We start from the raw sequence: 230686 nt of genomic DNA on the forward strand, positions 1-230686 counted from the left end.
AGGGCAACAAGATTCTGACGATCAACAACTGCAAATTCATATCCCGGCTGATATTACAATTGAGACTCAAGAAACCAGCTGGTCTTCTTGGTTTGATAATATCGATATTTCCTACCCTGTATTTGACCAATATCCATTAGCTTGCGAACACAACCCGCAAGCCAAAGCATGTCAATTCATCACAAATGATCAAAAACTGATTGATGTGTTAATTCAATTTAAAGACTTTAAAAACCATAAAGCACTTGCCGTATCTGTGAGCGATAGTGGTCATATTCGCTATGGCTACGGTTTTGGTTATGACTCCATGTTAAAAGCGCAACGCAGAGCATTAAAAGAGTGCACCAAAGGCACAAGCCCTACTCATGTAAAATGTGAATTAATTCGCTAGGGGCAAGTAATGCGATTTGAGCGTAAGCAACACAAAATACATCTCATAGATAATCACAAAATAGAAGTCAGTTATGACCGCTTTACTACGCGGTTTAGCTTATCCATTAATCAACAACAAGTTTATACCCGGCTACTACTGCTAGGCCCATGGCGTAAACAGCAGCTAATGATTAATGATATTTCTTATTCTTTAACTATTAGATGGTTTGTATTGTGGCGTTCAAGCTTAACGCCACAGCAATCATCTCCTCAACGTCTATCCATCAAGGAGCTATTACCACAGCGGCGTAGAAAGTCCATTATGATCGCGCTCTATGTCGGATTAATCAGCACGATTAAACTGACGATCATGACATTGAGCTATGCTAATGTCATATAAATCGCAGAACTACAGCCATTAACCCGCAAGCGATTTTAGTGTAAACTCGTGGCCAACTTATAAACCGGTAAAAAGCTGCACAACATGACTCAAGCCTTGTTTTACCTTATGCCTGATAATCATAATCAAATGAGTGCATTAGATGCGCTTTATTTGGCTGCCTGCCGGTTAGCTGAACAACACTATCGTCAGCAAAAAACCGTCTATATTCACTGCAAAGACAAGCAACAAGCTTATGCAATTGACGAGTTACTGTGGCAATTTGAGCCCAATGCCTTTGTACCGCACAATTTAAAAGGCGAAGGCCCAATAACAGGTGCGCCGGTTGAAATAGGTTTTGACACCTTAGGGCCAAATAAAAGTCGCCAAGTTCTGATTAATCTTGCAGACCACATGCCCACTTTTGCGGTAAACTTGCCCCATATTATCGATTTTGTCGCTAATGACGATGAGCTTAAGCGCATTGCCCGCAATCGCTACCGTCAATATCAAAGTGCAGGCATTACACCTAGCACTCAAGCATTAGCAGAATAAACACTTAATTTAGATAGAGAACATAACGCTCCTATGGAAAAAACATACAACCCAAAGTCTATCGAACAAGCCCTTTACCAAAACTGGGAAGAGCAAGGTTACTTCAAGCCGCATGGCGATGAATCACAAGGCAACTACTGCATCATGATCCCGCCACCGAACGTAACCGGTAGCTTGCACATGGGTCATGCATTCCAAGACACTATCATGGATACCCTTACCCGCTATCAACGCATGAAGGGTAAAAATACCCTTTGGCAAGTGGGTACCGACCATGCAGGTATTGCGACTCAAATGTTAGTTGAGCGTAAGCTTGAAGCTGAAGAAGGCAAAACACGCCATGATTTAGGCCGTGATGCGTTTATCAACAAAGTATGGGATTGGAAAGCCGAATCAGGCGGAACCATCACTAAGCAGCTTCGTCGTATGGGCGCCTCTGTTGATTGGGATCGCGAACGTTTTACCATGGACGAAGGCCTATCAAAAGCCGTTCAAGAAGTGTTTGTGCGTCTTTATGATGACGAATTGATTTATCGCGGTAAGCGCCTAGTTAACTGGGATCCAAAGCTACACACCGCCATTTCCGATCTTGAAGTTGAAAACAAAGAGAAGCAAGGCCACATGTGGCACTTCCGCTATCCTTTGGCACAAGGCGCACTCACGGCCGACGGTAAAGACTATTTAGAAGTTGCAACTACCCGCCCTGAAACCATGTTAGGTGACAGCGCAGTTGCCGTGCACCCAGATGACGAGCGTTATCAGTCACTCATTGGTAAATTCATTTTACTGCCAATCGTTAACCGTCTGGTGCCAATTGTGGCCGATGATTATGTCGACATGGAATTTGGTACCGGCTGCGTAAAAATCACCCCAGCACATGACTTTAACGACTATGAAGTGGGTAAACGTCATGCATTGCCTATGTACAACATCTTCACCCTAGATGCATCAGTACGCAGCTTTGTTGAAGTAATTAACACTGATGGCACACCAAACAAAGCAATTGAAATCGCCTTACCAGAACGCTATGTCGGCCTAGACCGTTTTAAAGCACGTGACGCGATTGTCGCTGAATTTGAGACATTAGGCTTACTTGAAAAAGTGGCTCCACACGGCTTAAAAGTGCCTCATGGCGACCGCTCAGGCGTGGTGATTGAGCCATTACTGACAGACCAATGGTACGTTGCGGTAGAGTCTATGGCTAAAACAGCCATCGAAGCAGTTGAAACCGGTGAAATCAAATTTGTGCCACAACAATACGAAAACATGTATTTTTCGTGGATGCGCGACATCAACGACTGGTGTATTTCACGTCAGCTATGGTGGGGACACCGTATTCCAGCCTGGTACGACGAAAACGGTAAAGTGTACGTTGGTCGTAACGAAGCAGAAGTCCGCGCCAAACATAAGCTTGCCGACTCAGCCGTGCTGCGCCAGGACGATGACGTACTTGATACCTGGTTCAGTTCAGCGTTATGGACATTCTCAACACTAGGCTGGCCAGACAATTTAGAAGACTTAAAAACCTTCCACCCAACCGACGTGTTGGTCACAGGTTTTGACATTATCTTCTTCTGGGTTGCCCGTATGATCATGATGACCATGCATTTCATTAAAGATGAAAACGGCAAGCCACAAGTGCCTTTTAAAACCGTTTACGTGACCGGTCTTATCCGTGACGAAGTCGGTAATAAGATGTCAAAGTCTAAAGGTAACGTACTTGACCCATTAGACATGATTGACGGTATTGAACTAGAAACGCTAGTTGAAAAACGTACCGGCAACATGATGCAGCCACAACTTGCCGCTAAAATTGAAAAAAGCACTCGCAAAGAGTTTGCCGACGGCATTGAAGCTCACGGCACAGACGCATTGCGCTTTACTTTAGCTGCAATGGCATCAACCGGTCGTGACATTAACTGGGACATGAAGCGCCTAGACGGTTACCGCAGTTTTTGTAACAAGTTATGGAATGCATCACGCTACGTGTTGATGAACACCGAAACTCAAACAAATCCAGACAGCGACGAAGCCGGTACGCCACTTGATTGCGGCCAAATCTTAGTTGACGGCAAACCAGGTGAAATGGAACTGTCATTAGCCGACCGTTGGATTATTGGTTTATTTAATCAAACCGTAAAAACCTTCGACGACTACATGGCTGCATACCGTTTTGACTTAGCGGCTAACACCTTATACGAGTTCACCTGGAACCAATTCTGTGACTGGTATTTAGAGTTAACCAAGCCCGTAATGCAAAATGGCAGCGAAGCGCAAATGCGTGGCACTCGCCATACCTTGGTGACCGTGCTTGAAAAAATGCAGCGTTTAATGCACCCAATCATGCCGTACATTACCGAAACCATTTGGCAGCGCGTTAAGCCACTTGCTGGCGTGACTGGCGACACCTTGATGTTAGCCACCTTCCCAACGTATCAAGCTGACCATGTTGATGAGACGGCAATGGCCGATTTAGAATGGGTTAAGCAAGTCATTGTCGCGGTTCGTAATATTCGTGCAGAGCTCAACATTGCGCCGTCTAAGCCACTAAATGCATTAGTGCGCGGTGTGAGTTATCAAGACCGGATCCGCCTTGAAGCTAATCAAACATTCTTTGCCAGCTTAGCGAAACTCGAAACCATCACCATTCTTGAAGAAGGTGAAACAGCGCCAATGTCGACCACGCAGCTAGTGGGCAATATGGAGCTGCTTATCCCAATGGCGGGTTTAATCGATGTTGCTGCTGAAATGGCGCGTATCGACAAGCAGTTAGAAAAGCTGGCGCAAGAAATTGCACGCATTGAAGGCAAATTGTCTAATGAAGGTTTTGTCGCTAAAGCCCCAGCTGCAGTGATTGATAAAGAACGCGCAAAAATGACCGACTTAACACGCGATATTGAAAAGTTAAACGAGCAAAAAATTGAACTGGCTAAAATAGAAGCCTAATCAATTAATTACATTGATACAAAAAACCAGCGATACGTCGCTGGTTTTTTATTTTACATTTATATAAAACTTTAATATCTCATTTTGCGTTTTTGCTGTATAAGCTTGCGCCAATATCATCATTCTATTTAATGGGTCACCACCATGTCTGATAAGTACTTTTTCAAAGGGCGTAGAACCCCAAAGCCAGCGTATGGCGAAAGTGGTTATAACACCAAACGTGCCAGTAAACCGGGTACAGAGATTTCACCGTTAATCTTATCGGTACAAACTGAAGCGCGTAAAGTTGAAGTTGCAGCTTTGGTTGCCGAACAAAAGCTGATTGCCAACATTACCGTTGATGCAGATAAAGCTGAAAACATCATTGAGTTAACGGGATTACTGAACAAGCCGAAAGCAGTCAGCTTTGAAGCTAAACCTAACCGTAATGATGTATGCACTTGCGGCAGTGGCAAAAAATATAAAAAGTGTTGTGGCGCCTAAATCGCCAGCTTTACATACTAAACACATAGCAACACTTCAAAACAAAGCGGATCTCACGATCCGCTTTTTGTTTTTGGATATTTTCCTTCAACTTAGGTAGAGTGTCTGGCGTTAACTCAATACACAATAATAAAGGGTGACTTATGAGCACTAATTCACATTCAGGCAACGACCTGCGTGAAGTAAAACAACTGGGGATGTGGGCATCAATCACCAGTTTAGGGTATATATTTTGGCTTGTCGGCGGCATGGAGCTGGTTGAACGTATTGCTTATTACGGCGTAAAAGCCTCCGCGGGTTTATATGCAAAATCCCCCGTGTCGGAAGGTGGCTTAGGCATCGACTTGCACGATTACGGCATTATCATTGCTGTTTGGGCCATGCTACAAACCTTTATTCCGGTGTTTACCGGCGGTATTTCAGATCGTGTCGGTTACAAAGAAACCATTTTTGTTTCGACCATTATCAAAATTTTCGGTTACCTCACCATGGCCATATTCCCAGACTTTTGGGGTTTTCTAGCCGGAGCCATGTTGCTTGCCGCAGGTACAGGGGTATTTAAACCCGGTATTCAAGGTACGCTCGTGCTGTCGACAAAGCGCGAAAACACCTCTATGGCGTGGGGTATATTTTATCAAGTCGTGAATATCGGTGGTTTCTTAGGTCCGCTAGTGGCCGTGCACATGCGCCAGTTATCGTGGGACAATGTGTTTTATGCTTGTGCGGCGATTATCTCATTTAACTTCTTATTTTTATTGGCTTATAAAGAACCAGGTAAAGATGAGCGTTTAGCGAGAGCGGCTAAAGTAAAATCAGGTGAAATCCAGCAAGAAGCGTTATGGAAAGATGCACTGCATGAGCTGAAAAAGCCGATCGTGCTTTACTACATGTTAGTGTTTGCTGGCTTTTGGTTTTTATATAACTCGCTATTTGACGTACTGCCTATTCATATTGCCGAGTGGGTTGATACCAGCATTATTGTCACCTCATTATTTGGCCCTGAAGGCACCAGCAACGGCATATTGCAATTCTGGCTTGGTCTGAATAACGACGGTACCAAGGTGATGCCTGAGGGCATGCTAAACCTGAACGCAGGCATGATCATGACCACCTGCTTTTTAGTCGCTGCCTTTACCGCCAAATACCGCATCACCACCGCGATGTTAGTAGGATGTATTTTAAGTATTGCCGCGATTATGTTGGTCGGTGCATTTAATGCCGCGTGGATGATTGTATTAGCCATTGTGATGTTCTCTTTTGGCGAAATGATGATTAGCCCGAAGAAAAACGAATTTATGGGTAATATTGCCCCTGAAGGTAAAAAAGCCATGTATTTAGGCTTTGTCATGTTACCGCAAGGGATCGGTTGGACATTAGAAGGCTACTTTGCCCCTAAGCTATACCAAATCTATGCTTCAAAAGAGATTATCTCGCGTAATGAGTTAGTCAGCCGTGGCATGAGTCAAACCGATGTTGATGCTATTCCACAAGGTGAAGCCTTTATGCGCTTAGTGGATTTTACCGGTATGGAAGCTCAGCCATTAACCCATATGCTGTATGAGGCCAATAACATTGGTATGGCATGGTACATCATTGCTGCTATCGGAATTATTTCAGCAGTGGGTATCTTTATCTACGGAAAATGGTTATTAACCATGCAGCGCCAACAAGCCGCGGCGTAATAGCTAATAGCACTCGATGAGTGTACAGATTCATTAAGCCACAATATCAATACCAACAAGGGAGGCAGTAATGCCTCCCTTTTGTTATCTACGATAAAATGACAGGCTTTATCGAATCTAGAGCGCTACGCTACTAGGACGCTGCGCGGCTAGAATCTATAAAATCTTAACAGCGAGTCCAGCCATCATTGTTAGCAAGCCAAAATAACGTTGTCATCCCATAGTAAGAGCCTAGAGCGCTTCGCTGCTAGGACGCTACGCGGCTAGAATCTATAAAATCTTAGCAGTGAGTCCAACCATTATTGTTAGCAAGCCAAAATAACGTTGTCATCCCATAGTAAGAGCCTAGATCGCTTCGCTGCTAGGACGCTACGCGGCTAGAATCTATAAAATCTTAGCAGCGAGTCCAACCATTATTGTTAGCAAGCCAAAATAACGTTGTCATCCCATAGTAAAAGCCTAGATCGCTTCGCTGCTAGGACGCTACGCGGCTAGAATCTATAAAATCTTAGTAGCGAGTCCAGCCATCATTGTTAGCAAGCCAAAATAACGTTGTCATCCCATAGTAAGAGCCTAGAGCGCTACGCTGCTAGGACGCTGCGCGGCTAGAGTCTATAAAATCTTAACAGCGAGTCCAGCCATCATTGCTAGCAAGCCAAAATAACGTTGTCATCCCATAGTAAGAGCCTAGAGCGCTTCGCTGCTAGGACGCTACGCGGCTAAAATCTATAAAATCTTAGCAGTGAGTCCAACCATTATTGTTAGCAAGCCAAAATAACGTTGTCATCTCATAGCAAGGGCCTAGATCGCTTCGCTGCTAGGACGCTACGCGGCTAGAATCTATAAAATCTTAGCAGCGAGTCCAGCCATCATTGTTAGCAAGCCAAAATAACGTTGTCATCCCATAGTAAGAGCCTAGATCGCTTCGCTGCTAGGACGCTACGCGGCTAGAATCTATAAAATCTTAACAGCGAAATCGTCCCTATCCCTGAACGCAACATTGGCTTAGATTGTTTTCTAGCAGGACGAAGTCCGTCCTAGAAGCGTAGCGACCCTAGCAGGACAACGTCCGTCCTAGCAGCGCAGCGACCCTAGCAGGACAACGTCCGCCCTAGCAGCGCAGCGAACCTAGCTACACTTATGGATGAAAAATCAAACAAAAAAAGAGGGAGGCATTGCTGCCTCCCTCTTGCTTAGTTTCTTAAGTGATGATTAAGAAATGGTTGTTTTTATTCACTTACCTAGTGAGAAGTCGTCGCGTGAACTTTATCAAGGCCGTAAGTTTTACCTTCGGCATGACAAGTTGCACAAGATTCAATCGGTACACCTGCAGCAGACATTACGCTATCACCAGCAACTGTAGCACCATTGCTCTTAAAGTGAGCAAGAGCCGCAGCACCAGAGTGCGCATGACAACTACGACATGCTTCAGCAACAGGAGAGATAAACTCACCAGGAACACCATCAAACTGATTATCGTCTACTTCAATAGCGGTTCTACCAGAAGTCAACTTACCCGTACCATCGAAGAATGGCATCGCATCACCATCAGCATTCGCATCTTTATGACACGCTTGGCAATTGGTTTTACTTGCTGGATAGTTAACCCAAGTTTCACCATCTGTACCTAAGTAAATGCCACCGCCAGTGCTACCCGCAAACATACCGCTGTGGAAACGGTGAGCAACTGTGACTAAGTCACGGTTGTAATATTCTAGGCCTTCAACCACTTCAAACGTAGGTTCGCCATTAGCATCCACACCAGATTGCTTGTACACATCTGCATGATAAGAACCAGGGTAGTTGTTATTATGACAATCAGCACATTGGGTAAAGTTAGTCACACCATGGTTAGGTGATTTAATGTGAGCTAAGTTATCGTGACAAGCATTACATTTCGCTTCATCAGCCGTTGTACGGTCATTACCAGCTTGAGTCGGTGCGCTATAAGCTGTTAGCTCAGGGCTAACAAAACGTAAGTTGTCAGTGGTTTCAACACCCGCTGCAGCAACAGCATCAAACTTGAAGAACTTAGTGACGATATTAGCAGGAACCGCGACGTCACAAGCACCAGTATCTGTGCCTGCACCCGTTGCTAACATAGTATTAATCACTACTTTGCCAGTCGTTGAGTTACCACACATGTTCATTTCTGAAGATACTGAAATTGTTTTTCCATCAAGTTGGTTGGCAGAAAGTGCTTTCATTAAGGTTATTTTTCCACCACTAACGATAAACATTTCAGGATTAGTTACCGTGTTAACACTCAAACCACGAACATAATCACCATTACTATCAAGAGTACCAATTAACATGTCGTCACCGGATGCTTTCTTGTTCAAGTACTGAGTTAAATCAGTACCATCAGCTGCAACAGCACCATTTAGATTAACGTTATAAACAATCGTTAATACATCTGCAGCAACATCGGCAGAAACAACCTCAAACACTAAGCCAGTTTCGAAAGCATCTCGACGATCAACACCGTGAGCTTCCATTGGGCTTAAACTTCCTGCACCATGACAGCCTGAACAAACCGCATCACTTGAAGGAACAATCCCTCTGTGATTTTCACCGGTAGCTAAATCAACATCAACGTGACAAGACACACACGCTTCTTCATAGACGTTGTCGTTCCACTGAGTACCATTATCATGACATACAGTACATTCATTTAACTCAGCAGGAAATCCAACTCCACCAAACATTTCTTTGGCTTCGCCCGTTAGCGAGTCAGCAATATGATGACCTGCGTGGATAGTGTGGATCATGGCATTGAAGTTAGCGTTATAACCTTTATCAGGATCATCTTGTCCGCCGGCATATGCAGGGTTATGACAAGCCACACAGTTTTCAACTTTTTGATAGTTATGGTGAGCGTCAATGTTAGCGATACGCATATCTGTATCAGCGAAACCTTCCATTGGGCTGTGACATTTAATACATGCCGCATTAGACACTGAGTCTTTTGCTGATACCGCAAGTTCACCAGTAGCAGGAATAAAATCAATTGGTGTGGATAAAATTTTATCGCTGATGCCAGTACCGTCAGCGTCGACCACATCATAGGTGCGGATCATCACACGAACTAAATCATTAGCATTACCACTCGCTAATACAACGGGTGCATTACCTTCATGTGTCCAAGTACCGATGTAAGTACCAGGGTTTGCGGCATCTTCAGTTAATGTACAAGCATTCACAACAGAGCCATCACGCGCTGTGGTGCTACCGGTTAAATTACAATACATGCTGCTACCAAAATCATTGGCTAAAGCATGGTTAGTCCATAACATTGGCGCGCCAGTGTCTGTGGTATTCTCAGACTGACTGGTGACATATAGAGCGACTCTCTCAAGACCAGAGAATGGAACCTCTGCATTACCCATACCTTTACCCGATACGGTAAATTTAATACTAAAAGGTTCGCTACCAACCACAACAATATCGGCTGGATCAAGTTTCAAGTTATAGTCGTATGCATTATTAACCGTTGTGACGGTTAATCCAGCAGAAGTGCCATCAGCACCAGGTATACCTGGAGTGCCAGGAGTACCTGCAGCGCCGTCGGCACCATCACTGCCGTCAGAACCACATCCTGCTAAACCAAAAGCAGCAATGAATGCCGCTGCAAGTAACGTTCTGTTATATTTTTTCATTTTAAATCCCCCGATTTAAATGTGTAGGTTTTACACATACAAAATATAAGGAATTAGAGACAAATACCCGCGCGGTGTAACAAACCTGTGATGTTTGGTTGCAAATTCGTTAACAGGAATTGGTGATTTTACTTTTAAGTATCCCAAAATATGAAATAGCTAATTTTATATTTTGTAACCCTAAAGAGGTATTTGTAATGAATGAAAAAGTAGCAAAGGTGATGCAGAACAAAATATGGTTGTAAACCACTGATTAAAAAGCTTAAATTATTTCAGCCTAACAGCCGTCCTAACAATAAGCGAGTGCTAATATATTGATATTATGAGTAAAAAAATTAAACCAATAACGCGCGAGTGATATCAATTATCATTTGTTTCACTTCTGCTGAATAGCGTCGATAATGCTCTGCACGTTCAATTAAACAATAATTTGGCATAGGCATCACTGAGTTAAGTCGTTCAAACTCTGAGTCGGGTAAACGCTCAACTCGCAGTTGAGGAATTTGCTGTGCAAAAGAGCCTTCATGACAAATGGTTAACGCTAAACTGTCCATGGTCAGCAAATGCCAATACCAATCTTCGAGCTTTTTAACGCACTCAATATCTTCTAAAAGTAAGCCTTCGGTTTGGCAATAAAGCTCTAATGGATCAATACGATTATTAAATCCACGACAACGTAAATACACAATCGAATACTGAATAATGTCTTCAAGTTTTATCGGTTCAGCAACATCCCAAAATGCATGTTGAGCGTGACCCACCACGCATAACGATGTTGCACTACCAATCGGGTGGGCTTCTAACCCATGGGTATCTTGAGTCTCAAAACCAATACCAAAATCTAAATCGCCGTTATAAATAAGCTCTTCGGTATCGGCTTGCCAACTGTGTAACTTAACCTTGCCAATGGTATTACGCGGGCACAAGCTCAATGCAACGGCAACGCTGGTAATAATACTTGGCGACACCGCCAAATGAAGCACCGAACGTTTCTGAAGATTAGTTTTATCTGCAGCCACTCTCTCAATTTGACTCAACATATCGCACAATTGGCAAATCGGCTGATATAAGCGCTCGGCTAATGGTGTAGGTTTAAGCCCTTGTTGACGGCGAAAAAACAGCTCATCATTAAAAATAATCCGCAAAGAGGTTAAGCAACGGCTAATTTTAGGTGCTGAAACGCTGAGTTCTTTGGCCGCAATATTGGCAAAACCGGTTTCATAAATAATTTTAAACACCATTAAACTAAACACATCTAGTTCACTGACTTTTTTTAGGGCTTGTAAATCCACATATCACCTAACGAGCTGTAAAGGTGACCATAAATTAGCATGTTACAAACAATAAAAAGTTGATCTAGTGCTGAATTATGCAATCTACTTCAGCTTGCGTTAATACACGATACTCACCGGGCAATAAGGCGTTATCGAGCATAATGTTCCCCACGGATTCACGATGTAGAGCAACCACGGGATTACGAAAACGACCAAACATGCGCTTAATTTGATGATACTTTCCTTCCCGCAGTACCACCCTCGCCTTATACGTCGACAAAATGGTTAATTGCGCCGGCAAAGTGGTGATGTCTTCAAACTCAAAATACACCCCATTAGCAAAGGCATCGATGTAACTTTCATCAATGGGGTTCGCTAACGTGACAAGATAATGTTTATCGACTTTATGATCTGGTGCCATCAGCGCAGCAGACCACTTTGCATCGTTTGTGATTAACAATAACCCGGTTGAATGCAAATCCAGTCGCCCTGCAATATGTAACATGGCTGAATTAATACCCTCGAGTAAACTCAATGCGGTGGGGTGCTTATCATCCACGGTGGCACTGACTACACCGTCAGGTTTATTAAGCATATAATATTGCTTTTGGTATTGCTGCAGCACCACATCATTACAAACAATATGGCTAAACTCATCGATCTGTAAATCTGGAGATTTAGCCAATTTGTCATCAACCAAGACTTTGTTATCAATCAATAGCTGACGAACCGCTTTTTTTGACACTTGTAACGCACGAGCAATAAACTGATCTAACCGACCACGCTTAGACGCCATAAAACCTCATTAAGAGTGATACCAATTTTATTAAGAATACCTTATTCTGTAACAGGACTACATTAATAAGGAGTAACATGCTTTCGCAACCTGCTAGTACAGATTTGCGCCCAGACATGACCACAGCCGAATTTAAACAGGCGATCAAGTCACTGGACCTATTTTTACAAGAGAACATATTTCAAAGTGCCATTAACGACACTTTAAATAAGCGATCGCAGTTTTTCGACTCTCTATTATGCCTTCTCTGGCAAGCTCTCGAGCTAGATGATAACCATATTTCACTCAATGCCGTTGGCGGTTATGGGCGACAAACCTTGCACCCATTTTCAGACATTGATATCTGCATCATCCACGACGGACAACTGTCGGCAACCGACGGCGCCAAAATCAGTGGTTTTTTAACCCAATTGTGGGATATCGGCCTCGACTTAGGCCACGCTGTTCGTAGCCTAGATGATACCTTCCAAGCCTGTAAAGACGATGTCACCATTGCCACCAGCTTGCTTGAAATTCGCCATTTATACGGTAACACCGACCACCAGCAAATTGTGTTAGAGGCATTATACGGCCAGGATTTATGGCAAAGCCAAGCGTTTTTTAATGCCAAACTGAGTGAGCAACAAGAGCGCCATGCCAAAGCTCAAGGCACCTCATTTAGTATTGAACCCAACTTAAAAACCAGTCCTGGCGGTATTCGCGACATTCAAACTCTCACGTGGGTTGCCCGTAAACATTTTGGCGTAGCCAGCATGCAGTCATTACGACGCTTTGGCTTTTTAACCAACGATGAATACTCAGAGCTAATGGAATGCCAACACTTTTTGTTTAGAGTACGCTTTGCCTTGCACCAAGCTGCTCAACGCTCAGAAAACCGTTTATTACTGCAACATCAAGCCGAAGTCGCTAAATTAATGGGCTTTGGTGATGGGATGCCAAACGGAGAAAGTGGCAACATTGCCATTGAGAAAATGATGCGTCAGCTGTTTAGGGCAATGAAACGCATTGGTGAATTAAACAAAATTTTAATGGCCTATTTCCAGCGGGAAATCATTCCGCAACTCAATCCCGACATTATCCCAATTAACGATAACTTTGAAATTGTCGACCAATACATTCATGTGCGTGATGAAACGGTATTTATTGACCGCACTCAAATCATGGCGCTGTTTGAATTTATCGCGATTCATCATGACAAAATTATCGGTATTACTGCCGAAACGTTGCGCTCACTGCGCCAAGTAAGACGCCGCTTAATGGGCGACTTACAAGACTTTCAGCGTTGCCGCGAACAATTTAAAGCCATTTTTAACCACCCTCAGGGCATGGGGTTAGCTATTACATTAATGCATCAGCATGGTATTTTGGCCTCTTACTTACCGCAATGGCGTGAAGTTGTCGGCCAAATGCAATTTGATTTATTCCATGCTTATACGGTCGATGAACACACCCATAAGGTGCTTAAAAACATTTATGCTTACGGTAAAGACATTAAAACGCTCGACAAAGATTTAGCGTTAGCAGCAGATATTTACCAAAAAATGTCTAGCAAATCGACCTTGCTATTTGGGGCGTTGTTTCATGATTTAGCCAAAGGCCGCGGCGGCGACCACAGCGAACTTGGTGCGGTAGACGCCAACATGTTTGCCATCTTTCATGGTTTAAAAGTGTCGCAACAAAAACTGATTAGTTGGCTGGTAGAAAACCATTTATTAATGTCTATCACCTCTCAGCGAATGGACATTTACGATCCTGAAGTGGTGAACAGCTTTGCCAAAAAAGTCGGCACTTTAACCCGCTTAGATGCCTTATATTGTCTCACCATTGCCGATATTCAAGCGACTAACGATGACTTATGGAACGATTGGAAAGCCTCGCTATTAAAAGATTTGTACTTTATTACCCGTAAAGCATTACGTGGCGGCTTTGAAAATGTATTACAAATTCGTACTCTAGTGCGCGAACATAAACAAGAAGCGCTCAACCTGTTAAATGCAGACGAAGCCACAACAGTAGCCATTAAAACCTTATGGAAACGTTTACCCATCGCGTTTTTTAGTAATGCCGAAGCTGAAGATATTGCCAGGTACACTCAAGCGATATTGCTGCACAACCAAACCCCGGTTGCTGACGGCGAATACAATACCTTAATATTACTCGATGACGCTGTAGTTAAAGGTTGTAGTGACGTATTTGTGTATACAAAAGATAGACATGGGTTATTTGTTAAATTATTTAATACCCTCGCGGCATTGCGTATTTCGGTCAAACAAGCGCAAATTGCCCGCACTAAAGATGGTTATGTTGTTGAAGCCTTTAAAGTGCTCGATTTTGATGAGAAACCGATCACCAGCGCCCAACGCCGTAAGCAAGTGATGAACAAGTTGCATCAAGTGCTAGACAACGATGTCACGTTGCCTAAAAAGCGTGAGTCTAGGCGCCATCAAAGTTTCGACAATCAACCGAGCATTGAGTTTTTGTATTCACGTAAATCGACACGCACATTAGTCAATGTATCGGCCTTAGACACTAGTGAATTTATGGAACAAATCGCCAGTGCCTTCAGAACTCTCGACCTTAATATCCACTCGGCCACGATCAGCACGGTCGGTGAACGGGCAGATAACGTGTTCTCAATATCCAATAAGCAAGACCAGCAATTAACAGCAGAAGAACAACAACAACTGTCTGTTGAGTTAGTCAACGCCATCACCGGCTAAATAACACACATTAGCCATAGTCATTGATTTGTACTTTGCTTTGAGCAAATCAATGGCTATGCGATAATCTCAACAATTCCATTGTCGATTTTAGGTCATCATGTCATCAGCGTTTACGTACACCAGCGAATATGTACTCGATAAAGCTTACTTTGAAGAATGCTTTACCCAGTCTGTCAACCCCAAAACGCCTCCCAAGCAATACCTTAAAACCGCAATATTTGCGATTATCGGGTTAGGCATATTACTGCTCGATAACGTCAGTCAATTAGCGGTGAGCAGTAAAGAAACCTACTATTTAGGGTACTTCTTTATTGGTTTAGCCGTGGTCGAATGGCTAAGTATCCGCTTTAAAAAAACCTGGTGGTTATGGCGACAAATGATGAGTAAAGCCGCGGGTGACACAGTAACACTCGTCATTGATGATCAAGGTATTCATAGTCAATCGACTCATGTAAATCAACAAATTTTATGGACTGAAGTTTACCGCATCAACCAAACCGATGCGGGCTTTTTAATTGCACTGCAAAAAAGTACAACCTACTTGTCTAAACGTTGTTTAGATGCTGCAAGTATCGAGTTTATTACCAGTAAACAATCGTAAAAAACGCTATGTTAATGCCTCGCTAACGCGTTGCTGAATATGGCTGAGCACATCCTGTTCAAACCAAGGATTACGGCTCAGCCAAATATTATTACGCGGGCTGGGGTGCGGCAGAGGGACGCAAAGTGGCCCAAAGCTGCGCCACTGCTTTACCGTTTCGGTGAGGGTTTTGGGTTTGTTAGCGATATCGAAATCAACTAACTCACTTTTGGTTAATGCATTAATCGTTAAACGCTGATGGCTTAAATAATAATGTTGTGCATATTGGCCAACTAATAATATTAATTGCACTTGAGTTAAGTGAGCTAATAATAATGCATGCCACTTAGGGGCGCATTCAGGCCTTGGTGGTAAATCACCCGATTGACCTTTCTTGGCGGTCGCTGCGCTATAACTCCCTGGATAACAAAAGCCCATTGGCATAATGGCAACCTGCTTAGCATCGTAAAACACCTCACGGCTTACACCCAACCATTCACGCAATCTGTCACCACTAGCATCATTAAAAGGAATGCCTGTGTCATGCACTTTACGCCCAGGCGCCTGACCAATAATCAATACCTTGGCTTGAGAGTCTATTTGCACCACAGGGCGTACACCATGTGTTAATGATGCCGCACAAAGCTGACATTGATTAACCTGCTTGAGCAGCACTTCAAAATCGCTCATATAAATATTCCCTTTCACACTCTATCCAAAGGAACTAAGCTGCAGTAGTATTTGTCAAAATAACAAAGTTCTCCCAGAAGGAACAACCATGCCATCTCTTATTACTAGCAAAACAATGACCCGCCTTACCCTTGCGACAATATTGGCCAGTTGCGCTGTACTTAGTTTTAGCGCAAGCGCATTACCACAAGCACCTGATAAAGATGTTGCCTCGCTCAAGCAAGCTTGCCAACAAATCGCGCTTGAAGACCAATTACCTGAAGCAGAAATCCCGTCTTTTCTATTAGACTGTGTCAACGACCAGTTAACCGAAATGGGTTATGAGCGCATAGCCAGCCTAGATTAAATTGCTAGCCTAGATTAAACAAATGCTAGCTTCCACATTAATAAAAAACGCCGTTAAGGCGTTTTTTTGTGGCTATTACAGCATATAAAGCCTTTAAAAAGCCTGACAAAAAATGGCTATCGATGCGCCAATGGCCACAAACCATGATAACGATCGTAACGTGCCGTAATTAAGTAAATACATGGCATGGTAAACCACGCGAGCAACAATGTGTACGATGGCTAATAGTGCCACCACATCAGTGACGTTATTAGTAATTAACGCTGTCAGCACTGCAACCCCAAATACCATTAACGACTCAAATGCATTTTGATGCCCCGCTAAAGCACGTGCGCCAAAACCGGTAAGCAGTGCTTGTTGCGCACGTGGATGGTTATTGTCATAACGGCCAGACTTACCCATCGCTATGGCTAACGGAACCTTGGCGGCATATGGCAGTAACATGGCAATCAGTAAACAAATCAATATGGTATGCATGGTATCCCTTCTCTATTTCTTTTTTAAGTTATTAAGGTCTTGATGACCATCAAAACAATGGCCTGTAATCACTCGTTAGGCAAATGCTGGGTGATATTTTTCGCTATTGCAGCGCATTCTTGTACCAACAAAACACCTATCTTTAAATTGTTTTGTATCAAACGGTTAAATATTAACATTAGCTAAACTATATGATTTAGACACAAATACCAACCTGATTGATAAGTCTAACTATACTTTATCTTGAAAGTTATTCCCCTCCTGCACGGTCAATACTGATAACTCCTAACAAGTGTGGTAGCTGCAGCAAATCAAACTTGTCACGAGTCAACAATAATAAGCAGTAATCACACAATCAACATTGTAAGGAAGACAATATGAATACCAAAGCACAAACCAGCTTAACAGGTGCAGCACTCGCATTGGCTATGGCCAGTTTATCGGGTCAGGCAATGGCGGCTGAAACCAGTACTGCGCCTATGGCCGCTGGTGAAACAGATCTAGTACATTGTTACGGCGTTAACGTCTGTAAGGGTCACAACGATTGTAAAACAGCCGACAACGCCTGTGGCGGTCAAGCAAGCTGTAAAGGTACAGGCTTTGTGGGTATGCCATCTAAAGCGTGTGCCGACGTGGGTGGCACACAAAAAGACGATTGGGTTGGCAAGGTCACTAAAGCTGATTTAGTACACTGTTACGGCGTTAATGTCTGCAAAGGCCACAATGATTGTAAAGGCGCTGATAATGCCTGTGGCGGTATGGCAAGCTGTAAAGGCACTGGTTTTGTTAGCACTACAGCAAAATCTTGTGCAGATATTGGCGGTAAAACAAGCTAGTTGAGTTACGTAAATTGATATAAGTTAATTTACCGCAATAGTTAAACTCAAGGTTGATGGCCCTAGGGCCTCTATTCCAACTAGGGCATCAACCTATTAATCATAATGATGAGATCGCTCAATGCCAGAATCAGTAATAAAACAAGACTTTCTCGGATTTGGTTTAGGGTTACGCACCGATCATTTCGAGCATATTTTACAACACCAACCTGATGTTGATTGGTTTGAGGTGTTGTCAGAAAACTTCTTAGTCGCAGGCGGTAAACCGCGTTACTATCTTGATGCGATAGCTGAACAATATCCCGTGGTAATGCATGGCGTGTCGATGTCAATTGGCAGTACCGATCCATTAGATATGGATTACCTTAAAGCCTTAAAAAAGCTCAGTAACGACATTCAACCAAAATGGATTTCAGACCATATTTGCTGGACATCTATTCATGGTGTTAATAGCCACGATTTATTACCTCTGCCCTATACCGAAGAAACCATTAAGCATGTGGCTGAGCGGGTGCGCCAAGTTCAAGATGTGTTAGGTCGCCGGATATTACTCGAAAATGTGTCGAGCTATTTGTCTTATCAAGATTCGACCATGGACGAATGGGACTTTTTAAGCCAAGTGGCAGAAGCCGCAGACTGTTTAATATTACTCGACATCAATAATATTTATGTCAGTGCCCGTAATCATCATTTTAATCCACTCGACTACCTTAAAAAAATCGACCCTCGCCGAGTGCAACAATTTCATTTAGCTGGCCACAGTGATTACGGTGATTATGTTATCGACACCCACGACCACGATGTGCCTCCGTCTGTTTGGACACTATATCAGGCAGCACTTGAGCGTTTTGGCCCCATTAGTACCATGATAGAGCGCGACGCCAATATTCCGCAATTTCCTGCACTTTATGATGAATTACGCCAGGCTAAACACATTGCCGAACTCACCTTTGCAGACAGTACCCAAACAGAATTTCACACGTTAAGTCGGTCTCGATTGGGTCATCAATCACTAACAGGTAATCATAAAATAGATAATAAGCAAATATTGCGGGTACCATCATGAGCCGCTTAGCTGAAATACAGCAGCAGTTTATGGCGTATTTATTGTCAGATGAGACCAACAATGACCACAGTACATGTCAATCCGCTATGCAGGCTAATGTATCTCAACAAGCTGGGATAAGCGCAGATATTCGCTTAGCGATTTACGCCAATGCATATCGAATTCGACTAAAAGAAACCATTGAAACCGACCATGAAATACTAGGCCGCTATTTAGGTGATGATCTGTTCGACAAAATGGCCGCTGACTACACGCGCGCACATCCATCGGCCAATCAATCTCTGAGGCAATTTTGTGATGCTTTGCCCGATTTTTTACAGCAAGATGTATTCTTTAAACAACATCCTATTATTGCCGATTTAGCTCGATTTGAACGACGCTTACTTAATGCTTTTGACGCCGCCGACAGCACTAGTGCAGGCTTTAGCGATTTGCAGGCTATATCGCCAGAGTTGTGGCCTAATTGCTGTTTACGCTTTCATCCCAGCGTACAAATATTTACCTGTAATAGTAATGCCGTCGAAGCCTGGCAAGCATTAAAAGCCGATTCCACGCCACCCACACCTGATTACCAGTCAACTAGAGCCTGGTTACTATGGCGCGGCCAAACACGCTTAACCGAATTTGCCTCCCTCACCGCAGCACAACATGCCTTATTACTCGGCTTTATTCAGGGCAATAACTTTGCCGAGCAGTGCGAACAAATGCTCGAATGGCATGATGAACAGCATGCCCCAATGATGGTGTTGCAGACCATGCAAACCTGGTTTCAACAAGGCTTGATTCGAGCTGTAGTGAGTAAGTAGCTAATTTACGTTAACTCATTTCTGGACATGCTTGATAACTACCTTCTCGTCGTCCCGGCAGTGCTTTTGAGCCGGGAACCAGGTGTTTGTTTTGTTTATGGCCTGCGGCCACTAACGTCGTGGCGCATCGCCCACACCAGAGCAAAGGGGTAAAGCGCTTGTACCCCTTTGCAAACCCTCAGCGTTCCGGCAACATTTTCGCTTTTTAACCAAACAACAGCAGCGAAAAAATTGCGACGGAAAATTATCGAGCTTTTGACCGCATATTTATCCCTCTTCGGCCTTATTCGAAAATGCTAACGCTTCCGATGGTACATCCTGTACCGCGAAAGCTAGCCTGACGTCCTGTCAGGCTCACGCTATTTTCTTCAACTGCCTCAAGTTCAGAGTTGAATTTAGGCATTTCAAGCTGAGGAATCTAACTTATTTATGGACAAAAACGGGTTAGAGCAAAGCGACTAAAGATAGGTCCAGGGATTAATCAATGTATGCGTATCAATTAAAGTTCACACTGACCCCACATATCCTACGTCATTGTTTAATTTGTGGAATATTTAGTGTAGACCACAATCAAAATTAAACATAATATGGCTGGAATCCCATGTATATTGTTGTTGAATAAGGATGTTTGATGAGTGAGCAAGAGAATGGGCAGAATACGGACAACTTTGAACTGTGGTTATTGTGGTTAAAACGCACAGTGACCCTAGCAAGTATCGTATTTCTGACAGTTCTGGTTAGCTACTTTGTGAATTTTGCACATTGGCCGTGGAAGCTATCCCCTTTGCCTCAAGATTGGTCAGCTTTTGGATCTTTACTCGCTGGTGCAGCATCCTTTTTAGCTGCGATAGGCACGGTTGGGGTACTACTTATTAGTATTAAACAATTCAAAGTTCAGCAGGTGCAGATTAAAGAACAAGCTCAACGACAGGATGTATTTGAAAGTCGCCAGCAGAAGAAGTGGAAGAAAGAAAATGAGATGCTTAGTTTTCAAAAATATCTCCTTCATAAACGTGAGTTTGAAAAGTTAATTGATGACATTCAATCGTCAACTGACTTTCCATATGAAATTAAAGATATTGATGGATTGTATAAAAAACTATTCTCCAAAAACACCTACAATGAAACAAGCTATACGTATCAGCCTGATGAAAAAAATGACTACTTTAACTTATGTAAACACTATTTAGATGAGGCAATCAGACTCTGCTACATAACAACAGAAAATCACCCGCAATTAGGGTTTCATTCCTTAAAAAGCTTAATAGACTACTCGGGCTGTAGCGGAAAGAATAGGCAATACATCGGTGATTTCTTAGTGGACAATCGCAGCTCGGGAATAAACGTATTTGAACTGAATGCATCTTTTGAACAATTACTCATTTTAATTCATAAACTTCAGGCATTTTGCGAAAACACATTGCTCATTCAGCCTTGTTACCCAGCCCAAAGTGTATTCAATAACCTTGAAGTATATGCACTCTCACTGGGAGATAAATTTGATTTACACTTTAAACCTTTCGCGGGACTTAAAGAATTAGTAGCGCTACAGCATGAAGCAAAAGAACACTTCGAACATGGTTTTACAATAGACGTATCTAAGCTCGAAGACGAGGAATACGTAAATAAGCTTATTAAAGATATCCAATTTCAGATACATTGCTGGAATGCTGATGAAGCCATTCCAAATGAATTACAAACAAAACTTGATACCTTTAATAAAAAACAGCTCCCTGGTTTTGACTTGGTACACGGATAATTACACCTCAAGTTGCGTATGAGGCAAATCAGGGGCCGAACCTAACACTCGGCCATCTTGCACATACACTTTTGTACCAGGTGTAGCACTGCCGATCATTGTTATAGTGCCACCACCGCCAGTCCTGGCCATAATCGTGCCATCACCATTGTCGTTATTAACCGTCATGATCATCCGCGGTACGCTAAACGCTCGCTGCAGTTGCTTAAACACTTCTGTTCGATACGTCATACCAATTAAAATGTCCTTTTTTAATCTGGGTCAGTGTAAAGTTTAGTTGTGATAGTAATCAGATTATTTTTTGTATACCCCAATGCAATTGTTTTTGAGTTGATAGCATTCTCTTTAAACTCATAATGGGACATAAATGAGATACGTATCTTGCTTGCAACAGTCCAAATTCAACTCTGAACTTGAGGACGTTGAAGAAAATAGCGTGAAGCTCACATGGATGTGAGCTTAGCTTTCGCGGTACAGGATGTACCATCGGAAGCGTTAGCATTTTCGAATAAGGCCGAAGACGGTTACAAACGCGGTAAAAAGCTAGATTCAACCACGTCGCGAAATTATCGCTTTTCAGATAATTTTGATGTGGCGGCTGGGAGTTCCAAGAGGGAACAGCCGTTGGTTTCCTCTTGGTCTGGTGTGGGCGAAGCGCCACGACGTTAGTGGCCGCAGGCCATGAGTACAAAAGGTACAAAAGGTACAAAGCAAAATAAACACCTGGATTCCGGCTCAAAGCATTGCCGGAATAACGCAGTATTTAACCCGTGCAGGGTAGAATCTTGCGATCTTATTTCAAACGAAGTTTGAACATTCTGGTGTGGGCGAAGCGCCACGACGTTAGTGGCCGCAGGCCATAACTGATGTGGTCAAATATAATTCAAAACCATCAAACTTTATTAATAATTAGTAAGTGTTAACCCTCCAGTGAAGGCAGCCATACTTTTACGCTTAAACCGCCTTTAGGGCGATTTTGCATACTTATACGGCCACCATGGGCTTCAATAATTTCGCGGCATAATGGCAAACCAATCCCAGTACCAGATTGTTTGGTTGAATAAAACGGTAACAATGCTTGCGACAATACCTCACTAGACATCCCGCTACCTTGGTCTTCAACTTTAATTAATAACCCGTTAACTGGATGAGTCACTTCCTCAAACATTAACGACACTGTATCTGCCACTGCGCCAGACTCGTGGGCATTTTTAAGCAGATTGATAAAGACTTGTTCTAATTGCACTGCATCGAGCTTGATTGGATTAACGGGTAAAGGTGATAACAGGTTAAATGGATATTGCTGCGCTAATTGCTGGGTCATCTTAGTCCAATCAATCAAGGCTTTTTGTGGCAACGGTAACTTAGCAAACTGGGCATAATGAGAGATAAATAGACTCAGGTGTGTGGTGCGATTTTCGATGGTATCAAAAATCAATTGCAGCTTGCTGTCGTCTAAGTGTTGAGTTAAAAACTTACCGGAGTTGACCATAGAAGCAATGGGGGCGACCGAGTTATTAAGCTCGTGGCTGATAATTCGAATCACCTTCTTCCACACAGCCACTTCTTGGCGGTTAAGTTCTTTGGTGAGTTGTTTAAGCAAAATTAAATGGTGCTGCTGATTGTTTTGAGTAAAGCGGCCACGAGAGATATGCCAGGTTTCAACGTCGCTAGTATCAGAATCAGTATTAGAATGATTATCAACATCATCGGCCCCGCTACCGCCCATAGAAAACAGTCCTTCTTGCTCACTGCTTAACGCCGCTTTAAGCGTGTCGGGTAACATCATCACAAGATCAGGTAACAACATGCCTTCTACTTTGACCCCCTGATTAAACAAATGTCTTGCTGCGCCATTGGCGTAAATGACTCGCTGGGAATCATCAATTAATAGCATGACATTAGGTGAGTTCTGAATCACTTTATCGAGCATTAACTCGCGCTGATAAATAAACTGTCGCTCACTACGCAATTTTGCCGACGCTTGGTTATATAAGCTCACTAGCGCATCTAATTGTGGTTCACCGTAGGGATGCAGCGACACACTAAAATCATTATCTTTAAAGTTAAGTAGACCGATTTCCAGTGCTTGCAGACTCTCACTTAACCGTCTTGTTAGCCACATACTGCAAAAATAACACACCACCAGCATCACAATAATAGCCAACCATAAGGTGTCATCACCCAATATAAGCCACACTAAAGCACCTGACATCGCCCCTAAAAGGCAGCTCAACATGTTACTGAACAGCAGTTTAGTGCGTAGTGATAACATCATTATTTAGTTACCTTAAGGCCATATTTCTCTATACGGCGATAAAGGGCTTGTCGGCTTAAGCCGAAGGATTTTGCTACTCTGGCAATGACACCATTGTATTGCACTAAGGCGTCTTCTAGCTGTTGCTTATCCGGTTCGCAAATTGACTGAGTATCATCAATGCCCTGTTCTTGTTGACCAAGTTGATGTTCAACAACAAGCGTATGCTGGGTAGCTGCGCCGCCATTAGCTATCGCCATCAAGCCAAAGTCATCAATGGTTAATTGTGGTGACTTAGCTAACAGCACCGCCCTTTTGCAGGCATTTTCTAATTCACGCACATTACCCGACCAACTATGATTAATTAACGCCTGCTGGGTCGACTTATCAAGGCTAAAATTAGCACCAATAAAGTGTTTCACTAACGGTAAAATATCATCCTGGCGTTGATTCAATGGTGATATGGCTAGCTCAATGACGTTTAATCGATAAAACAAATCTTCACGAAAACGCCCATGAGCAATGTCATCGGCTAAATCTGCATTGGTAGCACTAATCACCCGCACGTTCACTTTACGGGTTTGATGGCTGCCTAAGCGTTCAAACTCACCGGTTTGCAATACCCGCAATAGTTTTACCTGGCCAGACAATGGCAAATTACCAATCTCGTCTAAAAATAATGTGCCCCCATCGGCGGCTTCAAATCGGCCCATGCGGGTTTTATTAGCGCCGGTAAATGCGCCAGCTTCTGCACCAAACAGCTCTGCTTCTAATAAGTCCATTGGTAACGCCCCAATGTTGACCTTAATAAAAGGTTTATCTTTAAGCGGGGAGTTAGCCTGTAAAATGTCGGCTATTTTGTCTTTACCCGCGCCATTTGGGCCTGTGATCATCACCGACACATCAGAGCGTGCCACTTGTAACGCCAAATCGACACAACGCTGCATTGCACCACTACCAAAAATTAGGCCACATAAATCGGCGCCATTAATGGCCGACATGCGTTCACTGTCGATACGCGTTAATTGGTTGTTTTGTTGGGAAAGTCGATAGATAGATAATAGGTTGCTAATGCTGTTCAACAACTTAGCGTCATCCCACGGTTTACCCATGTAATCAGCTGCCCCCGCTTTAACCAATTCGACTGCGGTTTCTAACTGGGTCCATGCGGTCATTAAAATAATCGGTAAATTGGGCTGTAACTGACGTAATGCGTAAAACAGTTGCTTGCCCTCTTCACCCGAGGTGGTGTCGCGGCTAAAGTTCATGTCTTGGATCACCAAGCTGATCTCTTTGTTAGTAACAATCTCAACAGCCGCTTCAGGCGTGTGACAAAAAATTGCCTGATAACCATGCAGTTCAATCATTAACGCAAGCGCTTGGCAAATGGCGTGATTGTCATCAACAATTAAAATATTATCCATTAGAATATGTTTTAGTCCAATTAGGTTATTGCTATACAAAAATATGTTTATGCAACTGCATGTTTATACGATAAACATTTACTCAGAAACGTAAATTAACAATAGCATGACAGAAGACCTCATTGTCACACTATTGTTAAGTGCTAACGCCGCATTTAAGCAGATTACACACTGCGCGTTGCCATGGCGGGTGAAATATTCGCAGCTTTAGATGCCGGCACGATTACCGCTAGCGTTGTCACTACCAGCAATCCAATAACAGACAATATCGGATAAATCACTGGCACCATAGGTAAGCTATACAGCGACATTAATTGCTGACCTAAGACTAAGGCTAACATGCCACCAATCACGCCACCGACGATACATATCAAGTAGTTTTCCACCATAAAATATTGAATAATATCGCGCTTACGTGCTCCTAGTGCTCTACGTGTGCCTATTTGTTTGGTGCGGCGTTGAATATTAAACATCACCATACCGGTTAATCCTAGCGCGGTAATCAGTAGCAATAACACCACCATAATACTCAATACCGTTGCCATTAAACGATGGTTACTGTAGGTGAGATTTTTTATCTCACTGAGCGTTTGAAAATGATCTAACACTCGGTTTGGATTTTCAGCATGCAGCGCTTTACGGATCGCTTCCTCTAAAGCAGGAATGTGCTCTGGTAATGCCCGCACCATATAAGATTTATTACTGCTGCTGCCACCAAAATCGATATTTTGGATCACGCTGTATTCAAAGTTTTCATGGTCAATCCAAGCCCCTTGTAGCTTATCGACCACACCAATAATGGTGACGGCTTGTGCGCCCTGATACATGGTTTTACCCAACGGTGATTCTTCGCCCCAAAAAGCCTTAGCCAGGGGCTGCGATACTAACGCCATCATGCCGCTGTCATCTAGGTTGGTATTAATTTCATCGGCGGTAAAGTTTCGCCCGGCAATTAACTTAGCGCCCATCACATTGAGTAAGTGCTCATTACCTAAGTAAAAGGCAAAACCAGGGGTGCCTTTAGCGGTGTCCATATCAGGGCCATCAACATAGCGATCCATCCAACCGCTGTCGCTTAACGGCAACATATTGCTATAACTGGCATCAATCACATTGGGCAGCGAACGCAAAATTTGTTGGTCTACTTGGTTTTGTTTTATATTGTCGATTGCCGGATCAAAGTTGTACATACTAAACGTGACTATTTGATCTTCTGCATAACCCGACTCACGCTGCATTAACGACAAGCGTTCGTTAATGATAAAACTCGCATTGGACACAATCGCAACAGATAAAATGATCTGCAACAGTAATAAAATTGGCGCGCTTTTACTGCGCATTAAACTGGATAAAATCGGTTTGATATGTAACATGGTGATGCCCTTATATAATCCGTTATTGGGCTTTTAAATACACACTCGGTTTAGTGCGGCACACCACCCAGGCAGGGTAAACTCCAGCCAATACAGCGGTAGAAATAGCAATTAATGGCGTAATAATCCACATACTGGCATCAAGCCCAGTAACACTTTGGTCCATTGAAAAATAGCTGTGCAGCGCGGTTAATGATCCCCAAGCCCATAACAACCCCACTACACCACCGATAAAACCAATCATGCCAACTTCAACCATGTACTGACTAAATATTTGTCCACGACTGGCACCAATAGCACGGCGAACACCCACTTCTGGTGCGCGCTTTAAAAATTTGGTCAGCAATAACCCAAGTATATTCACCAAACACACACTTAAAAACAACAAGCTTAAACCGACCAGAATTTTGTTATCTTTTGGTACCACATCATTATCTTCAAGCCATTTATCGATATCGCTAATTTGTACTGACTCACTAGGGGTTTTAGCCGTATCAGTAAATCGGCCGATCGCTCTTTGCTGCTCAACATAACGCGTTAACCAACCTTGAAAAATTTGCTTTTCATCTTCACTATTCAATTCAGTCCAAAATTGAATCCATACTTTTTCTGACGCTAAGCGGTCGCTGTAGGTGATCATAGGCTCAAATTTCCAACCGCTGGTATTGCCCCACACATCAAACTCTTCCTGGCCGGTTAGTGAAAATGGAATGAATATTTCTTCGGCATCATTAAACGCACCATTAAGCGGGTCGTAGTATTTAGGCTGTGGATTCCAGTCTTCAATAACTCCCACTATCTGGTAAGGCTTACGGTCTAAAAACACCGTTTTACCCACACTGTTTTTGCCTTCAAAAAAGCGTAAGTTTAGCTTTTGACTAATCACCACTTGATACGCGGGGCGTAAATCAACGCTGGCGTCCCAATAACTGCCATATAAAAATGGCACCGAAAAAATCCTGAAAAAGTCTCTGTCGGTCACCCGCACACTTTGTAAAACAGGCTCAATTTTGGGGTTGTCAGACTGCAACGCTAAACCGGTGCGATAAGTCGCCGCTTTTAGGCTCAATTCATCGTTATTACGCAAGTTCATTGCATCGGTGTAGGTGATGCTTGAAATAAAGCCATCCCAGGTATCTAGGCCTTGGCTCCAAAGCTGCACCGAATTAATCACCTCACTGCGATCGCCAGCCGGATTGTACGACATGGTTTTATACACATTTAAGGTGGTAATGGTAATGCCGATCCCAATCGAAATCGCCAACACCATTAACATCGATAACATCGGTGTTTTACGTATGCTGCGCCAGGCTAAATCGCAATAATAAAAAAACATAATATTCTCCTTATGCGATTAACGCGTGCCAGTAGCTGCAGGTTGATACATCGAAAAATCACACACTTGGCCATCGACAATTTGAATATTACGCTGAGCACGGCGAGCTAATTCTGAGTCATGTGTCACCATAATAATGGTGGTGCCTTGTTGATTAATATTCTCTAAAAGCTCCATCACCTGGCGCGCCATTAAGCTGTCTAGGTTACCTGTTGGTTCATCGGCAAGTAAAAATCGCGGTTCGCCTGCTAGTGCACGCGCAATGGCGACACGTTGCTGTTGTCCGCCAGATAATTGTGTCGGTAAGTGTTTCATCCGCGCACCTAAGCCGACTTGTTCTAATGCGGATTCGACTCGGCGCTTACGCTCGCTGGCATTCATACCGCGATAACGCAATGGCACTTCAACGTTTTCAGCTAAGTTAAGGTCAGGGATTAAATTAAAACCCTGAAAGATAAAGCCAATTTTCTCGTTACGCACTTTAGCGCTGTGGTTATCACTTAAATTCGACACATTAACGCCATCAAGACAGTATTCACCAGATGAAAAACCTTCCAGCAAACCTGCAATATTCAAAAAGGTGGTTTTACCTGAACCAGAAGGCCCTGTTACCGCGACAAACTCGCCTTCATTCACTTCAAGGTTAAAATCTCGTAGCGCGTGGGTTTCAACGAGGTCGGTTTTAAACACCTTGCTGATATTTTTCATTGATAACATATTGGCTTCCTTGGTTTATTAGGTTGTTGCATTCCAGTGCTTCTACTGCGAATGTCTTACGAGTCAGAATTTAAATACTTAAATTGAATGCTCAAATTGAATGCTCAGATTAAATGGAATAAAACAGCGCTGTTGCGATGTTATTATCCAAGTGGGCTAAAACTGCAGCTTTACTTTAAGCATGTCGTTAATATTAATGTGCAAGCTAACCGCTGAATTGATGTCTATTAATCGCGTGCTGGCATGGCTGCCGAGATCAATTAGTTGCAAACTAACCGATAACCAATCTGTTTGATTATCAATGCGATAACTCACCGCTATTGCGAGAATAAATAACGCCACTAGCGCGATAAGCTGTCTACGTTGAATAAAAGTCATGGAATGTCCTTACTCAGTTGAGTGTTTGGTTATTTGCTTGTTTATCGACTTAGCTATCGGATTTGAATCCTGGGATCATTTTTAAAGGTTTCGGTGCCAGATATCACCCATACATCACCTTCTTCACCACCTTCAACTACTTCAACCTGGCTCATACTGCGTGCGCCCAATTTAACGGTTTTCTTATGAGCGACAGCATCATTCACTTGATACGCTACTTCGCCGCCCATATTGAGAAAATCACCGCGTTTGACGATTAATACATTAGGTCTATTTTCCAGTAACACTCGGGCAGACAAACGCTGGTTTTGACGTAAAGACAAGCTGTCACTGTTAGCAAAACGCACTCGGGCGGTCACTTCACGATTGCGGACTTCAGGTGAAATTGACGACAATTGACCAACCACATTCATGTTGCCAAAACTCAGCTCGACATCCATGCCTAATCCCAGTTCATCGGCATAAGACTCGGGTACAGCAAGTTCTGCTTCAAAGGCGGTTAAATCCACAACGGTTAACATCGGCTGACTCGCAGCAATACGGGCTTTTTGTTCCACCAGCCAGTTGCCAATAATGCCGTTCACTGGCGCAACAATATTCAGCGCATTCGCTTGTCGTGTGAGTTCGCGCACCACTAAAGCCTGTCGCTGAACTTCAAGGGTACGGTTTTGAATTTCAAAGCTGAGGGTGTCGCGCATTAACTCAACTTCTTGCTGAGCATGTTTGTGCAGCAGTTTGGCTTTATGCAAATCATCTTTGCTTTTTTCAAAATCAATTCTGCTGATCAAGCTTGATTCTATCAGTTGGTCGCCACGACGACTTTCACGATCTGCCGCTTCTAAATCCACTTTCGCCATGTCTAAAACCTGGCTGACGCGCAGTTGCTCTCGGCGGGCATCTAACTTCGCCCGCTCAAGGCCGCCTTGCATACCTTCAAGTAATGATTGCTGTTGCTGCAACTCGCTTTGCAAACGTGGGCTTTCAACCTTCGCCACTACTTGCCCAAGTTCAACCTCATCACCAGGTTGGCTTAATAGCGTCACCACACCTTCTTCCGTGCTGTATAAAATCGGCGCATTGGCGGCGACAATTTTACCGGTAGTAGCAATGTCTCTCACTAAGGTTCCACGAGTGAGCGTTGCCATGCGTAAATCGGCGCCATCAACTGAACGTTGATTACTGTCATGACTTAAACTCGCCCACACTAACGCGCTCATCAATATGGCGCCACAACCTATTATTAAGGGTAGGCGCAGCTTGCGCCTTAGCTTCGGCGCTACAAGGGTATCTTGGCTACTTGTGTCTTTAATCATCTCAAATCCTTAGGTAACACGTTGACAGCACGTACTACTTCACGTTTATACCTAAGGTAAAGCACAAGCCATGCCAAAAGTTATTTGTTGTTATTTTTCATAATGATAATGATTTAAAGCGACAACCGAACACGTTAAAAGTGTCCGCGGACAGATTTAAAAACTGTCCGATAATGGGGAAAGTGTCCGAGCGGACACTTAGTTTGCTTTGTACTTTTGTAACTACTATGGCCTGCGGCCACGAATGCTTAAGATCGCAAGGTTCCACCCTGCACAGGCCAAATACTGCGCCTTTCCGGCAATGCTTTTAAACCGGGATCCAGGTGTTTGTTCTTTATGGCCTGCGGCCACAAACGCTTAAGATCGCAAGGTTCCACCCTGCACGGGCAAAATACGGCGTAGTCCCGGCAATGCTTTTAAGCCGGGATCCAGGTGTTTGTTCTTTATGGCCTTCGGCCACGAATGTTTAAGACTGCAAGATTCCACCTTACACGGGCCAAATACGGCGTCGTCCCGGCAATGCTTTTAAGCCGGGATCCAGGTGTTTGTTTTGCACTTTTTGTTCTTTATAGCCTGCGGCCACTAACGTCGTGGCGCTTCGCCCACACCAGACCAAGAGGAAACCAACGGCTGTTCCCTCTTGGATCTCCCAGCCGCCACATCAAAATTATCTGAAAAACGATAATTTCGCGACGTGGTCAAATCCAGCGTTTAACTTCGTCTGAGTGTTCTTCGGCCTTATTCGAAAATGCTAACGCTTCAGATGGGGCGTCCCTTCCCCTCCAAAGCTAGCCCGCCATCCATGGCTAGCTCACGTCATTTTCTTCAACGGCCTCAAGTTCAGAGTTGAATTTGAGCATTTGAAAGCTAAGACCAACTCCTTTTTGGACAAAAGTGGCTAGAATTTATTTTTTATAACGTTGCCCATATAAATTCTAACCCCACGAAATTACTGCTCATGCTCTATAAAAGAACAGTTGTATTAGGGAGGAGTATTTTCTGAGCTAACGATAGTTTGTCCTTTGTCTGGCCATGTCCGATGATTTATTAACTTTGGAATGTTATGGCTTTCGGCCTCTTTCTCTTTCGCATTCTTCCGCATGAGTTGTTGAATCAAAGTACATCGAGTACAAAACATCATCGCCTGTTTGAGTTATGCTTATTTCATATTTTAGCTTACCATCGACAATACTTGGATATATATTCACCCCATGAATATCGATATTTTTATAAAAATCATCAGACTTATTAAGGCATTTACTCCTGAGTTTATTTTTGTGAAATACATCTTTTAACGAAAAAATAAAATCTAAAGCATTAGCATCAATATACAAAGACTTCCCATCATGATCTTGTGTATAACGAATATAGTCTGAACAAGCTCCATTGATAGACCTGCCAACATATATATATGAATTTAAGGTGTACACTCTAGATGATAGTTCATGTTTATTTTCCATTTCCACACAATATTTATCAAAAATGAATTCAGGCTGTTTGATGTAAACGACAGCACCTTCATTCTCTTGCCCTATATTGTACAATTCACTAGAGCAGTGAGTCGCTTCAGTATTTAGGCATAAATCTTTCATTTGCTCAATAAAAGAGCTGCTACTATAAGCTTCAGTAGCATTTAAAAATAATGGAAAAAAGAATAAAAAAAGTATTAATTTTTTCATTATGATGTTGCTCCACTAATCATATTTACTGTTATGTTTCTAATATTCAGGGTACGCGCATAAAACAATGGAGATACCTAAATCAGCAGTGTTTTTTAATAACGGTGGTTCTAAATAGATGCTCATATTTATGCTGTCAACACTAAACCAGCCAACAAAGTATTCAATTACCCCGCCAGTAGAGCGCAATTTATTGAAGAAGTCTTTGTGCTTTTCTAATTCTGCATTTTTTTGAGCTATGAACTCTTCGAATAAAACGTCTTCTGCATCTATTCGTTTGCCATCACATAAATCTAAATTCCAGAACATGTCCTCATATGAACCACCAAGAAGCCTACCGTTTTTAGTTATCCTCAAGTCACCTGTGTCATGTGAGTTCGTAGGTGATAAAGATAACGTGTCACTTATCGTTTTGGCATCAACTTTGGGATGTGAAATTTTTAATGAGACACTAAACTTATAATCTGGCACTGACTATCCCTAGAAACATAAAATTTTAGTATTTATGCGCTGCGCTATTTGCTAAGCATAAATCGCTTGTTGGACTTGGCCGATGATACATCCAAATTAATCGGTACGATTTATGCTATAGGAGTTTGCTTTTTAACGGTAGTGGTATTTTGTACAACCTTTCATCTAATCGTCTGTTCTGATTATACCTTTTAAGGTGGGATTGATGATGTTTAATCTTTTTCATTGCTCGGTTATTGCCTTTCCCCTGATACACCTTGCTAACTCGGAATGAGGAAAACGAGTAATATGCCTTGCTTTAAAGGGATTGATTCAACTCTGAACTTGAGGCCGTTGAAGAAAATGACGTGAGCTAGCCATGGATGGCGAGCTAGCTTTAGAGGGGAAGGGACGCCCCATCTGAAGCGTTAGCATTTTCATTCTTTACTATAAAGAGGTGGCCGAAGCGGACTACAGACGAAGTTAAAAGCTGGATTGATCCACGTCGCGAAATTATCGCAGCTATCGTTTAGTAACAAGAATGATAATTTTGATGTGGCGGCTGGGCCAATTTTTTTATAAAGAGTAAAGAGGGAACAGCCGTTGGTTTCCTCTTGGTCTGGTGTGGGCGAAGCGCCACGACGTTAGTGGCCTAGTGAATGCCGTAAATTGCACAAAATGACTAAATCTCTACTACGTTCTGCCTCTGATAATGTTAAAATCTGCGCAACAGAATTACCGAGAAACTCAATGTTTATCCATCATGTTAACGGCATCGACTGGCTAGTGATCACAGCTTTTGAAGAACTGAAAACGATGTTTATCGAAGAAGCCGGTACGATACCCGCTTGCTTCTCAACCGCCAGCGAATTGAACTTGGTTGTTCAAGCCAAGCGAACTTATGGATATTTGCCTGCGCACAGCGGCGTAATCACCGATATCGGCACATATCAAAGACAGGGTAACGAAGAAGAATTGAACCCACAGCTTGCCTGCTTTGTTGAGGGGCGTGGTCGAGTCTTTATCTATCACGGCGGCTTTGTAGCTTTTGTGGATGACGAGCAAACCTTTATCACCCGAATAGACTGAACATTATTCAGTCAGTTGAAGACTTTTTACAAAAGAATACGTGAGCTGGCCATATTTGAACCAATCTTTGGTGAAAAATGAGTTAGAAGCCCAATCAATATGCCCAATTTGTTGCAACTGAAATCATTGATGATTCCGTTACTTTGTTCACCAATAAAAGGCACAACACATACTCCAACTCGCTATACCAATTCTATTAATTATGTGACCAATCAGAGCCACTCAGACCGTTCAGTTTGAGGCGCATTGTTGAAATAATGGTTATTCCCTTTTAAGGCAATGCAACAAAGAAATGAACGGTCTGAGTGTCTCCTGTAAGGCGGGTTTCTGTGTCTTCCATGCTGCTTAATAGCATTTTGACGTACGACTGCATGGATGCAGAAGGTAGAGCAACGCAGGAGCTGTTGCCGAGAACAACTATGCCTACAATTCTATTACTTGCCTAGAAGACACAGAACTCCCGCTGAATGACCAGATAATTAACGGAATTGGTATTAGTTCCCGATAAACTTAAACCATAAAAAAGCCCCTTCCCATAAAATGAGAAGAGGCTTAATGGTCTATTCAGCGGTCTAGATCACATCAAACAGCACAACAATAAATCAATAATCAAACCCAAGTTGAGCTTTAATGCCGTCATTAAACGCGTGCTTTATCGCTTGAACCTCGCTGACTGTATCGGCTAACTCAATGATGTCACGATGACAGGCGCGGCCGGTGATAATGACATGCTGCATTGGAGGACGGTTTCTCAAAGCCGTTAATACTCGCTCAAGGTCGATGTAGTGATAACTGACCATATAGGTTAACTCATCTAACAACACCATGTTTATCGATTCGTCTTTGAGTAGTTTTTCGGCTTCAACCCAGGCTTCCATTGCTGCTTGGGTGTCTTTTTCTTTGTCTTGAGTTTCCCAAGTAAAACCGGTTCCCATGACATGAAACTCAACGCCTGCGCCTTCTAATAAATTACGCTCGCCACAAGCCCAGGTGCCTTTAATAAATTGCACTACAGCCGCTTTATGACCATGACCCACAGCGCGAGCAACCGAGCCAAAACCAGAGGTTGATTTACCTTTGCCGTTTCCGGTTAACACTAACAAAATGCCCTTTTCATCTTGCGCTGCAGCAATTTGGGCGTCCACGCCTTGCTTTACTTTTTGCTGACGCGCTTTGTGACGCTCTGCTTTAGTGGCATCAATCGCGTTGGTTTGTTCAGTTTGTTGGTTATCCGTTGTCATAGCTGTATTCCTGTCAATGTGCTCATATTCAAATGCGCTTATATTACGCCAACAATACGAGCGATTGGCTGCAAATGGATCTGATTAATCGGTATTTGTTGTACATCGAGTGCATGTACGCTGAAGTCTTATTGCTTAATGCTATTGCTATTGCTTTAACGCTAATGGCAGCCCTGCGACCACTAGCGTTACTTGATCGGCCATATGGGCGATAGCTTGATTTAACCACCCGGCCTCATCGACAAATTGACGATTGAGCTCGCCCATAGGCACAATTCCAGAGCCAACTTCGTTACTCACTAACACCACATCACTGTGTAATTGAGTGAGGCATTCAAGCAGTAACGACTTTTGTTGTGGCCAACGCTCTGGATTTGGGTCGAGTAAATGATTAGTTAATAGCAGCGTTAGGCAGTCGACTAAGATAACTTGTTGCGGCTTATCAATTACCTTTAAGGTTTGGGCAACATCAAAAGCTTGTTCGTGTAGTGTCCAGCTATGGGCGCTGGACACTCTGTCTTGCTGGTGTTTGGCAATACGTTGAGTCATTTCATGGTCTAGCGCCGTTGCAGTCGCAACATAAACGCATGAGTAACCGATGGCGGCGTATTCGGCAACACGCTGCTCAGCAAATCGACTTTTGCCACTGCGCGCGCCGCCCAACACCAAATGAATCACTAGCTTAACCCTACCGCTAATATCACTAAGTAACAGCAAACTTCGCTAATTTGTTGCGCCGCGCCCAAGGTGTCGCCTGTGTAACCGCCAATCTGTTTGCGGAAAAAACCACCCAACAAAATACGGACTAACCACAGGGTAATGAATAACACAAAAGCAGCTAGGCCATTAAGCCATAACAGTACAAAAATGCCACTGGCGATCAAAATAAACAAATCGTTTAATTGCTGATCTTGGGCGACAGGTTTTGATTTACTGCTAGCATCATCACGAACATATTGCTCACTGAAAATTAAGCTCGATGCCACCACGCGGCTAAGGGTATGTCCGGCAACGAGCGCGCTAACGGCAGCCATTGGGCTATAAAGCGCAAGTTCAACCAGTAATTGCCATTTAAGCAATAACACTAACCCTAACGATAAGGCGCCATAACTGCCTAGGCGCGAATCTTTCATGATGCGCAGCTTGTCTTCTACTGTCCAGCCACCGCCAAAACCATCCGCGGTATCGGCTAGGCCGTCTTCATGGAATGCACCGGTAATGAGCACACCCGCAACCATCGACAATAAAATCGCAATGCTGGCTGGTAAAATTAACTGCGCCAACCAAAACACTAACGCACAAATTAAGCCGATAAGTAAACCGACTAGGCCAAAATAACGACTGGCCTTGTTGAGTTTGTCACTGTCGATCACTACCCAGGATGGTATAGGGATGCGAGTAAAAAAACTCATCGCCACAAAAAATAAATTTAACTGCCGCAACCATTTTATATCGCCAGACATTTTGTTCCCTTAAACCACATTATTAACGCCAGCATTATCAAAACTGGCCATTTGATTGTAAAAATTCACTGCGGCTTGTATCAAAGGTAGGGCCAATGCTGCGCCAGTCCCTTCTCCTAGCCTTAATCCTAACGACAACAACGGTGTTGCCTGCAACGTTTGTAGCATTAACTTATGCCCTTGCTCGTGCGACTCATGAGCAAACACTAAATAATCGTTTGATTGTGGTGCTAATTTTAGCGCAACTAATGCCGCAGCAGTAGCGATAAAACCATCAATGACCACTAATATTTTTTGCTCAGCTGCCGCCAAAATAGTGCCGGCCATTTGCACGATTTCAAAACCGCCCAAATGCGCTAGAATCGACTCAATGGACGTCAGTTCATTACGATGCAAATCAATTGCTTGATTAATTAATGTGATTTTTTTTACTAACGTCGCATCATCAATGCCTGTGCCGCGCCCGACACATATTTCAACATCAAGATTTAGCACTGCCGCCATTACCGCCGCTGCCGCACTGGTATTGCCAATGCCCATTTCGCCTAATGCAATAATCGTTGTGCCATTATTAACATGTCTTGCGACTAAATCCTTTGCCAGTTCAAATCCTTGACGAACTTGTGCCAACGACATCGCCGGCTGTAAATGCATGGCTTGGGTTCCCACACCTAAGCGCTGATTGACCACACCACTGTCGCGATCTAATGGCTGTAAAATGCCGCAATCGATGACTTCTAACGCAAACCCCACCTGGCGACAAAATACATTAATCGCCGCGCCGCCATTAATAAAGTTATGCACCATTTGAGTGGTCACTTCGCTTGGGGCAATTGACACACCGTATGCGGCGATACCATGGTCGGCAGCAAACACTAACAACGTCGGCTTAATGATGTGCAAAGCCACATCTGCAACTTGGTGACTCATTAACGTTTTATCACGGTTATATTGCACTCGTGCAATTTGCAATGCCAACGACTCAAGTTGTCCTAATGCACCAAGCGGCTTGGTTTTTTGATTAATGTTGTGCTCAATGGCATCATCGTATTCGCGACTCGGCGCAGTAATGGTAAATAACGACTGTGCTATCGATTGCGATATAGGCTTGGGCATAGATTGCGGTATAGATGCTGGCATAGATTTCGGTATAGATAGTGGCTTCACTTCTTCATCCTGTTATCGACGGTGACGTAAAATAAACAAAAAGAACACACTGCCAAGTGATGCAGTAATGATACCGACAGGTAATTCTTGATTGCCTAATAAGCAGCGCGCAATCACATCAATCCACACCATAAATAAACCGCCCAATACCGCAGTTAATATCATCGGCTGACGTCCGGAAAACAATAGCCTAACCGTATGTGGGATCATTAACCCTACAAAACCAATACCGCCACAACTGGCCACTAACATGGCGGTAATTAATGAACACAGCAACAGCATGCTTAAGCGCAATTTTGCCACATTAACCCCAAGGGTATGCGCGCTTTCATCACCGGCTTGCAGCGCCATAATTTGTCGTTTAAAGGCCAGCATAATCAGTAAGCTCGCGCCAACGGTTACCGTAGGCAGCCATAACTGTGACCAACTGGCTTTAGCAAAACTGCCTAAACTCCAAAATAGCACTGATGCGGTCGCTTGCGGGCTTGAAAAATACAGTAATAAACTGGTTAAGGCGCCGAACAGAAATGACGTCGCGACCCCAGATAACAACATGCGCTCAACTTGGCTGGTACGGCCAATACCCGACAATGCGACCACCAGCAGCACGGACAACGTGGCACCAATAAAGGCACCCACAGGTAAACTGAGCATCGACCAGGACCACCAGGGCTGTTGTCCAACAGACGATATCAGTAACGCACCATCAAAAAATTGCGCAAAAATCCCTGTTTGGCTAAATAGCGAAATCACCACCACTGCGCCAAATGACGCTCCAGAGCTAATGCCAAATAAATACGGATCGGCAAGCGGATTACGCGTAACCGTTTGCAGCACACTCCCCGCAATAGATAAACCGGCACCCGCCACAAACGCCAGCAAAATACGCGGTAAACGCAGCTCAAATATAATCCGTTGAGTTAAACTGCTCACCGGCGAAGTGTTATCCGCGCCAGTAATGCCGCCAATTATGTCTGCCGGATCTGGCGCAGGGTTATTGCTAAACAAGGATTTAAACACGCTGATGACATCTGTGAAACTAATGTTAGCGGCACCAAAACTGGCAGCAAAAAACGGCGTGAATAGCGTCGCCACAACAATGAGGGCTAACACACAATAGTATCGAGTTTGAGCCGGGTTACTCATCTTGTTGGCTCGCTCTGTTAGCTGTTTGATAACCATAAAAATAACTGATCAATGGTTTTGCATGCTGAGGATGAACATTCACCTCGCAGCACACGCCAAACACATCACTGATTTGCCGCTCAGTCAGCACCGCGGTCGGATGACCTTTAGCAATAAGCTTACCCTGATCCAGTAACAGTAATTTGTCACACATGGCGCTGGCTAAGTTTAAGTCGTGAATAGATGCAATCACACTGATCCCAAGTGAAGCCACTAATTCTAAAATTTGAATTTGATACCGAATGTCCAGGTGGTTGGTGGGCTCATCTAAAATAAGGATTTGCGGCTGTTGTACAATTGCACGCGCAATAAGGGCACGTTGTTTTTCGCCGCCAGACAAATGTTCGTAAGGTTGTTGGCCATGTTCACTAAGGCCGACTTTAGCTAAAGCGCTGTTAATTAACTCGCGGTCATCTTGAGTTGTCGCATCAAATAAGCCTTTATGTGGCGTTAACCCCATGGTGACTAACTGCTCTGTCGTCAGGTCAAAGTAATGCGGCGTATCTTGTTGTACTACGGCTACGGTGCGCGCTAATGCCTTAGCAGAATAGGTCGTTAACTCTTTGCCAAACAAGTCAATATTGCCGCTGCTCGGGACAATATAACGGTATAGGCAACGTAATAGGCTAGATTTACCCGCGCCATTTGGGCCAATTAACCCTAACATTTGCCCTTTCGGTAAGCTGAAATGAATATCGGCGAGAATGGTTTTTCCGTTAACTTGCCAAAATAGGTGTTCTACATCTAATACTGACTCAGGCATGCTTTACACCTTGCCATGCCCAACATACTTTAATAAATATCAACATAATAACTCCCCTAAGTCACCCGCTTAGGTATGGGGGTTGAGGCAATTCAAAGCTGGTATCTGACTTATATTCAACGGGAGTTGAATACCTACAGTTGCGGGTACAGTTTGGGCTTAACCCAATTCCCAATACTTTGAATTACATAATGATTAACGTGTATCAACCGCCACTTGTTGCGGCCAGTTTATCCTAAAGCTAACCTCAGGTTGAGACACTGAATTAGCTGCTAAAGGTGTATTACTGTCGCTAGGCTCAGTCCAGTACACATCAACAGACATAATAGCAGCATAGGGGATGGCTAGGTTAGCGAATAATCCGTTGTTTTGGCTGGCATTAAGCACATGCGCCATAATGCAACGCATTACCCCGCCATGAGTAATGACTAAGGCCTGCAGATGATTAGCTTCTGGCTCATTTGCAAGGTTAAGTGTTTGCCACATACTGTCGACTACCGCCATAAAGCCTTGCTGCACCCTGTGATAAAAATCCACCAAACTCTCACCCTGATCTGGTGTATTCGCCACTTTCCATGGGTCTTGCCAATACGCATCAAATTGGCTTGGACTGGCTTGATAAATCGCATCATAAGTTTGCCCGTCCCATACGCCAAAATTGACCTCTTGTAAGGCTGGCAATGTCGTTAATGGTATGGATAACTGCTGCGACAGCGTATCGGCAAAGCGCTGACAGCGCACTAAAGGAGAGCTAAATATTTGCTTAATGGGTAAAGACACACTACTAAAGGCTTGGCGCATTTGTTCACGCCCCAGCTCTGTGAGCGCAACATCAATTTGGCCACGGGCAATGTCACCGCCTTCGCACTCGCCGTGGCGTAAAAAAATGATTTTAGCTTGTTTCATTTAAATCAACCTCAGCCTTGCCCTTGTGATAAAAACTCGCGTACTATAGCCGTCTATACGTTTATATGTCCAAACACATTCTGAGTAGATAAGCATGTAAGTTAGCCCATTGATGAGCTCAATGAGGATATCGCCCTTTTAGATTGATTTAAGGGTATGCTTATCTTAATCAAGGTATCAAGCAATATAGTGATAAAAAGGTAACTGTTTATGGCGAAGTCGACTTCTCACAGTCAAACACTTGAACAACTTAACGCATTGTTAGCAGAGCGTATTGTGATTTTAGATGGTGCGATGGGCACCATGATCCAAGATTATAAGTTGGAAGAAGAAGATTATCGCGGCGAACGCTTTAAAGATTGGCATTGCGATGTTAAAGGCAACAATGACTTATTAGTGCTCAGCCAACCCGAGCTGATTAAGGCCATTCATGTCAAATACCTGCTCGGCGGTGCCGACATCATTGAAACCAATACCTTTAACGCCACCACTATCGCCATGGCCGACTATGACATGCAAGCCTTGTCGGCAGAAATTAACCTTGAAGGTGCCCGCGTTGCCCGCCAGGCTGCCGATGAAGTAGCAGCACAAACAGGCACGCCTCGTTATGTTGCTGGGGTGCTTGGCCCAACCAACCGTACCTGCTCTATTAGCCCAGATGTTAACGATCCCGGGTTTCGTAATGTCAGTTTTGATCAATTAGTCGAAGCCTATGTTGAATCAACCAGCGCCTTAGTTGAAGGTGGTGCCGACATTATTATGGTCGAAACCATTTTTGATACCTTAAATGCCAAAGCCGCATTATTTGCCATTGAAAAAGTGTTCGATCACATTGGCGAGCGCTTACCGGTGATGATCTCTGGCACCATTACTGACGCATCCGGTCGTACCCTTACCGGACAAACTACCGAAGCATTTTATAATTCACTGCGTCATATTAAGCCGTTATCGATTGGCCTTAATTGTGCCCTTGGCCCAAAAGAGCTGCGCCCCTACGTTGAAGAATTATCACGCATTGCCGAATGTTATGTGTCTGCTCACCCAAATGCGGGCTTACCTAATGAGTTTGGTGGTTATGATGAAACCCCTGAAGAAATGGCCGAAGTCATTACTCAATGGGCTGAAGCTGGCATGCTTAATATTGTCGGCGGCTGTTGTGGTAGCACACCGGCCCACATTAACGCGATTCGTGAAGCGGTACTTAGACATGATCCAAGACAGCTCCCCGACATTCCTGTCGCCTGTCGGTTATCGGGTTTAGAGCCGTTAACAATTGATCACAACTCATTATTTGTTAACGTCGGCGAACGTGCCAACGTAACAGGCTCGGCAAAATTTTTACGCTTAATCAAAGAAGAAAAATTTGAAGAGGCACTCGATGTGGTGCGTGAGCAAGTTGAAAACGGCGCACAGATTATCGACGTCAACATGGACGAAGGCATGCTCGACGGCGCCGCGTCGATGACCAAGTTTTTAAATCTCATTGCCTCAGAACCAGACATCTCACGCGTACCTATCATGATCGACTCATCAAAATGGGAAGTGATTGAAGCGGGTCTTAAATGCGTGCAAGGCAAGTCGATTGTTAACTCAATTTCGATGAAAGAAGGTGAAGAAGCCTTTATTAAACAAGCCACATTAGTAAAACGTTATGGCGCTGCGGCCATTGTGATGGCGTTTGATGAGCAAGGCCAGGCCGATACTCGTGCCCGTAAAACCGAAATTTGTACCCGTGCATATCGCATTTTGGTTGATGTGGTTGGCTTTGCCCCAGAAGACATTATTTTCGACCCGAACATTTTTGCTATCGCGACAGGCATTGATGAGCACGACAACTATGCTGTCGACTTTATTGAATCAATCAAAGACATTAAATCGACGTTGCCACACGCCATGATTTCGGGTGGTGTGTCTAACGTATCGTTCTCGTTCCGCGGCAATAACCCAGTGCGAGAAGCCATTCACGCAGTGTTTTTATACCATGCGATTCAAGCGGGTATGGACATGGGGATTGTAAACGCAGGTCAATTAGCGATTTATGATGACATTGACCCAGAGCTTAAGCTTAGAGTCGAAAACGTGGTACAAAACTTACCTTGCCCAGTGGCCGATTCAAGCAACACTGAACAACTGTTAGACATTGCCGAAAAATATCGCGGCGATGGCTCACAAGTGGCTAAAAAAGAAGACCTAGCATGGCGCAGCTGGCCAGTATCGAAACGTTTATCGCATGCTTTAGTTAAAGGTATCACTGAGTTTATCGATGAAGACACCGAAGCTGCTCGTCTTGAAGCCACCCGCCCACTTGATGTGATTGAAGGTCCATTAATGGATGGCATGAACGTGGTAGGTGACTTATTTGGCGCCGGCAAAATGTTTTTACCCCAAGTGGTTAAATCGGCTCGTGTAATGAAAAAAGCAGTCGCCTATTTAAACCCGTATATCGAACTTGAAAAAGTAGAAGGTCAATCTAACGGTAAAATTTTGATGGTTACCGTAAAAGGCGATGTGCACGACATCGGGAAAAACATTGTTGGCGTTGTGCTGGCGTGTAATGGCTTCGAAGTATTCGATTTAGGCGTGATGGTGTCGGTTGAGAAAATCCTCGATGCCGTGAAAGAACATAACATCGACATTATCGGTATGTCAGGGCTTATCACCCCAAGCCTAGACGAAATGGTACACAACGTTAAAACCTTCCACCGTGAAGGCTTAACCATACCAGCCATTATTGGCGGTGCTACTTGCTCTAAAATTCATACAGCAGTAAAAATTGCCCCACACTATCCACATGGTGCGATATACATTGCCGATGCATCACGCGCTGTGCCAGTCGTGTCGAAGCTCATTAATAACAACACTCGCCAAGCTACCATTGATGAAACCTATGCAGAATACGACATCATGCGTGAAAAACGCCTGTCGCAAACCAAGCGTAAAACCATCGTATCAATTGAAGCGGCACGTGAAAATCGTTGCCAACATGACTGGGAAAACTACACCCCATTCACCCCTAATGTATTAGGCCGTCAAGTATTCGACGACTATCCATTAGAAGACTTAGTGGAGCGTATCGACTGGACACCGTTCTTTAGAAGCTGGGAGCTGCACGGACATTACCCAGAAATTTTAAAAGATAAAGTTGTGGGCGAAGAAGCGGTTAAATTATTTGCTGATGGCCAAGCGATGCTGAAACAAATTATCAGCGAAAAATGGCTTACCGCTAAAGCTGTTATCGGTTTATTCCCAGCCAATACGGTGAATCATGACGACATTGAACTGTATACCGATGAATCGCGCACCACATTAGAAATGACCACTCACCACCTGCGTATGCAACTTGAACGCGTCGGTAATGACAACTTCTGTTTATCTGACTTTGTTGCACCAAAAGACAGTGGCGTGGCCGACTATATGGGCGGTTTTGCGGTGACAACAGGACACGGTATTGATGAACATGTAGCCCGATTTGAGGCCAACCACGATGACTATAACGCCATTATGCTCAAATGCTTAGCCGACCGTTTAGCCGAAGCCTTTGCCGAACGCATGCACGAACGGGTTCGTAAAGAGTTTTGGGGCTACGCCGCAGATGAGGTGTTAGATAACGAAGCGTTAATTCGTGAACGTTATAAAGGTATTCGCCCAGCGCCAGGTTATCCAGCTTGCCCAGACCACACAGAAAAAGGCTTGCTGTGGGACTTGCTCAAACCCGATGAAACTATCGATTTGAACATTACCGAAAGCTTTGCCATGTACCCTACCGCTGCGGTTTCTGGCTGGTACTTTGCCCATCCAAAATCACGCTATTTTGGCGTGACCAACATAGGTAAAGATCAGGTTGAAGATTACGCTAAGCGTAAAGGCATGAGCCTGGCAGAGGCTGAAAAGTGGTTATCACCGATATTGGACTATGATCCAGAGTAAAGCGTGATTCTGAATAAAGTGTGACCCTGAATAGAGAATGATCCAGAGTAAAGAGTGATTCTGAGTATACTCTAGTTCGCATATCATCTTGATGATGCATTTAACGTGTCATCAAGATGATTTATCTGCGACTGCAATTTTCAGCCTTAATATAGGCAAGCTTTAGCTTTCCCGTTAGAAAGAATCACCCATTACAGATCACAAATTGCTATTTACAAATAACAAAGCTTATTGATACACATTACCATTGTGCTTCAACCAACCGCCTTGGTGCTTTCCGCGTGGATCGTGGTGAGTCCAATGGATAACGCCGCCTTTATTATTAAACTCATACACACCGTAAAATTCTACGGTATCGCCAACATTTAGGCCGTCTATACGTGATGCTAAATCGATATTATGAGCAACCAGCAAGGTCGTTCCACTGGCTATTTTTAAAATAAACCGTTGATGACGACTGCCTTTTAGATCATCGGCGAGCATTTTTGTTACCTCACCAGACCCCGCAACTTGAACATTACTTTGTCGATTATCAATGGCATTTTGTAAGGCACTGTTACTGGCACTATCACTGGCAACGATATCAGCCGCGAAAACGTTTTGTACTATTTGGGTGGTTTGAACGTTTTTGTCTAAATAGCCAAATAACGCGATGCCGAGTAAGCCAATGAGCAGTATTTTTTTCATGAGAATCAGATCCTTTTGAACAATAATTACAATGAAGCGAATTAAAAACGCGAGGTATAGTCGCGTTTTTTATTCTCTAAATTCGGGCCTGATACTGAAATTTTTAATGTCAAAAAGCTATTTCAGCGACTCTAGCCATTGGTTAAACGACGATGCAGGCATGGCACCAGATTGTTGGGCAATCACTTTACCTTGTTTAAATACCATTAACGTTGGGATCGAGCGGATATTAAACTGCGCAGCTAAAGCTTGTTGCTCTTCTGTGTTGAGTTTACCAAAACGAAATTTGGGTTCCCAGGTTTTAGCGGCTTGAGTAAACACAGGCGCAAAGCTTTTACACGGGCCGCACCAACTGGCCCAAAAGTCGACGACTAATGGCAATTCAGACTTATTAGCATGGTGGGCAAAGTTCGTCGTGGTTAACTCTATCGGTTCACCAATAAAGACAGGCTTTTTACATTTCCCACAAGTGGGTTGTTGTTCAAGACGTTCTTCAGGAACTCGATTTAAGGTATCGCAGTGTGGGCAAGCTATTATCATGTTTAGACCTCATCAACTTCATTATTGAGACGATTAAATCATAAACCTAGTTGGTGTGTTAATCGAATTATCGATGTTTGTTTTATTACACCAAACTTATGGCCCTAGACTTATGACACAAGATTGATAAGCACAAACGCTTTCGGATCATAAATGCCTTTTGATCCAAACAATATGTGAACAGCCACGGCTTGCTCACAATAGATGACCTAATCGTGAACGTGACAAATGATGCTTACAATAAATAGCCCGATATTATTTTTGAGATTTCCAGCATTGAAGACTTACCTGTGAACTCAAATTTCACTTTACCGATAGCGGAGAAATAGATTTCTAATTCTGAATCTAAATCGAAAGTGCCTGATGTTTCGATTGAATAAGCGACAATATTTTTATAAGGCAAAGATGTAAAATCTTTTTTGCTGCCTGTAATGCCTTGAACATTTACCGCAATAATTCGCTTATTGGTAAAAACAACGCCATCACGCATCGTTTTATACGAATCGACAATTTGTTCATCATCTAGCAGCAAATCCTTAACCTTTTCAGCAAAATCAGGGTTTTGCTTAAGCTTAAAAAAGCCTTTATTATTAAAATCGATCATAAAACATCCTTGTTATATAAAACATTATCCGCAATGATTATTGTCTTCTCAACACACAAATCTAAGCAGGCAACCAGAGAACTTGCACTTAATACCATTAACACCCAGAAGTCACAGAAGTGATCTCAGGTTCGCCAGCACTCTTCCAGTGGTACTGGAAATAACAATTGGTTGCGATGACTTGTGCAGATGTCGGCTTTGCAATATCCAGTGCCAACTTTGGTGCAGCAGCAACGGCATAACTGCCACTTGACGTATAAATGAGATACGCCCAGTCGTTCATGTCTAAGCCTGCCGCCTTAAAAATTTCAGACGAGGTGGTGTATCCAGCATTAAACCCAATGCCGCTGGCATTAGCCGCTGCTGCCCAGGGTTGATAATTACTGCCTTTTACCCCAGAAAACTCAACCGTATCAGTCATTGCGCTACCGGAGGTTAATGTTTTGGTTTTGAATAAGGTTACCGCGGTTTTAATCGATCCTACCGCCCCATTTATCGCGGCAATGTGTGCATCAGTTTTTAAATTAATAAATTTGGGTGCCGCTACTACGGCCAAAATACCTAAAATAATGATCACCACGACCAACTCAATCAAGGTAAAGCCTGTTGGGTGTGAGGTGTTTGATTTGTTCATACTGCGAAACCTTAACTTGTTATAAATAGCCCAATTAGCGCTTCATAAAACACGGGTATTAATAGAATAAATATTTTAACTCAAAATTTACTCACAATTACATGGGATTGAAATAAATTTATCAAATGAGACTTAGCGTAGTGACGTTGATTAAGACTAATACCAATAACAGTAATTACTGGCTATGATTGTGGTGTACTGCTGCTTTACAGACACTGGCTGCAGCACTGGCTGCAACAATGAATACCTAATATTGCCAAACATTGCCAAACAAACAAAACGAATATTTTATGAGCACTAGGCTTTTTGGGTCTTCAAATCTATTGTCTCTTTTTTCACTTTAGTCTCAACATATGCCTGATAACGGCCGGGCTTATGATTAATGGCAATGAGCACATTTAGCATCGCAGCGCCCATTACCGACAAGAACACCACCTCGACAGGAAACATCAGCAAGGAAGAACTCAAAATAATGGTGTCGACTAATAAGCCAAAATTACCGGCTCGGATTGAATATTTGTTCTGTAAATACAACGCCAAAATACCTAAACCACCTAAGCTCGATTTATGCCGAAACATAATCAACATACCCACTCCAATCAACATTCCGCCAACCGATGCGGCAAATACGGGATGGACATTATCGATATGAATAAGCATCGGCATGTAATCTGTCATCACTGAAATGATGGATACTGAAATGAAGGTATTAATGGTGAAACGCTTAGAGAGTTTGGTCCATGCAATGTAGTAAAAAGGCACATTGACTAAAAAGAATAACACCCCAAAACTTAACGATGATAGGTGCATACCAATAATGGCAATACCAGCAGTCCCACCGGTAATCAGTTGATTACTGTTATAGAGGGTTACACCTAAAGACACCATGACACCTGCACAAAACAAAGCCAATATGTCTTCGTAAAATCGGTGTGTTGGGAATTGCATGAGTTGTCTATCCTTACTGTTAGAGATAATTATTCATGCTGCAAACACAATGCGTTACGCCAAAAGCTTAAAGTAGCAACATATTAAGGGCGCGCAGTGTAGCGAATCGAAGTCGATTTATCAGGTCGGGCCAGAAGAGAAATATTGTGAAGAACACCCCGATTGTACACATTTGTTTACGATCAACATATATACTGTAAATTTAATGATACTAGGTATATTATTGATAATGAGCTCAATATTGAAAATATTCACTCGCACATGCCTCCTCGAACGGTAAACATGTGAGCTTATAGATCAATTAAAGCTCCAAGCAATAAACACGCATGCTAGATATGCATTACACCGTGAGCTGCCACATATCAAAAGCCTCTTGGCAAAGTTGCTCTCTAAATTTTGGATGGGCAATGTCAATAAGCGCTCGGGCTCGCTCGCGCAACGATTTGCCGCGTAGATAAGCGGTTCCATACTCTGTGACGATATAGTGTACATGCGCACGAGTGGTCACTACGCCCGCCCCTGGCGATAATACTGTAGCAATTCGCGACACAGTACCATTAGCTGCAGTACTTGGCAGCGCAATAACAGAACGCCCACCTTCTGACAGCCCAGCTCCGCGAATAAAGTCCATTTGCCCGCCCACGCCTGAGTATATTTTAGTCCCTAAAGAGTCAGCACAAACCTGACCCGATATATCAACTTGTAACGCCGAGTTAATCGACATGACATTAGGGTTTTTACGAATGATTGCGGTGTCATTCACCTGCTCGATGTCCATAAAAATCACCGAAGGATTATCATCGACAAAATCGTAAAGTCGTTGACTACCCAGCGCAAAACCAGTGACCGTTTTTCCTGGATGCACTTTTTTACGACTGTTATTGATTACGCCTAATTCAACTAAATTCAGCACGCCATCTGAAAAGAGCTCAGTATGAACGCCCAAATCTTTATGCGCTGTTAAGCACGACAATACCGCATCAGGAATAGCGCCTATGCCCATTTGTAAGCAATCACCGTCGCGAACCAAGGTGGCAACGTGCTGACCGATGGCCTGGCTGGTTTTATCACTTGAATCGATTAAATGTTGCGGCAATGGCTGGCTTTGCTCAAATACAGCAGCGAGCTTGTTGTAGTGAATAAATCCATCGCCGTGGGTGCGAGGCATCATGGGATTAATGTGAGCAATAATTTTACCCGCCACCTGGCAAGCCGCCAGTGTAGCTTCAACCGAAATACCTAATGAGCAAATACCGTGTTTGTCTGGCGGAGAGACTTGAATAATAGCCGTGTCGATTTTTTGCTCACCTGAACGAAATAACTTAGGTACTTCCGACAAGAAAATTGGCACATAATCGGCATTACCTTGTTGTAACAACGACCGCGTGGGTGTGCCAGCAAAGTAACAACGATGGCGTAGATGCCCCTGTAAACTGGGATCACTTAGCGACTCAGCACCTTCGGTATGCAACTGCAATAATGTTAACCCCTGCTTTGTTAATGCATGTTGGGCTAACGCGTTTAATAATAATGTTGGAGTTGCCCCCATGGAATGAGTCCACAAGGTTTCGCCACTTTCAATTAAGGAGACGGCTTCTAATGCACTACTACAAATAATTGGTTTCATTAATATTACTCTAGGTAATTAAGCTATTTGTAGTGTAAGCGGTTAATTCCCCCTTTAATAGTGTTGGTAGTGGTAACGTTGAGCTAGCACAAAATAGTTGAGTAATTGAGACATGCAAAGAGGTAATTGATGATACTAACAACCTAAAAATACGGCTATTTCAAGCACGTTTAGCTCATAGATTTAGTTTATAGACTTAGCTTCTCCGCCTAGATCATAAATTAAGCTAATGACGTTTTATTTTACCAAAACTTCACTAGGTAACCGTGTAATCAACGAGGAAAAGTCGTTAAAAGAATCCAAAAATAACAATGTGATAATCCTTAAATAGCACCATGTGTATAAACATCGAAAAATAACTTAGGCTTTACTATTGAATATTAATCATCAACTTAGCGTTTAACAACCTCATTACCTCCGCTACTATGGCGACAACAATAAAACAAAAAAACAACCATACCCTTACAATTTGAATAATTAATTACAATTTAAGTAAACTCTTAATTAATTATTTAAATTGCCGACGTTTATTATTTTCATATTCACTGAATGTAAAAATACAATCTTATATCGTGATAATTATACACAATAAACATAACACCAAGCACTTCGGTATAGACTTGATTAAGCTGAATAAAATTATGCATTACAGATTAAAAAAACGATTGCCTATCTGTGTAAGCTCATTATTATGCGGCACTGTTTTATGACGTGATTAATCATTTAATCACTTCGTTAGGAGATTAAATCATCAATAAGTTGCATTTTTATACTTAATTATTAGCGACAATAAAACACCAACAACAATCAAGAATATGCATTGTTATATCGATATGTTACCGTTTTAGATTGCTAATTTAGATTCAACGCAATCTACATAATACAATCTATCAATAGGCCAAAATCGGACGGCGACGAACATAATGACGTCTGATTTATTCTTATGAAAAACAGAGGTGAGATATGGATATACCTAATGCGTCGCGCCGGAGCTTTATAAAACAATGTGTCATTGGTGGGGTCGCTGTATATTCAGCGCCTTTATTGTGGGAAATGAGTCGCGCTAATGCGTCGATCATTTCGCCTGAACTGGCAGCACAATGGCAAACACAGGCTAAAGGCCAATCTAAACCTAAATTTCGCAACGACGGTATCGCTAAAGTCACTGGTCAAAAAGTCTATGGCCGAGATTACCGTGCAATGGACATGGCTGGCTGGCCAAAACAGCAAGGTTACGCCTTTATTTTACGCGCTGCCGATGCATCGCATATTTATCAAGGATTTTCCCTTGAACACCTTCCCGCTTCAGCTAAACCATATAAAGTCATTACCGCGGCAGATCTTGCCCGCGATAAGGTAAAACTACCTGAGTTTTACGGCGACAATATGTTGTTGCCTGAAGGGCAAACTGCCGCTTATCTGGGCCACGCCGTAGCCATATTATTATTCGATAACTTCCATGCGTTTAAACAAGCAAAGTCATTATTACAATTTGATAATGCGCTACTACGTTATGGTGAGAAAACCCCTTTTGTATCTGACACTAAAGACCCTTATGCCAGCTGGCGTCTTATTCGGGTTGAAGGTGAGAATGGTGATCGCGAAGATGTTTATAGCCCGCTGCACGATGGATTGTTTTTCCCTAACATTAAGAACCATCAACCAGAATGGTCTGGCGATCCGAGTGCCAAAGGTACTGTGTCAGAACGCGGTCTTTTTTATGCAGGCGAAATAGAAAAACAAATTGAAAGTGCAAAAGAAAGCCAACAATGGCAAGTATTAGAGCGCGAGTATCGCACTCAAATTATCGACCCGATGATGATGGAACCTGAAGCCTTTAATGGCTGGTTTGATGCCAGTAGCCAAACGTTCCATACGGTTATTACCTCGCAATCTCCACAAGATTTTCAAGAGATGGCCGTGCACATGCTGTCGTCTGGTCCATTAGCAGAAAAAGTTAAAAACCTCGTGGTGCATTCGCCTTATATCGGCGGCGGTTTTGGCGCTAAAGATCATTCAATATTCCCGTATTATGGCGTGCTAGCCACTATTTATGCTAACGGTCCCGTACGTTTAGCTAACGACCGCTTTGAGCAATTTCAATCAGGTCTTAAGCGTCATCCCTTCATTATGAAGAGTCGTTTAGCGGTAGATAAAGCCACCTTAAAAATTCAAGCGTTAACCTCACAGATTACTGTTGATGGTGGTGGCCGCGTTAACTTCAGTCCGTCAGTCACCTCCGTTGGCGCAACGGCAATGCAAAGTATTTACTACACGCCGCGCAACGATATTATTGCCACCTCTTACGCGTCGCGTAATCCAGATGCGGGCTCAATGCGCGGTTACGGTACATTGCAGTCGATGACCGCTATGGAAGGCATGATCCACGAGATAGCCGCTGAGTTAAATGTTGATCCTTTTAAGTTACGCGCGGCTAACGTGATGGAGTCAGGACAGCGTAATACTCAAGGTGCTATCCCTAATGGCACCCTACGCTACCGTGAAATGCTCGACATGGCTGAACAAGCCCCTGTATGGCAAAACCGAGCTGCTGCAAAGGCTAATTATGAAGCTAAAAATCCAGGCATGCGTTACGGCGTAGGCTTTGGTATGGCGACCAAAGATTATGGTACTGGTGCTGCTGCACCAAGTGCGGCAATTAGATTAGCCAAAGACGGTAAAATAACCTTAGAAATTGGCTTTATCGAAATGGGGACTGGCACGCAAACGTCTCAAGCGGTTGTGGTTAGTGAGTCATTAGGTAATTTTGCCCACGAAGTAAAACTGGCTGAAATTGATATTTGGGATGCAATGCAATTGGTGCAAACCGATAATCCATACATTATTTCCCAGCAACGCCAAGATGAAATGGCCGCCAACCCACGCTGGACACCCGTGAAAGCCATGGCATCATCAGCATCTATGTCGGCGTATTATCAAAGCCATGTCACTCGTATTGCCGCCGATATTATTTATCGTCACGGACTTTGGCCTGCTGCAGTGTCGATTTGGAACGAGTTGTATTTCAACACACCAATGGGCGCAACCAATCTCAATGATTCTCGTGATGGTCGTTGGACTGATGGCAAGCTAACTGCCATGGGCTTCCCACCGCTTTCAATCGACATTCTCGCCAAGCGTGCTCACGATTTAGGTTTAGTGGTTGGCGTAATGGGCCATGCCTTTAACCGTTGGGCTTGGGCTGAAGCTGATTTTGAAATTTTCGGCACCAAAGAGCGCATTGCTCTAGATGCATTAGCGCTGCAATACGGCGAAGGTGATAAGTATCATGGTAGCGCTGCTCGTAAAGCCCGCATGAGCTCAAACGGCTATCACTTAATCGATCGTCAAGCCATGAGCTACCCAAAGGCTGAGCTTAATAATGCCATGGTGACTTACTATGCTCCGTGTGCAACCTTAGTTGAAATTGCCGTAAATGAAGGTAATGGCGAAGTCAGCTTGCTCAGTTCTCACACGTGGTTAGAAGCCGGTAAAGTGATTGTGAATGAGTTTGTTGAAGGCCAAATACAAGGCGGTCTTGCGATGGGAATTGGCCATGCTCTGCATGAAGAGTTACCCCCATTTGAAGCTGGTGCCGGTAATGGAACCTGGAATATCAACCGCTATAAGGTGCCGCTAGCACGACACGTTGGGGTTTGGAGCCAACAACATACTATTTTACCGCAGTTGTCTGAAACGGATCCGAGCCGCGGCATTGCCGAGGTGGTCATGATACCTGTAGTTTCTGCGCTAGTTGAAGCTGTTTATCAAGCTACCGCAGTGCGTTTTTACGAATTACCTATGACAGCGAAAAAAATCAAGGAGGCCATGGCATGAGCCAGTCAATTAAGTTAACTATTAACAACCAAGCTATTGGCCCGATTGACGTCGGCGATGGCACCATGATGATTGAATTTTTGCATGAGTATTTAAACCTCACTGGCACTAAGTTTGGTTGCGGTGCTGGGGTGTGTCATGCCTGTACTGTCATCGTAGATGACGAACAAGGCATGAGCGAAGTCGTTCGTACTTGCATCAACGGTGTTGAGCGTTTCAATGGTAAACGTATCCGTACGGTAGAAGGCCATGCTAAGCAAAACGCTCAAGGCGAAATCACTGCACTAAGCCCTGTACAGCAAACCTTTTTGGAACATTTCTCGTTTCAATGTGGTTGGTGCACCTCGGGTTTTGTCAATGAATCGACCGCATTAATTGAACGACTAGAGCGTAAACCTATTGCCAAAGATCAAGTAGAACGCGTGATTGAAGAAGCCTTAGGCGAACATGTTTGCCGCTGTACTGGTTATGTAAAATATTATGCTGGGATGAAAGATTTGATCCTCAAGACAAAGGGGTTAACCCTGTCATGAAGCCATTATACCGAAACTATTTAGCCCGCCAGATAATGGTACGTAAGTTAAGCCTGAATGTATTGCTCAGCTTAAGCCTTGGTTTGTTTGCCAGTGCTTGTAGCGCGGCGGATGACAGTGGCAACAAGCATGACGATATCGAACGTGGTGCTTATTTGATGAAGATTGGCGACTGTGTGGCCTGCCATACTGCCGTAGGCGGGCGAGAGTTAACCGGTGGACTACCATTTGAAACCCCGTTTGGGGCGGTATATTCAACCAATATCACCTCAGATAAAGACACCGGAATTGGCAAATACAGTTATGACGAGTTTTTTGATGCTATGCATCATGGCGTCGGCGTTAACGGTAATTTGTACCCAGCTATGCCCTACACCTCTTACAGTCTGCTAACGGATGAAGATACCAAAGCGATATATGCTTATTTGATGAGTACTAAACCCATTAAGCAAGCCAATCTCGATAATGATGTCTCTTTTCCTTTTAACGTGCGTTTTGGCCTGAAGGCGTGGAACTTAATTGCCCATGATGCTGAAGAGTTTACGCCGAAAGAAGACAAAAGTGAGCCGTGGAACCGAGGTAATTACTTAGTCAATGCGCTAGGCCATTGCGGTGAATGCCATACTCCTCGAGATAGCTTATTTGCCATGGAACAAGACAAACACTTCCAAGGCGCTGTTATCGAAGGTTTAGAGGCATCAGATATTACTCCCGCTGAGCTTAACCGACAAAACTGGACTCATGATGATTTAAAGTCTTTGTTTACTGAAGGTTATTCTCGCAAAGGTACAGTCTTCGGCGGCATGTATCCTGTGGTATACCACAGCTTTAGCCACTTAACCGATGCTGACATGCACGCGGTAAGCAGTTATCTGCTTGATACTGACGAAACCGTTGCAGCTAAAGCGCTGACCTTTAATGGCCACCAGCGTGAATTACCCGGATACAACCTATACATGGGTTATTGCGCTGGTTGTCATAGTCAAAATGGTGAAGGTCGACCTAATGTTGCTCCAGCAATGGCGGGGAACGCCACATTAGATAAGGCTAGCCCACACAATGTTGTCGCGGTCATGCTTAAAGGCATAAAAAGCCAACACTACAACACCACCACCAGCTTTTATGCCATGCCAGGTTATGCCGAGACGTTGTCTGATGAACAACTTAAAGACTTAACCAATTATCTGCGTGTCACCTGGAGCACTCAGCCAGGCGATGTCGATATAAATACAATTAATGATTTAAAAGAAGCGATATTCGAACATGATTAAGCGTTTAAATCATATGTTTTGAATGATGTGTAAAATCTGTGTTTAAGCAAAAGCCGACCCTTGGTCGGCTTTTTCGTTTCGCTAACGATTAATGGCAAAACTAACACCATAACAAGGTTTACCCAACGACGTTACAACACATCGTTAAGGTCTTGTATTGCATCAATCACCATGCCCGTACCGATGCTAATCAACAGCAAATCAGTACCCACACGGACAATCTTTTGTCCTTCTGGCGTACGACCTAGCTGAACAGTAAGCGCAGATGGTACATCGTAGTAAACAACATCAGCAGGCAATGAGTAACCTTTTCGCCATTGTTTAGCACTGCCCGGTGGTTGACAGCCATTATTCTTTTTGGCTAATCCTGGTGGGCAATGCTTAGCATCACGGGTGGTATTATAGTAATTAATAATAATCACCTGGCGATCATTACTAAAATAAGTCTGATAAGTTTCTTCATGCTTTTTATCATGCTTTTTTCCATGTTTATCAGATTTATGTTTACCGCTATTACCCTGCGAGTCGTTGTCTTTAGCGAAGCTGTCACCTGAAGAGCACATCAATAAGGTGCTGATAATGATCAATGGGATGATGTGACGATTCATAAAATGGATTCCTTTGCGATTCAATAGGCGTTGGCTACAATAATTAACCAGCAATAAGCCTTACCGTTAAAAAAACCAAATACTATTAATGATACGGTTGATATGGGTGCAAAGGTAGTCTTATACCTCGCGATTGTCGACTCTAGGTTACATTATTGATTATTAATGTTCGCGTATAATGGTTACTTTTGTTTCAATGCCAATTGTGAAAACAAAATCCCATCCCAACCGTGTTGCATAAACTGACGGATATTTTGATGATCGTTGCCTTCTGGCGTGGCAACCACATCACGATAGTGCTGGCCAAATAATGTTAATGTTTGCTGCGGGGTTAATTGCTGGATTTGCCCGAAAGCAAACACCTTACAAGAACCAGAATTCTGCTCAGCATCATTTAATTGGTCGCCATTTTTAAACGCGCTTGGGGTAAAATCGAAATGTGCATCAATCAATGCCATAGTCTCTTCAAAACGCAGATCATCTGCTCGATCATCTAACGATGTTATAAATTCATTCACTTGTTTTACAGACATAAACGTTACCCTACTTCATCAACATAATGGGCAAAACAATAACAAAATAGCGGCCGTTTCTATAGTGAAAAAACTGAATATATAAACCGACATTATTAAATTCGCAAAAGCTTATGTAGCGAACGTTGAGATCACTTGATTCGCGATACTGTTAATGGGAAATTAACTGACGAATTAAATATCACGGCCTTAAACACAATATATTATTCCCGTTTCATTGCGGCAAAATCTGGCCGTGGTAACGTTTCCAACATGCTGTATAAATAAATCACCACCAACGACAATATGGCGCCAATGATAAACAACCAATAGCCACCAAGATGATCCAGTATGATCCCACCGCCCAATGGTGCAATCGCAAAGCCCACTTCATAAAATGACGACGCCCCAAAATAAGCCCCGCGTAAATGTTTAGGAGCAAGGCGATCGATATGTACATTCATGGTGGGGAATAAAATGGTTTCCGCTAGGCTCATAACCACAATGGCACCAATCCAACCCCAAAATAAATCTATCGGGTTATAAGCGAGCCAAACTTGTGAAGCCATCAGCAACACTAACCCAAACTGAATACGATGAATTAAACTGTAACTCGCCATTAAACGCAGTAATAAAAATTGGGTCGACACAATCACTAACGCATTGGTAAAAATCATCGCTGAGATGAGCTGCAATAAGTCTGGAGCGTTAGCACGGGTAAGATATTGGATAAGCGAACTGTCCATTTGAGCATAAATGAACATGCATAAAATATTGGCAAAAATAAGGCATTGCAAAAGCTTATCTTGCAATAAAATCGCGACGACTTGTTGGCGACTCACATGTGCAGGTTTACGTTTAACGGCTGCGACAGGGTCGCCCATGGCAGGAATAAGTTCATCTGGCACTTGCTCAATAGTGCCATTAACACCTTGTGTAGCCTGGTGTGCAAACCCCCAATATAACAACAATATCAATACCGCAAATGCTGCGGCTGTAATGTAAAAACTCGATTGTTGTCCCGTTAAACCTAACCATACACCTAACATAGGGCCGACTGCGCAGCCAACATTAACAATAAAGTACAATGACTGCATTGCTAACTCACGTGTCTGTGGGTCGTCAATAATATCGCCGATGGTGGCAGAGGTAAGCGGTCGCCATAATGAGGTGGCAATAGAACACAGCGTCATCACAATGGCATAGCCGGAAACAGAGTCAACTTCGGCCAAGAGTGAAAATGAAATAATGTACAAAATGCCGGTAAGGTACATGAGTTTTTGACGACCAATTCGATCTGATAGTGCACTACCAATAAAGCTAGTGAACACGGCAATAAATGCAGCACAAGACAATACCAGGCCAACTTCGGTTGCGCTTAAGGCAAATTTTTCATACAAAATGACCGCCAAAAATGGCCACACCATGAAATAACTTCCGCGGGTGATAAACGAACCAAACAACAAAATCCACATTAATCGGGGAAATTGCTTAAACCGCGCTATAGAGATATCGCTGTGCACTTTTTATCCTTAAAGAGTGACGCTGAAATAGATTATGACAGGCAAAATTGATTGGGTTTTGTAAAACCGCTTAATGCTTTAATCGTATCGAAGTTAATGACATTGAGCCACCATTAAAATGCGCCAGACTAGGCGCATTGACTCGGCACATTAACTCGGCACATGGGCAACGACACTAAATAACCTAATGTCAGAATAATAAAGAGTGAACTTACAGATGCCCTACTTTGACCAAAATCACCGTTTCTTGCTCCACATACGGATTATGCTGACTTAAATGCGGGCTGCGGATCCAGGTACCGGCAGGATAACGCCCCAGCTCATCGATAAACTCTCCGCTAATGACATAGATTTCTTCGCCGCCAAAATGACGATGCGGTTGAAAATGTGCGCCAGCGGGCCACTTCACTAATGCAGTCGATTCTGTACCATGTTGGTGTAACGGCATAACTTGCAACTGACCCTGTCCCTGCAACCACGGAGTTTCATTGGTATTAATAGCCACTTTTTGTGAATCTGTAGGTTGAAACTGATGCAGCTTAACCAACAACGTACAACCTTCAACACTAAACGGCGCATGGACAAAGCCTTCAGGATTGCGTAAATAGGTGCCAGCCGGATAATCGCCGGTTTCGTCAGAAAACACTCCATCAAGCACTAAAATCTCTTCACCTAAGGGATGCGGGTGTGAGTTAAATTTAGCGCCTGCTTCATATTTAACAATGCTGGTTGCATGGCCACGCTCAGCCTCTTCGCGTGCAAGGCGCTTACGCACAACACCCACAGCGGGGCTATTTTGCCATTCAAGATCAGCAGTATTAATCACCACTCGCTGGCTAAAATCCATGTTCAACATATTGATACCTCACAACCTATTAATGACAATAGTGTAAGGCTTTCGCTATCGATAAAAAAGTAGGTACTTTTTGGTACCTACTGCTCGTTTATAAACCCACATCGAAAGCGTATCAATAAAAAAGCCCATTCATTGTCAATAAATGGGCTTTAATGAAGAGTCACTTTTAACAATTAAATACTGTTATGTTGAATCGCTTGGCGTTGTTTTTTATAGGCTTTAGCCGACGCTGGGATGGGTGTTGTCCGCCCCGTTTCTAGCCAGTTCTTTAATCGGTTAGCATCTGCCATATGGGTATATTTACCAAATGAGTCCAGTACCACAAATGCGACTTTGCGCTTATTCATTTCGGTTAACATCACCAAGCAGTGCCCTGCCTTATTGGTAAAACCGGTTTTGGTTAAGGCAATATTCCAGTTATTTTTAAACACCAGTTTATTGGTATTTTGAAAATCTAACGCGTAGCGCGGCGATTCAAAGTTAACGTGCTTTTTAGTGGTCGAACTTAGTTTGCCTAACAGCGGGTATGTTTGACTTTCTTTAAGTAATAAAATCAAATCGTTCGCACTTGATACGTTATCTGGCGACAAACCTGTAGGTTCTACATAATGGGTTTGGCTCATGCCTAACGCGGTTGCTTTATCATTCATGGCACGCACAAACGCCTTAAATCCGCCAGGATAGTGGTGCGCAAGTGATGTCGCCGCACGGTTTTCAGACGACATCAACGTTAATAACAGCATAGTTTCACGAGTCACCACACTGCCTAAACGTACCCGCGAATAAATATTGCGCATGACTGGCGAGTCGGTAATGTTCACTGATATTTTTTCATCTAGTGGGAGTTTGGCATCCAATGTCACCATTGCGGCCATTAATTTCGTTACCGAGGCGATTGGAACAGGTTGATGAGGGTTGCTGGCATACAGCACTTCGTTGGTGGCTAAATCGACCAGCATCGCACTACCCGATGCTAATTCTTGTTGAGGTTTGTTTTGCACAGCCTGAGCTGCAAAAGATACCGCGCTATTTAGCGAAGTAGCACATAATAAGGTGCAGGCAAAAAGGAAACGAAGCTTCATCACTCTCACTTGAAAAATTAGACTCTCTATTTTTCTGAGTATACGATAAAGGTTTAGTCCGACAATAGATAAATACTACTTTCGAGTAGGTTTTTAGCCATTAATTAACGTAGATCAAGTGTTCAAATTTAGTCTCGACTAATATTCGCACAATTTAGACGGTGTGCGTGGTTAAGTTAAGACTCTTTCGCAAACAGGTTTATAAGAGTCGTGAGTCAAATACCGCTTTTGTTAGCTTCATGTTAAGATAAAATAAATCGTTAAAAACAAAGTAAAAAAGAGAGTGTAAATGGACATTAACTTGCGTTTTTTGAGCCGCTGGACTCAATGGGTCAATACCTTTTTTGCACCTAAAGCCACCCTTAAAACTGAGTCTGATGATGCACAAAAAGGACTTATCTCACTCAAAACCATCGCAAACCAATATCAACCGCGAACAGGTGAAGAACCCGTTAATGAAAATATGTCTTCACCGTTCATCTGCACTGCAGAAGATTTTATTGCTCGCGAATCGCAAATAAAACAAATCACAGACGTGATTAATTTATGGCGTAACCATCATGGTGAAATAAGCGCTATTGTGGCCCCCGCTGGCGCGGGGCTGTCAGCCTTTTTAGGCCAAATTCCCTCGTTATTAACAAACATCAATACACAACAGCAAGACGCCTCTACATCTACAGTCAAACCGTTACCCGAAAAAGGGGTAATAATGAGCTTTTACACTGCCCCGCTGAGTGCCCGCGACGCGATTGCAAATGTATGCTACTGCTTTGACATGCAACCACCCGCTGCAATGACGGATACCAGTATTACGGACATCATCATTGCGATAAACAAACTACCAGCACAATTAATTGTTATCGACGATTTGCACAAGTTGATGTTAAGAATGATGGGCAATGCGCAGGCGCTAGTGACCTTTGCCACGATAGTAATGGAAACCCGCAAGCATCATTGCTGGATATTGGGCTGTGAAAAGTTCGCTTGGCAACGATTAAATGCTCAATATGAAATTACTCACTTTATTAAGCATGTCATTACATTCGACTATTTCAATGCAAAAGAACTCGCCAGCATACAGACCAAACAACTGGTCGATTTAGGCCTAATGAGCGACGACTATTTAAGCCAAGAAACCGGCAACACAGAAAGTCATCGCGGCCAAAAATCATCTGAAGCAACGCACAACAAAAGTGACAATGATGATGCCGTCAATCCATACGAAGACCAATTAAAGCAATTGCATATTATCAGTCAAGGTCACCCGAAACTCGCCATATTATTGTTACAGTATTCGTTGACTCATCAAGCCGATATTGCTCAAAGCAGCGGCAGTGAAAAATCTGACAATAGCACCAAGCATAACAGCAGTACAGGCAGTGATAACAACTCAAAACAATGTACTGATATCTGTAAAATTAACGCATCCGCTTTGCCATCATGCCAAGACAGTGACTTGTTTTCATTAGCTGAAATTTATGTCCACGGTGGATTGCGAGTCGCACAACATGCACACATTTTTGCTCAAACAATTGAACAAAGCAGCTTACAGTTGGCTTATTTAGCACGCCAAGGACTGATCATTGCACAATATTCGCAGCGAGATTTTGCTCAACACTTTTATTTTATCACTCCGGCATTATCAAAAATTATCGCCAGCCACTTGGTCAATAACAATAAGCTGTTTCATTAAACGAGGCGAACATGGACGATTCACGCAAAGCATTACAAGCATTTTTAGAGATCATTTCATTTGATCGCATAGTCAGTATTTTACTGCTGTGTTTGATCGCGTGGTTATTGTTAATCTCTATCGAGTTTTTATTAAAGCAGTTAAATAAAGCGCTGCCTAAATACCGCTTAATTTGGAATAGGTCATACCCGTTTGTGCGTTTATTCGTGTGGCTGTCTGTCATTATTTACTCGATTGTTGGCATTATTGACCCGCACGAAAACCTCATTCTTGCCGTCGTTGGTTCTATCAGTATTGTGATCGGTTTAGCGACACAAGAGCCGGCAAAAAATATGATTGCAGGGTTTATTATTATGATAAACCCGCCCTATCGTGTTGGCGATATGGTCACATTGTCAGGCCATTATGGTGAAGTGATAAAGCTTGAATGGAGTGTGACCTGGCTGCGCACATTTGACGACAATACCGTCATGATACCTAATGCAGAAGCCTTAAAAACAGCAGTGTCTAATGCCAACAGTGGTGCATTAGATGAAATGGTCGTGGTTAAGTTTACCTTGCCTATGCATGTCGACCATAAAAAAGCCATTGCCCTCGCCCGCGAAGCCACGCAGTGCTCACCTTATACGTTTTTAAATAAGCCCATTATTGTCAATTTAGGTAACGAATATGACTTAGGCGATTTTTTACAAACCATTACAGTAAAAGCTTACGTGATGGACGTACGCCTAGAGAAAAAGTTTATGAGCGACATTAATATCAGGGTATTAAGTGCGTTTAAAAATGCCCATTTTTATGATGAACAGCAAACGCCGACACCTTAATTTGCGCTATAATCGCGCCAATTAGAACAGTAACGACAGATTATTTAGCATTGGGAATACCATAATGACACAAGATGAAATGAAAAAAGCCGCAGGCTGGGCTGCACTACAATATGTCAAAAAAGACACCATAGTTGGTGTTGGCACGGGCTCTACAGTCAATCACTTTATTGATGCACTTGCGACAATGAAAGATGACATCGAAGGCGCGGTATCAAGTTCAGAAGCCTCAACTAAAAAGTTGATTGAATTGGGCATTGAAGTATTCGATTTAAACAGTGTTGACATGATAGATGTCTACGTTGACGGCGCAGATGAAATCAACGACCGCATGGACATGATTAAAGGCGGCGGCGCGGCATTAACTCGCGAAAAAATTGTCGCCGCAGTCGCGAAAAAGTTTATTTGTATTGTTGATAATACTAAGCAAGTATCCATTTTAGGGGAGTTCCCGTTGCCTGTTGAAGTCATTCCAATGGCGCGCTCTTATGTGGCACGTGAATTAGTCAAACTTGGCGGTGACCCAGTGTATCGCCAAGGGGTTGTGACCGACAACGGTAACGTGATTTTAGACGTCTACAACATGCAAATTTTAGATCCTAAAGTGATGGAAACTAAGATTAATGCCATTGTAGGTGTCGTCACTAACGGCCTATTTGCAAACCGCGGTGCAGACGTATTACTAGTGGGTACGCCAGATGGCGTCAATACCGTCACCTTGTAATTATCCCTAATGGTTTTAAATAGCCTCAGCAATTACTGAAAATGGCCTCGCAAATTTGCTAGGCCATTTTTTTAACGGCTATAAGGATTAACTATACGCTGAACTAAATCACCATTTCCTCAAGATTAGTTCACGGTGCCAAAGGATTTCTGAAATTGGCATCAGCTTTATACCAATTCCATTAATTATCTGGTCATTCAGCGGGAATTCTGTGCCTTCTAGGCAAGTAATAGGATTGAAGACATAGTTGCTCTACGTCAAAATGCTATTAAGCAGCATAGAAGGCACAGAAAACCGCCTTGCAGGAGACACTCAGACCGTTCATTTCTTTGTTGCATTGTCTTAGAAGGGAATAACCATTATTTCAACAATGCGCCTCAAACTGAACAATCTGAGTGACTCTGATTGGTCACATAATTAATGGAAATGGTATTACATCCACATTGAATAAATAATTTACCTCCATATAAACCTTTTACCGACTTGCACCTGTCAAATAACTACACAATCATAATGGACAGTTTGGAATATTAAGGATGCCGGTATCAATCAGCCTAATTCACAGCCAATAAACCACCTCGCGCAGCTAGACGACAATCAACTTGTTGCCATTGCCACAACTGGGTGTCAGCAGGCATTTGAACAACTGTATCGCCGGCACCACCAGCGGGTATACGCGATTTGTTTTCGACTCAGCGGCCAAAAGGCACTTGCCGATGACATCACTCAAGCGTGTTTTATTCGCTTATGGCACAAGCTGGGGCAATTTAAAGGCGATAGCCAGTTTACTACCTGGCTGCATCGGTTATGTGTTCGCCAGGCCATTAACGATTTAAAGGCGCAACAATCGTTATGGCGACGATTTTTACCTGCAGAAGATATTGCACATAAAGACATGCCAAGCGTTGAATTAACCGATTACCATTTACTCGACAAATGTATCGCTAAGTTACCGCAACGAACTCGCATTGTGTTTGTACTGTGCGCGATTGAAGGTTATCAACATAATGAAATAGCAGCACTACTGAACATTGCAGTGGGCACCAGCAAAGCGCAGTACCACAATGCAAAACACTTACTACAGGAGATGCTGGCATGAGCGCTAAAAAGCATGACCTAGACCATTTAATCGGTACTTTGCCGCCTGAGATTGCGCCAACGACAGACTTATGGGATGGCATTAAGCCGCGCTTAACGTCGAAATTAACGCCGCAAAAAGCGCTTCATAAAAATGTCGTTCGCCCGTTATGGGCAATAGCCGCTACATTCCTAGTGTGTTCATTATTATGGTTAACACAATGGCGCGACGAACCTGTACTACCTCAAGAACAAACATTATCACAGGTGCAAACGGCAAAAATCACGACTGCAACAGTAGACACATCTGCATCAATTGATGTGGATAATCACTTAATCGAATTGATAAACCAAGTTGCTCAAACTCATCAAAACCAATTAAATGGATTTATCCGCAATCAATATACCGTGAGCTGGCAGTTATCCGCAGACAACAATGAGCATATTCAAGCAGACATTGCCAAGGCGCTCGCAGAGCTAGAAAGCGCGTCAAGTCAAGTGCAAGCAGCATTGGCACAACAGCCGACTAATCAACAACTTTGGCAACTATGGCGCTGGATAATGCAGCGTCAAATCACTCTATTACAGCAAGGGCAAAAATTGCCTTTTACCCACACACGTACAGCACAAGGAAATACCCTATGAGCAGCATAAAATACGCACTATTAGCGCCATTAATGGCCATAAGCGCCTTATCTATTGCAGCAGAGTCGGTCGACCAGCAACACGATGTCGTTGCTAACCCCAACGTGAGTATCAAAGTACAACGTGGCAATGTGGAATTTATTAGCTGGGACAACAACAGCATCCAAGTTAAAGGCGAACTAGACGAGCTAAGCAAAGGGTTTATATTCGATGTAAAAGGCAATATGGTGGTGATTGAGGACAAACTTCCGCGCAGCTATCAAGGCAGTAATAAACAAGGCTCGCAACTGACCATTTATCTACCCAAACAACTTAACCTTAACGCCGAAGGCGTATCAGCCGATTTTAGCGTTGCCAAGTTAAGCGGGCAAGTTGCAATGGCATTAGTCAGTGGCAACATTCTGGCGGGACAATTAAACGGTGATACCAAGTTAACAACGGTGTCAGGTAACATCACCAGTGACCAATTAAACGGCAAAATTAATCTTGAAACCGTATCGGGGGACATCAAGGATAATGGCAGCCAAGGTCAAGCTGAGCTGAGATTAGTCAGTGGTGAGCTCAATACCGACAGCGACTATACCCAGGTTACGATTGACCAAGTCTCTGGTGATATCAGTGCGACCTTAAAGGCGATATCTGTTTTAAATATGGTCACAATCAGTGGCGATGCCCAATTAATACTGGGTGCTGAACTGGCAAACGCTAGACTAGAAACCATAAGCGGTGACATGAATTTACGATTTACTGAGCAGCCTAATGTAAGCTTTACGATTGATGGCGGCCCAGGTGGCAAAATTGATAATCAATTGACCGACGATACTCCCTTAAAGCAGAAATACTCGCCAAGTAAAACCTTGCAATTTAACACGTTATCAGGTGATGGCCAGGTGAATATCAACACCATTAGCGGCCGAATCATCCTACATAAATAGCTCTCACATAATAAATAGTTCTCACATAATAATGCCCGACTAAGCAAGACAAACACATAAAAACAAAATACCCAACGACAATAATATCGTTGGGCATTTTATTACCACACCTACATTTGGGCTAATTATGCTTAAGCAACGTCACTCACAAACTAGGTTAAGCTGAGGTTTTATTTAACTGATTTGACTTCGTCATCAGTCAAAAAACGCCATTCGCCAGGCGCTAAATTGGCATCTAACTCTATGTTGCCCACGGCTTCTCGGTGAAGATTTACCACTTTATTGCCTACCGCAGCAAACATACGTTTTACTTGGTGATATTTACCTTCGCTAATGGTTAAACGCACTTGAGTTGGCTCTACAATCTCCAGTACCGCAGGTTTTGTTAATCCATCTTCATTACGTAATTCAATACCATCAACAAAGGTTTGCACTAGGCTGTCGTCTATCGGGTCTGCTAATTCAACAAAATAACGTTTACCGCAATCTTTCTTTGGTGAAGTGATTTTGTGCGACCATTTACCATCACTGGTGATCAGCACTAAGCCTGTCGTGTCAGCATCTAAACGTCCAGCGATATGTAAAGTGTCGGCTTTTTCAATTTCCATCAAACTTAACACCGACGGATATTGCTCATCAATCGTAGAACAAATGGTATCAACCGGTTTATTCATCATGATGTAACGATCGCCTACAATGCTGATAGACAGACCTTCTAGGCACACATCCATTTGCGGCAACACCTTAAAACCAGAATTCTTAACCACCTCGCCATCACAGGTCACATCACCACGATGCAGGGCTCTTTTGGCCAACGAACGGGTCAATTCGGTACTTTCACAGATAAATTTGTCTAAACGCACAATACACACTCACTCTAAATACAATGGCGCTATTATGCGGCTTACACGGTTAAATAGAAATCAATCAGTGAATTTTTTACGGTATACGTAATTTTTGGTTACATATCCTCAGTCCATCTGAGGCAAAAAGGACTAAATGCGCCTTGTTTTCTAGCCTAGTAAGGCCTTAACATAGTATTCACAACAATGTTGGGGTTTTCCTTTAGTTAAGGACCAACAATAATAATAAAAATACAAAATGCTCGTACGCCAATATTTGGCGCCTAAAACACAGCAAAGGAAATACAATGAAAAAGTTGGTTATTGGAGGTCTTTGTGCCTCACTTATCGCAGGTCTAAGCGCTTGTAGTGATGACAAGGCTGTCGTTGCACCCGTTGCAGACGTTGCTAAAACAGCCACCGCTGTTGCCGTTGAAAAAGCATTAACGTCTGGTATTACATTCGACAACATCGATAAAACGGTTCGTCCACAAGACGATTTCTACATGTACGTAAACGGTGCATGGATGAAGAATGCTGAAATTCCTGGCGACCGTACCAACATTGGTGCGTTTTACGACTTACGTGAAAATGCCCGTGATGACGTTAAAGTCATTATCGAAGATTTAAGTGCTACGCCAAATCTAGCTGACGGCAGCGATGAACAAAAAGTAGCTGACTTATATCGCTCATTTATGGACGTTGAAACCTTAAATAAAATCGGTATCGCGCCAATCCAAGCTGACTTAGATAAAATTGCCGCCTTAAAAGACAAAAAAGAATTAACCGCGTTTTTTGGTGAAAACCAAGCTAACGGCGGCGGAACACCATTAGCGTTTTATGTCGAAATCGATGCAAAGAACTCTAGCCGTTACGCGACCCATATTTGGCAATATGGATTAAGCCTTCCTGAAAAAGATTACTATTTTAATCAAGAAGAGCGCTTTGTTAACATCCGTAAAGCCTATGTTGAACACATTGAAAAAATGTACACGCTAGCTGGATTACCTAATGCGAAAGCCAATGCAGAAGCGGTACTTGCACTAGAAACGCAAATTGCTGAAAAACATTGGGATGTGGTAGAAACGCGCGACAGCACCAAAACATACAACCTATACCAAGTGAAAGATCTTGCGACACTTGCACCAGACATTAACTGGGAAGGTTATTTAGCGGCTGTGGGTGGTGATAAACAAACAGATATCATCATCAACCAACCAAGTTATATCCAGGGATTAAGCCAGGTTATCAAAAGTAACGAGCTTGATGCATGGAAAAACTACCTAACGTGGATGACGCTAACCCACAATGCAAGCAACATGTCTGAAGCATTAGACAACGAAAACTTTGCCTTTTTCTCGAAAACCTTAAACGGTCAAGAAGAGCAAGAACCACGCTGGAAACGCGGTGTGAGCACAGTAAGCGACACCCTAGGTGAAGTGGTGGGTAAAGTGTACGTTAAGCGTCACTTTGCGCCAGAAGCTAAAACCCGTATGGAACACCTTGTTGAAAACCTACGCGGGGCTTATGGTTCAAGCATCGAGTCATTAGATTGGATGAGTGCAGACACTAAAGTGGCTGCAAAAGACAAATTAGCAAAATTCAATCCAAAAATTGGTTACCCAAACAAGTGGGATGATTACACTAAATTAACCATTAAAGCAGATGATTTAGTGGGTAACGCTAAACGCGCTGCTATTTTTGAACACAACAAAAGTTTAGCTAAATTGGGTCAACCAATTGATAAAGACGAGTGGCACATGACGCCACAAACCGTTAATGCTTACTACAACCCAACCATGAACGAAATCGTGTTCCCTGCAGCGATTTTACAACCGCCATTCTTTAACCTAGAAGCTGACGACGCAGTTAACTACGGTGGTATTGGTGCGGTTATCGGCCACGAAATGGGCCACGGTTTTGACGACCAAGGTGCTAAGTTTGATGGCGAAGGTAACATGCGTGACTGGTGGACAGAAGCTGACTTAAAAGCATTTGAAACCAAAGGTAATGCATTAATTACTCAATACGATGGTTATCAAGTATTTGACGATTTACACGTAAACGGCAGCTTAACATTGGGCGAAAACATCGGTGACTTGTCAGGCGTTACTATCGCTTACAAAGCTTACAAAATGTCACTTGATGGCAAAGAAGCGCCGGTCATTGATGGTCTAACCGGCGATCAACGTTTCTTTATGGGCTTTACGCAAATTTGGCGCGTGAAGATGAAAGAAGAAGCAATGCGTAATCGTGTAGCCACTGATCCGCATTCACCTGGTCACTTCCGTGCACTAGGCGCACTGTCTAACATGCCTGAGTTCTATACTACTTATGACGTGAAAGAAGGCGACAAGATGTATATCGCACCAGAAAGCCGTGTAAAAATTTGGTAATCAACTAGGGCCTGCTGATCTTTCAAGGTTGTTTTTGCAGCGAATTGTTGGCCATTATTCACATTTAGAACTGCGCGGCAGAGACATAGAGGTGTAGTTATTCTACATAAAAAGTCGATAACGCAGTAAAAATGGCCAACAAACGCTTCCCGAAGGGTTCGGCTAAAAATGTTTTACTCTTTGTTGAATGAATTTTGCTTAGATGACTAGGCATCTATCCATTCGCCTCGATTAAAACGTTTTTAACTCGAACAAAATTTAACCAAAAAAGGTCAGCAGGCCCTAAGTAAATAGCTGACCTAGGTCACATTTACACACAAAAAGGGCATCGTTTGATGCCCTTTTTTATAAGTAAAAAAACAATAAGCCACTCATAAATAATAACAATATTAAATTTCGATGCATCAATAGGCTTTATTAAACCTTGTTCATTCAGCCCCTATTCAGCGAAAAAGCGGTACAGTGATTTCACAGACATTTTGCTGGAGTTATTCGATGAATAAATTGTTTCGTACGTTTTTTATCTTCTTAATTTTACTGTCAACCCGAGGCGCGATTGCTCAACCTAACGAAGTTAAATATAACAAGTTAGCCGAGTCATCTGATTTCAGCCAAACGTCGCACAATGACATTGACCAGCTAGTCAGCCTACGCGAACACAATACTCCCGCTGCAATTCAAGATACTCGCGATTTACATGCATTAATGATTCGCGCTCCTGAAGCGCAGCAAGAGCTTGTAGACCTACTAAACCATATTAATCAAATGAGCCATACAACAGCTATCATTCCTGCTACGAAAAGTTATGCTCGTGCCGCGCAAAAAGTGCAATTAAAGTTTAATGGCGACGCCAGCCAATTAACCGATATCGCCCGCGCCAGTGTGGTAGCCAATGATGTAAGCAGCTTACTGGTAAGTTTTGAACAATTGCGCCAACACACTGATATTGTGCAATTAAAAAACCGATTTGCGACACCTAAAACCTCAGGTTATCGTGATTTAAATGTATTGGTTAAATTGCCACAAAGTCAAATGGTGGTAGAAGTACAGTTTCATTTAAATGACATCGCCGAGATTAAGAGCGGCCCAGAGCATCTCGTTTATGAGCAAATTCAAGCGATAGAGTTACAAGCAAAAAACCAGTCAAGAACAGTAAACGATATCGAAAAAGCCAATATTGCTAAGTTACGCCAAGACTCTCACAAGCAATACCATAAAGCTTGGCTAAACTATAAACGTCAAAGTATCTACCCATCATCAATACAAGCCGCGTAGTTATTCGCAGTAACAAACACCCTTTGGCGCTCATTTGAGCGCTTTTTTTTTGCCAGAAAAATGCATGCTCAAACACTTCTGCTATAATCGCGCCCAATAGCTTCCTGCTGGATATACACATGAACGAAATTATTGATCAACTGCAAGAGTTAAGCGAAACCGTACCGGTACCATTAGAGCTGCCTACTTTTGAGCAACTTGTTGAAGTTGAAGAGCAAATTCTTATTGGCTTACCTAAAGATTTAAAAGAATTTCTGCTAGAAGCCAGTGATGTGATTTATGGCACCATTGAACCGGTAACGGTTGCCGATCCTAACTCACATACTTATCTTCCTGAAGTGACCTGCTACGCGTGGTCTATTGGTATGCCGCGTGAACAAATTGCAATTTGCCAAGTCGGTGATGGCTTTTACTGCATTAACGAAGAAGGTGAAGTGCAGTTTTGGAAAAATGGGCGTTTCAAAGAGGAAGGTTGGGAGTCATTGTGGGATTGGATTGAAGACGTGTGGCTTGGACAGTAAAATACTGTTGCCAATACAATAAACGTTAACGCATAGAAATACAGGAATAAACATGTCTAAGAATACCGGCTTGAACGCGATTGAAATGCAATATTTACGCTTATCTTTAGGCCTAACAACTGAACAAGTTGCCAGCCTGAGTGCCACCAGCAACGAAGACGTATTGGCCTGGGAAGCTGGCGAAAAAGATGCTCCCGTACCAGCACAAAAAAAATTACTCGATATCGATGACATTATCGAGATGCAAGTGCTAAACACCACCGATGGTATTGAAGAGTTATTTAAAAAAGAGCCAAAGCGCCGTTTAGCGTTTGTGGTTTACCCAACTCAAGCGCTTTACACTCAATATAACCCAGAGTTTTTAAGCTCATTGCCGCTAACTGAATTGTATAACACAGCAGCATGGCGCATTAAAAAAGAGTGTAAATTGTTGCTTGAAGTCGATGTGAGTTTAGTGGCATTGGATGCCGAAGCGTACAAAGCTTATCGCGCTGACACAGGCGCAAGTGAAAGTCGTGAAAGCCGTGCAAAATGGGCTGCGACTCAGCTTTAATCAATATTGTCGTCAAAATGATTGCGGTCTAGTATTCACTCGATTTTGACGATTAAAAAAGCCACCTAACACGTTGAGTGTTAGGTGGCTTTTTAGTGGTGCTTAATGAGCTTACAGTTAATCCAGCTTTAAAGCCGGATTAACGCCACTCATATCACTATCAAATTAGAACTTCATTGTCACTTTAGTGTAAACATAACGGCCTAGTGGGTTATGTACGCCCATTGCATAACCGTAAAGATCTGCATCGCCGTCACCAATCGCAAATGATGGTTCTTCATCAAACACGTTATTTACACCAACCGACAGTTTAAACATATCATTAATGCGGTATGAGCCAGACATATCAACTAACAACTGCGCGTCAACAGTACGCGTTTTGTTGTAATCTTCAAACTCGCCGATGTAGCTTAAGTTTACGTTGGCAGCAAAGTCGTCCATCATCCAGTTAGTTGTCGCTAACCAACGGTGTTGTGGATACTCGTACTCACCAGTGTAATCGATAGTCTCGCCATCAACTTCTTTTTCGAAGCTGATCAAGTAGCTGTACTCTAAACCGAACTTAATATCGCCATAGTTACTTAGCTCAAGGCCATAATGAGTCGATAAGTCGATACCTTGCACTTCTTGCGAACCGATGTTAACAAATCCAGATTTGATCACATCAATCGACCCAAATGTTTGACCTGCTTGTGGCGCAGTTCGTAAACACACGGTGCTGTTTTGATCGCCACAGTTTTCATCGTAAAGCTCTTGGTTTTGCAGTGAATCAATTTTGTTGTCTTGAACAATATTGAATAAATCAAAACCAATATCAAACTGCTGACTTGGTGCCCAAATCATCCCAACGTTCCAGGTTTCAGACTCTTCAGCATCTAAATCAGGGTTGCCGGCAAAGATAAAGTTATAATCTAATAATCCACAGTCGACATTGTCGGCGGCACAACGATAGCTATCGATTAAAAAATCACTCTTTTCTGATGGGCCTAAACCAATTTGCGCAAGTGAGGGTGCACGGAACCCCGTAGACCAAGAACCACGTGCCGTAATCTCATCGTTAATGCCCCATTGGAAGGCAATTTTAGGGTTAGTGGTTGAACCAAAATCGCTGTAGCTGTCATAACGACCGGCTAACTGTAATTCAAAATTATCTGCAACAGGAATAGATAATTCTACGTAGGCAGCATGTTGATCACGCGAACCAAATGCAGATACCGCTTCAGTTCCAAAAATCAGACCTCGCTGGAACTGCTCATCTGGAATGTCACTGACACTTTCTTCACGATACTCTGCACCTGCTGCCATCATGATATCGCGATCTGCGATAGTAAATGCATGGCCAGTAATACTCGCATCATAGGCGGTAATGCTCGACTTACCCTGTCTCACTAAACTAGTGGTAATACGGTCAATCACATCTTGCGAGTTAGCTACGCCACCAAATGGATTGTAATTACCCGCATCGATTTCAGCTTGTAAGTAGTCAGTTCTTACCCAGCCTTGTGAACGATCGCCTGTTTGCGTTGATTCACTGCGGCCACGCTGCGCAGACACTTCCCAATCCCAATCATTTATGACGCCACGAAGACCAGCCACAATACGCATGGTATCTGATTCGATGTCCCAACGACGTGCGCCGGCATCAACGGTACGGTAACGGCCAATATCAATATCCTGCCCAAAAGGATTGTCTGGATGAGTACCAGGTACGGTCATTTTTGCTTTTTCATCCAATGGCGTTGGTGCACCGCCGGCTTCAGAAGTGTTGTGTTGTACAGACAATTCCAAAAATGCCGTTAAATCTTCACCTAACATGTAATCAAACTGGCCAATTGCTCCTACTCGTTCAGAAGTAGGAATGGTCATGTTGTATGGGCCATAGTCAAACAAACAATAATCATCACTGACGCTATCTGCAGGGCAATCAGGGTCAATGGTTTGCACGCCATTCACATAAAAATAGCCAGGATAGCCACGTGATGAACGGTAATCTTCACCACCGTAAGGTGATTGATAAGCTGTGCCAAAACGGCCCATATCTTCTGCAGATAAAGTACCGTTAGTAAAATAATCTAAAATAACTGACGCGCTGCCTTTATCGGCTTTTACGCCCCACACTAAACTTGCTGTGGTTTCGTCATAACCCGTACCACTGTCGTCGCCATAACCTAAGTTAATTTCAATGCCTTCAATGTCTTTTCTCAAGACAATGTTCACCACACCCGCGATAGCGTCTGAACCATAAATGGCTGACGCGCCATCTTTTAGGATGTCGATACGCTCAATAGCAGAAACCGGAATGTTGTTAATATCAACAAATGAGTTTGAAATACCTTCGGCAAATGCACTCGAACCAACCCGACGACCATTGATTAACACCAATGTCGCATCTGGGCCTAAGCCGCGTAAACTGATTGATGCACCACCGTTTGCGGTAGAATCCTGGCTGTTACCCCGGGTAGAAAACGCACCAGAGCCGTTAGCAGGCATACGTTCAAGTAATTGCTGTAGGTTGTCAAAACCCATGTTAGCAATATCGTCTTTGTTGAGTGATTGTACTGGCGAAGGCCCTTCAATATCAGTCCGTTTGATACGAGAACCCGTTACTTCAATGCGTTCAACTTTTGCTTGAGCGTCATCAGCCGCTTGAGCAATAAGTGAAACAGGAGCAAAAGAGAGTGAAACAGCGATAGCGCAGGCGCTTCGTAATAGGGTAGTTTTTTTCATGATCATCCTTAACGTTAATTTATTGTTTTATATCCATGACTACTGCAAACTGCGGCAACAACATTACCGCTTACTACTTTCTTGGATGCTAATCTACGTGTTCAAGTTATGTTAAATTTTAACAATGTCAATACATTGTAAGCGCAATGCCGTAATGTAAATGCAACCAATCACTTAATCAAGAATAAACAATCAAAAAAAGTGAATTTAAATTCTTTTAGTATGGAGGTCAGATGAGTGATCAAAAGCAAGTTAGTGCACACTTTCATGCAAACCTAGGCCTATACTGGCTTGTCTCAGGTGCGTTGTTAATTTCAGTGAGCATTGTTGGTATTCCTTTGTTATTGCTGTGGTTTCCTTTAGGTTTACTGGCAACCAAACGGTATATTGCCAATATGAGTGCTGAGTTGACGCCCCAAAAACTGATTGTCCGTAAAGGATTATTAACCCGCACAGAGAACACGGTCCCTTTGGATAAAATAACCGATATGGCGCTTATTCAAGGGCCGTTAATGCGGGTGTTTGGTATACACAAACTCACCGTTGAAACGGCTGGGCAATCGGGTATGGGGTCGTTGATCAGTTTAGTCGGCGTTGTCGATGTGCAAGCGTTTAGAGAAAAGGTGTTATTGCAAAAATCATTACTAACAGAGCGCCAATCTACGGTTGTAGATAACGTCGATATCGATCAATTATTGCTTGAGAACCTGCAACAAATGAATGCTACTTTGCTGCGTATTGAACAAGCGTTAGCGCCACACTCTCCACAATAGGTTTTTGCTATTTATCATGTCGAATAAAAATAAACATAGCTCTTTTACTACTCAAATTCATACTCTTTTAAAAGCCACAGGCCCGGGCATTTTAATGGCTGCCGCAGCCATTGGCGCATCGCATTTAGTTGCCTCAACTCGTGCTGGGGCCGAGTTTGGCTGGCAGTTAGCCTGGCTGATTTTACTCGTCAACATCCTAAAATATCCCTTTTTTGCTGCAGGCGCGCGCTATACCGCCGCCACAGATGAAAGCCTACTTCAAGGCTATCAAAAGCAAGGTAGAGGCTATTTAATGCTATTTACGGGGCTTAATGTCATCGCAGCCATTGCCAGTACGGCAGGGGTTTGCATGTTAACCGCGGCAATGCTGACGCAATTTGTGCCATTATCAATTGATGTTTTAGCACTGATGGTTTTACTCAGCTCGCTAGCGTTATTGATTTTTGGTCATTACACACTGCTCGATAAAATGACTAAAGTGATTATGTTTGCCCTTACCCTGACGACGTTAATCGCCGTCGCGTTAGCCTTTAATCACCAAACGGGTTTGGCAACGCCATTGGCAAGTGAATCACCCTGGCAATGGGCTTACGTGGGCTTTTTAGTGGCGATGATGGGGTGGATGCCGGCGCCCATTGAAGTCAGCGCCTGGAATTCATTGTGGCTCATTGAAAAACGCAAAAGCCAAACCGTCACCGCAAAACAGGCCATTTTCGATTTCAATTTAGGCTATGTCACCACCGCCATTCTCGCGATTGTGTTTTTAGCATTAGGCGCACTCGTGATGCACGGCAGTGGCGAGCGTTTCTCTGATTCAGGCGCGGTATTTGCCTCACAACTTATCACTCTTTATAGCCAAGTGATGGGCAATGAAACCCGTTATTTGATTGGTATTGTGGCTTTTTTATGTATTTTCAGCACCACAGTCACCGTCATAGATGGCTACAGCCGTACTTTGGATATGGGCTGGAAGCTGCTGTCTAATAATACGTCGCCACGCAGTTATTTAACGCCGGTGATGTTAGGTGTGAGTGCACTCGGCTTAATGCTTATTTTATTCTTTAAAGGTGCTTTGCTTCCATTACTTGAATTTGTGATGATCCTTGCTTTTATGACTACTGTGATTTTTGCCTGGCTAAACTTCCGCTTAATGACCAGTAAAAACTTACCTCAAGAGCATCGTTATGGCCCTGTTATGGTGGCTCTGTCTTGGCTTGGGTTAGTGTACTTAGTCAGTTTTGCACTGTTGTTTATTTATTGGTATTTAACAAAATGATTGGCTTAAAAGCGATGAGCTTAACCATGCTTGAACTCAAAGCCATAAAATCAATAACAGCACAGATTTGCGGATTAATCAGCTTAAGCTTATTGCCTTTATCTGCTTTTGGAATCGGTTTTACCAACACAGATGTACAAACCATTATTGATAATGACTCAAGGCCGTTTAGCGGTAGGATATTGATAAGCGATAATCAACAAACCTATGTCGATTATCAAGCAGGAGATGGCATAGTCAAAGACAGCCGATTCATCATTGGTTCAATCTCTAAAACCATCACTGCCACTTTAGTTTTAGGTGCGGTTGAGCAGCAAAAATTAACCTTATACGATGACATCACTGATTATTTGAATATTGTGACCGAACATCCCGTCACTGTTGCGCAACTGCTTAACCATACCGCGGGCATTTTGCCGCCCAAACCGGCCAGCTTAAATGCGAGGTCACAATTTATTCCTGCGAGCCAATTTAGTTACTCTAACTATGGCTACAAATTACTTGGCGATATACTGAGTCAACGCTACCACATGCCCTACTCTGATTTAGTTAATCAATTCGCCAAACAATACCAACTCGACATCAGTGCTGATGTCGGTGAAATCACGGCTATGTATGCGAATCAGCCGCGTTTAGTCCCCGGGTTTATGGAGCAACAACAGCAACGAGTGCTTTTAGATGAGCTCACAATCGATGATAGTTTTATTGCTTTTGGCGCCATGCAAGCCAGTAGTCAAGGTATTGCCGCGTTTATCGCAGGCTTACAGCAACAGCGTTTTATATCATCAGACAGTGTCAAAGCCATGTCGACTGGCAGTGCCAAGCGACCACATCGCTGGGGTGAACTCGGTTATGGCTATGGTTTGCAAATTAATCATCAGGATGGGCTAATCGAATACAGCCATAGCGGTTACTTACCAGGCTACATCAGCCTGATGCTCTATTATCCGCAAGTACAATTAAGTGTGGTTATTTTAGAAAATACCTCATGGGACTTAGACAACATGGATCGTGTTTTTGGTTTACATGACAAAATTCGCCAGGCAATAAGAAATCGACTAAAAACTGACGAATAATCTGACGGATCGCACATAACTCGCTATAATAGCGCTTCGTCACTTGACCTAAACCACTTATGCGCAGCCGCGCCAGAGAACCTTATGATTAACAATGATATTCTTCGCCGTATTCGTTTTGTTTTTGACTTTTCAAATGCCAAAATGATTAATATTTTCAGCCAAGCTAATACCGAAATCACCACAGATGAAATTATTGCGCTGCTGAAAAAAGAGGAAGAAGAAGGTTATCAAGCTTGTAACGACAAATTAATGTGTCAGTTTTTAGATGGTTTGATTATCAACAACCGTGGCTTAAAGCAAGGTACAGAAGTGCCTGCACCATTAAAGCAATTAACCAATAATCTTATTTTCAAAAAATTGCGTGTTGCACTAGAAATGCGTGAAGAAGATATTATTGCAGCATTAGCCTTAGCAGATTTTGCCATGTCTAAATCGGAGCTAGGTGCACTTTTCCGTAATCCTGACCACAAAAACTATAAAACATGCGGCGACCAAGTGTTACGTAACTTTGTAAAAGGGTTATCGATTAAACACCGCGGTATGTAAGCTTTCTGAGAAAGTCGCAATGACCCACATTGCAACACGCTAATAATGCGTAGCTTAGGCTGCGCATTTTTGTTTCTAGCGTTTGAATTCAAACAAAGCTTATTGAATGTATGCATTTGAAGTAGGACTGTAGTTCATAATAAAAAACGTGATTTTAGTCACTTAACAGACCACAAAAAACATCAGACGTGATAATCTATCTTGAAAATATTCTAATCACAAACACACTTATAAAGGTTACCCATGGACGATAATAAACGCCCCCTATATCTTCCTTTCGCTGGTCCTGCGATTCTTGAATCTCCTCTGCTTAACAAAGGCACTGCATTTAGCGAAGAAGAACGCATTTATTTTAACCTTGAAGGCTTATTACCTTGGGTAATTGAAACTATCGACGAACAGGCATCGCGTGCATATGACCAGTTTAAGAGTTTCAATAACGACCTTGATAAACATATTTATCTGCGCAACATTCAAGACACCAACGAAACGCTTTTTTATCGATTATTGCGTAATCACATCACCGAAATGATGCCGATTATCTACACCCCTACAGTGGGTTTAGCCTGTGAGCGTTTCTCAAAAAACTATCGTCGTAACCGCGGGTTATTTATTTCATACCCAAACAAAGACCGTATAGATGACATCCTAAACAACTCTACTCGTCATAAAGTAAAAGTGATTGTAGTCACTGATGGTGAGCGTATTTTAGGCCTTGGCGACCAAGGTATTGGTGGAATGGGGATCCCAATTGGTAAATTGTCACTCTACACCAGTTGTGGTGGCATCAGCCCAGCTTACTGTTTAGCCATTACCTTAGATGTGGGTACCGACAACCCGAATTTGTTAGAAGATCCTATGTACATGGGCTGGCGTCATCAACGTATTGGCGGTGAAGAATACGCTGAATTTGTTGAAGAATTTATGCAAGCTGTTAGCCGTCGCTGGCCAGATGCGTTAATTCAATTCGAAGATTTTGCGCAAAAAAATGCCATGCCATTACTGGAACGCTACAAAGATCAATATTGTAGTTTTAACGATGACATTCAGGGTACTGCTGCTGTAACAGTAGGTTCATTGCTGGCAGCCTGTAAAGCAGCTAACAGCAAACTAAGCCAACAACGCATCACCTTTTTAGGTGCCGGTAGCGCAGGTTGCGGCATTGCCGAAGCCATTGTGGCGCAAATGGTTGCTGAAGGCATCAGTGATGAGCAAGCACGCTCTCAAGTGTTTATGGTTGACCGTTGGGGCTTGTTGCTAGACAACATGCCTAACTTGCTACCATTCCAACAGAAGTTAGCTCAGCAATGCGATCGCGTTAATGGCTGGGATAACTATAGCGACAACATTTCGTTATTGGATGTGGTTAACAACGCCAAGCCAACCGTGTTAATTGGTGTATCTGGCGCGCCAGGATTATTTACAGAAGAAATTATTCGTGCCATGCACAGCCACTGCGAACGCCCTATTGTGTTCCCACTGTCAAACCCAACAAGCCGTGTAGAAGCAACACCAAAAGACATTTTACACTGGACCTCAGGTCAAGCTTTAGTGGCAACAGGCAGTCCGTTTGAGCCAGTTGTTGTTAATGGCGTAACCTATGAAATTGCCCAGTGTAATAATAGCTTTATCTTCCCTGGCATTGGCTTAGGAGTGCTATCTTGCGGTGCTAAACGCGTGTCAGATGAAATGCTAATGGCATCAAGCCAGGCGTTATCTGAATGCTCACCACTGGGTAAAAACGGTACGGGTTCGTTATTGCCAAAACTTGAAGATATTCAAGAAGTCAGTAAATACATTGCCTTTGCGGTTGCAAGAACAGCGATTGATCAAGGTTTAGCGTTACCGTGCACCGATGAGCTTTTACAGCAATCGATTGAAGCAAACTTCTGGGAGCCAGAATACCGTCGTTATAGACGTACCGCATTTTAATTAATATTAAGCGTCTTAAAACAAAAAATCCCAGCCTAGCTGGGATTTTTTATGTTCACATAACATAGCTTAAGCTGACATCACCTGTTTAAAACTGTTAAACATAGAACGATCGGTACGGGCTTTTTTAAGCTTACGGATACACTCTTTAAGCGACTGCTCAGCTAAACGACCGAATACGCCATCGTATTCATTATTATTCATTTCTTCTTCAGAATCCGCACTGTCTGCAATTTCTTGTGCAACTCGGCTTAATTGCATCCACGCATTGGCAATATAAAAGCCATGGAATTCAGCTTTGGTCATTAACTTCTGTGCACTGCCTGGCAGAGCATCCCAAGCGTGAGCAAATGCGTTAGCGTTATCTTCAATCAGCTCTTTAAATAAGCCTTCGTAAGCCTCTTGAAGTGTTTCTGGTAATTTGTCCATGGGTAGCACTTTATTGGCTACATTGTACGAAATCTGTTTGGCTACATCTTGATATTGCTGATCAACGTTACTCATGGTGTTCTCTCTACTTTTAGCAACTATGTACATAATATGTGGTCAACACTCAGGCGCTTTTAAGGCGACTCTGCAAGGCTATTCAGAGCAAAGTGTATATAAAGCCACAATCACAAAGGCGTCTTTATACTCGCGTACTTATGTGAATGCAAACGTCAACATCGATATTATTATTGCAAAAAGGATACAAAAACGTCTGCTGAACATGCCAAAAACAAGTGTAACAAAACATTAACATGATATAATAATCGCGAAAAACTCATCCGCAAGACATTAATACAAAAAAACGCTATTCTTGGAAACGTTAAGCCTAAAATAATAATGAATGCTGGAACTCTGACACTTTGTTTACGCTAAAAATAACGCAATTGACTCGCACTATCGTACTCATGCTTTTGATGGGATTGAGTACTATTGCATATGCCAATCCTATCGAAAACGTTCGCGCTGATGAAATTTATCAGCTGTTTGATAGCGGCAAATTTTTACCCGATGACGAAGTGAGCGCACTACTGCAAGAGTACAAAAATAGTTTAGTCTTAAACGATTCTATTCGGCAGCAATTACATATCCGCTTAACATGCTGGAGCTTGCCTTCTGATACTACTGAGCAAATGACGGCAGCTATAGCTTATGCCGATGAATACCTTAAAATATATGCCCAACCCAGCCCATCTCTTATCCAGGTTGATCTGCAATTATGCAAAACATGGTACTTACATCATTTAGGTCAAAACAGCTCACTATTTGAGGCTTTAGATCGCGCTATCGACAATGCTTATTTGCTTGAAGACCCACGTCTTATTGCGGACGGACGCAGTATTAGAGGCTCAATACTATCTTATATGGGTAACTTTTCAGCCGCATTAGAAGATCTCATCACAGCGCAAAACTTATATGAAACCCTTAATATTCCTTATTGGGCCAACGTCAATTTAAGTGAGCTAGCCAACAGTTACAGGCGCTTTGGCGATGCGACAACAGCGTTAAAATATCAATTAATACTTGAGCAGTACTACATTGACAACCAACAGAAGTTTGCAGCAAACCAAACGAACAACGAAATAGCCATGTCACTCGAAGAGCTCGGTCGGTTTCAGGAAGCGATTGTGCGCTATCAAAAAACACGCGAGTTTTGGCTCAACGAAAAAGAGTTCATTGCCGCTGCAGATACTTCGATCAGTATCGGTGGTAATTTAATTAATTTAAATCGTTTAGATGAAGCAAAATTGGTACTTGAACAAGCCGAAAAACAGATTAAATCTGATAATGATGGCAGTTATAGTTATATGAATTTATATCTTGCCCAAGTCCACTCCAAACTCAACAACAATACCCAAGCGCTAGAGTACATTCAAAAAGCCGAAAAAGCCTTTCTTTACAGCGAAAATGCTCGAGGGTTAAACAAAGCATTACGTTTAAAAAGCGAGATTTATCAAGCTCTAGCGCAATGGCCTGAGGCCTATCAATCATTATCGGCCTATATTGACTCACATTTAGCACTCGACAAGCAAACCATGTCAGACAGAAAGTCTGAAATGCAAACTCGTTTTGATACCCACAAAATTCAAACTGAAAACGACTTGTTAGTGCAGCGAGATAAAGACAAAGAGCAACAATTGCAGATAATGCAGCGCAACGAAAACATGCAAATTATCATTATTATCTTAGTGGCGATTATTTTAATCATTGTGTCGATTTTCGCCTATAAACAATTGATGCGGAAACAGTTGTTTAGACGCCTCGCGCTCACCGATGAGCTAACTAAATTATCAAATAGGCGTGATACCTATTCACAGGGGCAACACTTTTTAAAAGTGGCTCAACTCTCTGGCAAACCTTTTTCGATTATCTCTTTCGATGCCGACCATTTTAAACGTGTTAATGACCAACTTGGTCATGATATTGGTGACAAGGTTCTGGTTAAACTGGCATCGATTTGTGCCAGTATGATGCGAGACACCGATGTTGTTGGCCGAGTGGGTGGTGAAGAGTTTTTAGTATTATTGCCTAACATCGATAAAACCAAAGCCATCGAAATTGCAGAGCGCTTAATCGAAACCATAGCACATTACGATTGGCAACAAATTGCGCCTAACTTAGCACAAACCGTCAGCGCTGGGGTTGCAAGCTACAGTAGCGAAGTAGAGCTATCGCCATTGTTACTCAAAGCCGACAAAGCGCTCTATTCCGCCAAAGCAGCGGGCAGAAACTGTGTTAAAGCCGAGTAAAACGGGTATAATTTCTGCGTGTTTACTCAATGATAGTGTTATGACTGCAACGACCCCTGAATCAAATCCAGATCAACATCTCGATCTTACCAGCCAATCAGCTGAGCCATGTCCATTGACAGCGGCCCAGCTTGATGCGCTCAACAGACAAATCAAACTCTGGGGTAAAGAACTCGGTTTTGCTCACATTGGCGTGGCAGACATTGATTTAAGCCAACACGAAGCGGGATTGCAAGACTGGTTAGATAAAGGCTATCACGGTGAAATGAACTACATGGCGAGCCATGGCATGATGCGCGCCAGGCCTAATGAGTTACATCCTGGCAGCTTACGAGTCATTTGTGCACGTATGGATTATTTGCCACCTGATGCCGGTTTTGCCAGTAATTTAACCAACCCAAACTTAGCCTACATCTCGCGTTATGCAGGTGGACGTGATTACCATAAAATGATCCGTCAACGGCTTAAAAAACTCGGTGATAAGATTACGGAACACTGCAAAACCCTTGGATTTGAAGACACCGACTTTAGACCATTTGTCGATTCTGCACCGATATTAGAGCGACCACTGGCAGACAAAGCTGGACTGGGCTGGACGGGCAAACATTCACTGATTTTACACCCCGACGCTGGCAGTTGGTTTTTTCTCGGTGAACTGCTCATTAACCTGCCTTTACCGTTAGATATTCCAATAGAAGAAGGCTGTAACACTTGCGTTGCCTGCATAAAGTCATGCCCTACAGATGCGATAGTTGCGCCATATGTCGTTGATGCTAGGCGCTGTATCTCTTATTTAACGATAGAGTTGCAGGGCGCGATCCCTGAAGAATTTAGACCTTTAATCGGTAACCGAATTTATGGTTGTGACGATTGCCAATTAGTCTGCCCAGTTAACAGCAAAGCACCATTAACTCATGAAAGCGACTTTCATACCCGTCCATCTCTCATCCAACCGGACTTAATCAGCTTATTTAATTGGTCTGAGGCCGTGTTTTTACGCCAAACCGAAGGCAGTGCAATAAGACGTATCGGCCATAAACGCTGGCTACGTAACATCGCCATTGCATTAGGTAATGCACCTGCAAATCCCGATATCATTGCCGCACTCGAGAAACGTAAACTCAGCGACGAAGTCGATGACATGGTGCTAGAGCATATCGATTGGGCGCAGGCACAACAAAAGCAAAAAGCGCCACAAGAGGCGCTTTCACGTAAAACTCAACGAGTCATCCGCTCAGTACAAAAAGGCTTACCAAGAGACGCCTAGGCTTTAGGTGTTTTCGTCTGAGTCAGGCTAAACAGTCATGATGTTAAGCATCTAATGTAAAGCCCACTTTTATGGTGACTTGCCAGTGGGCAAAATACCAATTCCAATAATTATCTGGTCATTCAGCGGGAATTCTGCGCTTTTTTAGGCAAGTAATAGGATTGTAGACATAGTTGTTCTACGTCAAAATCATATTAAGCAGCATAAAAAGTGCAGAAACCCGCCCTTGGGAGTCACTCAGGCTTCCCATTTCTTTGTTGCATTGTTTTACAAGGGAACAGCCATTCTTTCATCAATGCGCCTCAAACTGAAAAACCTGAGTGACTCTGATTGAGCACATAATTATTGGAATTGGTATCACCCCTCTTCCAAGTGGCCACGGGTTTCTATTACTTCAAACCAGCGTAAATGCTTAACCGTTTTATTGGCCTGAGCAATGGCGTTTTTTACTGCCTCGTCGCTGCTGATTGGCGATGAACCGACAAGTTCAATAATCTTGTAAGTATGACTCATGCTAACTCCTTATTTTCAGATCATTAAAGCGGTATTAATAAATGATTAATCCTTTATCAGTATAGCCTTAAGCTTGTCTGTTCGCTTTTTTCTATCGTGCGAGGCGTTATGTGGTTTCAATCATATGACGCGGTCAGGAACGACGTTTCTCTCTCGTATGGTGTGTTGGTTAATCGCTTAACTTGCTCTGCAATGATCAGTTATCGAATATTGTATACAGCAAAGTCGTTTCATTAACTAAAATTAATAGTTAAATATGTAAAAAAACTCATACAGGCGTCTGGACGTCTAGAAGTTTATTGTGTTACTCTGCTGCCAAGCAATCGAATTGATTTCATCAGCTAGTTGAGCAAGATTCATGTGGAGAGAAAATGATAGAGCTTAGACACCTTCGCACCTTGATGGCGTTAAAAGAAAGTGGCAGTTTGGCGGGCGCCGCTAAAAAGCGGTTTGTAACCCAGTCGGCACTTTCTCATCAAATTAAAGAGTTAGAGACTCGTATTAACTCAGCTATTTTTGTTCGAAAAAGTAAACCGTTAACTTTCACTCATGAAGGTTCACGACTGCTGAATTTAGCAGAAGAAATCTTACCAAAGGTGATTGCAACAGAGTCAGATCTTAAACGCGGTCTTGAAGGAGAAAGCCAGCAGCTTAAATTGGGTATTGAATGCCACAGTTGTTTTCGCTGGTTAATGCCGGTTATTGAGCAATTTAAGCAACATGCTCCAGCAGCGCAAATTGATATTTCAAGCCGCCATTTATTTGATTCACTTAATGCGCTAGAAACAGGCGGGTTAGATATTGTGCTCACTTCTGATCCAGTTCCAGGACACAGTGTGGCGTATCAACATTTGTTTGATTTTGAAGTAAAACTCGTGACATCGAGTGAGCATACGTTAGCGAAAAAAGCCTACGTAACGCCAACAGATTTAGCGAAACAAACCTTGATTAGTTATCCTGTGCCGTTAGCTCGTTTAGACATTTACAAGCACTTCTTAGAACCTGCAGGCATTGAACCTGGTGAGCAAAAGCAATGCGACTTAACGTCAATGTTATTGCAACGAGTAGCTTGTAATGATGGCGTAGCGACGTTACCAACATGGTCAATTCGTGAAAGCCAGGGCTTAAGTTTGGCGGCGGTAAAACTAGGTTCAGAAGGGCTTAAGCGTCCGTTATTTGGCGCTTATCGCCGAGACGCCACTAATGCTAATTTGATTCAAAAGTGGCTTGAGCTTGTTGCAAGTGAAGGCATGGCATTACAACGGATTAATCAATAGTTTCCGTTTAGCTAACACGCGTCGAAGCACAAGTCCTGCTGAGTCAGGGTTTTGTGTTTGACGTAAGTTATGCGCGATTAAAAACTCTTCACGTAAATCATCATCTAAGCCTAAAGACTCAAATGCCTCTAAAGACAGTTTTTGTTGTTGCTGGTCAATCAATGATTTAAGCACTTTTAATGATACGGGTCTTGGCAACTCTGCATTTAAATACGCAAATGCCGTTAAAGCAATCACTTGTCCAAACACACTAAACAAGGCCAAGGTTTGCACTTCATCAGCATCGACTTTTATCCCTGCTCCAGCTTCGTTTTCTGCCCGCAGTAGCTCGATACAATCATGTGCAATTTTTTCGTTTAACGCCCAGTAACCCTGCACTAACTTTTTGTATGGCTCGGCGAGTTCATCAAGACGTTCTTTTAAATAAAACGAAAAAGCATAACGGTAAATATTCACCTGACCTAAACGAATTAATGCGTCTTTTACACTGCGGCTTTTGGTCGACACAACCCCTGCGGTTTGCGCTGTATTACTGCGTTGTAATAAATGAGCGGCAAGCGCGGGATCGGCAGAAACCGTATCAATAACAATGCGAATATCTGCTTCGTTAATCAGTGCTTTTTTTAATGGTATCAAAATACCACGACGGCCAATCACTTGCTCTTCATTGCCAATAATCGCTTGAACTTGAGTCAGCACTTGTTGTTCAAGATTTGTCATATGCATCAGTTACCTTTGGTGAAAGAATCAGGCTATAAATTAATTTAACGATATATCAAAACGAAAGCCAGTAATAGTTTACTGGCTTTGGTGTTTAAGCTGAGTTAGCTGAGTTGATTAAAAGCGGTAACCCGCGGTTAATCTAAACGCTCGGCCAGTGCCTGAGTAATAACCATTACCAAAAGACGAGTAATAACCTGTACCAACATACTCCTCATCTAACAAATTATCGACACGTAAACTCGCAGTCCAGGCACTACGCTGATAGTTTAACGCGAGATTAGTGAGTACATAACTGTCTAGCTTATCGCCAGCATTACTGTTGTCGCCTTCCATGTAACGCTCGCCAGTGTAAACGCCTTCAACAAAGGTTTGCCAATGATCAGCAAAATCGTAACTCATGTACGCTTTACCTGAATGCTCAGCGACCCATGATAGTGCTTTACCCTCGTTTTCACCTTGAGTAAATTCGGCATCAATATAGTCGTACGAAGCGCCTAACAACCAGTCATTTGATAACTGCACTTCATAACTCGTGTTAATACCAAAACGGCGAGATTCGTCGGCATTAACGTTTGCACCACCACCGTAAGGTCCGTCAGTACGGCTACCGTCGTAAACAATCTCATCTTCTAAATCAAGACGATAAAGGTTTAACTTAACGGTTTGCGTTGCACCAGTCCAATCCCAGCCGGCCTCAAAAGAACGCCCGGTTTGCGGATCTAATCCTTGCACGTCTAATGGCGTATAGGCTTGTTCATCCACTTTCGCAAAACGGAAGTTATCATTGGCGCGAACATAAAAACGATGTTCTACACTTGGACGATAATTGACACCTAACTCCAATGCATGAGCATCGTTATCGAGCTCAATACCTTCTGCATACAATAATTGATCAGTTAAATCGTCGGTCACTTCAGAATAACGACCACCAACTACATATGACAATGTTGAGGTTAACGGCACAGTCGCTTGAACATAAGCACTTTGCATGGTTTGTTCGTTATTACGTTGAATATATAAGGTGTCAAAGTCAGCCTCACCTCGGCTTACATCAATACCAGCAACCATAGTTAAAGCACCATTTGCTAACGGATAATTCGCGGTCGCTTTTGGTGAAAAACTCAATAAATCACGATCAATATGCCCTGCACTGCCAAACAATAAGCTGCTCGTTGAAGTATCGGAATACGTTAAATCAGCACCCAGTGCCCATACATCAGTAAGTTGATATTGATAGCCACTGCGAACAGCGGTAGTGATTTCGTGAGAATATTCACCGTCTGAAAAAGACGCGACTTGGCGAGGATTATCTTCATACTGCGCTAAACTTAACGCCCCTGGAGCCTGGCGATCATTATCGAAGTAATTCACTTCTACATAAAAATCTTCAACATCGGTTTGGTACTGAATACGACCTAGAATAGAGCCGGTTTCGTTGTCGTTATTATCACGATAATTATCGCTTTCGTTATAACTGCCCGCTAGAAAGTAACGCCAGGTGTCGCTGATGGCTCCAGAGACATCGCCTTTAACTTCATAGGTATCAAAACTGCCACCACTGACTTGTAAGCCACCAGCGGTTTCTGTTGGGGCTTTAGTAATAATGTTAATCACGCCGCCTACCGCTTGGTCGCCATACAATACACCCGCACTGCCAGACAAAATCTCAACGCGTTCAATTAAGTTAAGTGGAATGGATTCAACACTTGGTGCAGAAATATCGATATTATTTAACCGACGGCCGTCGACTAAAATAAGGGTATTATTAACCGCTTGCGAAGCTGAAAAACCGCGCATCGAAAACACAGTACCAGAATTATTATCGGACACTTGAATACCGGATTGGCCGCGCAGTAAATCGGTTAAATTATTTGCGCCGCTCATTTCGATGTCAGCTGCATCGATAACATTTACATTGGCAGCAATATTTAACGGATTGGTTTGATTGCGACCAATCACCACAATCGTCTCATCCATTTTCACATCTGCATTAGACGCGTTTGAGGCACTTGGTATTGATTGTGTTGAGGTTGGTGCTGCAACAGCATTAAGGCTCGTTGCGCAAAGCATGGCACTGATTAATAGTGCGATTGTAGTTGGTTTAGTACCCATTTACCTTTAACTCCTGAAAGGAAAAATGGGGCAATAGCGCCGCAACATTGACCACCACTTTGCGGCTTACTCATCTGAGTAAACCAAAAACGGCATAACATCACATCTCGAGATCTGCCCACCGAAATCATCGAAATCACCTTTATGGCCGGTCTCCGGACTGAGGTTGCGGTACCTAAGAGTACACACGAGCCAAGCAAATATGCATTGCATATTGGACTCTCACCTATCACCGTTGCGGGGGCAGTACCAGACTTTCACTGGTTTCCCGATTCTCCAATGGGTCGATATGACTCAACATTGGCACCGTAAAGATTGACTAAACTGAATAAATATAGAATAACGGTCTAATGGCTGAATAGATTGATAAATACAGCCATAAACGTCGATAGGATTATAACGGAATCAGCACGTTGCTGATAGTCGCTAAGCATTAAAACAACGCGCAGATTACTCACGTTAGCTCAATTTAAGGCTCAGCCATAAACTCGCGATAATTGCTTTGGGTGACGGGAGCTGACTCGGCAGTAAATACGGCGGTACGAATGGATTTGTGCACTAAATAAATATCTTCATCATCGCTTATTACCGTAAAGTAGCCCATCTCGCCACGCGGACTGGTAACGTAAGACTCAGACACAATAGCAGAAGCATTATGAATGTTAGGCATACTCGTACACCCTAGCAAACCATGCACAGCTTCATAGCCTTCCACTTTCATGCTGCCTAATTGTTGATAAATCACTTCACCCTGGCAATGTTCTTTATAGGTGTCTGCCATTGAATCTAAAAATTCATCCGGGTCAACATCTTCGGCAAGCCCTTTAAAGCCTTGCATACACACTAGGCTAGACCAATCATTAAGGGTTTCGTTGGCGGGGATAAATTCAGCCATGGTCATATCACCGCGCTTTTCGTTAAAAGCGAGTTTCCATGAAAGAGGAGGTAAAAAGCCGAAGGTTTGCGACACAGTCGTTAGCCGTTTGACGTCGCTAGACATGACAAGCACGCCAGAAGCATCATTGTCAGATTCTAATGTGACCAATGCTGGAAAAGTAGCATACGCGGTATAGGGGAATAAGCTAAATATTCCAACGCACCCCGCGTAGCTGATAACTGCAGCAATCTTGTTCATCCCAATGTCATCCTTGCTAGGTCAAGATGTGACGATAAGTTGATTAAAAATCATTCTAATTATGTATATCCTATCCTGAACATACAAAAATTGAAACTTATCTATAACATTTACACCATTGTAAAATGTTAGTTTAACTCTTCGTCGTCTTCGTCTTCTGCGTCAAATAGCTCATCTTCATCAACGGCAGATTCAGCTGCAATCGCTGCTGCTAAGCTTTTCGCTTTAAGATGCTTTTCAGTTTTGCGCTTGTTACGATCTGCTTGCTTAGACAGGAAACCCTGTAGAGACTGCTCGCCCCATGCAATGGCTTCTGCTTCTGAAGCAAAACCATCTTGGCTTTTAGACACTAAGGTTTTAGTCGCTGTCATACGACGAGTGATTTCGGTTTTCCACGTGTTTTCAACTTGTGTTACACGTAAACCATACTTTTTGCTATCGCTCATAATCTTTTCAATCCTACTTTGGGTATCACGGGACAAAACCCATGAAATTTCAGCCGCGCAGTGTACTCGATAAGCACGAGTTTGGGCAGCTATTATTGGTTATTTTTAACGCTTTTTTTGATGGCGTTATTGCTGCTTAACTAACTGGTTTGAGCCCACAATCATCATTTCACATTTATGGCAGTCAAACACCAGCTTTAATTTATCTTTACCTACATCTAAAAACATTGGATCAGCTTTAATGCCTTCAACTTCTTTAGGGCACAAATTAAAGCTGTAACGTAAGCAATGCTTGGTGACCATCAATGGCGCATCATGCAACACGGTGTTTTTTTCGTAGGTGTCTTCGATTTGAATCACACCATGCTGTTCATAAAACGATTTAGCTTTTTCGTTGGCCACGTTAGATAAAAAGCTCAAGGCTTTTTGCGGGAAACGCGCTTCTTTATCATGCACCCAACGCTCTGGGCGTTGATAAGCCGCAACCCTTGCTGCCATTAATTCACTCACGGCATCACGGCGCAGTTCGTTGACCATCGATGACGGTAAAAACCACATTTGCTCAGTTTGCAGGTTGATTTTGTTTAACACAAAATCGCTACTGCCTAATTTACCTAATTGCTTCTTTAAGTTTTCAGCCGTTTTAGCCTGGTCATTTGCCGGGGCTTTATCACACGCTAATGTCGCTGTAACACTAATGTTATGCGCATCCGTCACCGTTAGCCCTACACCGTCATCTGTGTCAAAAAATTGCATATCGACACTGATTTTACGCGTGGCAGAGTCTTTGTTTAATGTGGCCTCAAACTTATGGTCAAAGTTACGGAACATCATTACACCGACTTTCAAATCTCTTGGCACTTCGGTTAAGTACAAGGTGTTACCATCAGCACGATTAACGCGTAAGCCAGACAACTTGTCATCAGACAGGCGCTGAGTTTCATAATGCTCAACGAAATAGCACAAGCCATCGCCGTTGTTAAAGTGAATATCTTTGCCGCTTTCGCTCGGATCGATTTTGATAAAATCTTTACCAACTTGGGTAATCCGGCCAATTTTTTCACCAATAAACTTAGGTGAACTAAAATGCTCAATCGCTTCTGTTCGCTCGTTAACGAAATAGTCTGTTTTACCGCGGTTAAAGCTCTTATCTGGATCGGGGGTAAAGTTAAACTCGCAGCGGCCATGAGATATCGATTCTAGATCATTGCGCTTGGCAATAATCGCATCTAACTGCTGGCGATAGTGAGCGGTCACGTTTTTAAGATAGGTAATGTCTTTTAAGCGGCCTTCAATTTTAAACGAGCTAATACCTGCATCAATCAAGGCTTCTAAATTATCAGTTTGATTGTTGTCTTTAAGCGACAGCAAATGCTGATTTTCTGCTAATACGTCGCCGTCACGCGTGGTTAAATTACACGGTAAGCGACACATTTGTGAACATTCACCACGGTTAGCACTGCGATTTGAGTACGCATGACTTAAGTTACATAAACCGCTGTAACTGACACACAATGCCCCATGAATGAAAAACTCTAACTTCATTTTTGTGCTTGCGGCAATATCACGAATTTGCGGAATATTCAGCTCACGCGCTAATACCACCTGCGAGAAACCCACCTGTTCAAAAAACACGGTTTTTTCAGGGCTGCGGTTATCTGTTTGCGTGCTGGCGTGCAATGCAATTGGCGGTAAATCTAGCTGTAATACGCCCATGTCTTGAATAATCAAGGCATCAACACCGGCTTCGTAAAGTTCCCATATCAGCTTTTGCGCTTTGTCTATTTCGTTATCCATTAAAATGGTGTTTAAGGCAACAAACACCTGGGCATGATAACGATGAGCAAACTCCGCTAAGCGAGCAATGTCTTCAACGCTGTTACCAGCATTATGACGCGCGCCAAACGCAGGGCCACCAATATAAACCGCGTCGGCACCATGACGAATAGCTTCAATACCGTAATCAGCATTTTTAGCAGGTGCGAGCAATTCAAGTTGGCGCTTTACCGGAGCCTCGGGGGTAAACAATTCTACAGAAACCATAATGTTAACTAAATTTCGCTCAATTCGGATAAAAAAGTGCGCCAACATACTGATATCATCTAATTGACATGAGTATGTTGGCGCACTCGCATAGTCTTGTATTTTAGCAAACTTTAAACAAAGTTCTAAGTAAAATCGCGACTAAATATGCCGCACGACTTTTACACTGTTTTGCTTATAAAAATAGCTCTTGAATGTTCTTAAAGTCGGCTTTACCTTCCGCGATTTCTTGTGGGTTTAATCCTGATACTTCGTGCGGGAACACTAACCAATCTTCAGATGAATGAATAAAGTAATCTGGTTTCAAATCGACTTTGGTATTTTTTGGCTTGTAATAAGGACAAGCAATACGGATGTCGTTTGGCATGTTTAGGCGCATAAACTTTCTTAACTTACCGATTAAGGCATCAATACTGCGGCCAGAATCAAATACGTCATCAACAATTAACAAACCATCGCTGGCATTGGCATTTTCGATAATGTAGTGCAAACCATGTACTTTAATGTTTTTGTCTTGCTTATCAGTACCAATACCGTAATAAGACGAAGTACGCACGGCAATATGGTCGGTTTCGACTTTTTTAAAGTCGTAATATTCTTGAACAGCAATACCAATTGGAGCTCCGCCGCGCCAAATGCCCACAATAAACTGCGGTCTAAAACCACTGTCATATACTTGCGCAGCCAGTCTAAATGAATCTTCTAAAAGTTGTTGTGCGCTAATATAATGTTTATCTGTCATTGGTTAAGCCCCTTGTTAATTTGTTGCGGAGAATTTTATACCAAATAAAATTATCTTGCCTGTAAGAATCAGAATTAATTGATCAAAATCTACATTAATTCCCAATGCTCATAAATAACTTACCATTAATGTGCTCACATGGTGACATTGACCGAGTTATTTCGGTTAAATTAAGGCACCGAGGGTATGCCTCGCAGTTCGCGTCTTTGCACGCAACCAATTGATAAAATCTACTTGTCATTCACGGCGGCTATGGCATAGTGTTTTTTAACCGATACGTTGATTTTACCGCCAATTCAGGATGAATACGCCACTATGTTGCTCGACAAAAACTCACAGAATCATTTTGCAAACGCGCAGTCGTTAACAACTGATGCCCGTGTATTGAGTGTGCCTAAAGGCGACAACCCCTTAATTTGGCCAGTATTAACCTTGCTAAAGTCATCGAATACCAGCTGGAAAGTCCATCACTTAGCCAGTGAACTGCAATCAAAAGGGTTAATGCACGACCTTGACCCCATGCCGGAAAAAGATCTCTTCAAACGTAACTTTCTATTAATGAATGCCCTATATGAATTGCAAGACATGTTAATGCCAAGACAATGGCTGCAAGTAAAAGCAATGGAAATTCAAATTTTTAGAATCATCCCCAGCAATGCCGATGTCGAACATACTCGAGATGGCGCTCTGCGTGACTACTACCTTGATTGGGCTAATTACGATGCTAGCGTTAATGTGGTGCGTGAGATGCTCGAGTCTTTCTGGTCTAGTTACCAACAATATATCGGCGTTAATGTTCAATTAATGCATAAAGGTCATGCTTTAAAAGTGTTCGAGTTAGATGCCACCGCGACCGATAAAGACATCCGCAAGCAATGGCGTAAACTGGCGCTAAAATGGCACCCGGATCGTGATGAAGGTAACGAGGAACGATTCCGCGAAGTCTGTGAAGCCTGGCAAACCCTGCGAGACTAAAGCTTAATGGCTTAATGGCTTAATGCCGACTCATTATTTAACGTAAATCACTACTTGATCACACAAATTTTGCGCCTAATTTTGGCAATTTATGCCATCATTAACGGCATAGCTTTATCCATTTCCATCTCCATTTTGAGGTATTCATGTTTAAATTTTTAGCTTTAGCCGTCACATTAGCCATTGCCCCTCTCACCAGTTTTGCTGCGCAATATGTTGAAGGAACACACTACACTCAAATATCAAATAACATGGTGCCTACTGAGCCAAAAGTGACTGAGTTTTTCTCTTTTTATTGCCACAACTGCTTCAACATGGAAAGCCAGTACCTACCAGAAATCAAAAAAGGGTTAGACAAAAGAGTCACGTTCGACAGTAAACACGTCGACTTCATGAACAGTGATTTAGGCACAGAAGTAATGCGCTCGTTAGCGGTTATCCATGAGCTAGATAACAAAGAAGCTTTAAAAATTGCCATGTTTGGTGCGATACAAGGTAAAGATAACAACGCTGGCCATGACCATAGTGCTGCGGGCCATGAGCACAAATCGTTGATTAATAACCGTGATGACATTAAGAAAGTCTTTGCTGAATTAGGCGTTGATGCAAACCAATACGACACCTTAGCCGACAGCGCTGAAACCGATAAAAAGCTGGGTTTATGGCGTGAACAACAAGAGATGTATGCCGTACAAAGTGTGCCGGCTTTTATTGTTAACGATAAATACGCGATTAACTTAAATGAAATGCGCACGCTCGATGACATCATCGGGTTGATTAACTATTTAGCATTACAAAAGTAGTTTCAACGCCTTTAAACGGAAAATGGCTATCCAATTGATAGCCATTTTTTATGTCTGCTCGTTAAGTCGCCTTGGTATAATCAAAAGCCGCTGGCAGCATTCTGAGGGTGCACTTATTAGTGCCGATTGGTATAAATCGCATAACTTAATCGAGGTAAGGTCACGCTCAATGCTGCTGCCGGTGCACTCACATCATCCGATGAGACTATCGCAACAGGCCATGAAGTCATTAAACGATATGTGTTCCCTTGTGCAATGACATTAATCGTTTGCGCTTGTTCGCCGCTGTTAAATACCATCAACAGCTCGGCACCCGTTTGAGGGTCTACTCGCGCAAATGCAAACATGTCTTTATCGGCTTGGTAAAAACGGTCTTGATATTGCCCACGACGCAGTATTGGATATTGTTTACGCAGTTCGCTCAGCTGAGCAATGGCTTGGTACAGTGGATGCTTTTCATCAAAGTTATCAACCGCAGTAGTGGCATTACTGCCGAGTAACACGTTGTCATTGTAGTTCGCCACTTTAGAGGCAAACATGTCTTCCCGCGCGTCAATATCCTTACCATCGCCAGTAAACCCTTGCTCGTCTCCATAATAAACGACCGGAATACCCCGAGATAAAAACATAAACGCATGCGACAAAATACTCCGTTGCAGTTTATCTTCCGCAGGTATGTTCGCTTGCGCTTGATTGATAAAATAGCCCGTACGCCCCATGTCATGATTACCTAAAAAGGTCATTAACAAATCGGCTTGGCTATCGCTGTCTTGATAAAGCGTATCTTGGGCAAATAATTGCTGTGCTAACAGCGGGCTCTTTTTACGATAGAAAATATCAGCCGCGGTTTGTTGAAAAGCAAAATCTAATACTGACGGTAGTTTGCCCTCTGTGGTGTATATGCTCAGGTTTTTAGGATCGGTATCGTACACCTCGCCAAAAACATGAAACTGAGGAATACCTTGCGCCTTGGCAAACTTAACGATTTCAGGGCTAAAGGTTTGCCAAAATGATAAATCGACATGCTTAACGGTATCAATCCTAAAACCATCAGGCTTAAATTCTTTAATTAAGTTTTGATATATCTCAACCATGCCTGAAACGACTTCAGGATCCGCGGTATTGAGATCGTCTAAACCATTAAAATCACCCTTTAACGAGCTTTCACCTTTAAAGGTACTGTCGCCTTGATTGTGATAAAAACGTGGGTCGTTTAACCATTCAGGGACTTTCACATTCGCTTGTTCTTGAGGTACAAACGGCGTGTAACTGTCGCCATTTGCAACTTGAGCTAATGATTTAAATTCGCACTGAGTATTCGGTTCTATAAACTCACCCGAAGCTTGATGGCATTCCTGATACTTGATCACGTCGGCTGTATGATTAGTAATAATGTCAAAAAACACTTTAATACCACGTTGATGTGCTGCTTTAATCAACTGTTTTAAATCAGCATTGCTGCCAAAATGTGGATCAATTTCAGTAAAGTCGACAATCCAATATCCGTGATGGGCTATGCCGTCAGATTGAATCGCTTTATTACGCAATAATGGCGTCATCCAAATAGCGGTTATACCAAGATTTTGTAAGTAATCCAGTTTCTGCTCAATGCCGTTAATGTCGCCACCATGAAAACCACGAGGGTGAGTTAAATCTAAGCCACCTGCTGAAATCTGTTGCGTTGTTGAGCCGTTGTCATTACTTGAATTACCGTTATAAAAACGATCGGGCAGTACAAAATAGAAAATGTCATCGCGGATATCACGGTGTAAATAATCCTGATATATATCAGCTCGATCGGTTGGCTGCAACAAAGGCTGAACCACCGTCGCTGCCACTTCTTTTTGCTGACATCCACTTAACACCAATGCTGCACTCAATAATGCCCATGTTGTCTTATTCATATTGTCTTAGAATCCTTTCATTGAATGGTATCGATTAAATGCTCAGATATTGAACAAACATGTTGTCGTAATGGTTAAGGTAGCTCTTGTCCTTTGGCACTGACATACAATGCATACCAATGCTCACGACTGAGTGATACCTGAGTCGCCTGGCTACACGCCTTAATTCGCTCAATATTAGTGGTACCAATAACCGGTTGAATTTGGCTAGGGTGGCGCATCAGCCAACTTAATAAAATGGCTTCTGGAGTCGTATTATATTCAACCGCTAACGTGGCGACCAACTGACTGGTCTGCGTTATCGCATCAGACTGACCTACCGTGGTGATACCACTATAAACACCTTGGCATAAGCTACCCCAAGCTTGAATTTGTATGTTGTTTTGATTGCAATACTCAAGCGTACCAGGGGTAAAGTTTATGTCTTTTCCCTCTTGATTACCGGCATAAATGCTTTCGTCTAACCAAGCATGTTTTTGCAGGCTCATTTCAATTTGGTTGACCACTATTGGCTCATCAAGCACACGTTGCAATGCGCTAATTTGATGTTGCTGCATATTCGAAACACCGAGAAAACGCACTTTACCTGCTGCTTTAAGCTTATGGAAAGTATCGGCTATTTCGGTCACTTGCATTAAGGGATCGGGGCGGTGAAGTACCAACACATCGATATAATCTGTGTGTAATTCGGTTAAACTTTTATCAACACTATAGTGAATCCAAGCCGACGACAAATCGTAACGTTTAGGGCCTTTACCGTCTTCAAATCGAATGCCACATTTAGTTTGCAGGTACATATTATCGCGTAAGCCAGGGCGCTGTTTTAAGACTTGCCCGAATACGGTTTCCGCTTTGCCAAAGGTGTAAATGTCGGCATGATCAAAGTAATTAATATGACTTTGCAGCACAGTATCAATAACATCATGTGTTTGCTGAATATCTGCAGCGCAAATGGCGTTACTATTCCACCCGCCGCCTAATCCCATACAACCATAAACTAACGAACTAACATTAGGGAAAACACTTTTTAATGGTAATGCCGACATTGAGTTAACTCTCTTTAAACAAGTAATATGGCTTAGTGTAGAGGTTTATCAGTACAGATGAAGAGTAAAAAACAAAATCATTGTTTGATATAGCTACCAATAAGGAATTAAAGTTCTTTATAAAATAATATCCTGGGTGGCTAACATGAGTCGTGAACACAAAAAATTTGAACGATTATTCCTATTCAGTGAAGTAGCCAAACAACTGAGTTTTACCGAAGCGGCAGCCTCGTTAGGAATATCGAGAGGATATTTGTCTGAGCAAATTAGGCAACTTGAAAAGGAAGTCGGTCGTCCATTACTTATCCGCACTACACGCAGTGTTAAACTGACGGTGCAAGGTGAAATGATTTTAGCCAGCATGGGACAAGTGAAAGCAGACTTATTAGATCTTGACCGAAAAATTCGTCATGACAATGAGGATATTGCAGGACGGATCCGTATTACGGCTCCTAGCCAATTTACTCAGCGTTATTTACTCGATATTTGCCATGAATTTAGCGCGCTGCATCCGCAAGTGCATTTCAGCATAGATTGCAGCTATACCTTATTTGATTTGGCAAAAAACGATTTTGATTTGGCCATTAGAGCGACGCAAAACCCACCACAAAATATGGTCGCCAAAAAGTTATTTGAGTATCAGCAAGTCTGTTGCGCCGCCCCCGAATATCTCGAAAAAGCCGGGATACCAATACACATTGATGATTTACGTCAGCACAAATGTTTAACCTCAGCAGAACAAACTCACTGGACATTTGGCAATCAAACCATCGCGATTAACAGCTTTATTAGCGTCAACGATAACCACATGCTCAAAACACAAGCCTTACTCGCCAGAGGCATTATGTTAGGGCCACAATATCTGGTGGATAAGGAGTTACAGCAAGGACATTTACGCGCAATTTTTCCTGATGAAACCACAGGCCAATCTGCGACTTATATAGTGCACCCACAAATGATTAATCAGTCTGCTAGGCTCAGCAGCTTTATTCAATTTACCCTTGAATGGTTTAAGCAAAACGGAATCAGCTAAACTAAGGTTATGATAAGCAGGGGTTATGATAAACAGGGGTTTTGATAAACAGGGGTTTTGATAAACAAAAAATAACAGGAATCATTATAAGGCATGGATATACTGATAACAGAACAGCTTAATTAAAAAAGTCTCTTAAGTGTAATAACGCTAATAAGCAGTGCAGAACAATAAAACCAATAAAACCATGAGCAAAAACAATATGGTAATAACGCCACGTTAAGGCATTACTGGGATCTGCCACGTACCAGGCCGCGCCGGTTAACGCCACCAGCAAAAGCAATATCACTCCAAGGCCTTCAATAACGCTGATTAATCCCTTGCCACCAGAATGGGGCAATTGGCCGCGCATTAAGCCGCTAATATCAGCGAACAGCGGTTTAACATCAAGCGTTAACCAAGGGAAAAACTGCCGCCATTGCCCACCGATACACACCTTAACGGCAAACATTAATGCCAATATACCGGTCAATAATCCACCGTAAACATGAAGTAAATCCCAAAAACTCGCACGCGACGTTAACTGTCGACCGATTAAGACCCACGAACTGGTACACACCAGTAGCAACGACAACAGCAACACTGCAGGATGCAGCATTGCCTCAATACGTTGCCACAGTTGTTTCACTGTCATTAACTCGCCTCAATCATTTGCTGAGCAAATTGGTCAACTTTGTCCCAATCGGTAAATTCAACTTTGGTATTGGGATCGGTTGGGCCTTTGGTTATCCACATAATAAAGCGAATAATATTACGGTCCATCACGCCGTATCCCTGGTAATCTAAATTACCGCCAAAAACTTGCAGTACCTTAGGTTGCCAAGGGCTTTGGCTTAAAAACTGTTGCATATAACTATTAGTTTGCGGCGTATTTTTAGCCGGTTTACGAGCCACTAGACTCACCGAAAAAAAGCCATTCGGCTTAGATAATAATTGTTGCTGATGCGCATCAATAAACTGATATAACGCAGGACGATGCTTACCATGGCGAATACTGGCACCAATAAACACTTTATCGAATCCATCAAGGTCTGGCACATTGGACAAGGGCGCAACGGTCACTTGCTGATGTTGTGCCTCGAGTTTATCACGTAAATATTCACAAATTTTTTGAGTGTATCCATGGACACTAGAATGAATCAGTAAAATATGGCTCATGCTGACCTCAAGTTGAAATCATCTAAAGTAATACAGTATCTTAGCCCACTGCGATTAAAATTTACATGAAACTGATCACGCCATGAGTATCGCGTTACTCCTTAAAAAGTGCGTTAACGAAAAATCCCTCAGCCATGAACGACAAAGGGATTGGTTATAAGCGTATTAAAACTAAATACGGTTTGCTTATAGTGACATTAAAAATGCCAGCAGTTGCGTGCGTTCATCTTTGCTTAACGTCATAAAGTCGTCGGTTGATTGCTGCGCCTCTCCGCCATGCCACAAAATAGCTTCTTCTAGCGTTGCGGCACGGCCATCGTGTAAAAATCCGGCTTGTGGATTAACGGTTTGAGTCAGCCCTATTCCCCATAAAGGCCGGGTACGCCATTCATTTCCGTCGGCTAAAAAGTCAGGGCGACCATCGGCAAGTCCCTCACCCATGTCGTGTAATAACATGTCGCTAAACGGATAAATAGTTTGGCCTTTTAAGCTTTCACTCATTGGTAAACCGCCAATATCACCGGCAGTTTTGGTGGTAAATGACGGTATATGGCATCCGGTGCAATTAATTTTTTCAAATAATCGTGCACCTTCACGCACCTGAGTATCGTCAACATTACGCCTTGCTGGTACTGCGAGGGTTTCTGCATAAAACACTACCGAATAACTAAACTCTGCGCTGGCTTCTGGTTCACCATTAATGTCTTCTCCGGTATCAACAAAACCGGTACGGGTTAAATAAGAATCATGTAAACTTGTGCCAAGGATACTTTCTTGAGGAAACAATGGATTAGTTATACCTATATCACCACGTAAAGCCCCTAAGGATTGTACTCGAACACTAGGCGTATTAGCTTTCCAGCCGAAACGCCCAAGAGATACAGGATAGTTATCTCCTTGTTGCGCTTTAACCGCATCAAACACCCAATTAGCTCGACCAGAAATACCATCATTGTTGCTGTCGTCAGCATCTACATTTGCCAAAATAGTCGCCTCAGGGATAGCCTCAAGCAACCCTAAACCAAATACTGGCATACCATTACGCCAGCCCATTAACACATCATCTTGCAATAAGTTGGATGTGACATTGGCACTGAGTTTGGTTTCACCTGGGGCATCATAAGGATTTTCGACATCAAAAATCGGTTTTTTCAGATTAATCACAGTCCCGTCAACATAAATAACATCATGCCGTTCGTAAGATAAATACACATCAGCTTGGCCAACAAAGGCATTGTTTTGCCAATCGGGTCGCGCTTTTAGTACACCACGATGAAATAGCTGATCGCCAAAATCAGGCACTTTGATGGGCGCACAATATTGATTGTCTGCCGTACCTTCTGTACACGTTTGCGCTGGAACCTTACTGATCCGTAAAAAGATCCCTGCGGCAGAATCTAACTTAACTCGGTTTTGATCCGCGGCTAAAAAAGGGGTGGAGTTTCGGCCGTCACGTTGATGGCATGAATTGCAGTCTGCGTTATTAAATACCGGACCCAAGCCATCTTGATCTGGATGTTCACTATTAGGAGCTGTGGTAAATGACACCTCAAAATTAGCATCCCCCTCCAAATGCAACGCTAATTCATCGGCAGTTAAGTTTAACGATGGGGTAGAAAATCCGTGCCCTGAATTGCTGGCATCAAAGGTTGTGGTGTCACCACCTAATGCAATAACGGTGGTGTAAGCAGGATAACTGACTGTGGGCACCGTCGGTTCAGTATTGTCATCACCACTGCCACCACAGGCGGTTAATACTAGCCCCATCAAAGCTAGCAACAGATAAGATTGTTGCGAAAATTTGTTCATTTATGTCTCACCAATTCACTCAAAATGTATCACGCCTACTCTTTTATTGTATTTTTTAAGCGTTCACTGATGTGTTTGACCTACATCATTACGATGTAGGTCAAACAACAAATACTTATGAATTCCACTCAGATAACAGCGGTAGCACATCAGACTCTAAAGAGCTTTGTAATGTGCTTAACGCATCAACAGCCGTTTGCACTCGAGCACGTCCTGCTTCATCTAAAATAGCTTGGCGAAATGGCATGTTTGTGCTGCCAGAAATCGCTTGAATGCTAATAATGGCATCGTCAATCTCACTCGCTACACGTGTTGATAACGCAGGATCGGCAGCCGCGACAAAGTCAATAACACCGGTTTTATCGGTAGAACCGATAAATTCACCTTGGTACACGTTACGTACACCTATAATGTTGTCTGCAAAGTCGGTGAGTGAGTTCCAAGAATACTGAGATTCAACTTTAGAGGTATCGGCAGTCGCTAAAGACTCGCCAAATGGATCGGCAATTTTGCCGTTACCGACCTCATCAACAATGCCAATCATGCCGTTAATGAGCTCTTCAATGACAGAGAGTTGTGATGAGTAAATGGCATTGTTAACATCGCCAGGGGTTTTAAGTAACTCGGCATAAGGTAGGGCATTTGTATCTTGTGGGTTGTAGCTCACTTGCCATGCATCATCAAGCTGCACCGCATAGTCACGAAACACTTCTGCTAACGCAATTAGATACTCACGCTCACTGGTAGTAAGATCTGCAATTAGCTTGGTATTGCTGTCAACACCATTACCAAATAACAAGTATTCCATGGTGTGAAAGCCTTGAACATCATCGTTCCAGGCTTTAATGGTTTCGGCATCAAAACCACTATTATTATCTAGCTGAGTCTGTAGGTCTGTGGTGTTTAAAGGCCAGCTGTCTAAATGTGGATCGATACTTAAAGAATCTACAGGGCCAAAAATATGCGATTCACCTTGCTCCCATGGCTCACGTGCAGATTTCCATGCATTCTGTGCAGCCACGAGATCGGCTTGAGTTGCCGACGCACTTAGCAAAGCTTGTGTCGCTAATAATAATGCATCACCTTCAGCGGCTAAATTGGCATAACCGGCCACAATAACATCATCGGTCAAATTGGTGATCATTTCTGTAGCGGCAAAGCTAAAGCCCGTTGTCGGTTCCACTGGTGTTTCGGTACTTGAATCATCAGAACCTGAACCACCACATGCAGATAAAGTCGTGATTAAAGCCAATGTTATTGCTGTGTGTTTAAAGCGCATAATAAAACTCCATGTAAAAAAATTAAAACAAATAAATAAATTTATAGCGAGAATTGATATCCCACACCCAAAGCAAAAAAGTGAGTGTCTGGAATACTGGCAACAGCCACTTGGTGAACACCACCTTCGGCTTTAATCACAATCTCTGGGATAGGGGAATAGTTAACACCTACACTGCTCCAGGTGTTTTCATAACGTTTAGTTGCGGTGCCCGATTCAACGGCCATGAGTGGATTGGAATAATCAACATTGGCAAAAATAGTCATCGGAAGATCAAACCATTCGTCAAGCTTTACACCTGCCTCAACAAAGAACGACTGTGACTCTGAACCCAATTGGGCAAAGTTACCCGGTTGTAAGCCTGGGGTGGTTTTATTGGCTAGAGTGATCGCATCGGCGTTGTCTAACGTGCCATATAAATATTGACCGCGAAGTATCCAAGGTCCTTCAACAAATGCACCCGCAACAGAAACAATGCTTAGCGCACCATCAACATCTAACTTATTACTTTTATGTCGATTACCACTGGTATTGCCATAGTAATAAGCCACACCAACAGCACTGCCGGTTTTAAAGTTGCCGTAATCAAGACGACCTGCAAACGCTAGGTCATCGGTATTGACTTCCTCAAAGCGTTTTTGATGACCAGATGCCACCCAATCATAAGTACGGAAATACTCCGAATTTAAGCCACTCACAACTTGGGCTTGATAATGAAAATCTGAAATTTCACCATAAACACCAATACCATTTTCATTCCAAACGGTTGGCATCATTGCAGCCTCACTCTTATGGCGCTGCACGGTTAAATATTGGTTCGGCTTGTGTAAAATGCTTGATAGGCCAATTGGCAAATGAATATTACCGAACTTAACGCCAAATGCTTTGCTAGGACGGTAGCGAATTTCCGCTTTTTCAACGAGCACTTCGCCGCCCGCCTCAACTTCAGACTCAAACTCGCCAAACTCATCAAAACCGTCATATTCTAATGCTGTACCTGTGCCACCGTGCTCATACTCAATTTCAACTTCCATGCTCCAATCATCACTAAATTGATAACCAAACTCGGTGACAATACGCTCTAAATCCGTGCGATTACGTCGCTCACCTGACGTATCTTGAACGTTATCGAAATACTCATCACTGGTGTAATTCGCGGTACCATAAGATTTGAAGCTAAAACGACTTAAGCGATCATCGGCTTTACTGGCATGATCTGAAACTAGATTAACTTGCTTAACGACTTCAACATTATTTTGCTGCTGTTGTTTTTGCTCAGCAGCGAGTATGGCCAATTGCTGTTTAAGTAACGTAATTTCAGCTTCTTGCTTGGCTATCGCTTTAGCTAACGCCTCAGGATCTGTTGCGGCTTGTGCATTAGTCATTAAACCTAATATGCCCGCGACAGAGACAGTCAGTAAGGTTAACTTTTGATTCATTTATCTCTCCAACAAAACGCACAATGCGCTAACAATCTCGAAAAACTTCACACAACAATATACGAATTGATAACCATTCGCATTAAAATTTACATTTGCGTTTACTTTGTAAGGATTATTATAGACTCAGTATCACTGTTTATTATTTCGTCTAATTATATTTTTGATATGATGATTAAGTGTGAAACGTGAGGCTGCGAGAGTCTGGATTATCGCGATTGAATAACAGATCTATTGGGTTGGAAATGAGATAAATATAAGGCATAGTAAAACTCTTCATCAGGCTTTACATTACATTGATATGCCATCGATAAATTCACTTTAAACAGTGCTTTTATTAGATTTTGTTAACATCATATTTCGAAAATTTTTAGGATAACTATGGCTGATACAGATGTAATCGATGTACAGGATGATCAAAACCAAGTATCGGCGCGAAAAAAAGCCTTGTTACTCGGGCGCGTAATCGGTTTAGCCAGCGAAGATGATTATCGTCCATCATCGGCATCAGTAGCGGAACGTGCAGATCATCGTCAGCGCAAGCAGCTCAGCCAACATCAAACTAATCTTGAAAGCATATTTGCATTAGCACTCAATTACACTCCGTCCGATGTCACAGGCGTCGAGCTAGATCCTGACTGGCGTTATCAATTTTTTCAAATGGCTGAGCAAATTCATAACCGTAAAATGCAAGATTTATGGGCGCGGATTTTAGCCAGTGAAATTGTCAATCCTGGTAATTTTAGTTTGCGAACCTTGGCGGTGCTAAAACAACTGACATTGCGGGAAGCGCAAATATTTGAAAAAGCACTAGGCATGTCGGTAAAAATTAACGCCGAACCTAGATTCAAGTTATTTAGTGGTTATCGCCTTAACGGTGGGCTTAATCAATACTTTAGAAAGCACAGCCATACCAACTTTGGTTTGTCTCAGTTTGGCTTACCTTATTCGAATATTTTAACTTTAGTTGATGCGGGGATTTTACATAAAAGCGAGTTTGAAACCGGTTTACTAAACCGCAATGAAGATATCCAATTAGCCTTGTGCCATGCCAATATCAGCTTAAAACCCAAAGGTCAGCATTTACTGTTTACTTATTATCGATTTACTACTGTGGGTGATGAGCTTTGCCAGTTAATTCAAGCTAAAAATGATCTTGAATTTATTAATGCTATTAAAGTGATGTTAGCTAAAGACTTTACCATTAACGGTTAATATCTTCATAAAGATGAGCGTATTGAGCTTTGTGTTGGTTAAATAAAAACTGTCTCAGCATTAGGCGTGATTCACCTTCCGCGCTAATTTTAGCCGCCATTACCCCGTTTTCCGTTCTAACAGGTTCAAACTCCATCTCAACATGGGTGCCATTAGGTAATATAAGCTGAGTAAGACGCGGGGTTTTGGTGTCGAGCTCTTGCGGGACTTTGATGGTGATTCCAGAACTGGATAAAGACAACACCTCAACAAATTTAGCCGTTTGCCTGTCAATAACTCGTACATCTTTTAAGTTATCCATGCGCCAGCTTCTCTCACCACCTCGCATATCGATAACTTCTGGTGTGCCAAGCTCTGGCGTAAACTGACCTAATTCATCTTGCTTTAGTTGCAGTGGAAACCACAAACGGTAATAGCTTATTTCAGCCAATAGTGTGAGCTTTGCATTTCCCAAAATATGCGACAGTACCTGCGGGATTTCAGTGGCCACACTGAGTGAATGTCTAGAAAAAGCATTATCTTCGGAATCGGCAGATGACTTTGGCGAAAATACATCGCTAAAGTACGCTAACTCTTCATTAGATAAAGTAGACATAAATAATCCTATACAAAAATCTTACCAATTATTTTTTATTCTAACACCTTAGTATGATGCTGAACAAACTTTGCTCAATAACTTTACCGGTATTTACTGTGTAACGAGTTTGTTTGTTTTTTATACGCATTAAAAAGGCGAATCGAGTTCGCCTTTTTCATCTTGCCAATATGTGATTAATTATCGGCTTCGATTCTCAAGGCTTTCTTAAACGCTTCATGAGTCAATAATTGTTGATAATACTTAGCAATATTAGGGTATTTTTCAAACTCACCATTTTGACCGACTAATTCGGCAATAAACGACATCATGATGTCGGCACCGCTGAGACTATCGCCCACAAGATAACGTTTGCCTTCTAATCGGTCATTTACATAGCTGATGACTTTTGCGGTTTCTGCATCAGCATATTGGCCAATAAAACGGGTATCGGCCCCTTCCATTTTGACAAAAATTTTCAATAATAATGGTAAGGCAGCAGAACTCTCAGCAAAGTGCATCCATTGCAGATAATCGATGTAATCAGCACTGCCAACCTTAGGCATAAGCTTATCTGCACCGTAGGTTTGAATAAGGTATTCGGTGATCGCTCCCGATTCTGCAATGGTAAACTCACTGGTTTCTAATACTGGTGATTTGCCTAACGGATGGATTTTTTTCAGTGCTGCAGGCGCTAAAAAAGTAGTCGCGTCGCGCTGGTAAGCCACTAATTCATACTCAACGCCCAGCTCTTCAAGTAACCAAATAATGCGTTTTGAACGTGATTTGTTTAGGTGATGTAGTTTAATCATTAAGCCATCCTTTTCAATTTTTTAAACAATAAGCCCCATGATCAATCACAGGGCTTATCATTACTTCAGCGTAAACGAGCCAAGCTGAAGTCAATTAATATTAACTCAATAGTGCTAACATTTTTTCAGCAACCAACTCTGATGATGCAGGGTTTTGCCCAGTAATCAATTTACCGTCTACAACCGCATACGGGTGCCAATCTTCACCTTTTGAGTATGTGGCACCATTTTGCTGCAGCATGTCTTCCACTAAAAACGGTACAACGTTAGTTAATTGTACGGCTTCTTCTTCACCGTTGGTAAAGCCAGTAACATTTTTACCGGCCACTAATGGCGAACCATCTGGCTTTTTAGGGTATTTCAGTACGCCTGGAGCATGACAAACTAGGCCTAATAACTTGTCTGTTTTATAACACGCTTCAATCAACGCAATTGAGTCTTTGTCGTTGGTTAAATCCCACAACGGGCCATGACCACCTGGATAAAACACGGCGTCATATTCTGCAACGTTAATTGACGCTAGCTTATGAGTATTGGCTAACAATGCCTGAGCTTGCTCATCGGCAGTAAAGCGGCGAGTAGAGTCTGTTTGAAAATCTTCTTTATCGCTCGTTGGGTCTAATGGTGGTAACCCCCCTTTTGGTGAAGCTAAAACAATCTCAACACCTTTATCGATAAAAGCGTAATAAGGTGCGGCAAGTTCTTCTAGCCAAAAACCGGTTTTATGACCCGTGTCGCCAAGTTCATCGTGCGACGTTAATACCATTAATACTTTCATGTTAAACCCTTAATTTATTAAAAATCATCTGTGTGAACATTGAACATAATCGTTAAAGCGGATCGTTCACCTTAATCACAAGCTTGCCAAAGTTTTCACCTTTTAGTAGGCCAATAAAGGCCGATGGCATCTTGTCGAGACCGTCTACAACCTGTTCACGGTATTGTATTTTTCCGTCGTTAAGCCATTGCCCCATGTCTTGCGCAAACTCAGGGTAGCGATGACCATAATCGTCAAAAATAATAAAGCCCTGCATTTTAATGCGCTTAACTAATAAGGTGCCCATTAACAGTGATAAACGATCTGGGCCTGCTGGTAATGATGTGGCGTTATATTGTGAAATCAAACCACACACAGGCACTCGAGCACCGGTATTTAACAGCGGCATCACAGCGTCAAACACTTTACCGCCCACATTTTCAAAATACACATCGATGCCGTTATCACACACTGCCGCTAACTGTTGTTCAAAATCAGCCGCTTTGTGGTCAATACACGCATCAAACCCAAGCGTGTTTACCGCAAAGTCGCACTTGTCAGTACCACCTGCAATACCTACCACTTTACAGCCTTTAAGCTTAGCGATTTGTCCTACCGTAGCCCCAACAGGGCCGGTTGCCGCGGCAACAACAATGGTTTCACCCGCTTTAGGCGCACCAATATCTAATAAACCCATATAAGCAGTAAAACCAGGCATGCCCATAATGCCCAACGCATAAGAAGGGTTACTTGGATTCTGGCCTAAGTTCATTAAGCCTTCGCCATTAGAGACACTGTAATCTTGCCAACCGCCATAGGCTAATACCCAATCACCGACTTGATAATCAGCATGATTTGATACCTCAACTTGCGCAACACAAGCGCCGACCATAACATCATTAATCGCTACTGGCTCGGCGTATGATTTAGCATCATTCATCCGTCCACGCATATAAGGATCAAGTGATAAATATACCGCGCGCAGTAATACCTCTCCTGCACCGGCAAGCGGTTTGCTAACGGTTTCGAGCTTAAAATTACTGGCGACGGGTTCACCCTGAGGGCGACTTGCTAATACAATACGGCGATTTTGACTGTTCATCGTGCATCCTTCATCTTTGTTGAACCATAAATGGTATAAAAAACCAACAAGGCTTTGTTGTATATGCAAGTATGCTGTTATAATTCAATACTGTGCCAAAACAGCCAGGCCATGTTGTACGTTTATTTTCTATGGATTGATCACATCACTGTGAGCAATCATTTTGCTAAATCGAGTACCCGATAATGACTAAACACACCCCGATAAAACTCGATAATCAATTGTGCTTCTCGGTTTACTCAACCTCGTTGGCCATTATCCAACTGTATAAACCACTACTTGAGTCGATTGGGCTGACTTACACCCAATACCTCATTATGCTGATCATGTGGGAACAGGACGGATTAAGCTTAAAAAATGTCGCCTCTCGTTTAGGCCAACAATCTGGGGCGCTCACGCCTGTCATTAAACGTCTTGAATCCGATGGTTTACTTAAACGCATTCGCGACCCATTAGATGAACGTATGCTGTGCATGCAATTAACCGATAAAGGCCAGCAATTACAATTACAAGCTCAACATGTTCATGACTGCATTATTGAACAATGCGGTATCAACCTCACTGAAATAACAGAGCTTAAAGATCAACTCGATCAATTCAGAACGAAGCTTCCTACTCATATTGACTTTTAAACGGTTAAAAATCGCTACGGCGCTTTAGCGTTGACTATCGCGAATTCTCACACCCCAATCTCAATAAGCACTCAATAAGCACTCAATAAGCACATGATAATTGCAATAACTAATTGCGCACAACTTAAATTAACAAATTTTAAGAATTAATTAAACCCCATTCCAGTTTTAGTTCACCTACCTAAGCAACATTAACGCTATTTCGTCCAACATGTTTCGATGAATATAGCGCTTTATCTGCACGTACAAACATATCTGCAAACGATCGATCTTTTACTTGTATAGATGCGACCCCAATACTAATTGTGATACCGGGTAACGCTTCGTCATTAAGCATTGTGGAATGCTTACCGATTTGCTGTGCAAGCCTTAATCGCTCTGCAAGCTTAAACGCCGAATCGATATCGGTATCGGGCAATAAAATCGCAAACTCCTCACCGCCAATCCGCGCCAGAATGTCTGCCTCACGGATATGCTCATCACAAACAGCAGCGACTCGCTTAATCACTTCATCCCCCACTAAGTGGCCATAGGTATCGTTAACGTTTTTGAATAAGTCGATGTCGATAATCATCAAAGATAACGAGTTAAAATAACGCATTGCTCGAGAAAATTCATGTTCGCTAAATGCATTAAATGAGCGACGATTATACAAATCAGTGAGTGGATCGCTATTGGCGAGTTGTTCGAGTTCGGAACGTAAATTGAATTCTTCTGTAATATCTGTCGAAATACCAATTAAGCCAATCAACTTGCCTTTTTTGTCATATAAGGGCTGTTTTACTTCATGGTAAACATTATGAAGGCCATCGGTATCAACCATAATGTCGTCTGCCATTTTTCGTTTGAGCGATAACACTTTATGGTCATTTTTCAACAAAACATCGGCAACAATGGGTGAAAAATATTGGCTATCGGTTGTGCCCTTTAACTGTTCTTGGCTAATCCCAAAATAGTCTAAAGTGAGTTGGTTACCATAAACATAACGGCAATTGACATCTTTAACGTAGATATATGCGCCAACTTGATTGAGGATTTGTTCGTAGGAATTTAGCAGTTGTTTTTTTGTTTGCGCTTTACGATACACAGCCAAATTGACAAGTATAAGCAAGGCAATAAAGCCTAGTAGTACCGTCACTATCAACGCGATATTATCAATCGGCATGAGCATTCCTTAGCATTAATCCACATCCATGTGCTTTACTATTTAATCACAACATCTGCAGTTGTTCTGTTTTGATTAAATAGTAAATAGTACTGTATAAACAGCATTGGCAAGTATGTGAAAACAGCCCGCAAAAATCAAACAAATAATGAACCTAATGAATAAATAATGAATAACTTTCTTCGAAATCACATAACGTTAAGGCAGTATGCTTATTAAAACGCCGTACTGCCGCAACAACATAGCATCAGCGTTTATAAATAACTCCGGCTTTCATCACAAAAGGCACATCAAGTAACGTATCAATGTGTTTAAGCGGGCTTGCGTTAAGCGCAATGATGTCGGCTTGTTTCCCCTTCTCTAATGACCCTAATGAATCAGACATATCAATCAACTTAGCGGCGTTAATGGTCGCGCTTTTTAAAATGTCGCTATTACGCATACCTGCTTGGCTCATTAACAGCGCTTCTTTGGCATTGTCGCCATGATGTGACACGCCGCTGTCGGTGCCATAAGCGATGTTGACTCCAGCTTTATAGGCAGCAGTGAAGTTTTTCATCATATCGCCGCCCACTCTTATGGCTTTTGCTTTTATCGCAGGCGACATAAAATCAGCGCCCGCAGCATTGGCCATTGCCACAACCGTATCACCGGCTAATAATGTGGGCACTAAATAAGCCCCACTTTGCTTCATCAGCTTAATACTTTCTTTATCGGCGTAACTGCCATGTTCAATGCTGTCCACGCCTGCACGTAATGCTGCATTAATGCCTTGTGCAGCATGAGCATGGCTGGCTACTTTACGCCCTAGAGCATGGGCCGTTTGAATCACTTCGCGTAGTTCATCATCATCCATTTGTTGGCCAGTACCTGTGTTGGTGTCTGATAACACTCCACCTGTAGAAGTAATCTTTATCACATCAGCACCAAATTTAATGGCTCGGCGAGTCGCACGGCGACAATCATACGGGCCGTCACAGATGGTTTTAGAGGTGAATTTGTCGAGCAAATCAGGGCTCATGCCATCTACGTCACCATGGCCACCGGTTACCGAGACGCCGCCCGACGCAATAATCCGCGGCCCATCAACCCACCCTTTGTTAATGCCATCGCGTAGTGCATAAATTTGTTCTGGTTTAGCGCCTAAATCTCGTACGGTAGTAAAGCCGGCTAATAACGTCTTTTTGGCAAAATAAGCACTGCGCATTGCCACATCGGCATCCGACATCCGCAATGCTTCGCTGTCATTATTTGGCCCCAGTTCACCTTGTAAGTGCACATGCATATCCATTAATCCGGGCATTACAAATTGTTTTTTTAAGTCGACAATTTCAATTGTGTCTTGCGCTGTGGCGAGCGGCCCTGCGCCGTAGCCTTTCTCAATCGAAGTAATCACACCATCGGTAATCACCAACGTGTGCTCAGTGAGTGGAGACTCACCGGCAAGGGTTAATAATGTGCCAGCATGGATCACTTTTATATCAGCAGCACTGACCTGTGCAGGTATAGCGATAGCGCTCAGGGCGAGTAAAGCAAAGGAATATTTTTTCATTTTATTTTTACCTTATTTTAAAGTTCTACACTGACAAAAAGGCTGATATGTTACAAGTGCTGATATGTTACAACAATTAACAAACATGGTTCGGTAAAGCTGAACCCAATAAAATAAAACAATAATAAAAAGAGAAAAATCAATGAGAATCGCTATTTTTGGTGCAGGATCGACAGGCTGTTATCTTGCTGGACAACTGTGTTTATCAGGATTTGATGTTAGCCTCATTTGCAGACCGACAATTAAGCAAACCATCCTCGCAAATAACGGCATCACCATGAGTGATTATCAAGGCTTTTTACAGACGGTGATGCCACAAACCATGATCACCGATATAGAACAAGCCCCAACAGCATATGCCGCATTTGATGTGGTATTTGTCACGTTGAAATGCCATCAAGTTTCCAGTATTACCAATACCTTAATCGCAATCACTCACAGCAACAGCAGCATTATTTTTATGCAAAATGGTCTCGGCAGTTTCGATACCATCACAGATGCCCTGAGTCACTGTAACTTACTGCAAGGCATCACGCCTTTTAATGTGTTGCAACAACCCAATGGGCGCTTTCATAAAGGCACTGAAGGCGTATTTACCTTACAGCAAAATGAACATACCCAAACGATACAAACCGCAATGCAGGCTCAAGGTTTTGGCTGTGACTTACACCAAGACATGACACCAGTAATTTACGGTAAACTATTGTTAAACCTTAACAATGCATTAAATGCCATAACCGACCTACCGATTAAACAACAACTCAGCCAGCGTGACAGTCGCCGTCAACTAGCCGGTGCCATGACAGAATGGCTCAACGTATGCCAGGCGGCCAATATCACGTTACATCAATACACTAAAGTGAAACCCCAATGGTTGCCGGTCATATTATCGTTACCCAATATGTTATTTACCCTGCTGGCTAAACAAATGCTCGACATTGACCCACAAGCCCGCTCATCAATGTGGGAAGACATCCAAGCTAAACGTAAAACCGAAATCGAATTTATCAACGGTGCGGTAGTGCGTTTGGGGCAACAATATGGCGTAAAAACCCCTATCAATAACGCCATCGTTACCAAAATTAATCAATTAGAACAATTAGTTTAACCAGATATCATACTCAATACATCAGTCGATACGAGTGGAAAGCTAAGATACAATTTAGCCACAACCATTATAATGGCTGACTTATTATCACAATAACGTGATAACCCATAAGATGTTGGGTTGCAGAGTCATTTAAGGCCTGTTTAATTTGATCAATGGATAACACATGAGCGACAACACTTTCTTTTTTGGCGATTGGCAAGTTAATCCACAAAGCAATAGTATTCAGTCGGGTGACATAATCAGCACCCTCGAACCTAAAGCCATGGACGTATTAAAACTACTGTGCCAACACCAGGGAGAGGTGCTCACCCCTGACGATATTATTCGTCAATGTTGGGGAGACATTGCCATTGGTGATAATCCACTGCATAAGGTCATAACCCAACTGCGTAAAGCTTTGGGCGATCAGGCATCAAACCCCAGTTACATTGAAACCATCCGCAAACGCGGTTACCGCACCCTTGCAAAAGTTGAGTTCCCCATTGGGCACCACACCCGAGTTACAAAAGAGCCCTGGCAAGGTCAATCGCCCTTTCCTGGTTTACGTGCCTTTGAAGCAAACGATGCTAACGTGTTTTTTGGCCGTGGTGAGCAAGTAGACACCTTACTCAATCGTATTTCTAAACAAATTCAATTCGGTCGTGCATTTTGCTTAGTGCTTGGCCCAAGTGGTACGGGTAAATCGTCGTTAATTAATGCGGGGGTGATCCCTAACCTCAAAAGTGCCAGCGGCTTTAACGGCGTAGGGGTACTCGATTATGCCAGCCTGGACTTAGCCGATGTCATCCAGGACCGCCTGCTTATTGATATTGCCGGCGCCATGCTCGACTGGGAAATTAACGATATTCCAGTGTTTAACCAGTTAAGCGCACAACAACTTGCCATGCAGCTAATGCAAGATATACCTAACGTTATCGACCAATGCCAACAGGCCATAACCGCAGCCAAAACGAGCCATCAATATAGCCAACCGCAATTTTGTTTATTTATCGACCGCTTAGAAGTGCTGCTGTCATCACCTATTTATAGCGAACAGCAACGCACAGAGATTCTCGATGTGCTCGAAGCATTAGCAACATCAGGATCAGTACTGATTATCAGCGCCTGTCGTAATGACTTTTACCCCCAGGTGGTCAGCCACCCAAGCTTAATGGCAGGTAAAGCCAACGGTTCACACTTTGATTTGTCGACACCAAGCCGAACCGAACTCATGCAAATGATCCGTTTACCCGCCAATGCCGCTAACCTCACATGGTCAGTTGATCCCAATACCGCCATGCCACTTGATGAACTGCTTTGTAGTGACGCCGCATCAAACCCAGATGCACTGCCCATGTTGCAATACACCTTAGAGGCGCTATACCTCAAGCGCGATGAAAATGACCAGCTTTTAGTGTCTGAATATCATTCTCTTGGCGGCTTAGAAGGGGCTATTGGTAAAAATGCCGAGCAAGTGCTTGCAAGGTTAAATGAAGCAGAACGTACTGCGTTACCTAACGTGTTATCGATGTTAATCACTTTATCCGAAGACGAAAAGTCATTGACCAGCCGCGCAGCTAATTGGGAAGGATTAAAAAATGAAGCAGAACAAAATCTCGTTAAAGCCATGGTCGACAACCGCTTGTTTGTCTCGCATCTACAATACGATAAAGCCTGTTTCAGTATTGCTCACGAGGCCTTATTAAGGCGCTGGCCGCGAGCAACCCAATGGATAAACGAGCATAAAGACAGCTTAGCGATTAAAAGCCGCTTACAGCATCAAACACAACGTTGGTTAACGGAGTCAAAAAGCCCCGCCTATTTACTCACCGAAGGGAAACCCTTAATTGAGGCACAAAGCTTAGTCACTAATCCGTTATTTATGATCGATCCACACGAAGCGGCGCTGATCCAAGCGTCCACCAAACAGGCCAATGCCGGCCGTTGGCGTCGCCGTTTGACTATGCTCACCTTGGTCACCTTAACCGTTATTGCTGTTGCCATGAGCGTTCGCAGTATTGAGGCCGAAAACCAAGCACAACAAAAACGCCTGGCGGCAGAAAACTTACTCGGTTTTATGGTGGGAGAATTCGCCGACAAAATGCGCGGTATTGGTCGCATGGACTTGCTCGATGGGATCAGTAATAAAGCATTAGAATATTTCAGCGACTTTTCGGCCGACGATGCCAGCTATTTAAGCTTTGAAGCGCAGTTTCAACACAGCCAAACCTTAGAGGCCATGGGCGAAGTGGCCTACTCCCGCGGCAATACCGACGAAGCCCACAGCGCCTTAATTGCCGCCCAACAGCGCATGCTGCCGTTACTCGAAAAACAACCGCAAAACCTCAGTTTACTTAAAACTTTAGGGGCCAATGCTTTTTGGCTCGGCCAGCTTGAATACGATAAAAGTGATTGGGCTGCAACGCAGCCTTGGTTCGAACAATATTTAACATACAGCCAAGCCATGTATCAATACGCGCCAAACGATGACGATGCCATTATGGAGTTGTCGTACGCACAAAACTCTCTTGGCTCGACACACATGAAGCAACAAAACTTTGCTGCTGCACGAGTGGCATTTGAGCAATCATTGCTGTTAAAACTAAAAATATGGTTTAAAGATCAAACTAATAGCCAGCTAATTGCTGATATAGCAGATACACGTTCATGGCTTGCCAGCGCCGCCTCTGCTCAAGGCGACATTACCGCGGCAATACAAATACATCAGGATATTCAGCAACAGTTGGCCAATAAAGCATTAGAAAAACAGCCTTATTTACTTTATAGGCTGTCGAGTAGCTACCAATTACTGGCTAATTTATTAAGTTACCAAGGCCAGCGACAACCTGCCGTTGAAAAAACAAAACTTAGTTTAGTGACGATTACTGACGCACTAAAACAAGACCCTGAGAATGATATTTGGAAGATCCAACAATATTATACTTACCTTGATCTATTAGTATTTAGTTCTGAACCCATCGAACATACAATGAAACAGAGCATTGAATCTTTAGCAACCATGCTTACTGAGAATGCTATCTTGGCAACCTCCAGTAAAAATAATCATCTACGTGCAAAATATCAGCTGGCTGCAGCAAATTATTTAGCGTCACGAGGGCTGCTTTCAGAAAGCCTTGTTTATGCGCGTCAGGCAATATCCTCTTTTAGCAAGCTAACCACTGAGTTTAAGCAAAGTTCACTTTATGTGGCGAATTTAACTCAAAGCAATATGTTAGCGGCGTCATTACTGGCTTCCCTAGGCCAGCCACAACAAGTTGTCACCTTGTGTCGGCAATCTAAAAGTCTGATAGCAACTATTGTTGAAAAAAATAACGACCCACAATTTACAATTCCTTATGCTCAAGCTCTCGATTGCCTTGGCGAATTGAATCAGCATCCTGATTTGTTACAGCTGTTAGATAAATCGGCAATAACCAATTATAGATTTACCACAGCACCGAAAACCCTAAAACCTTAAACTAACAAAAATGGACAACACAATGACAAGTACTGAAGGCCAAGCAACATTTATTAATGTGATAGTGACTCTAGACAATAAAGGTGAGCCTGAATTTGCTTACACTAACCTCGATGGCACGCCTTTATGCGGCAATGTGGTAGTGACTCAATTAGGTACTATTTCATACCAATTGATTGACCATACCGACAAGGGCCTCAAATTTGTCGGTGCTGCTTTCATTACTCCTTTTGACCATATAATTGATGCAACGACTATCAGCAGCGATGGCAGCTTACTCCAATTAACTGACTTAGATGAAGTATCAGGAAGCACTCAATTCCAGTTTGTGCTATCAAATAACACCAATACCTTAATGCTACTAAGTCCAGACCCACAAGTTATCAATCGTCCAGAAAATTAATTTTCTTGATCAAAAAAGCTCAGGGATTTCCCTGAGCTTTCTGTTATCGATAAACGGCAAAATAGTTTACCGTAACATCTCAAGAACACTCACATCTGCCCACCCATTAACACACTCGAACACGATAAAACGAGCTCAATAGCGAACAACTTTATTGCACAAAACTCAGTCTAAAAATAAATCCATACAGCTTTACGCTTGTAGCAAACACATTTCGAATCAGTAATCATTAACCCTAAAAAAACGCTATAAACCCCAACGTTTAACCAACCGATGAGCACACCAAACAGACCATTTCCACTCATAAATGGATAGATGCTCTATCAACCAAAACCCAAATACCAAACAAAACTTCACCCTCAAACAGCAAACACCAGTGAATACGAACAAATTCACACAATAAGAAGCCACTTTAAAAACTATTAAATCAACAAGTTAAAATCAGAAGATTACCGAAAGGTTAAAAACCGCTATTACTAATAGAGTGTTTGACATCAACAAGGGGTTACCAATACCAAACGCTTAAGGGAATGCACCATGTTTACCAATGATAAATTAACTGAACTCAATGACACGATTTCTCGTGTGACTAAATTAACAGACTCATTCGCTAAATTTCCCAGCGCGATTAAAATACCATTGCGAGTTGAGGCTGAACCACAATCCAACTCATCAGCAACAGATGTCATTTTTGATACCACTTTTAATGCAACTTCTGATGCCACTTCAGCAAGTCATAATGGCAAAATGGCAGTAGCAGATAACCTACAAATTAGCACCTTGCTCAATGTGATTACGGCAATTTCAGAAGCGATTTTTGTGATTAACTCTGCGGGTGTGATTGAGATGATTAATCCGTTAGGCGCTAAATTATTCGGTGCCCCAGCCGAAATGTTAATCGGTCAAACCTGGACCGATTATCTGCAAAGTCCTTTTAAAGATGAGTATCAATCTTTATTTACCTTGTGGAACAGCATCAGCAATGAAGCCAATAAAGTGACTCAGTTTAATCATGGCCCTAAAGAAATTATCATAAATCGTGCCGACAGTACGTTGCTCGAAGCAGACTTATCCTTGTCATGTTTACCGTCAATGCGGATAGGGTCTGAACCGTTATTTATTGGCATCATGCATAACCTCACTACCCATAAAGCCGAGTACAACAAACTGCGCCACTTAGCGCATACCGACAAATTAACCGGCCTTGCCAATCGCCACGCTTTTGATGATGCCCTGCAAACTAACTGGAACGACAGCATTAACCACGATCAACCACTGTGTTTAATCATTATCGATGTCGATTACTTTAAAATGTTTAATGACCAATATGGCCATGTTAACGGTGATAAATGTTTGCAAAAAATTGCTCAAGTACTGACAGAGGTTCTCCCCTCTAACAATGCGATGGCTGCCCGATTTGGCGGGGAAGAGTTTGTGGTCATTTTACCTAACAGTAATCCGCTCATTGCGGAATATATAGCAAGACAAATTCAACAAAGGGTTAATCAGTTAACCTTTACCGATATCGGGTTACCCGCACAAACCAAAATCAGTGTCAGCCAGGGTATTGCGTGTGAGCGCAGTGGCCAATACCGCACCCCAACAGCACTGATTTGCGCCGCAGACACAGCACTTTACCGTGCAAAATCAACAGGCCGTAACCGCATCAATATGAGTAGTTAACATACCCAATCGACCTGAAAATGCATGTTTCAAAGCGGCTTCAAGTCAAACCGCCACAAAAAAGTATTAAGCACACGTTTGGTAAGCTGCAATCCCACTTTTTTGATTAGCTTGCTGGGCCATTTGATATTCAGCTGGTGTGGCAAAATGTGCATCCCAATGTTGTAATTTAGGCAGCATAAGTCGATGCCATAGTGGCGGAATGAGGGTTAATACAAAGGTGCTAAGGTATCCACCAATCATTTGTGGTGCATTGGGATAAGGTGCTAATTGATGGTAAGGCAGTTGCCCTTGAGCATGGTGATGAGAGTGCCGGGTTAAGTTAAACATGGCCCACGAGCTTACCCGCTTATTGGTATTCCAGGAGTGGTGAGGTTTTACTGGCGAATTAAGTTCGCGAACCAAACCATAATGCTCCATGTAATTGACGATCTCTAAGGTCGCTTTAGCCCATAATGCCATTAATACAAAAAAGCTTAATCCCTGCCAACCCGCAAGCCAAAATACCCACATCATAATAGCTAAGCTCATGGCGTAGCCTCGTAATGCTTTATTGTGCCAACTCCATACCGCAAGCTGTTTACGCATTAGCCTTTGCTGCTCAATGTGCCACGCACTTATATTGCCCTTAATGGTCGAAATAATAATATGGGCATAAACACCACGACCACGAGGTGCGGTCGCCGGATCGTTTAAAGTACTAACATATTTATGGTGGCCATACACATGTTCAATAGCAAAGTTTGCATCAAAACTAAATGCTAACAACCAACGCCCAATCAATAATGACACGGGGTCCCAAGTGCGATGCGTTAGCTCATGGCCAGTAATGGTTGCCATTACGCCAACCACTAAGCCTAAGTAAACCACCATCACACCATATTGAAATACACTCGTATTTTGACGCGCTTGCAAGGCATCATAGCCCGTTAAACTGTTTATCCATGCACCATATTGCCCGATATCTTGACTGGCAAACTGCCAGCAACACACAAACACCAATATCACGGTTAAAGGCAATGCCAACCATAACTGCCACGTCAATAAAGCCGGAAATCGATAGCTTGGTGTGTGCACGTCGTCACCAAATAAAATATCGCCACCTAAATACACGGCCACCCAAATAGCAAACCCAATACTGATGTACGACTCACCTAAGGTAATACTGACAATGGCAATAAGTGCCATAAGGTGAAACGACATAAACTTAAGATACTTAAACATGACAGTCTCCTCACTCTTGCGGCTCATCGGCCAACTGGCGTTGACGCAGATTAACCTTAATATTAACCGCAGATTTAGGCACGCTTTGACAGGCCAAAATCATGCCTTGAGCTATGGCCTTAGCTGACAATACATAAGCACTGTCGGTTAATTGCTTAACTTCACCAGACACTAACTGGCACCGACAAGCGCCACAACTGCCTACCTGGCAATGATGAGGAAAAGCAATATCGGCTGCCAATGCCGAGGCTAAAACGGTTTGTTTTACGCTGGCTTGCTCAACCACAATGGTGTCATTAATGGTTAAGCTCACAGCTTTAGCGGTAAACATTGACAACATAAGTAATCCTTTAAAGGTTAAAGGGTCACTTTACGTCAGCAGACAAAATAGAAAAGAGGGATAAATAGACATAAAGGGGTCATTAATAGACAAGCACTGGTAAATCCGTTACAACTGATGAATAGGATTGATATATACCCAAACAACCTGAAGATGCTCGATTTCAGCAAGAATTTACACGCGTTTAGACAAGGCATTGATTGCGGGTAATGGTTATTCCCTTTCCAAAATCAGCTAAATTAACAAAAGCCGCAGCATAAACGCGTGTAAAACTTGCCCTTTGGGAGTTTCACCGTGCTTCCACTACGTTGTTACGTTAATTTATAAGGTACCTACATTACCGCATTAACGCGCCTAGTATTGAAAACACGGTGAAGCTCTGAAACACGTCTCTTCAAGTTGATTGGGTATGAAAGCGATTGATAAGGATGCTATGCAGCCACTGCCGATTTTTTATTTAAACCAAGTTTATCAACAACTGCGTCAGTGGGGCTGTGATGTTAACATTTGGTTGGTGCATAACGGCATCACACTTGAGCAATTACAAGACCCACACTTTCAAGTAAGTTTTGATGATTATCAACGCCTAATAAATTCTGCTATTCATCTTTGCGCCAGACCAGAGCTCGGCTTGCATGTAGGCAATCGCATAGGCATTAACACTCATGGCATGATGGGTTTCGCCATGCTTAACAGCAGCACACTTAAACAAGCTATTGATACATTGAAGCAGTTTATTAACACCCGCACGCCACTGGTAAAGATTAATACCCACGAAACGGCCAACACTACGGTTGTAACCCTTGAGGAAATACACCCGCTGGGAATAATACGGCAACCCTATATGGATGCATTGCTGGTGACGATTGCCAAATTGCTACAACAACTCATGCCACAACTCACGCCGCTATCGACGCCGTTATGCCAAGTAAACCTCAGCTTTGCAGCGCCCACTTATTGGCAGCAATACGCGGAATTATTTAAAGTGCCGGTGCATTTTAATCAAGCCAACACCCAGTTAATATTAACTCAAGCATCAATGACACAACCTCTTGATATGGCCGACCCGGGTTCATTTATGCAAGCCAAACAATGGTGTATTAACGAACTTGAACAACTTAACGGCCAACAAAGTTTAAGTGATAAGGTGTATCAATATTTACTCCAAAGCCCAATACCATTACCAAGCTTAAGTGACACAGCGGCGCATTTTTACATGACGCCCCGTACTGTTCATCGCCATTTAAGCCAACAACAAAGTAGCTATAAGCAAATTGTCGCGTCGGTAAATCACCATATTTCGAAGCAATACTTGTCACAAACCAGTGGCAGTATTAAGCAGTTAGCTTATCAATTGGGTTATGTTGATGTGGCTAATTTTCGGCGGGCATTTAAACGCTGGCAAGGCACAACACCCAGTGAATATCGCCAACAACAAACCTAGGGTGTGTGTATTATATTAATGTACTATTAAGCTGATTAGTTAAGCTGAGCGCTGTTATGTTGCTTTTGTGTATAACTAGCATAAGCAATGAGCAACCCTGCACCAGCATACATGGTTAAACTGTACACGCCGGCAACGACGGCATAACTTGGCATGTTCAACAAGCTAATACAGATGAGCATCGCCATGGTTGAGTTTTGCAAACCAATCTCAATCGCCAGCGTTAATCCATCCTTATGCGAAAGAGAGCATGCTTTCGCACTCACGATACCGATCAACATTGCGCCAAAGTTTAACAATAAACAGGCGATGAACACTTCATTAAAAGCATCAACGATAATGGCATGTTCCTGAACTACCACGCCGGTGATCATCAACAACAAAAACACTAACGCAAAGCGCCTAAAGTACACTTCAACCTTAATCGCCCACGATCTGAAATAACTACGAACCAACATGCCAAATACAATCGGCAATAAAGTAATCACGAGCAATCCTAACGAAATGCTACTGAGCGACACATCTATTGGCGCTTCATTGGCAAAGTAACCCACAGCAAATTGAATCACAAACGGTGCGCTGAATACGCACACTATGCTGCTAATGGCCGTTAAACTTACCGACAACGCTAAATTGGCTTTGGCCAAATGGCTCACCACATTCGATGTCGTGCCACCCGGACATGCCGCCAAAATCATTAACCCAATAGCCATCGGCATAGACAAGTCCATTGCCAGGCAAATACCAAAAGCCAATAAGGGTAGCGCAATAATTTGCCCCACAAACCCAGTAACAATGGGTGCTGGTGTTTGCCAAAGGCGTAAAAAATCAAACCGCGTTAAGCTTAAACCCATGCCGAACATGATAAAGGCGAGTGCAAGCGGTAGCAGTATTTCGGTAATAATCGAACCTGTCATAGAGAGACATCCTTGCTCGCCAAGTCATACGGCTTAGCGAGAGTGGTATTAAGCTAGAGACTAATTTAACCTGAGCTCGGGATAATAAACGCCTTTCAAACAGTCCTTTGCCCTGCTAACTGCGTTGAATCGACTTACAATAGGCTAGCTATTGACGCGTCAATTCGCCTTGTTAGCTGAACAAATGACAAGTTTGAAACTGAGAAGGGGTAACATGTTGATTTTAAATTGTATAAGATCACCCCTTATCCCGAGTACAGGTTAATCTAAGAAGCTGTTGTCTTGTGCTAGTACCACTTGATACATAGGTTGGAAGTTGCCCCAGGTGACTAAATCTGAGCCGTTCATTTGACGAGTTTTGGTCGCTATCTCATGACCAATGAGTTTAAGTTCGCCAGCCGCTTGAGCCAATAACTGGCTATGACAACAACTGTCTAGCATCACAAAGTTTGCGGTAGCTGCATCAACAGATTTACCCACGGTTAATAAACCATGATTTTGTAAGATAACCGCGGCATGACCTTGCAGAGCATCCGCAATCATGTCGCCTTCAGATAGGTCAGCCACCACACCGGTAAAGGTGTCAAATATGCTGTGGTTTTCATAAAACATGCAAGCATCTTGCGAAATGGGCTTTAGTAACTCGCCTAAAGATGAAAATGCACGGCCGTAAGTGGTATGGGCATGAGCAACGGCATTCACATCTGGGCGAGCGTGATGAATACGAGAGTGAATCGCAAATGCGGCATTATTGATTGGGTGCTTCCCCTCCATAATATTACCTTTATGGTCAACACGGACAAGATCTGACGCTCTGACTTTTGAAAAATGTACCGCTAACGGGTTAACCCAAAAGGTTTCAGGGTCAATGCAATCTCGCAAGGTAATGTGGCCAGCTAAACCTTCGTCAAACCGGTAATGAGCAAAGACCCTAAACGCAGCTGCTAAACGCTGTTTTTCATATTGTTGTTGCTGTTGCTTGGAGTCAAATTTAGGCGGTAATGGCATTGGGTATTTGTCGGTACCTATGGTCATTTGTTTAATCTGTAATTCTTCTTGTGATGTTGTCATGTTGAGTCTACTTTTTATTGGTTTAGTTTGACTTTAATTTAACCAAGCCTAAAATAAATTCAAATGATACTAAATCATAGATAACTATTAATATGCTACATAGTAAGATAGACCTTAACTTATTCCTCATCATGACGACTGTTTATCAACAAGGCAGCATTACCGGCGCTGCAGCTAAACTGCATTTAACGCAGCCCGCAGTCAGTCACGCCATTGCCCGTTTACGCAGCAAGTTTAACGACCCATTATTTGTTCGCCATGGCCGAAAAATGGTGCCAACGCCCTTGTGTCAAAAAATCATTCCCGATGTATTACAAGCAATGGATTTACTCGAGCACACCATATCAACGCCCGCCAATTTTGATATTCAGCAACATAAACGAGAAATAAAACTCGGATTACGTGACATATTAGAGTCAATGTTTTTTCCCGTATTAGTGCCAGATTTACTTAATAACACGCCAAATCTGACCTTAAACAGCCGCCAAATAAAACGCACCGAGCTTGAGCCATCATTGGCACAACAAACCTTAGACATCGTCATTGACGTACTCATGCCAACCCATAAAGACATTCGCAGCAGCTTAATTTGCCACGAGTCATTTTCGCTCATTTGCCGTAAAGACCATCCGATATTGCAGCAATTAACGCTAAGCAATTATGCCAAAGCATCACATGCGTTAGTCAGTTTAAAAGACTTTACCATCGACACTGTCGACATGGCGCTAGCGACTCAAGGCATTACCCGCAATATTGCCCTACGCTGCGAGCACTACTTTGCCGCCATCAATGTGGTGAGCCAATCTGACATGATAATGACCATGCCAAGCAGTTATGCCATGTTGCTGCAACAATCTATGCCTATTGTAGTATCGCCTTTACCGTTTGAAGTACCCGATCTTGCAGTGCACATGTATTGGCATAAACAAGCAGAAGACGATCCCGTCAACCAATGGATAAGAACAAAACTGCTTAATATTTCAGCGCAGATTTTCCATACACCCACTGCACATAAAAAATAAAACCCTTTTTAGGTTTTGCACCGTTTACACTCATAACAGACCCACTTTACCCGTGTAAAAACAGTATTTAGCTAACCACTAGCGGAGTTATCAATGAATAGACTATTACTCACCAGCTTAATTTCAAGCTCATTATTCGCCTTAACCGCCACCAGCAACGTAGCCACAGTGCAAGCTGCAGAGCTGAGTTTTGCTCATATTGAAACCGTAGGCACCAGTACCATTGAAGCCAGTGCAGACATGGCCATTATTAATGTGGCAGTGTCGATTGAAGCGGCCAATGCAAAGTCAGCAAAAGATGAAGCTGACGAAGCAGTTAGCCAATTTATGCAACGCTTACTCAAGGCCGGTATTGATAAAAAACACATTCAAACAGCCAATTTACAGCTCAATCCACAATATCGATATGTGCAAAATGAGCCAAGAGTACTCACGGGTTATAGCGCAAACAGACAAATCACCGTCACCGTGATGGAGCTTAATATGCTCAACGAACTGCTAGACAGCGCGTTAGTAGAAGGCGTTAATCAGGTGAATAATATTGAGCTTAAATCAAGTAAAGAAGGCGACATGATTACCCAGGCTCGCCAGGCCGCCATTAAAGATGCCAAACAAAAAGCAGATTCGTTAGCCAAAGGGTTTGGTGAGCAAGTGGCCGGAGTATGGGAAGTAAGATATTTTCCAACACAATCACATCAACCCGAAATGTATCGCGCCAGCATGAAAATGAATGCCGATGTGGCGCAAACCTATCAACAAGGTCAGGTCACCGTAAGCGACAGAGTTGAAGCGATATTTAGGCTTAAATAAATTAGGGCAAGCTGGGCTGATGAATAAACTGAGCCAGCTCAGCCACAACCACTTCACATCATTGCGATGATCAATTGCAATAATCAATTGCAATAATCAATTGCGATAATCAGGCCACTTTTTTGTCTGTAATTAAAAACAATCATGCCAAAACCAAAGCGAACAGGTAGTACCACTCAAGCAATAAACACTCGCAACACTCTGTTTAGTCTAAATTAAGTTAATACCTAACATTTAATTACGACAAAAATGATCTAAATCACATCTGTAAACCACCGCGCGCACTACACTGAAATTATTGAAGGCGAGAGATGTAACTGTAATAAATGTTCCACAATAAACGTCCTCCTCGCGTAACACTCCAATTCAGCAGCTGTGCCTTAATAAAGTCCTTCTCGTTCGCTCCCAAAAGGCATGAAGACTTAGCCAATAACTCAAAAATTTAACAGGCCTTGTAATGATTGATATCACCATAGACGGCATTTCCTTATCACTGCCTCAAACAGATAGCTTACTCAAAGCTGCCATCAGCGCTGGCATTAACATTCCGAGCCTATGTGACTTCTCCCACAATCAAGCCAAGCAACACTGTAATTTGTGCCAAGTACAAATCAAAAATAACGATGGCAGTTTACGCTGTGTTCGAGCCTGTGAAACCCCACTCGAAACAGGCTTAGATGTGATTACCCAATCGAGTGAATTGAGTAAAATACGCAAACAAGCGCTCAAAGATATTCTCAGCGACCACTTTGCCGACTGTGAAGCGCCTTGCCAAACCGCCTGCCCTGCTGGGGTTGATGTGCAGTCTTATCTTTATCATATTGGCAGAGGCGATCATAAAGAAGCAGTAAAAGTCATTAAACAAACCCTGCCTTTACCGCTATCGATTGGTCGTGTTTGCCCTGCCTTTTGTGAAGCTGAGTGTCGCCGCGGCCTAGTCGATGAACCTGTCGCCATTAGGCAGCTAAAGCGTCATGCTGCAGACCTAGACTTACACGACCTAGAGTCTTATGTACCGCCAAAAGCGCCTGCGACCAATAAGCGCATTGCCATCATTGGTAGTGGTCCTGCTGGCTTAACCGCCGGATATTATCTGTCAAACAATGGCCACGATGTCACCATCATGGAATCGGCCCCTAAAGCTGGCGGATGGTTACGTTATGGTATTCCGGAGTACCGCTTACCCAAAGATATTCTGGATAAAGAAATTGAGCTCCTCACCCGTAATGGGCTTAAGATTAAAACGGATTATGCATTGGGCCGCGACACTAACTTAACCGAGTTAGTCGCTAACTATGATGCCGTTTGTCTTGCCATTGGCGCACAAAAAGCCGTCCCCATGAATTACCCAGGCAGCGATTTAGCCGGCTGTTACTTGGGCGTCGATTACTTACGTGATTATTGCACCCATAAAAAAATGATTACGGGTAAAAAAGTGGCGGTGATTGGTGGCGGCAATACCGCAATTGATTGCGCCCGTACCGCACTAAGAGATGGCGCCGATGTTACCTTAATTTATCGCCGTGGCCGCGATGAAATGCCCGCAGAACCTTACGAAATTCACGAGGCAGAAGTGGAAGGGGTTAAGTTTCACTTTCTTACCAACCCCATTGAAAACCACAGCGACAGCCAAGGCCGTGTCAACGCTGTCACTTTTGAAAAAATGGCTCTGGGCGAGCCCGATGCATCGGGTAGACGATCACCAAAAGCCACTGGCGAAACCTTTAAAGAGGCCTTCGACACCGTGATCCCAGCGGTATCTCAACAGGTCGATTTAGATTTTTTAGATCAGCCCGAAAATCAAATAGACACAGGTCACTTAGCCCTCACCCGTTGGCATACATTCTTGGGATGCGAACAAACCATGTCTGCTGGGGTTGAGAAACTGTTTGTGATTGGTGATTCACGTACCGGCCCTGGCACAGCTGTAGCCGCGGTTGCCGATGGCCGCAAAGCCGCCGAAGCCATTGAAGGTTTACTCAAAGAAGGCTTAACATGTCATTTAGAACCGGGGCTGTTTAACGCTCGCAAAGCCAATAAAACGGCATCATTAGCCACTAACACCTATCCAGTGCTGTATCCCAATACCCCTAAACGCCCTCGTTTAAAAATGCCTGAGCTACACCAATTAAACCGCGCACTTAATTTTGCCGAGGTAGAACTCGGTTTCATTCCCGATGAAGCAATGCAAGAAGCCATGCGGTGTTTAGAGTGTGCCTGCCAAGCCAATACCGATTGTAAGTTACGCGACTATGCCACCGAATATAAAGTCGATGGCAACACTCTTGAGCAAACTCACGCACGTAAATTTAACGTTGATAATAGCGCCCCCTTTATTACTTTCGACGCTAACAGATGTATCAGCTGCGGAGCTTGTGTTGAAGCGTGTCATCAACAAAGTGGCCATAACGTGATTAACTTTGCGCCCAATAGCTATCAAGCGCTCCCAGATGCAGCAGGTACAATTGATAGCAGTCGTAATGCACCGCGAGTTGGCTTTAGCGCATCAATGAACGACAGTGACTGTGTTCAGTGTGGCAATTGCGTACAAGTTTGCCCAACGGGCGCATTAGTCGATGCCAGAGATAAAACCCAAGGCACGCACAGGGAGCTGATAAAAACCTCAACAGTGTGTACTTATTGTGGCGTCGGTTGTCGAGTCGAGCTGCATGTAGACCCAAGTAAAAACCGCGTGGTACGCATCACCGGCGACAGCAACTCATTAGTCAACGAAGGTATGTTGTGCGTAAAAGGTCGCTCCGGTTTTGATTTTTTAAGCAGCACTAAACGCCTTACTACACCGTTAATCCGTAAAAATGGCCAGTTACAGCCGGCAAGCTGGAGCGAAGCAATTAATTATATTATCGAGCAACTTAAACCGATAAAAGAGGCCACTGGGCCAAGTAAATTTGCGGCGTTATCTTCAGCAAAATGCACCAATGAAGAGAACTATTTAATGCAAAAATTTACCCGCAGCATTATGGGTACTAACAACATAGATCATTGCGCAAGATTGTGTCATTCATCAACGGTTGCAGGCTTATCCGATACTATTGGCGGCGGTGCAATGACCAATGATATTCCCAGTATTAAACAGTCTGATGTTATTTTTATTATCGGCTCCGATACTACCAGCGCCCACCCAATTATTGCCTCTCACATTAAACGAGCTGTCAGCCAACATGGTGCGCGCTTAATCGTGGCAGACCCTAAAAAAACAGCCATTGCTGACAGTGCAAAACTCTACGTGTCTCACCGTCCCGGTACAGACGTTATGCTACTTAATGCCATCATGCAGCAAATCATCCTTAATGATTGGCAAGACACCAACTACATAAATCAACGAGTTGAAGATTATGAGTTACTCAAACAAGAAGTGCTCAAGCCAGATTACAACTTAAGCAATGCGGCATTAATCACAGGTGTAAGTGCTGAAGACATCGCCGCAATGGCAAAAATGATTGGCACCGCAACTAAAACCGCCTTGTATTACGCCATGGGAATAACCCAACATACGTCTGGTTATGACAACGTGGTGTCCACCTCTAATTTACAATTACTGTGTGGCAACATCGGCGTGATTGGCGCTGGTATAAATCCGCTTCGCGGCCAAAGTAATGTTCAAGGTGCGTGTGATATGGGCGCACTACCCAATTATTACCCGGGTTATCAAAAAGTCGACAATCCAGATAATAGCGCTAAATTTGCTGCGGCCTGGGGTAACACTTCACTGGCTAGTGAACCCGGATTTACCGCAACAGAAATCATGCATGCGATTGTCGAGGGTAAACTCGAGGCATTATATGTATTAGGCGAAAACCCTGTACTGAGCGACCCAGACCAGGCTCATGTCATTGCAGCGCTGTCTAAAATCAAATTTATGGTAGTACAAGACATCTTTTTAACTGAAACGGCGCAAATGGCACACGTGGTTCTGCCCGCCACCGCTTTTGCTGAAAAAGAGGGGCATTTCACCAATACTGAACGCCGGGTACAACAGCTACGCGTAGCCTTAACTCCACCGGGTGACGCGAAAGTCGACTGGCAAATAATCCAAATGATAGCCAATAAGTTAGGCGCTAACTGGCATTACCAAAATGCGAAAGACATTTGGCAGGAAATTAACCAGGTCACGCCGCAGTATCAAGGCTTAACATGGCAACGACTTGAGCAAAAAGTTGATGGACTACAATGGCCCTGCTTCGATGAAACTCATCCAGGTACAGACGTGTTACATACCGAGAAGTTTTTACGCGGCCAAGGCCGAATGATACCCGTAAGCTATCGCTTACCCGCCGAAATGCCAGACAGTGAGTATCCATTAATACTGTCAACGGGACGTTTGCTAGAGCAATTCCATACCGGCACCATGACCCGTAAAACGCCAGAATTGGATATTAAAGGGTCGCCAAGAGTAATGATTTCGGTGTATGACGCTGAGCAACTCGGCGTCAACAATGGCGACATGTTAACCCTCACAACGCGCAGAGGCACCATCGACATCGCCGCATTTGTCACTAAACGCGCGCAAGTAGGCGTGTTGTTTTTACCTTTTCACTTTGCCGAATCGGCTGCGAATAAATTAACCATTAATGCACTCGACCCAATAGCAAAAATCCCAGAATATAAAGTGTGTTCAGTTAAAGCGGAAAAGTCACAACAAACGCTTACTGTGGCATAGTGTTAATTATGAACGAAAAATGCCTCGTCCTAATTAGACGAGGCATTTTGTATTCGTATAAACTTAACGTTAACGATTATTCGAACAAAAAACGATTAGCGACTATCCATTAACCGTTGTTGGCGCGATCTCGATATCTTTTTTAAGCACAAGCACAACAAGGTAAACCAAACCTAAAATAGGCACTATCGATAACCCTGCACCAATCACACCGGCTAAAACCGGCGATTGTGTTTTACGACGACCTAAGTAATAACAAATACAGCCCATCACTAATGCAAAAACAATAATCAACTGGCCGACCACAGTTGCATTAACATCCATTTACCCTCTCCTTATTAACGGTTCGATATAACACCATAACGTTCATCATTTAAACGCATTTAACAATAATGTTACATCCATATATTGCTCACAGTAAAGTGGAGTATTATTTTTCGCTAAATAAGCGATAGTATCGGCACGGTTAACTCTTACCCGTTACGCACTAAACTTGCCATTTTGCTGAATTATCGGTAGTTTTAACCACATTGAAAGACGTAAAAATAACAACAAAGGATTACGAATGGGAAACATACTTTGGGTGGCCTCTTACCCTAAATCGGGTAACACTTGGGTACGCGCTTTTTTAGAGAACTACATTCAAAATCAAGATCAGCCTATCGACATTAATACCATGCACACCATATCTACTGCAGAATCGGCCGCGCATCGTTATCAAGCTTATTTACCTAAAGATAAATCAGCAACAACCGAACTGACGTTAGAAGAAGTCAGTGCAATTCGCCCTCAAGTGCAAGCAGATATTGCGCATCAGGCTCAAGGGACCACCTTTGTAAAAACCCACAACTATTTAGGCGAATATAACGGCCAACCGTTACATAACTCCACGGTCACTTCGGGCGCTATTTATGTTGTGCGTAATCCACTTGATGTGGTTATTTCAATGGCCAATTACTTTGATTACACCATCGATGAAGCCATTGCTTATATGGCAGAAGAAATGACAGGTACCCCAAATGAGGCAGCGCATGTGCCACAAATTATCACCTCGTGGTCGATGCATGTGTCGAGCTGGACAAGCGACGATACCTCAAAGCTCATTTTACGTTATGAAGACATGCTAGATGACCCTAAAAAAGTCTTCCGCAAAGTTGAGTCGTTTTTAGGCTTAAAGAAAGATCCTGCAAGGCTTAAAAATGCCATTAAGCACTCATCATTTGCGCAATTAAAAGCTCAGGAAGCCAAACGTGGATTTGTTGAAAAGCATGAAAATGCTAATGCCTTCTTTAGGCAGGGCGGTAAGCATCAATGGCAATCAAAGCTCACACCAGAACAGGTAAAGAGCATTGTCGATACCCATTATGAGCAAATGAAGCGCTTTAAGTATTTACCCGCAGGGATGTAACTCTCCAACCTTAACACGGCCACATATACCCATAAAAAAAACGTCCTATTGCTACTGCACTAGGACGTTTTTATTGGCTGTAATGACAGCGGTATTGATTAATGGTAAATAATGGTTAGCTCTGTTTACGATAAGCCATCACTAACAGCACAACACCCGTCAATAAAAATGGCAAACTTAACCACTGGCCAGCACTTAACATCGACTCATGGTAAGCCGCCTGGCTGACCTTAACGCTTTCAATCGCAATACGCGCACTAAATACAGACACTAAAAACACCCCAAAAATCGCACCGTGTTTTTGTTTCATGTTGGTGTATTTATAAATAGCGTATAAGCCAATAAAAATTAAGAGATAAGCAAGCGACTCATACAACTGCGCCGGGTGACGCGGCAGCATATCGATTCGTTTAAAAATAATGCCCCAAGGTTGAGTGGTTGGCTCACCTAAAATTTCAGAGTTTGCAAAGTTGGCCATACGAACAAAAAAGCCGAAGATGGCTGTAGAAATGGCTAGGCGATCAAGCAAAAATAAAAACGGTAATTTCACCTGACGTTGGTAATAATACAACGCCAAAATGGCACCTAAACCGCCGCCATGGCTGGCTAAGCCGCCTTCCCAAATGGCCAAAATTTTCAGAGGATTAGCAAAATAATATCCAGGGTCATAAAAAACACAGTGCGCTAAACGCGCGCCAACAATAATACCCACCACACAATAGACTAAGAAGTTATCGAGGGACTCAACATCCAATCCTTCTTTTTTAAACATGTGCTTTAATACTTGAAAGCCTGTGGCAATCGCTAAGGCGAAAAGAGCACCATACCAATGTACGGTTAAACCCATAAACGAGACTAATATAGGATTAAAATCCCAGACGATGTGTTCCAAATCACCTACTCCAAAGTAAAACCGTATTTTATCGCGTTATGCTAAAACAACTTTATGCCAGATGATACAGAGATACGTCATCTAAAAGAAAGTTTCATCAACCTCAAAGCAGGTTAATTAACATTGAACGACCAAATAAGGTAACATTTACCCTTATTAATTACAGATACATTGCATTGTTAGAGCTAACCCAAATGATGGCCGATAGAACCGAATTCCATATTGATGTGCTTGAGCACAGTACTGATGCCATTAATTTGCTGGCACAAGCAAGTGGTTTAGGTAAGCAAGTGTTAAAAGATGCCATGCAAAAAGGTGCGATTTGGCACTCTCATGGTAAACAAACCAATCGAATTAGGCGGACTAAAAAGCCCTTACAACCCGGCGATAAGCTACACCTTTACTATAATCAGCATATTCTCAATGAACAGATATTACCGGCAGAGCTGTTGTTTGATGAAACTGACTACAGTGTGTGGTTTAAGCCTTACGGTATGCGCTGCCAAGGGTCAAAGTGGAGCGACCACACCACCATGAATCGCTTTGCTGAGTTAAACATGCAGCCACAGCGTAATGCATTTATTATTCATCGCCTCGACCGTGCAGCCACTGGATTATTAATTCTTGGGCACAGTAAAAAAGCCACTGCGGCTATCGCTAAATTATTTGAAACTCGCGCATTAGAAAAACACTACCAGGTGATTGTTCACGGCAAATTCTCTAGCGAAACGCTGCAAATTGATACGCCTGTAGACAACAAGCCTGCGCTGTCTCATGCAAAATTAATCACTTATCATTCAGGGCTTAATCAATCTAAAGTGCAAGTCAAAATTGATACTGGTCGTAAGCATCAAATTCGCATTCATATGGCCAGTTTAGGTCATCCTGTGGTGGGTGACCGATTACACGGCGCTGCAGACGATAGCGCGCCAGATCTTAAATTAACCTCATGCTATTTCAACTTTGTTTGTCCATTAAGCGGCAAACAAAAAACCTTTGAATTACCTGAGCGCTATCGACCTCAATTTGCTGACTAACAGTCGTTATAGCCCTGCTGAACACAGCATCAGCTAATTATTATCATAGGAAACGTTTATGCGTTTAATCATTTGTACTGCACTGTGCTTAGCCACATACATGTTTTGCCACAGCAGTGTGGCTGCCAGCTTACAGCTACCTAACAATGCCAATACGGTATTAGTGAATGGTGTCGCAACTGAACAGCAACAGGTCTCGTTAGACATCAATACCCCACAGGGATTACAGCAAATAGCCTTTCGCTATCATGCCCGCTTTAGAGATCAAGGCAGCCAGCATAGCTTCAGTTCAGATGTGATTATTTTGCGTTTTAGCGCCAGCGATCAAGACTACCAGTTATCACTGCCCAGCATTCGCACACAAAGCAGTGCTACACAGTTTAATGACTCACCCACACTGACATTAACCGACCAGGCTGGCCTCGCGGTTGAATTCACTCAAGACAAGTTAATGAAAAAAGGTTTACAGATTGGCCGAGATTTTGAACAAGAAATCACAAAATATAATGCCGCCGCCAACCCCGCTTCATGGAGTGCAGCTAAAGTATCTGCAACGGTAGCTGCGCCCGAAATGTTTAGCTCGCCAGCCAATTCAGTGGTCACTACAGCGTCAGTCACGTTAGCCATAACCGATGTTCAATCTGAAGGTGCCGGCCCAGTTATAAGCGACAGCGTAGAGCAACCAAACCAGGCTGAAGTGTCTAACATGCTCGATTACTGGTACCAAAAAGCAACCCCACAAACTCAAGCTGAGTTTAAGGCCAAAATAAATCAGTAGTTAGCTATTTATTGAAGGTGTAAACGAACCAAGCGATAACTGAAAGTAACAACCATAAAATCTATGAAAGCGATATACCCACTGGGGTATATCGCTTTTTTATTAGGCGCAAATATCGGCAAATGTCGCATTAAGCAGGCGTTGTAAATCATCAGGTTGAAGCGAAATATCTAACCCTCTTTTACCGGCACTGACATAAATGTGCTCAAACTGTTGCGCCGAAGCGTCAATCACTGTCGCTAAGCGTCTTTTTTGCCCTAACGGACTAACGCCACCAAGCACATAACCACTTGAACGCTCAACCGCTGCCGCCTCTGCCATATGGGCTTTTTTAGCGCCCGCCGCTTTGGCCATTAACTTCATGCTCAACATCGAAGACACTGGCACAACTGCCACAGCCAATGTTTGATTATCAAGGCTCACCACCAGGGTTTTAAATACCTGCTCGGCTGGTAAAGCCAATTTTTGCGCAGCCTCTAAGCCATACGACTCGTTACTGGCATCATGTTGATACTCGTGCACCTTAAAATCAATCTTGTGCTTTTTGGCCATATCAATTGCTGGAGTCATAACCGCTCACTTATGCTGAAACTAATTTTCTGGGCTGATAAAAATGTAAATAACGCACACAAACATAACTGACAACCGCAGTCGCAACAACTAATTCAAACTCAGCTAAACCTCGCACCTGGGCAATATATTCAGCGCCAACATCCATGCTTTGCATCCAAGCTTCCACTTTAAACAACGCCGTGGCCCCAATCACCATCGGGAAGGTAAATGCAGCATAACCAGGACTAAACGGTAAACGCATCAGTTTAAAAAATGATAAATAAATAATGCTGGTCATCAACACGCCAATGCCAAATAGCAAACCAATAATCACTGGCGAAGGCTGCGAGCTAATGGTTAAGTAGCCTGCTAACGATAAACTTGCTGGTGCGGCTAAAACGGCTAATGTCGGCTTAGCGGCATCGGGGATTTGCTCAGTAAAAATAAGTCGATAAATCATCATAGGTAACATTACGGCATAACTCAGCATGCCAAAAATCAACGCGCTATCGGCTATCCACAATAAATGCGCATTACCTGAAAAAGACACGTCTGCGACCACAATCCCAATCGGCGGAATAAACCAGCTTGGCACCATTTGAGGTAAGCTAAAGTGCTGACTGCGATGATAAATAAACCCGACTAAAAAGCTGATGTGCAGTATGACCGCAAAGCACCACAATAAATCACCGGCCATGGCTGAGGCATAACCCAGCGAGTTAGATACCACCATTAATGCCATCGCAAAAGTCGGCACCACACTGCCCACCACCGGATGAGCAACATCCTGGCGCAATAGATCATGATGTAAGACAAACTTACTGGCTAATATCAGTAACAGTACACTGGCAATCGCGGCACTAATCCACTGGCCATAGTGCTGTAAATCAACGGCATTTTCCCAGCTCCAGCCTAAACTGGCGATGCCTAACGCTAGCCCGGCCATGGGTGTAGGTACGCCCACTATTTTTCGTTTTACTCTGTTTACCATAACAACCTCAACGGCTCTGTACGAGACATACCGCTATATTACGCTTGCACTTTGTTTATATATATCCAATTATATAAAACACATGTTCAGAAAAACTAAACAATTAATCCACTATCATTTACCTAAATCACTATTATGAATATCTCACTCAAACAACTTAATGTGTTCAGCAGCATTACCCAGCACAACACCTTAACGGCCGCAGCCGAAGCCTTGTATTTGTCTAAGGCGGCAGTGAGTATGGCGCTCGCTGAATTAGAAAAGCAGCTAGGCCATCCGCTATTTGACCGGGTCAATAACCGATTAATTCTCAATCAAGAAGGTCACAAGCTTTTACCACTTGCTGATGAGCTGCTTAGTAGAGCAAATAACATCAGCCAATTGTTTGATGCAGACCACGCTTTTTCAGGTCAATTGAAAATAGGTGCCAGTGATACTGTTGGTAATCATGTGGTTCCCGGGTTGCTGAGCCAATTTAGGCAACAATCACAGCATTATTCACAAAGCGTGGTGATTTCAAATTCACGGTTAATTTGCCAAAAGCTGCTCGACTACGAGTTAGACATTGGCCTTATTGAAGGTAAAAGCCATCACCCAGAATTAGTTGCCCATCAGTTTAGCCACGACCAAATGTGCATTATTGCCGCGCCTCATTTAGCCATAAGCCAACAAAAACCCTGTACATTTACCAATTTAGAACACAGTGAATGGGTATTACGTGAGGCTGGCTCAGGCTCGAGAGAGTTTTTTTTACGCACTATTGCACCGCAAATTGAGGCATGGCATGAGGTATTTGAGCTCAATACCACTGAAGCGCTCATTAACAGTGTCGCGGCAGGATTAGGTTTAGGGTGCTTATCGACGTTAGCCGCGCAGTACGCCATTAACGATGGCCGAGTCACTCAACTACAATTACCTCACAGTATCGATACGCTCAATATGCAGCGCCCCTTTTGGCTAGTGGTGCATAAAGACAAGTACCATAGCCCGTTGTTGAAAAGCTTTATTGCGTTTTGCCATCAATGGGATAATACATAAAGAGGTTGTTTGCTGAGTACTCGCTCTACTGTTTATGGCCTGAGTTGAATTTGGACATTTGAAAAATAAGACTAAAACTAAAACTAAGACTTACTCGTTTTAGGCCAAAACCTGTTAATCCCCTTCTCGTCGTCCCGGCAATGCTTTTGAGCCGGGATCCAGGTGTTTCTTTATGCTTTGTACTTATGCCTTACGACCACAAATATCCTTATCGGCCAGATATGCGTGAAAGGTCATGACCAGCTCACGTATTCTTTTGCAAAAAGCCTTCAACGACCTCAAGTTCAAAGTTAAAAGCTGAATTTGGACTTTTGAAAACTAAGACCAACTTGACCCACTAAAGCTTGTGATTCCACTATTGCTTGAGCCATGGCTATACCAGTTAATTGACAAAATAACCTTGGTATCCATTAACTTATTATCTGTGATTGCCTGCGAATTTGGCTAAGTAGATTATAATCAATGTAATTGTAATTTTAGTCGGCACGGAGACAAAGCATTGAAACAACTAAGTGGATATTGTCGTAACCCTCGGGCAAAACTGACTTGTTACTCTAAGACTCTAACAATCAATTTTCAGCAGCGTTTATGACAAATGACCAACTATTAATTCTGCTGATCTTGTTCGCTACCGTGGGCCTGTTCCTATGGGGGCGTTGGCGTCACGACATGGTGGCTATCTGTTCGCTGGCGGCATGCGTACTCACTGGGCTAGTGCCATCAAGTGACGCTTTTATTGGTTTCAGTCACCCTGCCGTAGTTACTGTGGCTTGCGTTCTTGTACTCAGTCGAGGTCTGCAAACCTCTGGGGCTGTCGATGCGCTATCGCGTGCCGTACTGCCTGCTAGTGCCGGCGTGTTTCTTAGTATGACAACGCTTTGCGCACTAGGTGCGGTGCTTTCCGGTTTTATGAACAATGTCGGCGCGATGGCGCTGCTAATGCCTGTCGCCGTGCAACTCGCTGGTCGCCTAAACCTGACGCCTGGGCAACTTTTAATGCCGCTAGCGTTTAGCACGATTCTCGGCGGCATGACGACAATGATAGGCACACCTCCTAACCTGATAGTTTCAAGTTTTCGTGACCAGACTGGCACGGGTAGCTTCGCCATGTTCGACTTTCTACCGGTCGGGCTCGCAGTTGCCGCTGCGGGTGTCGGCTTTATCACTCTGATAGGCTGGCGACTGGTGCCTGCTCGTAAGCAGTCCGGGGTAAAAGGCTTTGAATCAGAGGCTTATATAACCGAAGCCCGCGTACTCGAAAACAGTAAAATTGCAAGCATGAGCCTGCGCGATATTGATAAAATGATCGATGAGATCGATGCCCAGATCATCGGTATGGTTCACAATGATGTCCGTATAATGGCACCCAGTGCTTGGCGTAGGGTTCGTGTTGGCGACATTCTCGTCATCGAGGCTGAAGCTAAATCACTGGCGGTTGTACTCTCTACATTAGGCTTAGAACTTGAGGAGGCAATTGAGCAAGAAGAAGCTGAATCGGACAAGGCTAATGACGCAGCAGACAACCCAGAAAATGACACAAAAGATGACGCTGATGGAGCGGTAAACAAGAGTAAAGCACAAGATCAAGCCAAATCCTCAGACCATACTGTGCTTATGGAACTGTCAGTGTTACCTGGGTCTCCGTTACTTGGACGTTCGGCGACCGATATCATGTTACGTACGCGCTACGGCATGAACCTGTTGGCAGTGTCACGCTATGGTAAACCTTCATTGTCACGATTACGCTCAAGGCCTTTTCGTTCAGGCGACCTGCTATTGATGCAAGGCCCTCCCGAAGCTATCTCTGAATTTGCAAGTGATAACAACTGTGTACCCCTAGCCAAACGAGAACTGCGTATACCAAGCAAACGTAAAGCCTGGGAAGCAGGAATTATTATGACTTTAGCCGTTGGCGCAGCAGCCTTTGGTTTACTTCCGGCAGCAATATCATTTTCTCTTGGCGTACTAGCCTCTATGGTATTGCGAACCGTGCCACCACGCTCTGTGTACAATGCTATCGACTGGCCAGTGATTGTACTTCTTGGGGCCCTAATCCCTGTGGCTGGAGCAATGGAGTCCAGCGGTACAGCCGACCTAATGGCGCGTTTTTTACTCGACAACATGGCTCAAGGCAATGCTGTGTTTGGGTTAACGCTCATTCTGGTCACCAGTATGTTTCTCTCTGACTTAATGAACAACACCGCAACCGCAGCCGTGATGTGCCCCATAGCCATTGCTACCGCAGCAGCGCTTGATGTCAGCTCAGCTCCCTTTCTGATGGCGGTAGCCATCGGTGCATCTTGTGCTTTTCTCACTCCCATAGGTCACCAAAACAACACCTTGATTTTAGGACCTGGAGGCTTTGGTTTTGGTGATTATTGGAAGCTAGGCATACCGCTGGAACTGCTTGTGATCGGCATCAGTCTTCCTATGCTGCTTTGGGTGTGGCCACTGTAAGTGTTAACACACGTAACTGATTTGTGCCCCGCAGTTTGTTTTAGCTATGGTAGGCGATAAAAAAAGAGTCCCGGCTCAAAAGCATTGCCGGGACAACGTGAGGGGTGTAGTTAACCTTTTGCCATAAACTAATTAAAACGGCGCAAAGCTATCTAATGCTGCCGTTGGTGTTGTCCAACGTTCGCTTGCATCTATGATTGGGCGCTTAGCACCTTGTGGTGGTATTTGGCCTCGGTCGCCATATAACCACAATACAAAGTTGGTGCGCTCGCCGCTGGTTATCGGTTGCGCAGCATGGACGACATTGCCACGGTGGATCATGGCGGTGCCAGGCTTAAATGTTAAGGCAATTTTTTGCCCTGTCGCCACATCAAAAAAATCGACTGCAGAGCCTGTAAAGGTTTCTTCTGGCAAATTTAGGTTGATGTTTAATGTGACCGTCGATGCATCCGTGTGTGGACGGATCGAACTGTCAGTATTAGGTTGATAATGAATCGAAAAACCAAACGTTTGCGTGTCGTAACCCATGATTTCAGGAAATAACAACCGCGCGATTGGGCGCATGTAGGTATTCAACATTTCATGATAAAATGCCTGGAAATTTGGCGCGGCAAGGTAGCCCTCTGAACGGCTGTCGAGCATAGCACCACGGCGATTGAGCACAATGCCATACGGTGGACGCAATGGAATTTGTGCATCCCATACGCTTTCTAAATAGTTGCGTAAATCCGCTAAACGCTCAGGATCAAAAAACTGCAATTGAAACACGTCTGGTGCCACTTCTTGCAGTAAATCTTTAACTGCGACTTCTTTACTTGGGTCTTGCCAGGCTTGAGTTACCGCTTCACGTAATCGCTTATCAAGTAATGAACTATCAAGGCTAAACTCGGTTTTTTGCTCGGTTTGTTGCCATTCTTTCCAGGCGTCACTGAATAACGCTTTATTGTTATTCCAAAACTGCTGTACTGATGGCTCACGGTAAAGCATGGCTTCGCGTGAAGGTAATGTTAAGGCGCGTGCACGTTGTAATTGAGTTGCTGACATAATGGGTAAAACTCCTATTCTGTGGCTCGGCGATCGCTATCACCTTGCGAGGAGTTCAATTTATTACATCTATTTACCTAAATAAATACGCACCTCAAGCAAACAGAATTAAGATTTTATTTATAATGGGGTAGGAACCCTTGGTTTTAGCTGTTGTTCTAGCTCCAAATCCATTACTCGTATGCTTTCAGAGTGTTCAATATCTCCTGAAATAATGCGTTAAATGCACCGTGAACAGATTCGGATAACCCCATCATATTGTCAAAATCCGGATTGGCCAGAAGTGTGCCAGTTAGTAATTCAACACATCACAATAAATTTGGGGTATCCATACGAGTTTTCCGTTGAAATGAATGCGCTTGCTAGTCGGCAGGCGTCAATAGCTTAATCCACTCATCCGTATTCCCCAAAATGAATGTTTTCATCTGGTTATCTGTAAACGTTAGCTCAATGGCATCAGTAGAAAGAGGGAAAATCCCTGCACCTTTGGCCATAGATTTTTTAACTTTGATGATGTGAGAGAGTTCAAATGTGTATGGGCCAAGGCCAAGCCGTTTATTGTACGGCTCGAAATTAATATGTGATGTGGTCAGAGTGAGTTTACCATCTGATTTAGCGACCCCATTTTGTACGGTTGCAGTAACAGACTTAATCACATTTTCCATGCCGACCTCCTTAACGAGCTAAAGCCTGAATTGCTTCAGCTTGTCACAAAGCGTTAAATTTAACTTCCACACAGCTTAAATCCTGACACACCTCACTGAAAACATATAATCTTTTGAGCTGGTCGCACGGCGAATTTCGTGTTTATGCGCATTCCACCAAGAGTATGCGAGTGTGCGAATAATGGCTTGGTTGTCGGTTGCGCTGGTTGCGGTCCAAAACTCAGTGTAAGCGCCTTGAGTAATGTAAAACCCGTTCCATTTAACGCCTGCAGGTCTTGCAAAAAACTGCTGCTTATTGACTAGCGATGGTTCGAACTTAGCAAATAGCCCATCTGCTTGAGCCTCTTTTAACTGTAAACCAATATGTTGCTCACCGCCGCGCCAGCCGTCTTTGTGCAGATCAGCCTCTGGCATACCTATGGTGCGCTCTAGGTTTTTCCAATCTTCATCGGTAGCGACTCGCCAGCCTACTGGGCAAAGGTTTCTTTGATCAGCGACATCATGCCAGTTGTACAAGCGGCCGTATGTTAATAGGTTTGCCGCATCATCATTTGGCACAGCGCCCGAACGTACTGCTGAGCCATCTTGAAACTGGGTGCTTCGTAGGTTTTCAGCAAGCCAAACTTGCTCGCCAATGTTAACGGTGCGATAAACATTACCCTCCCCGTCTTGAACGGTATTTTCAAGTTGGTGTAACTCGCTGTTAATGCCGCTGGCCGATGCCGCTGTGACTGTTGCTGCAATAACCATACTTGCTCCTATCGATAAGATGAGTTGTTTCATAATGGGTACCCTACATTACTTTTATGTAAACAACTTTAACTCTCAAACAAGTAGCAAACTAGGCGATATACTGTCTAAAACATGCCTATTTATATCAATATGCGATTTTGATGACTATGCCACATGCTCGAGTAAGGGTATAGATTGGCTCCATTGCTTAGGCGACGTACCATACATACGCTTAAATTCTCGGCTAAATTGCGAGGAGCTGACATAGCCAACCTTCATCGCGGCTTCACTGACATTCATACCGGCAGCAATTCGCATGGCGGCATGATTAAGGCGCATCGATTTCATGAACTGAATAGGTGACATTCTGGTAGCTTGTTTAAATTTACGATGAAAGACCGCTCGGCTCATCCCTACTAACGAGACTAACTCATCAATGGTGACATTTTTGCCTAGGTTTAAGGATAAATACTCGATTGAGCGAGCAATCTCATTACCAATACCAAATGCTCTTCTGGCTGAAATACCTGCATCGCCTTTCAATACGGCGTAATACAGCTCTCGTAATCGGCTTTCACCTAGGATTGATGCATCCATGCTGCCATCAAGTTGCAGTAATCTAAGTAGCGCATCAGCAAAAGTATCATCCCAGTTTGCTAACGAAAGTCCTTGTGGTTGTGAGCTGCTTTTAGGCTGCTTAATCCCCCCAGTAACACTTTCCATTTCAATTGCCAGCTCTGTCATCACTTGAGTATCGAGTGAGATATAAACCCCAAGTAATGGCTCCTCGGGTGAAGCCTCAGGCGTACCGGCCTCGACAGGTAATGAGACTGTGCAGCACATGTACTGACTGTTGTCGTAGATATACCTGTCGCCATCGAGAATCGCCTCTTTTCGGCCGTTCAAAATAACCACCACTGTCGGTTCGTAAAGCGCAGGAGCACAAGGCATTGCCTGGGTGATTTTAAACAAACTCACCCCTTTAATGGCGGTTTCAACCATGCCATCGGCAGTGATACGTTTTTCTACTAGCTGCTTTATCTTTTGTTTGATCATTTTCACGTCACCCCACCAAATAGATACAAATAGGCACGTTTTAGCGACTAATTAGCCTATTTACATCTCAACCTGAGAGTTATAGTACATTTCAGATAACACTACTACCGCTCGTAGCGACATGCAAATTAAATGATTGCACTTGCTAAAGCCCCTAGCTTCACAACAAAGGTAACGATGATGACAACTCAACAATTTGGTAAAAACGGTTGGACTCCTGAGCGCATTGGCTCACTTATAGGAAAGACATATGTGATCACAGGGGCTAACAGTGGCGCAGGCTTTGAGGCCTCTCGCATTCTGCTGAGTAAAGGGGCCAAGGTTGTTATGCTAAACCGTAACCCAAGCAAATCAGCTAACGCAATTGAAGCATTAAAGCAGTCATTAGGTCAGCACATTGATGTAAGGTTTATTCAGGTCGATTTGGCTGTGCAGGAATCGGTACGCAACGCAGCAAACGAACTCCTAAACACCACGCCAATCATCGATGCACTGATCTGTAATGGCGCAATAGCACAGGTCGCCAAGCAACATCTCACCGTCGATGGTTTTGAAAGCCAACTTGGGGTAAACCACTTTGGCCACTTTTTATTGTGTGGCTTGCTGTTTGATCGCATTAACGAGGCTAAAGGCCGGATTGTGATGGTGGGTAGCAACGCGTACAAAATGGGGCTTAAACGGATTAAGTTTGAAGATCTTAACTTTGACAAAAAATACACTGCCTGGGACTCATACGCACAAAGTAAGCTGGCACAAATGATGTTTGGTTACGAGCTGCAACGCCGTATAAAAGCAGCGGGTAAAAACGTTGAAGTACAAGTTTGTCATCCAGGCGCTTCTCGTACCAACTTGCTTATGGATACCGCGAGTACCTTTAATAAAATGCTATGGGCAGTAATGTCTCGGGTTATCGCTCAATCAGCTGAAAAAGGCGCATGGCCAGAAGTCATGTGTGCAACTGAGCAAGGGCTGCAAGCTGGCACACTTTATGGCCCCACCAAACGAGCCAATACCGTTGGCCCTGTGGACCAAAATACACTTGATAGCATTGCACTGGATCAAGACATGGCAGCCAAGCTTTGGGCGCTATCGTTAGACAAAACATCACTAAACTGGTCGCTTTGATCGAATGAAAAAACCAAAACTAATGCTGGCCACATTACTGACACTCGCAACGCTGGGGTTAATGGCTTGCTCTTCGCCCAATGTTTACAACGATCTAATATATAAGGATCTTAATGCGTCAACGCCAACAGTCAATGCAGAGCACCAGCTTGGCATCGCTTTTGGTGGTGGCGGTATTCGTGGTTTTATGCATTTAGGCGTTATCAAAGCTTTAGAAGAGGCAGGGGTAAAACCCAATGTCGTCAGCGGCACGTCTGCTGGTTCAATCGCGGCAACGTTATACGCGTCAGGTATGAGTTATCAAGCTATGGCCGCAGCCATTGAAGACGTGGGGATGAGCGATATTGCCGACTTTGTGTTGTCATCAAAAGGCTTAGTTAATGGTAAAAACCTATCCGATTGGATAAACGCGCAAGTAGAATATGACGATCTTGCGGATATGCCGATGCCTGTGGCGGTTACCGCGACCAATATGACCACACACAATACGGTGACCATTCGGTCGGGTAATCCGGGCCATGCAGTGCAAACCTCATCGACGATTCCGGGGGTATTTATTGCAGTTGAGCACCAGGGGGATATTTTGATTGATGGCGGTATTTTAAGTGTTGTGCCGGTTTACGCAGCCAAACAGTTAGGCGCCAAAAGGGTCATTGCTGTCGACATTTATTGTCACAACCAAACTCAACCTCAAGTGTCTGCCAGCCAGTTAACCCTCGCCGTATTTAGAATGCAAAGCTGCAGACTGTCGCAACCAGAACTAGACAGTGCCGATATTGTGATTTCACCTTTATATGAGCCTAATGGCATTGGCGGGTTCGATGACAAAACACAAGCGATTAACGCGGGTTACCTTGCAACAAAGGCTGTGATACCGCAGATAAAAGCGCTACTGTTAAATTAAACGATAACCTACTAAGTTGGGTATTAGCCTAGGTGATACCAGCAAGCTTAAGTAATACATGTGTAAAACCTTAATTCTAGATAATAAAAACGGGATTGGCTTTGATAAACCAATCCCGTTTTCATATAAGTGTTTAGGCACTTAAATTTAGCGCTTATTGACTCAGCGCTGGCGTGCGTGGAGGAATAACGCGTTTGTTGCCTGTCGATTCAAATGCACTCGCAAACCTCAGCAGGTTATTGTCATCATAAGCTCGGCCTGCAAACGTTAACCCAACTGGCATGCCAATATCAGCCATCACGCCCATTGGTACGGTCACTGTCGGCACACCTAAGTGACGGATCGCCAGGTTGCCGTTAGCAACCCAAACACCGTTACTCCAGGCAATATCTGCCGACGCTGGGTTAACATGCGCATCAGCGGGGCCAACATCAGCCACCGTTGGGAACAACACAGCATCGAGTTTTAGCTCGTCCATCCAGTCTTCTAAATCCAACTTGCGGGTTTTTTCTAGTCCGCGTAAACCATCGGGAACACTGTCGATTTGGTTATACGACTTAAGCCCTCTTTTGGCCATGTTGACGTATTCATCCATGCCTGCGGCTAAATCACCTTCACGATTTGGCAAGGTGCCTAAGTCATGGGGGAAAATCAAATGGCCGTTTACGTCAGACAGTTTGTTTAGTTTAGGGTCATTATTGGCGCGCAAGAATTCATCTAAAGCCCAGCCAGAAAGCTCCCACAGCTCATCTTCCAAAAACTCTGGCGTCACTATACCGCGGTTGTAAACGGTTGGCGCACCTGGGCGGTCACCTTCGCAATTTGATACCAGCGGGAAATCAACTTCAATGACTTCAGCGCCAGCGGCTACCAATGCTTTACGTGCCGCTTCACATAGGTCGATTACCGATGCACGGGTATTGATGCGCTGACCGGTTGGACCACCAAAACCAGGGTTTTCGCTGGTGCCAGCCAATTCATCTTTATTGATAAACATCCGTGGCAGCCCGAAACGCTTACCTTTAAGCGTGCCAGCTTGAGCGGCAAGATCCAGATAAGATTGTGGACGCACTGTAGAGGCTTTTGGGATTTCAACCCAAGATTGCAAGCGCCATAAGTCACCGCGAGTTATTGGGTCGTCGGCAACAATCACGTCAAGCACTTCTAGCATGTCTGCCATGGTGCGAGTGTAAGGCACTACGACATCCATAGTCGGGGTCAGTGGCCAGTTACCGCGCACAGAAATCACCCCGCGTGAAGGCGTGTAGGCACACAAACCGTTATTTGATGCTGGGCCGCGACCGCTCGACCATGTCTCTTCGGCTAAGCCAAAAGCAGAATAACTTGCGGCAGTACCAGTGCCTGCACCATTGGAAGAGCCAGAAGCGAAAGGTGCTGTAAGGTAATTGGCGTTATATGGGCTTTCTGCACGGCCATAATGACCACGCTGCATGCCACCATTAGCCATAGGCGGCATGTTGGTTTTACCTAGGCATATTGCCCCGGCTTCACGCAGACGTTCAACGGCAAAAGCATCGTATTGAGCCACTAAATCTTTAAATGCAGGGCTGCCCGACGCGGCCGTTAACCCCTTAACAAGGTAACTGTCTTTTACAGTATAGGGAATGCCGTCAAGTGGGCTTAGTGTTTCGCCACGAGCCCTTCGCGCATCTGACGCCTCGGCTTCTTTTAGCGCATCTTGATTACGCACCACCAATGCATTTAGTTTAGTCTCTGTCGCTGGGCCGTCGTAAGCATCAACTCGCGCTAAATATGACTTAACCAGTTCAACCGATGTAGTGCGGCCCGACCCAAGCGCAGCACGCAACTCGGAAATAGAAATCTCAGTAACTTCGAACATGTTAAAACCTCTTCTTGAAAGGCAATTGTGTAAAAGGTTAATTGCTCTTAAAGATGAATTTAATAAAAGACAGTAACTTACCGTCTTCCTTTGGTTTTTGATCTAGGTTTTATTTATTGTCCAGAAGGAATTTGCTGGGTAATACAATGAATATTACCGCCGCCTAATAAGATTTCACGGGCAGGTACACCCACAATCTCATACTCTGGGAAAATATCTTGTAATTTTTGTGCAGCGATATCATCGGTTGCAGGGTCAAGCAGTGGGAACACAATGCGCTGATTGGTAATCAAAAAGTTCACATATGAACCCGCTAAGCGCTCACCCGCCGTGCGTGGTACACCCGTGCCCTCTTCTACGCCTTGGGCTTCTTCTTCGGTGCAGTACAACGGACCTGGTTGTGGCATTAAATGAATTTTTAATTTACGGCCTTGTGCGTCTACCGCATTTTGTAACACATCTAAAGCCGCTTTTGAGCGAGGATACTGTGGATCGGTTTCATCATCAGTCCAATGTAAAATCACTTCGCCTGGGCGAGAAAAACAGCACATATTATCAATGTGTCCGTCGGTCTCATCCATGTAAACGCCGTCTTCCAACCAGATAAACTGCTGCACATTTAAATACTCAGACAAATAAGCTTCTATCTGTTCACGAGTCAAATCTGGGTTGCGGTTACTATTAAGTAAACATTCAGCACTGGTCATGCAGGTGCCTTCACCGTCGACATGAATCGAACCACCTTCAAGAATGAGCGGCGCGCGATAACCCTCAAACCCATGTTGAGCATTCATCTGCTGTGCAACTTGCTCGTCTTTATCCCACGGAGAGTACAAACCGCCGTTATGGCCACCCCAGGCATTAAAGCCCCAATCAATACCGCGACATTCGCCCTTGGCATTTACCACCACAGTCGGGCCTGTATCACGGGCCCAGCAATCGTCGCTATCGATTTCGACCAAGTTAACGTGAGCAGGCATAACCGATTTAGCTTGTGCTAAAAATGCTTTAGGAACACCCATGTATACCGGCGTGACAGCACCAATGGCATCGGCAACGTTTGCAAATGTTGCTTGAGCATAAGCCCCAGCTGCGCGCCAGTTATCTGGGCGATGTGGCCAAAGCATCCACACAGCTTGCTGAGCCACCCATTCGGCTGGCATGTGAAAACCATCTTGTGATGGCTTTGTAGATAATGGTGTGGCTTCCACATTTGCATTGGTCATGAATTTTGCTCTCCAGTAATGCTGAAAAAGATAAATTTGTGCGCCCTAATATAGGACGAAATTCTGGGTGAATTTGAGCTTAGTCAAAATATGGCAGGTATCATATCATTTATGCCTGTTTGCGCTAAATACTTGTATGTAGGCCATTGATAACTATTTTCAATATAGAACATTTGAGTGCAAGATAACCCAACACATATCGGGCGAGACTCTGCGCCAAAAAAAGCCCCCTTTGCTGAAGGAGGCTTTCGCTAACACGATTAACTCAAACTAATGATTCGTTAGTTTTTACTTCTACGGGTCAATAGCCCAAGTCCAAAGACACCTAATAGCAATTCAAGTAACCCTAGGCTACCGCCACTGCTACTGCTTGAGCTAGGAGTGGTAGTCGGTGTAATGACCCCCACTGTGACGGGGTCAATGATGATGCCATTTGCAACACCATCTTCATCAAGAGCTCCGCCATCAGTGATACTCACTTGTATCAAGTTATCGCCAATAAGCTGCCAATCAGCTTCATCAACCTTAACCGTACTGCCATCAGCCTTAACTTTGAGCAACACAAACTCTGTTGGTAATGCACTGCCAAAATTAATGGTTACGGCAATCGTACTCCCCGCAACAAGGCCTGTAACGTTGTAGCTAAATTGCGGCATAGGATAAGTATACTCATTCCCCGTTGCAGTGGTTTTAGACACAACAAGGCCGGTTACACTTCCCTGGTCTACCGTAATAGGCTGGGTATAGTTGTAAATGTAGGTGCCATCATCAAGTAACGTCATAGGAGCGCCAGCATCTTCAAGGTCTGCTTCTGCGCGGTATCTCACCACGGTATCTTGATAACCAGCAGCATCTGTTGAGGTTTCCATCCATACCGCATATAAATTGTCACCATTTGGCTTCATTCTAAGTTGTGATTCAAAGTCTGGTTCGCCTTCCGGATCTAATGGCACGGTAATATTGGCAGATAACAATTTAAGTGGCTCGTAAGTGCGGCCGCCATCTCTGGTTTTGGTGACAAACACATCAAGCTCAGTACCCGTACCAATATGCGCTAAGGTATTTTTGATAGAGCCCCAGGCTAAAATAAAGGTATTAGGATCTTGGCAATTTTCACCATCAGGTGCATTAACAGGGTCACAAGCAGAGGTACTATTAGGCGCCCCAACAATACGTGGCTCTTTAATGTCTACTTCTAGTTCAGGTAGATAGTTAGTCAAGTTTTGGGTACCCGTCCAGGTATGGCCACCGTCATAACTTCGACGAGTGAAGAAGTTATAGTTATCTTCGGTGGTGTACTTGGCCAATGCCCAGTCTGATGTATAGCTGTAACCAAATAGGATGATATCACCGTTGATCGCGCCACGATGTGCTCGGGCATCTTCAAGGTTATTGTTCTCACTTGTAATCGTTAAAGCTTCAATGGTCTTGGTTGTATCATCAGTGGTGACTTCTGCATATGCATTAGTACTTAGGTTGATTGCGCCAGAGTTGTTAATACGATCTGATAGCGTGACAGGTGGGATGTGGTCTCTGTCTTCATCGGTTAGATAGTAGTGACAACCACCAGCCTCCTGATAGGTGACATCTAAAACCGCATCACCGTCGGCAACGTCAACCCCATTCCCAATACCATCCACATAACCACCAACGCCATCAGGATAAACAACAGTTCCTGTTGAGGTCAGTACATAACGAGTAAATGTTGTAAAACGGGTATCGACAGCAGGGGTAAAATCAAGCGGTGTTAAGCCTGTGTTGGTTGCACCTTCTCCCACTATGCCAATGCGGCCCATGATGTCAGAAGGACCACCCTGGTCATACGCCCCTTCTTTCCAGAAAACCATCATCTTGGTACCGCTTTGATTAATGGCTTCATCCATGCCTGCAACTTGATTATAGAAAAAGCGCACGCGTCGCGCATTTTCTCCAGGATTACTAAGCACACAACCAATACGTGCAGGGTCTTGCCAATCGGGGGACTGATAAACATCACTGATCACGCCTTCAGTATCTGAATAGGCTACTTGTGTATCTTCAGCGTTGTAAACGGTGCCATCATCGGTAAAGTTGCCTTTAGCGCCTGGTTGATTCTGGTTTTTAGAATTACCCGTTGAACTGCCACCTTTTTGCAAACCTGAGCTAAAAGCGACATTAATAAAGCTTGCAGGTGGCTTGTCGAACGTAAAGCGGTGATAACGCACAACCTTACCAAAATCGACACCTTCACCGCCGCCCTTGGTTTCTTCATAGGCAATAATAGTGACAGGCTTTTGTCCAGGCACTTGCACCAAACCTAAATTTGCCCGTGATGCACCTTCTTTACCGGTTTCGACTAATAAGGGTTGGTTGTCAGCACACTCAGGTTTCGTCGCACAAACCGGATCAAGGTAGCCGGTTAATTCGGTAACGACATCATCACCTTCACGTTTTTTGAATGTTTTGAAGTTATTGGTGACGCGAGACACATTGGCAGCAAAGGAAATATCAGCAAGCGCGGGCGCTTTCATGTCCTCAATATAGGTGTACCAAATATCGGTGCCTTTATTGACATTTGCACCACTGGCGCCATCGCCTGGTCCATCGGCATCTCCAGTTTTTAAGCCTTCAGGGTCTTCTTGCCAGGAAACGTTCCACGCCACTTTAGTACCGTCACTGTAAGTGGTTGCATGCGGTGTATTTTGCTTGGCATCTCGTTCACCAAAGCTTAATTGCTCGCGCTTCCAGGTGCCGCCTGTAGGCGCATTATTTGCATCGACTGCACTGGGGTTTTTAGTATAAGCAATATAAGTACAACTAAAGGGTAACTGTCTCCCCTCCCGATCAATGTAGGTCGATGCCCCTTGATGATAATTATAATCTGGCATGTCATCATTGAGGCTAGCATTATCCGTTCCTATTGCAGGGCAGTATTTACTATCCCATGTCACAGCGACATAACCGCTCGCGGCAAAGATACTCGGTTTGCCTGAATCACCGTAAAAGTCAGCGAGAGACACACCACCATTACCATCGGTTACCCAATGACTTTGTTTTGATATTTTGCGCGCCGTATCTGAAATGTTAACGGGCAAACTCCAGGTCACACCGTCATCTTTAGAAACGCGTACAAAGATATCCTGTGCAGGATACTCTTTTTGCGCTTTTACGTCATAAACAGTCTGGTTTTGACTATTACCATAGGCATAGGTACTGACTAAATCGCCATTGGGCAACCTGACAATTTTACCTTTAGACGCTAAATCTTCGGTGAGTACCCCACCATCATCATGCGGAGATATAGCTGTAACCTCACTTGCTAAAGCAATCGAACACGTTGCGCTTGAAAGGTAGGCGGCGGCCATACAATAGAGTAACTTTTTAAATTTCATAATAAAATTTCCTTATTGTCATTATTAAATGAAAAATATTATTGTTAGTTTTCTATCACTTAACCCCAAAATTAATTGGATAATTTATATACAGCAATGACCGCGCCACAATGATATAGGCACAAAGAAATATCGATAAACACTGATAAATATCAAGTTTATGTGTTTGATTGATATATATCGTTTTTGTTTTTGTTAACATAATTGTCATAAATGACAATTATGTTGGCAAAAGTGGAGTCCGTTATGCAGATGAACCTTAACGATATCAATCATGATTTTGCCATGATGCTAAATGCTTATGATTGCCCTGCTATTTTGGTCACGTCTACATATCAAATCTTGGCGACTAATCAGCGCTATCAGGAAAGCTATGGCGCAATAGACACCAGCAAACCAGCTTATTGCTACAAGGTGTCACATAATAATAATGTGCCTTGCGATCAAGCTGGAGAGGCCTGCCCTTTTTCTGCCGTGTGTGTTTCTGGTCAAAAAGAGCGTGTATTACACATTCATCACTCTCCACGCGGCAAAGAACATATCGACATTGAAATGTTGCCGATATTAGACGAAAACAAAGAGATAAAATTCTTTGTTGAGTTGTTAAAATCAGTCACCCAGGCTAACCCCAAAATTGGCAATAATGAGATGGTTGGCGCCAGTCCTGCGTTTAATCAATTAGTCGAAAATATTACCCGCGTGGCAGCTACTGAGGCATCGGTACTGCTAGTGGGCGAAACCGGTACCGGTAAAGAAATCGCGGCGGCTGCGGTGCATCTTGCGAGTAAACGAAAAGATCATCCAATGGTGATCCTAGAATGCTCTGGCTTGACCGAAACCTTGTTTGAAAGTGAGTTATTTGGCCATATAAAAGGCGCGTTTACTGGCGCGCTGTACAATAAACAAGGTCTGGTTGAAGTGGCCCACGGCGGGACATTGTTTTTAGATGAAATTGGCGACGTGCCTTATGAATTACAAATCAAATTATTACGGCTGATTGAAACCGGCACATATCGTCCCGTTGGTGGAAAAGAAACCAGGCGTTCAGATTTCAGACTGATTTGCGCAACACACCAAGATATTTTAGCCATGGTAGAACGGGGCGAATTTAGGCGAGACTTATACTACCGAATCAATGTGTTTCCGATTCATATCCCCTCTTTAAATGAACGCAAACAAGATATTGCCCTGTTAACAAGAACCCTTCTTCAGCGAATTGATCAAAGCGGTCAATATAGCGTGACAGATTGCGCCATCAACTTGCTCAAAAAACACGATTTTATGGGCAACATTAGAGAGCTACGTAATATTTTGTCTCGCGCATTAGTTTTATCAAACACGCCTGTAATTGATCGTCATGTGATTAAAACCAGTCTTGAGATCGATCGTAAAATTAGTGGGGATTCAGGAACAACAACAGATTTAAAAAACAATGAGCTTAACTACCTCAAGCGACTCATTGACAGTGTCGATGGCGATAAAGACAAAGCCGCAGCGCTAGCGGGTATTAGCACTCGCTCACTGTATAGGAAAATACAATAGCTAAAGCGCCGTATAGAGAAGGTCATATAAGCGATTTTACAAAACAAAAAAAACAGGCTACTTGAGCCTGTTCTGTTAAATCACGTCAATCTCACTAGCCCTAGTAAGCAACACTAATACGTTGGTTAATATGCTTAGCATTTTCGGCTTCATCAACCATGGCTTTGGCATAATCGACTACTGATACACGGCTTTGACCTTGTGCATCGGTAAAGAACTCATCGCCGCCTAGACGGTATGGCGCTTCAGACTCACCCGGAAAAATAATCGCTGCAGGGCTAACGTAAGTCCACTTAACAGCAGAGTCTGTACTGCGAAATACAGCGAGTGCTTCACCTTGCGCAATCGCTTCAGCTTTGTATTCATCTGGAAACTCAGGGGTTGATACCAACGTCACGCCAGGGGCAACTTCTAGGCTACCTGCACCACCAACCCACAACAAACGTGGTGAGCTAGCTTGCGGTAAATGTTGCAATAACTGCTGTGCGGTTTGTGCAACAATTTGATGATTTTGTGCGGCGCGGCCACCGATAGAGGCGATAACCACATCAACATCTGCAAACGCGGTAGCAACATCTTGTGCTGACATTTGGGTAATATCAAGGGTACGAACAGGCACATCTTGAGCCACTTTACTGGCGTCTCGCACCACGGCAATAACCTCATGACCGCGGCTAATCGCCTGTTGCATGATAGTTCCACCAATCCAACCGCTTGCGCCTAATACTGCTAGTTTCATTTTCTGTCTCACTCTGGTCATTAACAATGGAGCCAGTTTATAGATGACATAATTCGAGATAAACAGTCATTAATACACTTAATTGTTTCACTTTACGATACCAATCTGGGTGTAAAAATAACAAATAAAGCAATCTAAACTGCTAACAGTATCGTATTTAATCTGAGTAAGGGTTAGTTATCGATCACGAGGCTTTAGGTTCATGCTCAACAGCAACAAGCAATCAATTAATATTGTCTGGTTTAAACGCGACTTGCGCTTGTCTGATCACCAGCCGTTAGTTGATGCCTTTAATCATCATTTACCTTGTTTGCTGATATACAACTTTGAGCCATTAATGCTGGAAGACTCCCATTATAATGATCGCCATTGGCGCTTTGTGTGGCAGTCGCTGCAGGATATCAATCAACAACTTAGCCGCTATGATGGCCAGGTGCATGTATTCGCTATGCCGATGTTGCCTTTACTCGAAAAGCTGGCTGAAACCTTTACTATTAACACGCTATTTAGCCACCAGGAAATCGGCCTAAACAACACTTTTGAGCGCGACAAAGCCGTTGCCAATTGGTGCCAGCAGCACGCCATTCAATGGCAACAATCTCCGACAGGCGCGGTTATTCGTGGGCGTCGACATCGCCTGGCGTGGGATCAGCATTGGCAACAAGTGATGGCCAGCCCTATTGCAGTACCTAATTGGCAGCAGTGCCAATTTCAGCCATTTACAGATAGTCAGGTCATTGAGCTCAAAGCCGAAATAACCGAGCCAAACGATAACTTTCAACCCGGCGGCCCTAAACAAGCCAGAGCGATACTGAGCAGTTTTTTAACTCATCGCGGTAAAGATTATCAACGCAGTATTTCAAGCCCAAGCCTGAGTCGAACCCACTGCTCGCGCTTATCACCTTATTTAGCATGGGGTAACATTAGTTTAAGGCAGGTGTATCAGGCGACAATGACTCGTTATCAAGAGGTACAAACCAGCAATAGAGCCTGGAAAAAACCTCTACTAGCAATGATGTCTAGATTGCATTGGCACTGTCATTTTATGCAAAAGTTCGAAAGCCAATGCAGCATGGAATTTACCCCTGTCAATCCAGGTTACGAGGATTTCCCTTATCGTGATGATGACGATGTCGAGCGAGATATTCAGCGCTGGGCAGAAGGTCAGACAGGCATTCCGATTATCGATGCCTGCATGCGCTGTTTACGTCAAACTGGTTACATTAATTTTAGAATGCGCGCCATGCTCGTGAGCTTTGTGACCCACCATTTAAACATTCACTGGCAGCTAGCCAGCCTACCATTAGCCAATTACTTTCTCGATTTCGAGCCGGGTATTCATTATCCACAGCTGCAAATGCAAGCCTCGGTTACCGGCATTAATACTATTAGGTTGTATAACCCGATAAAGCAGTCTCAAGACCAAGATCCCCGTGGCGATTTTATTCGTCAGTGGTGTCCAGAGCTTAACAATTTACCCAATGAATATATCCACCAGCCCTGGTTACAGCCGCCAATGGAAGCAATTTTTAATGACGTGATGTTAGGTCGAGATTACCCAGAGCCGATGATAGACATCACCTTAGCCTCACAAGCCGCTCGCGATCGTTTATGGTCTTATCGCGACAAACCGCAAGTACAACAACACATTGCTGCGGTGTTAACTCGCCACGTGCGTCCAAAGCATAAACGCACAAGGCAGCAGCATGGCACATAAAAAACCACATCTTGAGCATAAAACCTGTCTAGTGTGCCTGCGCCCGTTTGCATGGCGTAAAAAATGGGCTAAAGACTGGGAACATGTTAAATATTGCTCCGAACGTTGCCGCCGCCACAAAGCTGATTCAAGGGAATAAAATGACAACCGTTTACAACACTATTTCGGCCTCACTGTCGCCACAAACTCACACATTGCGGCTCATTTTAGGCGACCAACTCAATGCCTCCCACAGCTGGTTTAAACACGTCGATCCGACTGTGGTGTATGTGATTGCCGAGCTCAAGCAAGAAACCGCTTACGTTAAGCATCATGTGCAAAAAGTGTGTGCATTTTTTGCTGCCATGGCGCAGTTTGCCGACGCTTTAGCCCACTGCGGCCATCAGGTGATGCACTTAACGCTAGATGAAACCCAACCATTTACCGAACTGCCAACACTGCTTGAGCATCTCTGCACGCAGCATCAGCTCAATACCATTGAATATCAACAACCTGATGAATACCGCTTAGCCACGCAACTCAGCGAATTATCATTGTCAGGCATTAAAAGTACCTGCCATGACAGCGAACATTTCTTGTTGCCCTTTGACGATATTAAACGTGAATTTACCGCCAATAAGCACGTTAAAATGGAGTTCTTTTACCGCCGCATGCGCAAGCGCTTTAATGTGCTGATGCAAGACGATGAGCCCTTAGGCGGCCAGTGGAATTTTGACCAACAAAATCGTGAAAATTTAAAAAAAGCCGACCTTCAAGATATTCCGTCGCCTTTGTTATTTGCCAATGATGTGAGCGACATTATCAGCCGGCTCGAGCTGCATAACGTCGCCACGATAGGCAAAGCTGAAAATCAACTATTGTGGCCAGTTAATCGCCGTCAATCTCGGCAGTTACTTGATTATTTTTGCCAGCATTTATTGATCCGCTTTGGCCGTTTTCAAGATGCCATGACCGAAAACAGCCAGGCAGATTGGAGCCTATACCATTCGCGCTTATCGTTTGCCATTAACGCTAAAATCCTTTCGCCAGGCGAGGTAATCAATAAAGTCATTAGCCATTGGCAAGCCAATCAAACAGAGATATCACTAACACAAGTAGAAGGCTTTGTGCGGCAAATCTTAGGCTGGCGAGAATATGTCCGCGGGATTTATTGGATTAATATGCCAGACTACGCAACTAAAAATGCCTTGCAAGCACACAGGCCATTGCCTGAATATTTTTGGACTGCTAACACTAAGATGAACTGCATGCACCACGCGATTAAGCAGTCACTCGATTATGCCTATGCCCATCATATTCAACGGTTAATGGTGACGGGCTGTTTTAGCTTATTAGCAGGCATTAATCCAGATGAGGTCGACCAATGGTATCTAGGTATTTACATTGATGCCATTGAATGGGTAGAAATGCCCAACACCCGCGGCATGACTCAATTTGCCGACGGCGGTATTGTTGCCACCAAACCCTATGCGGCAAGTGGTAACTACCTGAATAAAATGGGCGACTATTGCAAAAGCTGTCATTACAATGTCAAACTCAAAACAGAAGCTAACGCGTGCCCTTTCAATAGCTTATATTGGCACTTTATTCAGCGTCATCAACAACAATTTGGCCGTAATCCACGCATGACGATGGTGTATAAAAACTGGCAAAAGATGGACTCTGCGACTCAGCAAGCCATTATCAATAAAGCCGAAGTGCTGTTAGCAAACCTCGACAACTTATAAGCTTACGTAAACCAACCGTCAGGAGAGTCATGGACAAGATATCAGCCATACGCAGCTTCGTTGAAGTCGCCAGTTGCGGCAGTTTTACCCAAGCTGCCGAGCAACTCGGGTTAAGCCGCTTGCAGGTGTCTCGGCACATTAAAGACGTTGAGCAGTGGCTGGCGCTACGCTTATTGCACCGCACCACTCGCCGCGTGAGTTTAACCTTACAAGGCGAGGAAGCGCTCAACTATTGCCAACGTATTTTAAGTGAAGTGGCCTCCATGGAAAGCCGCGCCAACAGCCACAATAATGAATTGGTTGGCAGCATTCGTATTGCCTCTCCAATCGGACTCGGGCAACATAAACTCTTTGATGTGGTTGAAGCGTTTTGCCTGCAACACCCAAAAGTGAATATTCAGCTATTACTGTCTGATAATATTTCGCAATTGGTTAGCGACAGAGTCGATATTGCATTACGTTATACCCACCAGCCAGATGAGAGTTTAATCGCCAGGCGATTAATGCACATCGACAACGTAATATGCGCCTCACCCGACTACTTAACACAACATGCCGCCATTTTGGCACCTCATGACTTGTTACAACACAATTGTTTACGCCATTCGAGCCAACAACACTGGGAAGTGATTGACGAGACTCGCTCGCACGTACTTGAGGTAAAAGGTCACTTGCAAGCCAATGAAATGGGCGTATTGATTAAAGCGGCATTGCGCGGAAATGGCATTGTGTGTTTGCCAACCGATTTAGCCAACACCTACCTTGAACAAGGTGAGTTAATTGATGTGTTACCCCACACTACGACGCCGGGAAAAACCTTATGGGCAGTGTATTTGTCGCGCAGTTATCAACAAAATGTGGTGCGCGCCTTTATCGACTTTACGGCCAATGTCTGGCAAGACGATATTGATAAATGGCAACGCTAAACCCACGCTATACCAATCCGCATGAATAAATGACTACTTAGAATGCGTCCAACTTTTTTTAATTAAGGCGTCACTATGTAGTCATGGTTGTTCCCTTTCAAATAGCGGGTATGCAGAATAAAAGCTGCTGAGGCATTCCTTTCACACGAAAATTTACCAACAGATTTAAGTGCTAAATCAAGTTGATTTACTCTTATACCAATTCTATTAATTATGTGACCAATCAGAGCCTCTCAGATTGTTCAGTTTGAGGCGCATTGTTGAAATAATGGTTATTCCCTTTTAAGGCAATGCAACAAAGAAATGAACGGTCTGAGTGTCTCCTGTAAGGCGGGTTTCTGTGTCTTCCATGCTGCTTAATAGCATTTTGACGTACGACTGCATGGATGCAGGAGGTAGAGCAACGCAGGAGCAGTTGCCGAGAACAACTATGCCTACAATTCTATTACTTGCCTAGAAGACCCAGAACTCCCGCTGAATGACCAGATAATTAATGGAATTGGTATTATTAAACATCTGAGCTACAAGGCTTACAAAAATAAAACAAATCAATATAGATCATATAATTACAAAACTAAACAGGCTTGTAGATCTAGCTCACATCACTGCCAAGTTACAGGATTTATCATAAACCTAGACTTTTATACTCCACAGGCAGTTAAGTATGAGCACAATAGAATCGATCACCTTAATGCTGGCGCTGGTTTACAGCACCAGCCTACTTTATTGGAGCGGCAAAAAATGGGGCGCACTTGTTAGCGGTGGACTATTAATTGGCGCGACTCTAGCAAGCTTTTTTTGGCCTTTACTCTTAATCTTATTAGTCTCAGTATTAGTGGTAACAGCCGCAGGCCAATACCTACCGGCATTTGCCAATGCTCAAGGTAGACCCAATACCATTAGAGAGTTCAGTCAACATTTCTTTGCACTTGCGATGTTATTAGTTGGGGTGCAATACGCCATTAATGCGGGCTTAATGTATGCCGGCGAAATACCTTGGTTAATGCGCCCTGATGTCGGCGACGCTTTTTTACCGATTGCTGGCGGCATTGAGCTTAAAGCCATTTTAACCTTAGGATTGTGGGACCAAAACCATCCTGCTGCGGTAGTGATGTTATGTGTAGTATTGCTAACTGGTGTGCTGTGTAAGCGCGCATTTTGCGGTTGGGCATGCCCATTAGGATTAGCAGGAGAGTATCTTTATAAACTCAGAAAACGCGTTATTAAGGCAGAGCTATTACCACCAGCATGGTTAGATTGGCCATTAAGAATGCTTAAATATCTGTTATTAGCCGCACTGCTTTACCTCGTTATCTCAATGCCATCGGCCAGTATTCCACATTATCTTTCTGGTAATTATCACAAAGTTGCCGATCTTAAAATGGCAGCGTTTTTCATGATGCCGTCGATGGTGGCGTTAATCGGATTTGGAATTATTTTTGCGTTAGCCGTCTGGCGCCGCCAAGGGTTCTGCCGCTACATCTGCCCTTATGGTGCATTACTGGGTATTGTGAGTTTTTTAAGTCCGTTTAAAATTAGACGCGACAGCCAACATTGCTTAATTGAATCAAAAGGCATGAGCTGCGATAAGTGTACTCGTGCATGTCCTGCCAATATATCGGTTCATACTCAAAAGAATATTCGCTCCGATGAATGCCAGGCTTGTATGCGTTGTGTGTCAGCTTGCCCTAAAAAAGAAGCGCTACACTTTAGTACTCGCAATGGCATAACGCTTTCGGCCAGAGGATTATTAATCGTGCTGTTAACCATTATGTTTATGTTGCCACTGTTTGCCTATGTCAGTGGTTATTGGCATAGCCAAACGCCTGACAACATCAAAATAGAACTGATTCAAAAGCTCGACCGTATCGGGCATTAGTATCAAAACCGCTTGCTGAACAACCTTATTTAAAAGCAAAAAAAGAGGGCTGCACATTGCAGCCCTCTCATTCAATCACACCGTTAACGCATTATGCAGCAGATGTCACTTTACGTTTGTTGTGTGCAATGATCAGTGCAATAAGCGCTATCACACCAACCACAATACCCGAAGGTTGGCTAAATTCTTGTGGTAAACCTAAACCAATACCGGCCGTTAAAATATACGATACCGTAACACATGTACCAATAATCGCTGGAAGACTCACAATCCAATGGAAGGCACCACGGTCAAACAGGTACTTAGTCGCTAACCATAATACGCTGGTAGACAACAACATGTTTGAGAACGCGAAATAACGCCAGATAAGCGTGAAGTCAATTTTTGTCATGAAGTACGCAATAATCAATACAGGCACGGCAACCAATAGACGGTTAGTCATGCTTTGTGGGATCTTAAACGCATCAATAATGGTAAGACGAAGCGATCTAAATGCTGTATCACCTGATGTAATTGGGAATACCGCTACCGCAATAATTGCCATAATACCGCCAGCGACGCCTAAGTATGTCGTTGCCACTTGATTAACCACCATACCGGGGCCACCTAGCGCAAGAATTTCCTTAAGCTCAACATAGCCACCTGGGAACGCAGCAATACCGGCAGTTGCCCATACACAAGCCACAATACCTTCAGCAACCATTGCACCGTAATATACTGGACGAACATACTTTTCATTGGTTAAACAGCGCGCCATAATCGGAGCTTGCGTAGAGTGGAAACCACTAATTGCACCACAGGTAATGGTAACAAAGAGTAATGGCCATACTGGCAAACCGTCTGGATTAGGCTCAAGTAAGTCATTGTTGTAATGGCTGTGGTCAAAGTAAGCAAAGATATCGCCAAACTCAGGTAACTGCGGTGCATTAATTAATAATGCCACGGCAATCGATGTTGTCATCACAATCATTAATGCGCCAAAGAATGGGTATAACTTAGTGATAATCTTGTCTATCGGCAATAATGTTGCGAAGAAGTAGTAAGCTAAAATCACTAACACCCAAAAGGTGTTACTAGCGAAAATAGTGTCTTTAAAATAGTCTAAGTTACTTAACAAACCGGCAGGGCTCATAATGAACACCACACCGACAAAGAACAGTAACATCGCGGTGAATATCAACATCGCCGCTTTAAAGTAAATGTTAAAATAATGTCCAGCAATTTCAGGTAAGCTCTTACCGTCTTCCTTGATACTCATTACTCCAGAAAAGTAATCGTGTACCGCACCACCTAAAATGTTCCCCAGAACAATCCAAACTAATGCAATTGGGCCATATAAAGCACCCAAGATAGGGCCGAAAATAGGACCCACACCCGCGACGTTTAAAAACTGAATTAAAAACGCTTTTGCAGGATGAACAGGCACGTAATCCACACCATCATTAAAGCGTGTTTGCGGGGTTTGTACCGTAGGATCAATACCGGCTTGTTTTTCAACAAACGGGCTATAAAGCTTGTATGCGAGCAACAGCAACGCAATACAAATGAGGAAAATCAACATGGTTTTATCATCCCATTAATTATAAGAATATAGTCAATGCCGATTTTGTTTCAGTTGTGTGTACAGGTCAAGCAACAGTATCTTATACCAAAGTAGGGGTTGCCAAGGTGAAAGCCCGATGAAACCTAACTATTATGATGTTTTTATGTATCTTAATCACAGACTTAGAAAGTTAAAATTAAAAAAAAGACCCATTTAGTATGAGTCTTTTTTAATAGGTCTTACCACTAGTTATTTCGCTGAAAACTCAGTTCTGTGGTCGATTCAAGCGATGCCTGTATATCGGCCTCGGTAAATAGCAGCGGGCGCAATTGCTTTTGAGTCGAGTAAAGCGCACTTTGGTCGTTAAAGCTTGGGCTGAGGGCATTACTTGATTGTGAGTACGATAATAACCCTTTTGCCACCGGACCATCATCAGTAAAACTCACCGTCATCATCCAGCTTGAACCATAGCGAATTTGATAACCTTGCTCGGTTAAACCCGACGCAGCAGCCTTACCAGATAACACATCCATAACGGCAGCATAACTGTGCTGTGGAATTAATGAATCATCGCCAGATAAACTGGTCGAAAACACATTAAAGCCACCTTCTGCATTATGACTACCAGGCCAAGGTAATTTAATTCCGGAGGCTGTGCCATCTGGTAATGATTTTTCGACAAACTGCACATCACCTAAACTGGCATCAACGCCAAATCCTGCAGCTTCTAAGTTTAGTGCTGCGTGAGCCAATGCCACTAGCGCGCTACCATCGCTGGCAAGTGTGTTTGGTGTAGTTGCTGCGTTGGTATAGTCAAACTCTTGAGTCAACATACTGCTTTGATCAAACTGATGCGCAAACTCGCGAATTAACGCCCCACCAACACTGTCATTGTCTTGTTTACCATTCCACGCTGTTAGCGCGGCGCAAGAAGCACTAACATCTTTTGATAAGGTTGGGCTAACAACAACGGGAGTATCACCTTGTTCTGCACATTGAGTGAGTAAATCAGCTAACACTAACTCGGCTAAATAAGCACGATTAGACAATAAAGCACTTTCTAACTCGGCGATTGAAAACTTACCGTCATCACCCGCGGCATCGTCCATTAGGGTAAGTCCCATACGAGTACGCAGTGATAACTGGCCACGCTCTGGGCCATACATTGGCGAGTAATTTTCTAATGGTTCGGCTAAGTTAGTTGACCAAAATGAGTTATTGGAGTTTTGCACAAAGTCAGTTCGCTCAAGCTTTGGTGCACGCTCATATGGCATAGGCTCGCTAAAACTGAACGTTGAGGTGTTACCCGGCAAGATAGTAAATCCAGCTTGTGCTTTAGCCGCAATAATCTCTGGGGTTGTTTTAAGGATGCCGATAACGAAATCAGAAAAACCCGGTACCGTTGAATCATCGATATAAAAGGCATTACCTTCTTTGTCGGCATACATGGTGTTATTAAAAATCACCCCATCGTAATTTTTAAAGGCCTGTTGAAACTCATCAAGGTTGCTGGCGCGGTTCATGGCTAACCAATGATCAAGTGGGTCTATGTTTGCCATGTTGGCATCCTGGATCATGAAGGCCTGGCCGTCATCCCAACCAAAGGGCGCTAACGCTGGTGGAGCTTCAACCATTGGGCCTTTGGCTGTGGTGTAAATGTCTTTCTCGGCCACTAACATCCCCGCAGCACCGGCATTGACTAATACCGAAACGGTTTCTTTAGTGATTGGCATGGCTTCACCATCGAACATATATTGCAGTCTGTCGCCCGCCATCAGCTCGAGGTTATACATAACAAAGTGCTCTGCCGTTGAAAAAGTATGTGTCCAGGCAACATCTTTATTAAAACCAATATTCACCAAACCAGGCATGCCCACCAGCGAGCCTCCCATCACATCAATTTGTCCAGGTATGGTTAAATGAGACTGCCAAAACCGTAAGTTACCGGTATGCGGAAAATGCGGATTGCCCAACACCATACCTTTACCATTCTCGGTTTTATCTTTGCCTAAGCCCCAACCATTTGAACCTAAGTCACGTGGATTAGTATCTGGCGTGGTGATATTGGCTGCTCGAGCAATGAGTTTGCGGTTCATGTCGCTAACAAAGGCGGTTTGTACTGATGAGCCAGCAGGACCAACAATACGCGGTAAGTATTCTTCACCATCTCCAGGATTGGCATAAAAAATTAAATCTAAAAAGTTAGCCGCGCCAGGAAGCAACGCGACCGAAAACAGATAATTGGCGACATCAATCCCAGTGATGGGTTTTACCCAAGGTTGACCGGCACAAAAAGGTTCTGCGGTTTGCTCGCCAGCTTCAACGTCAGCTAAAAATTGGTTGTAACCGGCGCTAAACCCTTCCATTAACGCGCGCGAATTATAACTAAATTGGCTATATTGATTTTCGGCAAGCTGCCTAATTTTTAATGCTTTGTAGGCAAAATCAGAAATTAAGTTGCCATTATCTTCACTGGTAGGTAAGCCAGTCGCAAAGTCGATTGATGCGTGTGGGCCAAAATACATTGAACGCTCAGAGTTGGCTTTAATAAAGCCATCGGCTATCACACATAAGTTATCTTGCGCTTGAGCGTAACCGCTACCAAAACCTAAGCTTTCTAAATTGTCGGCAGTAATATGTGGCACACCATATTGGGTGCGGCGGATCTGTGCTTTAAGTGCACCGTTAGGTGCAAAAGCTTGTAAAAGCGGTGTCACTTCGGGTTCTGGTGTGGGTTGAGTGGTTTTACTAAAATCGGTGTCATCGCCGCAACCGACAATAAAAACCGTCGATGCAACACCCATAGCGAGCAGGAGTTTGTTGAAATCCATTATTATTATCCTTGTTGTTACCCTTAATATGGGCGAGGTATTCATCCTTTATGCCTCAATTTATATCAACATTTGTGCGAATAACCCCAGTTACCGCAACTCAAATATCAACATAAATACAACAAAGACATATATACCCAAACAACTTGAAGATACGTGTTTCAGAGCTTCACCGTGTTTTCAATACTAGGCGCGTTAATGCGGTAATGTAGGTACCTTATAAATTAACGCAACAACGTAGTGATAACACGGTGAAACTCCCAAGGGGCAAGTTGTACACGCGTTTATGCTGCGTTATTGATTTTGGAAAGGGAACACCATTACCCGCAATCAATGCCTTGCCTAAACGCGTGTAAATTCTTGCTGAAATCGAGCATCTTCAGGTTATTTGGGTATAAGATATTTAAGCAATCATTCATACACATGTCTACTTGTTAAAACATTTACATACAATTTCATTAATTTAGTTAACGCTAACTTCTAGTCCGTCAAAATGGCAATACATAGCCATTAACAAAGCGTAAATTCACAATGTAGATAAAAAGTCATTGAAAAGTAGATTAAAGGTAAGATTATAATCAAGCTAACTCTCTAGTTTTATAACGTTAGCTGATACAATGTGTACAGAAACACCGCATGATTAACTGAATATAACAATAAAATGGGTCGTTTATTTCTGTAACCAGAACACTCGGCTGAGTCAAAAAGCGGTACAGTATTGATTAACATTTACAGCTCCTGTAAGTGCTATTCAATCAGGCTTTTGCATATAAAGGGTATGACATTGAAGATTGTAAAAAGATTATTGCTTGGCACTTTGCTGGTTTCTCCTTACGTCATCGCAGAAGAACCATTTAGTGATCTTGACTTAGATCTAGACTCGCTCATGTCGATGGATGTACAAGTTACGTCGGCAATGAAAAGAGCTCAATCTGCATTCGATACGGCATCTTCTATTTATGTGTTAACCAAAGAGCAAATTACTCACTCAGGTGCAACGTCCATCCCCGAAGCGCTTAAGATGGTTCCTGGTCTTGCCGTTAGGCAGCTAGACAACAATCAGTGGGCAGTTACATCACGCGGCGTGGCCTCACGCTTTTCAGCCAAATTATTGGTGATGATTGATGGTCAGAGTTTTTATACTCCAAAATTTGCTGCCGTGTATTGGGAAACCCTGAATGTTCCCTTATACGATATTGAGCGAATAGAAGTGATACGTGGTCAAGGTGGTCTATTGTGGGGAAGCAATGCCAATAATGGTGTGATTAACATTATCACTAAAAACAGTATTGATACGCGCGGTGTACATGTCGATGTAAGCAGTGGCAGTCAAATCAATCATGACGCTAATTTACGTTATGGTGGCGATATGGGCAACAAAGGTAGCTTCCGCGTTTACGGGCATGTTAAAGACGGCGATGAATCGGGCAAAGGAATAGACTTAGAGCCGGCTGATTATACTGAACAACAATCCGCGGGTGCTCGATTTGATTTTACCCCCAATGATGAGTGGTCGGGGTTAATACAAGGCGATATTACCCAGTCAACATTAGGGCAAAATTTCCGTGGTGTCATTGATGAAACCAATCGCAATATCTCTTTTACCGGCAGTTTAGACCGCACCGACTCTCGCATTATGGCGCGAGTGGAAAACCGTATTTCGCCTGATGCCAATCAAATGTTACAAACCTCCTGGTTAAAACAAACAGGCAGTCAAACATACCTCCAAGAACATTTTGAATCTTTTGATATTGATTACCAAATGAACTTTTTATACCACGATTTAAAATTAGATTGGGGCCTTAACTATCGTTACAACGATATCACTTTTGCTGAAAGCAGTTTTGTACGCAGTGATGGCGGCTACAATACCTTGCAACAATATGGCGCATTAATTCAAGGCCAGTACAGCTTAATCGCTGACGAGCTAGACATCATTGTAGGGACAAAAGTTGAGCACAATGATTTAACAGGTTGGGAAAATCAACCCTTAGCCAGACTCGTTTGGAAACCGCAAAAAAATCATGTGTTATGGACATCAATATCAAAAAGCGTCCGCGTGCCGTCATTAATTGAGTTCAATGACGACTTTACAATCGATGGTCAACGAGTTGAAGAAGTGTCTCCCATCACCACCGGAATTGACGCTATCGATAAATACTATATCAGGACCTACCTTAACGGTAATAACAATGTAAAGTCCGAGCAATCGGTATCTTATGAGGTAGGTTATCGACTATCACAAGGTTCTTGGGCGTTAGATTTATCGGCTTATCGGACCATAGCCAAAGATGTCATTGCCCTTACCGTCGATGGTAATGCCGAGCAATTTCTACCCATATTTGGGTTATTGCAAGCAGGCCAAGTCGAGTTAGCTTTGCAAAGCTTAACTGATACTTCTATTAATTTTAATGTCGTATCCAATGCTCAGGTGACAACCAATGGCGGCGATATTATTTTGACGTGGCAACCCTCTGACATTTTTAATGCTGAACTGGGCTATAGCTATAACACGTTTAATTATGACCTTGCAGAAAACACTTTTGCTGCCATTGGCTATAACTCAACAAGCCGACAATTATTTGCCAAAACCGATGTACAATTATTTGAGAACCATAACTTGTTTGCCTCTTTACGGGTTGAAAATAGCGATGCCTACAACACTGAAAACTACACTGCATTGGACTTAACATGGCAATGGGCATTTCATCAAAACTGGTCGGCTGCCATTATGGGCAAAAATTTATTTGCAGGTTCACACATCGAGTACAGTAATACTGGGGAAACTTACACATTGCCCAATTACATTGATGAAAGTGTTACATTTAAATTAACCGCGAAGTTTTAACTCACGAAATGTCCATGATGAAACGAGTTTTATTTGGTTTAACGCTACCGCTTTTGCTGACTACCAGCCAAAGCGTGAGTGCGATTGAAACCGAATATGCCCTCAAAGCAGGATTTCTATTTAATTTTGCACGTTACAGTGAATGGACGGATACCGCGCCAATACTCAATGATTTTGTACTTTGTAGCCCAGATAACAGCTTTATAGAGATTGCGAGTACCGTGTTAACCAACAGAGAAGTCAATCACTTACCTATTGTGACACGAACAATATCAATGACAGATGCCGATATCAGTCAGTGCCAAATATTATTTATTACCTCAAACACCATAACCCAATGGCTTAACACCCCTTTAGGTCAAATAAATAACGTCATGATCGTCGGAGAAACAGAGGATTTTATCGCTCAAGGGGGGCAGATCCGTTTCTTTTTATCCGGCGGTAAAGTTCGCTTTGAAGTCTCCCCCAAAAGGCTCACATCCGCTAACATCACCATGAGTTCAAAAGTGCTGCGCCTAGGCCGAGTTGTGGAGCTATAACCTGATGAAGTCGATTTTGAGTCTCAACACGATTAGCAAAAAATTACTGTTCATTTTAATGAGTGTTGCGATTGTAGCAACGGTTTCGGTTGCCCTGGTATTTAGTGCTTATGAACTCAACTCAGCAAAGCGTGAGCAAATTGAAAGCTTACAAAGTGTATCGAATATGTTGTCGCCCAACATCACCGCGGCCTTATTGTTTGACGACCAAGACACCATAAAAGAGCTCATCAAACCGGTATTATCACGCTCTGACATTCTTTCTGTTATTGTCACCAATATCGACGGGCAAGTCTTAGCGGAATCGACAGCAAAAAATGTTGATCTTACAAGCTTGAAGGAAACCGATAACCTCACTAAGGTTGCCACTGCTCTCACATTGGATAGCCAAAGCTACGGTGAATTATTTATTATTGCCGATGACAGCTATATCAACGACAGAATACAATTTTATGGCAAATTTTTACTGTTGTTATTGCTTTCATCTTTTGCTGTGAGTTTATTTTTATCATTAGCTTTACGACGAATATTTTTAAGCCCCATTCTTTATCTTTCTGAAATTTCGGAAAAAATAACTACATCAAATGATTATACCTTACGCGCAAAAGAACAATCTAAAGATGAAATAGGCCAGCTTACGACATGTTTTAATAGCATGTTAGACACCATAGAACAACGTGAGGCGTTACTCGAAAGCCAGGTAAAACTGCGCACCAAAGAGCTTGAAAATGCCAATGGTCAATTACATGAATTTGCTTACAAGGACGGATTAACCAACCTACCTAACCGTCGTTACTTCTATAAAAAGCTGCAGTCGTTAATTGAAGTTAATAACATGCAATTTGCATTAATCTTTATCGATTTAGATGGGTTTAAAGAGGTTAATGACACATTAGGCCATGATTATGGCGACCTACTGCTGCATCAAGTTGCCAAACGCTTACAACATTGCGTACGCGCTAATGATACTGTGGCAAGGCTTGGCGGCGATGAGTTTACTTTGATCATTGAAGGCATCAACGATGTTGAACGAGCCACTGCAATCGCACAAAAAGTCAAAAACAGCCTGATGCAATGCATTAACATCAATGGCTCACAAGCACATGTTACCGGTAGCATCGGGTTAACCTTTTATCCAGCCGATGGCCGCAGTGTTGAAGACTTAGTCAAACATGCTGACCAGGCGATGTACTTATCAAAAAGCAAAGGACGTAATCGTTACGAGTTTTTCTCCTATGCCATAGAAGAGCAAGCGATTGAGAAACGCCGGATTTTGGAAGAGATCCGCATCGCGCTTAAAGAAGATCAATTTACATTGTATTACCAACCGATTTTTGATCTAGATGGCATTAATGTCACAAAAGCAGAAGCACTTATTCGTTGGCAACACCCACAACAAGGCTTGCTTGGCCCCAATGAATTTATTCCTATTGCTGAACAAAATGGCTTAATTGAACAGATTGGAAACTGGGTGAGAGACCAAGCTATTAAAGATGCTGCTCACTGGTTTAGATTAACCGGAAAAATCATGCAAGTGAGCGTTAACTGCTCACCACTGCAATTTGATCGCGCAGGACTATGGGTAGACGATTGGATTGTAGCTTGCAATAAAAGTGGTTTACCAAGAGACACTATGATTATCGAAGTCACCGAAAACACCTTGATGGATCCTGAATCCCCCATCCAACAACAACTGCATCGATTAAGTGATCATGGCATCGACATTGCCATTGATGACTTTGGTGTAGGTTACTCATCTTTAGCTTACTTACAACGCTTAGATATCGATATTTTAAAAATCGATCGATCCTTTATACAACACATGGAAACCAATGAAAGTAGCATTGCGTTAGTAAGAGCCATTATTACCATGGCCCGTCACTTAAAGGTGAAAGTGGTAGCAGAAGGCGTTGAAACCACAGGACAGCACCAATTACTCCAACAGCTGTCATGCGATTATCTGCAAGGTTTTTTATTCGCCAAGCCTATGCCGAGCGAACAATTTAAAACCCGTTACATTTCACCTTTAATTGCTAATAGTACAACTAATACCGCATAGGATTAACGATTAACATCAACCACTACACGGCCGCGTACTTTACCGTCCATTAATTCGCTCGCCACATTTAATGCTTCGGTCAAACTGACTTCCTGTACGATGTCGTCAAATACCGCAGGATCAATAATATCAGCCAAACGTTGCCAGGCTTCTACTCTATCGGCAATCGGTCGCATAACACTATCTACACCAGCAAGGGTAATGCCACGTAAAATAAACGGAGCCACACTCGCAGGTAAATCCATACCTTGGGCGAGCCCACACGCGGCAACGGCACCGCCATATTTAGTACTGGCACATACGTTAGCTAACGTGTGACTGCCAACAGAATCAACGGCGCCAGCCCAGCGTTCTTTAGCTAATGGCCGACCGGGTTCAGACAGTGTCGCTCTGTCGATAATCTCACTGGCGCCGAGTTTTTTAAGATAATCACTTTCATCTACTCGGCCAGTAGATGCGACGACGGTGTAGCCTAATTTGGCTAAAATAGCGATAGCGAAACTGCCTACGCCGCCATTAGCACCTGTCACTAAAATCTCGCCTTTATCTGGTGTGACACCATTTTTCTCAAGCGCGATAACGCATAGCATCGCGGTATATCCCGCGGTACCAATCGCCATAGCCTGGCGCGGTGTAAATCCGTTTGGTAATGCAATAAGCCAATCGCTTTTTAAACGCGCTTTTGTCGCTAACCCGCCACAATGAACTTCACCTACGCCAAAACCGTTTAATAATACCGTGTCGCCGACGTTAAACTTATCACTGTCACACTGTTCAACAACGCCGACTAAATCAATACCTGGCACCATAGGAAAGCTGCGAACAACGGGCGCTTTACCCGTAATCGCTAGGGCGTCTTTGTAATTAAGCGTGCTATAGAGCACCTTAACGGTCACATCACCTTCAGGTAAAACAGACTCATCAACATTTTTAACAGTGGTGCGGTAACCTTGGTTATCTTTTTCAATTAACATTGCAGTAAACATGTTTCGCTCCTAATTTAGACTGATCGTCTATTAATGGTTAAAAAATTTTTATTTCACTTCAACGGCATATACCGGCACGAGTTTCCCAAAAGTTAAACGCAGGTTTACTTCAGTAACAAACTAACTACTTTGGTAATGCCGCCATAAAGAGGTCGCTGAAATTATCCAGTGGCGCACCATCTTCAACTAACTTAGCGCGACTCACAGCGCCTTCCCAACCGACCCAAAAGTTCTCTGCTAATAATTGGCAGTCAGCATCAGCAGCGATTTGCCCCAGCGCTACAGCGTCTTCAAGGCATTTTGCTAAACAATTTTGCCAACTGGTAAATGTAGCAATTAATTGTGGTCTAAAGCTTTCAGGTAACATGCCAATCTCCTGGCCTAAATTACCCACTAGGCAACCACGTTTAAATTGATAACGGGTCATACCGGCTTTGGCATCTGCAACAAAATGGCGGATCCGAGCCAAAGGATCATTCGACTCATCCAACAAATGCGTTTTTAATTTAGCCAAAAAATAGTCAGTATAATGTTGCAACACAACCTGACCAAACACCTCTTTACTGGCAAAATAGTGGTAAAAAGAGCCCTTCGGCACGCCAACTTTTTTGAGAATAGGTTCAATCCCCGACGCAGCAAATCCATGCTCAGTTAATTGCTCGAGGCCACTGCGGATTAATGCAGCGCGAGTATCTGGATTTTCTCTAGAGACTTTTGGCGGTCTGCCTCTGCGAGGTTTTAGGGTATTTGTATTCATACCGCCATATTAGACTGACCGTCTAGTTAAATGCAATCGCCAATATCAAAAATGTGAGTGAACACAATATTTACCCACGGTTTTATCTATTTATATTGTTGTAACCCACATAGAGCCTGTGACGCTAAAGTAAGATGACAATTTTATTTAGTTATTATTAAAATTATTTGAACTGTAACAGTTTGATCAATGAATATTTAATTTAGCACTCATATTTAGAGTATTTTCTTGATATCAAAACCCCAATTAAATCACCGATAAACCTCATTTATGGCAATAGAGAAAATCATAAACCGATCCACTTTACGATTAAGTCATACCGCCACAACTCAGTGGTAACCTAACTTCATACAATTTTATATCATGAGAATAGCCTTATCACTGCACTCTGCGAATGGCCAATATAACCCTATAGGTTTATTTTTTCTTGTGCTTACCTTCGACTCAATACCTCGGAAAATAAGTTGAAATAGCCTCGTATAGAGTTAAACACCGAGTATTAGATTGGAAATTTAGCACTGAATCGTGTTAATATAATTAGACCACTAACTAATTGAGTGGTTTTTTTATTGCTTTTTATCCCTATTCGTTAGTATCACATGATTGATCGACACGATTTACACGCTCAGGAGGGCACAATGTCAGCAGACATTCAGACGGAAGAAAATCTCATCAAACAAGTTTGGAATAAATCAGTACTCAAGCTGAAAGACGCCACACAATTACTGTGCTTATTTGCTATCTTAAGTACCTATCTCTTTGTCATGTTGAAACCTAATGGGATTCAAAATAACAAAGCGTTAGGGGGCCAGTAGTTCATGCATTACTTAACCTACGTTTCGTTAGCTATCTATTTTCTGGTCATGCTTGGCATTGGTTTGTTTGCCTATAAGCAGTCTACCAGTGACGTATCTGGATACATTCTTGGCGGCCGCAAGGTTAGCCCGCAGGTTACTGCTTTATCTGCTGGCGCATCTGACATGAGTGGTTGGATGCTAATGGGTTTACCTGGAGCAATGTTTTTGGTCGGTTTCGAAACCATCTACATTGCACTGGGCTTATTAATTGGTGCTTTGGTTAACTACCTTGTCGTAGCGCCTAAGCTGAGGGTATATACCGAGGTTGCAAATAACGCACTCACTATCCCTGAGTTTTTTGCTAAGCGTTTCCACGCACCTAACAGCAATGTGCGTATCATCGCGGCTGTTATTATCGTTATTTTCTTTACCCTTTATACCTCAGCGGGTTTAGTTGCTGGCGGTAAATTGTTTGTTTCAGCCTTTGATTTAAGTTACGAATTAGGACTTGTAGTTACTTTAGGTGTCGTTGTGTCATACACCTTATTAGGTGGCTTTTTAGCGGTGAGCCTAACGGATTTTGTTCAAGGTTGTATCATGTTTGTGGCTTTAGTCTTGGTACCTGTAGTGGCTTATCAAGAGTTTTCCAGCGCAGACAAAATGATGAACTTTGCTTATGAGTCTATTCCACACTTTTCTGACGGTATGCAAAACGTCACCCTATTAGGCTTAATTTCTAGCTTATCTTGGGGCTTAGGTTACTTTGGTCAACCGCACATTATTGTTCGCTTTATGGCGATTCGTTCAGTATCAGACATCAAAATTGCGCGTCGAATTGGCATGAGTTGGATGACCGTCACCATTATTGGTGCACTGGCTACCGGCCTTGTTGGTATCGCGTATGCAAATAAGTTCGACATGAAGTTAAGCGACCCTGAAACCATCTTTATTGTGTTTTCTGAATTGCTTTTCCATCCAATGATCAGTGGATTCTTATTGGCAGCCATTTTAGCGGCGATTATGAGTACCATTTCATCACAACTATTGGTGTCATCAAGCTCATTGACTGAAGATATTTATCGTGTGGTGTCTAAGAAAGAATCGACAGAACAAGAAATGGTGAAAATGGGCCGTTACGGTGTAGCAGGCGTAGCTGTAGTAGCAAGCTTGTTAGCACTTGACCGTTCAAACAGTATTTTATCTCTAGTCAGTAATGCCTGGGCAGGATTTGGTGCGGCCTTTGGTCCATTAATCTTATTTAGCCTTTACAAGCATAACTTAACCCACAAAGCGGCCGTTGCCGGCATTATTTCAGGTGCTGCTACAGTACTATTTTGGATATATGCACCCGTACTTGCCGACGGCAAAGTGTTATCGAGCGTGATGTACGAAATGATCCCTGGCTTTATTGTTAGCAGTGTTGTCATTTGGGTTACTAGTGCTATCGATACCGATCCTTGCGAAAAAACAATTGATACCTTCCATGAAGCCGGCCGCGTATTAGCTGATCAGAAATAACCGAGAGAATATAATGTCAACTTCACATTGGAAACGCATTGTCGTTAAAGTCGGCAGTGCACTTATTGCGCCTCATCAACAAGGTTGTAGCAGTCATTATCTATTGGGTATTGCACAATTTATAGCTACATGTCGCGCTCAAGGATGCCAAGTTGTATTGGTATCTTCAGGTTCAGTTGCTGCTGGTAGACATCGATTCCCTGAGACGGCAGAACCAAGTATTTCGCTTAAAAAAGCCATGGCTGCAGCAGGTCAGGCCGATATGATGGCCACTTGGGATAAGTTATTTGATTTCCCTTCGGCGCAGTTATTGCTTACCCATGGTGATTTACGTGATCGCGACCGTTATATCAGCATTAAAAATACTATTTTTACCCTGTTAGACAATGGCTTACTTCCCATTATCAACGAAAACGATGCTGTTACCGCAGCCAAGTTGCGTGTGGGTGATAATGACAATTTATCAGCTATGGTTGCCGCAGCAGCGGATGCAGACGCGTTAATTATCTGCTCTGACGTGAAAGGGCTTTATACTAAAAACCCTAATTTGCATGAAGATGCCACGCTAATTAAGCAAGTCAGTGAAATTAATGCTGAGATTTATGCTATGGCTGGCGGTGCTACGAGCAGCGTAGGTACTGGTGGCATGTTAACCAAGATTGAAGCCGCTGAGAAAGCGATTTCACACGGAATTGAAACCATGATTGTGGATGGTTTTGACGCGGACACTTTCAATCAGCTTTTAAAAGGTCAAAACCCGGGTACGTTATTCACCCCGTATGATGTACCAATGCAAGAGCATCTACATTGGATGACACATACCTCTCAAGTACAAGGTGAGCTCATTGTCGAAAATGACTTTAGCGCCAACCTTGAAGAACATGATACGCAACTCACCAGTGACGATGTAGTCGCCGTTAGAGGCAACTTTTCCGTCGGTGATACTGTACTAGTGCGCAAAGGCGATGGCACTAAATTGGCAAAAGCCAAATCAAATTACAGTAGTTGCTTACTTCACTTTATTTCTGATAAAGATGACCGCGAGTTTGCCAATAATGCGCAACAGAAAACCGGACCATTGATTTCAGATAAAAACATCGCCATTTTGGAGCAAATATGAGCTTGATTAAGACTTTATCTCAAAATGCCGCTATTGCAGCACAAACTCTTGCGGTATTAGATGAGCAAGTTAAAAATACTATTTTATTAGACATGGCACGTGCGCTTCGTGCACACAGTGATGAAATCATTAAAGCTAATCTATTAGATTTAGCCAACGCTGAAAGTGCCGATATGGGCGCGGCAATGTTAGATCGTTTAACATTAAATAATGAACGCATTGAGTCTATGGCCGCTGGCATTGAAACTGTGGCATCACTACCTGATCCTGTGGGTATTCAACGTGACTTAGGCGACAGACCTAATGGCTTAAGCATTCGTAAAATGCGTGTTCCTTTAGGTGTGGTATGCATGATTTATGAAGCTCGCCCAAATGTGACCGCCGATGCAGGCGCACTGTGCTTCAAGTCAGGCAATGCCGTCATCCTGCGTGGCGGCAAAGAAGCGTTACATTCGAGCAAAATGATAGCCTCTATTTTACAAAAAGTACTCGAAGTGTATCAGCTACCGCCAGCGTTAATCACAGTGATCCCAGATCCTGATCGTGCACTGATGCTCGAACTAATGCAGCAACGTGAATATATCGACGTCATTATTCCACGTGGTGGTGAAGGCCTTATTAACTTTGTCACCGACAACAGTAAAGTGCCAGTTATTCAGCACTTTAAAGGCGTATGTCATCTGTACATTGATAAAGAAGCTGATCTTGATATCGCATTATCATTACTACTTAACGGTAAAACCCAACGTACCGGTGTGTGTAATGCCCTAGAGGGACTGATTGTCCATAAAGATATTGCAGCCGAATTTTTACCAAAAGTCGCCATCGCACTGGCTGAACATAAAGTAACGATTAATGCATGTCAGCAAGCAAAATCATACTTTACGGCTTGCAATGTGATGGGTGATGACGATTTCGGTCAGGAATATTTAGACCTCGAAATTGCCATTAAGCAAGTGGATGATTTTGACGGCGCCATTAACCATATCCGTCGTTTTGGTAGCCACCATACTGAAGTGATTTGTACTCAAAATGACGTTACTGCAGCGCGGTTCCAACGCACCGTTGATGCCTCAGTGGTAATGGTGAATGCATCATCGCGCTTCTCTGATGGCAGTGAGCTGGGACTTGGCGCCGAAATTGGTATTGCCACCAGCAAACTACATGCATACGGTCCTATGGGGCTTGAGTCACTCACGACAGAAAAGTATCTAGTGAGTGGTGTTGGCCAAGTGCGCGCGTAATCTTATTTAACGTCAGTGAGTTAACACGAGCTGATTGTTTAAGCTGATTAATACAAGTTGATTAACAAAAACTGATGCAAGATTCTTAACGTTATAACAGTTCTTGTTTAATCAGTTTTAATAAAAAGGTCTCTCGTTCTATCGAGAGGCCTTTTTTGTTGCTGTTTGCCATGGTGTCGAGGTTATGTTGAATCGCAACATCAATATCCATCCACACGGGCACCATGCCATTATTGATTTCATGAGCCTCAAACTGGGTTTCTCCCAGCTCGTCAGCAATATTGCACACGTAACAGTAAGACAGCATGTTCACTGACTCAAAGCCATCTCTGCGCCACGGACGATATTCTTGATACAAGCCAAACGGAATAACATCACCAATCACCTGAGCGCCGGTTTCTTCAAGTAACTCGCGAATTAAACCCTGCTTAATATGCTCACCGTCATCAACACCACCACCGGGTAATGAGTAGTCGTGATAGCGCTGGGTATACAGCATCAAAATATCTTTATCACGCAACACAATCGCTCGCGCAGCTAAACGCGTTAGCATGGTCGATGGGTTATTATTGATGAAATCGACAGGCGTTTCAGGATGATAGCTAGTGGTTAAATGACGCATAATATTTGGATTAGGACTTGGGGGTTAAATCAAAAAACGCATCATACGTTGCTAGGCACTGCGATTCAATAATCAGGGGCTTTCAATCAGCTGACTGAATGACAACATTGGATCATTGTGGTCTGCACTGGCAACCTAATCATGGTGAAAAAACACAATCTTAAACACTTATTCCGCTTTTTGAGAATAATAGCCTGGTCCATTGAACCCAATGGACCAGGCTATTGATATTTTTAGCCAAGCACCCAAAAAATGGATTGTTGCTCAAGCGCTATTGGATGCTCCATTGCAAGCATGAGGAATGATGAGTATTCCAAGATATGTTATCAATTATTCAGTGGTATTTGTTTGATAATGCTTGCCGTTAATCCGCTCAATAATCTGTGTTGCGGTTAAGTCATGCACCACATTTATCACTGTTGATGCCGCATCGGTAATGGCTCCTATCACCACTAAAATCGGGATAACCTCCATTGGTAAGCCTAAGGTGGTGACAATAAAAATCTCACCTAAAAACGCACCACCCGGTACGCCACCAATAACAAATGCAGACAACACCGAAATCAAAATGGTCAGCATAAATACGTCGGTGGTGAAATCGAGTCCTAATAACGAATAAATAAACACAATCTTTAACGCGGTAATGGCAGCTGCACCGCCTTTGTTTAAATTAACCAACAACGGCAAGCTAATCTCTGCAATTTGCTCATTTAGACCCATTTTAGCGGCGCTGCGAATGGTCACCGGTAATGTGGCTAAAGATGAACTGGTGCCCAAAGCGGTGACGGCTGGCTCAAGCATGTGTTGCCAAAATTGCTTAACCCCTTTTACCCCACCACCAATCCAGGCATAGATGGTTGAACCCACGGTTAAATACAGCGCCATAGCAACAAAAAACAATCCAACCGCACGGGCAAAGGTGCCCATTAACTCAGTATCTTGGCTGGCCATGGTTGCGGCAAAATAAGCCCCTAAACCAATAGGTGCAACATACATTAATATTGAAATCACTTTCATAATAACGGTATTTAAACTGTCTAACATGCGGCTGACTTTTTGGCCGTCTTCACCAGACTGGCCAATGGCAACTCCAGCAATCACCGACATAATAATCAAGGCTAAAATATTCGACTTAGACAGCAACCCAACAAAATCATTGGTGGTTAATAAGCTGACAAAATCCATACTGCCAGAGGCTGCATCTACGGTATTGGCTAAGTCTAATGTCACCCCTTGCGCGGGATCATATGCTAACGCCAACAACACCACGCCCACAGACGGAATAATCGCCATGACAATCGACACCGCCATAATAGACACTAATATCGCGCCTAATTTCTTTAAATCGGTCATGTGAGCAATAGATGACATCACGCTCACCGCGACCAATGGCACTATGATCATAAATAATAGATTGAGGAAAATTTGCCCAATAGGTTTAAGCTTAATAGCCCACTCAGGAAATAATCCGCCAAACAATCCGCCCAGCAGTAAGGCACTCAGTAAAATAATGGACGAACGATAAGCACGTAAGCTACTCAGCATATTGGATCCTAGGAGCAATAAAATAAAAAGGGTGGAATAGGCAGCAGACTCGGCCCAAAGAACGATTAACGTGTTAACAACTAACGGAAAACAGATGTAAATTGAACCCCATCAATTAGCTAGCCAATATCATTACCAACAATTGCTGTCGACCATCACTCTTTCAATGACGTAAAAACGACTTAACTTAATGGTAAAATATGACACAAAACCAATACCATACACAACTACAAACCAAATTAGTTATTTTGCAACGCTTGGACCTCAATATAGTTTTTTATTGGTTAAAATTCGTTCTCAATAAAAACGTATTCATGGCGGTGAGTGCATTACAGCCAAGCAATCTAAGCACTAGTTGCTTAACAAAGTAATAGCTCAACAAAGAATAAAACGTTTTTTAGCCGAACCCTTCGGCTGCGTTATCGACTTTTTATGCAGTATATCTACACCCAAAAGTATCTTCCTTGTACACATGATCAAAGCGAATTCTCATACAACACTTTTTTAGAATATAGCCGATTTTAACTACCTTTATCAGCAATTCCTTATATTACAGGGATTATGACTGCCAATGAACCACCACAAAAGCTAAACATTATCAAAAATGAGTTGGTAATCAATCAGCGAGGCACTGCTTCAGTAAACATTAAAACCATTTACACCACACTTTCCACACTTCTGTATCGACCTGATAGCAGAAGATACAACCCACATATATTGTGCTATATGAATAAGTTAACCATTAAGTCAGTGTTGAATAGGGAAACTGGCGTGTTTACAACGAGTGTAATTTGAAAGAAAAGAGTTGCAACAAAAACCTCGAAGTAAGCTATTTAACACAGTGGCGGTAAATGATGTACAACATAACGGTAATGAGAGATTTTATCGTGATGGGTAATTTGGAAGTGAATAATCGCAGGAATAACCAGTGGATGTAGGAAGCTTGCTCACTCACAAGCTTCCTAAAACCCACTATAAGTCGATATAAATTGGCCAACCAAGTAGACCAATTAAGCCTTCTTTGTATTCCAGGCGTTCCAATCGTTCAGGAGAGGCATTTTGAATGGCCAACTCTTGATAACTACGAGAGAAATGCAGCGTGCGTAACAATGCAGCATTAAAATGCTTACCTAAATCTAAACGAATAGCATCAGCAAGCTCGTTAGGTAATTCAGCTAAGGCAGCCTTAGTTTGTTGCTCGATAAATTCGAGATCAAACCATTCATCTTTAAGTTCTACGCTAACCATACGTCGCTTAAGATCTTGACGGACTTTTTTACCGTCAAAAAATATCCGATACAACACAGCTTCTGCCAGAGTACTTTCTAGATTAATATAATCCATTGGATCAAAAGTGCCGGTAATGTAGAACTGAGCCAATAAGGCATTAATAGATTGCTGGCGATTATGCTCAGCTAATGCTTCTTGGTAGTACGCCCAGCCTTGCCATTCGTCACAATCTGGTGGACTCGATACTTGATCAAGCAACACTTTATCCACATCACCGTAAACCGATTTACCATGAAGCCTGTGTTGACTCACTTGAGTTAGCATCCCCCAGCCCTTCTGGAACGACTTAACTACGCCGTCATCAGTCAATAGCAACCGTATAGCATTAGCCTGACTTTGGTCCGATAATGCCATTAAGCCAATGCTCACAATGCCGATAACATCTTGCGCGGCTTCTTCAAGCAAATGCATTTTATACTTGTTATAAAACTTATCAGCGAACTTAAGGCTCATCAAAATGGCTTTCGCTTTGATCTGTCCCAATTGCTCATTACTGAGCAATTCTTCGGTTCGGCCATAAGCCAACACCCGACTCAGATAGGGACCCTGATTTTCGTCACGTAATACCAATTGCATTTGCAGAACCCTTAATCAAGAAAGCTAAACATGTCATCAACTTCAGCATACTCGTCGGTGACTTGGTTCTTTTCTTTCGCCTGTATCACTAACTCACTGGCAAACTGGCTGATAATTAACTGCCAGTCAGAGCCGGTGTTACGCAGCATGTTCTTAATCGCCTTTTCTACATTAGGCGCTCGATCGCGGATCAATGCTAATAAACTACGAGGGTCATCAATGCTAAGACTGTGTGCCTCTTCATCGGCTTGCCAATCTGAGTAACCCACGGTTTCTTCATCCGCTTCATCATCAAAAGTGTCGTTTATCTCATCGTCATCACCGCTGGTACCGCCTAAAATAAGCTCAATAAACGGAATCGATAGATAAAACAGCGCCGCAGGATCTTCAGCCAAACACTCTAAAATTGCGGTTTGTTTCTCTTCACTGTCTTGGATTCGAATAAGATAAGTCATAAAATCAAAAGTATGCTGCATTAACTCTTCGGCATTACTTTTGATTTTTTCTTCCCAATAAAGCGGCTGCTGGCAGACAATGTCGCGGATCTGTTCTGGCGTCATTAACTCAGACATAATCGATGGGCACGAAATATCATGCTGGCTATTAATTTGTGTCAGCGTAACGATATCCATTTTCTCGATAACTTCAACCAACTGATCATCTGACATTGACGATGCAATCAATTCAAATCGCTTGCTGGCCTGTTTAGGCTCAACATTAGCCAGCTCTTGTATTTCAGCGGCTGTTATTTCAATGAGACTGTTCATTCGATATCCTCATCATATTGGTCATAATAACCTTCTTCATCGCTATCATAGTCCGTGTCATCTTCATCGTTTTCATCACGTTCATGAAGACCATAAGAATCATCTTCGTCAGGCTTGGGCCCTGTATCTCCCTGAGTCTCTAACAAATACACCACGGCACAACTTTCGATAAGCAAATCTTCGTTATATTTACGTACCGCAAGCGCCAGAGGAAGATCGGCGTTGTTAAACGCAATCGTCGTTTTAAATTCATCCCAGCCAGGGTGAATATTCAAGCTAATCCAATGCGCCCATTGGCGCTTTGACTCAGGAGAGAACTTAACTCTTTCATACAGCGCGACAGGTAAATATTCAGGGACTGAATCTAGCATCCCTGGATCGGCCAACAATATCTCTCTGATTTGGCTAGTAAACTTTGCCAGTGCATTGGGCGTATCAGGGTCGTTGTAAGATTCTATATTGTCATTGGCATTATTTTTTAGCTCATTAATGCGTGAGATATTAAGATGTTTAGCCATGAGATACTCAGGAATAATATTCGTCCCACAATCCGCGCATCGCGGCTGTAGGATCGGTAACAATTACGTTGTTAAAATCATTGATAAAAGCATTTCTCTGCTTTTTATCTGACAACACTTCGTAAGCTTTTTTGACTCGTTGGAGCTGAACTGATGCTTGTTGTTTCTCATCGTCAGACGCCCCAAGTAATTTGTCTGGGTGATACTTGTTCGATAAACGTTTATAGGCTTTTTTTATGTCATCTTCTTTGGCATTGGCTCTGACGCCCAGTACGCTAAAGTGGTTAATCATAGGTATTCCTGCAGGCGATGTGGCATTGATTGCGAGATAAAAAAGTCTGTAAATAGGTAATTTTGTAACCCGTTATTATATCAACATTCACAGGCATGCAGCAAACATAAACCCAAGTTATGTTGCAATCATTTAAGACGCCAATTTTAGGACAGCAAGCCCTCAAAAAAAGCTGCGTTATCATTAACCACTGTGATCTTTGCTGCCGTTAAGATGCCACTCGCCAAGTTGAATCATGCGATGTTAACAACATCCACCCTTATTGGAGTTTGCTAGCATGACGTTTAACACGCAAAAATCATCCTATTTCAATCAGGCTTACAAATTCGCGCATCGCTGGTGAGACACTGTATTTACCGGTAATAAACACGGTATTACCCGACTCAATACCTTGCAGTGGTCGGTAATGCAGATTGAATAACTGCTGAGCCGATTTTGCAATACCACTGCTGACTATCGCATTATCAATGTATTACCTAAGCCGCATATTTTGGCTTCACAACACCAATGATAAAGCCCAGCGCAGTTAGCGCTGGGCTTTTTCAATTAATTCACACAAAAAAATACCAATGCCATTTGCGATATCGCTGGCATTGGTACTAAATTGGTACTAAAGAGTCATACGTTAATCTATTAGCAATCAAGGCTGATTTGTCGGTAACAGATTGTCGATAACAGATATTACCAAGCAAACTTTTTGAATACGTCATCAACCGGCGTTTTTGCAACATGGTTGGTGTAGTTACTGATCACTTTTTGTGACAAGCCTAAAATAATTTCTAGCACTTGCTGCTGGCCGTAACCTGCTGCATAAAAAGCTTCAAGTTCAGCTGTCGAAATATTACCGCGGTTACGAACAATGCTTAATGTTGCATCGTGTAAAGCTTGTAATTTAGCCGTTGGCATAGCGGTTTTATTACGAAGTGCTTCAGTAATGGCTGGATCAACTTTCATTGAATGGGCAATTGCAGTATGCGCTGGCACACAATAAGTACATTCGTTTTCAACATTAATGGTTTGCCATACTACGGTTAACTCTTCAGCATCAAATGATGTGTCTGAAAATAATTGATGTAACTGTTGGTATGCTTTGAGTGTGCTTGGCGACTCGGCTAACACACCATATAAATTGGCAATCATACCCATTTGCTTTTTAGCACCCTCTAAAATGGCTTTACTTTCTTGTGGTGCGCTTTCAACGGTATGGATAGTAAATGAAGTCATAATATTACCTCGGATAGATTAATAAATTTGGGCATTCTTTTTCAAACTAAGTTTTTCGAATTAAGTTTTTCGAATTGAGATAACTATAGACCATACTGAACGATCGCTCAAGTTTATTTTGAACGATTACTCAAATAATTTAATCAGCATGCCCACTAGGAGTTTTTTACCCCTAATAATCAATAGATTAAAAATTTAATCGATGTGTTTTTTAGTTTTGCTTATTGTCCGTATGCCTCAACAAGCAGCCTACCCATAAAAAACGTCAACTGCCATGCTGTCATTGATACTCAGTTTCAGTTCAAAATTTCTGTTAAAAAAATTTTTTTACGGCTATTTAGCCAGCGATCTTTACACTTCTTTAATTGAACAATTTATTGAGATTAATTATCATTACCATCAATTTCTCTTCATCATTATCACAATCTAAAAGCACAATAAAATCAGCTTTTTGTAATGTAATTTGAGCACATAATATGAACATAGTTTCAGCATTAAAATGGTTTCATAACTGGGTAGGTTTTACGGTTAGTATTACGATGCTAATTGTACTCACGACAGGGGTTTATTTAGGCAGCGTTGATTTATTAAAACGCACAGATAATTTAGGCCAAACATTTGCACCAATGACACTGGAGCAAAAAGCCGATACGGTCACTGCCGTTTTTGAACGCTATCCAGAAATGAGTTCGGTGCGCTTCCCCACTGAACACACGCCTTATGTTCAAGCAAGTGCACGCGGTAAGGCCATTGCCTTAGATAATGAACTAAACGAACTGGCAAGTCGCTCTTCATTCGATTTACCTTTTTATGAAACCGCCTTCTGGTTACATCGTAATTTTTTAATCGACAATGGCGGCAAGTACATCAATGCCTGGGCTTCTTTGGCTGGCGGTATTGTGACTTTAATCGGAATATATTTATGGTGGCGAGTACGTAATGGTTTTCGTTTAAAACAAACGTTACCTAAAAACACCCGTTCAAGCAGTTTGCTTAAAAGCCATATTCAGTTAGGGCTGTTTATCTCAATACCGTTATTTATATTGTGTGTGAGTGGTTTTTTAATCACCTACAATAGCTTATGGACTGGGGCGCTAAATCAAAAACCTGTTGCTCAGTCGTTTCCGATAAGCCAGGGTAATAATTGGTTAAGTCAACTCACCAGTGCTCAACAAGTGTGGCCAAATGCGGAGTTAGTTTCGGTAAGCAAACCGCGCTCAAAACCGGGTAAGAAACCGCAGTCTGATAGCCATAAACCAGTAGCACAGATATTTTCGATTCAATTCGATGAGCATCCTGGCGTATGGTTACGAGAAGCCGATCGGATCAGCATTAACCATACTACAGGCGTTATCGAGTCGGCATTAACCCACAGCGACAGACCGATATCGGGCAGAATAGCCAGCTTTGTTCGCCCACTCCACGATGGATTGAATATGCCAGCCAGTTATGTAGCATTGATTACATTGGTGTCATTGATTGGCACGGGCATATTATCGTTCAGTCTCGTCACATTCTGTCGCCGCACATTTGGTCGCAAAACGAAAAAAGCCACTTAGCTGAATATTAGATATAACGTTAACAACCAATACAGTGTGAAATATTTCGCACTGTATTGGCGGTTTTACGGCGCATGAACATAGCTAGACCCCGTATAAGGTCACCACGACTGCACCGCCTAAACCAACATTATGTTGCAGTGCCAGTCTAGCGTTCTCAACTTGTCGTTTACCTGCTTGCCCGCGCAAATGCCAGGTTAGTTCAGTACATTGCGCAAGCCCCGTTGCCCCGATGGGATGCCCTTTTGACATCAAACCACCCGATGGCCCAATCACATATCGGCCGCCATAAGTATTGTCTCCATCGGCAATAAATTGCGCTGCACCACCTTCAGGGCACAGCCCTAAAGCCTCATAAGTGATCACTTCATTTGGGGTAAAGCAATCATGCAGTTCAATCACATCGATATCTCTTGGGCCAATTCCGGCATCGCAATACACTTGTTCTGCCGCTTGTTGGCTCATGGCTTTACCTACAGCGTTAATAGGGTCTTGCCACGAGAGTTCGGTGTCAGTGGCCATCGCTTGCGCAATAATTTTTACTTTAGATACGATGCCATGTTGGCGGGCAAATTTTTCACTGCACACAATCGTCGCCGCGGCACCACAAGTCGGCGGACACGCCATTAAACGTGTGAGGTACTTGTCGTATATGACTTTATCGTCAAGCACTTGCTGATAAGTTAATGGCGAAGAAAACATCGAGTACGGATTATTAATGGCATGCCTGCGTGACTTCTCGGCCACCTTAGCAAAGATATCTGCGCCTACATGGTATTTATCCATGTAATGACGCCCTGCCGCACCAAAAGCACGTAACGCAATAGGACCTTGTGGTGCATTGAACTGTTGCAATACGGGATCGAGTCGTTCGAATGGACTTTCTCTGTCTTGCCAGTGTGAGCCTAATGCGCCGGGCTGCATTTCTTCAAAACCAAATGCTAATGCACACTCTACCTGACCCGATAGCACCGCCTGACGAGCCAAAAACAGTGCAGTAGAACCACTCGAACAATTGTTATTCACATTAATAATTGGAATACCGCTTTGTATCACATCGTAAAAGGCATGTTGCGCGCAGGTACTGTCACCATATAGGTAAGCGCCATACGCCTGACCAATTGACTTAGCATGTAAACCCGCATCGGCTAATGCCAACTTAATGGCTTCAGCAGCCATCACACGATAGGGTTGCTGCTGTCCCGGCTTACAGAATGGGATCATTCCTGCCCCAGCCACTCTTACTGTTGTCATAAAGTTCCTATTACACCGTTTAATTGCATCGGCCAACGATTTAAATATCGCTTAGATATACACAAGGTTATCCCAATAATAGCGGTTAATGTAAGGTTAATTAAATCGACACTGCGACGCACCAAAATAAAGCGGGAGCGCACCAGCATGATACATCACCAATACTTTTCACTGTTTCAAGGCGCTTTTTTAGCATAATCAAGTTTATTGATTGCACAAACACTGAGCATAACCTAAAACATTTCAGCAACATTTTCAGCAATTTGCACCATAAGAGACCGCTATATTGTAATTGAACTATAAAAACGGAATGGCTTTTGCTTTATAAATGCATGAATTTCCAAAGAGAATCGGTATATGGCAATTGAAATGAACAATATTAGTGATGCTATTGGGGTTATTGCACAAAGTGCAGACACAGTGTTTATCTTACTTGGTGCAATCATGGTATTAGCCATGCACGCTGGCTTTGCATTTTTAGAAGTCGGTACCGTCAGGCACAAAAACCAGGTTAATGCCCTAGTTAAAATTCTAACGGACTTTGCTTTTTCTGCCATTGCTTACTTTGTCATTGGTTATCAAATCGCATACGGCAGCCACTTTTTTGTCAGTGCTGAAACACTTGGAGCTGATAACGGCTATCAGTTAGTCAAATTCTTCTTCTTACTCACTTTTGCTGCTGCGATCCCAGCCATTGTTTCTGGCGGTATTGCCGAGCGCGGTAGCTTTAGGCCGTTCTTATTTGCCTCGGCCATGATAGTGGCCTTTGTATACCCGCTATTTGAAGGCATTATTTGGAATGGTAACTACGGCTTTCAAGCCTGGTTAGAAAGTCAATTTGGCGCGCAATTTCATGATTTTGCCGGCTCAGTGGTGGTACACGCTATGGGCGGTTGGCTTGCATTAGTGGCGATTTATTTACTTGGCGCTCGCCGTGGCCGTAAACCCGGTATTGCATTCGCCCCGTCTAACATTCCCTTTTTAGCACTTGGCTCATGGATACTCATTGTCGGTTGGTTTGGCTTTAACGTGATGTCAGCACAAACACTCGATGGCATTAGCGGTTTAGTAGCGGTGAATAGTTTAATGGCCATGGTCGGCGGCACGGTTATCGCGTTGATTGTGGGTAAAAATGACCCAGGATTTATTCATAACGGCCCCTTAGCAGGCTTAGTTGCCGTATGTGCGGGTTCTGATTTAATGCATCCTGTAGGCGCATTTGTCGTCGGTGGTGTGGCTGGCGGTTTATTTGTTTGGGTGTACACTAAATTACAGCGCAGCAGCAAGATAGACGATGTACTGGGTGTATGGCCATTGCACGGTTTATGTGGTGCGTGGGGTGGTATTGCAGCCGGTATTTTTGGCCAGCAAGCATTGGGCGGCCTTGGTGGGGTGAGCATTATGTCGCAGCTTATTGGCAGTGTGGTCGGTGTGATTGTTGCCTTAATTGGCGGTTTCATTGTTTACGGTATCGTCAATAAAGTATCCAGCTTACGCTTAAGCCAGGAAGATGAGTTTATTGGCGCCGACTTAGCCATCCATAAAATTGGCTCAACCAACTCAGACAAGTAATACACTTACCGTACGCTAAATGATGAAATAACTGCATCATAACCATTAAAAAGGCAGAATAGATATTCTGCCTTTTTGTTTAAACGGTATTCATCTTGATTTGACCAAGGGTGATCAGTGCTTAGACTTAACCCCATTCTTAACCAAATCTTGACCCGTTTCAAAAATTTCAGGGGTCACCCAACGGCCAAGTAAAAGCTTATGGTTATCACCAAATACCGCAACAAAATGACGACCATCAGCTTTACTGGTTGCCATACCTACACCAGCAACGCCCTCTAAACCTAAACCACCCTTTTCAACTAACACTAAAAAGCGCTCTAAATCAGCCAAATTATCAATCACAGCATTTTCAATATTCATTTCACTTCCTAACTTTTACACTGTTATATCGTTATGATTTCCTTTTAATCGGATTGTATCATTGCGAATGAAGTTGATTCTACTGGGTATTGGCGATGACCCACACCTCACTTTTATTGACTTGCTGTAGATATCCACGCTATCTGCACAATTTTTACACTTTTGTTCTCTAACATACTGTTAACGAGATTATTTCAATTAATCGTATCACTCAGCATAAGTAAATGTTAGGAGAATCTGATGGTGACCAGTAATCATTTATACCCATTCAATAGGTTGTTTAACCGGCCGATTACGTTGTTATTTGCACTCACACTCAGTAGCTTATTATTACTGACAGGTTGTGGTGAAAGCGACAGTACAACTGATGCCGTAGAAACAGTAACAAGTACCGACACCACCGAAACCGATACCACGACAACTGAAGTCATCGACGCTGATTTTGAAGCGACCGATTGGACTGACGAAACTCACAGTAAAAATGTCGACCCTAACTTTGATGAAGTATTTAATGATACTGAAGTCAAACGACTCGATATCGTTGTCACCGAAGAGCGTTGGCAGAGCATGTTAGATGATATGACGGCACTCTATGGTGAGTTTGGAAGAACCACTTCAAATGGATTAACCGATACTGAAGAAGACGCAATATTTGTCCCTGCCGAGGTCTTTTATAATGGGATTGAATGGTATCGCGTTGGCATCCGCTTTAAAGGCAACTCATCACTACAAACTAGCTGGCAACAAGGCATTTTAAAGTTAGCCTTCAAACTCGATTTTGATGAGTATGAAGACGATTACCCGCAAATTAAAAACCAACGATTTTATGGCTTCAAAAAATTTAGTCTAAAAAACAACTATGACGACGAATCCTTATTACGTGAAAAAGTCGCTGCTGATGTGTTTAAAGACGCCGGATTGGCGGTATCACACACCGGATTTTATACTTTATACGTTGACCATGGAGACGGCCCTGAATATTTTGGTTTATATACGCTTGTAGAAGAAATTGATGACACGGTAATCGACACACAATTTTCTAGCGACAAAGGTAACTTATACAAACCCGAAGATGATGGTGCAATGTTTGTTGAGGGTTCGTTTAACCAAACAGACTTTGAGAAAAAAACCAATGAAGACGACGAAGATTGGTCAGACATTGAAGCTCTATTTGCCACCTTGCATGACGATACTCGCACCACAGATCCAGAAACATGGCGAGCGAATCTAGAAGCGGTATTTGATGTTGATGTATTTTTAAAATACTTAGCCGTTAATGGCATCATTCAAAACTGGGACACTTACGGCTTAATGCCACACAACTATTATTTATATAACGATCCTGACACATCAAAGCTCACCTGGATCCCTTGGGATAATAACGAAGCATTGCAAGACGGTAAGCAAGGTGGTGCATTAGCATTAGACTTCTCTGACCTCAACTCAAGCAGCTGGCCACTCATCTCTAAGCTATACGCAGATGATGTATATCGTGACCGTTATAACGAGTATCTACTTGAGGTGATTAGCGATGCATTTGAAACCAATAAGATGCAAGCAAGCTACAATGCTTACTCAGCACTTATTGAACCCTATGCGACTACTGAAGTATCGGGCTATAGCTTTCTAGAAAGCAGCAGTGATTTTTATCGCGCTGTTGATGCGTTGTTACAGCACGCTGAAGATAGAGCAACTGCTGTTGATACTTATTTAAATAAGCAATAATTACGGTAAGCAAGCTGACAGCAGAACCGCTGACAAAAACAAAAAGCGAACCCAGTTAGGTTCGCTTTTTGTTTTGTTAATCGTTTATCTGTCTAAACGTTACAAACCCGCTTTGATTTTACGCGCTTGATGCAGCTTTTTATAACTTTCAATTAAACGTAAATGTGGCTCAATACCTTCAAGCTTAATGCTGGTTTTCGTTAGGCCATAAAAACGCACAGTACCATTAACCGAGCCCACCACGTTGTCTATTACTTCCTGACCAAACATACGGGTAAAGTTACCAATAAAGTGCTCAAGTGCTAAGTCTTCATCTAAAGTCACTTCAAGCACGGCATTAACTGCTTGATAAAACAAACGGCGCTGCACTGTATTGTCGTTAAACTGCAAAAACTCTTCAACAAGCTCTAACGCATCTTCATGCTCACCAAGTGCAAGGTAAATCAAAATCTTTAATTCGATAATGGTTAACTGGCCCCAAACGGTGTTTTCATCAAACACGATGCCAATCAATGTCGGGATATCGGTTTGATTATCTAATTGGCTTTCTTCTAAACGATTAACAAGCTTAGACAAGGCTTTAGTGCTTAATGAGTGCAGATTTAAAATGTCTTCGCGATAGTTAAGTGATTTGTTGGTGTTATCCCAAATCAAATCATCAACCGGATACACTTCAGAGTAATCAGGCACTAAAATACGACATGCTGATGCACCTAAATCAGTAAACTCAGCAATGTACACTTCTCGGCCCATGTCTTCTAAAATGCCAAACAGCGCCTTAGCTTCTTGCTCGTTAGTGCCGCTAAAGTCCCATTCGCAAAATTCATAATCAAATTTGCTACTAAAGAAACGCCAGGAAATAACTCCAGTAGAATCAATAAAGTGCTCAACAAAGTTTTCTGGTTCGGTCACAGCCATGCTATTAAATGTAGGCTTTGGCACATCATTTAAGCCTTCAAAGCTACGGCCCTGTAATAACTCAGTTAAGCTACGCTCTAATGCCACTTCAAAACTTGGGTGTGCGCCAAACGAAGCAAATACACCGCCAGTACGTGGGTTCATTAAGGTGACGCACATCACCGGGAATTGACCGCCTAATGACGCGTCTTTCACCACAACAGGGAAGCCCTGCTCTTCTAGGCCTTTGATACCCGCTAAAATACTTGGGTACTTCTCTAATACCGCCATTGGCACGTCTGGCAGTACAATTTCTTGCTCAATAATTTGACGTTTTACTGCACGTTCAAAAATTTCAGACAAACACTGAACATGGGCTTCTTGCAGATTATTACCCGCACTCATACCATTGCTTAAGAACAAGTTTTCAATCAAGTTAGACGGGAAGTACACCGTTTCACCGTCAGACTGACGCGTGTATGGAATAGCACAAATACCGCGAGCTATATTGCCCGAGTTAGTATCAATTAAGTGCGAGCCGCATAGTTCTTCATCAGGGTTATAAATATCCAGGCAATATTCATCTAATAATCCCGTAGGCAGCGCATCATCATCTTCAAGCGCAAACCATTTTTCATTTGGATAATGGACAAATTCGCTATTGGCGATCTCGTCACCAAAGAATTGATCATTATAGAAAAAGTTATTATTTAAACGCTCAATAAACTCGCCTAAAGCAGAACATAATGCGCTCTCTTTGGTCGCACCTTTACCGTTAGTAAAACACATAGGCGATGCGGCATCACGAATGTGTAAAGACCACACGTTAGGTACAATATTGCGCCATGATGAGATTTCAATCTTCATCCCAAGGTCAGCTAATAAGCCCGTCATGTTTTGAATGGTTTGTTCAAGCGGTAAGTCTTTACCTAAAATAAAGGTATTGCTATCACCATCGGGTTGGCCCATTAACATCGCATTGGCGTCTGAAGCGAGGTTTTCAACGGTTTCGATTTTAAACTCAGGGCCAGTTTGTACCACTTTTTTAACGGTACAACGATCAATAGAACGTAAAATACCTTCACGATCTTTAGCCGAAATATCATCAGGTAATTCAACCTGAATTTGAAATATTTGGTTATAGCGATCTTCAGGGTCAACAATGTTGTTTTGCGACAGTCTGATGTGCTCAGTTGAAATATCACGAGCCTTACAGTACACCTTGATAAAGTAAGCAGCACAAAGCGCTGACGATGCTAAGAAATAATCAAAAGGACTAGGGGCTGAGCCATCACCTTTGTAGCGGATCGGTTGGTCTGCCGTAACGGTAAAGTCGTCAAATTTGGCTTCGAGTCTCAAGTTATCGAGAAAGTTTACTTTGATTTCCATTGAATATTTCCACAGTCGTGCGCAGCCAAACGGCCAGCTTGTCTAATTACCGTGAATTATCGGTGTTTTTGCCTCATTAGTCTTGGGTTAATTGCCTAAAAGAATACAATTTAACTTATTAAGCCCCAAAAAGTGTCGAATGAGACAAATCAAAATTGATCAGATATCGATGTTAAACGGCATATATTAAACGGTTTCAGAAACGTAAGATGAACAACCAGCTATATTAACTGAGCAGCCTAAATGCAAAAAAGTCTAGAAAGATAGCTCTCTCTAGACGATTTATGAGTATGACAATATTTGCAGTTATGGTTTAAGAATCAACACAGTTAGCGAATCGTGACATTTCTGCCAAAATATTCTTCAGCTTCATACTTCTCAATCACTTTTTCGAGTGATTCACTGTTATTATCCATCACCAACTTATGTGAAATCGCACTCAGTGAAATCAAGATATCCTTACATTCAATCCGCGCTTTCATCACCGAGCCAGAAGCGGTTCTGAGCACTTGAGAAATCAATTCATGGTTCTTGCCTATCAAGGCTAAGATAAAGTGAACCATCACTTCAGAACACAAATCTTTGTCTTCAATTTTACTCGGTCTAACGACTTTTTCTAAATAATCTTCTTCTTTGCCAGCAGGAACAAATCGCTGAACCCAGTAAAAATAGTCTTCATCATAAATAATAGACTGAATCGGTTTCATGAATTTTTCATCTGCTGAAATTTTCTGAAACAGTTCTTTTTTAAGCTCATCAGTCACGTCAACCAGCTCGTCACCGTATTCATTATTGAGTAACAGAATCACTGCTTGTAACTCTTTTAACAGCGACACATTACCAGACGTCATTTGATTGTATGCTTCGCCTACTTCATCAATGTTACGTTGGAACACACCAATGTATTTATCACCCTCTTCAATAGCATCAAGCAAAGGGATTAAACTATATCGTCTAACCTGGATTAGCTCATAAAACTGGCCTAATTCTTCACGAATAGCCTGAAGGCGGTCCATCGATTTAACTAAAAAGTTACCGTCTTTTTTAATCGCAGCATTTAAGCGAGTAAAGTCCAACTGGTCATTAACTTTACGCACCCGGTTATCAATCATATTTTCAAAGGATTGCGTTTCATTAATCAACACGGAAAACTTATCTTCCATCTCAAACAGTACATCTTGGACTTTTTTAAGACTGGTCGATCTCACTTGTTGATTAATACCACGGGCTTTTTCAGCTTCCGCTTGCTTCTTTTCTCGTATAACCCAAGTAATCGCAGCGCCAACAATCGTCAGGCTGGTCGCCATGTCAAAACCAAGCTGAACATTAGTAAACCATGGACTCATTTTTTTCCCTTAAATGTCATTTATTTATCGTGTCATTAACAGTAATAACGGATCCCATACTGAATGTCACCCGATTCAATATGAAAAGGCTGTATAAATCACACAATAATGTTACAAAAAGTGATTAAAACTACATAATGACTGCAAGTGATATTTTTTTAAAAGCTATTTAAATCAATATATTAATCACCAATTTTGCATTAAAAACCTGTTGTATCGATTAAGTAATAATCAGTGCTGTATTATCACTTTATTACTGCTATTTATCTAAAAATAGATTAGCGAACCTAAAAGCAGCTAATGAAAAAAAATGAAGGATTAGCAATACAATTCATTCAAAATTGGCATAAGAAATACATGTAGCACAGCAAATAGCACAAATTAATGCACAATCATTAATAACAAAAAAGACAATAGAAAATGAGGATGTGCGTAAAAGCAGAATCGTTAATTGAATAAGGTGTACAACACCATTTTTGAAGTATTAAAGGCCGCACGTTTGCTATTTATGGCAGATTTCAGCTTCACGCATTACTAACAAAAATGTCAGATACATTTTGGTCGGTAGAGACAACATCATGCCAAAAGCGACACACATTGCACTGATGATAATGCCGTTAACAGCCATCGCTTCAATCGCATCACTAAAATTATGCAGATATATGCCTAATGAAATTAGACTAATACCAGTAAAAATGCAGACTTTTAGGCATGCCATTAACTTTTCATCCGTCATTGCTGGCCCCTATAAAATTAGCATTAAGTACGACTAATATAATGGCGTGTTTTAGACAAATTGGCGTTGATGTAGATCAATATAGAAGTGCGAGGAAAAGAAAACGGAATAGTCACGGGGTGAGCCAACTCGACAAGGAGTAAACTCATAAGGTTTTTGATTATGTTAAACGCAGACAAAAAACAGGCAAAAAAAAGCGCAAACAGTCGCTAGACTATTTGCGCTATCTTACAAAGTAAGAGTTACTCAGCTACTACGTTAGCAGCTTGAGGGCCTTTCTGGCCTTGCTCAACTTCGAAAGATACTTTTTGGCCTTCAGCTAAAGTTTTGAAACCTTCTGAAGTGATTGAACGGAAGTGAACGAACACGTCAGCGCCGCCGTTATCAGGAGTGATAAAACCAAAACCTTTATCTTCGTTGAACCATTTTACTAAACCAGTAGTTTTAGACATGTTATGTCCCTTATATATTTAAATTAATCAATCTGTCGCGAAAATGCGATGCGCTCAAGCTTGAATTATTGAATGGCACTATGAAGCTAAGGGAAACACAGAGGATAACAACGATAACGAAGAGATTCTAAGGCTTTCTTTTTACTTGGTGTTCATTAATAACTCTGAATGTCAGAGCGAGGTAGATACTACATGAGTTTTAAATATTGTAAAGCATTTCTTTTAACTTCCATGATAATAATATATCTCACACAATTCTGTAGGTCTTAGAATCGCGCTGAAACGGTCAACACCCTACCCAGCGATTTAAACAATACCCAACACGATAATCGACAAAGCAATCTACACAACTATTTCACTGAAATCTAACCATATATTCCACTACAATCTAACCATATGTTCCAGCAGCGGTTCTACGAAAGTCTTGACGACAAGCTCTACACTTCAGCATTAAAACGGGCTATGCGAGCTTCAGCAATACTGCATTGAGTCAGTTGCATTAACTCCCCTAATGTAATGCCAGGGGTTTCAGTGATTAATCGCGTTAATTTAGTGTCAAGCGGTTCTAATTTGTCAGCATGTTCAAGAAGCGCCGTGGTAATTTTTTGAATAAGATAACGCCAACCATCATCATCTAGAGCACGTAAATCGATGGTAAAAGCTTGAATGTTGAGCGCCTCACCAATCAATGCCCAATTGCGAGAGCGACGGACACGTTTAAGCTCACATTTATATTGTAATGCTATCGGTTTCGCTTGCTTGGTTTTTTCACTACCAATACGATGAATTAACGAAGGTAATCGAATCGTGATGTCATCATTTATGCCCGCCAATACATCCGCCTCTAATGTCGAAATAATCTAAAATCAGTAAAAATCATAATGTATTTAACAAAAAACATTAATACCAATTCCATTAATTATCTGGTCATTCAGCGGGAGTTCTGTGTCTTCTAGGCAAGTAATAGAATTGTAGGCATAGTTGTTCTCGGCAACTGCTCCTGCGTTGCTCTACCTCCTGCATCCATGCAGTCGTACGTCAAAATGCTATTAAGCAGTATAGAAGGCACAGAAACCCGCCTTGCAGGAGACACTCAGACCGTTCATTTCTTTGTTGCATTGTCTTAGAAGGGAATAACCATTATTTCAACAATGCGCCTCAAACTGAACAATCTGAGTGACTCTGATTGGTCACATAATTAATAGAATTGGTATAATAGGCAAGCTTGCCACAAGCAGTACTTCACATAAAACATATCATTACCGATTTAAGATTATTTATGCGTTATAATGCTGCTCAAATAATCTCGACCTTATAGAACCTCTTCAACATCAAACACATGATCGGCATGATATGCATCAGTGAAATTAATCGTTGAATAAATAGATGAATCAATAGAGTTACCTCATGAGCCCAGAACGTTTTGCCCGAATAAATCAAATGCTAGATAACCGCCAGGTAGACCTCACCATCTGCCTTGATAAAGTGCATATGACCAATAATATTGCCGCGGTTATTCGCTCAGCCGACTGTGTGGGTATTCACCAAATTCATGCTGTGTGGCCCGATATTGATATGCGGGTGTCAGGGAACACAGCCTCTGGTAGCCAGCAATGGGTTAATACGGTTAAACATTACACCTTTGATGAAGCTCTCCAAGCGTTTAAAAAGCAAAACATGCAGGTATTAACCACTACGTTTTCTGACTCTGCCGTTGATTTTCGCGAGATTGATTACACGCAGCCCACAGTGATTGTCATGGGCAATGAACGTGATGGTGTGAGCGACGAAGCTATTGCAGCAGCAGATCAGCATATTATTATTCCAATGCGCGGCATGGTGCAGTCTCTCAACGTCTCTGTCGCATCGGCATTAGTGATGTATGAAGCTCAGCGTCAACGTGAAGTCGCCAATATGTACGGCACCCGTAAACTTGATGCAGCTTATTGCCAAACCATGTTATTTGAACAAGGTCATCCCATTTACGCCAAAGCCTGTCGGCGCAAACAAATTCCCTATCCAGCCATTGATGATCAAGGCCAAATTGTTGCTAACAAAGAATGGTGGGACAGAATGCGCGCACCCGATCCAGAAGCTCTCACAGAACAAATAACTTAAATCGCTTATCCACAATAACTTCAGTCTGGCATTGCTCTACAAATCCTCAAGCAATGCCAGCATCAAGCACATTGACAAAATATGCAGTGCTAACTGTTACTTTATTTTTTACCAAACCCCTTCGCCATAAAACGTGCACTGCTTTTAACCACCAATTGGCCAGCAACATATAACTCACCCTCCACTTTATAAAGTGGGTAACGAGAAGAGATAATCTTACCTTTAATTAAAATATCACTATTTACCGGCACTTCATGTAAGTAGCGGATACTCATATCGGCAGTTACCGCTTCTATGTTTTGCTGAAACAACGCCTGACACATACCGCTATCGAGTAACGCCGATAAAAAACCGCCATGTAAAATCCCCTGATAACCCTGTTGATGAATCGACCCTTTAGCGCGCGCCCATACTTGTTGGTCTGCCGTACTAAAAAAATGCAAATGAAGCCCTAATAAATTCTGCGTACCGCACAACATACAATGTTGATGACTCGATGGCTTAACGACTGCGCATAAATCATCTGCTGATGCTTCAGGATAAACCAGGCTTAAGCTTTTAATTAATAACGCTTTTTCAGATTGATGCTGCTGACTCATAAAACCTCAAAAAAAGAAAAACACAAAACCATTATTGGCATATGCTATTAATTATTTTAGAATACCACATCAATATCAATTTGAGTAACTTGATGCGTGCTAAAACGTGATGTTTAAGCCAATCATTGCAACAACAAAGGAAATCGGCATGCAATTTATAATAACTTTTACGGTGTTTTTAGTGTTTTTTGCAGTGATGGCATTAGGTGTTTTTTTAGGACGAAAACCCATTCAAGGCAGCTGTGCAGGGCTTGCGAATGTAGGAATAGAAAAGAGCTGTGATTGTGAAGTCACCTGCGAAGAACACAAACCCCTATACCAAATACAAGAGCCCACTCAAAAATAATCATTAGGACCTGCTGTGCATTGATTACGCCTTAATTTAGGCGACCGTTTACAGCAGCCTAAAATTGTATCTTTGATTGTGACTGAGCAATAATGGTCTAGCATTCAACTAAGCGATACAGAACAGACCATTAAAACAGCACGACGACAATGATTGTATATTGGCGATAAACTATTTAGGATCGGCTCATCTGATCGCCAATATGAATCAATATCATGACCACTGAGCTTTATTTTATCTTCGACTCACACTGCCCCTGGAGCTACGCCACGACTCCGTTGGTGAATGCACTGCAACAAGCCTATCCAGACATGACAGTACATTTACTGCACAGTGCGCATTACATTGGTAAAGACAGTGCCGGCGAAGAGCAAATGCAAGCGGCAGCCAAAGCCAGTGGCCTTAAATTTGGACGTGAGCATATTCGTTATGTAAACAGCCCAAAAAACTCAATAAAAACAGCAAATTTTATGGCCTGGATGCAAGACAAGCAAGCCAGTAAACAATTACCAGTGCTTAATGCCATTCAAGCTGCGCATTTTATTGAAGGCAATCCATTTAACAATAAACACGACTTTAACGACATCGTCGAAAAGTTTAAGTTATCGCCGACCAATAAAGTGTTTAAAGACGAGCTGAGTACCGATGCTGAATACATTTTAGAAGCCATTGAAGAGATACAGCAATCCATCGGCACCACGAGCTTTCCGGCATTAATTATGACCGTTAATGATAATGCCATCTTCATCGACCACTCTAAATACCTCAAAAACCCACAAGAGGTGGTTGCTGCGGTAGAGCAAGAGATCGCAGCGATCAAACAGTCAAAACATTAATCGCACTCATCACAGCTAAAATGAGTTAAACAGCGCATAACAAAAAACCACGGTATTAACCGTGGTTTTTATATATGTAACACTCAATCGTGTTAACTTACACTTTGTACTTGGGATGCCAGTAGCCAAAGTGCTAGCGCAAAAAATATCACGCCCATAAACTTGTTTTGATAAGTACGAAACTTAGCATTATTGAGTAATGACTTACCCAAACTCCCGACTAAAACCACCAGCAATAAATTAAACACCAGTCCCATCACATTCAGTAATAGCCCTAACGCCAACATTTGCTCACCAGAACTAGCACTGAGTTGAGTCGACACAAACTGGGGCAAAAACAACACAAAAAACAGTAATGCTTTAGGATTTAATAAATTGCTCATTACTGCACGGCGATAAAGTAATTTGGCTAAGTTATTCTGCTGAGCAATCTCGGGCGCCTCACTGGCACTGCTACGCATGCAATCCCAGCCCATTTTTAGCAAATATGCGCCGCCTAAAATCCGTAATAACTCTAATGCCATTGGATTCATCGCCACCAGCGCCGACACACCCATGGCAGCAAGTAAGGTTAAAATAAGCCCCGAAGTCGCATTGCCAAAACTGGCATACACGCCCACTTTGCGGCCATAGCTCAAACTCGAACTGGCAATCAACAACATATCAGGGCCAGGAATTAACAGTAATGCCACCACAGTGGTCAGGTAAACAGGAAGTAACGCCAGATCAATCATCATAAATACACAAATTATAAGAATGGTAAAACACGGCGCGGATTCTACAGTGATTGAACATGAATGAAAGTCATGTTGTGTTTAAACAGAGTGACGCTTGGCAGAGTTTGTTTACAGATGAGATGATGAAACAAGAAGTAGACAAATTTTACCCTCAAACTAGCTATTCTGATTACTACAGACTAATCATTTATAATAGGATAAAAAATAAAACAATATATTTCATATAGATATGGCTAATAATTATTCAGTTAAGTCAATATCAGTTATAGTATGAGAATGGTTCAAATAGAATAATTTAAAAGGAATTAAATATGGCATCTAGTGATTTGGCGATTACCGCTCAAGAACGAACAAATGTGCTTAATGGCAACTTAGAAGCTTTCTGGAGAAGTAGACTAAGCAAAAAAGAACCTGTCGCTCGGATTAGATATGCTTTATGGGTAACCGATGCCACAAAATTAAAACATGTTATTCAAAGCGGCGATACTAATTTTTGGAATAACAAAGGGCTTGCTTACTGGGAGTTTATGGCTCGTTCGACTGTAGTTAATTTGGCAACCGGACTTGAAAGTGGCGGCTTTCGGGTACATTTTCACAAATGAGAGCGAAAATTAAAGACGTCGGTATTGAAGTGGCAAATCAACATATATCCTTCGTTACACATGACTATGACAATGGCAATATTGGCGAAGTAAAAGGTTTGCTCAGCCTTAAGCAAATGGCTGACTACCATCACATCGCATTTAAATTGTTCAATATCCCTAACCATTTTTATGGTGGTACTTGGCTTAATAATGTTCCTGATGAAGCGGAATTTACATTGTATGGTGAACTTTACTGCCATGACTGTGATTCTGCTGTTGGATATAAAGGAGCTAACTAATGAATCAATTAATCATATTAACGCCACTATTATTAATCGCGGCATGCAGCCCTAGTACCAGTACAATAAAATGGGATAAATACTGTTTACCGAAGGAGTATTTAACGCCAGCGTCACTATCTACCGCATCAAGTAACGATTCAAACTTTGATAAAAATACAGGTTATGGCCCTTCAATTTTTTTTGAAGGTAAAGAGCTACACAAACATATTTCTGCTTTTAAAGTAACATCACCTAGCCATTCAATAGGTAATATCTATCACCATATTCAAGTTAATCTTTCTAACAATAAAATTATTAAACATGTATTGAATATTGAAGATTTAAGACATTCTGATATGGAAAACATCAAATTTGAAGATCAAAGCCCATATCATTGGGTGGCATATGATAAGGCTGGAAGCGATTACTTATATTGGGGCGATTGTATGTTAGATGGTCACGGCGAAACAGATCCGAGTTATCGATGTACACATCAATTCAACATCGGAGACACAGTTGGAACTTATGCTATTAAAGATGAAAATATACTTTTACATCAAAAAATTGATGAATTCGTACTCAATAAACTTAATACATGGCAATGCAAGTAAACTCATACCAGATTTGGACTAATAATATGCGCTCACTTAAGCACATGAATTAACATAAATAGTTGAATTTGAACTACCTAATACTTCTGAATTCCGATGTAGTATCAATTTTAATACAAGACCAGACTAAATAGGATCATAGATAAATGGAATTAACAGAAATCATAGGAAGTTATATATTAATTTTTTTCTAAGTATTGCCTTTTCTTCATCTAAAGATAATGAGGTAGCATACATCTTAGGACCGGCATTATGCTACATACTCCCTTTTTTTACAGGTGATTTTTGGTCTCAGTTACTCGTGAGTATAATAGTTGCATTCCTTACATCTATATCGATAGGACAAGCAAAACTAGCAGGCGATGTAACAGGTACTGGAGCAGTCATGCTTATCTGTATAATAAGTCATTTTGTTTTATTCGTTATCAGTATCGCCGCATATTTCATTTTGACATTTTCAGGCTTCGTGATCGATTAATAACAAGTCTACAAGGTAGATTGTAGCATTGCTAAGAATTAGTCTAATCAATTTTTATATATTGTTATGGATTTTTTAACTGCAATAAAACATCACATGCGCTGCCATGAGCGAAACTTAATGAGTAATACTTGATAAGTAAATCTAGCGTTAATTGTTTATCTAAACTTTCACCAAAGCAAAAGGCCAGCCCATTGGGCTAGCCTTTCGTTTTTTGACGCTAAGAGTCAGCTTACTCAGTTCTACTTATAGAACGCTTCAACTTTACCTTTTACTGTCATCGTAAGCGGTTGGCCACGACGATCTAATGCTTTATGCGAGGCAACTTTTACCCAGCCTTCACTGATGCAGTATTCTTCTACATCATTTCGCTCTTTACCATTAAACAAAATGCCAATCTCATGTTCGAAAATGGCAGCCACATGGTGTGGGCTACGTGGATTAACGCTAAGGCGATCGGGTAAAGCAGGTTTAGCAGTAGTGTCGTTCATGATCATATTCTGTAATTAATAAAACGTGCGTTATTGTAGGCAATAGCAGCAAGATGCTCAATAGCGGCGATCATAAATGTGAGGCCCAATCAAAATATACCGGTGTCGATAATAAAACCGCTGCGATCAACTATCACGAAAACGCCTGTTATCAGTCAATTTTTCACCTAAGCAGTGTTTTAATGATTAATCGTTTTATGCATTAATACCTTTAAATTGTATATCGATACCGTTAACTTGAATTAAAGTAGGGAAGAATGAAGCGCTAGACTACAGTTGTTGTGGTTGAATTAGCCGGACACTTCAATAAAGGGATAATGGACAGGGAATGATGACGCAAAAACGATCTGCTATATGGCATTGGTTTTTAGACGGTAAGATAGACCGCGCTAACTTTAAGGCCGCAATGTTAGAGGCCTACCCTCACCCCAATGCAAACAAGTGGCAGCAATTAATTGCCAATCTATTATTGTATCTCGGGGTGCTATTAGTGAGCGCGGGTGTGATATTTTTCATGGCGTTTAACTGGGATGCGCTATCGCACCTGAATAAATTTGCCATAGTCGAAACCCTATTTGCGCTGTTTATTGGCGGATTTTATCTCGCTAATCACGCACAAAAAAAGTACCTTCCACCATCCAGTTTGCCACATAATCAGCATCCGCCGCATTTTCAGCAAAGCAAGCCTAGCTCAAATATGTATGGTTGGAACCTGCCTAACGCCATGTTATTAGGTGCTAGCATTATGCTTGGGGCTTTACTGGCATTAGTCGGGCAAACCTATCAAACAGGCGCTGATCCATGGCAACTATTCGCTATTTGGGCAGTATTAATTTTACCCTTTGCTTACCTCGCAGGTTTTGATCTGTTGTGGTTACTCATCGTGGTGTTACTCAACGTCAGTTTAGGGCTATATCTGCAATCCTTTGCATCGGTATTTAGTTTTTTACTCGAAGACATCCAGCAAATCGCTTTGTTTGGTTTAGCTAACTTAGCTATTCACCTATTATTTATTGTTGCGAAACGCTGTCATTGGCGTGGACAATTGCGCTTTAACTGCCCCATGGTAGAAGCAAGCAGTTTACTGGCTAGTATAAGTGCATTTACCTGGCTCATAGTGTGGCTCATTTTTGACTTTAGTTATAATTACGATACCAGCGAACATGTTGCCTATTATGCACTGCTTTATCTCGTCACTTTGGCCTGCCTATTTGTTTGGTATCGTTACCGCGATCCAGCCTTATATCCCATTACGTTAGTGTTAACCAGCATAAGTACCGCGATTGTCTCGCTACTTTCAAGAGCGCTATTTGATAGTAACGACACCATTGAAGGCTTTTTTCTGATAGCGATGGTGGTTATAGGCCTAACCAGTGGCAGTTTATATTGGCTAAAACAATTACAAAAAGAGTTTGCTCAAACGGCAATGTTAAACATTGAGGAGACTGGCCATGAGTAACATAAAATCATCCAACGCATTATGGTTGTCACTGCGAAACAAAGACCTGGTTAACGCAGATACCGCGCCAGAACCCTTATTAGCTAGCCCTTGGTATATCATTGCAGCACAAATGCTTGGAGGTTGGGTTGCCTCGCTATTCTTATTGGCCTTTGTCATGCTGGGCGTGTCATCTGTTAGTGATATAACCGAATCATTTATAGGCTTTGGTGCCACGCTCACTCTCGGATGCTTAGCGTATTACCGGCTAGGGCAAAATCGCCAAGAGTTTATTCTACAAATGGTATTTGCGTTTAGCCTATGCGGGCAAATAATGCTGCTTGGGGGGACCTTCGAAAGCTTAGAGTCGAGTAACGAAACCCTCATCGCAGTCATTTATGGGGTCACTTTTGCCATACACTGGCTCGTCATCCCCCACAAAGCTAACCAATTTGTCGCGGCATTAGCTATGGTGCCCAGCTTATTAGCCATCTTAGTGATTAACCATTTATCACTACTTATATTGCCATTATTGGTATTGAGTTTAGTGGTTATCTGGACTCAACTTTATCGATGGCCACAACATTACCAGCGCATTAGAATGCTAGGCTACGCTGTTGCTATCAGTTTACTGCTCGTCAATATCATGTTGTCTGAAATTAGCGACACAATGGAATTGCCCAACGTACTCATGGCACTAAGCTCTAGCCTCAGTGACTACTTAGCGATCGTCATCAGCTTGTTATCAGCGCTATGGTTGATGAATCAAATTTATAACCAGCTCCACTCTAATGCCAATGCTAATGCCAATAGCAATACCGATAACACTGCTAATACCGATAACACTAAATATGGCAATCGCGATCATATCGTTACTGTGCGTCCTCGTGACATGTTAATGGTTATCCTAACGGCGATATTAATCGGTCTACTGTCCATCGTCATGAGCGGATTAAGCGCGGCACTACTCATGCTACTGCTAGGTTATTTTTATAACGAACGTAAATTAGTCATCATTTCGGTATGCGCCCTGCTCGCCTTTATCAGCATGTATTATTACTCACTCCACATCGACTTGTTTGATAAATCACTGTGGTTAATGGCCAGCGGCATAGTATTACTCCTGCTGAGATTTGCCATGAGCATGAATACTAGCAAGACAGCTGAAACCATAATAAATACAGTTACAACGGCGCAAAATAAGGAGCAACTATGATGGTGTTAAATACTGTGGCGCCGCTCAATTCACGCCAGCTAAGTCAGCGATCACTTTGGGCTATTATCGCAGCATTGTTGATTCTCGCCGGTATTAACTACAAGATTTTTCAGCAAGAACAGCTGTTGGCTAATGGCAAATAATCCTGTTTGAACTCGCACCTGTCGATCCGAGATCGTTAATGCAAGGCGATTACATGGCATTAAATTACGACATTGCCCGAATCGTTAGCCAGTCAGTTGATGAACTCTCAAACACGCCAAATAACCATGATGGCTTTTTTATTGTCACGCTCGACAATAACCGCATTGCTCAGTTCGATGGCATCTACCACGGTGCAGCGTTAACACCAGCACAGCGACTGATCCAATACCGTGTTCGTGACGGCAGTGTCAAACTGGCCAGCAACGCTTTTTTCTTTCAAGAAGGTCGAGCGGAAGAGTTTGAAGAAGCCAGATATGGCGAGTTTAGAGTTAACCAAGCAGGACAAATACTGCTAAGTAACATGATAGACAAAAATTTTAAGCGGATTTAAGCGACAGCGAATGATTGAAAAATAGCTTAATAATGAAAGACGTTACAAGTTAACACTGAAGTAGTGAGACTAAAATCAACCAGGGCGAGATCGCGAACGTTTTATGAACAAATTAAGTGTATGTATCCAAATACATTTGTTCGGAATGTTATCACCTCAAGAATGATTGGAAGTGATTCTATACTGAAAACATTCATTGTGAGCAAAAAATGCACACTCATGCGGTTGCCCTGTAAAATCAACCTGCATCATGTAAGTGATTCGATCTGACATTGATCAATAATTTGCTTGGTGATATCGATTGCTGTGGCTGTGGGCAACAGATTGTATTGACCAGAATTTAGTGTCTGCAATCATTGTTATCTGGCAAGTCAGCGTAGATAAGTTACTAGCATATACATTGGCAGAAAAGAATGAGGTCATAAAAAAAATAAATTTATATTTCAAAATATTATGTAGCACAACGCGTCCTTTACCGATCTTCTGAAAGCGACATTGCAAACAATATTACCATGAATAGAGGTATTCCACTCAAGGTGACGATGGCAACTTTAAATATAGAACTAATATTCAGAAAATCTAAAGATATTATCGAAAATGCCGAAATAGAAAAAAGATTCAAACACAAGCTGAAACAAAAAATAGATTTATCAAATAAATTAACTTTCAGTTCTAATTTTAATTTCTTTATTATAGAAATAGAATGAACACAAACTAAAAATAGAGAAAATAAGTAAGCTATTATCCAAAATATCAATTAAAGATCCTCAACATTCAGTAAACCTCTACGTAAGAGCTCTTTTTTAGCTAACTTCATATCACTATCACTTAGCATTTTCATTGTACTTGCTAGAATCATTACAATGATTGTACTTCTACCAACCGCTCTAACAGAGCTTTTGGTAATATTTAAACCTGTTTTTTTGGATAACGACGATACCATGGATTCAGTGACAGCACCTCCAGAAGCCTCTAGAGCAAAACCTCTTGCCCCCAATGCCGCCACTGAAAAAATACGACTAGCTAAAAAGCTCACCTCTAGTTTAGGTTCCACGGTGAAGAACCAAGTACCAATAAACTCACTTACAGTTTTATTACTCTGAAAGTAATCTCTTAATTCTGAGTTAGATAGGCACCATTTGTTCCAGTTAGGATTAACTATATTTTGAGATAACAAAGCCTGGATAGAATTAATAAACGGAGGATTCTTTAGGCTGTTTGTCATAGGTAAAATTTTATTTTGTTCAGGTCGACTTAATTGGCGATAGAGTAATACTCCAATCAATATCGAAAGTATTCTGTCACTATGACTTCGAATATAAGTTGAGTATTGCTCAAGTTTCATTAACTTAGCTAAATAAATCACTGGTCCATGTGCCGCATCTTCAAGCTTGGGTAATTGCGATCTGTAAATAGTTCCACTTTAACGCTCCATGTTCTAAAATCCCTTTATCAGAGAATAACCAACTTTCATTTTTAAATCAAATCCTTTTAAAACATATACATACCATATTGCTAAGTAGTTAAACTTAACTAAATTGAAGTTTTACATCATATGGGGTAGGTTCTGTAGTTATTACTTTCTAGATTAAATGAGCAAAACTAGAAGGAAAAGGTCTGTAACTAGAAAATTTGGCCATATTTACGTAGTTTAATTGATACAACGACCTCCTCCGTCATAGCTTTAAGTTAACACGCTTCACAAATCAAGTGGATACAGATGGTTACTGGTTGCCGTATCAACAAATTTTATAGACTTCCAAATTAAGTAAATGCCCGATTGGCTATCTATTTTCTCATAGAGTTCGACGAATTAGCGGATGAGTAAGATGTTTTAGCTGAGGCTGATAACTGTTGTGATGAACGTATTGCGGTTTTAGACAATCTATTATTAACTCAGCGGGCTTGTTCTGGTAGTGCATAAAAAATAAAAAGGAGCCTGGTTAAGGCTCCTTTCTTTAAGGGAGATGATCTGTATCAATAAGCGTTTATTGATAACATTTTATTAGAGATGTTTTAGCTTAGAAACGGCCAACAACACCTACACCAACAAACAAACCGTCTACGTCAGAATCAAGTACTTTTGCTAGCTCAAAAGTCGCTGAAAAAGAATCTGACATACGTAACCAGTAAGCTGTTTTGGCAGTAAAGTTATCGTCTAAACCGTTATCGTCATAACCTAAACCCACAGACCATGCTTTAGTCACATACCAGTCAGCGTTTACGTTAAACATATCGTCATCATCAGTATGAGTCCACATCGCACCTAAATCGATACCTGTAGTGCTCTTAAGATCAATAAAGCTACGCGCTTCAAGACCATAGATTGAATCAATATCGCTACCATCAACATAGAATGCAGCAACTTTTGAGCTGTCGGTGAAGTAATAACCTACATCAAGTTTGTAATTGTCAGTATCAAAAGCACCTGCGTCATAACGTTGGATTGCCGCGCCAACAAACCACTTAGAATCGAAAACATAGGTGCCATCGACATTAAAAATATCAAGGTCAGCATCATCAATCATTGAATAGCTAGCGCCAACATTGGTAGATTGTGCTAAAAAGCCATTTAATGCATATGGGCCTTTTTCTTGTGATACTGAGTCAAGATAAAAACGGTAGTTTAGATCCCATTGACCATCACCGAACTCTTCAGTATTAGCAGAATATCCTAGACCCGCTTCCTGGTGAAATGGCGCATCTTGTGCAGCCATAACAGGTAAAGCAGTAAAACCTAATACTAATGCTAATGCAGTAACGTTTTTCATCAATCATTCCTTTATTTGATTATTTTACACTAGGTGATTCAAGCAGATAAATAGAGTGGGTTAACCAAATGGGTTAATCCTTTAACTCAACCGTGGCCTAACCGTAATGTTGGCCAACGTGCTTTCCTAGCGGCGCATACTCTAAAATAATACAATGCTAAAATAAACCTAAAACAAAGAATTAATGATATTTATCAATGAAATACATTACATGTAATGTAAGCCATATCGCCACCACCTACTTTAGCAATAGATAAACTCGTAATCATTTGGTTGCAAAAATGTTAATTCAAACAGTTGTTCTAACGGATAAGCCAATGGCAGCAGGGTAAATAACACCAAGAATAAACAAAATAGCGGTTTTAAGACTCACGGAAATTAACAAAAGTAATGGTAAATCTAATGGCTGTTTTTGATTAACAACAACCTAATGCCAAGAGTCTTGTTAGCCATTCAACACAGGGCATATCATTCCCAAATTTAACCATAACAATTCGTTAACTATTTGATTTATAGTCTCGATAGCATTAGGTTATTGTTAACGCCTACGCTATTTGGAAACACTCATGTCGACTTTGATCAAGTTCATCAAAGGCTCTTTTATAGCCCTTATCACTATTGCCGTTATTTTACTGGCATTTAATTGGCAAAGCGCAAACCGCTTATACAGCGTCATCAGCTTGTTTGATGAAGCACTCATCGTGAATAACTTTTCCCACATGAATGACGTATTTTTCAACAAAAAAATTGTTCACCAAGGTCAACCTTATGCATTTGGCGTCGAACCAAAAGCCTTGCCAGACTCTTTCACCTATCGAGACAAAGTCACTAATAGCGAAGCGTTTTTAGCGCGCAGAGCAACAACCGCATTGTTAGTGCTTAAAGACGACAACATCACATTCGAGCAATACTATTTAGGTACCCAAAGTGACGACAAACGGATTTCGTGGTCGATGGCCAAATCCTTTGTGTCGATATTATTTGGTATGCAAGTCGATGCCGGCAACATTGATATCAACAAAACAGTCGGCTTTTATCTGCCTGAGCTTGCTAGCTCTGGGTATGGCAACGTTAAAGTTGAACACGTACTGCAAATGTCGTCTGGGGTTAAGTGGAACGAAGACTATCTAGACTTTAATTCTGACATAAACAAAATGGGCCGAGTGCTGGCCATTGGCGGCTCGTTAGACGACATGACTAGTGAACTGGTGAATGAATCTGAGCCAGGTAAAGCTTTCCACTATGTCAGCATGGACACCCACGTAATTAGCATGATCCTCAGGCGGGTGAGCGGAAAATCATTAGTCGAACTGATCCAACAAAACCTGTGGAACACCATCGGCATGGAAAGTGATGCGTTTTGGCTCACCGACTCTCAAGGGGCTGAATTTGCATTAGGTGGCTTAAATGTCACTACCCGTGATTACGCCCGCTTTGGCCGTTTATTACTAAACAATGGTGCGTTTAACGGCAAGCAAATCGTCTCGGCAGAGTGGATAAAAGCCGCCACCACACCACAAACTGAATACCTTAAACCGCAAAAAGACAAACTCGGCTACGGCTACCAAATTTGGTTACCACCACAAGCACAGCAAGGTGAATTCTTTTGTGTTGGGGTTTATGGGCAATATATCTATGTGAACCAACAACATAATGTGGTTATTGTAAAAAACAGTGCCGATTTAGGCTTTCAAGATAGTCTAATATCAAAACATGAAACCATCGCGTTTTTCCGTGAGATTGTCGCGTCATTAGAGTAAAAGGCATCCGCTATTAATGGTATTACGCTAACGTGACAACTCAAGCCCTTACACTCACAACGCATCAAATAATCATCAAAGCCAGCTGGCGTTTATTGTTGTAACAATAAACGCTGGCACAGTTTGACAAAATCAGAAGAGGTGACAATCCCCAGGACTTGATTTTGCTCATCGACCACAGGCAAGCAGCCTAATTTGTTGTCGATAAAATACTGCACCACAATGGTTAACGGTTCATCTAATCGAAGCTTTTGCACTTGAGTATCCATCACCTCCGCAATTGGGGTGTAACGCTCTTTTCGATCAAGTGCCCCTTGGCCATATTTATTAAGCATGGTTAATACCATCGCAATCATCTTTTTATGTGTCAGCATGCCAATAAACTCACCAGTAGATTCACTGATCACCGGCAAATGACGCACATTTCGGCTTTGCATTAACAGATGCGCATCTTTAAGGCTCGCCTCATGGCTAATACACACCGGATTAGGGGTCATAATATCGCGCACATTCATGGTCTATCTCCTTAACTCACATAGATTAAATACTAGTCAAAAGTAAAACGTTACGCTAACAACCTTAACTAATAAGCACAACGCTACACTGTGATCCTACTCGCTAATCTGAATGCTACTCGATAATTTGAATGCTAGCTCGGCCGTAAATATCAGCAAATATTTCAGGCATGCGTTTTGGACGGCCGCTAGATAAGGCAATACACACAAACTCAGTGCGAGCCGTGAGTAAAGACACTCCGTCACTGCGGCGAATAAACTCAAAATGGCGCGCCAGCTTTAACCTGCCATCGCACTCAACAATCCAGGTGGCACAATCAATAACATCATTAAGATAAGCCGCCGCCAAATAATTAATCTCATGGCGGCTAATCGCCATGCCTCTATCTAACGATTTATATTGCTCAATCGTTAACCCTAGCGCATTAGAATGTGCCCAGGAGGTTTGCTCTAGTTGGCTCACATAAGCCACATTATTAGCATGTTGATAATGATCAATTTGATCTGGGCTAACCGTCCAGCTATTAATAAAAGGATCGGCATGCCGCCATTGTTGAGCTGCAATAGTGTTAGTTGAATCGGACATCCGTTTCGCCTATTGGTAATTAAAATCGATTAAACGGACAAACAACCTTGAAAGATTAACAGGCCCTAGCGTTTCAGGGTTATTTTGCCAAACACACTGGCATCAATAAACCCTCTGTTTTTATCGCCATTAACCGGAGTAATCTCATGAGATCCCATAAAATGCTCTCTTACTGGGCTGCCATCATTATCACAATAGGCGAGCATAAAACCGATGATTTTATTCGGTGTTAACAACAAGGGCTTATCTTCTTGGCCTTGTTTAAAATCATTAGGATACAGCTTAATCGCGACCTCCCAAATCACATTGTAAGGCGCCTCACTACTGCGCAGCCAACGACTCTTTAAATGCGACGTATACAGGTGAGCTTGTTTGTCTGGGCCATAATCAGCCGCCTGGTTATCTAAGCCAATATGGTAAGCAAATGCACTGTGATTAAATTGATGATCGCCACCCGAAGCATCGCTATCAATAAACACTTCTAAGGTGTCATCATCCCAATAATTCACCCTTGGGTCGGCATGGGTATCAAGCAATACATCGTCGGTAATTTCAGCTTGCAGATACAAATAATGCTCATCCCACAGTAATTTATATTTACCGCTAAAATCACTCGCAGAATCGGGCAATACCCCATCCATTAAATACGGCATCGTATGCCACTGCGCTTTCTGCCAGGCAGGATCAGCAACCCCATCAATATCGATAGGCGTTGCAGTATATTCAACATCCATAGCAAACAGAGTCTGGCTACTTAACAGTAACCCCAAAGCAAATAACGAATATTTCATCAGGCTCATCTCTAGTCGGTTAATCTGGCTTTGAAAACAATCATAAATCAAATCCGCGCTTAAAAGATCTAAATCAAGCGATGTCTGAATTAAATCAGCCCGACAATCGGGTCAAAACACCTAGTACTTTGAAGCGTTTACTCTGACACCACTTGTAAAATAACCACAAAAAAAGCCCTAATCTTTGCAAGATCAGGGCTTAGTTATTGCGTGACGACATAGGCTTAAAGCCAGTATTAACGGTGCTGATTAACCTGCTTTAGCTTTAGCTTGAATTCGATAAGCATGTAGCAAAGGCTCTGTGTAACCAGAAGGCTGAGATTTGCCTTTAAAAATCAGATCGCATGCCGCTTTAAATGCGATGCCGTCAAAGTGAGGCGCCATATTAGTGTACAGCGGATCACCGGCATTTTGAGTATCGACCACCGCGGCCATTTTTTTCAACGCCGCCATCACTTGCGCTTCACTGCATAGGTCATGTTCAAGCCAATTAGCTAAATATTGCGATGAAATCCGCAAGGTTGCTCTGTCTTCCATCAAGCCGACATTATTAATATCAGGCACTTTTGAACAACCCACGCCTTGATCAATCCAGCGCACTACATACCCTAAAATACCCTGAGCATTATTTTCTAGTTCAAAAGTAATTTGCTCATTGGTGAGTGTTACCCCTTCAGCAAGTAAAGGAATGGTCAACAAGCTGTCAATGCTAGCACGTGGGCGTTGCTTAATTTGTTGCTGAACATCTGCCACATTAATTTGATGATAATGAATAGAATGCAGCACGGCACCATTTGGCGACGGCACCCATGCGGTGTTTGCGCCCGCTTTAGGATGAGCCGATTTTTGTTCAAGCATTGCTGCCATTTCATCTGGCATTGGCCACATGCCTTTACCGATTTGAGCACGACCTTGTAAGCCACATTCAAGCCCAATATCAACATTCCAATCTTCGTAAGCACTAATCCATTTTTGCTGCTTCATCACCGATTTAGGCACAAACGGGCCCGCGAGCATTGAGGTATGCAATTCATCACCGGTGCGGTCAAGAAAGCCAGTATTAATAAACACCACGCGCTCTTTGGCAGCCCTAATGCACTCTTTTAAATTCAGTGTCGTTCTGCGCTCTTCATCCATAATGCCGACCTTAATCGTATTACGCGGCAGCTTGAGCGCATCTTCTATCTTAGTAAACAGGTCACAGGTAAATTGCACTTCTTCAGGGCCATGCATTTTAGGTTTTACAATATTCACCGAACCTTTGCGGCTATTACTACGACCATTATTGTTGCCTTTAAGGTCGTGCATCGCAGCAAGCACAGTGATCATGCCATCAAGTATTCCTTCAGGTATTTCGTTGCCATTTTTATCCAGCACGGCATCAATGGTCATCAAGTGACCCACATTACGCACAAATAGCAAACTTCTGCCGGGTAAAGTAACTGTTTTGGCACTCTGGGCATTCGCAGCGGTATACACGCGATCGTCGTTAAGTTCTCTAACAATCTCTTTACCATTTTTAGTCAACGAGGCAGATAAGTTACCTTGCATCAAACCTAACCAATTGCGATAAACTTCAACCTTATCTTCAGCATCTACTGCGGCGACAGAGTCCTCACAGTCCATAATGGTGGTAACAGCGGCTTCAACCAGTAAGTCTTTAACGCCAGCGCGATCGCTGCCACCAATAACACTGCTTGGGTCTATTTGAATTTCGATATGCAGACCATTATTCACTAACAAAATAGCACTGGGTGCATCAGCACTACCCTGGTAACCCACACACTTATCGGTTTGGGCTAAAGTGGTAGTCGAGCCGTCAGTTAATTGCATCCGTAACACACCTGCGTCGATGTAATAACGGGTCACATCGGCATGGCTGCCTTGTGCTAAAGGCGAAGCGGTATCTAAGTGTTGTTTGGCAAAAGCGATAACTTTATTGCCGCGTACTGGGTTGTACTGTTTAGTTTGCTCCGCGCCACCTTCTTCAGATATCGCATCAGTACCATATAACGCATCATACAGGCTGCCCCAACGCGCATTGGCAGCGTTAAGCGCAAAGCGCGCATTTTTAACTGGCACTACAAGTTGTGGCCCCGCTTGTGCGGCAATTTCATGGTCTACATTTTCAGTGCTAATTTGAAAAGCTTCACCCTCAGGCACCAGGTAACCTATTTCAGACAGAAAAGCTTTATATGTTGCAGGGTCAAAATCTTTGGTGGGATGGTCAATATGCCATTGATCAATTTGCTGTTGTAGTTGTTGTCTTTTTTCTAACAGCTTCACATTAACCGGAGAAAATTCGTTAATAATATCCTCAAATTTTGCCCAAAAGGTTGCTGAATCAATACCAGTACCCGGGCAAATGTCACTGTCGACCAGCTGCCACAATGCTTGCGCTATTTGTAATCCACCAACTTGAATACGTGCTGTCATGTTTAATCCCTACCTTAATTTCTGTGCGTTGACCGTAAACTAAGCCATAAATCATATGCCCTAAATCATTAGCCCCAAATCATTAGCCCCAAATCATTAGCCAAAAACCATTAGTCCCAAATCACTAGCGCAAACTCATTCCACTGTTAACAGCATACTGTTCATACGCAGTAATACTTTACTCTATATCAAAGTTATCTTATTTATCCAATTTATACCCGTTATCACCACTATTCACCAAAGATATGGCAAAATGGCAATTTTTGGTTGCTTTACAACATATAGGTAACTAAATGTCATAATACTAATAACATTAAACATCGCCTCTATTTATCTCTTCTGCGGTTTTAGTGATAAGTTGACGCATCCATTGATGCGCTGGATTATTCTGAAGCAAAGGGCTCCAGGCCATAGTTAATGCAATGGGTTGGATAATAAAAGGCGGCGGCACAATGCAAACCCGGTCATTATTGATATGATGACGCGCCATCTTACTTGGTATGGTTGCGATCAAATCTTGTTGCTCAGCCAACAAACACGCCGCTTGATAATGGCGAGTAAAAACGGTGATCTGACGTTTTACACCTATTCGCGTTAATGCTTCATCTACCCAACCTAAACGCTGAACATCATCTGGGTTCATCCCTACCCCAACGCCCATTCCTGTTTTACTCACCCACACATGCTTAGCTTTTAAATAACTGTCTAAAGAAAACTTCTTTAAAACAGGATTGTTCTTACTAATCAAGCAGCTAAAATCATCACTCCACAATACTTTTTGATGAAATGATTGCGGAATACTGTCGAAACGATTGATCACCATATCGACTCTTCCTTGTTCTACATCAGGGAAACTGACATCACTTGGGGTCATGATATCTAAAATAACGTTGGGCGCTTGAGTACGAAGCTTCGCAATAAGAGGTGGAATTAACGTCGCTTCAGCATAATCACTTGCCATAACACGGAAGACTTTATCACTGTCGAGTGGATCAAAATTGGCACGCGGTTGTACGGCTTTTTCCAGCCCAATAATCAACTCACTAATAATGGGCTGTAATTCATTTGCGCGTTCGGTCGGTGTCATACCCTGACTCGTGCGAATAAGTAACGGATCATCAAACAAGTTTCGTAAGCGTTTTAGGCCGTTACTCATTGCAGGCTGGGTGATCCCAAGCTGGTCTGCCGCTTTAGTAACATTTCTTTCACGCAGTAAAACATCTAAATAAACAAGGAGGTTCAAGTCGATACGAGATACATTCATATGGTGAATACCGAAAATAGTAAGTATAAATTAGGCTTATTTAACCAAATCTAGCTATTATTTTCAACGTAATCAATTGCCGCTAATCTATTTGTTAAGGAATAAACACATGACTCACTACAAAAATAATATCGATGAAGCTGCCACCTTGATTAATTCAGAAGGTAGTGCATGGAATGCCATCAACCCAGAGTCAGTCGCTCGTATGCGTCTACAAAATCGCTTTAAAACTGGGTTAGACATCGCAAAGTACACTGCCAAGATCATGCGTGAAGACATGGACAACTACGACAAAGACTCGTCACAGTACACTCAGTCTTTAGGTTGCTGGCATGGTTTTATCGCCCAACAGAAAATGATTTCGATTAAAAAACATCTTTTAACGACTAAGCGTCGTTACTTATACCTTTCAGGTTGGATGGTAGCGGCACTGCGCAGTGAGTTTGGTCCATTACCTGACCAATCAATGCATGAAAAAACCTCTGTAGCTGCGTTAATTAAAGAGCTATACACCTTCCTACGTCAAGCTGATGCCCGTGAACTAGGTGGTCTTTTCCGCGAATTAGATAGTGCTAAAGAGTCAGATAAAGCCGCGATTCAACACAAAATTGAAAACTTCGAAACCCACGTTGTACCGATTATTGCCGACATTGATGCCGGTTTTGGTAACGAAGAAGCCACTTACTTAATGGCAAAACAGATGATTGAAGCCGGTGCTTGTTGTATTCAATTAGAAAACCAAGTGTCAGACGTAAAACAGTGTGGCCACCAAGACGGTAAAGTCACCGTGCCACATGTTGAGTTTTTAGCAAAAATTAATGCCGTCCGTTATGCATTTTTAGAACTTGGTATCGATGACGGCGTCATTGTTGCGCGTACCGATTCATTAGGCGCTGGCTTAACGCAAAAAATTGCTGTCACTAAAGAAGCTGGCGATCTAGGCGATTTATACAATAGCTTCCTTGAAGTTGAAGCCGTTGATGCTGCAAAACTTGAAAATGGTGATGTGGTATTCAAGCAAGGTGGCAAACTGGTTAAACCGGCTCGTCTACCAAATGGCTTATTTAAGTTCCGTGCTGGTACCGGTGAAGAGCGTTGTGTACTTGACTGTATTACCTCATTGCAAAATGGCGCTGATTTATTGTGGATTGAAACTGAAAAGCCTCATGTATCGCAAATCGGTGGCATGGTTAACGAAATCCGTAAAGTTATCCCTAACGCTAAGCTTGTTTATAACAACTCGCCATCGTTTAACTGGACGCTTAACTTCCGTCAGCAAGTATTTGATGCGATGCAAAAAGCAGGACAAGACGTATCAGCTTACGACCGCGCGCAATTAATGAGTGTGGACTACGATGGCACTGAGCTTGCTATCCAAGCTGATGAAAAAATTCGTACTTTCCAAGCTGATTCGGCACGTGAAGCAGGCATTTTCCATCACCTTATTACACTACCGACTTACCATACAGCTGCACTGTCTACCGACAACTTGGCTAAAGAATACTTCGGTGACCAAGGTATGTTGGGTTATGTTGCCAATGTTCAACGTAAGGAAATCCGTCAAGGTATCGCCTGTGTTAAACATCAAAACATGGCTGGTTCAGACATGGGTGATGCACATAAAGAGTACTTCTCTGGTGACCAAGCGCTTAAAGCGTCTGGTAAAGACAACACAATGAACCAGTTCTAAGACAGCTTTTATAACTGCTTGTGTAGACTGATCTTGTAAATAGCTTTTGTAGAAAGTGAATTACCCAAATAGTGATTAGCTTAAGCGATGTTTTTGAAGTGAACATGACTAACAGCGAAAACTAAACCCAAAAGGCCTGCTTAAAATAAGCAGGCCTTTTTATGTGTCACTTACAGGTAAAATGATACGGTAATCATCATGCTAAAATCAGCCTCTTTTTATTTCTGCTCACAGGGCGAGTCTGCCAAGTTAGTCTCTTCAATGGTCATTGCGACTTAAAATAAAACTGACCATGCTTCTTACAACGCACTGTCAAATAAGAGGTTAGTCACTCGCAATTTTACTTCTAAACAAATTTCGCCAAGCATTAGGAGTTGTATCAAATCGCTGTTTAAAGTGTTTACGAAATATTTGCTCTGAGCTAAACCCTGCTTGTTCTGATATATGAGTAATAGACAAGGCTGTTGACTCTAGTAACTCCTGACTACGATTTAGCCGTAAATTATTCAACCATAGTTTGAAGCTGATCCCTTGGTTAGCTTTAAAATAGCGACTAAAGCTTCGAATACTCATAGCACAATATGAAGCCACCCACTCTATTGAGTAATCATCAGTTAGGTTAGTCTGAATGTAATCAATTAATTTAGCTAACCGCTCATCACTTGCTCGTTCAATGGTGGGTTGCTCTATGTATTGGTTTTGACCGCCATTCCTTTCAGGTGATGACACCATCATCCTGGCTATTCGGTTTGCTTTCTTTATGCCGTAAAAATATTTAACGATATATAAACAACAGTCTATTGCAGCAGCGCTGCCAGCAGAGGTAATAATATTGTCCTGCACTATAAATAATGGGTTACTTTCAAAATGAACCAGTGGAAACTTTAATGGAAAATCTTCGCTCATTTTCCAATGGGTTGTTGCTCGTTTTTCATTTAATAAACCAGCATAGCCCAGTGCGTAAGCACCTAAGCATAAACCGATTATCATTTTGTTAAGATGAGAGAGCTGATTCATTAGTGTGATCAGTTTGGTGCTTGGCGGTACTTCGGGGTTCCAACTGGGAAAAATAACGATATCAGCATGTTTGATAATTGAAAAATCTTCTTCAACAATGAAGCTAAGACCATTAGCGAAACTTAATTGTCCTTTCTGCTCTGCACAGATTTTCACGTCAAATAATTTGTCATTGTTTAATACCGCATCGTTGAAAATAGCCGTAGGAACAGATAAGTGAAACATACTAATTTCATTGTAAACCACGATAACTACGTTGATCATATCAAGCTGGCCTAAAAGTAATGTTATGTGTCATTTTAACCATTATAGCCCTAACTGAAAGCCTTTAAACTGACCTCATTGAATTAATAGAGGTGTAAAAATGAACGTTGTAATGAGCTATCCACTTGTAGATGAAATTTTAGAAACGTATAAACATGTCATAAAAAGCGACTTTACTGGCTATCGTAATCATGTCACCCGAATGCTTAATTTTTGCCATTATTTAATGCCAGAAATTACAATGGAAGAGAGCAAAAAAATACAAATTGCTGCAGCCTTTCATGATATTGCATTATGGACACATGACAGGGTGGACTATTTAGTCCCATCGTATCAAGACTGTCATCAATATCTTGAACAGGAAGGTTTAGATGTCTGGAAAGAAGAGATTCAAATCATTATTGATATGCATCATTTACTCTTTGCCTATAAAGGGCCGTATGAAAAGTTAGCTGAAGTATTTAGAAAAGCTGATTTAATCGATTTTTCATTGGGTCTGGTTAAAAACGGTGTCGATAAGGCTTTTATTAAGCAGGTTCGCAGTGCAATACCCAATGCAGGATTTCATAAAACATTAATGCGATTTACTATGGTGCAACTTGGTCGTAACCCGCTCAATCCTGTGCCCATGATGCGCTTTAAAAACATTTATAAAAAATAATGTCATGCAAAGGTTTGTTTTTGTAAATTCAATGTGAACGGCTGTAATGAGCTTTTATTATCATAAGGATTGTTTAATGTAAAAATAGTAATACTATTTAACGTTAATACATACTTATACTAAAGACTACGCAGATTATCCTCAAATGAATAAGCCATTGATATTAAAGTAGTTTTTATGTATGGGATAATAACAAACTGTTAGGTGCATAATTTACCAAGTATCCTTTTTACCATCGAAAGCAGTTATGTTGAGGAAAGTAATGACTCAGAATACCTATAGCTTTACATCATCAGGTGCGTTTGTTGAAGTGTTCTCTTTGAAGCCATATAAAAAAGGTCTGTTAGATGGGCTTACTTTTGCGGTTAAAGATAATATTGATATAGGAGGTTATAAAACCTCGTTTGGGAGTAAGCCGTGGAGTTCTGAACATAAAGCTCCAGTTTACAACGCTATTTGCGTTGAACAACTCTTAGCCGTTGGTGCTACTTGCCTAGGTAAGACCATTGCAGATGAATATACATACAGTTTGGATGGGGAAAGTTATTTCTTTGGTACTCCAATAAATCCAAAAGCCCCTAATAGAGTACCAGGAGGATCATCTAGCGGTTCTGCATCAGCGGTTGCTTGCGGATTGGTTGATTTCTCAATCGGTACTGATTCAGCGGGATCAATTCGAGTCCCCGCTAGCTTCTGTGGTATATGGGGGATGAGACCTACGTTACACCGTATATCTGAAGCAGGTGTATTACCATTCATGCCGAGTGTAAGTACCGTTGGGGCATTCTCAAATGACATAAATATACTTGAAAACGTCATGCGTACGATGCTCCGCAGTGAAAATGAAAATCCAGAAGATATACTTAATATTTATTTATTAGAAGATGCTTTTTCTATTGCCGATGCTGAAGTGAGTTGTGCTATTAAGAAAAAAATATCACATTTATTTGAAAGTGAAGGAGTAGTTATAACCTCAATTACTCTGAGTGACATCGTTGGTGAAGAAATTGATCTTAATATTTCTAACAGACAGGCTTTAAGAGTTTTACAGACAGCTGAATTTGCAAATACTGTAGGCGGTTGGATTGAGACTTTCTCTCCTGAAAAAGGACCAGGATTTTCAGCAGCGTACGAAAATATTCGAAACTTTGATAGGACGGAGCTAAGTAATGCTCTGTTACTATGTGAAAAGATTTTTAATAAAATATCCAGCTTCACTAAGAAGGGAGATCTATTTTTATTTCCCACAACACCAACAGTTGCGCCATTAAAAGGTTCTCTTAATAATCTGGATAGCGTATTAGATTTTTATGATAGAACTATGGCAATCTCATCATTTGCAGGGATCGGAGGAATTCCCGAAATATCGATTCCTTTGGCTACAGTAAATGGTGCTCCAGTTGGCTTGTCCGTGGCCGCTGGGCGTTATCAGGATGAGTTTTTGCTTTCTTCAGTAAAAAAATTATTCTCTCAAAATATATAGAAAATATCGTATAAAAAAATGCATCTAAGGGTTTTCAAGGCGCAGAATAAGTGGGGTCCAGAGTAAACTTAAATTCAATGAACCAGTTCTAAGACAGCTTTTATAACGGCTTGTGTAGACTGATCTTGTAAATAGCTTTTGTAGAAAGTGACTTACCCAAATAGTGACTAGCTTAAGCGATGTTTTTGAAGTGAACATGACTAACAGCGAAAACTAAACCCAAAAGGCCTGCTTAAAATAAGCAGGCCTTTTTTATGTGTCACGTACAGGTAAAGTAGTAGCAGTGTCATTACAGCTGATTCTACGCCTTCTTTACAGATACCCATTAAGAAACACACTGATACAAGCCATTATTCTGCAATGATATTTTTGACGACTGCAACAGCCCATTTAGCTCAACTGCACGCTTAACGATTGATGAAAATTTCCACTTACATTATTGCCAAACTCGGAGTATATTAATCCAGCAGATTCATGGATTTAGAATTGCGACCAACTACTTAGGTCACATTACGTGCAAGGACGACAATGACAAGTTTATCCTCCAGTTTATTATCAGTAGCCATTGTTCTTTCGAGCATGTTCGTCACCCTTGGGGTGATGTTTGTATTGCTGAAACATCGCGACAGCACGGTAAAACTACCTGTCGACCGAGACCAACTTCAACGTATTCCCGCATTTGGCTTACAGACACTGTATTTTAAAGTCAGCCGCTTATGCTTTCTGTCGTGGAGCAGTTTTAGTCCAACTGAACAAATAACGCGACAAACAATACTCGCTGCACTGCCATTCAATCATTTGTTAGCTATCTGGCGAACATTCACCAACAAAGAACCCACTAACCAAGTAAATGCACCGTTTTCACTTGTTTGTAGTAGAAAGCTGAAGAATATGCAGTTGGTTAAAACCATACCATCTGTAAGTACACAACAACTCAACCAACAACAAGTTGATGCGATTGTGTATCAAGTGCTGCAGCAGTGATTGGGGAAGAGTGAAGTTTGGAAATGATGAAATCGCGGAATGACTACTTTGACTCAATTAAGACAATAGGCTTTAGTAATGCTGAAACAAGTTTTTGATAGAGAACAATTAACTAAATCACTGTCATCATCAGATATTTGGCAATGGGATTTACTATCACACTATGGAGATATTGAAGCTGCAATAGATCATATTTTACAGTACTGGAAAGCTACTGATTTCGTTTTGTCTCCAATTGACATTGGACAGGCAAGAAACAAAGCTATTTATATACCTTCAAAAATGGAAGATTTTTTTTCCATTAAGTTACTAGATAGATTTATTAGGCGAATTTATAAAGTTCAGCAAGCAGATAGAAACAGAATAATCAGGCAGTTAATCACCTTATTAAAGGATTCTGGCAAATATCATATTATTAGGCTGGATATTAAAGATTGTTTTGAAAAAATAAATTTAAAAATGATGTTCGATAAATTTGAAAATGAAACTATCCTCGCACCTGAATGTATAAAATTACTATATGACATTCATAATGATCTTGTTAGTAACCACGGCCTCAATGGTTTACCTAGAGGGCTATCCATAAGTCCAACTCTTGCAGAGCTTTATTTAGAAACATTAGACAAAAAAATAGCCTCGCATTCAAACGTAATATATAACGCAAGATACGTAGATGATCTAATAATCATCATACCGACAGGGAAAGAGAATAGTGTACAAAATGATATAGTTACATACATGAACGAAATGGGATTAAGTCTAAATGAAAATACTGACAAATATTTTAGTGGTGCGACTAACTCAGCAGAGTTTGACTACTTAGGTTATTCAATAAAAGTTTCATCTAGGAATGGTAAGTCTAACCTTGTAAATTTGAAAGTTTCGAAATCAAAGCTAAACATAATAAAAAGAAGAATAGCACTAAGCTTCATAGACTTTAAAAAAACAAATAACTTGTCAATTTTAAAAAGAAGAATTGAATACCTTTGCATGTTAAAAACTGTCAAGAAAGGTAAAAATGGAAATTTACTCGCGGGACTTGCGCACAACTATCAATATGTAACTGATAATTTTGAATGTTTAAAACCTGTTGACGGTTTTTTATGCAAACAAATATCCAGCTCTAGATTCAAACTTACCCTAAATGAACAAAATACTATAAAAAAAATATCTATATATGTAAACGCAAAGAATAGAAATGTTGGTAAATTTAGTCGAAATAAAACGGCTCAATTAATGAGGGCATGGAAGAATGTCTAAAATAATCAAGGTTAATACTAAAGATAAACTCAGAGCCTTACTTACAGAAGTTTTGCCTTATGAATTACCACTATGGTTCTCAAATTTCACTATGTACCAGAGGTTTAATACTCCAATTCATCTAAGTGCATACAAAGCCATTTCTGGTATAGACTTTAACAATAACACTGGTGTTTATATACCTTTAGACTATTTAGTAAGTCGAGGTGGTAACAAACCACCAAGGGCTATATCAATTATGCATCCTGTATCTCAATTAAAAGTTTGTGAATTTTACTCTGAATTTGATGATCTCATTGAATATTACTGTACAAAGTCTAAATATTCTTTAAGGCATCCGTATAGGAAAACAACAAAATTTTATGGAAAAAACCAAGAGGGATCAAAATTAGTTGATGGAGTTGAAAATGTGGACGAAGAACGTATTGTTTCAAGTTCATATTTCAAATACAAAAAATATCCTTTTCTTTACCGTTTTTTTGAATCTTATGAACACCATAAACTTGAAAAAAAATTTCATAGCATGCTCCAAGTAGATATATCAAAATGTTTTCCTAGCATTTATACACACTCAATAGGTTGGGCAGTAAAAAGCAAACAATTAGCCAAAGCAAAACCACGTGCTAATGGTGATTTCGATGGTGAATTCGACAACTTAATGCAACTTACTAATTATCGCGAAACTAACGGAATTATAATAGGACCTGAAATAAGTAGAATCTTTGCTGAGGTGATTTTACAAAAAATAGACTTAAATTTAGTTAATAAAATGTCTGATAATGAATTTCAAGTTTCAAAGGACTATAATTTTAGACGCTACGTCGATGATTACTTTGTTTTCTATAGATCAGAGGAAGTAAGAACTGCATTCGTAAAAGCACTAGAAGCAAGCCTTTTAGAATATAAAATGTATCTAAATGAAGCTAAAACAACTATAGTAACCCGCCCTTTTGCCACAGACATATCTTTAGCTAAACATACTTTAAAAAATACCGTGAGCGAATACTTTAATTCACGATATATAGAATTAAATAAAGAATCAGAATCGATTGTAAAATTAAGCAGACCAAGTTCTGTAGCCAATAAAATTATCGCAGAACTAAAAATGGCTTTAGCCAATTACAAGGTAAGTTATAACTCCATATCCAATTATTTGTTTAGTGCTATTACAAAAAGAATGCTTTCATATCTAACAAAAGTTGAAAAAATACCTAATAAAGAAGAATATCATTTAAATTGGTTACTAGTTGATTTAGATGTTTTGTTTTTCATCCATGCTATGGATATTAGAATCAGGCCAACCGATAGATTAGGCAGGATAATTAACATCCTTATTGAAAAGACATCAGACTGGCCTCTAAATCATAAGGAGATAGTTCACAAGAAAATATTTGACCATGTAAAACAAGCAATAAATATATTTATTGACCACGAAAATGATATGATTGGACTTGAGACGTTGAATCTATTGATTATTTTAACTATGTTACCAAAAAAGTATCAATTAAAAGAAATTAAATTAAAACAATACTTAGGTAGTTTAGTGAAAAACTCAGATACAAATGACTTCTACTTCCGCTGGATAACGTTCATGTTATATATCGAAGGAAACGCTGAATTTGATGCATTACGACAAGAACTAACAAGCGAAGCAAAGAAATACCTTTTAAATCACTCCGATATGTTTACTGATTCTGAATACTTTATGTTTTATTTTGACTTTCTAGCTTGTCCATTTATTGACGAAAATGAAAGACTCGCACTAATGGAGCTTGTTAAAGAAATCACTTTTGATAGTAAACAAAAACTAGTACAATATAATATTAAATCTAATAGCCCAATTGTCTTAAACAAAGATTTTATTGTAAGCTGGAGAGATCCCGAATATCTAAAAAATAGCCTAGAGAAAAAAGAATACATTTTCTCTTACAACTAGTTTATGTCGCCTTCCTCCGTATGTTTCTGCGTTTGCTTTTTGAATGCAAGGACTAAGGGAAACCTAAGTCACACACACGATGGGAGGTGGGCGGCGCCCAACTCATAACAGATGTAATTCTAATAAGTGGGGGCAGAACCTAGCACCCCACAAAAGAATGAATAAAATAATGAGATAGGTTAAAAACTTAGGAACATTCATGGCATTGGGTGATAAAATTTATCGCCAAACAAAAATTACCACGCGTAAATGCCATGAATGCAAAACACCTTTTATCAAAATGCCTCTCACTTGTCACCCGCCCTTTTATCGCAAAAGATGCACAAAAGAAGCGCAAAAGATGCACAAAAGATACACAAAACTCTCCGACAAAGTCTGTTCTCTGCCATTGAAAGCTCAATGAATGGTAGAGCACCATAAGGTATACACTGTAATAATTATGGATGTCTATGTTATTTGTGATGTTATTTTTGCCTACGTACAAAACGTAATAGGTTTAAAATGACCAGGCTTATCTTCAACAAGCTCTAACACGTTTAGGTCTTCCATAAATGTAAAAAAATCATCATTGTCATTAAGTTTTAAATACACATTTAATTCATTATTATTATTGGAGAACTGACTGTTTTTACATGCCGACTCGACGCTCAGATTAAAACTACCAGCACCATCGCTATTGTTAATTCTATATTTCTTTACAATGTCCTGCCCATGTCGCATTTTTAACGCATCATCTTTTGTCAATTTTAAAATAAAAAACTTACTGTCATTATTGCTTTTTTGCCTCAACTCATCAGGTAATACATATTGATCATTCACTTCTACAAAAAATTCATGCTCAAAACTATAGTTAGGGTCATTAGTTTTAAAGCTAAATGTAATCACTACATCGTTATTATTAACAACTATTCCATTTGGGGCTTGAACAGCGACAACAATCTCACCAGGTTCAAGTTCTAATGGATTGACACTCATCATTTTATACATTGTTGTTAGCGGTATACTACTGCACCCAGAAACAGCCAAAAAAATCATTAAAAATACAAATATACGCTTCATAATCCTTAATTACCTTGTTAAAAATAAACCAATTTGAAATCTATTTAAAATTTCTTCAGAAAAATTTAAAACATACACTCTTTTAATTTAAAGCTGTCACTTTGTTGTACTTATCATTGACATCACATCAGTGCATAAGTTCATAAGTCGGGGCAGAGCCTGACACCCCAAAAAAGAATGAATAAAATAATGAGATAGGTTAAAAACTAAGGAACATTCATGACCTTTGGTGATCAAATTTATCGCCAAACAAAAATTACCACCAGTAAATGCCATGAATGCAAAACACCCTTTATCAAAATGCCTCTCACTTGTCACCCGCCCTCTTAACACAAAAGATGCGCAAAAGATGCACAAAACTCACCGACAAAGTCTGTTATCTGCCATTGAAAGTGTCCAGTTTAGCTTGACCAGTACAGTGGCCGCAGACCTAGAGACATAAAACCAAAGAGTAAAGGAATATCATTGTAACGAATATAGTTTGTCTTTTCCGAAAACGATAAAATATCTCGTAACACATTGATAACATTGCGTTACTATATGAAAAAATTACAATCCAATCAGAAATAAATACCGTTTTACGTTATCACGACCTCTTTAAGCAGGTAAAAAATAAGCACTATCATTGAGAATATATAATCTTCCCCCACCGTTACTCACAAAAAGCTAAACGTAACCAATTGATATTAAGATAAATTCCACAGTAAAACAAAAAGTTCTCTGTTACTTTTATAAAGTTGGCATCCGTCTTGTAACTAGCTTGATGTAATTAGATGTATTTACGTAATTAACTAGGAGTACCTTATGAAAAATACGATTATTACTTTAGCTGGACTTATTTCGTTAGCCTCTTTTAGTACTTTTACTCACGCTGATGATTTCAAGAAAGACGGAGCAGAAAATGGCGTTTATGTCGGCGCTAATTATGGTTACCTAAAAGTCGATGGCGAAGATGACTTTGACGACGACAATGATGTTCTCCAGGGCCTAGTCGGTTATCGCTTCAATAAGTACCTAGCGCTGGAAGGTAGCTATATTGATTTTGGTCGTTACGGCAACAACTTATCTAGTGCTAAAACAGATGGTTATACCGCAGGCTTAAAAGTGACATTGCCAATTGCTGATCGAGTAGAGTTGTATGCTAAAGGTGGTCAGTTATGGTATTCAACAGATTATGACGTAGTCGGATTTTCTGGCAATAAAGATGATGAAGGTGTATTTGCTGGAGCAGGTGTTGCGTTTAAGGTAACAGAGCGTTTTTTAATTAATGCCGAATACAGTTGGTATGATGCAGAAATTAATTTGGATAATGTATCTAACGGTTCCGACACAGAAACAGACTTTAAACAGGCGAGTATCGGTGTTGAATATCGTTTCTAGTGATAAGAAGAATGCTTAAATTAGCGGTTTAAAAGTAAAATCCAAAGGGTGTAATACAAATTGTGTTACACCCTTCTTTTAACGTAAATAGAGTCAGAGAAATGGGATTAAGCGGGTTGATAGGCTTTGTCGTAATCCTCATCTTCATCGTGATATTGAGTTCATTTATAACCGTATGGCCTCCTTGCTAGTCGGAAAAATGAAGCAACCCATTATTCATATCGATTGGTCAGATCTTGATGACAGAAAGCAGCATTTTCTCATTCGAGCATCTTTGACGGATCAAGGACACTCATTGACACTTTATGAAGAAATACATCAGCTAAACAAAAAAGAGAAGCCTAAAATCCATCTGCTCTTTCAGGTTAAAATTAATCATATCTTCATGCCACTTTTAGATTTTAGTGTCATACCATTTATAGGTTTTAATGCTGTGCCATTTATAGGTTTTAGTGTCTCACTCACCTGTAGTAGTTATTAACTATAGTTAAATAAACTGTATGACACTAAAAGTACAAGCAAACACCTGGATTCCGGCTCAAAAGCATTGCCGGAATGACGGAAATTAAAAAGCGAACCAACCGGTCCGCTTTTTAATGCTTTAGATATTATATCTGCAGGCTCCATTTTACTTGAGGCCGTTGAAGACTCTTTGCAAGTGAATGCGTGAGCCTGACAGGACGTCAGGCTAGCTTTCGCGGTACAGGATGTACCATCGGAAGCGTTAGCATTTTCGAATAAGGCCGAAGACGGTTACAAGAGCGGTCAAAAGCTGGATTCAACCACGTCGCGAAATTATCGCTTTTCAGATAATTTTGATGTGGCAGCTGGGAGATCCAAGAGGGAATAGCTGTTGGTTTCCTCTTGGTCTGGTGTGGGTGAAGCACCACGACGTTAGTGGCCGCAGGCCATAAAAGCAACAAGAAAACACCTGGATTCCGGCTAAAAAGCATTGCCGGACAGACGTAAATATAAACATTCCTGATGTATCTAAAACAAAAAAGCGACCTTTCGGTCGCTTTTAGATACTAAAACTTCAATTGAAGCCCACTACAATCATAATTGCGTCTCTGGCGAAGCTGCTCTTTACAAATATAGCTCCACGGCAGGTAAATTGAAAGCTTTCGCGCGGAGTTGACGGCTGTCAATGACCACGAAAGTTGAAAATTTAACGAAGCAGTAGCAAGACTAATAGATGAATACTAAAAAGTTGATCATCACTACTCACCTTTAGTTTCTAAACCAACCTTTACAAGGTCGTTGCAGGGCAAGCCGCAACAACATCAGTGTGACCTTAAATGAACAGGAATTAGTCAAAGATCCAGATGTTTTAGGATTAATCAAAAAAGGGCAGCAAAAATTAGCTACAGTTGCTAAATAACTGGATGTGTAGCGGTAACTGAACATCAGAGACACTTGTTTAGACTGACAAGTTAAAGGTTATTGTCACTTATGTGAGTTGCCCAGGCTCTCTAGGTATTTAACGAACGGAGCAAAATTACCTTTGTCTGCTTCCTTAAGGCAAGTGATATAAGCTTTGCGCTCTTCGCTCACTTTTTCTAGGTTGCCCTCTGCCCAGTTAAGCGGTGGTTTTTTTAGTAGAACTATGCAAACAACATCGGTAAATATACGCGAATGCCTACCGTTACCATTTGCAAAAGGATGAATCTCAACAAGTTTGTGCTGTATACGAGCGCTGAGCTCTAGATGTGAGAAATGGTTGAACTTTACCCAGCACTTGGCATCTTCTAGAAAGTTGTGAAGCTTGGGCCTGATTTGAAAGGGATCGCAGCCAATACTCAACTCTTTGTTCCGGGTGGTTCCAGCCCAGGTCCACACATCACCAAATAGGTTCTTATGAAGTGCAAGAACGAACTCAGTTGAAAAAATAGCATCCAGCGTTAAGCCAGATATACCACTAACCCATTGCTGGCCTGCTAGTATATTAGATTGTTCAAGTTCGTTAAGTTGCTCTCTTGTTGTTACGTGTGGGTGTTTCAACCCTTCCATATCATCTGGATCAAGTGGTGTCGCACCTTCTGGTTCATTCATAATCAAAATACTTTGTCTTCCTTATTTTTACCCCATAGCTTTCGCCCACCGGCACGCATAATGTCTTCGGCTAGCTCACTTATTAAGATATTTTCTTTCTCTTTGCTAACTGATTGCGCCTCTAGAAACATATTTTTAGAGGCTTTCTTTACTTCTATTTCTGCAAGCTTAAGTGCACGCTCTTGCATTGTGTCAGTAACAGCCTTTTTAGGTTTTAGAGTGTATGAGAAATCACAGTCTAGAACTTCAGCCAGTTGCTTTAACTGATTTAGCGTTATGTCGCCATCAGCCTCACGCCTTTCAAGCACCGAAATTCTATTTCTTGTCATGCCTGCTCTATCGGCTAGCTGAGCGCCTGACATATCAAGCGCCTTTCTTACTGTTCTAATCCAGCCCTCTTTAGGTATTGAGGGCAATAGCGTTCCCTTAACTGCATCAACCAGTTCTCTGTACTGTCTTAAAACCGTTTTCTTAACGGGTTGTTGCTTGTGTGGATTGCTTTGAAAAGAGTACATAGTCACCTCACCTTCCATTTTCCATTTCCCATTTCCCATTTCCCATACATTAATGTAATCTAAATTGGATACAGTTTCCACTTAATGTATCTAATTTAGATTACACAAAACAATTAAGGGTATCCAAGTATGAATACAATTTATTATTTACCGTACCTTAAAAAAAGATACAAAATATCACTTAATCACGGCCTTTTTGTGTTAACGCTTGCTGAAGTGAGTCAATTATGTCATGCGATACATTCTTTAATAGATTGTGTAATGGATTGTTGTATAACGAGATTAAATGTTGAAAGAAGATCTAAATCTTTTATTAATATGTTATTTTATGCGTAATTCAATTTAAAACTTAAGGACGAGATGAATGAAAACACTTATGTGGATAGGCACTTTTATTTTGGTTATAACTGTACTTTATCTATTAGTATTTGCTGCTTTTTCATTTTATGTTAGTAACCCCAGCACCCATAACGCTAAGGCATTTAATAGCGAAGCCAGTAATCAATATTACTTGCAAGAAGGTAAAGTGACGTTTGTTAGAAATGGAAATTTCTTTCAGCTTGGAGGCTCTGAAATTGAAGGGGCTGATTCTAATACCTTTGAAGTGATCGATGAGTCGTATGCAAAAGACATTAATTATATCTATTACGATGGGAAACCAGTTGCTGGTGCTAATCCTAACTCAGTAAAACTTGTTACATCTGAGATAAATACAAGTAGTGTAAATTCAGGTTACTTAATTAGCGGTGATAAGGTATTTTGTTATGGCGAGATAATTGAAGGCGCTGATTCAGCGTCTTTTTCCTATCTGCTTGGTTCATATGCCATGGATAAAGACTACTTGTACTACTACATTGATATCAAAATACCTCGTGAAGCGATTCCTAAGGCCATTTCAAACGCCAACAACGGATATATCCAACATGGTGAACAAGTGCTTTATCAGGGGCAGATTATTAGTAACGATGCTAATAGCTTTGAAGTAATCAGTGATGAATATGCAAAAGACTCAGCTCATGTTTATTCTAATGGGGCTATTGTTGAAAGCATGGTTCCTGATAGCTTTACGGTCATTTCTCCTTATTACAGAAAAGATAAAAACCAAGCTTATTACTTTAATAATCCCATTCCTGAAAGTGATCCCGACAGCTTTAAAGTGTTCAATGATGCCATATCAAAAGATCAGAAAAACCTCTACTACAACGGCAATATCATTCAAAATAGAAAATCATCTGAAGTCAGTCGTTCTGATGCAGATGAACTTCAAAAAATGTGGAAATGGAGACAACTTCACCTAGACCCCAAAACGGTAATAATGGCGCCTAGTGATGATATTACAAACATTACTAATAACTTTTATGCCTATAACAATGAAGTGTATACAAGGGATAAAAAACTGGAAGGTGTTAAACCAAATGACGTGATTGTTATTGATCCAGATGAGAAAGTATTTACTCGAATAGGAGAGCAAATATTTTACCATAATATCCCTATTATTGGTGCAGATGCTGATAGCTTTACCTTTATCTCAGATCGCTTCTCAAAAGATACTCATTACGTGTATTGGACTGAACACAGAGTTGTCGATGCAAACCCATCAACGTTCAAATATGAAGAGAATTTATATGCTGATGAAAATGAATTGGGTGAGTACCGATTAATAATTTCAGAATATTAATCTCTGATTTTTTCATCAGAAAAAAGTTACGCCTGATTGAACATTATGACGGGTATTTCATCCGGCTTTATTTGCAAGGAGCGGAAATATACTAGTCAACATTCTGTTGAATTATGTCCAAAAGTTTCTGGAAAGTAACAAAAGTGACAGTTTAGGCGACAACTGTCTTGAAAAATGCTGCAACACCCAACAAAAAAGCGACCCTAAGGTCGCTTTTAAATATTTGGAGCTCAATTGAATCCCACTACCACCATAATTGCGTCGCTGGCGAAGTTAATGCAAGTTAAATTGAAAGCTTTCGCGCGGAGTTGACGGCTGTCAATGAGCACGAAAGCTGAAAATTTAACGAAGCAGTAGCAAGACTAAGCAGCAATTATTCGTAGTCTGATAGAGGGACGCACGAACACATCAAATTGCGATCGCCATAAACATCATCGATGCGATTCACCGTTGGCCAAAACTTATTCGCCTTAACCGCTGCTGTTGGGAACACGGCTACTTCGCGGCTGTATGGACGTGAGTCAAACTCGGTGTCCATAATGTCTGCTAGCGTATGCGGTGCATTGTGCAGTGGGTTGTTGTCTACTGGCCACTCACCTGCTTCTACTTTGGCGATTTCGCCGCGAATAGAAATCATGGCTTCGATGAAGCGATCTAACTCAACTTTAGACTCAGATTCCGTTGGCTCAA

The 230686-nt window shown here is 42.4% G+C and carries 197 protein-coding genes, 1 pseudogene and 2 riboswitches (2 of these 200 cut by a window edge); of the genes and pseudogenes, 93 read left to right on the forward strand and 105 right to left on the reverse strand.

Features of this window, described 5'->3' with window-relative positions:
- From AC19MV_RS03940 to AC19MV_RS03965, 6 genes are all read left to right on the forward strand, one after another.
- Positions 1-391, forward strand: partial view of a hypothetical protein gene (locus tag AC19MV_RS03940; RefSeq protein ID WP_498305860.1) — the 3' portion only. 302 nt of this gene lie to the left of the window's left edge; the window shows 391 of its 693 coding nt (coding positions 303-693); its start codon lies off the left edge, out of view; its stop codon occupies positions 389-391.
- 9 nt (positions 392-400) lie between these two features.
- Positions 401-772 (forward strand): hypothetical protein, encoded by a 372-nt coding sequence (locus AC19MV_RS03945; protein ID WP_498305861.1) that lies wholly within the window; start codon positions 401-403, stop codon positions 770-772.
- Between the two features lie 84 nt (positions 773-856).
- Positions 857-1306, forward strand: coding sequence for a DNA polymerase III subunit chi (locus AC19MV_RS03950; protein WP_432399091.1), 450 nt, complete (start codon positions 857-859; stop codon positions 1304-1306).
- A 33-nt stretch (positions 1307-1339) separates the two neighbouring features.
- Positions 1340-4252, forward strand: coding sequence for a valine--tRNA ligase (locus AC19MV_RS03955; protein WP_498305862.1), 2913 nt, complete (start codon positions 1340-1342; stop codon positions 4250-4252).
- Positions 4253-4396: 144 nt separating this feature from the next.
- Complete coding sequence (locus AC19MV_RS03960) at positions 4397-4735, forward strand: PBPRA1643 family SWIM/SEC-C metal-binding motif protein (protein ID WP_432399093.1); 339 nt, start codon at positions 4397-4399, stop codon at positions 4733-4735.
- A gap of 143 nt (positions 4736-4878) precedes the next feature.
- Positions 4879-6417 carry an MFS transporter gene (locus AC19MV_RS03965; protein WP_498305863.1) on the forward strand — a complete coding sequence of 513 codons (1539 nt, stop codon included), beginning with the start codon at positions 4879-4881 and terminating at the stop codon, positions 6415-6417.
- Between the two features lie 1241 nt (positions 6418-7658).
- Here AC19MV_RS03965 and AC19MV_RS03970 read toward each other — a convergent pair.
- The 3 genes from AC19MV_RS03970 to AC19MV_RS03980 form a co-directional block, all read right to left on the reverse strand.
- Positions 7659-10076, reverse strand: coding sequence for an OmcA/MtrC family decaheme c-type cytochrome (locus AC19MV_RS03970; RefSeq protein WP_498305864.1), 2418 nt, complete (start codon positions 10074-10076; stop codon positions 7659-7661).
- Positions 10077-10411: 335 nt separating this feature from the next.
- Positions 10412-11368, reverse strand: coding sequence for a LysR family transcriptional regulator (locus tag AC19MV_RS03975; protein ID WP_498305865.1), 957 nt, complete (start codon positions 11366-11368; stop codon positions 10412-10414).
- Between the two features lie 64 nt (positions 11369-11432).
- Positions 11433-12146 carry a 16S rRNA pseudouridine(516) synthase gene (locus tag AC19MV_RS03980; protein ID WP_498305866.1) on the reverse strand — a complete coding sequence of 238 codons (714 nt, stop codon included), beginning with the start codon at positions 12144-12146 and terminating at the stop codon, positions 11433-11435.
- 77 nt (positions 12147-12223) lie between these two features.
- On the opposite strand from AC19MV_RS03980, the gene glnD reads away from it, so the two are divergent.
- Complete coding sequence (gene glnD / locus AC19MV_RS03985) at positions 12224-14866, forward strand: [protein-PII] uridylyltransferase (protein WP_498305867.1); 2643 nt, start codon at positions 12224-12226, stop codon at positions 14864-14866.
- A 100-nt stretch (positions 14867-14966) separates the two neighbouring features.
- Positions 14967-15470: a YcxB family protein gene (locus AC19MV_RS03990; RefSeq protein WP_498305868.1), complete on the forward strand. Its 504-nt coding sequence runs from the start codon at positions 14967-14969 to the stop codon at positions 15468-15470.
- Between the two features lie 6 nt (positions 15471-15476).
- Here AC19MV_RS03990 and AC19MV_RS03995 read toward each other — a convergent pair whose 3' ends face one another.
- Complete coding sequence (locus AC19MV_RS03995) at positions 15477-16139, reverse strand: uracil-DNA glycosylase family protein (RefSeq protein ID WP_498305869.1); 663 nt, start codon at positions 16137-16139, stop codon at positions 15477-15479.
- Between the two features lie 88 nt (positions 16140-16227).
- Between AC19MV_RS03995 and AC19MV_RS04000 the strand changes: the two genes are divergently transcribed.
- The gene (locus AC19MV_RS04000) at positions 16228-16485 is read left to right on the forward strand and encodes a hypothetical protein (RefSeq protein ID WP_432399101.1); all 258 of its coding nucleotides are present in this window, start codon (positions 16228-16230) and stop codon (positions 16483-16485) included.
- Positions 16486-16578: 93 nt separating this feature from the next.
- Here the strand turns inward: AC19MV_RS04000 and AC19MV_RS04005 are convergent, their stop codons facing one another.
- The gene (locus AC19MV_RS04005) at positions 16579-16962 is read right to left on the reverse strand and encodes an MAPEG family protein (protein WP_498305870.1); all 384 of its coding nucleotides are present in this window, start codon (positions 16960-16962) and stop codon (positions 16579-16581) included.
- Between the two features lie 377 nt (positions 16963-17339).
- On the opposite strand from AC19MV_RS04005, the gene bufA2 reads away from it, so the two are divergent.
- The 4 genes from bufA2 to AC19MV_RS04025 all read left to right on the forward strand — a co-directional run bounded on the left by bufA2 (position 17340) and on the right by AC19MV_RS04025 (position 21429).
- A complete protein-coding gene (gene bufA2, locus AC19MV_RS04010) occupies positions 17340-17798 on the forward strand; it encodes a BufA2 family periplasmic bufferin-type metallophore (RefSeq protein ID WP_432399103.1) in 459 nt (152 codons plus the stop codon).
- A 121-nt stretch (positions 17799-17919) separates the two neighbouring features.
- Positions 17920-18864 (forward strand): MNIO family bufferin maturase, encoded by a 945-nt coding sequence (gene bufB, locus AC19MV_RS04015; protein ID WP_498305871.1) that lies wholly within the window; start codon positions 17920-17922, stop codon positions 18862-18864.
- Positions 18861-19670: an HvfC/BufC family peptide modification chaperone gene (locus AC19MV_RS04020; RefSeq protein WP_498305872.1), complete on the forward strand. Its 810-nt coding sequence runs from the start codon at positions 18861-18863 to the stop codon at positions 19668-19670. The genes bufB and AC19MV_RS04020 overlap by 4 nt, the downstream gene beginning before the upstream one ends.
- A 631-nt stretch (positions 19671-20301) precedes the next feature.
- Entirely contained in the window at positions 20302-21429 is a 1128-nt protein-coding gene (locus AC19MV_RS04025; RefSeq protein ID WP_498305873.1) for a hypothetical protein, read from the forward strand.
- Here the strand turns inward: AC19MV_RS04025 and AC19MV_RS04030 are convergent, their stop codons facing one another.
- The 10 genes from AC19MV_RS04030 to AC19MV_RS04075 all read right to left on the reverse strand — a co-directional run bounded on the left by AC19MV_RS04030 (position 21430) and on the right by AC19MV_RS04075 (position 32377).
- Complete coding sequence (locus AC19MV_RS04030; protein WP_498305874.1) at positions 21430-21660, reverse strand: hypothetical protein; 231 nt, start codon at positions 21658-21660, stop codon at positions 21430-21432. It lies immediately after the preceding gene.
- Positions 21661-22348: 688 nt separating this feature from the next.
- Positions 22349-23704, reverse strand: coding sequence for a sensor histidine kinase (locus AC19MV_RS04035; RefSeq protein WP_498306255.1), 1356 nt, complete (start codon positions 23702-23704; stop codon positions 22349-22351).
- Positions 23705-23706: 2 nt separating this feature from the next.
- Positions 23707-25110 carry a sigma-54-dependent transcriptional regulator gene (locus AC19MV_RS04040; RefSeq protein WP_498305875.1) on the reverse strand — a complete coding sequence of 468 codons (1404 nt, stop codon included), beginning with the start codon at positions 25108-25110 and terminating at the stop codon, positions 23707-23709.
- Positions 25111-25274: 164 nt separating this feature from the next.
- Complete coding sequence (locus AC19MV_RS04045) at positions 25275-26483, reverse strand: FtsX-like permease family protein (protein ID WP_498305876.1); 1209 nt, start codon at positions 26481-26483, stop codon at positions 25275-25277.
- 22 nt (positions 26484-26505) lie between these two features.
- A complete protein-coding gene (locus AC19MV_RS04050; protein WP_498305877.1) occupies positions 26506-27819 on the reverse strand; it encodes an ABC transporter permease in 1314 nt (437 codons plus the stop codon).
- A gap of 18 nt (positions 27820-27837) precedes the next feature.
- The gene (locus AC19MV_RS04055) at positions 27838-28536 is read right to left on the reverse strand and encodes an ABC transporter ATP-binding protein (RefSeq protein WP_498305878.1); all 699 of its coding nucleotides are present in this window, start codon (positions 28534-28536) and stop codon (positions 27838-27840) included.
- A 156-nt stretch (positions 28537-28692) separates the two neighbouring features.
- Complete coding sequence (locus tag AC19MV_RS04060; protein WP_498305879.1) at positions 28693-28914, reverse strand: hypothetical protein; 222 nt, start codon at positions 28912-28914, stop codon at positions 28693-28695.
- Positions 28915-28967: 53 nt separating this feature from the next.
- On the reverse strand, positions 28968-30227 hold the full coding sequence (locus tag AC19MV_RS04065; protein ID WP_498305880.1) for an efflux RND transporter periplasmic adaptor subunit: 1260 nt from the start codon (positions 30225-30227) through the stop codon (positions 28968-28970).
- Between the two features lie 1061 nt (positions 30228-31288).
- Positions 31289-31906, reverse strand: coding sequence for a hypothetical protein (locus AC19MV_RS04070; RefSeq protein ID WP_498305881.1), 618 nt, complete (start codon positions 31904-31906; stop codon positions 31289-31291).
- Between the two features lie 39 nt (positions 31907-31945).
- Positions 31946-32377, reverse strand: coding sequence for a DUF4279 domain-containing protein (locus tag AC19MV_RS04075; RefSeq protein WP_498305882.1), 432 nt, complete (start codon positions 32375-32377; stop codon positions 31946-31948).
- Between the two features lie 729 nt (positions 32378-33106).
- Here AC19MV_RS04075 and AC19MV_RS04080 point away from each other — a divergent pair.
- On the forward strand, positions 33107-33445 hold the full coding sequence (locus AC19MV_RS04080) for a cytosolic protein (RefSeq protein WP_498305883.1): 339 nt from the start codon (positions 33107-33109) through the stop codon (positions 33443-33445).
- Positions 33446-34047: 602 nt separating this feature from the next.
- On the opposite strand, the gene cobO is transcribed toward AC19MV_RS04080, so the two are convergent.
- The 7 genes from cobO to AC19MV_RS04115 all read right to left on the reverse strand — a co-directional run bounded on the left by cobO (position 34048) and on the right by AC19MV_RS04115 (position 40170).
- A complete protein-coding gene (gene cobO / locus AC19MV_RS04085) occupies positions 34048-34686 on the reverse strand; it encodes a cob(I)yrinic acid a,c-diamide adenosyltransferase (RefSeq protein WP_498305884.1) in 639 nt (212 codons plus the stop codon).
- 147 nt (positions 34687-34833) lie between these two features.
- Positions 34834-35364, reverse strand: a complete 531-nt coding sequence (cobU, locus tag AC19MV_RS04090) for a bifunctional adenosylcobinamide kinase/adenosylcobinamide-phosphate guanylyltransferase (RefSeq protein WP_498305885.1) — start codon at positions 35362-35364, stop codon at positions 34834-34836.
- Complete coding sequence (locus tag AC19MV_RS04095) at positions 35364-36149, reverse strand: adenosylcobinamide-GDP ribazoletransferase (RefSeq protein WP_432399110.1); 786 nt, start codon at positions 36147-36149, stop codon at positions 35364-35366. Before AC19MV_RS04095 ends, cobU begins: the two co-directional genes overlap by 1 nt.
- Before the next feature lie 9 nt (positions 36150-36158).
- Complete coding sequence (gene cobT, locus AC19MV_RS04100) at positions 36159-37253, reverse strand: nicotinate-nucleotide--dimethylbenzimidazole phosphoribosyltransferase (RefSeq protein ID WP_498306257.1); 1095 nt, start codon at positions 37251-37253, stop codon at positions 36159-36161.
- 75 nt (positions 37254-37328) lie between these two features.
- On the reverse strand, positions 37329-38462 hold the full coding sequence (locus AC19MV_RS04105; RefSeq protein ID WP_498305886.1) for a FecCD family ABC transporter permease: 1134 nt from the start codon (positions 38460-38462) through the stop codon (positions 37329-37331).
- Positions 38455-39264: an ABC transporter ATP-binding protein gene (locus AC19MV_RS04110; protein ID WP_498305887.1), complete on the reverse strand. Its 810-nt coding sequence runs from the start codon at positions 39262-39264 to the stop codon at positions 38455-38457. Before AC19MV_RS04110 ends, AC19MV_RS04105 begins: the two co-directional genes overlap by 8 nt.
- A 79-nt stretch (positions 39265-39343) precedes the next feature.
- Positions 39344-39461: riboswitch (cobalamin riboswitch) on the reverse strand.
- Complete coding sequence (locus tag AC19MV_RS04115) at positions 39460-40170, reverse strand: histidine phosphatase family protein (protein ID WP_498305888.1); 711 nt, start codon at positions 40168-40170, stop codon at positions 39460-39462. Its footprint overlaps the riboswitch before it by 2 nt.
- 210 nt (positions 40171-40380) lie before the next feature.
- Here AC19MV_RS04115 and metH point away from each other — a divergent pair, with 210 nt between their 5' ends.
- Entirely contained in the window at positions 40381-44097 is a 3717-nt protein-coding gene (metH, locus tag AC19MV_RS04120) for a methionine synthase (RefSeq protein WP_498305889.1), read from the forward strand.
- 228 nt (positions 44098-44325) lie between these two features.
- Here metH and AC19MV_RS04125 read toward each other — a convergent pair whose 3' ends face one another.
- The 6 genes from AC19MV_RS04125 to AC19MV_RS04150 form a co-directional block, all read right to left on the reverse strand.
- A complete protein-coding gene (locus AC19MV_RS04125) occupies positions 44326-44784 on the reverse strand; it encodes a DUF3465 domain-containing protein (protein ID WP_432399116.1) in 459 nt (152 codons plus the stop codon).
- Positions 44785-44901: 117 nt separating this feature from the next.
- A complete protein-coding gene (trxC, locus tag AC19MV_RS04130) occupies positions 44902-45324 on the reverse strand; it encodes a thioredoxin TrxC (RefSeq protein ID WP_124729954.1) in 423 nt (140 codons plus the stop codon).
- 235 nt (positions 45325-45559) lie between these two features.
- A complete protein-coding gene (locus AC19MV_RS04135; protein WP_498305890.1) occupies positions 45560-45928 on the reverse strand; it encodes a PH domain-containing protein in 369 nt (122 codons plus the stop codon).
- Positions 45929-46025: 97 nt separating this feature from the next.
- A complete protein-coding gene (locus AC19MV_RS04140; RefSeq protein WP_498305891.1) occupies positions 46026-46562 on the reverse strand; it encodes a type IV pilin protein in 537 nt (178 codons plus the stop codon).
- Between the two features lie 297 nt (positions 46563-46859).
- Complete coding sequence (locus tag AC19MV_RS04145; RefSeq protein WP_498305892.1) at positions 46860-47510, reverse strand: YitT family protein; 651 nt, start codon at positions 47508-47510, stop codon at positions 46860-46862.
- A 340-nt stretch (positions 47511-47850) separates the two neighbouring features.
- A complete protein-coding gene (locus tag AC19MV_RS04150; RefSeq protein WP_498305893.1) occupies positions 47851-49137 on the reverse strand; it encodes an acetyl-CoA hydrolase/transferase family protein in 1287 nt (428 codons plus the stop codon).
- A 963-nt stretch (positions 49138-50100) separates the two neighbouring features.
- On the opposite strand from AC19MV_RS04150, the gene AC19MV_RS04155 reads away from it, so the two are divergent.
- Genes AC19MV_RS04155 through AC19MV_RS04165 form a run of 3 tightly spaced genes read left to right on the forward strand, consistent with a single transcriptional unit; the run spans position 50101 to position 54778 of the window.
- Positions 50101-52974 carry a xanthine dehydrogenase family protein molybdopterin-binding subunit gene (locus tag AC19MV_RS04155; protein ID WP_498305894.1) on the forward strand — a complete coding sequence of 958 codons (2874 nt, stop codon included), beginning with the start codon at positions 50101-50103 and terminating at the stop codon, positions 52972-52974.
- Positions 52971-53507 (forward strand): (2Fe-2S)-binding protein, encoded by a 537-nt coding sequence (locus AC19MV_RS04160; protein WP_498305895.1) that lies wholly within the window; start codon positions 52971-52973, stop codon positions 53505-53507. Before AC19MV_RS04155 ends, AC19MV_RS04160 begins: the two co-directional genes overlap by 4 nt.
- Positions 53504-54778 carry a cytochrome c gene (locus AC19MV_RS04165; protein ID WP_498305896.1) on the forward strand — a complete coding sequence of 425 codons (1275 nt, stop codon included), beginning with the start codon at positions 53504-53506 and terminating at the stop codon, positions 54776-54778. The genes AC19MV_RS04160 and AC19MV_RS04165 overlap by 4 nt, the downstream gene beginning before the upstream one ends.
- Before the next feature lie 131 nt (positions 54779-54909).
- Here AC19MV_RS04165 and AC19MV_RS04170 read toward each other — a convergent pair whose 3' ends face one another.
- The 5 genes from AC19MV_RS04170 to pbpG all read right to left on the reverse strand — a co-directional run bounded on the left by AC19MV_RS04170 (position 54910) and on the right by pbpG (position 59359).
- Positions 54910-55386, reverse strand: coding sequence for a hypothetical protein (locus tag AC19MV_RS04170; protein ID WP_498305897.1), 477 nt, complete (start codon positions 55384-55386; stop codon positions 54910-54912).
- A 182-nt stretch (positions 55387-55568) separates the two neighbouring features.
- Positions 55569-55919, reverse strand: a complete 351-nt coding sequence (locus AC19MV_RS04175; protein WP_498305898.1) for a HopJ type III effector protein — start codon at positions 55917-55919, stop codon at positions 55569-55571.
- 203 nt (positions 55920-56122) lie between these two features.
- Positions 56123-57421 carry an MDR family MFS transporter gene (locus AC19MV_RS04180; RefSeq protein WP_498305899.1) on the reverse strand — a complete coding sequence of 433 codons (1299 nt, stop codon included), beginning with the start codon at positions 57419-57421 and terminating at the stop codon, positions 56123-56125.
- Positions 57422-57632: 211 nt separating this feature from the next.
- Complete coding sequence (locus AC19MV_RS04185; RefSeq protein ID WP_498305900.1) at positions 57633-58277, reverse strand: cupin domain-containing protein; 645 nt, start codon at positions 58275-58277, stop codon at positions 57633-57635.
- 173 nt (positions 58278-58450) lie between these two features.
- Positions 58451-59359: a D-alanyl-D-alanine endopeptidase gene (pbpG, locus tag AC19MV_RS04190; protein WP_432399128.1), complete on the reverse strand. Its 909-nt coding sequence runs from the start codon at positions 59357-59359 to the stop codon at positions 58451-58453.
- A gap of 289 nt (positions 59360-59648) precedes the next feature.
- Between pbpG and AC19MV_RS04195 the strand changes: the two genes are divergently transcribed.
- The 6 genes from AC19MV_RS04195 to AC19MV_RS04220 all read left to right on the forward strand — a co-directional run bounded on the left by AC19MV_RS04195 (position 59649) and on the right by AC19MV_RS04220 (position 65257).
- Positions 59649-61052, forward strand: coding sequence for a hypothetical protein (locus tag AC19MV_RS04195; protein WP_498305901.1), 1404 nt, complete (start codon positions 59649-59651; stop codon positions 61050-61052).
- Positions 61053-61063: 11 nt separating this feature from the next.
- Positions 61064-61876 carry a mechanosensitive ion channel family protein gene (locus tag AC19MV_RS04200; RefSeq protein WP_432399131.1) on the forward strand — a complete coding sequence of 271 codons (813 nt, stop codon included), beginning with the start codon at positions 61064-61066 and terminating at the stop codon, positions 61874-61876.
- 64 nt (positions 61877-61940) lie between these two features.
- Positions 61941-62600 carry a ribose-5-phosphate isomerase RpiA gene (gene rpiA / locus AC19MV_RS04205; RefSeq protein WP_432399133.1) on the forward strand — a complete coding sequence of 220 codons (660 nt, stop codon included), beginning with the start codon at positions 61941-61943 and terminating at the stop codon, positions 62598-62600.
- 544 nt (positions 62601-63144) lie between these two features.
- Positions 63145-63699, forward strand: a complete 555-nt coding sequence (locus tag AC19MV_RS04210) for an RNA polymerase sigma factor (RefSeq protein ID WP_498306259.1) — start codon at positions 63145-63147, stop codon at positions 63697-63699.
- The gene (locus AC19MV_RS04215; protein ID WP_498305902.1) at positions 63696-64322 is read left to right on the forward strand and encodes a hypothetical protein; all 627 of its coding nucleotides are present in this window, start codon (positions 63696-63698) and stop codon (positions 64320-64322) included. The genes AC19MV_RS04210 and AC19MV_RS04215 overlap by 4 nt, the downstream gene beginning before the upstream one ends.
- Entirely contained in the window at positions 64319-65257 is a 939-nt protein-coding gene (locus AC19MV_RS04220; protein WP_498305903.1) for a DUF4097 family beta strand repeat-containing protein, read from the forward strand. Before AC19MV_RS04215 ends, AC19MV_RS04220 begins: the two co-directional genes overlap by 4 nt.
- 170 nt (positions 65258-65427) lie before the next feature.
- On the opposite strand, the gene rsuA is transcribed toward AC19MV_RS04220, so the two are convergent.
- Complete coding sequence (rsuA, locus tag AC19MV_RS04225) at positions 65428-66120, reverse strand: 16S rRNA pseudouridine(516) synthase RsuA (protein WP_498305904.1); 693 nt, start codon at positions 66118-66120, stop codon at positions 65428-65430.
- A gap of 287 nt (positions 66121-66407) precedes the next feature.
- Between rsuA and AC19MV_RS04230 the strand changes: the two genes are divergently transcribed.
- The 4 genes from AC19MV_RS04230 (at position 66408) to AC19MV_RS04245 (ending at position 70844) form a co-directional block, all read left to right on the forward strand.
- The gene (locus tag AC19MV_RS04230; protein WP_498305905.1) at positions 66408-68495 is read left to right on the forward strand and encodes a M13 family metallopeptidase; all 2088 of its coding nucleotides are present in this window, start codon (positions 66408-66410) and stop codon (positions 68493-68495) included.
- Positions 68496-68990: 495 nt separating this feature from the next.
- On the forward strand, positions 68991-69770 hold the full coding sequence (locus AC19MV_RS04235) for a RelA/SpoT domain-containing protein (protein ID WP_498305906.1): 780 nt from the start codon (positions 68991-68993) through the stop codon (positions 69768-69770).
- A gap of 119 nt (positions 69771-69889) precedes the next feature.
- The gene (locus tag AC19MV_RS04240) at positions 69890-70291 is read left to right on the forward strand and encodes an SMI1/KNR4 family protein (RefSeq protein WP_432399141.1); all 402 of its coding nucleotides are present in this window, start codon (positions 69890-69892) and stop codon (positions 70289-70291) included.
- Positions 70292-70343: 52 nt separating this feature from the next.
- Entirely contained in the window at positions 70344-70844 is a 501-nt protein-coding gene (locus AC19MV_RS04245) for a DUF4447 family protein (RefSeq protein ID WP_432399142.1), read from the forward strand.
- Positions 70845-71009: 165 nt separating this feature from the next.
- On the opposite strand, the gene AC19MV_RS04250 is transcribed toward AC19MV_RS04245, so the two are convergent.
- Positions 71010-73571, reverse strand: coding sequence for a TonB-dependent receptor (locus AC19MV_RS04250; protein ID WP_498305907.1), 2562 nt, complete (start codon positions 73569-73571; stop codon positions 71010-71012).
- Between the two features lie 233 nt (positions 73572-73804).
- Here AC19MV_RS04250 and AC19MV_RS04255 point away from each other — a divergent pair, with 233 nt between their 5' ends.
- The 5 genes from AC19MV_RS04255 (at position 73805) to AC19MV_RS04275 (ending at position 79177) form a co-directional block, all read left to right on the forward strand.
- Complete coding sequence (locus AC19MV_RS04255) at positions 73805-74344, forward strand: PH domain-containing protein (protein WP_498305908.1); 540 nt, start codon at positions 73805-73807, stop codon at positions 74342-74344.
- A 16-nt stretch (positions 74345-74360) separates the two neighbouring features.
- A complete protein-coding gene (locus AC19MV_RS04260; RefSeq protein ID WP_498305909.1) occupies positions 74361-75620 on the forward strand; it encodes an NRAMP family divalent metal transporter in 1260 nt (419 codons plus the stop codon).
- Positions 75617-76696: a serine hydrolase domain-containing protein gene (locus tag AC19MV_RS04265; protein WP_498305910.1), complete on the forward strand. Its 1080-nt coding sequence runs from the start codon at positions 75617-75619 to the stop codon at positions 76694-76696. The genes AC19MV_RS04260 and AC19MV_RS04265 overlap by 4 nt, the downstream gene beginning before the upstream one ends.
- A gap of 84 nt (positions 76697-76780) precedes the next feature.
- Positions 76781-77245, forward strand: a complete 465-nt coding sequence (locus AC19MV_RS04270; RefSeq protein ID WP_498305911.1) for a YehS family protein — start codon at positions 76781-76783, stop codon at positions 77243-77245.
- Positions 77246-77488: 243 nt separating this feature from the next.
- Positions 77489-79177 (forward strand): NAD-dependent malic enzyme, encoded by a 1689-nt coding sequence (locus AC19MV_RS04275; protein ID WP_432399148.1) that lies wholly within the window; start codon positions 77489-77491, stop codon positions 79175-79177.
- A 69-nt stretch (positions 79178-79246) separates the two neighbouring features.
- Here the strand turns inward: AC19MV_RS04275 and AC19MV_RS04280 are convergent, their stop codons facing one another.
- Positions 79247-79681 (reverse strand): DUF3069 domain-containing protein, encoded by a 435-nt coding sequence (locus AC19MV_RS04280; protein ID WP_432399149.1) that lies wholly within the window; start codon positions 79679-79681, stop codon positions 79247-79249.
- 404 nt (positions 79682-80085) lie between these two features.
- Here AC19MV_RS04280 and AC19MV_RS04285 point away from each other — a divergent pair, with 404 nt between their 5' ends.
- Together AC19MV_RS04285 and queG are read left to right on the forward strand one after the other, a co-directional pair.
- Positions 80086-81912, forward strand: coding sequence for a tetratricopeptide repeat-containing diguanylate cyclase (locus AC19MV_RS04285; protein ID WP_498305912.1), 1827 nt, complete (start codon positions 80086-80088; stop codon positions 81910-81912).
- Positions 81913-81952: 40 nt separating this feature from the next.
- The gene (gene queG, locus AC19MV_RS04290) at positions 81953-83179 is read left to right on the forward strand and encodes a tRNA epoxyqueuosine(34) reductase QueG (RefSeq protein WP_498305913.1); all 1227 of its coding nucleotides are present in this window, start codon (positions 81953-81955) and stop codon (positions 83177-83179) included.
- Between the two features lie 357 nt (positions 83180-83536).
- Here queG and AC19MV_RS04295 read toward each other — a convergent pair whose 3' ends face one another.
- Entirely contained in the window at positions 83537-83692 is a 156-nt protein-coding gene (locus AC19MV_RS04295; protein ID WP_498305914.1) for a dodecin, read from the reverse strand.
- Positions 83693-84063: 371 nt separating this feature from the next.
- Between AC19MV_RS04295 and AC19MV_RS04300 the strand changes: the two genes are divergently transcribed.
- Positions 84064-84969 carry a LysR family transcriptional regulator gene (locus tag AC19MV_RS04300; protein WP_432399154.1) on the forward strand — a complete coding sequence of 302 codons (906 nt, stop codon included), beginning with the start codon at positions 84064-84066 and terminating at the stop codon, positions 84967-84969.
- Here the strand turns inward: AC19MV_RS04300 and AC19MV_RS04305 are convergent.
- The 6 genes from AC19MV_RS04305 to AC19MV_RS04330 all read right to left on the reverse strand — a co-directional run bounded on the left by AC19MV_RS04305 (position 84949) and on the right by AC19MV_RS04330 (position 92170).
- A complete protein-coding gene (locus tag AC19MV_RS04305; RefSeq protein WP_498305915.1) occupies positions 84949-85689 on the reverse strand; it encodes an HDOD domain-containing protein in 741 nt (246 codons plus the stop codon). The two genes, AC19MV_RS04300 and AC19MV_RS04305, sit on opposite strands and share 21 nt — an antisense overlap.
- A 117-nt stretch (positions 85690-85806) precedes the next feature.
- A complete protein-coding gene (locus AC19MV_RS04310; RefSeq protein ID WP_498305916.1) occupies positions 85807-87804 on the reverse strand; it encodes a TonB-dependent receptor in 1998 nt (665 codons plus the stop codon).
- Positions 87805-87933: 129 nt separating this feature from the next.
- Positions 87934-88130: riboswitch (cobalamin riboswitch) on the reverse strand.
- A 143-nt stretch (positions 88131-88273) separates the two neighbouring features.
- A complete protein-coding gene (locus AC19MV_RS04315; RefSeq protein WP_498305917.1) occupies positions 88274-88939 on the reverse strand; it encodes a hypothetical protein in 666 nt (221 codons plus the stop codon).
- A 128-nt stretch (positions 88940-89067) separates the two neighbouring features.
- Positions 89068-89385, reverse strand: coding sequence for a DUF3622 domain-containing protein (locus AC19MV_RS04320; RefSeq protein ID WP_432399158.1), 318 nt, complete (start codon positions 89383-89385; stop codon positions 89068-89070).
- Positions 89386-89511: 126 nt separating this feature from the next.
- Positions 89512-91428 carry a peptidase U32 family protein gene (locus AC19MV_RS04325; protein ID WP_498306261.1) on the reverse strand — a complete coding sequence of 639 codons (1917 nt, stop codon included), beginning with the start codon at positions 91426-91428 and terminating at the stop codon, positions 89512-89514.
- Between the two features lie 175 nt (positions 91429-91603).
- Entirely contained in the window at positions 91604-92170 is a 567-nt protein-coding gene (locus AC19MV_RS04330; protein WP_432399159.1) for a phosphoribosyltransferase, read from the reverse strand.
- Between the two features lie 315 nt (positions 92171-92485).
- On the opposite strand from AC19MV_RS04330, the gene AC19MV_RS04335 reads away from it, so the two are divergent.
- Both AC19MV_RS04335 and AC19MV_RS04340 read left to right on the forward strand, forming a co-directional pair.
- Positions 92486-93145 carry a DNA-J related domain-containing protein gene (locus tag AC19MV_RS04335; RefSeq protein WP_498305918.1) on the forward strand — a complete coding sequence of 220 codons (660 nt, stop codon included), beginning with the start codon at positions 92486-92488 and terminating at the stop codon, positions 93143-93145.
- Positions 93146-93291: 146 nt separating this feature from the next.
- Positions 93292-93948, forward strand: a complete 657-nt coding sequence (locus AC19MV_RS04340; protein ID WP_498305919.1) for a thiol:disulfide interchange protein DsbA/DsbL — start codon at positions 93292-93294, stop codon at positions 93946-93948.
- A gap of 116 nt (positions 93949-94064) precedes the next feature.
- Here the strand turns inward: AC19MV_RS04340 and AC19MV_RS04345 are convergent, their stop codons facing one another.
- A complete protein-coding gene (locus AC19MV_RS04345) occupies positions 94065-95852 on the reverse strand; it encodes an alpha-amylase family glycosyl hydrolase (RefSeq protein ID WP_498305920.1) in 1788 nt (595 codons plus the stop codon).
- Between the two features lie 74 nt (positions 95853-95926).
- Positions 95927-96898 (reverse strand): aldo/keto reductase, encoded by a 972-nt coding sequence (locus AC19MV_RS04350; RefSeq protein WP_498305921.1) that lies wholly within the window; start codon positions 96896-96898, stop codon positions 95927-95929.
- Between the two features lie 145 nt (positions 96899-97043).
- On the opposite strand from AC19MV_RS04350, the gene AC19MV_RS04355 reads away from it, so the two are divergent.
- The gene (locus AC19MV_RS04355; protein ID WP_498305922.1) at positions 97044-97931 is read left to right on the forward strand and encodes a LysR family transcriptional regulator; all 888 of its coding nucleotides are present in this window, start codon (positions 97044-97046) and stop codon (positions 97929-97931) included.
- A gap of 118 nt (positions 97932-98049) precedes the next feature.
- Here AC19MV_RS04355 and AC19MV_RS04360 read toward each other — a convergent pair whose 3' ends face one another.
- The 5 genes from AC19MV_RS04360 to AC19MV_RS04380 form a co-directional block, all read right to left on the reverse strand.
- Positions 98050-98565, reverse strand: a complete 516-nt coding sequence (locus AC19MV_RS04360; RefSeq protein ID WP_498305923.1) for a cytochrome b/b6 domain-containing protein — start codon at positions 98563-98565, stop codon at positions 98050-98052.
- Positions 98565-99089, reverse strand: coding sequence for a menaquinone-dependent protoporphyrinogen IX dehydrogenase (gene hemG / locus AC19MV_RS04365; protein WP_432399166.1), 525 nt, complete (start codon positions 99087-99089; stop codon positions 98565-98567). Before hemG ends, AC19MV_RS04360 begins: the two co-directional genes overlap by 1 nt.
- A 186-nt stretch (positions 99090-99275) precedes the next feature.
- Positions 99276-100898, reverse strand: coding sequence for a di-heme oxidoredictase family protein (locus tag AC19MV_RS04370; RefSeq protein ID WP_498305924.1), 1623 nt, complete (start codon positions 100896-100898; stop codon positions 99276-99278).
- Positions 100899-101013: 115 nt separating this feature from the next.
- Positions 101014-102177, reverse strand: a complete 1164-nt coding sequence (locus AC19MV_RS04375) for an imelysin family protein (protein WP_498305925.1) — start codon at positions 102175-102177, stop codon at positions 101014-101016.
- Between the two features lie 41 nt (positions 102178-102218).
- Positions 102219-103616 carry a hypothetical protein gene (locus tag AC19MV_RS04380; RefSeq protein ID WP_498305926.1) on the reverse strand — a complete coding sequence of 466 codons (1398 nt, stop codon included), beginning with the start codon at positions 103614-103616 and terminating at the stop codon, positions 102219-102221.
- A 381-nt stretch (positions 103617-103997) separates the two neighbouring features.
- Here AC19MV_RS04380 and AC19MV_RS04385 point away from each other — a divergent pair, with 381 nt between their 5' ends.
- Positions 103998-104831: a TIGR03899 family protein gene (locus AC19MV_RS04385; RefSeq protein WP_498305927.1), complete on the forward strand. Its 834-nt coding sequence runs from the start codon at positions 103998-104000 to the stop codon at positions 104829-104831.
- Here the strand turns inward: AC19MV_RS04385 and AC19MV_RS04390 are convergent.
- The 4 genes from AC19MV_RS04390 to curA form a co-directional block, all read right to left on the reverse strand.
- Positions 104821-105426, reverse strand: a complete 606-nt coding sequence (locus tag AC19MV_RS04390) for a hypothetical protein (RefSeq protein WP_432399172.1) — start codon at positions 105424-105426, stop codon at positions 104821-104823. The two genes, AC19MV_RS04385 and AC19MV_RS04390, sit on opposite strands and share 11 nt — an antisense overlap.
- Before the next feature lie 176 nt (positions 105427-105602).
- The gene (locus AC19MV_RS04395) at positions 105603-106217 is read right to left on the reverse strand and encodes a glutathione S-transferase family protein (protein ID WP_498305928.1); all 615 of its coding nucleotides are present in this window, start codon (positions 106215-106217) and stop codon (positions 105603-105605) included.
- A 100-nt stretch (positions 106218-106317) separates the two neighbouring features.
- On the reverse strand, positions 106318-106995 hold the full coding sequence (locus AC19MV_RS04400; protein WP_160053243.1) for a type 1 glutamine amidotransferase domain-containing protein: 678 nt from the start codon (positions 106993-106995) through the stop codon (positions 106318-106320).
- Between the two features lie 52 nt (positions 106996-107047).
- A complete protein-coding gene (curA, locus tag AC19MV_RS04405) occupies positions 107048-108076 on the reverse strand; it encodes an NADPH-dependent curcumin/dihydrocurcumin reductase (RefSeq protein WP_498305929.1) in 1029 nt (342 codons plus the stop codon).
- Between the two features lie 185 nt (positions 108077-108261).
- On the opposite strand from curA, the gene AC19MV_RS04410 reads away from it, so the two are divergent.
- The gene (locus AC19MV_RS04410; RefSeq protein WP_498305930.1) at positions 108262-108708 is read left to right on the forward strand and encodes a MarR family winged helix-turn-helix transcriptional regulator; all 447 of its coding nucleotides are present in this window, start codon (positions 108262-108264) and stop codon (positions 108706-108708) included.
- Positions 108709-108889: 181 nt separating this feature from the next.
- Here the strand turns inward: AC19MV_RS04410 and AC19MV_RS04415 are convergent, their stop codons facing one another.
- Together AC19MV_RS04415 and AC19MV_RS04420 are read right to left on the reverse strand one after the other, a co-directional pair.
- Complete coding sequence (locus AC19MV_RS04415) at positions 108890-109873, reverse strand: sensor domain-containing diguanylate cyclase (protein WP_498305931.1); 984 nt, start codon at positions 109871-109873, stop codon at positions 108890-108892.
- Positions 109874-110120: 247 nt separating this feature from the next.
- On the reverse strand, positions 110121-111425 hold the full coding sequence (locus AC19MV_RS04420; protein ID WP_498305932.1) for a metal-dependent hydrolase family protein: 1305 nt from the start codon (positions 111423-111425) through the stop codon (positions 110121-110123).
- Between the two features lie 142 nt (positions 111426-111567).
- Between AC19MV_RS04420 and AC19MV_RS04425 the strand changes: the two genes are divergently transcribed.
- The 4 genes from AC19MV_RS04425 to AC19MV_RS04440 all read left to right on the forward strand — a co-directional run bounded on the left by AC19MV_RS04425 (position 111568) and on the right by AC19MV_RS04440 (position 118079).
- Entirely contained in the window at positions 111568-112533 is a 966-nt protein-coding gene (locus tag AC19MV_RS04425) for a 2-dehydropantoate 2-reductase (protein ID WP_498305933.1), read from the forward strand.
- Between the two features lie 166 nt (positions 112534-112699).
- On the forward strand, positions 112700-115993 hold the full coding sequence (locus AC19MV_RS04430) for an nSTAND1 domain-containing NTPase (RefSeq protein WP_498305934.1): 3294 nt from the start codon (positions 112700-112702) through the stop codon (positions 115991-115993).
- 22 nt (positions 115994-116015) lie between these two features.
- A complete protein-coding gene (locus AC19MV_RS04435; protein ID WP_498305935.1) occupies positions 116016-116396 on the forward strand; it encodes a DP-EP family protein in 381 nt (126 codons plus the stop codon).
- A 537-nt stretch (positions 116397-116933) separates the two neighbouring features.
- A complete protein-coding gene (locus AC19MV_RS04440) occupies positions 116934-118079 on the forward strand; it encodes a GGDEF domain-containing protein (RefSeq protein ID WP_498305936.1) in 1146 nt (381 codons plus the stop codon).
- Positions 118080-118145: 66 nt separating this feature from the next.
- On the opposite strand, the gene AC19MV_RS04445 is transcribed toward AC19MV_RS04440, so the two are convergent.
- Both AC19MV_RS04445 and AC19MV_RS04450 read right to left on the reverse strand, forming a co-directional pair.
- Positions 118146-119303 (reverse strand): alkane 1-monooxygenase, encoded by a 1158-nt coding sequence (locus AC19MV_RS04445; protein WP_498305937.1) that lies wholly within the window; start codon positions 119301-119303, stop codon positions 118146-118148.
- A 10-nt stretch (positions 119304-119313) separates the two neighbouring features.
- Positions 119314-119643, reverse strand: coding sequence for a 2Fe-2S iron-sulfur cluster-binding protein (locus tag AC19MV_RS04450; protein ID WP_498305938.1), 330 nt, complete (start codon positions 119641-119643; stop codon positions 119314-119316).
- Between the two features lie 409 nt (positions 119644-120052).
- Between AC19MV_RS04450 and AC19MV_RS04455 the strand changes: the two genes are divergently transcribed.
- A complete protein-coding gene (locus AC19MV_RS04455; protein ID WP_498305939.1) occupies positions 120053-121087 on the forward strand; it encodes an AraC family transcriptional regulator in 1035 nt (344 codons plus the stop codon).
- Between the two features lie 35 nt (positions 121088-121122).
- Here the strand turns inward: AC19MV_RS04455 and AC19MV_RS04460 are convergent, their stop codons facing one another.
- A complete protein-coding gene (locus AC19MV_RS04460) occupies positions 121123-122004 on the reverse strand; it encodes a bile acid:sodium symporter family protein (RefSeq protein WP_498305940.1) in 882 nt (293 codons plus the stop codon).
- A 261-nt stretch (positions 122005-122265) separates the two neighbouring features.
- Complete coding sequence (locus tag AC19MV_RS04465) at positions 122266-123075, reverse strand: class II aldolase/adducin family protein (RefSeq protein ID WP_432399185.1); 810 nt, start codon at positions 123073-123075, stop codon at positions 122266-122268.
- Positions 123076-123167: 92 nt separating this feature from the next.
- Here AC19MV_RS04465 and AC19MV_RS04470 point away from each other — a divergent pair, with 92 nt between their 5' ends.
- The 3 genes from AC19MV_RS04470 (at position 123168) to fdhF (ending at position 129588) form a co-directional block, all read left to right on the forward strand.
- Positions 123168-124097: a LysR family transcriptional regulator gene (locus AC19MV_RS04470; protein ID WP_432399186.1), complete on the forward strand. Its 930-nt coding sequence runs from the start codon at positions 123168-123170 to the stop codon at positions 124095-124097.
- 93 nt (positions 124098-124190) lie between these two features.
- A complete protein-coding gene (locus tag AC19MV_RS04475; protein ID WP_498305941.1) occupies positions 124191-124907 on the forward strand; it encodes an oxidative stress defense protein in 717 nt (238 codons plus the stop codon).
- A gap of 457 nt (positions 124908-125364) precedes the next feature.
- Positions 125365-129588, forward strand: coding sequence for a formate dehydrogenase subunit alpha (gene fdhF, locus AC19MV_RS04480; protein WP_498305942.1), 4224 nt, complete (start codon positions 125365-125367; stop codon positions 129586-129588).
- Positions 129589-129690: 102 nt separating this feature from the next.
- On the opposite strand, the gene AC19MV_RS04485 is transcribed toward fdhF, so the two are convergent.
- On the reverse strand, positions 129691-129912 hold the full coding sequence (locus tag AC19MV_RS04485) for a hypothetical protein (protein WP_498305943.1): 222 nt from the start codon (positions 129910-129912) through the stop codon (positions 129691-129693).
- Between the two features lie 241 nt (positions 129913-130153).
- Between AC19MV_RS04485 and AC19MV_RS04490 the strand changes: the two genes are divergently transcribed.
- Complete coding sequence (locus tag AC19MV_RS04490; protein ID WP_498305944.1) at positions 130154-130996, forward strand: sulfotransferase domain-containing protein; 843 nt, start codon at positions 130154-130156, stop codon at positions 130994-130996.
- Positions 130997-131111: 115 nt separating this feature from the next.
- Here the strand turns inward: AC19MV_RS04490 and lgt are convergent, their stop codons facing one another.
- On the reverse strand, positions 131112-131888 hold the full coding sequence (gene lgt, locus AC19MV_RS04495; protein ID WP_432399191.1) for a prolipoprotein diacylglyceryl transferase: 777 nt from the start codon (positions 131886-131888) through the stop codon (positions 131112-131114).
- 194 nt (positions 131889-132082) lie between these two features.
- On the opposite strand from lgt, the gene AC19MV_RS04500 reads away from it, so the two are divergent.
- Complete coding sequence (locus tag AC19MV_RS04500) at positions 132083-132925, forward strand: pseudouridine synthase family protein (RefSeq protein ID WP_498305945.1); 843 nt, start codon at positions 132083-132085, stop codon at positions 132923-132925.
- A gap of 58 nt (positions 132926-132983) precedes the next feature.
- Positions 132984-133703 (forward strand): DUF2057 domain-containing protein, encoded by a 720-nt coding sequence (locus AC19MV_RS04505; protein ID WP_498305946.1) that lies wholly within the window; start codon positions 132984-132986, stop codon positions 133701-133703.
- Positions 133704-133805: 102 nt separating this feature from the next.
- Here AC19MV_RS04505 and ybaK read toward each other — a convergent pair whose 3' ends face one another.
- Together ybaK and AC19MV_RS04515 are read right to left on the reverse strand one after the other, a co-directional pair.
- Positions 133806-134273, reverse strand: a complete 468-nt coding sequence (ybaK, locus tag AC19MV_RS04510) for a Cys-tRNA(Pro) deacylase (protein ID WP_498305948.1) — start codon at positions 134271-134273, stop codon at positions 133806-133808.
- Positions 134274-134283: 10 nt separating this feature from the next.
- Positions 134284-135246, reverse strand: a complete 963-nt coding sequence (locus AC19MV_RS04515; RefSeq protein ID WP_498305950.1) for a TDT family transporter — start codon at positions 135244-135246, stop codon at positions 134284-134286.
- A 135-nt stretch (positions 135247-135381) separates the two neighbouring features.
- Here AC19MV_RS04515 and AC19MV_RS04520 point away from each other — a divergent pair, with 135 nt between their 5' ends.
- Together AC19MV_RS04520 and AC19MV_RS04525 are read left to right on the forward strand one after the other, a co-directional pair.
- A complete protein-coding gene (locus AC19MV_RS04520; RefSeq protein ID WP_498305952.1) occupies positions 135382-136284 on the forward strand; it encodes a LysR substrate-binding domain-containing protein in 903 nt (300 codons plus the stop codon).
- Positions 136285-136872: 588 nt separating this feature from the next.
- Positions 136873-138741 (forward strand): SLC13 family permease, encoded by a 1869-nt coding sequence (locus AC19MV_RS04525; RefSeq protein WP_498305954.1) that lies wholly within the window; start codon positions 136873-136875, stop codon positions 138739-138741.
- 132 nt (positions 138742-138873) lie between these two features.
- Here the strand turns inward: AC19MV_RS04525 and AC19MV_RS04530 are convergent, their stop codons facing one another.
- The 4 genes from AC19MV_RS04530 to AC19MV_RS04545 all read right to left on the reverse strand — a co-directional run bounded on the left by AC19MV_RS04530 (position 138874) and on the right by AC19MV_RS04545 (position 142238).
- Entirely contained in the window at positions 138874-139785 is a 912-nt protein-coding gene (locus AC19MV_RS04530; RefSeq protein WP_498305956.1) for a 2OG-Fe(II) oxygenase family protein, read from the reverse strand.
- Between the two features lie 362 nt (positions 139786-140147).
- Positions 140148-140450: a hypothetical protein gene (locus AC19MV_RS04535; protein WP_498305958.1), complete on the reverse strand. Its 303-nt coding sequence runs from the start codon at positions 140448-140450 to the stop codon at positions 140148-140150.
- A 75-nt stretch (positions 140451-140525) separates the two neighbouring features.
- Positions 140526-141233, reverse strand: a complete 708-nt coding sequence (locus AC19MV_RS04540; RefSeq protein WP_498305960.1) for a fibrobacter succinogenes major paralogous domain-containing protein — start codon at positions 141231-141233, stop codon at positions 140526-140528.
- 114 nt (positions 141234-141347) lie between these two features.
- Positions 141348-142238 (reverse strand): AraC family transcriptional regulator, encoded by an 891-nt coding sequence (locus tag AC19MV_RS04545; RefSeq protein ID WP_498306263.1) that lies wholly within the window; start codon positions 142236-142238, stop codon positions 141348-141350.
- 177 nt (positions 142239-142415) lie between these two features.
- Between AC19MV_RS04545 and AC19MV_RS04550 the strand changes: the two genes are divergently transcribed.
- A complete protein-coding gene (locus AC19MV_RS04550) occupies positions 142416-143363 on the forward strand; it encodes an SDR family oxidoreductase (RefSeq protein WP_498305962.1) in 948 nt (315 codons plus the stop codon).
- A 4-nt stretch (positions 143364-143367) separates the two neighbouring features.
- On the forward strand, positions 143368-144267 hold the full coding sequence (locus tag AC19MV_RS04555) for a patatin-like phospholipase family protein (RefSeq protein WP_498305964.1): 900 nt from the start codon (positions 143368-143370) through the stop codon (positions 144265-144267).
- Positions 144268-144421: 154 nt separating this feature from the next.
- Here the strand turns inward: AC19MV_RS04555 and AC19MV_RS04560 are convergent, their stop codons facing one another.
- The 3 genes from AC19MV_RS04560 to AC19MV_RS04570 all read right to left on the reverse strand — a co-directional run bounded on the left by AC19MV_RS04560 (position 144422) and on the right by AC19MV_RS04570 (position 150725).
- Complete coding sequence (locus AC19MV_RS04560; RefSeq protein WP_498305966.1) at positions 144422-146128, reverse strand: amidase; 1707 nt, start codon at positions 146126-146128, stop codon at positions 144422-144424.
- A 113-nt stretch (positions 146129-146241) separates the two neighbouring features.
- Positions 146242-147354, reverse strand: coding sequence for an agmatine deiminase (gene aguA / locus AC19MV_RS04565; RefSeq protein ID WP_498305968.1), 1113 nt, complete (start codon positions 147352-147354; stop codon positions 146242-146244).
- Positions 147355-147635: 281 nt separating this feature from the next.
- On the reverse strand, positions 147636-150725 hold the full coding sequence (locus tag AC19MV_RS04570; RefSeq protein ID WP_498305970.1) for a choice-of-anchor O protein: 3090 nt from the start codon (positions 150723-150725) through the stop codon (positions 147636-147638).
- 246 nt (positions 150726-150971) lie between these two features.
- Between AC19MV_RS04570 and AC19MV_RS04575 the strand changes: the two genes are divergently transcribed.
- Positions 150972-152267 carry a sigma-54 interaction domain-containing protein gene (locus AC19MV_RS04575; RefSeq protein WP_498305972.1) on the forward strand — a complete coding sequence of 432 codons (1296 nt, stop codon included), beginning with the start codon at positions 150972-150974 and terminating at the stop codon, positions 152265-152267.
- A 100-nt stretch (positions 152268-152367) separates the two neighbouring features.
- Here AC19MV_RS04575 and AC19MV_RS04580 read toward each other — a convergent pair whose 3' ends face one another.
- The gene (locus AC19MV_RS04580) at positions 152368-153006 is read right to left on the reverse strand and encodes an NAD(P)-dependent oxidoreductase (protein ID WP_498305974.1); all 639 of its coding nucleotides are present in this window, start codon (positions 153004-153006) and stop codon (positions 152368-152370) included.
- 202 nt (positions 153007-153208) lie between these two features.
- Here AC19MV_RS04580 and AC19MV_RS04585 point away from each other — a divergent pair, with 202 nt between their 5' ends.
- From AC19MV_RS04585 to AC19MV_RS04605, 5 genes are all read left to right on the forward strand, one after another.
- The gene (locus tag AC19MV_RS04585) at positions 153209-154723 is read left to right on the forward strand and encodes a cryptochrome/deoxyribodipyrimidine photo-lyase family protein (RefSeq protein ID WP_498305976.1); all 1515 of its coding nucleotides are present in this window, start codon (positions 153209-153211) and stop codon (positions 154721-154723) included.
- A complete protein-coding gene (locus AC19MV_RS04590) occupies positions 154713-154862 on the forward strand; it encodes a DUF2256 domain-containing protein (protein WP_498305978.1) in 150 nt (49 codons plus the stop codon). Before AC19MV_RS04585 ends, AC19MV_RS04590 begins: the two co-directional genes overlap by 11 nt.
- A 1-nt stretch (position 154863) precedes the next feature.
- Positions 154864-156450: a cryptochrome/photolyase family protein gene (locus AC19MV_RS04595; RefSeq protein WP_498305980.1), complete on the forward strand. Its 1587-nt coding sequence runs from the start codon at positions 154864-154866 to the stop codon at positions 156448-156450.
- 29 nt (positions 156451-156479) lie between these two features.
- A complete protein-coding gene (locus AC19MV_RS04600) occupies positions 156480-157376 on the forward strand; it encodes a LysR family transcriptional regulator (RefSeq protein WP_498305982.1) in 897 nt (298 codons plus the stop codon).
- A 664-nt stretch (positions 157377-158040) separates the two neighbouring features.
- Entirely contained in the window at positions 158041-159255 is a 1215-nt protein-coding gene (locus tag AC19MV_RS04605) for a 4Fe-4S binding protein (protein ID WP_498305984.1), read from the forward strand.
- Positions 159256-159346: 91 nt separating this feature from the next.
- On the opposite strand, the gene AC19MV_RS04610 is transcribed toward AC19MV_RS04605, so the two are convergent.
- Positions 159347-160816, reverse strand: a complete 1470-nt coding sequence (locus tag AC19MV_RS04610; protein ID WP_498305986.1) for a carbon starvation CstA family protein — start codon at positions 160814-160816, stop codon at positions 159347-159349.
- 227 nt (positions 160817-161043) lie between these two features.
- Positions 161044-163629, reverse strand: a complete 2586-nt coding sequence (locus AC19MV_RS04615) for an acylase (protein WP_498305988.1) — start codon at positions 163627-163629, stop codon at positions 161044-161046.
- Between the two features lie 784 nt (positions 163630-164413).
- Between AC19MV_RS04615 and AC19MV_RS04620 the strand changes: the two genes are divergently transcribed.
- Genes AC19MV_RS04620 through AC19MV_RS04630 form a run of 3 tightly spaced genes read left to right on the forward strand, consistent with a single transcriptional unit; the run spans position 164414 to position 169075 of the window.
- Entirely contained in the window at positions 164414-166477 is a 2064-nt protein-coding gene (locus tag AC19MV_RS04620) for a TonB-dependent receptor plug domain-containing protein (protein ID WP_498305990.1), read from the forward strand.
- 17 nt (positions 166478-166494) lie between these two features.
- A complete protein-coding gene (locus tag AC19MV_RS04625; protein ID WP_498306265.1) occupies positions 166495-167016 on the forward strand; it encodes a YfiR family protein in 522 nt (173 codons plus the stop codon).
- Positions 167017-167020: 4 nt separating this feature from the next.
- A complete protein-coding gene (locus AC19MV_RS04630) occupies positions 167021-169075 on the forward strand; it encodes a bifunctional diguanylate cyclase/phosphodiesterase (protein WP_498305992.1) in 2055 nt (684 codons plus the stop codon).
- 2 nt (positions 169076-169077) lie between these two features.
- On the opposite strand, the gene acuI is transcribed toward AC19MV_RS04630, so the two are convergent.
- Together acuI and acuR are read right to left on the reverse strand one after the other, a co-directional pair.
- Complete coding sequence (gene acuI / locus AC19MV_RS04635; protein WP_498305994.1) at positions 169078-170061, reverse strand: acrylyl-CoA reductase (NADPH); 984 nt, start codon at positions 170059-170061, stop codon at positions 169078-169080.
- 124 nt (positions 170062-170185) lie between these two features.
- A complete protein-coding gene (gene acuR, locus AC19MV_RS04640) occupies positions 170186-170818 on the reverse strand; it encodes an acrylate utilization transcriptional regulator AcuR (RefSeq protein WP_498305996.1) in 633 nt (210 codons plus the stop codon).
- Between the two features lie 638 nt (positions 170819-171456).
- On the opposite strand from acuR, the gene AC19MV_RS04645 reads away from it, so the two are divergent.
- From AC19MV_RS04645 to AC19MV_RS04660, 4 genes are read left to right on the forward strand one after another with little or no spacing between them, the layout of a single operon-like run.
- A complete protein-coding gene (locus AC19MV_RS04645; protein ID WP_498305997.1) occupies positions 171457-171633 on the forward strand; it encodes a hypothetical protein in 177 nt (58 codons plus the stop codon).
- Between the two features lie 3 nt (positions 171634-171636).
- Positions 171637-173133: a sodium/proline symporter PutP gene (gene putP, locus AC19MV_RS04650; protein WP_498305999.1), complete on the forward strand. Its 1497-nt coding sequence runs from the start codon at positions 171637-171639 to the stop codon at positions 173131-173133.
- A 13-nt stretch (positions 173134-173146) separates the two neighbouring features.
- Positions 173147-174253, forward strand: coding sequence for a glutamate 5-kinase (gene proB / locus AC19MV_RS04655; protein WP_498306001.1), 1107 nt, complete (start codon positions 173147-173149; stop codon positions 174251-174253).
- Positions 174250-175497 carry a glutamate-5-semialdehyde dehydrogenase gene (locus tag AC19MV_RS04660; RefSeq protein ID WP_432404388.1) on the forward strand — a complete coding sequence of 416 codons (1248 nt, stop codon included), beginning with the start codon at positions 174250-174252 and terminating at the stop codon, positions 175495-175497. The genes proB and AC19MV_RS04660 overlap by 4 nt, the downstream gene beginning before the upstream one ends.
- 91 nt (positions 175498-175588) lie before the next feature.
- On the opposite strand, the gene AC19MV_RS04665 is transcribed toward AC19MV_RS04660, so the two are convergent.
- The 7 genes from AC19MV_RS04665 to AC19MV_RS04695 all read right to left on the reverse strand — a co-directional run bounded on the left by AC19MV_RS04665 (position 175589) and on the right by AC19MV_RS04695 (position 182331).
- On the reverse strand, positions 175589-176119 hold the full coding sequence (locus AC19MV_RS04665; RefSeq protein WP_498306003.1) for an NUDIX domain-containing protein: 531 nt from the start codon (positions 176117-176119) through the stop codon (positions 175589-175591).
- A 330-nt stretch (positions 176120-176449) separates the two neighbouring features.
- Positions 176450-177664: a dicarboxylate/amino acid:cation symporter gene (locus tag AC19MV_RS04670; protein ID WP_498296513.1), complete on the reverse strand. Its 1215-nt coding sequence runs from the start codon at positions 177662-177664 to the stop codon at positions 176450-176452.
- A 972-nt stretch (positions 177665-178636) separates the two neighbouring features.
- Complete coding sequence (gene atcC, locus AC19MV_RS04675) at positions 178637-179530, reverse strand: cold adaptation protein AtcC (protein ID WP_498306005.1); 894 nt, start codon at positions 179528-179530, stop codon at positions 178637-178639.
- A gap of 11 nt (positions 179531-179541) precedes the next feature.
- Positions 179542-180297 carry a cold adaptation protein AtcB gene (gene atcB, locus AC19MV_RS04680; protein WP_498306007.1) on the reverse strand — a complete coding sequence of 252 codons (756 nt, stop codon included), beginning with the start codon at positions 180295-180297 and terminating at the stop codon, positions 179542-179544.
- Positions 180294-180815, reverse strand: a complete 522-nt coding sequence (atcA, locus tag AC19MV_RS04685) for a cold adaptation protein AtcA (RefSeq protein ID WP_498306009.1) — start codon at positions 180813-180815, stop codon at positions 180294-180296. The genes atcB and atcA overlap by 4 nt, the downstream gene beginning before the upstream one ends.
- 7 nt (positions 180816-180822) lie before the next feature.
- The gene (atcJ, locus tag AC19MV_RS04690; RefSeq protein WP_011636232.1) at positions 180823-181107 is read right to left on the reverse strand and encodes a cold adaptation protein ActJcold adaptation protein ActJ; all 285 of its coding nucleotides are present in this window, start codon (positions 181105-181107) and stop codon (positions 180823-180825) included.
- 681 nt (positions 181108-181788) lie between these two features.
- Positions 181789-182331: a carboxymuconolactone decarboxylase family protein gene (locus tag AC19MV_RS04695; RefSeq protein WP_432404359.1), complete on the reverse strand. Its 543-nt coding sequence runs from the start codon at positions 182329-182331 to the stop codon at positions 181789-181791.
- Between the two features lie 476 nt (positions 182332-182807).
- Here AC19MV_RS04695 and AC19MV_RS04700 point away from each other — a divergent pair, with 476 nt between their 5' ends.
- A complete protein-coding gene (locus AC19MV_RS04700) occupies positions 182808-183890 on the forward strand; it encodes a PepSY-associated TM helix domain-containing protein (protein WP_498306011.1) in 1083 nt (360 codons plus the stop codon).
- Between the two features lie 84 nt (positions 183891-183974).
- Here the strand turns inward: AC19MV_RS04700 and AC19MV_RS04705 are convergent, their stop codons facing one another.
- Positions 183975-185144 (reverse strand): lipid-transfer protein, encoded by a 1170-nt coding sequence (locus AC19MV_RS04705; RefSeq protein WP_498306013.1) that lies wholly within the window; start codon positions 185142-185144, stop codon positions 183975-183977.
- 369 nt (positions 185145-185513) lie between these two features.
- On the opposite strand from AC19MV_RS04705, the gene AC19MV_RS04710 reads away from it, so the two are divergent.
- Positions 185514-186716, forward strand: coding sequence for an ammonium transporter (locus AC19MV_RS04710; protein WP_498306015.1), 1203 nt, complete (start codon positions 185514-185516; stop codon positions 186714-186716).
- 114 nt (positions 186717-186830) lie between these two features.
- Here the strand turns inward: AC19MV_RS04710 and AC19MV_RS04715 are convergent, their stop codons facing one another.
- A complete protein-coding gene (locus AC19MV_RS04715) occupies positions 186831-187079 on the reverse strand; it encodes a hypothetical protein (RefSeq protein ID WP_498306017.1) in 249 nt (82 codons plus the stop codon).
- 240 nt (positions 187080-187319) lie between these two features.
- On the opposite strand from AC19MV_RS04715, the gene AC19MV_RS04720 reads away from it, so the two are divergent.
- On the forward strand, positions 187320-188804 hold the full coding sequence (locus AC19MV_RS04720; RefSeq protein ID WP_498306019.1) for a CotH kinase family protein: 1485 nt from the start codon (positions 187320-187322) through the stop codon (positions 188802-188804).
- A 99-nt stretch (positions 188805-188903) separates the two neighbouring features.
- Here AC19MV_RS04720 and AC19MV_RS04725 read toward each other — a convergent pair whose 3' ends face one another.
- From AC19MV_RS04725 to AC19MV_RS04745, 5 genes are all read right to left on the reverse strand, one after another.
- Complete coding sequence (locus AC19MV_RS04725) at positions 188904-191090, reverse strand: OsmC domain/YcaO domain-containing protein (RefSeq protein ID WP_498306021.1); 2187 nt, start codon at positions 191088-191090, stop codon at positions 188904-188906.
- 329 nt (positions 191091-191419) lie between these two features.
- A complete protein-coding gene (locus AC19MV_RS04730) occupies positions 191420-192436 on the reverse strand; it encodes a hypothetical protein (protein ID WP_498306023.1) in 1017 nt (338 codons plus the stop codon).
- Between the two features lie 502 nt (positions 192437-192938).
- The gene (locus AC19MV_RS04735) at positions 192939-193172 is read right to left on the reverse strand and encodes a hypothetical protein (RefSeq protein ID WP_498306025.1); all 234 of its coding nucleotides are present in this window, start codon (positions 193170-193172) and stop codon (positions 192939-192941) included.
- Positions 193173-193414: 242 nt separating this feature from the next.
- Positions 193415-193624, reverse strand: coding sequence for a transcription antiterminator/RNA stability regulator CspE (gene cspE / locus AC19MV_RS04740; RefSeq protein ID WP_160055822.1), 210 nt, complete (start codon positions 193622-193624; stop codon positions 193415-193417).
- Between the two features lie 437 nt (positions 193625-194061).
- Positions 194062-194448 (reverse strand): ribosome recycling factor family protein, encoded by a 387-nt coding sequence (locus AC19MV_RS04745; protein WP_498306267.1) that lies wholly within the window; start codon positions 194446-194448, stop codon positions 194062-194064.
- Positions 194449-195031: 583 nt separating this feature from the next.
- Between AC19MV_RS04745 and trmH the strand changes: the two genes are divergently transcribed.
- Positions 195032-195742: a tRNA (guanosine(18)-2'-O)-methyltransferase TrmH gene (gene trmH / locus AC19MV_RS04750; RefSeq protein WP_498306027.1), complete on the forward strand. Its 711-nt coding sequence runs from the start codon at positions 195032-195034 to the stop codon at positions 195740-195742.
- A 101-nt stretch (positions 195743-195843) separates the two neighbouring features.
- Here the strand turns inward: trmH and AC19MV_RS04755 are convergent, their stop codons facing one another.
- Positions 195844-196341 (reverse strand): PaaI family thioesterase, encoded by a 498-nt coding sequence (locus AC19MV_RS04755; protein ID WP_498306029.1) that lies wholly within the window; start codon positions 196339-196341, stop codon positions 195844-195846.
- Between the two features lie 148 nt (positions 196342-196489).
- On the opposite strand from AC19MV_RS04755, the gene nqrM reads away from it, so the two are divergent.
- Complete coding sequence (gene nqrM / locus AC19MV_RS04760; RefSeq protein WP_188923367.1) at positions 196490-196687, forward strand: (Na+)-NQR maturation NqrM; 198 nt, start codon at positions 196490-196492, stop codon at positions 196685-196687.
- Between the two features lie 215 nt (positions 196688-196902).
- The gene (locus tag AC19MV_RS04765) at positions 196903-197523 is read left to right on the forward strand and encodes a protein-disulfide isomerase (RefSeq protein ID WP_498296541.1); all 621 of its coding nucleotides are present in this window, start codon (positions 196903-196905) and stop codon (positions 197521-197523) included.
- 92 nt (positions 197524-197615) lie between these two features.
- Here AC19MV_RS04765 and AC19MV_RS04770 read toward each other — a convergent pair whose 3' ends face one another.
- The gene (locus tag AC19MV_RS04770) at positions 197616-198257 is read right to left on the reverse strand and encodes a LysE family translocator (RefSeq protein ID WP_432404462.1); all 642 of its coding nucleotides are present in this window, start codon (positions 198255-198257) and stop codon (positions 197616-197618) included.
- 314 nt (positions 198258-198571) lie between these two features.
- Here AC19MV_RS04770 and AC19MV_RS04775 point away from each other — a divergent pair, with 314 nt between their 5' ends.
- The 3 genes from AC19MV_RS04775 to AC19MV_RS04785 are packed head-to-tail and all read left to right on the forward strand — an operon-like array spanning position 198572 to position 199736.
- Complete coding sequence (locus AC19MV_RS04775) at positions 198572-198862, forward strand: hypothetical protein (protein ID WP_498306031.1); 291 nt, start codon at positions 198572-198574, stop codon at positions 198860-198862.
- A complete protein-coding gene (locus AC19MV_RS04780; RefSeq protein ID WP_498306033.1) occupies positions 198859-199143 on the forward strand; it encodes a hypothetical protein in 285 nt (94 codons plus the stop codon). The genes AC19MV_RS04775 and AC19MV_RS04780 overlap by 4 nt, the downstream gene beginning before the upstream one ends.
- On the forward strand, positions 199143-199736 hold the full coding sequence (locus tag AC19MV_RS04785) for a hypothetical protein (protein WP_432404312.1): 594 nt from the start codon (positions 199143-199145) through the stop codon (positions 199734-199736). The genes AC19MV_RS04780 and AC19MV_RS04785 overlap by 1 nt, the downstream gene beginning before the upstream one ends.
- Positions 199737-200456: 720 nt before the next feature.
- Here the strand turns inward: AC19MV_RS04785 and AC19MV_RS04790 are convergent.
- Complete coding sequence (locus AC19MV_RS04790; RefSeq protein ID WP_432404306.1) at positions 200457-200705, reverse strand: DUF3297 family protein; 249 nt, start codon at positions 200703-200705, stop codon at positions 200457-200459.
- Positions 200706-201033: 328 nt separating this feature from the next.
- On the opposite strand from AC19MV_RS04790, the gene AC19MV_RS04795 reads away from it, so the two are divergent.
- From AC19MV_RS04795 to AC19MV_RS04815, 5 genes are all read left to right on the forward strand, one after another.
- Positions 201034-202164, forward strand: a complete 1131-nt coding sequence (locus AC19MV_RS04795) for a DUF2157 domain-containing protein (RefSeq protein WP_498306035.1) — start codon at positions 201034-201036, stop codon at positions 202162-202164.
- Positions 202157-203359, forward strand: coding sequence for a DUF4401 domain-containing protein (locus AC19MV_RS04800; protein WP_498306037.1), 1203 nt, complete (start codon positions 202157-202159; stop codon positions 203357-203359). Before AC19MV_RS04795 ends, AC19MV_RS04800 begins: the two co-directional genes overlap by 8 nt.
- The gene (locus AC19MV_RS04805) at positions 203356-203502 is read left to right on the forward strand and encodes a hypothetical protein (protein ID WP_498306039.1); all 147 of its coding nucleotides are present in this window, start codon (positions 203356-203358) and stop codon (positions 203500-203502) included. The genes AC19MV_RS04800 and AC19MV_RS04805 overlap by 4 nt, the downstream gene beginning before the upstream one ends.
- Positions 203503-203555: 53 nt before the next feature.
- Positions 203556-203894, forward strand: a complete 339-nt coding sequence (locus tag AC19MV_RS04810) for a GDYXXLXY domain-containing protein (RefSeq protein ID WP_498306041.1) — start codon at positions 203556-203558, stop codon at positions 203892-203894.
- Positions 203895-204436: 542 nt separating this feature from the next.
- Positions 204437-204601 (forward strand): hypothetical protein, encoded by a 165-nt coding sequence (locus tag AC19MV_RS04815; RefSeq protein WP_498306043.1) that lies wholly within the window; start codon positions 204437-204439, stop codon positions 204599-204601.
- A gap of 50 nt (positions 204602-204651) precedes the next feature.
- Here the strand turns inward: AC19MV_RS04815 and AC19MV_RS04820 are convergent, their stop codons facing one another.
- Both AC19MV_RS04820 and AC19MV_RS04825 read right to left on the reverse strand, forming a co-directional pair.
- Positions 204652-205239, reverse strand: coding sequence for a hypothetical protein (locus AC19MV_RS04820; RefSeq protein WP_498306045.1), 588 nt, complete (start codon positions 205237-205239; stop codon positions 204652-204654).
- Between the two features lie 676 nt (positions 205240-205915).
- A complete protein-coding gene (locus tag AC19MV_RS04825) occupies positions 205916-206665 on the reverse strand; it encodes a putative porin (protein WP_498306047.1) in 750 nt (249 codons plus the stop codon).
- Positions 206666-207231: 566 nt separating this feature from the next.
- On the opposite strand from AC19MV_RS04825, the gene AC19MV_RS04830 reads away from it, so the two are divergent.
- Positions 207232-208425 carry a serine hydrolase domain-containing protein gene (locus AC19MV_RS04830; RefSeq protein WP_498306049.1) on the forward strand — a complete coding sequence of 398 codons (1194 nt, stop codon included), beginning with the start codon at positions 207232-207234 and terminating at the stop codon, positions 208423-208425.
- A 92-nt stretch (positions 208426-208517) separates the two neighbouring features.
- Here the strand turns inward: AC19MV_RS04830 and AC19MV_RS04835 are convergent, their stop codons facing one another.
- The 5 genes from AC19MV_RS04835 to AC19MV_RS04855 form a co-directional block, all read right to left on the reverse strand.
- Positions 208518-208940, reverse strand: coding sequence for a CBS domain-containing protein (locus tag AC19MV_RS04835; RefSeq protein ID WP_498306051.1), 423 nt, complete (start codon positions 208938-208940; stop codon positions 208518-208520).
- 115 nt (positions 208941-209055) lie between these two features.
- Positions 209056-209526 carry an acyl-CoA thioesterase gene (locus AC19MV_RS04840; protein WP_498306053.1) on the reverse strand — a complete coding sequence of 157 codons (471 nt, stop codon included), beginning with the start codon at positions 209524-209526 and terminating at the stop codon, positions 209056-209058.
- Positions 209527-209591: 65 nt separating this feature from the next.
- Complete coding sequence (locus AC19MV_RS04845) at positions 209592-210317, reverse strand: CBM9 family sugar-binding protein (RefSeq protein ID WP_498306055.1); 726 nt, start codon at positions 210315-210317, stop codon at positions 209592-209594.
- Between the two features lie 249 nt (positions 210318-210566).
- Entirely contained in the window at positions 210567-212753 is a 2187-nt protein-coding gene (locus AC19MV_RS04850; protein WP_498306057.1) for a malate synthase G, read from the reverse strand.
- Positions 212754-213066: 313 nt separating this feature from the next.
- Positions 213067-214017 (reverse strand): LysR family transcriptional regulator, encoded by a 951-nt coding sequence (locus tag AC19MV_RS04855; protein WP_432404277.1) that lies wholly within the window; start codon positions 214015-214017, stop codon positions 213067-213069.
- A 109-nt stretch (positions 214018-214126) separates the two neighbouring features.
- On the opposite strand from AC19MV_RS04855, the gene AC19MV_RS04860 reads away from it, so the two are divergent.
- Positions 214127-215707: an isocitrate lyase gene (locus tag AC19MV_RS04860; protein WP_498306059.1), complete on the forward strand. Its 1581-nt coding sequence runs from the start codon at positions 214127-214129 to the stop codon at positions 215705-215707.
- Between the two features lie 324 nt (positions 215708-216031).
- On the opposite strand, the gene AC19MV_RS04865 is transcribed toward AC19MV_RS04860, so the two are convergent.
- Positions 216032-216988 (reverse strand): GlxA family transcriptional regulator, encoded by a 957-nt coding sequence (locus tag AC19MV_RS04865; protein WP_498306061.1) that lies wholly within the window; start codon positions 216986-216988, stop codon positions 216032-216034.
- A 100-nt stretch (positions 216989-217088) separates the two neighbouring features.
- Between AC19MV_RS04865 and AC19MV_RS04870 the strand changes: the two genes are divergently transcribed.
- From AC19MV_RS04870 to drt3b, 5 genes are all read left to right on the forward strand, one after another.
- Complete coding sequence (locus AC19MV_RS04870; RefSeq protein ID WP_498306063.1) at positions 217089-217649, forward strand: HD domain-containing protein; 561 nt, start codon at positions 217089-217091, stop codon at positions 217647-217649.
- Positions 217650-217911: 262 nt separating this feature from the next.
- Positions 217912-219132, forward strand: coding sequence for an amidase family protein (locus tag AC19MV_RS04875; RefSeq protein WP_498306065.1), 1221 nt, complete (start codon positions 217912-217914; stop codon positions 219130-219132).
- A 528-nt stretch (positions 219133-219660) separates the two neighbouring features.
- Positions 219661-220116: a hypothetical protein gene (locus tag AC19MV_RS04880; protein ID WP_498306067.1), complete on the forward strand. Its 456-nt coding sequence runs from the start codon at positions 219661-219663 to the stop codon at positions 220114-220116.
- 78 nt (positions 220117-220194) lie between these two features.
- The gene (gene drt3a / locus AC19MV_RS04885; protein WP_498306069.1) at positions 220195-221376 is read left to right on the forward strand and encodes an antiviral reverse transcriptase Drt3a; all 1182 of its coding nucleotides are present in this window, start codon (positions 220195-220197) and stop codon (positions 221374-221376) included.
- Positions 221369-223312, forward strand: coding sequence for an antiviral reverse transcriptase Drt3b (gene drt3b, locus AC19MV_RS04890; RefSeq protein ID WP_498306071.1), 1944 nt, complete (start codon positions 221369-221371; stop codon positions 223310-223312). The genes drt3a and drt3b overlap by 8 nt, the downstream gene beginning before the upstream one ends.
- Before the next feature lie 474 nt (positions 223313-223786).
- On the opposite strand, the gene AC19MV_RS04895 is transcribed toward drt3b, so the two are convergent.
- The gene (locus AC19MV_RS04895; RefSeq protein WP_498306073.1) at positions 223787-224371 is read right to left on the reverse strand and encodes a hypothetical protein; all 585 of its coding nucleotides are present in this window, start codon (positions 224369-224371) and stop codon (positions 223787-223789) included.
- Between the two features lie 804 nt (positions 224372-225175).
- Here AC19MV_RS04895 and AC19MV_RS04900 point away from each other — a divergent pair.
- Positions 225176-225751, forward strand: a complete 576-nt coding sequence (locus AC19MV_RS04900) for a porin family protein (protein WP_498306075.1) — start codon at positions 225176-225178, stop codon at positions 225749-225751.
- 94 nt (positions 225752-225845) lie between these two features.
- Positions 225846-226124: pseudogene (locus AC19MV_RS04905) on the forward strand (IS4 family transposase); the annotation flags it as partial.
- Positions 226125-227197: 1073 nt separating this feature from the next.
- Here AC19MV_RS04905 and AC19MV_RS04910 read toward each other — a convergent pair.
- Together AC19MV_RS04910 and AC19MV_RS04915 are read right to left on the reverse strand one after the other, a co-directional pair.
- Complete coding sequence (locus AC19MV_RS04910; protein ID WP_498306077.1) at positions 227198-227803, reverse strand: mobile mystery protein B; 606 nt, start codon at positions 227801-227803, stop codon at positions 227198-227200.
- A gap of 2 nt (positions 227804-227805) precedes the next feature.
- A complete protein-coding gene (locus AC19MV_RS04915; protein ID WP_498306079.1) occupies positions 227806-228399 on the reverse strand; it encodes a mobile mystery protein A in 594 nt (197 codons plus the stop codon).
- 283 nt (positions 228400-228682) lie between these two features.
- Here AC19MV_RS04915 and AC19MV_RS04920 point away from each other — a divergent pair, with 283 nt between their 5' ends.
- A complete protein-coding gene (locus AC19MV_RS04920) occupies positions 228683-229996 on the forward strand; it encodes a DKNYY domain-containing protein (protein ID WP_498306081.1) in 1314 nt (437 codons plus the stop codon).
- A 373-nt stretch (positions 229997-230369) separates the two neighbouring features.
- Here AC19MV_RS04920 and gcvP read toward each other — a convergent pair whose 3' ends face one another.
- Positions 230370-230686 carry the 3' end of an aminomethyl-transferring glycine dehydrogenase gene (gene gcvP / locus AC19MV_RS04925; RefSeq protein WP_498306083.1) on the reverse strand. 2572 nt of this gene lie beyond the right edge of the window, so 317 of the gene's 2889 nt are visible here — the last part of the coding sequence; the start codon falls outside the window, past its right edge — the gene reads right to left on this strand; it ends in the stop codon at positions 230370-230372.

The sequence above is a fragment of the Shewanella sp. MF05913 genome, from assembly GCF_059758095.1.

Bases quoted from the DNA above. Each gene is read 5' to 3' on its own strand.
- AC19MV_RS04725 (WP_498306021.1), bottom strand. From the start codon at position 191,090: ATGGAAATCAAAGTAAACTTTCTCGATAACTTGAGACTCGAAGCCAAA.
- AC19MV_RS04615 (WP_498305988.1), bottom strand. From the start codon at position 163,629: ATGGATTTCAACAAACTCCTGCTCGCTATGGGTGTTGCATCGACGGTT.
- AC19MV_RS03955 (WP_498305862.1), top strand. From the start codon at position 1,340: ATGGAAAAAACATACAACCCAAAGTCTATCGAACAAGCCCTTTACCAA.
- AC19MV_RS04420 (WP_498305932.1), bottom strand. From the start codon at position 111,425: ATGAAAAAATATTCCTTTGCTTTACTCGCCCTGAGCGCTATCGCTATA.
- AC19MV_RS04450 (WP_498305938.1), bottom strand. From the start codon at position 119,643: ATGTTGTCAATGTTTACCGCTAAAGCTGTGAGCTTAACCATTAATGAC.
- AC19MV_RS04530 (WP_498305956.1), bottom strand. From the start codon at position 139,785: ATGTCAGCAACTCAATTACAACGTGCACGCGCCTTAACATTACCTTCA.
- AC19MV_RS04440 (WP_498305936.1), top strand. From the start codon at position 116,934: ATGTTTACCAATGATAAATTAACTGAACTCAATGACACGATTTCTCGT.
- atcC (WP_498306005.1), bottom strand. From the start codon at position 179,530: ATGCAATTGGTATTACGTGACGAAAATCAGGGTCCCTATCTGAGTCGG.
- AC19MV_RS04295 (WP_498305914.1), bottom strand. From the start codon at position 83,692: ATGAGTCATACTTACAAGATTATTGAACTTGTCGGTTCATCGCCAATC.
- AC19MV_RS04335 (WP_498305918.1), top strand. From the start codon at position 92,486: ATGTTGCTCGACAAAAACTCACAGAATCATTTTGCAAACGCGCAGTCG.
- AC19MV_RS04240 (WP_432399141.1), top strand. From the start codon at position 69,890: ATGAACGAAATTATTGATCAACTGCAAGAGTTAAGCGAAACCGTACCG.
- AC19MV_RS04460 (WP_498305940.1), bottom strand. From the start codon at position 122,004: ATGACAGGTTCGATTATTACCGAAATACTGCTACCGCTTGCACTCGCC.
- ybaK (WP_498305948.1), bottom strand. From the start codon at position 134,273: ATGACTCCAGCAATTGATATGGCCAAAAAGCACAAGATTGATTTTAAG.
- queG (WP_498305913.1), top strand. From the start codon at position 81,953: ATGACTGCAACGACCCCTGAATCAAATCCAGATCAACATCTCGATCTT.
- AC19MV_RS04605 (WP_498305984.1), top strand. From the start codon at position 158,041: ATGAGCACAATAGAATCGATCACCTTAATGCTGGCGCTGGTTTACAGC.
- AC19MV_RS04060 (WP_498305879.1), bottom strand. From the start codon at position 28,914: ATGACTTTTATTCAACGTAGACAGCTTATCGCGCTAGTGGCGTTATTT.
- AC19MV_RS04025 (WP_498305873.1), top strand. From the start codon at position 20,302: ATGAGTGAGCAAGAGAATGGGCAGAATACGGACAACTTTGAACTGTGG.
- AC19MV_RS04385 (WP_498305927.1), top strand. From the start codon at position 103,998: ATGGCTGATACAGATGTAATCGATGTACAGGATGATCAAAACCAAGTA.
- AC19MV_RS04080 (WP_498305883.1), top strand. From the start codon at position 33,107: ATGTTTATCCATCATGTTAACGGCATCGACTGGCTAGTGATCACAGCT.
- AC19MV_RS04095 (WP_432399110.1), bottom strand. From the start codon at position 36,149: ATGTCTGGCGATATAAAATGGTTGCGGCAGTTAAATTTATTTTTTGTG.
- AC19MV_RS04360 (WP_498305923.1), bottom strand. From the start codon at position 98,565: ATGACAGTGAAACAACTGTGGCAACGTATTGAGGCAATGCTGCATCCT.
- AC19MV_RS04545 (WP_498306263.1), bottom strand. From the start codon at position 142,238: ATGATCAAACAAAAGATAAAGCAGCTAGTAGAAAAACGTATCACTGCC.
- AC19MV_RS04145 (WP_498305892.1), bottom strand. From the start codon at position 47,510: ATGCAATTCCCAACACACCGATTTTACGAAGACATATTGGCTTTGTTT.
- AC19MV_RS04155 (WP_498305894.1), top strand. From the start codon at position 50,101: ATGGATATACCTAATGCGTCGCGCCGGAGCTTTATAAAACAATGTGTC.
- AC19MV_RS04875 (WP_498306065.1), top strand. From the start codon at position 217,912: ATGACTCAGAATACCTATAGCTTTACATCATCAGGTGCGTTTGTTGAA.
- AC19MV_RS04270 (WP_498305911.1), top strand. From the start codon at position 76,781: ATGATTAACAATGATATTCTTCGCCGTATTCGTTTTGTTTTTGACTTT.
- AC19MV_RS04665 (WP_498306003.1), bottom strand. From the start codon at position 176,119: ATGCGTCATTTAACCACTAGCTATCATCCTGAAACGCCTGTCGATTTC.
- AC19MV_RS04105 (WP_498305886.1), bottom strand. From the start codon at position 38,462: ATGAGTAACCCGGCTCAAACTCGATACTATTGTGTGTTAGCCCTCATT.
- AC19MV_RS04820 (WP_498306045.1), bottom strand. From the start codon at position 205,239: ATGAAACTTGAGCAATACTCAACTTATATTCGAAGTCATAGTGACAGA.
- AC19MV_RS04705 (WP_498306013.1), bottom strand. From the start codon at position 185,144: ATGACAACAGTAAGAGTGGCTGGGGCAGGAATGATCCCATTCTGTAAG.
- AC19MV_RS04855 (WP_432404277.1), bottom strand. From the start codon at position 214,017: ATGAATGTATCTCGTATCGACTTGAACCTCCTTGTTTATTTAGATGTT.
- AC19MV_RS04005 (WP_498305870.1), bottom strand. From the start codon at position 16,962: ATGCATACCATATTGATTTGTTTACTGATTGCCATGTTACTGCCATAT.
- hemG (WP_432399166.1), bottom strand. From the start codon at position 99,089: ATGAGCCATATTTTACTGATTCATTCTAGTGTCCATGGATACACTCAA.
- atcB (WP_498306007.1), bottom strand. From the start codon at position 180,297: ATGAACAGTCTCATTGAAATAACAGCCGCTGAAATACAAGAGCTGGCT.
- AC19MV_RS04310 (WP_498305916.1), bottom strand. From the start codon at position 87,804: ATGGGTACTAAACCAACTACAATCGCACTATTAATCAGTGCCATGCTT.
- AC19MV_RS04700 (WP_498306011.1), top strand. From the start codon at position 182,808: ATGAACATAGTTTCAGCATTAAAATGGTTTCATAACTGGGTAGGTTTT.
- AC19MV_RS04425 (WP_498305933.1), top strand. From the start codon at position 111,568: ATGAGAATCGCTATTTTTGGTGCAGGATCGACAGGCTGTTATCTTGCT.
- AC19MV_RS04135 (WP_498305890.1), bottom strand. From the start codon at position 45,928: ATGATCGATTTTAATAATAAAGGCTTTTTTAAGCTTAAGCAAAACCCT.
- AC19MV_RS04500 (WP_498305945.1), top strand. From the start codon at position 132,083: ATGATGGCCGATAGAACCGAATTCCATATTGATGTGCTTGAGCACAGT.
- metH (WP_498305889.1), top strand. From the start codon at position 40,381: ATGGCGAAGTCGACTTCTCACAGTCAAACACTTGAACAACTTAACGCA.
- AC19MV_RS04065 (WP_498305880.1), bottom strand. From the start codon at position 30,227: ATGATTAAAGACACAAGTAGCCAAGATACCCTTGTAGCGCCGAAGCTA.
- AC19MV_RS04845 (WP_498306055.1), bottom strand. From the start codon at position 210,317: ATGAAATATTCGTTATTTGCTTTGGGGTTACTGTTAAGTAGCCAGACT.
- AC19MV_RS04735 (WP_498306025.1), bottom strand. From the start codon at position 193,172: ATGACGGATGAAAAGTTAATGGCATGCCTAAAAGTCTGCATTTTTACT.
- AC19MV_RS03980 (WP_498305866.1), bottom strand. From the start codon at position 12,146: ATGGCGTCTAAGCGTGGTCGGTTAGATCAGTTTATTGCTCGTGCGTTA.
- AC19MV_RS04370 (WP_498305924.1), bottom strand. From the start codon at position 100,898: ATGAACAAATTTTCGCAACAATCTTATCTGTTGCTAGCTTTGATGGGG.
- AC19MV_RS04260 (WP_498305909.1), top strand. From the start codon at position 74,361: ATGTCGAATAAAAATAAACATAGCTCTTTTACTACTCAAATTCATACT.
- AC19MV_RS04215 (WP_498305902.1), top strand. From the start codon at position 63,696: ATGAGCGCTAAAAAGCATGACCTAGACCATTTAATCGGTACTTTGCCG.
- AC19MV_RS04035 (WP_498306255.1), bottom strand. From the start codon at position 23,704: ATGTTATCACTACGCACTAAACTGCTGTTCAGTAACATGTTGAGCTGC.
- AC19MV_RS04375 (WP_498305925.1), bottom strand. From the start codon at position 102,177: ATGCGCTTTAAACACACAGCAATAACATTGGCTTTAATCACGACTTTA.
- nqrM (WP_188923367.1), top strand. From the start codon at position 196,490: ATGCAATTTATAATAACTTTTACGGTGTTTTTAGTGTTTTTTGCAGTG.
- AC19MV_RS04660 (WP_432404388.1), top strand. From the start codon at position 174,250: ATGAGCTTGATTAAGACTTTATCTCAAAATGCCGCTATTGCAGCACAA.
- AC19MV_RS04165 (WP_498305896.1), top strand. From the start codon at position 53,504: ATGAAGCCATTATACCGAAACTATTTAGCCCGCCAGATAATGGTACGT.
- AC19MV_RS04535 (WP_498305958.1), bottom strand. From the start codon at position 140,450: ATGGAAAATGTGATTAAGTCTGTTACTGCAACCGTACAAAATGGGGTC.
- AC19MV_RS04585 (WP_498305976.1), top strand. From the start codon at position 153,209: ATGCTCAACAGCAACAAGCAATCAATTAATATTGTCTGGTTTAAACGC.
- AC19MV_RS04175 (WP_498305898.1), bottom strand. From the start codon at position 55,919: ATGTCTGTAAAACAAGTGAATGAATTTATAACATCGTTAGATGATCGA.
- AC19MV_RS04470 (WP_432399186.1), top strand. From the start codon at position 123,168: ATGCTACATAGTAAGATAGACCTTAACTTATTCCTCATCATGACGACT.
- AC19MV_RS04645 (WP_498305997.1), top strand. From the start codon at position 171,457: ATGTCAGCAGACATTCAGACGGAAGAAAATCTCATCAAACAAGTTTGG.
- bufA2 (WP_432399103.1), top strand. From the start codon at position 17,340: ATGAATACCAAAGCACAAACCAGCTTAACAGGTGCAGCACTCGCATTG.
- AC19MV_RS04765 (WP_498296541.1), top strand. From the start codon at position 196,903: ATGACCACTGAGCTTTATTTTATCTTCGACTCACACTGCCCCTGGAGC.
- AC19MV_RS04580 (WP_498305974.1), bottom strand. From the start codon at position 153,006: ATGAAACTAGCAGTATTAGGCGCAAGCGGTTGGATTGGTGGAACTATC.
- AC19MV_RS04300 (WP_432399154.1), top strand. From the start codon at position 84,064: ATGATAGAGCTTAGACACCTTCGCACCTTGATGGCGTTAAAAGAAAGT.
- AC19MV_RS04860 (WP_498306059.1), top strand. From the start codon at position 214,127: ATGACTCACTACAAAAATAATATCGATGAAGCTGCCACCTTGATTAAT.
- AC19MV_RS04395 (WP_498305928.1), bottom strand. From the start codon at position 106,217: ATGATTAAACTACATCACCTAAACAAATCACGTTCAAAACGCATTATT.
- AC19MV_RS04895 (WP_498306073.1), bottom strand. From the start codon at position 224,371: ATGAAGCGTATATTTGTATTTTTAATGATTTTTTTGGCTGTTTCTGGG.
- AC19MV_RS04390 (WP_432399172.1), bottom strand. From the start codon at position 105,426: ATGTCTACTTTATCTAATGAAGAGTTAGCGTACTTTAGCGATGTATTT.
- AC19MV_RS04040 (WP_498305875.1), bottom strand. From the start codon at position 25,110: ATGGATAATATTTTAATTGTTGATGACAATCACGCCATTTGCCAAGCG.
- AC19MV_RS04030 (WP_498305874.1), bottom strand. From the start codon at position 21,660: ATGACGTATCGAACAGAAGTGTTTAAGCAACTGCAGCGAGCGTTTAGC.
- AC19MV_RS04455 (WP_498305939.1), top strand. From the start codon at position 120,053: ATGAAAGCGATTGATAAGGATGCTATGCAGCCACTGCCGATTTTTTAT.
- AC19MV_RS04380 (WP_498305926.1), bottom strand. From the start codon at position 103,616: ATGAATCAAAAGTTAACCTTACTGACTGTCTCTGTCGCGGGCATATTA.
- AC19MV_RS04880 (WP_498306067.1), top strand. From the start codon at position 219,661: ATGACAAGTTTATCCTCCAGTTTATTATCAGTAGCCATTGTTCTTTCG.
- AC19MV_RS04595 (WP_498305980.1), top strand. From the start codon at position 154,864: ATGACAACCGTTTACAACACTATTTCGGCCTCACTGTCGCCACAAACT.
- AC19MV_RS04755 (WP_498306029.1), bottom strand. From the start codon at position 196,341: ATGAGTCAGCAGCATCAATCTGAAAAAGCGTTATTAATTAAAAGCTTA.
- AC19MV_RS04770 (WP_432404462.1), bottom strand. From the start codon at position 198,257: ATGATTGATCTGGCGTTACTTCCTGTTTACCTGACCACTGTGGTGGCA.
- AC19MV_RS04805 (WP_498306039.1), top strand. From the start codon at position 203,356: ATGATGGTGTTAAATACTGTGGCGCCGCTCAATTCACGCCAGCTAAGT.
- AC19MV_RS04350 (WP_498305921.1), bottom strand. From the start codon at position 96,898: ATGTCGGCATTACCATTAAAAAGTGTTTTCCCTAATGTTAGTTCGTTA.
- AC19MV_RS04055 (WP_498305878.1), bottom strand. From the start codon at position 28,536: ATGTTATCAATGAAAAATATCAGCAAGGTGTTTAAAACCGACCTCGTT.
- AC19MV_RS04410 (WP_498305930.1), top strand. From the start codon at position 108,262: ATGACTAAACACACCCCGATAAAACTCGATAATCAATTGTGCTTCTCG.
- AC19MV_RS04590 (WP_498305978.1), top strand. From the start codon at position 154,713: ATGGCACATAAAAAACCACATCTTGAGCATAAAACCTGTCTAGTGTGC.
- bufB (WP_498305871.1), top strand. From the start codon at position 17,920: ATGCCAGAATCAGTAATAAAACAAGACTTTCTCGGATTTGGTTTAGGG.
- AC19MV_RS04900 (WP_498306075.1), top strand. From the start codon at position 225,176: ATGAAAAATACGATTATTACTTTAGCTGGACTTATTTCGTTAGCCTCT.
- drt3a (WP_498306069.1), top strand. From the start codon at position 220,195: ATGCTGAAACAAGTTTTTGATAGAGAACAATTAACTAAATCACTGTCA.
- AC19MV_RS04515 (WP_498305950.1), bottom strand. From the start codon at position 135,246: ATGGTAAACAGAGTAAAACGAAAAATAGTGGGCGTACCTACACCCATG.
- fdhF (WP_498305942.1), top strand. From the start codon at position 125,365: ATGATTGATATCACCATAGACGGCATTTCCTTATCACTGCCTCAAACA.
- AC19MV_RS04465 (WP_432399185.1), bottom strand. From the start codon at position 123,075: ATGACAACATCACAAGAAGAATTACAGATTAAACAAATGACCATAGGT.
- acuR (WP_498305996.1), bottom strand. From the start codon at position 170,818: ATGAATACAAATACCCTAAAACCTCGCAGAGGCAGACCGCCAAAAGTC.
- AC19MV_RS04220 (WP_498305903.1), top strand. From the start codon at position 64,319: ATGAGCAGCATAAAATACGCACTATTAGCGCCATTAATGGCCATAAGC.
- AC19MV_RS04840 (WP_498306053.1), bottom strand. From the start codon at position 209,526: ATGTCCGATTCAACTAACACTATTGCAGCTCAACAATGGCGGCATGCC.
- AC19MV_RS04045 (WP_498305876.1), bottom strand. From the start codon at position 26,483: ATGTTACATATCAAACCGATTTTATCCAGTTTAATGCGCAGTAAAAGC.
- AC19MV_RS04560 (WP_498305966.1), bottom strand. From the start codon at position 146,128: ATGTTCGAAGTTACTGAGATTTCTATTTCCGAGTTGCGTGCTGCGCTT.
- AC19MV_RS04265 (WP_498305910.1), top strand. From the start codon at position 75,617: ATGATTGGCTTAAAAGCGATGAGCTTAACCATGCTTGAACTCAAAGCC.
- pbpG (WP_432399128.1), bottom strand. From the start codon at position 59,359: ATGAAGCTTCGTTTCCTTTTTGCCTGCACCTTATTATGTGCTACTTCG.
- AC19MV_RS04400 (WP_160053243.1), bottom strand. From the start codon at position 106,995: ATGAAAGTATTAATGGTATTAACGTCGCACGATGAACTTGGCGACACG.
- atcJ (WP_011636232.1), bottom strand. From the start codon at position 181,107: ATGATTAACCACTTTAGCGTACTGGGCGTCAGAGCCAATGCCAAAGAA.
- AC19MV_RS04610 (WP_498305986.1), bottom strand. From the start codon at position 160,816: ATGTTGATTTTCCTCATTTGTATTGCGTTGCTGTTGCTCGCATACAAG.
- drt3b (WP_498306071.1), top strand. From the start codon at position 221,369: ATGTCTAAAATAATCAAGGTTAATACTAAAGATAAACTCAGAGCCTTA.
- AC19MV_RS04525 (WP_498305954.1), top strand. From the start codon at position 136,873: ATGACAAATGACCAACTATTAATTCTGCTGATCTTGTTCGCTACCGTG.
- AC19MV_RS04115 (WP_498305888.1), bottom strand. From the start codon at position 40,170: ATGAAACAAGCTAAAATCATTTTTTTACGCCACGGCGAGTGCGAAGGC.
- putP (WP_498305999.1), top strand. From the start codon at position 171,637: ATGCATTACTTAACCTACGTTTCGTTAGCTATCTATTTTCTGGTCATG.
- AC19MV_RS04330 (WP_432399159.1), bottom strand. From the start codon at position 92,170: ATGACAGATAAACATTATATTAGCGCACAACAACTTTTAGAAGATTCA.
- AC19MV_RS04850 (WP_498306057.1), bottom strand. From the start codon at position 212,753: ATGACAGCACGTATTCAAGTTGGTGGATTACAAATAGCGCAAGCATTG.
- proB (WP_498306001.1), top strand. From the start codon at position 173,147: ATGTCAACTTCACATTGGAAACGCATTGTCGTTAAAGTCGGCAGTGCA.
- AC19MV_RS04000 (WP_432399101.1), top strand. From the start codon at position 16,228: ATGCCATCTCTTATTACTAGCAAAACAATGACCCGCCTTACCCTTGCG.
- AC19MV_RS04150 (WP_498305893.1), bottom strand. From the start codon at position 49,137: ATGAAACCAATTATTTGTAGTAGTGCATTAGAAGCCGTCTCCTTAATT.
- AC19MV_RS04170 (WP_498305897.1), bottom strand. From the start codon at position 55,386: ATGAATCGTCACATCATCCCATTGATCATTATCAGCACCTTATTGATG.
- AC19MV_RS04325 (WP_498306261.1), bottom strand. From the start codon at position 91,428: ATGGTTTCTGTAGAATTGTTTACCCCCGAGGCTCCGGTAAAGCGCCAA.
- trxC (WP_124729954.1), bottom strand. From the start codon at position 45,324: ATGATAATAGCTTGCCCACACTGCGATACCTTAAATCGAGTTCCTGAA.
- AC19MV_RS04355 (WP_498305922.1), top strand. From the start codon at position 97,044: ATGAGTCGTGAACACAAAAAATTTGAACGATTATTCCTATTCAGTGAA.
- AC19MV_RS04910 (WP_498306077.1), bottom strand. From the start codon at position 227,803: ATGAATGAACCAGAAGGTGCGACACCACTTGATCCAGATGATATGGAA.
- AC19MV_RS04625 (WP_498306265.1), top strand. From the start codon at position 166,495: ATGAAACGAGTTTTATTTGGTTTAACGCTACCGCTTTTGCTGACTACC.
- AC19MV_RS04715 (WP_498306017.1), bottom strand. From the start codon at position 187,079: ATGAATATTGAAAATGCTGTGATTGATAATTTGGCTGATTTAGAGCGC.
- AC19MV_RS04110 (WP_498305887.1), bottom strand. From the start codon at position 39,264: ATGCCTGAGTCAGTATTAGATGTAGAACACCTATTTTGGCAAGTTAAC.
- AC19MV_RS04200 (WP_432399131.1), top strand. From the start codon at position 61,064: ATGGACGATTCACGCAAAGCATTACAAGCATTTTTAGAGATCATTTCA.
- AC19MV_RS04670 (WP_498296513.1), bottom strand. From the start codon at position 177,664: ATGCTGAGTAGCTTACGTGCTTATCGTTCGTCCATTATTTTACTGAGT.
- AC19MV_RS04720 (WP_498306019.1), top strand. From the start codon at position 187,320: ATGGTGACCAGTAATCATTTATACCCATTCAATAGGTTGTTTAACCGG.
- AC19MV_RS04540 (WP_498305960.1), bottom strand. From the start codon at position 141,233: ATGAAACAACTCATCTTATCGATAGGAGCAAGTATGGTTATTGCAGCA.
- AC19MV_RS04160 (WP_498305895.1), top strand. From the start codon at position 52,971: ATGAGCCAGTCAATTAAGTTAACTATTAACAACCAAGCTATTGGCCCG.
- AC19MV_RS03945 (WP_498305861.1), top strand. From the start codon at position 401: ATGCGATTTGAGCGTAAGCAACACAAAATACATCTCATAGATAATCAC.
- AC19MV_RS04280 (WP_432399149.1), bottom strand. From the start codon at position 79,681: ATGAGTAACGTTGATCAGCAATATCAAGATGTAGCCAAACAGATTTCG.
- glnD (WP_498305867.1), top strand. From the start codon at position 12,224: ATGCTTTCGCAACCTGCTAGTACAGATTTGCGCCCAGACATGACCACA.
- AC19MV_RS03970 (WP_498305864.1), bottom strand. From the start codon at position 10,076: ATGAAAAAATATAACAGAACGTTACTTGCAGCGGCATTCATTGCTGCT.
- AC19MV_RS04195 (WP_498305901.1), top strand. From the start codon at position 59,649: ATGGACATTAACTTGCGTTTTTTGAGCCGCTGGACTCAATGGGTCAAT.
- AC19MV_RS04520 (WP_498305952.1), top strand. From the start codon at position 135,382: ATGAATATCTCACTCAAACAACTTAATGTGTTCAGCAGCATTACCCAG.
- atcA (WP_498306009.1), bottom strand. From the start codon at position 180,815: ATGGCTAAACATCTTAATATCTCACGCATTAATGAGCTAAAAAATAAT.
- AC19MV_RS04485 (WP_498305943.1), bottom strand. From the start codon at position 129,912: ATGGATGTTAATGCAACTGTGGTCGGCCAGTTGATTATTGTTTTTGCA.
- AC19MV_RS03950 (WP_432399091.1), top strand. From the start codon at position 857: ATGACTCAAGCCTTGTTTTACCTTATGCCTGATAATCATAATCAAATG.
- AC19MV_RS04795 (WP_498306035.1), top strand. From the start codon at position 201,034: ATGATGACGCAAAAACGATCTGCTATATGGCATTGGTTTTTAGACGGT.
- AC19MV_RS04185 (WP_498305900.1), bottom strand. From the start codon at position 58,277: ATGTTGAACATGGATTTTAGCCAGCGAGTGGTGATTAATACTGCTGAT.
- AC19MV_RS04245 (WP_432399142.1), top strand. From the start codon at position 70,344: ATGTCTAAGAATACCGGCTTGAACGCGATTGAAATGCAATATTTACGC.
- acuI (WP_498305994.1), bottom strand. From the start codon at position 170,061: ATGTTTACTGCAATGTTAATTGAAAAAGATAACCAAGGTTACCGCACC.
- AC19MV_RS04475 (WP_498305941.1), top strand. From the start codon at position 124,191: ATGAATAGACTATTACTCACCAGCTTAATTTCAAGCTCATTATTCGCC.
- curA (WP_498305929.1), bottom strand. From the start codon at position 108,076: ATGAACAGTCAAAATCGCCGTATTGTATTAGCAAGTCGCCCTCAGGGT.
- AC19MV_RS03965 (WP_498305863.1), top strand. From the start codon at position 4,879: ATGAGCACTAATTCACATTCAGGCAACGACCTGCGTGAAGTAAAACAA.
- AC19MV_RS04070 (WP_498305881.1), bottom strand. From the start codon at position 31,906: ATGAAAAAATTAATACTTTTTTTATTCTTTTTTCCATTATTTTTAAAT.
- AC19MV_RS04570 (WP_498305970.1), bottom strand. From the start codon at position 150,725: ATGAAATTTAAAAAGTTACTCTATTGTATGGCCGCCGCCTACCTTTCA.
- AC19MV_RS04800 (WP_498306037.1), top strand. From the start codon at position 202,157: ATGAGTAACATAAAATCATCCAACGCATTATGGTTGTCACTGCGAAAC.
- AC19MV_RS04505 (WP_498305946.1), top strand. From the start codon at position 132,984: ATGCGTTTAATCATTTGTACTGCACTGTGCTTAGCCACATACATGTTT.
- AC19MV_RS04140 (WP_498305891.1), bottom strand. From the start codon at position 46,562: ATGAACAAATCAAACACCTCACACCCAACAGGCTTTACCTTGATTGAG.
- AC19MV_RS04305 (WP_498305915.1), bottom strand. From the start codon at position 85,689: ATGACAAATCTTGAACAACAAGTGCTGACTCAAGTTCAAGCGATTATT.
- AC19MV_RS04490 (WP_498305944.1), top strand. From the start codon at position 130,154: ATGGGAAACATACTTTGGGTGGCCTCTTACCCTAAATCGGGTAACACT.
- AC19MV_RS04780 (WP_498306033.1), top strand. From the start codon at position 198,859: ATGAGAGCGAAAATTAAAGACGTCGGTATTGAAGTGGCAAATCAACAT.
- AC19MV_RS04235 (WP_498305906.1), top strand. From the start codon at position 68,991: ATGAATAAATTGTTTCGTACGTTTTTTATCTTCTTAATTTTACTGTCA.
- AC19MV_RS04345 (WP_498305920.1), bottom strand. From the start codon at position 95,852: ATGAATAAGACAACATGGGCATTATTGAGTGCAGCATTGGTGTTAAGT.
- AC19MV_RS04730 (WP_498306023.1), bottom strand. From the start codon at position 192,436: ATGAGTCCATGGTTTACTAATGTTCAGCTTGGTTTTGACATGGCGACC.
- cspE (WP_160055822.1), bottom strand. From the start codon at position 193,624: ATGTCTAAAACTACTGGTTTAGTAAAATGGTTCAACGAAGATAAAGGT.
- AC19MV_RS04550 (WP_498305962.1), top strand. From the start codon at position 142,416: ATGATGACAACTCAACAATTTGGTAAAAACGGTTGGACTCCTGAGCGC.
- AC19MV_RS04275 (WP_432399148.1), top strand. From the start codon at position 77,489: ATGGACGATAATAAACGCCCCCTATATCTTCCTTTCGCTGGTCCTGCG.
- AC19MV_RS04125 (WP_432399116.1), bottom strand. From the start codon at position 44,784: ATGAAAAAAATACTGCTCATTGGCTTACTCGGCATCGCGTTATTTGGC.
- AC19MV_RS04255 (WP_498305908.1), top strand. From the start codon at position 73,805: ATGAGTGATCAAAAGCAAGTTAGTGCACACTTTCATGCAAACCTAGGC.
- AC19MV_RS04250 (WP_498305907.1), bottom strand. From the start codon at position 73,571: ATGAAAAAAACTACCCTATTACGAAGCGCCTGCGCTATCGCTGTTTCA.
- AC19MV_RS04830 (WP_498306049.1), top strand. From the start codon at position 207,232: ATGTCGACTTTGATCAAGTTCATCAAAGGCTCTTTTATAGCCCTTATC.
- AC19MV_RS04920 (WP_498306081.1), top strand. From the start codon at position 228,683: ATGAAAACACTTATGTGGATAGGCACTTTTATTTTGGTTATAACTGTA.
- AC19MV_RS04430 (WP_498305934.1), top strand. From the start codon at position 112,700: ATGAGCGACAACACTTTCTTTTTTGGCGATTGGCAAGTTAATCCACAA.
- aguA (WP_498305968.1), bottom strand. From the start codon at position 147,354: ATGACCAATGCAAATGTGGAAGCCACACCATTATCTACAAAGCCATCA.
- AC19MV_RS04230 (WP_498305905.1), top strand. From the start codon at position 66,408: ATGAAAAAGTTGGTTATTGGAGGTCTTTGTGCCTCACTTATCGCAGGT.
- AC19MV_RS03995 (WP_498305869.1), bottom strand. From the start codon at position 16,139: ATGAGCGATTTTGAAGTGCTGCTCAAGCAGGTTAATCAATGTCAGCTT.
- AC19MV_RS04835 (WP_498306051.1), bottom strand. From the start codon at position 208,940: ATGAATGTGCGCGATATTATGACCCCTAATCCGGTGTGTATTAGCCAT.
- rpiA (WP_432399133.1), top strand. From the start codon at position 61,941: ATGACACAAGATGAAATGAAAAAAGCCGCAGGCTGGGCTGCACTACAA.
- AC19MV_RS04785 (WP_432404312.1), top strand. From the start codon at position 199,143: ATGAATCAATTAATCATATTAACGCCACTATTATTAATCGCGGCATGC.
- AC19MV_RS04315 (WP_498305917.1), bottom strand. From the start codon at position 88,939: ATGAACAAGATTGCTGCAGTTATCAGCTACGCGGGGTGCGTTGGAATA.
- AC19MV_RS04020 (WP_498305872.1), top strand. From the start codon at position 18,861: ATGAGCCGCTTAGCTGAAATACAGCAGCAGTTTATGGCGTATTTATTG.
- AC19MV_RS04710 (WP_498306015.1), top strand. From the start codon at position 185,514: ATGAACAATATTAGTGATGCTATTGGGGTTATTGCACAAAGTGCAGAC.
- trmH (WP_498306027.1), top strand. From the start codon at position 195,032: ATGAGCCCAGAACGTTTTGCCCGAATAAATCAAATGCTAGATAACCGC.
- AC19MV_RS04340 (WP_498305919.1), top strand. From the start codon at position 93,292: ATGTTTAAATTTTTAGCTTTAGCCGTCACATTAGCCATTGCCCCTCTC.
- AC19MV_RS04865 (WP_498306061.1), bottom strand. From the start codon at position 216,988: ATGATCAACGTAGTTATCGTGGTTTACAATGAAATTAGTATGTTTCAC.
- AC19MV_RS04870 (WP_498306063.1), top strand. From the start codon at position 217,089: ATGAACGTTGTAATGAGCTATCCACTTGTAGATGAAATTTTAGAAACG.
- AC19MV_RS04630 (WP_498305992.1), top strand. From the start codon at position 167,021: ATGAAGTCGATTTTGAGTCTCAACACGATTAGCAAAAAATTACTGTTC.
- AC19MV_RS04815 (WP_498306043.1), top strand. From the start codon at position 204,437: ATGGCAACTTTAAATATAGAACTAATATTCAGAAAATCTAAAGATATT.
- AC19MV_RS04825 (WP_498306047.1), bottom strand. From the start codon at position 206,665: ATGAAAAACGTTACTGCATTAGCATTAGTATTAGGTTTTACTGCTTTA.
- AC19MV_RS03990 (WP_498305868.1), top strand. From the start codon at position 14,967: ATGTCATCAGCGTTTACGTACACCAGCGAATATGTACTCGATAAAGCT.
- AC19MV_RS04695 (WP_432404359.1), bottom strand. From the start codon at position 182,331: ATGACTTCATTTACTATCCATACCGTTGAAAGCGCACCACAAGAAAGT.
- AC19MV_RS04775 (WP_498306031.1), top strand. From the start codon at position 198,572: ATGGCATCTAGTGATTTGGCGATTACCGCTCAAGAACGAACAAATGTG.
- AC19MV_RS04445 (WP_498305937.1), bottom strand. From the start codon at position 119,303: ATGTTTAAGTATCTTAAGTTTATGTCGTTTCACCTTATGGCACTTATT.
- AC19MV_RS04790 (WP_432404306.1), bottom strand. From the start codon at position 200,705: ATGAACGACACTACTGCTAAACCTGCTTTACCCGATCGCCTTAGCGTT.
- AC19MV_RS04050 (WP_498305877.1), bottom strand. From the start codon at position 27,819: ATGTTTTTTTATTATTGCGATTTAGCCTGGCGCAGCATACGTAAAACA.
- AC19MV_RS04435 (WP_498305935.1), top strand. From the start codon at position 116,016: ATGACAAGTACTGAAGGCCAAGCAACATTTATTAATGTGATAGTGACT.
- cobO (WP_498305884.1), bottom strand. From the start codon at position 34,686: ATGACAACGGATAACCAACAAACTGAACAAACCAACGCGATTGATGCC.
- AC19MV_RS03960 (WP_432399093.1), top strand. From the start codon at position 4,397: ATGTCTGATAAGTACTTTTTCAAAGGGCGTAGAACCCCAAAGCCAGCG.
- AC19MV_RS04320 (WP_432399158.1), bottom strand. From the start codon at position 89,385: ATGAGCGATAGCAAAAAGTATGGTTTACGTGTAACACAAGTTGAAAAC.
- AC19MV_RS04575 (WP_498305972.1), top strand. From the start codon at position 150,972: ATGCAGATGAACCTTAACGATATCAATCATGATTTTGCCATGATGCTA.
- AC19MV_RS04600 (WP_498305982.1), top strand. From the start codon at position 156,480: ATGGACAAGATATCAGCCATACGCAGCTTCGTTGAAGTCGCCAGTTGC.
- AC19MV_RS04415 (WP_498305931.1), bottom strand. From the start codon at position 109,873: ATGCCGATTGATAATATCGCGTTGATAGTGACGGTACTACTAGGCTTT.
- AC19MV_RS04555 (WP_498305964.1), top strand. From the start codon at position 143,368: ATGAAAAAACCAAAACTAATGCTGGCCACATTACTGACACTCGCAACG.
- AC19MV_RS04810 (WP_498306041.1), top strand. From the start codon at position 203,556: ATGGCATTAAATTACGACATTGCCCGAATCGTTAGCCAGTCAGTTGAT.